Genomic DNA, 230,686 nt, shown 5'->3' with positions numbered 1-230,686 from the left:
GATAAGATGCCCCTTCCGGTAGTAACTGTTGATGCACAAAACAGAGCTCAGTATCAATACCTGTATAACAAAGGGTCATTTTGTTCGAGTTGAAGAGTAATCTGTGGCGATATAGAGCCATGAGTTGGTGTCCATAAACAGTGTGCAGCTTAAGCATAGCCTAAACATTGACGGAGACTTTGCGCTGTAATTTACACCATTGTGTAATCGATTAGGTTGGTTAAGTTGAGTAGCCTATTGTTCGGGTGCATTGGCGAAAAGGTTAAATCAGAGTTACACTTCCTCATCCATCATACAAAGGAAGGTAACACAATGATTGAACAAGGTAATACACTGCCGGAAGGAACATTAAGCCAACTTACTGCAGACGGCATGCAGCAGCACTCAACGTCGGAGCTGTTCGCCAATAAGAAAGTTGTACTGTTTGCAGTACCAGGCGCGTTTACCCCGACCTGTTCTGAAGCGCATCTTCCTGGCTTTGTGGTTTTAGCAGACCAGTTGCAAGCGAAAGGTGTAGACCTTATTGCGTGTATTTCAGTGAACGATGCTTTTGTGCTTGCTGCGTGGGGCAAATCGCAAAATGCATCTGAAATTATGATGCTAGCTGATGGCGATGCCAGCTTCACTAAGGCAATGGGGCTTGAAATGGACACGGCGGGATTTGGTGGTGTTCGTTCTCAGCGTTACGCGATGGTGATAGACAATGGTGTAGTGACCACTCTAAATGTTGAAAAACAGGGTGAATTTGAAGCCAGTACAGCCGAGGCTATCTTAGCGGTACTGTAATTGCTCTTAGTTACTCGACATTTAATGCTAAATCGGACGCCAAGGCGTCCGATTTTTTATGGAAGCGCATTATTCCAACCAAAGCAATTCACTGATCATTCTTGCTTGTTAAAATTGCTAATAGCGGCGTTAAAGATTTTGTAGGTAGAACCACTATCTACGGCAATCTTTGCCTTGCTCTTAGCGATTTTTCTGGCGCAATTTTCTGACCAGTTAATTACTTAGATTGGTATTAGCGGTTTGTATTCCCCAGCGCTTGGAAAACTCGACAAAGCAATTGAGTAAAGGGCTTTGATACTTGTTTTTGTGCAGAAGAATAGAAAATGGTCGCTGCATTGAGGTCGATAGCGAGATTTTTTGTAGATGTGGACTTAAATTGCCTTTAGTGATGACGTGATGCGACAAGCAAGACAGTCCTAGCCCTGCGGTTACGCCATTGATGATTGCCGCATTAGAATTGAACTGAAAATGCGTATCCCAAGTGGTTAACGAGGGCGCGATGTGTTGGATAAAGAAGTCTCGACTGCCAGAGCCTTCTTCTCGCAGCAGCCACTGCTGCCCTGACAACGCTTTAACATCTATTGTTTCCTCATCAAACTTAGACGCCCCTTTTGCCGCAATGATCCACATTTCGTCGTGGGTAAACGGCAAGCTGAGCAAATCTGGATGTTGCACCACACCCTCAGTAAAACCAACGTCGACTTTGTAGTCAAGAATGTTTTGGCACAGTTCAAAGTGGTTAGTGATTTGAACTTGTTTGTCGATGTAACTGGGGTCGTCGCCGCTTGAAAAATCCATCGCGCGCTCTTTTTCAAAATCGGCCAGCAAGTAGGGAAGCAGATAACTGCCTACCGTTTGACTGGCTCCTACCTTTAGCGTACCCGCGAGCGGTGCGCTCTGCGCATAAAGCAGTTCAATTTCGGCGTGCCGCTGCAGAAGTTCGTCGGCAAGAGGCAGCAACTGATAGCCCTGATGGTTGAGGTGCAGCCGCTGATTGACTCTATCGAAAACTCGGTGTCCTAAGTGCTTCTCAAGCTCGGTTAACGATAGGCTCACTGCCGCCTTAGACATAAACAGGTGTTCGGCAGCAAGGCTGAGTGAGCCGCTGCGGGCGATTTGGCAAAACACATTGAGCTGTTTGATGGAAATGTTCTTCATTGGCTGATCGCTAGTTGTTTTGTTTAATTTAACGGATGTTAATTTTATTTAAGTATTTATAAACATCGAATACAAGTATTATGGCAATGTATCAACACAAACCGACATATTTTCTCAACAAGACGCGTCATAAAAGGTCACTTTATGAATAAAAAATGGGTATTTATTGCAACTGGACTGCTCTGTTTGACCCCATGGGTCACATCGCCTATTGCGCTTATACTCGGATTTGCTCTTTCTACGTCAGGCATGGTGCCTAAAGAATTTGCCGTGGAAAAGTGGACTAAGAAATTGTTGGCGTACTCTATTGTGGGTTTAGGTTTTGGTATCCATTTACAAGAGGCTTTGCAAGTTACTGGCGATGGTCTGGGACTGATTGTAACGTCAATATTTTTTACCCTAGCCATGGGGATGTTGCTCGCCAAACTGTTTAATTTTGACAAAGAGACCAGCTATTTAGTGTCTGCGGGTACGGCGATTTGTGGTGGCAGTGCTATTGCAGCAGTTGCTCCAGCGATTCGCGCGAAAGATCAGTCTATTGGCTTGGCACTGGCCACCGTTTTTGTTCTTAACTCTATTGCCCTGTTTGTTTTTCCTGTGATTGGGCACGCGCTAAACTTGGATCAAAACACCTTTGGTATGTGGGCGGCTATCGCGATACACGATACATCATCGGTTGTTGGCGCGGCATCGGCGTATGGCGAAGAAGCGCTAAAAGTCGCCACCACGTTAAAGCTGTCTAGAGCGTTATGGATTATTCCTGTGGCGCTTATCAGTACCTTTATCTTTCGCAGTGGCTCAAGAAAAATCTCCATTCCTTACTTCATCTTTTTCTACTGTGCGGCCATATTATTTAGCGATCTGTTGCCTCAATTTGATGCTGTATATAACGTAATTTTTAGTATCGCAAAGCAACTCATGATTGTGTGCTTGTTCTTAATTGGTAGTGCCATTTCGGTTGAAAAAATTCGCACCGCAGGTGCAAAGCCTATGATTTTGGGTGTCATTCTTTGGGTGATGGTGTCAGTGGGCTCACTACTTTGGCTGCTCTACTTGTAAGTCATTGTAGGAAAAATGTATCTCTGCCTAGTAGCTAAAGCATTCTTTTCGCTACTAGGCAAATTGTTCGAGTTAGGATTTAGTGTCACTCACTTTGACCAATGACACCACTGTTTCACCCGATACAGGCGGCTTGGTGTTGATGTCATTGACCATTTGGATTCGGTTTTTGCTGTTCACTATAAACAAAGGCACGACTGCGTTAGCTTTGTTGGTGTCTGTGTAGTCTTCATATGTGTAGCTGTCGCTAATTTTGGTGTGTTTTACTTCTGCACCTTGGCTGATCAGACTGGCCAGTTTTTTGTAGCTAGTATTACCTGCAAATAACGGCGTTCCGGCGCTGCCTTCACTTAATAGGTGTTTATCAAAGTCATTATCGCTGGCGGTATCGTGGAGGCTAAAGACTTTTCTTTGACCAAATTCGGCCACATACTGCATGCTGGCTACAGCGTTAAAGTGTTTGTCGGGGGTTAGAGCAACAACATGCCCAATCCCGATAAGATCTAAGTACTCTTCTGCATGGCTTGAGGTTGGATTTCCGTAGTAGTTCTCCAAGCCAGCCATCCGCGCTGCCGAAATATAGTCCCAGTTAGAGTCGCTCATCACCACGCGGCAATCATACTTTTGAATCGCCTGTCCAAGTTTAATCGCTACATCGTTGGCGCCCACAATTAAAAATCCTCGCGGAGACGGTTCTGCTACTTGTAATGCACGTGCCATAGGGCGAGCAGTCGCGCTTTGCAGCACCACTGTACCGATAATCACCATGAAAATCAGCGGAACAAGAAGCTGAGCGCCTTCCACACCTAGGTTGGTGAGTTTAATCGCAAATAGAGAAGAGACGGACGCTGCGACAATGCCTCGTGGAGCAACCCAAGCTAGAAAGCCCTTCTCGTTGAAAGTGAGGTTGCTGCGCAGCGTAGCAACAAATATTGATAGGGGGCGAGACAATAGCTGGATCACCACAAACAGCCCAATCGCACCCATGCCCAAGGTTTCAAAATCGCTTATTTGAATTCGCGCAGCCAGCAAGATAAACAAGCCGGTTATGAATACGATGGTGAGGTTTTCTTTAAAGTGCAATATGTGGGAGATATTGACGCCTTTTGCGTTAGCAAGCCACATTCCCATTACTGTTACGGTTAGAAGCCCCGATTCATCTTCTAGTGAATTAGAGAATGCAAACACGGCCAATAGAATGGTTAATACCGCAAAGGGCTGTAGGTACTCTGGCAGCCAGCGGCGACGAATAAGCGTTGCAACAAGAACCCCCGAACCCACCCCAAGCACAAATCCAATCAACACAATGGCAGCAAAGACTTGCAAACTGTGGGTTTCGCTTTGCGATACAATAAACTCGTATACCATCACTACAAACAGCGCGCCAAGGGGATCAATTAGGATCCCTTCCCAACGCAATATGTTGGCAAGCTTGCTAGTGGGTCTTACCGTTCGCAGCAGCGGCACAATAACCGTAGGGCCAGTAACCACCGTCAAACTACCAAACAGTAGTGACAGTGACCAATCAAAGCCGATTAAATAATAACAAGCAACACTGGTCACGGCCCAAGACACCAACGCTCCAATGGTGATGATGCTCCAGACGGTGTTGCTCACCCCTTTAATCTGGTTAAAATTTAGCGTGAGGCTTCCTTCAAATAAGATCACCGCAACCGCCAAGGAAATTAACGGAAATAGCAGTGGGCCTAATAGCGCTTCGGGATCCAGCACACCAGTAATAGGCCCCGCGACAATACCAGCAATGAGCAGAAACAGTATCGCAGGCAAGCGTACTTGCCAAGCGACCCACTGACACACTAACCCAATAACCCCAACACCCGCCAAACTTAAGGCGATATGCTCACCAGCCATAGTCTTATTTCCTTGGTTTCAATCTATTGTGTATAGCAGTGTTTTTCACGCAATGAGAAAAAATGAGTAAATAAATGAACACCTTGGGTTTTGTTTCTCTTAGTTGCGACGAAAATTTAGCTATTCAAGTCGACGGCAAAACTGCTTTGGGTTATTGGAGGTACTTATCCTGATTAAGTCATTGGATAAGAATTCAATGTTAACCTCATGGGTATCGTTGGATTGATTGTATTCAACATATTCATTGATGAGTGATTCTAGTACTGGCTCATAATGTGCCACGTCTAGTGTTGTGACCGTTTGAGTGATGGCCGAATCGCTGTATGTCCATTTTCCCTCAAGCGTTATATCAATGGGTAGGGTCTGCTGATTGTTAGAGTCCAATACAATGGCATGCGAATGCACTTGTAGTGCGCCGTTAGCATGGTAAGTGATCGTATATTTGTCATAAAGGGGGGCGATGTGGTCAATGCACTGCCAGGTCGAATTGTTCAAGCGTTGTTGGTTCTCTGAGTCTGACTCGATGTACTGTTTGGCCTGCTCAACTAACACTGGGTTATTCCACTGCGGAGCGAATGCAATCTTATCGCGAATAAAATGAGCGTAATTGGCCATCTGCTGCGCATTGTTGGCATCTTCACTTCCGCACGCTTCTTTGCCGTAAAAGATATTGGGCGAAGAATACGCGGGTAACATGTCGAAAAAACCAATGTGTGAATAGACAAGTGTTCCCATACCGCCACATCGCGTGCCATGAGCGTACTTTGCACTACTTAGTAATTCGATTTGAGTCGGGCCATTGTCGTCGAAAGCGTATTTAGGCTCATGATTGGCCATGGAAAGGTGTGCCAGTTCATGTTCAAACACATACATTTCCCAGTCGGCATGAAGCACAAAGAACTGTCCGTACAAGAGTGGCGATGTATACCCCAAAACACCATGATCGGATTCGTGCAATAAAACGCCGTAATATCGGTTTGGCTCAGAGATGTATTGAAGCTGTTTGTGTAATGGAACAGCTTTAAATAGTTGATCGTGAAGAATGACTTCGTCACTAAGCGGTTCATAGTCGGGAATGTCGACAACCATGACGTCGCCTAAGGCACGTTTTACTGGCACACACGAATTTTTGAGAGTGACATTTCCCATTCTAATGTCGCGCTCAAATTTTTCGGTCAATACCTCCAATCCCGTGTTCTTTGCAGCTGCTTGCTCAACGTACAAATCAATTGTGGTGGTCACAATAGGCGATACGTCGCACATAGGCAGCTCAAGCTTTTTTGGCTCAGGTGTGTTTAACACAGGAATCGCTGCAAGGCCAAGGCAGACAACGACAAGAATGAATGTCGGGGTTATTTTCAACATTATCAATAAGATACAGCAGTTAAAAGTGTGGCTAGTGTAACCAAGTTTTGCAGCGCGTTATGTGTCACAACTAGGAAAATTTCCACAAAATCTCAGGTGGTTTTCGCCGCTTTTGTGACCAGCTTGGAGAAACTCGGCAAAAGATTCGGGATATTCAGCAATCGATTAGATTTGTAATACAAGATGATGTAATAATTTGTAAGCACAAGGAAGTAGACTAAGGTTTTGGCGATTAACACCGTTAATTGCTCTGTTTTGGTCACTATTAGCGTCTATTTCTTAACTTGCATACTATTAAAATAATACAAGTGGATACCTACGATGAAACAAAATTGGATAAAACATGTACTGAGTGCATCGGTTATTGCGGCATTGAGCAGCGGTGTTGCGCTGGCTCAAGTGGTTACGCCCGCACCCGCCTCTGTGACCAGTAGCGAACACGATGGTAATGGTCCTGAGCGTGCATTGGATGGTGATTTTAAAACTCGCTGGTCTGCAAATGGGGAAGGCTCTTGGATGGTGTTTGACTACACCAAACCCACCACCTTTAGCGCGGTAAAAGTGGCGCTGCACAAAGGTGACGAGCGTACGACCTCTTTTGGCATCGCAGTAAGTGACGATGGCGAAAACTGGACCACAGTGATTGAAAAAGTAACCAGTTCTGGCACGACTCTAGGACTCGAACGTTTTGATTTTGAGCCTGTTACAGCGAAGTACATTAAATTTACCGGTTTTGGCAACTCATCTAGCGCTTGGAACAGCGTGACAGAATTTATTGGAGTGAACTGCGCTATTGATAGCTGCGATCCATCAGAAATCCCTCCTCAGCCCATTCTTGTCCCAGTGGCAGTGGAGTCCAGCGAACATGATGGCAATGGTCCTGATCGTTTAATAGATAACGATGTGAAAACTCGATGGTCTGCTAATGGCGATGGCTCTTGGGCCATTTTAGATTATGGTGATGTATATCCGTTTGATGCCGTACGCGCAGCATTTCATAAAGGGGATGAGCGTGCGACGTCTTTTGATATTGAAGTCAGTGTTGATGGCAATACTTGGACACCGGTACTCACAGGTGCGAAAAGCTCTGGTGGCGTCACCAGTTTCGAGCGCTTTGAGTTTGATACGGTTGACGCTCGCTACATCAAATACATCGGACATGGAAACAGCTCAAACACTTGGAATAGTGTGACCGAATTGGCTGCGCTCAACTGCGAAATCAATCAGTGTCCGGTCGAGCACATCATCACCGAAGAAGTATTAGCGGCTGCCAAACTTGCCGCGGATAAGAAAAAGTACCAGATAAAACATCTTGGAAAAGCGACCACACTGGATGATTGGAAGATCACTTTACCAATCACCTACAAAGCACATTTTGGTGACAACGTCGAAAAAGATGGCGCAGCAGAAATCTTGCCATCTGAATGCAGCTTAGATGGCAGCTCATTTAATGCAGATGTGAAGAACCCGTATTTTTGGGTAGACAACAAAGGCTGGCACTTCAAAACGCCTCTAGAAGGTGGAGCAACTACGCCAAACGCAACCTATATTCGAACAGAGTTACGTGAGCTTGGTAATGGCTGGAAACCGTGTGACTCCATGAGCGGTGCAAACTGGGCACATGGTGGCACCCATACCCTAACCGCGACGCTAACGCTCGATCAAATCCCTGAAACGCCGCTTAAAAAAGACGGTAAGTCTAAGTCTGATCCAAAGGTTGTCCTTGGCCAAATTCACGCTAAAGACATCAGTGCCGCAACGGTTAAGTTACTATGGGAGGGTAAAGAAAAACCTGTTCGAGTGATTCTGAATAAGAATACAGAGAAAAGCGCGTTTTCGGTGAAACTGGGCAAAATCGACGATCCAAGTAAGCCTTGGAGCTACATGATCAGAATGACGGACGATGGCATCGTTCTTAAAGCTGGTGGTGTTGAGAAGTCTCTGAAATTTGGTGAAGAGCTAGATAACGTGTGGAAAGACGAAACGTTCTACTTTAAAGCTGGATTGTACCCACAAATATACAAAAACTCTGGCGGTGCGTTTGAAGCAACGTTCTCTAAGCTGAGTATCGAACATACTAAACGCGATGGTGACTTTGGTGTGCATGTACCGCTAATCTGTAACCCTGAGGTATCAGACTGTAGCTGTGTTGAGCAGGATCCTAATTGCCAATGGTGGGAAGTGCCACTTCCAAGCCCAACAATTCCTGCAAAACCTGTTGCCGGTAATACTCCTGGAGAGAACTTTGACCTGACAGGTTGGTACGTCTCTTTACCATTTGATCATGACAAGAATGGCAAACCAGACGATGTTTTTGAATGGCACTTAGCCCAAGGTTATGAGCATCCAGAGCTGTTCTACACCGGTGAAGATGGTGGTTTGGTGATGAAGTCTTACATCAAGGGTGTAAGAACTTCTCAGAATACCAAGTATGTTCGTACTGAACTGCGTGAAATGAACCGCCGAGGTGACCGCTCTGTTGAGCTTAAAGGTGTAAACAAAAACAACTGGGTATTTAGTTCAGCACCTATTGAAGACCAAAAAGCAGCGGCGGGTGTTGATGGTGTATTAGAAGCGACTCTAAAGATCGACCACACAACGACGACAGGTGAGCCAAACCAAGTAGGACGCTTTATCATTGGTCAAATCCACGACCAAGATGATGAGCCCGTACGTCTTTACTACCGTAAGTTACCGGATCGCGATACTGGAACCGTTTACTTTGCTCATGAAAACACGCGTGAAGGCTCTGATACATTCTACGAGTTGGTGGGTAGCATGAACGGTATCACCGACGATGGAATCGCATTGGGTGAAGTATTTAGTTATCGCATCGAAGTGGTTGGCAATACGTTAACTGTGACGGTGATGCGCGATGGCAAGCCAGATGCGGTGCAAGTGGTGGACATGAGTGAGAGTGGCTATGACGTTGGTGGTAAGTACATGTACTTCAAAGCCGGTGTATACAACCAAAACAACTCAGGTGATCCAGATGACTATGCTCAGGTGACTTTCTATAAACTTGAGAAGTCGCATGGGAGTTACCAAGAGTAATCTCAATCGGTAAGCTGCAAAGTTTGCAATGACTTTGCTATCCACTAATGCAAAACGCACTCTTTTTAAGGGTGCGTTTTTGTCTTTCTAAGACGTACAGGATGGTCGTTAATCGAATAGGTTGTTAGTCATTTCGACGCACAAAACCTATTTCATTGCCATGCGATGTGCGATGCGATGAGTGTTGTGGACTTTTTATGGAGTAAATAACCTAAAATTCTGTCTACAGCTTCAATATTCTATCTTTTTTGATAAATATTTAGCTGGTTTTTTAGGCAGAAGCCGCATGAAACCGAGACAATGGCGAGGCAATAAAAAATCACTATTGTCTTTACCCGCAGGGTATGGGAGCTGTTATGAAATATAACAAACTTGGTCACGTCATGTCGTTCAGTCGATTATTCTCATTTGTCGCGTTTTTGACGGCAACATTTGCATGGATATTAAGCATGAATGGGCTATTCGCCGTAGCGGCTGTGGCGCTTGTTGTGAGCGCAACGCTTTACATCAAAAACAGATTTGCACAATCACGCACCACTTAATCTAGACATACGCCAGTAAAAGAGTGCTTCGGTGCTCTTTAAGCATAGTGGGTGAGTAAGATATCGACGACTTTCTGAGTTGGAATGCGCGTTGCGCGTATTTGCGACTCAATTGATCTCGACGCTTTCAAAATGCGGATTTTCAACGCAGATCTTAAGCAGAAATATATCCTCCAACACGATCAGCGATTCTAGATTGTTTGTGCGGATCTATATGCACTCTTGCCTTGCATCATTTCTGGCTTTTTGTACAGCGCGCTGTTTACGTAGTTACCTTGGTATTGATTGGCGCCGCGGGTTGCAGCGCTGATCTTTTACTATTTAACCCCGGTCAAATACGCTAACATGCGCACCAATAATTGAGTCTGAGCATGTTATCACTATGACTACCCCAAATGTACCGCTGCACTTTTCTGAGTTAGCCCTTGATCCCGAGCTTTTGGCTCGTTTAACAGAGTTGGGTTACGACACGCCCACGCCAATTCAATCACAGGTTATTCCAAGTGTACTTGAAGGGCGAGATCTGATTGCAGGGGCAAATACGGGTTCGGGAAAAACCGCCGCATTTGCGCTACCTTTGCTGCAATCACTGTCTGATAATCGTGGCCAACTGGTCAAAAATGCTAACAAAGGCAACGAGGTGTCGGCGCTGATTTTGGTACCCACTCGTGAATTGGCGAAGCAGGTAGCGGACAGCATTAAATCGTATGCGGCGCACTACAATGGCGCAATTAAAACAGTGTGTGTGTTCGGTGGTGTATCGGTTAATACCCAGATGATGGCGCTACGCGGTGGTACAGACATTTTGGTGGCAACACCAGGACGACTGCTTGATTTAATGTCGAGCAATGCCGTCAAACTCAACAAGGTTAAAACCTTGGTTCTGGACGAAGCTGACCGCATGTTGAGCCTTGGTTTTACCGACGAACTGACCCAGCTGTTGGATAGCCTTCCAAAACAAAAGCAAACGCTGCTGTTCTCTGCAACATTTCCTGAGCAGGTACAATCGCTAACGCAGCACCTATTGACCGATCCTGTCGAAGTACAGCTGCAAAGTGACGATGAAAGCACCGTTGTTCAACGTGTATTTAATGTCAATAAAGGCGAGAAGACAGCCGTGCTTGCCCACCTAATTAAGCAGCACAAATGGCGACAAGCGCTGGTTTTTGTCAACGCCAAAAATCATTGTGAACATCTAGCCGACAAACTCTATAAGCGTGGAATTGAAGCTGACGTGTTCCATGGGGACAAAGGGCAAAACTACCGTAGTCGCATTATGGATGAGTTTAAGTCAGGTGACATCGAAGTGTTGATCGCTACAGACATCGCCGCGCGAGGAATCGACATCGAGAAACTTCCGGTTGTGATCAACTTTGATTTACCTCGTAGCCCCTCCGATTATATGCACCGTATAGGTCGAAGCGGCCGAGCGGGTGAAGTGGGACTGGCGATCAGCTTGATTGACTACGAAGACTTTCACCACTTTAAAGTGATTGAGAAGAAAAATAAGATCCGTCTAGATCGTGAACAAGTAAAGGGATTTGAGGTGGATGAGTCTATTACTCAAAAGATGATTGACGCCAACAAGCCAACAGCCAAACCTGCGGGTACGGGCAAGAAAAAACGTAAGAAACAGCAGCAAGCTGATAGCGATGTGTGGCTAAAAAAATAACGTCATTATCTCGAGGTGCAAAGACTCATTTGTACCTCGACGTGACTACGATAGAGTTTGGAGACGATCATGAGTGGAACACGCAGAGCGGATATACACCGCGGTTTAGAAGTAAACATTGTGCTAAAGAAAGATCAACGTAGTGGCGCACTGACGCAAGGTATCGTGAAAGATATTCTAACCAACTCGCCAAACCATCCTCACGGTATCAAGGTGAGGCTGGAAAGCGGCGATGTTGGCCGAGTGAAAGAGATCCTATAGCGGGGTCAGAGTCGATTTACTCTGACCCCATTGATTTGACGCTGGCTGAGCCGGAAGTTTTGATGCTGAGCATGGTTGAGCCTTGGTAGGTTATGCTCCCACTGCCACTAATGGCTCCGTCTAGCTTTTCTACTTGGCCCAGCTTTACGGTGCCAGAGCCTGAGATCGACACCTTAGCGTGTTTCACGTTTAGGTTGGAAAGATCTAAGTTGCCACTTCCAGAAATATCTATATCTAGTGTCTCAACGCTTCCTGTTGCTTTAAAGCCACCCGAGCCGCTTACACTTACTTCAAACGTGTCACCTTCAATTGACTCGAGTTCTATAGACCCCGATCCTGATATGCTCGATGCTAGATCGCCAGTCACTTTTCCATTTATCGCAACTCGACTTGATCCGCTAATGTTGAGGTCGTTAAGCTCTTGCAGCCCCAGTTCAAGCTTTACCTTATCCGTACCGGAAATCGAGCGTTCACTTTTGATGGTTAGACGGTCCATGCTGACGGACGTGGTTATGTAGGGTTGAATGTTGGCATCAGTGGTAATTGCTATAGATTCCGCTTCTCCAACATTGATCGTGGCTGAATAATGTCCTCTTAAGCTCACTTCACTGAATGACTGGCTCTCAATGGCTTGTGTAACAATATCGCCATTTCCGCGAACGCCAGCTGTACTGCACCCTTGAATTGCGAGCATCAGTGCTAAAACGCCAGTAATTTTGATCCACGTATTCATTAACGTTCTCTCTCAAATAGAAGTTTTTGTCATTAACCCAGTCAGCCAATACAGACGCCTAGTTAAGGGGACAATGACTCATAGTTCATTGTATTAAAGACGGTTTTATTGTCACTGTCCAACGGCGGTGTAAAAAGGTGTGGATGTGCAAACACGGTGTGAGCAGCAGATATACGGGGGGAAGGGCGATGTAAGGCACAATAAAGATCTTCTCAAGTCCAGAGTTGGCCTTAAGAGTGCGCAGAGAGCTTGCGTCGGAGCTTAGCAATGGATCGTAAGCTAATTATTCATGCTCATGGCTAAAAAATGGGTGCTCCGTTGGCTCATCTTTACCTTGCAGGTGCATCTGCTCGTCGCGTCGTTGTTTGTCGTGCATGGCGTCGATCAATTGTTTGTCTAGTCGAGCAAAATAGAGATCTTCTTCAGCTTTCCCGTGTAATCGGAGTTTCTCGGTGAAGTCCATGGTAGTCACCTCGCTGTGTTTGACTACTCCTTTGAGTATAGCTGTCATCGCGGGTTAAATTGTGAACTACTTCTAAATGGACAGTAAAAGTGACCTACAGCAATCATCTCAGTTCCGCAATTACCTCCTTTGACACTGCAGATACACCTACGATGGTCTAAAGTATTGAATTAGCAACGACTTAGGTATTGATTAACATACCTAAGTCGTTGTGCATTAGTTGTTGTATTTGTTGCGAGAATTGGATTCTGTGAAAGGGTGTTTAAGTATGGAAAACAGACGTTTTGAAGACATGGAGTTGAGTCCACTAGGATTAGGCTGCTGGGCCATTGGTGGCCCTTTTTGGGAAGGTGACAAACCACTTGGCTGGGGAGAGGTGAACGACAAAGAGTCAATTTCAGCTATCCATGCGGGGCTAGATGCAGGGATAAACCTGATTGATACGGCCAATATTTACGGTGCGGGGCACAGTGAGTATGTGGTGGGTAAAGCCATTAAACACCGCCGAGACAAAGTCATTATTTCGAGCAAATTTGGGTTTGATGCCGATGAGCAAACCAAACAAATGAAAGGTGTGTTTACACAGCCTCATGAGATTGAAGCCATGTGTGAAAACAGTCTACGCCGTTTAGGGACTGACTATCTCGACATCTATTTTTTACATTTGAATGATCATCCCATTGACGAGGTCGAACACATTCAAGCGACATTAGAAAACTTAGTCACTGCAGGAAAAATCCGTCGTTATGGGTGGAGTACCGATTTTGCCGATCGTGCTCAGCATTTTGCGCAGCAAGATAACTGCTCAGCAATTCAGTTTGAGCTTAATGTACTTAGTGACAACTCAGAGTTAGTGGCAGTATGTGAGCGCAACAATGTGGCAGGCTTTAATCGTGGTCCATTAGCCATGGGACTGCTTGGTGGTAAATACGATAACGGCGCGACATTAAGCGAATCGGACGTACGTAAAATATCACCCGATTGGATGAAGTATTTTCATGATGGTGTTCCATCGCCTGAATTGCTCAAAAAGCTTGGTTTGATTCGTGAAATACTCACCTCAAATGGTCGAACAGTGTCGCAAGGTGCGTTGGCGTGGTTATGGGCGAGAAGCCCAAATAATGTGCCTATTCCAGGCTTTAGGACGGTTGAACAATCGCTATCCAATGCCAAAGCAATGGAGTTTGGTCCGCTAACCGCTAATCAAATGGAAGAGATCGCTAGTTTATTTAAATAGGCTACTAAAAATTTGGGGGTCAGAGTCAATCGACTCTGACCCCAGCAGTTGGCTGGCGATACTGGTGATAAACGGGTGACAGGAATCGAGGCTCAATGTCGAGCCAGTTTGGGCGTTTTGTGTGAGCCAAAATATCGTATTGAGTTCTTTATGGTGTGTTGGGTAGTATGGTAAAGAGGCAAGATACATGGCGTCTAGATTGACATGCCATGTGTGGTCCTTAGGCGCTATAAGTAGGTAAGCCGCGCGCATAATTTTTTTGCACATTGATATAACCTGTTGAGAGTCTGCCGTTTGACTGAGAAACGATTGATAGGTGTCACTTAGATCTTTATTAAGGCCTACGGCGATGTCAAAACTTGGCTTGTGCCGGGCAAACTCTTTGGAAAGGTCGTGTCCCCAAAGACAGCAACAACAATGTTTGAGCCAAAATTGCCAGCGATACAACTCTGATTGTTTTACTATTTGAGAATGTTCACCGGGGTCGAAATCCAGCTTTGTGATAACGCTATGCTTAGCAGAAATAAATGTAGAAAGGTGATCGAGAGCCAGAACATCTTTTTCTGACACTTGCGATGTAAACACTACACTAATATCTAAATCCGAACGGTAGGGAGTAGCATCGCCGCGCCCGATACTGCCGTATAAATAAATGCTATGTAGTCGCTCTCCAAAAGACGCAATCAGCGAAGAGATTGTATGATTAACCACGGAATTAAACTCGGGTTGTATTTTGCTCACTGAGTAGGGATTGATAATGTAGCCTTGCTTATCAAGTCCATTGCAATTTTGTATTGGATTATCCATCTTAATATTCGGCTTTCCCTAGGAAGAGAATGTCATTTTACTCTGACCCCAACTTGGCTTGGTGCTAGTAAAAAGCGTCGGCATTCATTGGAATGAATCGATGCGTTCTACTCTATTTCAAAGTGCGGCTGAAGTGAATGGGTAATTATTGCACGTAAATTGTGGTATTTCTTTGCGAATCTGACTGCGAAGGAGTACTATCAGCGCGATCTATAAGGAGTACACTATGAGTTCTACCACCCTAAACACATTTGCAAATAAAGTCGTAAAATCCGGTCAACTGTTTCTTCTTAGTGCCGACGACGAATACTTGGTCGTAGACTCTGTTGAGTATGCCGAAACCGACGTAATGCCAATCTTCTCAAGTAAAGAAGCTGCAACAGCGCTGTGCAGCGACGACTGGGCAGAGTACCAAGTGGCTCAAATCGCCGTTGAAGACTTTTTTGAACAGTGGCTACCAGAACTAGACAAAGACGGCATCATGCTGGGAATTGATCTAGATATTGAGCTGCAAGGTGAAGAAGTTGAAGCCTTTACCTTTGGTAAAGCGCTGGCAGATCACGAAATTTAATCTGCAGTAACATAGAGTTTTCTAAAGGCACTCAACGAATCGTTGAGTGCCTTTTTTGTTTTGGACGGTTTGCAATGATTATGCACTTGCGAGTGATGATTCTACTGCAGGTTGGTTCGCGGGGGGCAATTTAGGCTTACTGACTTCATCCACCAAATACAGTAGGGACTGATAGTTGATACCGCTATGGTGGGAGAGTCCAATTTCACAACTGCGGCTGTTACTAAACCCGCGCTCACAGGACGATGGGACTTGCTCTTTTAAAGGGGCAAGTGCATTTTGATTGAGCTCGGGTGTTGAAAAACCTTTGTCACCTGCCCAACCGCAACACTCAATGTGTTCTGGAATGATCACATTGTTTGAGCAGCGATTCGCTAAAGTTAACATTGAAGAAGATAAACCCATTCGTTTGGTGCTGCAGGTGATATGCAGCATAACCGGTTCGTCGGTAGCAGAGATGTCTAAATGCTCGACCAAGTGCGCTTCTACAAATTGCATTGGTTCAAAAATGGTCAGCGGCTTAGTGCAGTTTTCTAGCATGCGTTTTACACAAGGGCTTGTATCCATCACGACAGGGTATTTGCCTTGCTGGCTGGCCTCCCACAATGCGTGCTCCAGTTGAGCCGACTTTTGATTGGCGATGCTTGGCATACCCTTACTCTCGTAGGGCATTCCACAGCACTGCCCGTTCAGATTCGAGGGTGTGATAACGGTATAGTCAGCTTTCTCGAGTAGGCTTAACATGACTTGGGGCAAAGAGCGTTGGTCTGACGCACCGTGAGATTGCCCCATGGTTCGGCTGGCGCAAGAAGGGAGATAAACCACTTTATTCGGCGCATCCATTGGTGGATTTGGCAGGGTAAAATGGTTGGCGGTGGGCATCTCTTTTATCCATTTAGGGGTACGATTTTTAGAGACTTTCCGTAATCCGTTGACGGCTTTATCCATCGCCTTGTCTCCAATTAAACGAGCAGAAATGCCATTAATGGCGAGCGCTGATTTGACGATTTTTGTGGTAGCGGAAAAATGATTGGCGCTCCATTTAGCAATGGGCGTGAACTTTTCATATTTGGCCTGACGAAGCTGTTTCACGAGGTCCCCAGTGTTGATCCCCACGGGACAGCGGTCGGCGCATAATCCAGTGGCTGCACAGGTATCAACACCTTGGTATTCGAATGTATTTTCTAACTCGTCGCTCACTTCGTTATTGGCGTGGCGGCGTTGGATCTCGCGATACATCACAATACGTTGCCGAGGGGTCAATGTAAGGCCTTTAGAGGGACATACAGCTTCACAAAATCCACATTCTATGCACTTATCGACAATAGGATCTGCTTTTGGTAGCGGCTTTAAATGTTCTAAGTGAGCGTTGTCATTATCGTTTAGGATCACGCCGGGGTTAAGGAGTTTTTCAGGATCGAGGATATGCTTGATTTGCTGCATCAATTGGTAGCCTTCTGCACCCCACTCAAGTTCGACAAAGGGCGCCATGTTTCGGCCGGTGCCATGTTCTGCCTTAAGTGAGCCTCCAAACTCTTGCCCAACCAATACCGCCACTTTTTGCATAAAGTCACCATAGCGGGCAACTTCACTTGGGTCATCGAACCCTTGGGTAAACACGAAATGGAGGTTTCCTTCCAACGCGTGGCCAAATATGATCGCTTCGTTGTAGTGGTAGTCATTAAACAGTGTTTGCAAACAGCGTACACCTTCAGCCAGTCTTTCAACAGGAAAGGCAACATCCTCGATAATAACCGTTGTGCCGACTTCGCGTACTGCACCTACCGCAGGGAACATGCCTTTACGCATACCCCATAATTGACTGACTTGCTGTTCATTTTGAGTGAAGTCGATTTGATTAACGATTATACCTTGGTCGATATGGTCGTAAACTTGAAAAATCAGTGTTTCAAGCTCTTGCTGATCACTGGCGTGCAGCTCTACAAGCAGCGCGCAATGTTCAACTGTTAGGTCGCTGAGCAAACTTGGCATGTTGGGCTTGTCTGCGACAGAACTTAACGCACGGCCATCCATCAACTCTACAGCCGCCACATTGAGGTTGGCAAGCGAAGAGACAGCATGACATGCGCTTTCAATATCGGGCATGACGATGAGTGAGCTGGCCTTTACCGGATGATCTTCCACCGTGTTATAGGTAATGTCGGCAATAAAGCCGAGCGTGCCTTCTGAGCCCACCATCAAGTGGGTCAATATGTCGATGGGGTCGGTGTAATCGACCAGTGCGTTTAGCGCATAACCGGTGGTATTTTTTAATCGATACTTGTGCACGATATGAGAAGTGAGCGATTGGTTATTAGCCACCTCTATTTGCAGCTGTTGTAGCGCTTCTAAAAGATCAAAGTGAGAATGTCTAAATCGCTCGACGCTGTCTGGATCACTGGTATCTAGGACTGTACCGTCAAAGAGTACTATGGTCATTGCGTCGACAGTGTTATAGGTATTATGAGCGGTACCGCAACACATGCCGCTGGCGTTATTCGCGGCGATGCCGCCAATTTTGCAGCTGTTGATTGAAGCAGGATCAGGGCCAATCTTTCGACCAAGCGGTGCAAGGTAGCGGTTGGCATCAGCGCCTATAACCCCGGGTTGAAGACGTATTTTTTGGCCTTGTTCGACTATCTCGTGGCTTCTCCAGTCGTCACTTAAGGTAATCAAAACGGAATCAGAAATGGCTTGTCCCGATAGACTGGTCCCTGCTGCTCTAAAGGTATAGGGGATTTTCAATTTTCGACAAAGCTGCATGGTAAAGACCACCTCATCGAGATTGCATAGTTTAACAATCAGCTTTGGAACCATCCGATAAAAACTGGCGTCGGTACCATGTGCGAAGCAGAGGTCTGGGTCGGTAATGATTCTGCTAGAGTCAACACGTGAACTTAGTAACTCAATTAATCGTTGATGGGGCATTGGCGACATAGCAAAACACTCGGCTTGTTAACATTTTGTTATATTACCTCTTTTCATTTTGTTAATTAATGGAAATAATGAAAATTATTATTTCCAAAAGTGTATGAATAATGAAAGCCGATGACCTAGTGCTATTTTGTGATGTGGTGGAATTGGGCTCGTTCAGTAGAGCCGCAGAGGTACACAACTTAACCAACTCTGTTGTCAGCAAACGGATTGGCAAGCTTGAACAAACATTGGGTGTGCAGCTTTTGTATCGCAGTACACGTAAATTGCGCATGAGTGAAGCAGGGCAAAAACTGTTGGAACACGCGCAAAGGGTGAAACAAGCGACCAGTGGCGCTGAAGAAGCGGTGAGAGATCTAGGACAAGCGGTGACAGGGCAAGTCAAAATGTCGGTGCCAACGATCTCTGGAGAACTGGTATTGGCAGAGGCTGTTGCGGATTTTTGTCGCCAGCACCCAGGGCTGCACATTGATATGTCACTAGAAAATCGATTTGTGGATCTGTTTGATGAAGGTATGGATCTGGTCATCCGTACTGGCTACTTAGAAGATTCGTCTATGATCGCACGGCACTTAATTGATGCACAATGGATTGTGTGTGCATCGCCGCAATATTTGTCATCAAAGAGTCGCCCGCGAACCCCTCATCAGCTCGCAGAGCACAACTGTTTACTCTATACCTATCAAGCAACGGGTTCCAATGAGTGGGCGTTTAAGGACAACGATGCACCCTATACGGTGGTGGTGAATGGACACTTTTCTACTAATAACGCCGGAGTGCTTAAAAGGGCCGCCATAGCGGGTCATGGCATTGTCTATATTCCCCGCTGCTTAGTGTATAACGAGCTTCAAGGTGGTGAGTTAGTGGACATATTTCCCACTGAAGTGGCGAAAAAACTGGGAATTTACGCGGTCTATCCCTATACAAAACAATCACTTAAAAAAATCACTTTGTTGATAGAGCATATACGGTTAGCCTATCAGAAAATTGCGCATACATTTTAAGGACAAAAATGATGTCAAAGCTATGGATAGCGGTCGCCGCAGTTACTGCGTTGACAGGACATGCCTACGCGGGAAACTTGGTAAAAGTGAACTATCAACCTGCAACTACTCCCCATGAACTCCGAGTTAAAAATCTTATCGAGCAAAGTGGTGTAACCACGGAGTTTGAACAAATTGTCGACTCGTATTTTCCGTTAGATAAGCAGTTGCGCCTGATATACGGCGGTATTGAGGGGCCATTGTATGATCCTCAGCTGCACGCCATGTACGTTCCTTACACCTTTGTGGGAGAAGCGTTAAAATATTTTTCACAACACAGAGCCCCAGAACTTGCAGAAATAGGCGCGATAGACACGCTAATGCACACGTTGCTGCATGAAGCAGGACATGCTTTGGTGTTTGATAACCGAATACCGGTTTTGGGTAAGGAAGAAGATGCAGTAGACAATCTGGCTACGTTGCTAATGATCAAATATGTTGATGAAGGGGCTAAAGCAGCCATTAACGCGGCCACAATGTTTGATTATGAATCTCAGGATGGAAATGCGTTCTACGAGTACAGTGAGTATATCGACGAGCATAGCTTTGAATTGCAGCGTTACTTCTCAACCTTGTGTCTAGTATATGGAAGTAATCCACAATTGTTTGACGAATTGCTTGATGAAATAGAGCAGGACAGTTTGCAAGAAAAACAACAAACGTGCGTCGCAACCTATCACGACATTGATGATAATTGGCACTACTATTTAATCGATTAAAAAATGGCTACCAAAGGGTAGCCATTTTATTAGAAGCAATCTGTATATTGCGCTAGCGTTTAAGCTTTTACAGGTTTTGGATCTTCAACTGAATCGTCAACCGCTTTCACTAGTAACAGGCCTACGCCCATAACTATCGCGCCACAGAATACGAAGATCATGCGACCCCAAAGTGGGTTAGGAAGTAAGAACATAGCCATGATACCAACACCCGCAACAGCAATCAGTGAACCAAGCATGCGACGTTGTTTGTTGTCTAGCTTCTTCTGTTCAGCAGACTCAGAAACAAGTGGTGTTGCAAGGTTGTCGAAGAACTTGTCTACGTTCTGTTGACGCTCGTCTGATAGCGGCTTGTAGAACATTGTAGACGCCAGGAAGAAACCACCAGTAAACGCGATGTGGCTGATTAGGCCGATAGCAACTTTAAGATCTGACCACTCACGTGCAGTTAGCTCGTTAAGGCCAAATGCCGCTTGAACCATTTCTGGATTGATAACCACACCTACAATGTAAGATACGAATGCACCTACAAGTAGCGTACCCCAACCAGCCCAGTCTGGAGTCTTCTTGATGAAGAAGCCAAGGAATGCCGGAATGGTCATTGGGAAGCCAATCAATGCACCAACGTTCATCATCGCATCAAATAGACTTAGACCTTTTAGTGAGTTGATGAAGAGTGCGATTAGGATGATAGCAATACCAAACGCCGTTGAAGTGATTTTAGATACGGTTACAAGCTCACGTTCAGTCGCGTTTGGACGAAGGATCGGCTCGTAGAAGTTCTTAACAAAGATGCCTGAGTTACGGTTTAAGCCTGAGTCCATAGAAGACATGGTCGCGGCAAACATTGCTGCGATAAGTAGACCAACCATACCTGCTGGCATGAATTCTTGTACGAAGTATAGGTACGCAAAGTCAGCCGCTTTTTTACCTGCTTCTGGGTACGCTAGCGCTAGGTCAACACCTTGACCAGCAATGAACCATGAAGGCATGAACCAGAAGATTGGACCCATAGTCATTAGTACACAAGCAAGAAGTGCTGCTTTTTTAGCGTTGTTTGAGTCTTTCGCCGCAAGGTAGCGGTAAGAGTTAAGCATGTTGTTGGTGATAGAGAATTGCTTAATGAAGATAAAGAATGCCCAGATACCAAAGATGCTTAGGTAGTTAAGGTTGTTGCCTGAAACGAAGTTTGCACCTTCGTCGACAGGGAAGTTCGCAACGATTTCACCAACGCCACCACCTTGTACGATAGCAACAACAGCACAGGTTACTGTTACCGCCATGATGATAACCATCTGCATGAAGTCAGAAGCGATAACCGCCCAGGAACCGCCCGTTACAGACATTAGCAATACAACTAGGCCCGTTACGATAATTGTAGTGTTCATGTCGAAGCCAAAGATGCCTGAAGCAATGATTGCCAGACCGTTTAGCCAGATACCTGCAGAAATTACGCTGTTTGGCATGCTCGCCCATGTAAAGACCTGTTCGTTTTTATTACCAAAACGCATGCGAATCGCTTCAATAACCGTAACAACACGAAGTTGACGGAATTTTGGAGCGAAGTAAAGGTAGTTCATCAAGTAGCCGAATGCGTTCGCTACGAAAATGACCGCTACTGCGAAGCCATCGGTATACGCTTTACCTGCAGCGCCTGTAAAGGTCCATGCGCTAAATTGAGTCATAAATGCAGTTGCACCTACCATCCACCAAAGCATGCTACCGCCGCCTCGGAAGTAATCACTGGTAGTGCTAGTAAATGTTCTAAACATCCATCCTATTGCAATTAAGAATAGGAAATAGATGCCAACAATAACTGTATTGAGTTCCATCTTTATACCTTAAAATTTATGTGTTCAAAATTAACGTCGCTATCATAACCATCCATGTTTCAATTTGTACTACAATAACTCAAAAGCGTGACATATGTTTCAATATGTAAGATTTATTAATAATACAAGTGATCGTGATCGATTTTTGACACGCAAATTATGGGCTTAAAGGTAAGGCTAGTGTTAACGGGCTCTGTCAGGAGCGTTGTTCTAATGATGTAACGAGGATTGGTTTTTTATCGTTAAAGAATATAACGATACCTGAACAATTAACTAAACCATTAATACTACAAATAAAAAGACGCCCACATGGCCTGTAATCATGTGGGCGTAATCGGCGTAGGGACCGAGCGGAGCACAACTGCTCCAGTTTCTTCCGTTATTGTATTGGGGGGAAGTCTGTGATCACCGCGAAAAGTCGCCGTGACGTTAAATTTTTTATTGCATACCTATTTATAAAGCGACGATATGAACAACTATCGAAACAAATAACAATCCTATACACGCTGCAATGACCAACTGAACCGCAACGACCAGTGATGAAACGACCACCGACTTAAACATGTTCGATATAGCTGTTTTCATCTTCTATGTATTGTACCTATCTATAAGTGACGATGCGTTAATCTATTAGTGCTTCACTCCTCAAGCGCCAGCTAAGTATATTGTATTACAAATAAAAGTGAAACCCTTGTGAGTGGATTTATTAACCAGATCACAAAATATTTTTGCAGGCAATTGAATTAAACCATCGGGACTTAGGTTAAGTTATTGAAATTTAGTCGTTTTATATTATGGCGAGACAAGTTAAATAATCAGCTTTGGATTAGATGAACGCAAGAACATTGATGGAAAAGCTGTCACCACTGACTAAGATTCCGCTTTTTTGTATGACTTTACCAGGTTGAAAGTGGGCGCTACTAAAAGAAGAGCAAATGACATTTTCTAACATAGATACGCAAATGCGAATCATTTCGGTAAGATTGATACAAGATGGTGTATTTGCTATTTGACTAGCCAGAAATTGAGGGCTTTTTATTGGTTTGTATGACTAATAATGTGAATTCTGTTTGCGTTACCTCACAAATTCGGAAGCGAACACCGTAGTGGTACAAATGTGCTGTGTTGCTAGAAATTTCTTTTTTTATAGTCAGTTAAGGGGTTTTTGAGCTCGAATTTAGGTGTTTTTAGCTTTTGACAAAAATTTACAGTGACCATAATCACGGAACTTTTTCGACCCAACTTGTACCATTCTCCCATCCAATAAATAATACATTAACACAATTATGGGTTTGTATATGAACAAGTTCTCAACAGTGTCAATTGCAGTTGCTACTATGATTGCAGCGACAGCAGTATCAGCAACCAGCATTAACCTTCGTCACGAGTACAACACGACAAGTGGTGATTACAAAAACCGCGACCGTATTAGTGTTGCGCACCGTTTTGATAATGGTATTGGTTTTGCAGTAGAAGCAAAATGGAAGCACAAAAATGGTGGCTTCCTTACTGATATGGTGAGCAATGGCCACGAAGTAGGCATGAGCTACAACTACAAAATTGGTGAGTCTTTCACGTTTCAACCTGCATACGCGGCCGATTCTTCAGCTGATGGCACTGCTGTAACTCACAAATACAACCTACGTGGTATTCAACAAATTACAGATAACTGGGACGCCTCTCTACGCTATCGTTACGGTGACAAGCGTGCTCCAGAGGGCGAAAACAGCAACTACCATCAGTTTAACTTTGTAACTAGCTACAAACTTGGCTGGGGTAAAGTTGGTCTGGACCTGGAGTATAAAGACCTAGAAGAAGGCGGTTACAAAGATAAGGCTAGCGATCACCTAGTCAACTTCTTTGGTGAATACAACGGTTTCGAAAGCGGTTGGATCCCATTCGCTGAAGTAGGTGTTGTTACCTGGGACAAGAACGACGACGGTACTAAAGAAACTCACGGTATGCGTTACCGTGTAGGTGTGAAATACAACTTCTAAGTTGAGCGCACCCGTTATTAACGCACAGGGAACTTAAACAGTAACTCGCAATTAAAAGCTCTTGTCTAAGACAAGAGCTTTTTTAGTTGAAACTGCCTGTTTACTGGCTAAGTCGAAACAGTTTGGCAAAGCATAGTGGTGTGGAGCTGTTCAGACGATTCATTTGCGCCAATAACAACTCTGCTGTAGCAACAGCGTCAGTAAGAGCATTGTGGGCAGCATAAACTGGCAAATGATAGCGTTCTCGGGTCGTTCCGAGCGACACATCGGTATCGGGCCTGTTTAATGACTTCGCCATGTGCTTTTCAATACACATGGTATCTAACCAGAGAAGAGGCAACCCTTGATGGTGAAAGCTTCTTTCCAAATATCGAGCAATGAAACGCTGCTCGACAACGGTGGCATGGGCCACAATCACTTTACCTTCAGCAGCCTTAAAAAAAGCGGCCATAGCATCGTGTATTGATATTCCGGTTTTGAGCATTTTTGGAGTGATGTGATTTATCACTGCGGTTTCAGGTTTTATCTGCGATTTACTGTCGATAAGGATATGTTTAGACGTTTGAAGGTCAATTCGATTGCTGGACATCTCTACCCAGCCCATCGACAAAATACGATCTTCTGAGCTGTCGAGCCCAGTAGTCTCGAGATCCAGAGCGATATAATCTAGCGACTTTGCTTCTGTATCTAACGTCACTACTGGCGAGGACGAGAGAGCATAAAGCTGCTTGGGCAATTTTACGCTGTGGTTATATTGCTCTCTCTCGCGGAGAAACTTTGATAAAGGGTGAAACAGTTTGTTGTAGAGCTTCATCATCGATTTCCAAAGCGTACTTTTGCCGCTTCCTGCAAATTACTAATGATTCTAAAGGCATCTTTAAGGTGGGTACGCTCAAAGCTACCAAACAAGTTAGGATCGATGTTGTTGTCCGCCGGCTTTGCTTGCTTTAATGCGTCGAGCTGATGACTAAATCGAATTGACAAAATAAACTGATACGCCCCTGTGATATTACGCAGCGAGTCTTCACTTAGAAGGCCTTTTTTGGCAGCTTCAGCAAATCGTTCGTCGGTTGACGACGATTCACATTCCGCAGATAGGCCGTAGATTCGGGCTAGGTCGATGATAAGCGTAATAGCGTATTTCTTTATATCTAGGGTCTTTTTGTTTTCACCGGACTTTTCCAATACTAAGCTGTTAAAAATACCTAGCGGTGGAGTAGTGTTAATGGCATCTCGCACCAAAATACCAAGAAACTCGCGATTGCTGCGAATTGCTTTGTGCATCTCTTCGCGCAGTGTCGTTTCAAAGTCTTTGTTACCATAAACACTTCGAATTTCAAGAAAGACACTAATATTGAGCAGGCGTTCATACTCTGGGTTTGAGACCCATTTTTTATAGTAATGCTTCCACATCGACAGCGGTTGGCACCATTTTGAGCTCGCCGCCATGTAGTTTCCTGGGCACAATGGGTAATCACATTTCGCTAAACCATTTGTGACGATGAGCGCCAAATGTTTAAAGTAAATCTTGTCACTGTCGGTCGCATCATCGGCCAGTACCAAAGCGCTGTCTTGGTCTGACAGCATATGGACTTCGTTTCGCGCATGTGATCCCGCTACAATCCACGAAAAATCGCACGGTGGTGCACCAAGTTTTTCGATGGCTATCTGAATGAGCCTGCGGGTATAGGCATCCATGATCATCGACATGACCTTTCCGATCACTTCCGGTGGGACTTTACCTTCAACTAAGGCTTCGAAAATTGCTTGTCGTTCCGGCGTGAAGCTGGCCAAGCTGGAAATATCTTCCGCATATTTGATTTTTTCGATTAAAAATATCGCTTGCACGCGGTGGTTTTGAACCAAATGGGAGGTTGTTAATAAGCCTATTACTTTATTGTTTTCGACAACCGGTAAATTACGGATGTTGAATTGCATCATCACCGAGGCTGCGTGCAACACTAGATCATCTGGTTTGATGGTCAGTGGCGAGTGCGTCATCACTGAAGAAATGGGCTGATCAATTGATACACCATGTGCGATGACTCGCTTGGTCATGTCCCTATCGGTGATAAGGCCGACCAGCTTGTCGTTGTCATAGACTACTGCGCAAGGGGAGCGCTGGATGACACGCATATCGTGAGCCACGTTTTGTATAGTATCGTCGGCATTTACCACCGATATTCGGCCACTTGCCACCTCTTTGACTTGGCGTATGAACAGGCCTTTTTCTTTGTTTGACCAGACGACATCAAGCGCCGATTTTAGTCGTACCTGAGCTTGAGAGGCAAAGTGTTCTGCGTATTCAGGATGCGCAACAAACAGGCTCTTTAAGGCCGATTGTGGTACGACATACAGCAGCGAGTCTTCTATGGCATTGGCTATGTAATCATTGTCGCTGTCTTGTTCACTACTCAGAAAAGAAAATCCAAACAGATCTTCAGGCCCAAGTTTGGCTCTAAGTACGCCATCACGCTTTCGCTGTTCGATGGAGCCGGTCCGTACAATATACAGTGATTTGCTTTGCTCGTTCTCGCAAGGGTCGATGCTTTCACCTTTGCCTAAATAGATAATTTGAATGTGCGAGCATAGGGGCTCTAGCGCCGCTTTAGGGATCTTATCAAATGGCACAATTTGAGAGACAAATTGCACAATATTAGGAAAAAGTGAGTTTTGCATAATCGCCCTTATCAATTAATTTGTATTATTATATATTTATAAGTTTCAGCTCATCAACCGATGGTTCTGATTATGTGAGACCTTTGTTAAGCCGCGCAGGCATAAAAAAACCGCATCACTAACTATGACGCGGTTTTTTAGATTTTTCGAGTGTCTAATTACAGACGGTGCTTAGATTCTAGCAAGTGATTGGCCGACGCTGAACGCGCTTTATCGCTGTTTCCGGCCATAATCGCATCGTAAATTTGACGGTGCTCTTCAATACACGTGCTACCTTCTTCCGAAGAGTGAGCAATGAAATTCTCAAACATAGTAGTGAGAATATTACCAAACGGAAGATAGAAGTTATTGCCAGTCGCATTAAAAATTAGGCTGTGGAATTTGGTATCAATGTCCAACCAATTCTCTTGATCAAATTCTGGTGCTTCGGACACTTCAACCATGCGTTGGAATGTTTCTGACAACTCTATGCGTTGCTCTGCTGTGGCGTGAACCGCCGCCAGCGCACAGGCTTCAGGCTCTATTGCACGGCGCAGACCGAGGAACTGCTGACAGAATTGATCGACATCGGCTAATCCATCCATCCACTCAATAAGTTGTGGATCGAGAAAGTTCCAATAGGCTCTATTGACGACTCGAGTGCCTACTTTAGGCTTCGATTCCAGCAAGCCTTTAGATGTAAGGAGTTTTACCGCTTCACGTAATGCAGTCCGGCTGATACCAAATTGCTCGCATAATGCCATTTCACCCGGCAGGATAGATCCTTGGGCAAGCTCACCAGACAAGATACCACGAGCGATCTCGCGAGCAACTTGTACGTGTAAGCTGCGTTTAGAGCCAGCAATTGAACTGAAAGAATTTGCCATACTTATTTACACTTATGTATTATTTAAGTGGTACTATACCACTCGCCTCGTTGCACACCAACACAACAAGTCCATTAAGTAAGTATAGCTCACAGCTTATTTTCGGCATTGTAGGTAAATCGTGCGCGGTTTCTATTTTTACGGCCTTGCCGCAACCAGCCCGTAACATATATTAATACAATATTGATATATGGCAGGGCCGTTGGTGATGACTCTCACAAATTCCCTCAATAACTCAATAATTTCGCCAGATCAGGTCGCTTATTGACCAGTGTCACTTGTGAAATAAATATCTTATTGTATTATTAATGGGTCGTTCCGCAAGCAACAAATGTAGATGCGACAAAGAGCGTAGTCATATTCGACAGCTCTTTTTTCTTGTAAGTCCCTCTGCTGATTCTATTTTCTCTCAATCTCAGATTGAATCAATAAAAGCACAAAAGTGGCTTATGCAGACGTTAACTCATGTATTTAGAGGTGTAACATGGCACAGTTTTCACTTGTGGAAGATTCTAGCCGAAAGATCCATGTGCAAGTTGCACGACAAATTGCTCGCAAAATATTGTCTGGCGAACTGAGTCCAAACGAAAAAATTCCCAGTGAGATCGAGCTGTGTGATTCTTTTGGTGTAAGTCGCACTGCATTACGCGAGTCGACTAAACTCCTTTCTGCCAAGGGCCTACTTCTGTCCAAGCCGAAAGTAGGCACTACAATTCGCCCGCGCAATCATTGGCACTTCCTTGATCCTCAATTACTTGAATGGATTCAAGATTTGGAAGATACCAAACCGTTTTTAAGCCAGTTTTTAGGACTGCGAAAAGCGATAGAGCCAGAAGCCTGCGCTCTAGCCGCAAGTAATGCTAACTCAGAACAACGTAAAGAGTTGTCTGTTGTATTTCAAAATATGACGGTTGCTGCCGACAATTATGATTACGACATGTGGCGTGAGAACGACCATAAGTTTCACCAGCTGATTTTCCAATCAACGTCGAATCAGTTTTTTGTTCCTTTTGGCAATATCTTGTCGGCAATCTTTAAAGCATTTATCGACGAAGCTGCAGAAGGCGGACGCTTCTGCGTGGAAGAGCATCGCGATATTTACAATTCAATTATGGCGGGAGATGGAGAGCGCGCGCGCAATGCATCGGCAGTGTTACTCAAGGATGACAACCAACGTTTGTCGAAATTAGAAGAGGCTATTGCTTAACAAGCGCAATAGCTATTTAAAGTTTGTAGTAATACGGTACACATGTCATCTCAGTCTTACGTTAAAAAAAATCTGTCTTTAGCATGGCCGCTCGCGCTGAATGCACTGCTCATGCAGTCCATGCTAATGATCGACACCCTTCTTATTTCCCCATTGGGTGAAATTTCATTAGCCGCAATGGGTATTGCTAGCACCATTGTTTTCTTTGTCTTGGGCATCCAAATGGCCTTGGCCAACGGTACTCAGTTAGTGTTAAGCCGAGCTTTTGGTTCTGGCTCCGAGAACTCGCTTCGCAAGGGGCTGTGGTCAGGAATGAGCATTAACTTCATTGTCGCGCTGTTGTTTTTTGTCTTGATAAAACTGTTCGATCGGCAATTGATTGGACTGCTGACCGATGATGCAAGCCTAACTACAGAAGTTCTTTGCTACCTCGAAGTGTCATTGTATATCGTGTTATTCAATGCGATCACTCAGGTGATGATCGCACTGTTTAATGCAGTTGGTCGCACCAAAATTCCTTTCAAAGGTTATCTACTCGAGCTGCCTATTAATGTTGCGGCATCGTATTTGTTAGTTTTCGGTAGCGGTGATTGGAGCGGGTTAGGTGTCCAAGGTGCTGCTGCAGGGAGTCTAATAGCCATTACTCTGCGCATGCTATTTTTGGGCATTTGTGTCAGACGTTATCATGCACCGTTGTTGAGTTGGGCGAAACTAGATGCTTCTTTGCGTAATAATATGCGGAACCACTTCCGAGAGATTTTCCCTGTTGCAGTAAACATAACAATGTTGCAAACCGGTGCGACAATTTACATGTTGATTCTGTCCCAGTTGCCGTTAAGCGCTTATGTAGCGATTACTCTGGTTATGCCATGGGTAAGGGCAGGGACACAGTTTATTACTGCTTGGGCACATTCATCGGCGATTACCGTTAGCCAAGCGATTGGATCTGGGCAAATGGGTGATTTGCGCAAAAACGTTGACGTCAGTATTGATATTGCAGTAGTTATTTCGCTGTTTTCAGCACTATTATTTGTGGGACTCAGCTTAGTTCTACCCCATCTTTATCCCAATCTCGACGATGCAACGTATTATGCATTAATGGCGATTGCACCACTCTACATCTTCTTACCTATTGTAAGAGGTTACAATACGGTTCACGGCCATGTGTTAAGAGCGCTTGGTAAAACGACGTCGGTATTCAAAATCAACTTTACCGGCCAGTGGGTTATTTCACTGCCGTTATGCGCACTGATTGTTATTGGATTAGATGGGTCGATATTTTGGGCTTTTGCGGTATTTGCTATTGAAGAGATGGTTAAAATGCTGCCATTTCGCTATTTAGCTAGAAAGTCCTTAGACGAGTTTGATATGAGCAAAGCAGAGAAGTTAATGTACGATTAACTTCTCATGTGCAGAGTTAAGCTTGAGCGCGGGAGGTAAACGTCAGTAATGCACCTGCGCTCATAAACACTGAACCACTGATTCTGTTAAACATTTTGGCTCGTCCAGCGGCCAACAACCACTTTGACGAGCGGCTGCCTAAGTATCCATAAAATACTAACCATGAGAGCTCAAATACCGCAAAGGTTGCAGTGAAAACCAGATACTGGCTCCAAAGCGATGCACTAGGGTCAATAAATTGTGGGAACAGAGCGGTAAAGAAAACAATGGCTTTAGGATTGCTCGCACCCACAATAAACCCACTAGTAAACTGCTTTGCGGCGCTTGTTGGTTGGGACGACGCTGTTGTTTCAGTGGTGTACTCTTGTTGTGACGAACGAAACGCTTGCCATCCTAAATACACCAAATAGGCCGCACCACACCATTTAACCAGATTAAAAACGACTTCCGATGACGCAATGATCACCCCAAGCCCAGTAAAGGAAAGGCTTAATATGATGGTGATGGCGCATAAGCTCCCAAGAGCGGTAAAGGTTGCACTTCGTAAACCTTGCGTAACCCCTTTGCTCATGCAAAGCAGCGAGCTAGGGCCGGGAGAGGCCGTGAGCACTAATATAGCGAGGGCGTAAAGTATCCATGTGTCCAACGTCATTGAACCTCCTTGTTGAATTCGTAATTGCCATATCCGTTGGCAATGTATTGCTGAATTATCAGCCTACCATATGTTGCGATGGTGTTGCTACAAAGTATCAATGTACAGACAGTAGTTGGGGGCGAGGTGCGAATTGCGCTCTAGCACCATAGTGGTATTACGGTTACCTAATCTTAACAGCAGTACCACTGACACTCACCATGAGCATGCTGCCACCTTGTCCTACGACTTCGTAGTCAATATCAATCCCCACGATACCATTTGCACCAAGTTCTTTGGCTCGGTCTTCCATTTCTTGGAATGCAATCTCTCTTGCCCGTCCCATCTCTTTTTCATACGCACCAGAGCGTCCACCCACGATGTCGCGAATCGAACTGAAAAAATCTTTAAACACGTTAGCACCAAGAATGGCTTCACCAACGACGATATCGAGGTAATCGGTAATTTCACGTCCGTCGACGGTTGACGTTGTGGTCTTTAGCATGGAATGCCCTTATTCTAAAATTAAACTATTACGCTATTTAACATAGAGTTAGAGTTTCTAAATAGTAGAACAAGTGCGTTGGTAAGTCACTGCTGTCAAGGGAGTAGGTAGACAAGGCGTAAAGATCGCTATCCGTATAGTGTCACGAGCACGCTTAGCAACTTGAATATCAGATTAATGGTGTTGAATAATCTCTATTTAATACCCTTCATAGCGTTTTCAAGAGCTGTATGGAACAGGTCGGCAATGGACTCGGGGGAATGAAGCTCGAGGCCAAAGTGGGCCACAGCACTCCAAAACATTCCTATCGCCACTAAAAAGACTAAGTATTCTTTTATCATTGTTCACCCCCAAGTTGACTCAGTATGCGAACAAACGGTGAGCATCGCCTCGTCGCAGAGAGTGATATTCTCTCCAGCTCTTTGGTATGAACTCTCTACGTTTTTTTGGAATCTAAAGTTCTCTAGTTAGAGTGATTTCAGCCTTTAGCATGAGTAGTATTGCGTGCGTTATCCAATGGGGGAGCTTTGTTTAAGAATGTCAAAAATGGGTATTGAGGCTGACGGATGTATGGCAAACTATCGACAGTCCAATCGACATGTCTTAAAGGGCAAACGTGAATCAGTTCGAACAGCGGATCCTACAAGTAACAGGCGCAAAAGCCATTTCAAACATTGAAACTCTACAAACGTTATGGGGCGGATACGGGGCGTTATTGCGGGTGAGTTTGGATGGTGGTTTATATCGAAGCGTCATCACTAAACAGATAGATCTTCCTGACTTTTCTGAGAAGGAAGCGCATCCGAGAGGTTGGGATACCCAGTTGTCGCACGCTAGAAAGTTGAAATCGTATCAAGTGGAGCTTACTTGGTATAAAGAGTTCGCGTCGTTGTGCGATGAAAATCATAAAGTCCCACTGTGTCTCGATAGCGCGTGTGAAGGGCAGTCGATGATGTTTATTCTCGAAGACCTTGCAGCGTTAGGCTATCCAAATGCACTCTCACTTCCTACGGAAGCGGCCATTTATGCGGGGTTAAGTTGGTTGGCCTCTTTTCACGCCCATTTTATGAATGTTGCGCCTAAGGGACTATGGGATGAAGGCACTTATTGGCATCTAAAAACCCGCCCAGATGAGCTCGCTGTTCTTCAAGATCAATCACTTAAGCAAGCGGCCAACGATATCGATTTGCTACTAACGAAAAACAAGTATCAAACTTTAGTTCATGGCGACGCCAAGCTGGCCAATTTTTGCTTCTCTACCTCACACCAATCGGCGGCTGCAGTCGATTTTCAGTACGTGGGTCGTGGCTGTGGAATGAAGGATGTGGCGCTTTTTTTATCGAGCGTTCTCACATTTGAAGAGACATCGCAACACGTTGAGACCTATTTAAAGCATTATTTTCGAGAATTAACCAGCTCGTTGGAAGAGTTTCAGCCGAGCCTTGATGCCCAAGATGTTGTGACAACATGGATGAAGCTTTACCCCGTCGCGTGGGCAGACTTTCAGCGATTTGTAAAAGGCTGGAGTCCGGATCATTGGAAGATCAACCCATTTACCGAATCTCTCACAGAGCAAGCAATATCACTATTGCCCGCTCTTAAACGCGAGCTGCTATTAAGGCGCTAACCGTGTACAGACTCTAGTGATGGGTCTTAGCGCTGGCTTGAGCGTTGCCTTGGTTGTCGCCACCGGCTTTACGCACTCGCTTATGGCGAGGGTTCTTAGATATCGGCTTGTTGCCACGACGAGCGGCTCCAGAGCGTTGACCGTCATTGTGTTCGTCTTTCTTGGCCGCGCTATTGCCCATCGGCTTTTTAGGTTTCTTTGGCTTTTTCGCCTTAACAGCACGATTATCAAGACGTGATTCTGGCACTGGGTTAACCGCTGTGAAATCTGGGTGCTCGATGCGTGGTAATATTGCTTTGGTTAAACGCTCAATGGCGAATAACTCTTTAGTTTCATCATTACACACCAAGGATACTGCTTCGCCAACCGCACCAGCGCGGCCTGTGCGGCCAATACGGTGCACGTAATCTTCTGCAACGTGCGGCAAATCGAAGTTAACCACAAAGGGTAGGTGAGCAATATCGATGCCGCGTGCAGCAATATCTGTCGCAACCAACGCTTGAATCTCACCGTTTTTAAACCCGGCCAATGCCTTGGTACGTGCGCCTTGGCTTTTATTGCCGTGAATGGGTGCCGAGGTGATGCCTTGTTTTTCAAGATGAGCACTAAGGCGGTTGGCACCGTGTTTGGTTCGGGCAAAAATCAGTACTTGTTTCCAATTATGCTGTTTAATCAAACTCACTAGCAGCGGTGCTTTCTTACGCTTATCCGTGATGTAGATAGACTGTTTAACAGTCTCTGCAGTGGTGTTACGTGGGCTCACAGAGACTTCAACTGGATCAGAGACTAAGCCTTTGGCGAGTTCACGAATTTCATCGGAGAATGTCGCAGAGAACAGCAAGTTCTGGCGTTTCTTAGGGAGAACAGCCAAGATTTTTTTAATGTCTCTAATAAAGCCCATGTCGAGCATGCGATCGGCTTCATCCAAAACCAATACTTCTAGCTGATCAAATCTCACCGCTTTTTGCTGGAACAGATCCAACAGTCGGCCAGGAGTGGCAACCAAAATGTCCACGCCCTTGCGTAGCGCCATCATCTGCGGATTGATTTTAACCCCACCAAAGACCACTTGAGTGTTAAGGCGAGTATGGCGGCTGTACTGATGAGCATTGTCTTGAACCTGTGCGGCCAGTTCACGGGTAGGGGTTAATACCAACGCGCGTACTTGATTGCTTTTTACTTGAGGGCCTTTAGAAAGATTTTCTAAAATAGGCAGAACAAAGCTGGCGGTTTTACCGGTTCCGGTCTGTGCCGCTGCCATGATGTCTTTGCCTTGGATCACCACAGGAATAGATTGTGCTTGGATGGGAGTGGGCTCTGAATATCCTTGCTCCTCAATCGCTTTAAGAAGAGGGGCGGATAGTCCAAGGGTAGAAAAGCTCATATTCGGTGCTCATTTTGACAGTGATGCTAGGGAGTAGCATAAGGCTGCGTATTGTGAAGAGAGTGCACCCAATATGCAAATTTAAATGTATTGTACAAAGTGTGAGGAATATTGCGGTGTTTCGACTATAATCGTGCCAACTTCCCGCATCCCGACTCAAAAGTCATTGGAATGCGAATCCCATTACCTTATTACAGGTGCAGCTTTGAGTAATTTATCTTTTTCGGCATTAACGATGGATGCCAGTCTTTTATCCAACCTTGAGTCTTTAGGTTATCAATCAATGACCGCTATACAGGCGCAAAGTTTGCCATTAATTCTCGAAGGCAAAGACGTGATTGGACAAGCTAAAACGGGCTCAGGGAAGACAGCTGCGTTTGGTCTTGGTTTGTTAAACAATCTGAACGTAAAGCGATTTAGAGTGCAGTCGCTGGTGTTGTGTCCAACACGCGAATTGGCCGATCAAGTCGCCCAAGAAATTCGCAAATTGGCACGAGGCATTCATAACATTAAAGTGCTGACGTTATGCGGCGGTATGCCTATGGGACCTCAGATTGGCTCTCTAGAGCATGGGGCACACATTCTAGTAGGAACGCCGGGGCGTATTCTCGATCACTTAGATAAAGGCCGTATCAATTTAGACGAGTTAAACACGCTAGTCTTAGATGAAGCCGATCGCATGCTCGATATGGGCTTTCAAGATGCGTTGGACGCGATTGTTGAGCAAGCGCCTGTTGAGCGCCAATCGCTCCTGTTTAGCGCGACCTTTCCAAAGCAGATCCAGTCGATCTCTGAACGCATTTTAAATAACCCAACGGTTATTAAAGTAGAAGCAACTCACGACCATTCAACGATTAAGCAGCATTTCTATAAGGTTGAAGGCCGAGAAGAGCGCGATGAGGCGTTGGAGCTACTGCTTCTTCACTATCGTCCAGAGTCTACGGTTGTGTTCTGCAATACCAAAAAAGAGACTCAAGAAATTGCAGATGGTCTTAATTACCTAGGCTTTAGCGTTACCGCTCTGCACGGTGATATGGAGCAGCGCGAGCGCGATCAGGCACTGATTCAATTTTCCAATAAGAGTATTTCCATATTGGTTGCTACCGACGTCGCTGCCCGTGGTTTGGATGTGGATAATTTGGACGCGGTCATTAACTACCAGCTATCTCGCGACCCAGAAGTTCATGTGCATCGTATTGGACGCACAGGTCGAGCTGGAAGCAAAGGATTGGCGTGTAGTTTCTATAGCGACAATGAAAGCTATAAAGTGGCGTTGATCGATGAGTATATGGATCAAGCGATTGAAGGTGAGCCGTTACCCGATTCTGTTGCATTGCAAAATAAGCCTTATGACTCGGCAATGCGCACCATACAGATTGACGGTGGCAAGAAACAAAAACTGCGCCCTGGTGATATTTTAGGAGCACTGACTAGCGGTGGAGAGCTTACCGGTGACAGTATCGGTAAAATCAAAGTGCAAGCGATGCGTGCGTATGTTGCGGTTGAAAAAGGGATCGCTAAAAAAGCGCTGAACAAAATACAAAACGGCAAAATGAAAGGCCGCCAGTTTAGAGCGAGATTGATTCAGTCGTAATATGAGGCGTTGCGCAGTGGCATAGGCGATGCCGCATTAAAGATGCCATACAAAAAATGAATGCCCCTGAAGTGCATACTTTAGGGGCATTTTTTTCTCAAGGAGTCAGTCTCGATGGTGTATTACCTAAAACTCGCGGATAAACCATGCGGACTGGTGCGACTTTCTAGCGTTATTTCTTCATCATTTTGGCGAGATCGGCAAACGGGTTGTGCGTGGCAGTTTCATGGTCGTCCAATCGCGCCGTCGCTTCAACGCCATATCGCTCATGGTCGAGATACTTAGAGTGTTCATGATCGTGGCAATACAGGCAAAGGAGTTCCCAGTTACTGCCATCTTCTGGGTTATTGGTGTGATCATGGTCGACGTGATGCACGGTTAACTCACGTAGGTTCGAGTAAACAAATTCACGTGCACACTTTCCACATACCCAAGGGTATAGTTTGAGTGCTTTTTCGCGATAGCCTTGTTCTGCGCGCGCATAGGCGGCACTTGAGCCAGTGTAATCTGAAGACATATTTTAACCCTATAAATGATGACGAACTATCGGCTTATTATTGCAAGCTTCCAGTATAGAGTACATAGCAAAAAGCCCCGCTGTCACACAAGTAAACTTGATGACAGCGGGGCTTTTAGTAAGCTTTTAGATTACTTCTTTAGACCTGTGAAGTAGTCAAAGATTACTGGTACGTCGTTTTGGCCAAGACCTGCATCAACTGCAGCTTGTAGGCTTTGAGAAGTACCTTGAGCAATTAGAGACTCAGTACCTAGCTCTTCACAAAGAGCAAGGAAGTAACCAAGGTCTTTGTTTGCGTTAGCAACAGAGAAGCCTAGTTTTTCTTCGCCGTCTACAGCGTAGAACTTACAGAACTGCATGAACGGAGAGTTTGATGGACCTGCTGACATGATGTCAAACAGTTGTTGGCCATCTACGCCAGCAAGCTTAGCAACAGCAAACGCTTGAGACATAGTAGCAACAGTCGTCATACCCATGAAGTTGTTTACTAGCTTAGTCACGTGACCTGAACCCAGCGCACCGAGGTAGAATACGTTTTCGCCTTGCTCGTCAAGAACAGGTTTAACTTTATCGAAAGTCGCTTGGTCGCCAGCAGCCATGATGTTTAGAAGACCATCTTTAGCGTGAGCAGGAGTACGGCCAAGAGGAGCATCGATCATACCAGCGCCTTTAGCGGCTAGGTCTGCGCCAATTTTCTTAGTTGAAGCTGGGATAGAAGTACCGAAGTCAACAACTACTGCGCCTTCTTTAATACCAGCAAGAACGCCGTCTTCACCGTAAACGATTTTTTCTACAACTGCAGAAGTTGTTAGACAGAATTGAACGATGTCACTAGCTGCAGCAAGTTCTTTTGCTGAAGTGAACGCAGTAGCATTACCACGATCAGTAACGCGAGCAACAGCCTCAGCGCTTAGGTCCATTACGTTTACGTGGTAGCCACGCTTCTGTAGGTTTTCAACCATGTTGCCGCCCATAAGGCCCAGGCCGATGAAACCAATTACTGGTTTAGTCATTGTTTGCTCCTGAAATATCATATTGTATTACTATATGCCCAAGAGTATACATCTTGTTTTGGATTTAGCAATCTCAAATTGACTCGAAATTTGCGCTTGATCGTGTTTTAACCAACTTAGTTTCTCAGTCGAGTGAGCATCATTAACAAACTCATATATTTCAATGTTCGATGGAGTCTTATTTCTTAAAAGCGATACCGTGTCCAATACGATAGTGAGTGTTTTAACTATCGGGCAAAGCAATGCAACAATGTACAGGCTAAATCAATCAGCGTGACTAGCCCATTCATAGTACAATTGACATAGAAAGAGGGGGGAGGGCGCGATTCCACCCGTATAAACGGATGAAGATCGTTGGACTAATGGTGCGAGGATTCAAGTTCTAATAAGAACTTCTTACGCTCGACCCCTCCCGCATAGCCAGCAAGTTTACCGTTCGAAGCGATGACACGGTGGCACGGTATAAAGACGGAAATAGGATTTTTGCCATTGGCGGTTCCAACAGCTCTAATCGCAGCAGGATTATCAATGGCATTGGCTAACTGCTTATAACTCCAGGTTTCGCCATATGGAATAGTGGTTAGCGCTTTCCATACACTGGCTTGAAATGCCGTACCAGCCAAATCAAATGGGATCTCAAAGTGGGTACGCTCACCTGCAAAATACTGCTTTAACTGCTTTGTGGCGAGAATGAGGTGTGGATGCTCTTCATTGAGTTCACCTAAATCGTCAGGTTGGGTGGTATGGGTCTCAAACCAGGCCCCTGTGATCCCAATATCAGTACACTGAAGTGTGATGTTGCCAAGAGGGGAAGAAGTCGTTTTGAAGTATTTCATGCTAAGTTCCATAAATGAAATGTGGCATAACTGCCCCAGGGTGAGGCTGTTTTTCGATTGAGGTTTGGAAAACGCTGACTGACTTTTTTGACAATAAGGTCGCCTTCCAAATAACAATCGGGGTCACTTTGGCTTCGCAGAGTGGTGTAGTTGACAGTCCAAGGGCCGATTCCCTTTATCTCCAACCAAGAACTCACTGGTGCATCGGGCGCTTCAACAAGAAATTGCGCTAAGCGAACCAGCGTGTCTTTTCGCGCTTGTGGTAGGCGCATAAAGTTAAGCTCACTGTTGGCGACTTGCAGCGGTGTGGGAAACAGCAGTGGCTTGTCTTGTTGTGAAAAGCCAGCGATAAACCGATTGAGTTGGGTGATGGCCCCTTTAACCGAGACCTGCTGCCCCAAAATCGCTCTAACACCAGCCTCCCATTGGCTCCACACACCGGGAATGCGTAGGCCCGTTGTTTGCACTAAGTCTGGGTCTATATGTCTTAAGTGGTCTTCAATCACTGAGGTGTTGGCATCTAGATCGAACATTTGACGCACTTTATTCACTAATTGTTGAAGCTGACTTATATCGTCTAACTCGAACTGCATTTGTACATGCTTATTATCGTAGGGACTGAGTTTAAAAAAAACGTTGCTTTCGCCCAACTGGCAATACCGCGCATAATTGTCGTTTTCAACAGACTCGATACCGCTAATTACCCGTAATCGGTAGAAATCCATCATATGTGACCAATTCAGAGTGCCTTGAAACGGAATCAAGACAGATCTAACCGCATGCGAATGAGGGGTTCTTCTTAGCTCCGATGGGGTAAGTTTAAGGGTCTTTTTAAACGCATCATTAAATCGGCGAATACTGTTAAACCCGCTGGCATAACCAATGTCGGTCACGGACAGGTTGCTGCTATGAAGCAGTTGTTTGGCAAAGAGCAATTGATGGTTTAGCGCATATTGCTTTGGGGACATTCCTAAGTAGTGGTCGAAAAGCTGTCTTAGATACCTATCGCTGATCCCGAGTTTATCCGACAGTTGAGTCAGAGAATGGGTGTGCAAAATTCCTTGGTGGATTAATGACACCGCGCGAGACAATGTCGTTTCGGTTCCATTCCATGCATTGGAATGGGGAGCACTGTCTGGGCGACAGCGGAGACAAGGGCGGTAGCCCGCCTGCACAGCTTGCGCGCGGTCAATAAAGTATTCGACATTTTCTTCTTTAGGAAGCGTTGCTGGACAAATAGGACGGCAAAATATGTGCGTGGTTTTTACAGCCACAAAAAATCGACCGTCGAAACGTTTATCTCGTGCCAGCCGAGCTTGTTTAAACTGGTCTGCATTGTAGTGAGCTATATTGTCAGTCATTGGGATGCAACGTTCTTGAGTACTTGGTATCCATAATACGTCATATTTCTTATGCCACTAGCCATTTTCGGAACTGTACGTAACAATGAGTTTTAGTTCTCAATGGCGTTAGCATGAAAGTGCAATGACTCTTAACTTATAAATGGGTCAATCTTTCAATGTGGCTGTCGATTAGACAGCTCTTGAGCATCAAGCTGAAACCACAACAGACTGCACAAATAAAGGTGGCCAACGATAAGACCCGGAAGGATAGCGAACAGGATTTGCTGGCTGTGGTTGATAGTGTGAAGAAGGCTTGGCACCGTGCATAGCAATAGTGAGCAGCAAATGAAAACGACAAGCTTTGATTGAAAACGCAAAAATAGCCAACGCGCCACTTGCCCAAGAAAAAGTGTCGACAAAAAGGCGAAACTTCCTTGAACCATCGCCGCACTTAGCGATTCGGTGAAGGTTTGAGAGTCTTGAACCCAGAATGCCCATCCACCGTACCCAAGCGCCGCTAGGCCGGCACTTGGGATAGGTTGAAGCAGTTTTTTTATCAAGTTGTGGCGCATCACTTGATGACGGCTGGCCAGTTTTGATCGGCTTTAACAATCAACGCATCGCGATCTGCCAACCATTTCTTTTGGATCGATTTATTGTAGTTCAAATACAGCTTGCCATTGACGATCTCAAACTGAGTTGGGTCACTGCTGGCGGTTTTACCTTGTGACACTGCCCACGCGCAATAGCCGCCGTATTGTGGGGCGTATTTTTCAGGCTCTTTGAGGAACAATTCTAGATTGTCTGCGCTGCTAAATTGCCACGTAGCTCCTTGCCACTGTGTTTGATACGCCTTATCTCCTTCAATCGCTTGCTGTTGAGTGTGATAGGCCACTGCGTCATAGCCACTGACCGCGAGATCGTTGCTCCATGAGGTTGAGATTGCGTCTTTAGCGAAAACGCCAGTAGAGAGTAGTACGCTGCAAATTAGTATTAAAAAACGCTGTATTGACTGAGTCATAGTTCTTCCTTTAATTCATGATGTCACTTCAAATACCAGACCCTGTGATATTGGATTTTCTTTCAATAATTTTTGATTACGAAAGCGCGTAACAGTCGACTCGTCAAAATACTGCAAACGTGTTGCCGTGTCCGTTACCCTGGCCTGACAAATACTTTTGGTGTGTGCTTCGTGACGATCCATCAGTACCGATTGCGTTTCAGCGCTTGGAGTTTGTTGAAGATGAAAGTCACGGAGTACCGACTGTGCAAGTTCTGATGGGGCCATTGGACTAGGCAGTTTCTGCTGCCAATCTTTAAACAGAGACTGTCGATAATCGAGCACTTGGTCCGTGTTGAGCGCACTGGAGCTGAAAGAAAAATGGGACTCTGTTCGTTGCTTGAGCCTCACGTCGATGCCATCCCAACTCAGTTGCCAAGTCTGCTGGCTATCGCTCGCAATAAGATCAAATGGGTTATAGTCATGCAGTGCTCGTGCATCCAGCTCTGCTGTTTGTGACGCTGACAACCAAGTGTTCAAGAAATGGGGAATGAGTAACCCACGACTTTTATGGCCATTCGGGTTACTTGCTTGATAACGATTCAGTAGCGCCAATACCAAGCCCTTTTGATTGGCGCCAAACCATGTCCCACCGGCAAGGCTGTCTGTTGGAAAAAGGCGATGAGGCTCACAGTTGGTCAGTTGTTGAAAATCGCCTTCGTGGCGTGAGCGCGCCTCATCTCGATTCATTGTGATGATCCGAGTTGAGCCTGTGCGCATGAAGCTAACGGTACACACTATGCTTGTTGCCCCCTAAGGTATGTCGCGGTACTTGGCGCTATGCCCAATCCATCATCGATGGTCACACCGTGTTGAGCCGTCAGCAGTTTGGCGTACGCAACGTGGTGGATAGTGTGATTAATCAGATAACACAGTTCGCGGCTGATGCTAGAGCGAAAATGTTGATTAATGCTGTCGCTCACCGAAATCTCACTTTCAACGTCAATGGTGCGGTCTGTAATGCTGGTGTGTTCAAGCCAATCAGAAATATCGTCAAGCAATGCAAGTGCGAGTTGTGGGTCGTCTTCTAAACGCCCATCTCTGTGTCTTACATTGTAGTCTACGCATCCACTGATAAGGCCTTGTTGAAACGCCAAAAAGTGGTCCAAAATGTGCCGCACATGCTTGCCAACGCCCGACATAACATTGTCAGGTGGGACATTATAGAGATTGCTTTGCTCTGACCCCTCAAACGCGAGGATCAGCTGTTTTACTTGTTTTAATGCATCGTTTGTCGAATTACGCAGCGTCTTCATGTTCAGTCCATTGATTAAGAAATTCCTGACTACCTTTCTCTCCTAGGTAGCGTTTAAGGTACTTACTTGGGGTCTTACGTAAGTCCACTAAAATAAGTCCGTCTAGAGCATCGTTAAAGTTTTTGTTCACACTAAAGCAGACAAAACGGCCGTTAAGGCTTAAGTAGTGTCGAAGTAATATCGGCACAGATTTTCCTGCATCGCAATGACCGACAAGTTTATTGATCACCGCAATGTTGCCCAGTGACGACAAGACTTCCGCACTCCATACTTTCCCTTTCACTTTTAGGGGGCTCACAGGGCGAATATCGGCGAGAAACTCTTGCTCGGCGCGATAGGCGGACATCATCGAGTCGGAGATAAAAGCGCGGGCTAATGTGCTATGTTCTTGCGATATACTCACGCTACCAAACAGTGTGTGATAGGCGGGGTTTTGCGCAACGTAGGCACCAATCCCCTTCCAAAGCAGATCCAAGGCACGAGGATGGCGCTGATAACTTGGGACGACAAATGAGCGGCCAATTTCTAACGCGTTACCCAACTTTTTCAAGTAGCCCTCTTCATAGTGGTACAGCGAACGACTATAGAGGGCCGAGATTCCGTGCTCTGCAATGATGTCGTCGCAGCGACCAATGCGATAACCCCCGACAATTTTACCTGCCTGATGATCCCAGACGAAAAGATGCAGATAGTGGGGATCAAATTGATCGCTGTCTTCACTATTGCCCGTACCTTCTCCAGCGGCGCGAAATGTGACCTCTCGTGCTTGAGCGATTTCGGTCATTACGGGCCCAAGCTCATAGTAGGGCGCACAGTAGCAGCTGAATTCTTTAAACTGCACAAGGCGATAGGCCAATAAGCCTTCTAAATGCTTTTCAAGTTGCTGAGTGTGACTTGGCAATGATGCGATGGGTTGAAGTTCTGCGTGTTTTTGGTAATGGTGCTCTTTGCTGTGTTGCGGCGCCAAAAACTCAGAGGTCATACGTAAATAGTGGGTAATGGCTTGGTGATCGCTTAGGCCATCGAGCTCTTTTGCGGTGATCACATTGCCGCATCGGTAATGAAATGTTTTGCCTTGTTTGTTGATCAGCTGTTTAGCCAATAATGCAGTGCGTAAGCGTGGGTGAATAAGCCCCGCTGCATAAAAAAAGTTGCTGTTGCGTCCATCCACATAAAAGGGAACACAAGGGCATTGGTAACGACGCGCCAAACGTCCAACGATATCAGACCAAGCTCTGTCGGTGATTTGTCTGTTGCTCCAGCTTGGAGCGGAAACCATACCCGATGGATAAATCAACACTGCGCCACCTTTACTTAAGTGGCGACATAGCTCCCGCATGCCTTTGCTGTTGGCTTTTCTAGCGTCACTTGCTAACACATCTACGCCAATAAACAGATCCGAAAGCTCTGGAATAGATTTCAGCATTTGGTTAGTCAGTACTTTTAGGTCTGGCCTCACTTTAAGCAATTGCTCACTCATCGCCACCCCCTCAAGACCGCCAAGTGGGTGGTTACTTACCATGATGCAAGCGCCTTCTTTAGGGATGCTTGCTAGCTGTTGTGGATTGTCCAGCTGGAGACTAAACCCTAAGGTATCCATGGTATAGCGAAGAAACTGTTGGGTGTTCTCTGCTTTGTCGCTAAGCGGTGTTGGGCGGTTTTGATAATGATATTCTAACGCTTCCAACCCAAGCAGTTTTTCAATGCCTTTAGCGATAAAACGCCAGCTTAGGTTGAGCTGAAAAGGACTGTGCGATTGCTGTAGGGCTTGTGAGTGACTCATAACATTTCCTCAATCCGTGAGTGGGTATAAACGGCTTAGCGCACGCTCTTTTTGCCAATGGGTTAATAATGATCGAACTCCTGGTGGCTTGTGGCCACGCTTTCTTTGGGAATCACCGAACGCAAACAGAAGACGATATTGAAACAGTAGTGCACGCATCGCTTCTAAAAATGGTGTGCTGCTATCCCATATATGCAGTGATTCGCTGCTGGCACTGTTTATCTCTATAATTTCTAGCGTTTTTCCTTGCTGAAGATGCTCAATATCTTTGAACTTTACGTCCAAGCGGCCGTAATGGAACTCGGGTAAGTCGCTCATGATTTCATTGAGCGAAGATTGCAGCTCGTCAGTGATAAGATGATTGGCGTTGGTAAAAATAGCGCCCTTTGAATGGGATGCCGAAAATACCAGTTTGAAGGGTTTGTCTTGTTCAATCACGCGATCCCAGTTTGCTTGGTGCCGTGTGCTGTACAAATGGGTAAGTTGGCTTGCCCGTGCATCAGCTTGGATCAGCTCACCTAGGGTAGAGCGGCCGTCACCGACAACAAACGGGGTATATTTTAACGCGAGAGAAATAATTCGGCCCTTAGGCGCTTGGGGATCTCTGACATAAAACACGCCCGCTTCCGGTTCGTATTGACTTAACGACTGGATCATTACGTTGGCGTCGTGTGGGTAGTGCTGCAAAACCCCACTTAACTGCTCGCTATTGTGGACTAACTTAACGCCAATGCCGCGACAGCCAATATCGGGTTTCGCGACGACTGGATAGTGGGTGTTGATCTGAGCAAAGTTTGCTTCAATTTGAGTGACTTGTTCGTCTATAGGTGCGGCGGTTTTAGTATGAGTAAACCAAGGCAGAATAGCTTGTTTGCATTTGCCTTGAGCCTGGCTCAGTAGCTGGCTTTTTCCAACGCCAACCATCCCTGACAGTGGCAATCTTGGGTTGGCTAGTAAAGGCAGTGTTAACGAGCGGTAGCGAAGTGACAGCAATAGCCACTGAAATCCAACGGGAATGTACACCAACCAAGTAGGCCAAAACTCGAAAAAACTGACTTTCTTTGTGCTTGCTTTAAGCGTCGGCATCCCAGGTGTGGTGTAGCTAGTTTGGGGAAGTGCGTCTTTGTTCAATCCGTGATCAGACATAGAATTCCATTAATCAAGTAGTTGTTTTATCGTCGTATGCTTTAATCAGACCTAACTGGGTTGCAGAATCTTTCATAAATACGTTAATAATTTGTGACAATTAATGAGAGGGACATGGCGAGTGGGGTAAAGGACTATAGATATTAGTCCGAATAATCCATGATAATTAACGGCTTGCACCGTATATTAGTAAGTGCTAAATTATCTTCAGAATAGTAAACTAGGAGTCAGCATGTTACCCAAAAGATTACTTCCCGTTGTAGGTCCATTTTTGATGTCTGTGCTGATGGTGACGCTAATGACCGCAGTCGTTACTGCCGTTAATACTGGAATCGACGCCAACTTTCCCGCTCGCTGGGGAGCGGCATTTGTCGTCGCATGGCCAATAGCGTTTACCTTTATCTTTTTGTTTGCAAAGCGCATTAATCTTATTGCGCAACGCATTTGTAGTATTGAGTCTTAATCAACGACCGCGATTATTTATAGCAATCGAAGTCATTAACTGGTCAGAAAATTACGACGGAAAAATCGCTGAGAGCAAGGCAAAGATTGCCGTAGGCAGTTGTTCTACCTACAAAATCTTTAACGCCATTAACAGTGATTTTAACAAGCAAGAATGATCAGGTAAATGCTTAGGTTGGTATTACTTCAAAAGTGGACTTAAGTGGCGCGTAGATTCTCTTCAGAGTTTAAAAGTTGAGTAGTGATCCAACTCGTTTCTTGTTAAGGTCGCAGGGCATTTTTTAAAGCCAGAGTCGTACATGGAAGCTACACAAGACCAAGACAATAAAGCGTTAGACGGACCTATCCTCAGCACATTCTTGAAATACCTTTTGCCGTCAATTGTAGGGATGCTCGCGATGAGTTCAGCCTCTATCGTTGACGGTATCTTTATTGGTAATTATGTTGGCGTTACCGCGTTGGCCGCGGTAAATCTGATCATTCCTATATTGTCGGTGCTATTTGGTGTTGGACTAATGCTGTCGATTGGCGGCTCAGTACGTGGTGGCAAATACCTCGGAGAGAAAAACACAGCAGCGGCATCTGGCATATTCAGTAAAACATTGATCGCAGTAATTGGTTACGCCATCGTCATTATTGCACTGGGTTTAGTGTTTGAATCGTCTCTATTCGGTTTGCTTGGCGCTACTGACGAACTCATACCACTAATGAGTGATTACTATCGCGTGATCATGCCGTTTTTACTCGCTCAGTTGGTCACTATCGTATTGTACTTTTTTGTTCGACTCGATGGGTTTCCCTCACTAGCGGCAACGGCCTTGGTGATGGGTTCAGTGGTCAATATGGTACTCGACTATCTGTTTATCGGCGTGTTTGGCTGGGGGTTAAGCGGTGCAGCATGGGCAACGGGTTTATCACAGTTACTGCCACTGCTCACATTGCTGACCTATTTTTTGAGTCGCAAACGTAAGTTGCGCTTTTCATTACGGCAAAAGAATTGGTCTGAGGTGTTTAAGGCCGCCTACAATGGACTATCGGAATTCATTAATGAAATCTCTGGCGGGATCATCGCGTTTATTTTTAACCTGATGTTGATTCACCGCGCCGGAGTGGATGGCGTCGCCGCCATTACCGTGCTCAATTATTTGCTGATGATCGGGTTCATGATCTACTTCTCTATTTCAGATACCGCGCAAGTGATGCTTAGCCAGAATTTTGGTGCGCAAAACACACAGCGCTTAAAGCAGTTTTTAGCCATTACATTTTCGATGACCAGCTTACTCAGTGTGTTGTTTATCGCAATATTGCTGCTGTTTAACGAGTCATTAATTTATCTATTTGTGGATGCAAAAGGGGCCGATAAAACGGTAGCAATCGCCATTGAGTTTGTTTATTACGTATGGCCAATCTTCATTTTTGCAGGGGTAAATATGACCATCTCAGGTTATCTAACCGCAATTCACCTGCCATTCCAATCGGGGGTGGTATCTTTGTGTCGCAGTTTGATTTTCCCAGCATCGCTTCTCGTTCTGCTGTATATGATGTTTGACGATACGCGCTTTGTACTTGCACTGCCAATTGGTGAAGTACTCACTTTTGCTCTAGCACTGGGTTTTTTCGTCCGACATCAACCTCAGCGAGCGATCGATGACGAAAACGCTAACAAATCCGATGCCCCTATAAAACAGAGCTTGGCGTAGTCGTTGGCACTATTGCGGTAATTGGCAAGGCCTCAAGTTGTTTGTGCAGAAAATTAGGTATAATTGCCAGCATTGCGGCATGGTGCACTTATATTGTAAGACAGGCATGACTTTTAGAGAGAGACGAGTATGAAACGACTTATTGCGCTTTTTAGCTTGCTGGTATCGGTAAGTGTATTAGCTGATACTCAAGATGAAGTCGATCATCTGATTGAATTTGTTAATAATACCCAATGCCAATATGAACGAAATGGCAATATTCACAATGGCGTTGAAGCCACTGAGCACATCATGAAAAAAGCCGATTACTATGCCGATGACATCAAAACAGCGGAAGACTTCATTGCGTACTCGGCCACTAAAAGCCTGATGAGTCGTAAGCACTATAAAGTGCATTGTGAAGGCCAGCCCACGATAAAAAGCAGTGAGTGGTTGCTGACAGAGCTTTCACGATATAGAGAACAAGCTCATTAACGACGTCGCTTTATCCGCACCATAGAATTGGCAGTGCGATGAGCATCAACATCTTAATGCAGTTGTAAGTGCCAAGTCGATTTGAAAAGTGTACACTAATCAAATCTCTCCAAATTGGGTACATCATGGACGACAAAAAAGACAACAGGGCTCGTTGTTGCGCTCGTGGCGGTCCGCGCCCTGGTTGTGGACGTAAACCCGGGATAAAAACCCGTCCAGTCCGTTTACCAGAATGGCTACTCGATGAATTAGAGTCTTTTGGCGATCCTCGCCAGTCCATCATTAAAGCCTGTAAAGCCTTCTACGGCATTGACCCACAAGATGCCAAACTATCGAACAGCAGTGAGTCTCATGACCAAAACTGAATTTATTCTTCGTTATCTCAAACTGAATCGTAAGTCGTATGTACTCGCGATAATTTTTATTTTTCTAGTGAACTGGCTGCAAGTCGAAATCCCGCGCTATATACAACTCGCGATTGATTTGATTGACGACTCGTCTAGTGCGGGGCACGAGCAGTTAAAAACCTATGTTGCCATTGTGGTTGTGATGTCGGTGTTGATGATCGGGATCCGCATACTGTCACGCATCTATGCACTAAACCCTGGGCGGATCACTGAGGCGGCGCTGAAAAACGATTTAATGTATAAACTTAATCGTCTGCCCAATAGTTTTCATCAGCGATTTGCGTCGGGCAAACTTATCTCCATTATCAACAATGATTTGGTAGGAGTTAGGTTGTTGTTTGGCACAGGCTTTTTGCAGTTTTTTAACGCTGTTCTAGCACTGTCCTTAACGCCTATCTGGATGTGGCGCATCTCTCCAGAGCTGACCATGTACTCGGTGATCCCAATTGCGTTAGGCTTTATTGTGTTTCGTATTGGCTTTGTGCAAATGAAAGATCTTCATTTAGAGCACATGCGAAGACTTCAGGATCTATCGGCGCAATTGATGAGCTACCTATCTGGGATCGATTTGATTAAAAGCCAGCAGATGTCGACATGGGTATTGGCTGAGGTAGAAAAACTCAATCAGTTGCTGCTTACTTGCCGCATGAAAATTACTCGTATCCAAGTGTTTATAATGCCGGTTCTGGATTACTCAAATAACCTGATGAAAGTACTGATCTTAGGGTTAGGCGGCTATATGTTGATGAACCAAGAGCTAACACTCGGAGAAATCACGGCGTTTCTTACCTATTCGGTATTGTTGGCTATGCCTTTAATGCAGCTTGGTCGTATTGCGACAATATACCAGCGAGGTATGGTTGGGATCCAAAGCGTTCAAACTGTGTTAAACGCAGAAGTACCAGCGCGCGATGTCACTCAGTTGCCGTTAGCGGAAGTGCAGCGGTTAAAAGGCAAGACAGTGTCGGTGCGTCATTTGAGCTATCAGTACCCGGGTGATGAAGCACCAAGTTTGGACGATATCAGTTTTGACATTCCCCCTGGCAAGAAAGTGGGTGTGTTGGGCAGTATTGGTGCGGGAAAAACCACCTTGGTTAACTGTCTCAACCATCACTTAGATCTTCCCAAGGGAAGCGTTTTTCTCGACGACAAGGATGTAACGGAGTTTTCGCGCAGCGATTTACGCCGATACATTAAAACGGTCACACAAGACCCCTATCTGTTTTCTGCCACGATAGAAGACAATATTCGCTTTGGCAGCAAAGATATGGATATTGCTAAGGCACAGGTTGATGAGGTACTGCAACTGAGTCAATTAGCCGCCGATGTGGAACGCTTCGAAAGTGGTGATCAGACCTTAGTGGGTGAAAAAGGCATCATGTTGTCGGGCGGTCAAAAACAGCGCCTAAGCATAGCCCGTGCATTATTAAAACCGGCGGATCTTATCATCATGGATAATGTGCTGTCGGCCGTGGACTACGAAACCGAGCGTAAGATTTTAGAGGGGCTGTTTGGCCGATTGAAAACACAATCGGTGCTGGTGGTGTCTCATCGAGTCAATGCGCTTGAGTTTATGGATGAGATCATCGTGCTTAAAGAAGGCAAAGTATTGGCAAAAGGCGACCATCCAACACTGCTAAAAACCTGCCCCTACTATTTAGAAACTTGGCAGTTGCAGCAAAATGAGACGGAGGCGCAAGCATGTTAAAAGGCGTTGACGTTAAGTACTTAAAACATTTTTTTCAATTTGCGAAGAAATATCAGCGCTCGGCTGCACTTGGCATTGCCATGCTGCCTCTATCGATCGCTACAAGCTTGCTGTTTCCTTGGTTGATCATCCAGGTGATCGATGTTCATTTGGCGCAAGGAAATATAGATGGGTTGGTCAAACATATTGTCTATTTACTGCTGGTATTGGTAGCAAACTACATAGTCGACAGCATTTACTCATATAACTTGAGGAAAACGGGGCAATTTACCATCACCGATATGCGCGCAGTGCTGTTTGGAAGGGTACTCAAACTGCCGCGAAGCTATTTTGATAATACCCCTACAGGGGTCACCTTGTCGCGACTCACCAGCGACTTGGAAACCATTGGTGATTCGTTTGTGCAATCGATCGTGGGGCTAGTAAAAGACTCGCTGAACACTATTGCGTTGCTGATCATGATGGCATTTATCGACTGGAAGCTCACTCTTATTGTACTGATTATCATGCCTCCCGTGATGTACCTCACCATGTACATTCGTAACCGACTTCGTGCGACGTATCAAATTACTCGCTCGGCACTCGCACGGGGTATTGGCTACTTACAAGAGGCGCTACTAGGGGTAAAAACCGTGCAGTTGTACCGCGCCGAACAGGAAGTGGAAACTAAGTACAAAGGCTTTACCGATGAGTTTTTAAGAGCTCAGAAAAAGGCCAACAAATATGACGCCATTCTATTCGCGTTTATATCTGGTATTACCTCAATCACCATGGCACTGATGATCTGGTACGGTAGCGGACAAGTGTTGCAAGAGGCATTAACCCTAGGTGTGCTGATTGCGTTTATCAATACGCTCGAAAAAGTGTTCGTGCCTATTCGTGACTTTACGTCACAAATCGCGTCAATTCAAAGCTCATTTGCCGCATTTGACCACATAGAGGAGCTCTTTACCGAACCGCTTGAAGAAGAAGGCCGAACATTGTTGCCGTCGAAGGAAGTAGAGCCATCGCTTAAAGACTTTAGCAGTTTGGAATTTAGAAACGTCAGTTTCCGCTACAGCGACGATTCGCCCTATGTGCTTAAGAATGTCTCTTTTACACTTAAGAAAGGTCATCAAATTGCGTTGGTGGGCTCGACGGGATCGGGCAAGTCAACCATATTGCGTCTGATATCGAAAACCTATCAAAACTATGAGGGCAATATATTGCTCAATGGCATCGAGTTATCTCAACTGTCGATAGAGGATTCAAGCCACCTGTTTTCGTTGATGATGCAAGACGTTCACTTGTTTGAAGAAAGTGTGGAGTTCAATATCGCATTGGGTAAATCGACTATTTCAAGAGAGCAAGTGATCCAAGCAGCACGCTATGTTTACGCGGATAAGTTTATTGATCAGCTGCCCAATAATTATGAAAACGTACTAGACAAAAACGGTGGCAACTTATCTGTAGGGCAGACTCAGTTGATCTCATTTGCTCGAGCGGTGGCACAAGGTGGGCAAGTCATGATGTTGGATGAAGCGACTAGCTCGGTGGACTCGATCACCGAAGACTTGATCCAAAAAGCGATGCAGCGGTTGTTTGAAGAGAAAACCATTATCGCCATTGCTCACCGTTTGAGTACGGTGCGACATTCCGATGAAATTTTAGTACTGGAACAAGGCGAAATAGTCGAACGCGGCAATCATGAGCAGCTACTAGAAACCAGTGGAGTATATGCAGGTTTACTGAATGAATCGATGGACAATGAGTCGACTCGTGAGGCCGTTGCGAGTTAATCACGTTGACTGATATAGCAAATAAAATGCCTCTATCTGAGAGGCATTTTTTACATCAATTACATGACCTTAGCGTGGTATGAGGCCCTACTAAACAGCGGCGACTTCCTCGTCTTTTTTAAGCTCGGCTAAATCCGTATAACGGATGGTGCCTTTGCCGGCCTTTTTCGCTCTATACATTACTTTGTCGGCCATAGACAAGCTGTCGATTAAGTCATGTTGACTCATGTCGACATAAGCCACGCCTATGCTGCTGCCTAGAGAATGGGTTTCGTGCTTCAATACACTTATGGTGTTTTGCTCGGTAATGGCCATTATCTTTTCAGCCAAAATTTCAACTTGCTCTGCGTTGGAGGCGTCGCGTACGAATATCGCAAACTCATCTCCACCTAATCGGCCAATATCGTATTCACCCACGATATCTTCACCCAAATGTTCACGCACAACCTTTGCCAGTCGTTTGGCGTATTCGGCCAAGACCACATCGCCAAAATCGTGACCGTAGGAGTCGTTGATGGACTTAAAGTTGTCTAAATCAATGTAGATGAGTGCGGTTTTATCGCTCAAATCCATCTTAATGCTATGGTAGAGCACAGAACGAAACGTGATGCGATTGGACAGCATGGTCAATGAGTCAAGATAGGCGAGTGATGCAATACCGCCTTCATGCATCGATAAAATTTGCTCATCGGCACGGCTTTGGAAAAAGATTAAGATATGGCACATACCGCTTAGTGCGATCAGCGTGAGTACCATTCTAAATGAGATCACATCGCTGTATTCGACTCGACTAAGTCCGTAATCATAACCGACCAAAAGAATGGTCGAAGTGATGATCAAAAAGAGGGTGTTCAACAGTAAGCCAACTCTAAACGAGTTGATAAAGATGCCTACGGCGGCAAGCAGGTAGCTCCAAAGCATGCCAGTACCTTGATACCCACCGGAATAAAGAAGCAGCAACGCCAGCGAATAGTTGATCACCGTGAGTCCAATTCTACCGGCCTCACGATTTTTGTTCATCACGTAAATGTTGACGGATGCGGCAATAGAAAAGATAGCGAGAGCGACAGTAAGAAAGAGATCTTTTCCAAACAGAAGGCTATTGAAAAACATCAGGATCAAAAAAACCATGCCGAATATCGTGAACGAGTTCACCATAAGCTGCATACGCCTGTGTTTATCTTCAACGATGTCTACAAGTTTGTCAGCGACAAAGTTGTGAGCGTTAATCGTCATTTTTTCTAACCTACTTAGCGACCATTATTAGAATACTGTTCTGTAATAAAGAGTAGCATTATCGTTGGACAGAATAAATTCTTGTTTCAGCAACGACCACCAAAGAGCGACTTTTTGGCGTTGAATTCGCAATGCAGCGGTAAAGTATTGAACGAAATTTGCAGCAAATAGTGTAGATAAAAATCTATAATTCAACGAGTTAAATTGTGGTTTACGTAAAAGAATAAATCACTTGTTTAAAAGTAAAAAAAAATATAGTGAATAGTATGGTTTGGTGGAAAAGAAGGCGATATTTGGCGTTGTTATTGGCAAATTGATCGAAATGCCTGCTAATTTTAAGGTTAGCCTATGCTCAGCCTATTCTATTATCAACACAGATTGGCTTTGTATGACCTACTCAGTTGTCGGTGCAAATCAATCCATTGTCCAAGGGTTAGGTTTGTAATAGCGCTAAGACAGGTACGTTGTTTTAGTCCTTCCGTATACCTTTGTAACGCCAGATTTTGCCGAGTTTAACCCACTTTTTAGCGCTGAACGTTTTGCGCCATCAGTAGAGCTGTTTTTGCAAAGTGCGATTAAAAAATCTTATCAGGCAGGCGAGACCATTGTGTTCCAAAAATCAGCAGCTAGAGCACTTAGGACTGTAGCGCCCAATTGCACACAATACACGGCTTCGCCAAGATCCAAATTATAGTGTTGGTTTAAAGGGCCAACCAATAACGAAGGGTAAGCAGTGCTCGGTCTGAAAAATCCATCTCTTTGATGCGTGCCTTTGTCTCAATGGCCAATTGAGGCTCATCGGTGATGATGCCATCCACGCCCAGCAAAAATAGCCGCTGCATACTCGCGACGGTGTTGATGGTCCACACTAAGACTTCTTGCTCTCGCTGCTGGATCTCCAATATCCGCCATGCGTTTAGCCATTGATCGCTCACCATTAACACATCCACTTCTCTTTCGAGATCGACTTCACCCACACTGGCCGCATAGATCAGGGCAAACCTTAAATTGGCCGGTCGATTCGACTCTAGCTTACTCATAATGCTCGATAGAAGTTCAACATCTAGGCTTGAGACAATCATAGATTCCGAGTAATTGGCCAGCATTTCTGCAAGGGCAAGCGCCAGTGCAGTACTCTGGTTGTAGCGTTTCATTTCTATATTGAATTCAATAAACGGTGCGTATAGGTCTAACAGATCGGCCAACAACGGTGGAGGAGTAAGCTGGTATTCGGCGTAGGCGTCGACGATGTCGGCATAGTCTGCGTTTTCAATAATAAGCGAGTTGCCAATCATCCTTCCTAAATCACGATCATGAAATACCACAATTTGACCATCTTTGGTGATTTGAACATCAATTTCGGTGCTTTTAATGCCTAACTCAATCGCGTATTGGATCCCTTGTTCACTGTTCTCAGGGTATTTAAATCCGCCGGCTCGATGCGCAGTTATAGATCCAGAACTGTCTGTTTGCAGATGATGCACAAAATTGCGCACATCGGAATAGCCATTAAAGGCGGCTGCGGCAATTAACACCACCATGACCGTGCTAAGTAAAGCGCGGCGCTGAGTATTCTGCTTGAGCCCAACAAAACGAGCCTCTTCATTCACCAGTTTGAGGCGCTTAGTTTGCAGTCTTAATACATAATACTGGCAACTGGCGTACACAAAACGATCGATAAAACTCATCAACATAGTCAGTCCCAGCAGTAATAGGCTGGCGGCCATTAGCCATGGGTAACGTTCGGGATCAGACGTAGCCCAATGCAGCATAGGCTCAAGGGCAAATAGCATAGTGCTAGCCAGTATCGCCGCAAACAATACTCGGCCAAAGACCCAGGCGATGTGTCCAAGCACAATATGAGGGTATATCGCGCTACTTAAACGTCGAGCCTGCTTAAACAGTTTCCACTGGCTACAGTTTTGAAAAAGGCTCAGCGGTAAGGCTAACCACCAACTTGCCCAATATCGTAATACCAGCAACACAGCAGGTAGAGTAATTAACACGAGCAACCCCAATGCGACCCACAAAGTACTAACCTGGTTGCTGATATAATAGTTGATGTCCCAGTCGTTGAGCATTAGCCCAAATATCCACCGCCCACACCACACTAAACTAGCGAACAACAAACTGATCCCAATAGATTGCGCAATCACCACTTTGGCCACCCTCCAGCTTCGCTGAAGAATCAACCCAAAGGCATCCAAAATGGATCGCTTACCAAGATCGTGCTGTGCGAGCAAAATGCTGATGGCGGAGTGTTCGACAAAAAAAGCAAAACTGAGCTGCGTCACAAACCATAAACTCAGTAGCAATCCGACTGGCGAGAGTAAGAAGGACAGTAGCTCCTGATTGGCAATGGCGCTTACCCCGTAAAAACTCATCAACTTAGAGGTGATCCATAGATCGAAAGGCACAAACAGAGTGAGTAAGGCGCTACGAACCAACACAAAGCTGGCTAACATTTGAAGACCGCTGGCTTTAAGTCGGTGCCACATAAAATAGATGATGTGACGGCTGCGGTGAATGAACGCGTTGAACAAGAGGGGAAATCGCCTAACAGTGGTGGGGGAACTCGTCACATGATAGCACTAGGTGATCCTAGCGTGCAGGTAAATCGTATTTAAAGTTATGCAAAAAAATAACCGAGAGGGTAGGCAACATGACACATCACTGGGCGACACGAGACGCATTGCTACTCTTTGATGTCATTGTCAGTACAGGCCAATACTCTGAAGGCGCTCGAGAGCTGTCCGGTATTAGGGCTTGGCACGATTATGATGGTTACACTTGTTGGTTATCGTTTAAAGACTTAACGCTAACTATAACCTTTCATGGTGGCCTGCTCATTGAGTGCGACCATAAGCAGACGCGAGACGAATTTGACCAGCAAGGTCGACACTTGCTAGCAACACGAAAGGCGCGAAGGTGATCACTATGAACGTTAAGCTTCTACTTATGAGCCTACTTTGGTTGCCTTCTTTGGCTGCATGGTCTCAATCCGTTTTACCAATCCTTGTCCCCTACGATTCAACGAGCAGCTATATGATAGATTTTACCAACACTGTAGAAACCAAAAGATGGCGCGCAACCAACGATGGGGTCATGGGCGGCCTCTCACAAGGTGGGCTGACGTTTATCGACGATGTGAGTGTCTTTTCCGGCAACATATCTCTTGAGAACAATGGCGGCTTTAGCTCTATCTATCGTCCAGTAGTGCCTTTAGACAGAGGGTTAGATGCCGTATCCATAGATTTTATTGGTGATGGACTGACTTACCAGATGCGTGTGGCGGTCGCCATTAACGGCTATCGGGTGAGTTATAAACACGAGTTTGAAACACAAGCCGGTATTCGCCAATCTGTAACACTACCACTTGGCGACTTTAAGGCGGTGTTTCGTGGTCGAATCATACAAGGCGCTCCGACGCTCAAGTCGGAAGACATTCGACAAGTCGGCTTTTTAGTTACGAGCAAACAACAAGGGCCGTTTGCACTCACCCTCTACACCCTAAAGTTTCAACCAACTTACAAGGAGGTGTGATGAACCGAGTGAATCCCAAAGGGCTTTTGCATAGCAAATGGACCAAAGTGGATGTGCAAAACAAAGAGAAACACTTTGTGATCACCAGCGTCAAGTTTGATGAACAGCAAGCCGTGGTTGAGTGCGTGATTGAGGCTGTGATGACGCGCAATGAGTATGCGCTGAATTGGCGGGAACTTAAGAACACTGCGTGTTGGAAAGTAGGGTGGTGTTAAAGGTGACGGAGTTAGTCTGTTGGCGAGCCGAAAGGTGCAATAGAATAAGGAGAATGGTTGGACTCTAGATACAGGAGAGAGGGAGCAATCAAAGATCACGGAATCGCACGTAACCTATTGATAAATAAATGTTCTATATTTATCTCACCCCCGCTCGCTTTGAGAAAAGTATCAAGGCGTGAGCACCTGAGCCTACAATCGCACAGCTTACTTATATAGAGACAACGGGGTCCAACACTCGGGATTTAACGCTGGCTGGCGCAGCGCTTATTTGTTATGTACGTGTGCTTTGTTCCAGCGAAACAAACAACGGCTTTACAAACTTTGCTTCTTCTTGATAACGATTTCTCGTATCCCAAAGCTCAACTGCATGTTGAATGTTAAGCCAAAATTCTGGTGTATTACCTAATGCCGCGGCTAACTTGATTGCTACCGGGGCTGTTAACACTCCGCCATTAATCAAATTACTCACCGTATTTCTGTGTACGCCCATCGCTTCAGCGAGCGCTTTTGATGTGATGCCCATTGGTTCAAGAAATTCAATTTTTAACATTTCCCCAACGCTAACTGGACGACGTTTTGTCTTACGCATAGTCGTTACCTCAATACTTATGTGGGTCTAAGTAAGTATTTAGTGCAACACCATCAACCCACTGAAAAATCAAACGATACTGTTTGTTCACTCGAATTGAACACCAACCTTCAAGATGTTCAAAACGATTACCCGGTGGAATTCTTAAGTCTGATTCAGCTTGAGCTGCATCTAAGATTTCCAGCTTCCGAAATAGAGCGTTCTCTATGCTACTTGGAATTAACCGATGTCGTTTATCATCCTCATAAAACTGCTCTAACCACTTATCTTTAAATTCTAATGCCATTGCAACTTGCACTGTCTTATTGTGCATCGATAAACAAAGACTAACGCATAATGACACTGTGCACAAGTTTGATTGGTAGGAAGGATTTCAGAAAAGTACATAACGAATGACATGGATTCCCCCTCCCGAGGATCGGCCACATTTATGTGGTACTTAACTACACCGGAGGCACTATGTCTGCTCATTCCTATTTCTGCGGTATTGACCTAGCAAATATGCCACTCATGCGTATAGGTGTTGAAGCGTGTGGTGGTGCACATTATTGGGCAAGGACACTCAATAAACCGGGTCATGATACCCGTACCAACAGACCTCATCATGTCGCACCATAGTCAGCAAATAGTTCTGCAAGAGATGATCATCACTATTAGTGAACGCCTGCAACGCCTACCCTTCAACTCTTGCTACTTGTCTTGCAGCACACATTACCAAAAGGCTTACAACGTGTCCGAGACTGCTGCTTCTTAAGAGGGCAAGCACGACATATCCTGAGCCGTATTCAATGGTTACTGGTTGGCGATAGCCTTCAAAAACTCTTATTCACACTGGCAAAAAAGAGCAAAGCAGTACGTGTCTGTCCATGCTGTCAGCATGAGATAGGGTGCGTTGGGATCACGCGACCGAGATAGCCGAAAGGCTGAGATAATAAGGATAATGATGATAACTTAAGAAAGGAGAAGCAATACCAAAAAGCCAAGCAAATAAACGCTAACCTGCTGATAAGATGTCACTTTAGGTCTTATCACGACAGCGTTCGCCTTGAGAAAAGAATCAAGGCGTGACCACCTGAGCCGACAATCGCACAATTTACTTATAGAGAGACAACGGGCTTGTTCAACACTCGGGATTTAACGCTGGCTGGCGCAGCGCTTAATCCTTATTAGTTAGTTTTGGGACTCAAATAGGTTCACTATCTCTGAAGAGATCTCTTCAGTAGGGCGTCCACTTGTATCTATTTTTTTAAATTGGCTATAGTAAGGAGCACTTTGTTTTTCTAACCATTCCATAAGTTCAAGCTTGTTTTCGGCTTTGGCGAACCTAGGTCTATAGGTTTCACCACTTGATGCAATTAATCGATTAACAATTTCAGATAAATCTGCCTGAAGACAATAAATCTTGCCGTTTTCACGCATCAGGTCTATATTTCTTTGATTTAACATGAATCGCCCACCAGTAGATATAACTAGATTGCGCTCTTTGCTTAGATCTAACGCTACTTTCTCTTCGGTAAGTCTAAACAAATCGTCACCATCAGGCTGATTTAGAATATCCGCAGCTGAGCCAAATTTTGTTACTAAATATTCGTCCGTATCAACGAAGTCTCTGTTTAGTTTCTTAGCGACCAATTTACCTAGAGTCGTTTTCCCAGACCCCATTAGCCCAGTAATAACTAGATTTTTTTGCTCCAAAGTGCTCTCCTAACTTGAATAGAAACCTTGCGCTTGCCCAAGTCCAATTGATGGCACTTGTTAGGCAATTTTATTTTTCCTATTTGATAATATGTGAGTGGAAAATAATAAAATTAAAATAGTGTCAAAAGTTATTGCAGTGAATAATTGAGAACCAAAACCATGCGTAATAACTAGAACTATAAAAATAATTTTACTTAATGCAGCAACTGAAAGCACAAAATCACGAACTTCTTTTTTGAATGCACCATATATAAGCATGCCACCGACTAATGCGATAAGAGCCCCCCAATTACGAACGACAACTTCTGCTACTGGACCATCAAGGCTAGAGCCGAACATTGAGTTCAATGCTAATTGTGGCGTTACGGCTGCAAAAACCATTGTGAATGTTAAAACACCTGAAATAAGCATAATCCATTTAATGTTATTGTTGATTATATTCATAACTGTCCTTATTTATTTGCCTAACGCCCGCAACACTGGGCAATTGGTAGCGCAGCGGAAAATTGATCCGCGTGATTGCGCTTGTTAACTTTTATGCCGACAAATAACAGCATCTTTTATATTTAACACCACTTCCGCATGCGCACGGATCGTTTCTTTTGTGCTTATTAGGCGCGGTTGGTTTAGTTGGAGATAGTTTTTGAATTGATTGCTCGATAGAGCGCTCGATAATTTGTTCTATCTCTCTTTCCGGCACAGAATCGTCTTTGAAAGTACCGTAGGCTGCAATCATTAACCCAATAGCTGTTAGTATAATTCCGATGAAACCGTACAATTCTGACCTTGTTTGCGGCAATACAGAGGCGAAATTCTTTAACTCAGGAACTGTTTCGTGTATGTTTTCCTGGACTTGTTCTTTCGAAAGGTTTCTCTTTTGCGCTTCAGTCAATACAGACGATAATTTCTGTAATTGCTGAACTGTCTTAATAGTTCCTTGCAGCAACCTTATTGCGTTGCCAGTGATATCGTAAACGCCATCAGGTACATGGCCCATGCCTCCGCAGTTTGGACAAGGGCCTACACGATTTCCGCTTAGAGTTACATTCCTACAATTTTCAAATACGAAACCAGAACCAAAAACAGCTCCACAGTTATCGCAAAATGCTGGCATCTCTGGCATGGAACCTCCTTGAAAGTTAACAGCTTTTAGTGCGCGCGCTCACTTTTACACAAGCACCATTGACCAATAATCTATCATAACCACATGAAAATTAATGCCAATTACAGCTTGATGTTCGATATCCTTCACATAAAAATGAGCGTTCCCACTAACTCACTTTAACCACACCGGATTTTCCTAGGGGCACTGTGCAATCCATTGATTAAATTAGATATTTTATAATATTTGTAACAAAAACAGAAATCGTAGACGAGCAAAACGAGAACTCTTTCATTTCACTCAACAATAACTAGAGGGTACTGGTTCATAACGTCGGCGACTCTGGTTGCACTATAGTGTCGATAGGGCGACTACTGCCAACACCCTATCTGCACCATTTCGAAACCGCTTTACTTTAAATTAGCTTTAGCTAATATATGTAGTCACATAACTAATCAAAGAGAACCTTATGGCGTGGATAGATAACTTAAGTTGGCCGCTGCTTTTGCTTGCGGGGGGATATTTGGTATTTGCTCCTTTCTTTCCCGAGCCTCATATTGTTGAAAAGCTGCGCATGTTAACGCAAGGGACCTTGGTTAAGCCTATCGATATTTTCGATCTGCTTATGCACGCTTCTCCTATCGTATTGATTGCTCTTAAGGCCTATCGCCAGTTCACTTAATTTGACTGCTTTGACAGGTGCGCTTACACGCCTGTTCACACTTTTAATCGCATTGGTCGCCAATTGGTCTGAGTTACCGTATCGTTGTTTGGTGTAATGACTGAACATGGATGAAGGTGAGACGACCAATGCAAATCGAGATGAATCAACTGACTATAGAGCGTGGCTTGCACTCGCTTTCTATTGAGCATTGGACAATCCAACCTCAGCAGTCGTGGGGAGTGTTTAGTAGTGAAGGTGATATTGGTTCGCTGCTTGGGGCTCTAATATGTGGCGAGTTTACGCTTGATACGGAGTGTTTTAATGCATCTTCCACTCGTGTTGCTCAGGTCTCTTTGCTAGAGCAGCAACGTTTGCTGGATGAAGAGCTTGCCAAAGAAGAAACCGACTTTATCGACCGCATAGACACAGGTACCAGTGTTGAACAGCTGATCTTTAGGCAGTGTGAAGACCACGAATTTACACGAACATTACTTGGCGAGCTCGATTTAGAGCATCTTGCGCAATCTGGATTTCGGGTGCTATCTACCGGCGAAACGAGGCGGGTGATGTTGGCGCGGGCGCTGGCTACCAAGCCCGAATTTATTGTATTGGATAACCCATTTGTCGGATTAGATGTGGCGCATCGACAGTCTCTGGCGCAGTATTTACACACACTCGCTCAGCGGGTGCAGATGATAGTAACGTTTAATCGCGAAGAAGATATTCCCGACTGGATCGAACATATTGCTTTGTTTAACCACGGCGAGTTGGACAGCACTATGGATCGTCAGCAATGGGACAATCACCCGGTGATCAACCAACTGAAAGCGCAGTCGCAAGCTCACAGTGAGCAGATGATGGACCTCATCCGTAGCCATCAGCACAGTAGCGAATTTCAAAATCCAATATTTGAGTTAAAAAACGGCAAAGTGGCCTATACCGATAAAACCATCTTTGATGAACTTAATTGGCGCATCGATCGTGGTCAACACTGGCAAGTTAAAGGCCCTAATGGGTGCGGTAAAAGTACTTTGTTAGGACTCATCTTTGGCGATCACCCTCAATGTTACAGCAACGATATCCACATATTTGGGAACAAGCGGGGGAGTGGGGAGACCATCTGGGAGATCAAGCAAAATATAGGCATGGTATCTTCGGCCTTACACCTACAATATCGCGTCAGCTGTAGTGCGTTGGAGGTGATCTTATCGGGCTTTTACGACTCCATCGGACTCTATCAACAACCGAGCAAAAAAGAGCAGTTAGTGGCGAGGGAATGGCTACAAATGTTGCACATGGATGGATTAGCCAACTCCTCGTTTAAGCAACTTGACTACAGCCAGCAACGGTTGTTGTTAATTGCTCGCGCATTGGTTAAGCAGCCCGCGCTTCTCATTTTGGATGAACCTTATCAGGGGTTGGATTATCTGGGCCGTCGTCTGGTCAAAAACACCCTTGAGCTGATTGCTCGTGAACACCTTAGCCAATTGCTTTATGTGTCTCATTATGAAGGTGACAGTTTGGACAGCATCAAAAATGCGCTTGAGTTTGTGTTTGATGATAGTGCGCAGTGTTATAAGGCGCAGGTCACTATGCTCAATTAACTCCCAAAATAGACATCGCGGCGCTCGGGTAACCAAAGCGGATAGTTTTTCATCACTTTCGAAAACTCGGCACTGGTTAAATAACGTTGCAACCATGCGTCCAAACTAGTGAGGGAAGAGTGTTTAAACCACTGTTTGTCTATGCGGGCAAATTTTCGGATAAACGGCATTATTGCGATGTCGGCGAGCGTTTCCTGATCTGAGAATAGGTATCTGTTGAGCCGAAGCCTTTGTTCTAGGGCCTGCAAGTAGTGTTCGCAAGCCTCTCGCCGCTCAAGCATGTTGTCTTCGTGATATCTTTTTGCGCAGCTAAATGCATTGCTTAGCGGAATGAACTGACTTTCAATTTCGGCAATGAACGCGAGCATTTTTGGCAATGCCGTCGAGTTGTTGGACATGAGTAAGTTGTCAGGATCATTGCTCGATAAAGCCCATAGCATGATCTCCAAACTTTCATCAATGACTTCGGTGCCTATTTCGGGCGCGCCATCGTGTATTACCAACACAGGGACGGTACCTTTGGCGGACGCTTGCAACAGTTCATCGGGCTTGTTGTTAAGTTTGATGGCGCGAATCAAAACCGACGTACGTGACTTGAAAATCGCATACCGAGCTCGCATTGCGTAGGGGCAGTTTTGCAGTGAATAAAGTATTGGGGTCATTTAGACTCGCTTATTTACGCTCTTTATTTTTAGTCTATCACCATTAATTGAAAAGGCGGTTTGCAGCGCCTTTTCAAGAGTGTGTCATAGTCATTGATAAAGCGCTGACTTAAAGCGTACGCAGGCTCAATAATGGCTAGGTGTATCGTGAAAATGCGTCACACATGCGAGCAAGCCCTTCTTCTAGCATCGATTGGGGGCATGCGAGATTAAGTCGTTGCCAGCCTTTGCCTGTTGCGCCAAATGCGCGTCCACCTTCTAACAAAATGTTGGCTTCTTTTATCATGATCTCATCGATTTTTTTGTCGGTAAGATCGAGACTGCGAAAATCCAGCCACGCGAAGTACGTACCTTGTGGAATACTCATTTTCACAACCGGTAGATGCTGCTCAAGGTAGGCTTTGGTGAAAGCAAGGTTATCGTCAATCACCTGCCGCAATTCATCCACCCAGTGATCGCAATGAGTGTACGCAGCTTGGACTGCAGCCATAGAAATTGGGTTAGGCAGTGTAACTCGCACAACCTTATCCCATTGTGCTTTTAGCTCATCGTTTTCAAATAGGGTATGGCTGATGTGCATGCCCGCTAGGTTGAACGTTTTGCCCGTACCATTGAGAGTGACAATGTGGCTTGAATCAACTGCCGCTTTAGCTGTTGGGATATGTTGGATACCAATGCGAGTTAAGTCTGCGTGGATTTCGTCAGAGACTAAGACCACGTCATTGCGCTGGCAAATATCGCTGATGCGAGATAGCTCGTCAGCCGTCCATACACGGCCAACAGGGTTATGAGGTGAGCACAATAGCATCATGGTGGTGGTGGGTTCGCTGGCGAGCGTTTCAAGTTGGTCGAAATTCATAAAGTATTGACCATTGTCTTCCACCAGCGGGTTATCCACCAAGGTGCGCTTGTGTTTTTTGATCAATTCGGCAAACTGATGATACACAGGCGATTGAATAATGATCCCATCACCAGGATTGCTGGCAATATTGATGAGGGTTGCCAGACCATGTAATGTTCCTGCCGCAATGCGAATATTGTCGGTGTCTACTTGCCAGTCAAAGCGACGCTCTAACCATTGTTGAGTGCGTTCAAAATAGCCAGCATTTGGCGCGGAGTAACCAAAGGTTAGACTATCGACTTCTGTCTTCATCGCATGAATGATTTCTGGAGCGACGTCAAAGTCCATATCAGCAACCCAAAATGGCAATGTTTGGTCGTTCGCGTATTTGGACCACATGCTCATGGCAGACCACTTGATGGAAAACGTCTCTTTTCGTTTTGGTGCTTGAGTAAAGTTGTAATTCATTTGGGTCCACTTCTAACATTGAGGTTGTCGATTGCAGTGCTGCAATTTTAAGTCAACAGAGCGGGTAATCCGACGGTTAGACTCATGTAAGCCAGGATGATTCACATCACCTAAGCAATTGGCTAGGCACGGTATATGTTGTTCACATTAATAGTAAATAGTTGTTTTTACAATCGCTAATCAGGACACACCCAATCAGTTTTAAATAGGAAAATGGCGATCTAGAAATGCTGTTCTAGAAATGGTGCACTAGCTTGGCGCTATCTAGATGCTGACCCTAAGCACGGATTGTTGTTTGAGAAACACTGTATTTTGAGGTGCGATTGTGCAGCTTATGAAAGGCGTACTTGAGTATAAGTATTGACGATTTTATTCAGTACCCAAGGGTTTGTCTCACGCGCAAACTCGTCAAAATGAGGGCTGCTCAAATGGAGATCGTAGCCCTCCACCGAGGTATATACTTCGTAGATAAACACTTCTCGGCTATTGCCACTAATACTTACATCAAATTGTAGAAGATGCTGTTCACTATTAAGGCTTGTCAGTGCATGAGGCTTTAACGCTTCGACAAAACTTAAAAAATGGATAGGCTCAATTTCAAACGTTACAGTAACAACAAACATGACACACTCCCTATGCTGGTGTTGGTTGCAAAACACCAGCGCAGACAAATTGCGAGCGCTGGCGTTAAGCTTTGAGCATAGCAGCTAGGCGCGCTACTGGCTCAGTTTTGAACATGAGTTTTAGCAGGGGTTATGAGCATAGTTTATGAGCATGGTTTATGAGCATGGTTTATGAGCATAGGTTTTGATACCAATATTGCGTCATTTCTGCGGTTAATAGACGACAGGGTAACCGTGCAATGGGTGCGGCATCACGTTGACGCTGTGGTGATACACACGCTCAATACTCATAGGTGTTAAGGCTTGCAAAGGAGCGCCGTTTTCTACGATCTGCCCGCCATCGAGCAGAACGATTCTGTCTGCGTATTGGGCTGCAAGATTGAGGTCGTGCAGTACCACCACCACAATGCCTCCTGCATGAGCGATTTCTTTGGCGATGGTTAAGGTGCGATGTTGATGCTGTATATCGAGTGCAGAGGTTGGCTCGTCCATCAATAGAACTTTATCTCGCCCGCTCTGCTCTAGCTGCGTGAGCACACGCGCAAAATGCACGCGCTGTTTCTCGCCACCAGATAAGGTTGGATAACTGCGATCGGCAAGGTGGTACACATCGCACTTCATCATATTTCGACACACAATGTGATTGAGTTGAACCTTTTCTGCAGACAACCCTAATCCGCCAAGCTCAACGACTTCTCTGACCGTAAAGTTAAACGTGAGTTGACTGTGTTGAGGTAACACGCCCATCTGTTTTGCTAAAGCATGGGAAGGCCACTGGTTGAGTGGCTTACCAAACAGTTTGGTGCTTCCGGAAAATGGTATTTCACTAGTAAAGGTTTTGAGCAGTGAGCTTTTTCCCGTGCCATTGGGACCAAGTAATACGGTTAATTCACCTTTATGAAGGCTCAGATTGACACGATCAAGCAGTTGTCGCCCACCTAGGTTCACACTAACATCATGTAACGAGAGCTGATCGTTGTCTTGATTACTAGGATCAAAAGAGGTTCTATCGCTGCCAAATTTCAATCGACGGCGCTTAAAGGTGTTGTGGATTGAGTTGTACAGTGCAGACACCATTAGAGTTTTCCTTTTTGGGTGATAAGCAGCCATAAAAAGAATGGCGCGCCGAGTAAGGCGGTAACGATGCCGACGGGCATATCCAGAGGAGCGACGATACTGCGTGCGAGCATATCGGCAATCAGCAATAAAATTGCGCCAAGTAAGGCTGACACAGGCAGCAGTGTACGGTGATTAGGACCGATTAACATACGTCCTAGATGGGGAACGATCAGTCCAATAAATCCAATCATGCCTGCTAGTGAAACGGTCACTCCAACCCCAAATGCGGTGAGGATGATCAGGCGGCGTTTCAGGCTTTGAACATTTATGCCCAAATGGCGCGCTTCGGACTCACCGAGCAGCAGCGCATTAAGCTTGTCGGCATCGCGTCGAAACGCTAAATAGAGCAGTGCAAGCGAACCAAATGCCAGCCACAGCGAGCTAGGCGTCGCTCCGGCAAGTGAACCCATTGTCCATAAAGACAGATCGCGCAGCGCTTGATCATCGGCAAAGTAGTTGAGAAGCCCCAGCGCCGCACCAGATATTGCACCAATGGCGACACCTGCTAGCAGCATCATAGTAACGGAAGTGCCGTTTTTACTGGTACCAAGTTTATACACAATGATGGTTGTGAGGCTGCCGCCAATAAAAGCAAACAATGGTACTGTACCCATCAACAAAAGCACTGGATACGCCGCCGCAATCGAGCCAAATAGCACTATGGCGATGGCAGCTCCGAGAGCTGCGCCCGAAGACACACCGATGATCCCAGGATCAGCTAATGGGTTTCTAAATAGCCCTTGCATCACTGCGCCGCAGAGCGCCAATATCCCGCCAACGGCAATGGCCAATAGCGTTCTTGGCAGCCTGACTTGCTGGATCACCATGGTGATGTGTGCAGGAATTTCGTCCATCGAAGTCATTGGCAAAAGGGCACGCAGACTGTCAGTAACGCTAATGTTCATTGGGCCGACACTGATCGAGGTAACCATCGCTAGATAGAGGGCGATCCCGGTAATGATCAGCAATACTGTTGGAGACACTAATCTAGAATGATTCATAACGGTCCTTTAGAGCCTGAAAGTAACAAAAATGCGACGTGTTTATGGGTGAAAACGCTGATAGAGCGACTCTGAAAGCGCGATGCTTTCTAGTCCTAACCCGCCAATAATGGCACTGCTACTAATTGGGACAATCTGGCCTTTGCTGCCCGCTGGCGTGGCAGCAAGCAAAGGAAACTCTTTTAGAATGCCTTCAACACCGCCCAAGGATTCCCATGCGCGCTCTGCCACGAGTAGGTAGTCAGGTTGCATCTCGACGATGGCTTCAGCAGAAAGCGGCTTGTAGGAGGTCATTTGATCGTGTGCTGGATTTTCAGCCCCCGCGTAATTGATGATGGTATCGATAGTCGTTTCACGGCCAGCGATAGTGGCAGGTCGACCTTTTGATAACATGGCAAACAGAACACTTGGCTTGTCGGCGATATCGCGCTGCTCAAGGGTGGCAAATTGCTGTTGTAAGATTGCCTTTAACTCTGATGCTTCGTTGTCGGTACCTGTTAGCTGGCTAATCACGTCGATGCGTTCATAAAGGTCTTCTTTGGTGTCGCCCGATGGCACAGTTACTACATTGACTTGCGCGTTATTGAGTAGAGTCAAGGTGTGCTCCGGTCCCATCTCATTTGAACCAATAAGGTGCGTTGGGTTAAGTGCGAGCAGCCCTTCAGCAGAGAGCTGTCGATGATAGCCAACCTGCGGGTAAGCACCTTCTTTATCCATATTGCGGCTAGTCACATCGATAGCAACCAACTGCTGCTCTGCGCCCAGTGCAAATAGCAGCTCGGTAATGCTTGAGCCCGCACTAATGAGTCGGTTACTGGTCGCATCATTGTAAATGTTTTCGTTCGCGTTAACGGATGCACCGAATGCAAAAGTGGTTAGGCAAAGTAGGGAGATAAATTTGTTCATTAGGACTCTTCCATAAGAATTTGAGTAGCAGGAATATTGTGTTTTTGTAGAAAGGCCAGCACTTTTAGCATTGCTTCTACATTAGCGTTTTTGTCTGCGGCGATGACGATCTCTTGATCTGGATGCTGCTTTCTATGTTCAGTTATCGCCCGCGTAAAACTCGTCCAATCGTCGTTGGGCGTACCATCGATTGACCAAGGTGTTTGGGAGTCAGCAATACCGATGGTGAGTACAGCGGTGTCAGGTTTACTGAGCACAGCGCCGTCTTGAGTTTGTGGAATATCCACATTAAGCGTGTGCACCGCTACATTTGCGGTTAGCATCAGAAATACCATCACAATGAAAATAATGTCGAGTAGGGGCGTCAAATCTGGCCGGCTCTCTTCATGCTCAAAGTTAGAATGCGAATGGATCATGCGTTGACCTCAGAAGTGCGCTGGGCTTGCGCCATAAAGCGAGTGGCCTTTGAGTCACTGTCGGCAGTGTTGTTTGCCGCAGGGCAGGTGGAATTGCCTGCAGCTTGGGACTGGTGATTTCCTAACGATTGTTTTTCGTTAGACATCGCCTCGACGTAAATACCCTCAATGTGCAAGTTACTGTGGTTTAGGGTGTACTCAATTTTAGAGAGCGTTCTGTCTACCCACATATTCAAAAACTGTGCGCCAGTGATTGCAGGTACAGCGATAATAAGGCCCGCAGCAGTCGTTGACATCGCTAACCCCAGCCCATCTGCCAACGTAGCTGGGTTAACGTTGCTGGTTAGTGATAGGCCTTTAAACATCTCCATTAGACCCATAACCGTACCTAGCAAGCCTATTAGTGGACTGATCATGCCGATGAGAGAGAGAATGCGGATCCCAGAGCGAAATTGCTGGCGCTTTTTAAACAGCCAAATTGACACCGCTTCTTCACGTAATTGTTTTGGAAAGTGACGATGATTCAGCAACATTCTCATCGATTGAAACATCAATGATCGTCCAGCAAGCTCTTGTTTTACAAAGCGTTCTACATCTTCTGTTTGGTTAAAATCCAAATGATGAATTTTAGACAATATATCGAAGGTTTGGGTACGGCTGTTGAGCAACATATAGATAATGCGCTCGACCAATATTATCGCCGTGATCAACGACATGATGGTCAGTGGCCACGTCATGACACCCAATTGAGAATGTAATTGAGACAGGATGCCTGGAAAAGAATCTAATGGTGTTGGCGTTTGCATAAATAACTACTTTGGTTAGTTTAATTTGAAATCAATTGGGATATGAACGCGATGCGCGACACTGCGACCATGTTCGTTATGTTTGGCAAATTTCCATTTTTTGATTGCAGCGAGTGCGCTTTTGTCGAGCGACGCATGGCCACTGGATTGGTGTACTGCCGTTTTAACCTGCTTACCTTGGTCGTCAATCCACACTTCGACCACAGTGCGTCCTTGCCAGCCGCGGTTACGGGCGAGACGTGGGTAGCTCACCGGTGTTGGCTTTGCTGAAAATGTGGGTTTAGCAATTAACTCTGGTTTAGCAAATAACTCTGGTTTAGCAAATAACTTAGGTTGAGCACTTTTTGCCGAACTCGTTACTGTGCTCAGAGTCTCTAGCGCCTCAACGGTTTGATCATCGGGCTCTAAGTTGGGTTCCGTTTCGGTAACCGCTGCCGTCTGGGAAGAAGGAGTAGCCTCAGTTTTCATTGGCTCTGGTTTCTTCTCAGCAACCGCTTTAACAGGCTCTTTGACGACAGTTTGCTGCGGGGATGGTGCCGGCTTTGTGTCTACTTTTTCAATTACTGGCTTGGATTTTACAGTAGGCTCTATCGGTTCTACAGGTGCTTTCTTTGGTACAGGCTTACTGACGACAGGCTCATTTTGTTTTGGCTGCGACTTAGGTAGAGGCTCGGACTTGGGTAAAGTAGGTTGATTACTTTCTACAACTTTAGGCTTATTTTCGGTTACTGGTTCACTGACGGGCGCAGCGGGCTCAATGTTTTCAGCAGCGATTGGGCTCTTTGGTTCTTCGTTTGTCGTCTCTGTGGGCGTTGTAGATGGTTTAGGTGCACTAACAAACTGAATTTGCATCGAGGACTGCCCAGCCAAGGTGTCCATGCTCAGTGTTGTTTCTGGTTTGGCATACGTTAATGCAACACCGTGAAGAGCAAGTGCTGTAAGGGTTGCAATGATGTATCGGGGATAACGCATGAGTCAGGTTGCACACAAATAATAACTGTCAGTGTGGCCATTATCCATAAAATGCAAATGAGATCAAATATCATTTGCATTATCATTTAAAATAAATATGATAGCTCTCAACGAAACATGCAACCCAGTTTCTTTCTATTAACTTGATTGTCTAAACCAATGACTCAAATAGTCGTCGGTCACATACATAAACTTTAGTGCTAGTTATTGCGCTGACGTGTTGTGAACTGACGCATTGGTTGACAACGATTTACGCTTGCGTTGGCAAGGCGAGTGATAGTGAGAAGCTCACAAGAGACTAACTCATGACAGAGCACATAGTGTTTAATCGCGACGCCCTACAATCGTTACTCGACGATGAATCCGTTGTTGGGCGCTCAACCCCTGATCCTCTGCGTTTCGCGTTTGCTCGAAAAAAAGGTGCGCACGCAGGTGGTATGAGCAAGCCTATCAACCCAAGCTCAGTACAGAGCGCGCTTACTCATGCATTAACAGAGTCTTCACTGGCGCAACCAGCCATTGCTAACGACCGTTGTTTATACATCCATATTCCTTTTTGCCGAGTGCGTTGTACGTACTGCAATTTCTTTCAATACGCCTCCAGCACAAGCTTAATCGAAGATTACTTTACCGCTCTTGAAGCCGAGCTCATATACAAAGCCTCGTTCTCTTGGTCGCAAGCCTTTCCGTTTCAGGCGGTCTATGTTGGTGGTGGCACGCCTACCGACCTTTCTGCGGCGCAAATTGAGCGTCTTGGAAAGCTGATCAGAGAGCATTTCCCGCTTACTCCCGATTGTGAAATTACCTTAGAAGGTCGCGTTAATCGATTTAGCACCGAAAAATTTGAAGCGGCTTTAGAAGGAGGCTTCAACCGCTTTTCGTTGGGGGTTCAGAGTTTTGATACTCACGTTAGACGCAAAGCCAAACGCCTCGATGATCAAGAAGTAGTCGTTGAGCATTTAGCAACAATGGTTTCGTACAATGCCGCGCCGATCGTGATTGATTTGCTTTATGGATTGCCTTTTCAAACCTTAGATATTTGGCAGCGGGATCTAGAGTTTTATTTGGACTCTGGCGTAGACGGCGTCGACCTGTATCAACTCATTGAAATGCAAAACCTGCCTATGGGGCGTATGGTCGAACAGGGTAAATTACCAGCTCCTGCCGACACGCAAATGAAAGCGACGATGTTCCAAATGGGTGTGGAGTTTATGGCCAAGCATCATCAAAGACGTTTAAGCGTTAATCACTGGGCGTCGGGCAATCGTGAGCGCAGTATTTATAACAGTTTAGCCAAGACGTCCGCTGAAGTGCTGCCAATAGGCGCTGGGGCAGGCGGCAACTTTAATGGTGTTAGCGCGATGCAACACCGTGATATGGACGCCTACATCAGCGCCGTGAACTCAAACAGTTTTCCAGTAGGAATGGCTTTTCAATCACCAATAGGTCATCAAAGCAGCAACACCGTAAAAGCAGCGTTCGACCGCGGCGTATTGCGTCGCTCAGAACTTGGGCATACATCGGAAGGGCTACTTTTTGATGCGCTACTGCCTCTGTTTGAAGCTTGGCAGCAGCGCGGCCTTGTAAACTTGGAAGAGCACGCACTGTCACTCACTTTAGCGGGCCAATTTTGGTCAGTGACTTTGGCACAAAACTTAATCAGCACAATGGCTAGGTGTACGAGCAAGCCAAACAGCCATGCTCCGTCGCCAGAAAATGGCATAGAGCAGGGCAGTAAGAATTCTCATACAGAAAATCACGACTCAACTCATCATAAAAACGCTTCAAAAGCGGTCGCATAAGGAAACGACATGTACCAGAATCGCAGCAAAGAGCAGACGCTCTATAAAGTCGCAACACTGTTAGAGCAAGACGCTAACGTGCCTATTAGCGAAATGGCAAAATCGCTTGAGCAAACTGAAGGTGAAATTACTTTTGTGTTACCAAGCACCATGGTTCATGCCGTCGAAGGTAGTCACGCGCAGACCATTTTAGAGCAGCTTGCCTCTTGGGGTAAAGTGACCACCATCGTGCATTCCTTTGGCTCAATCTTTGAATACAAAGCGCCGTTTCCAAAGGGCAAGGTTGCCCATGGATACTACAATCTAATGGGGCGCGAAGGTGAGCTTCATGGCCACTTACGGTTGGATCTTATTGAACATATTGCCATTGTCTCTAAGCCGTTTCGCAAAATGGAAAGCCACTACATTGGATTTTTTGATGCCCAAGGCGAGTGCGTGTTTAAAGTGTACTTAGGTCGCGACAAAAAACGTCAACTGTTTCCAGAGCAACTTGAACTTCTAGCACAACTAAAAACGGAATTTGCATAAATGAGTACTTCATCATCATCGACCCTTTCCCCAACCCATTCAGCGACGCAAGGCGATCGTTCTGCGATCAAAAAAGAGCGTCTGCAAAATCGACTGGGGCCAGAGGTGCAAGAGTTTCGTGACTCTAGACAAACTCTGCAACTTGCGACTATTGGCGAGTCGGGTGCTCCGCATGTGAGCTACGCGCCCTTTGCCTTTGACCAGCAGGGTTATTACATCTTAGTGAGCGATTTGGCCGAGCACGGCAAAAATCTAAAACTGAATAAGCGCGTGTCGATAATGATGATTCAAGACGAGAATGAAGCCAAAAGTGTCCACGCGCGTAAAAGGCTGACCTTTGATACCGAAGCGATGCACATAGACAAAGCGTCGGAGCATGGGATAGCGGGTATAGCTGCACTGGTCTCTCGATTTGGAGAGATGGCCGAAAACCTCAGTAAGCTAGGTGACTTCAACCTCTACAAACTAACGCCTTCTTCCGGTCGATACGTCAAGGGTTTTGGACAAGCCTTTAATGTATCGGGCAATGATCTTGTCGACTTTTTACACCTCGATGAAGGGCACCTCCAAAACAAAGGGCACCTCCAAGAAGAGAGCTAACCCTGTTAGACGAGTACATTGCTTGCAATAACTCGTCGCTCAACGTCATAAACCTTATTAATAAAGGATTAAACCGGTCAAAAAACGACCGGGGAATTACTACAACCAAAATTTAATGGAACTATGAAATTATGAACAACAAAACACCATTAGCAGTGGCTATTTTGAGTGCATTATCCACCACAGCCATATCGACTTCTTTGTCTGCAGAAGAGGTTTTCACCATGGAATCGGTGACTGTGTCAGCAACGCGTTCTCAAAAAGAGTTAGAAGATACCGCAGCTTCGGTAGCGGTTATCTCCGATGACGATATTGAACAGGATATGACGCGCAGTGTTGAAAACTTATTTGATTACACGCCAGGTGTAACCGTTGAGGGCGAAGCACGCCAAGGCGTTCAGAGCATCAACGTGCGTGGTATGGAAGGCAACCGCATCAAAATATTGGTAGACGGTGTTTCTCAGCCTAATCAATTTAGTAATGGCTCTTACAGCTTCATCAATTCTGGCCGTGTTAACGTAGATACCGATTTACTCAAATCTGTTGAAGTGGTGAAAGGCTCAGCGTCGTCGCTTCAAGGCAGCGATGCAATTGGTGGTGTGGTGGCTTTCACCACAAAAGATCCTGAGGACTTCTTGCAAGGCCGTGATATTGGCGGACATGTAAAACTCAATTACTCCTCGGCTGATAACAGCTTCGGTGAGTCAGTGGCGTTGGCAAATCGTTTTGGTGACCTAGAAACCTTGGTGGCCTACTCTCGTCGCGACGGTGAGCAAATCGATAACTTTGGTGAGCCCGATCCTCAAGATTACGACACCAACGACCTGCTCGTTAAGCTTCAATATCAGCTGTCAGATGCACACCGTTTAGAGTTTAGCGGCAGCTACGTCAACAACAATACAAGCTCTGAATTTAGCGATCCGTCGTACACAGATTACACCGGTGATGACCGTACTACGCAAACCTCTCTTGGGCTTAAACATATTTGGAACTTAGATCAGAGCTTTGCCGATAGCATCGAATGGCAAGTCAACTGGTTAAGCAAAGAAGAGAACGGTATCACCAACCGTACTTCACTAGGCGGTAGCTTCTTCTTACCTCCTGCTGGTAACGTACAAACCAAAGATTACATCTATGGTGACGAAGGTTGGAGTGGTGACATTCAACTGGATAAATCTCTTTACTGGGGCAATAGCGAGCATTACATCGTCTATGGTGCGTCTTTCTCTAATAAGGATATTCACAATACCAATAACGAGTACAACTCAATCAATGAGGATCAGGTCATTTATTACATGCCAAGTGCCTCAGAAACTCGCTATGGCTTTTTTGTCCAAGATGAGATTACCGCAGGTAACTGGGTAGTGACACCAGGTCTTCGCTTTGACTCGTTCCAAACAAGTCCTGGCGATACTTCTGAGAACCCAAGTGGTAACCCAGATTCTGATTACCAAGACTTTGATGACTCTGCTGTTACTGGTCGTCTGGGTACGGTCTACTCGGTCAACAATGAAAACAAAGTGTTTGCACAAATTTCGCAAGGCTTTAGAGCACCAGATTTCCAAGAGCTGTATTACTCGTTTGGTAACCCAATGCATGGGTACATCAGCGCACCGAATCCAGATCTAAAAGCCGAAGAGAGTATTTCCTACGAGTTGGGCTGGCGTCACAATGTTGCTTACTCTTCGTCAGAAATCGCAGTGTTCTACAGCGAATACGATAACTTTATTGACTATCAGTTAGTGGATGGAAGTTTTGCGACAATGGACGCTGTCTACCAGTCGATCAACATCGATGAAGCGACCATTAAGGGTATCGAGTTTTCTAACCAGTTACTGTGGAACTTTATGCCGGTTGAAGGCTTTAGCAGCCGCATCGCAGCCGCTTACTCTGACGGCGAAGATGGCGAAAAGAACCCACTTAACAGTGTAAACCCTTGGAATGCAGTATTTGGTGTGAACTACGATGCGCCACAAGGCACTTGGGGTACTTCTTTGAAACTGGTGTACACCGCAGCGAAAGACGCGAGCGACATCTACACCGAAGAAGGCAGCGACGAAATCTTGCCGATTGACTCGTCGACGGTTCTTGACCTAACCGCTTACTACGTACCAGTGAATAATCTTACGCTGCGCGCAGGTGTATTCAACTTAACGGACCAAGAATACTACAAGTGGAATGATGTACGCGGCTTAACCGAGCGTGACCAAGACTTGACAGCAGCGCGTCGTAACTTTGCATTGACCGCAAAATATGACTTTTAATTTGCTGACTGTGAATTAGGCATCCGATAACTCAGTGCCTATAAACCGCCGCTTTCGTGTAGAGAGCGGCGGTTTTGTGATTGTTAGCCAGTAAACTTTTGGGCACAACTTTTTCTTAACTGCATGCGATCGCTGTGTGAGCGCGCAACGTAAACTGATGTACACTCTATGACTCTTTTCTCAAATTCTCAGCCTCAAGGAAGACATGTGAATCAAAACAGCACTCGGGACTATTTTATTTTGGATCGTCAGTGGCTCTATCAGCAAGCCATTGTCCATAAGCGCAAATTAATCTTTGCCAACATCATTGCTTTCTTTGCCACGCTGATCAGTGTTCCCATCCCTATGCTGCTTCCTCTTATGGTCGACGAAGTGTTATTGGACAAACCTGCGCAAGGTGTTGCTGCACTCAACTGGATCTTACTGGACGGCTGGCAGACCCCTGTAGGCTATATCGTTATGGTGTTGATGCTGATTGTGCTGATGCGTATTGGCAGCCAAGCACTTAATATTTTGCAAACTCGGCAGTTCACCTTGGTGTCGAAACAGCTTACCTGTGTCATGCGGCAAAAGGTTCTCGATAAACTTGGACGAGTATCGATGCAGCAGTATGAGGAAAAAGGCAGTGGTGGATTAACCTCCCACTTAGTCACCGACATAGAAACCATCGACAAGTTTATTGGCTCCACATTAAGCCGGTTTGTGATCAGTGTATTAACGGTTATCGGCGTTGGCTCAATTCTGCTTTGGCTTAATTGGGAACTTGGCTTGTTTATCATATTGATGAACCCAGTGGTTATCTATTTGTCCCGTAAACTGGGTGAGCGGGTAAAGCACCTTAAGAAAAAAGAGAACCAAGCATTTGAGAAGTTTCAATCTCGATTGGTTGAAACGTTAGATGGTATTTACCAACTGCGCGCGGCCAATAGAGAAAAAGAGTATCTAGAACTGCTCAAGCAAGATGCTGAAGCCATCCGCTTTGATGCAGATAAATATGCTTGGCAATCGGACGCGGCCAATCGTCTGTCATTTTTGATGTTTTTGATTGGCTTTGAAATATTTCGCGCTGCCGCGATGATCATGGTGCTGTTTAGTGATTTATCGATAGGTCAAATCTTCGCGGTGTTTGGGTACCTTTGGTTTATGCTTTCACCGGTTCAAGAGCTGCTAAGTATTCAATATTCTTGGTACAGCGCTGCGGCAGCCATGAAGCGAATCAATGGCATTCTTGAACTAGACGAAGAGTATCGCCCTCAAGCCACTGTGAATCCTTTTGATGACAAGCGATTAATCGACATTGAGTTTGAAAACGTGAGTTTTTCTTACGATGGTGACCGCAATGTTCTCGATAGCCTCAATTTGTCGATTCCTAAGGGCAAACGTGTCGCGCTCGTCGGGGCTTCGGGTGGCGGTAAGTCTACTTTGATTCAGCTTTTACTGGGGATCTATCAAAAGCAGAGTGGGGACATTAAAGTTAACGGACACCCCATTGAAGCCGTCAGCTACGAAGCGCTTCGTGACAAAATGGCAGTGGTGTTGCAGCAACCGATGATTTTTAATGATACCTTGCGCCAAAACTTAACTCTTGGACGTGATTTTGATGATGAAACCTTGTGGCAAGCGCTTAGCATTGCTCAGTTGAGCGATTTAAAATCGACGCTGTCTAACGGTTTAGATTCAGAAATCGGTCGACAAGGCGTCCGCTTGTCAGGCGGGCAACGACAACGTCTGGCCATCGCGAGAATGGTGCTAAACGATCCCGATTTGGTCATTTTAGATGAAGCAACATCAGCGCTAGACACTACAACGGAAGCCAATCTTCACTTGGCGCTGAATCAGTTTTTGCAAGGGCGGACCACGCTGATTGTTGCGCACCGACTATCTGCGGTGAAGCAAGCGGACCTTATCTACGTGCTCGAAGATGGCAAAGTGGTGCAATCGGGGACTCACCAAGATCTGCTCAAAGATGATGGGCTCTATCAAACCTTATATGGCAACCTACAAGCGGGTTAGTGTCAGAAGACAATTTAGTATATCAATTCCAATAAAGTCTGATCTTTTACATTAAAGTTTGTCACTTTTCCCCTGTCAGTACGCCTGGCAGAGGTTATGTGCACCGACTATCGCAACGTTTTGCCCCTTTTCTGTTTAGAGTTGTTACTCTTAACACTTCTAAAGAATCCCATTTGAACAAATATTACTAATGCCGATATAGTGCAACTAACTACATAGAGGTTGGTCACGCACGGATTATGGGTAACAGAAAAATCGCTGTATTAATTGATTCAGAAAACACTCCGCACTCAAAGCTAAACCTCATTATTGAAGAGCTTTCTAGTTTTGGGCAGATCATCGTTAAACGTGCATATGGCGACTTTTCTGCTGAGCAATTAAAAAACTGGAAGCAGCCTTTGAATGAGTTAGCTATTCAAGCTAAACAGCAATTTGCCTATACATCTGGAAAAAACTCCACAGACTCTTTAATGATTATTGATGCTATGGATCTCCTATACAGTCAACGGTTTGATGCTTTTGCTTTGATATCCAGTGATAGTGACTTTACAAGTCTTGCTACGAGGTTAAGAGAGTCAGAGATACACGTCATCGGTGTTGGAAAAGCGATGACTCCGACTTCGTTTAAAAACGCTTGTGACGACTTTGTAGCAATTGAGAACTTGAACGCTGATGGTGACCTTGAGGTGGCACAATCAAGCTCTAATCAAGATGCAGAACGCGAATTATGGCGATTAATGCATCAAGCTTGGCAGAATTATAGAGATGAATCGGGTTGGGCAAAACTAGGTGAAATTGGCAAGTACATAAAAAGATTGAAGCCAGATTTTGACCCTCGAAACTACGGTTTGAAAAAGTTATCTGACTTTTTTGATAAATATCCAACGCGCTATAGAATCCGCAACACTAAACGCTCTGGTATGGAGTTTCAGTTGATAACAAAGGCTAGCAAACTAAAATGATTTGCAGCGTTCGCTGACGTTATACGGCAACCGGGTAACTCAAAATTGCCCCAATATATGGTACGTCCCGTTATTGCAAGTAGATAACCAGATAACGAGCTGATTTGCGCTAATATATTCAGAGTCTTAATTGAGACCTAAAGGCTCAGCTCTACGATGAGGTTCGCGCCAGATTGTCCTCGCAAAATGAAAAGCACACTAAGTTGCTGTTTGGGGCAACAGGTTTTCAATCTGGTGGTCTAACCGTTTTGTCATCTTTTTTATCCATTGCAAATTTGATTTAAGCTTTGATTAAAAAGGGTTTATTCGTTGTCATTACAGACCACGCTATCCTGGCAAGCTTGTTTGCTAACGCGACGACAGCAACATTGAAAGGCTTCCTTTGCTTAAGGTCCATAAGCCAGTTACCGAAGTACTTCTCGGCAGATTTATCTCTCCATAAAATTGAACGAGCGGCGTGAATGAACAACGTCCTTAATTCTCGGTTCCCTCGTTTTGAAATGCCCAACATTGTGGTCTTGCCTCCTGTAGAATACTGAATTGGTACTAGACCAATCCAAGCTGCGAAATTTCTCCCATTTTTGAAATCTGTTGGGTTACCAATAGATGAAAGGCATGCGCTTGCTATCACTGGACCGACTCCTGGTATGGTTTGTAGTTGTGTCATCTGTGGATCTTCTGCAAGTAACTTTTCCACCTTAGCCTGTTGGTTTTCAATCTTTTGATTCAGTACTTCATAATGCTCGAGCAACTCGCTTAGCTCGAAGATTATTTCCGGTGGCACATAATGTCCCTCATCAGCAAGCCACTGAAACAGCTTTTTCATAGCAGCATGGCCTTTGGGTAAGCTGACTCCAAATTCGAGTAATATAGAGCCTATCCGATTCATGCACGCTGTACGCTCTCTGATGTAGCCGTTTCTGAGCTTTCTTAATGTTGAAATAATCTGAGCTGATTCGGTTTTATGACTGGTAAATCGCATTGATGGTCTTGATGCAGCCTCCGCAATAGCACATGCATCAATAAAATCGTTTTTATTAGTTTTTACGTACGGCTTAACGTATTGGGGAGGGATGAGTTTCGCAACATGCCCTAACGACTCACATTTTCTAGCAAGCCAATGTGCGCCACCACATGATTCCATCGCAATGATTGAAGGCTCTCTACAAGATAAGAATTCAAGTAACTTCTTACGTGATAGTTTCTTTCTAAAAAGTTCATTGCCACTTTTGTCATGAGCGGCGATGTGGAATGTATTTTTACCTAGGTCAATACCAATGATATGAGCTGTTGACATGGGACACCTTCCTTTGAGCGCTAAACATAGGTTAAGTTTAGCTGTGAAGAGGGACGTACCATCTCATTAAACAAGTTTGGACTCACGATCATCAGATTAATTTAAGTGGCACTTTAATCAATTTACATCTGGCCGTATAATTACTGGGTTGCATATTGATAATTGTGTTTGAGGCTATCAAGTGATATCAAAAATTGTATATGTGATAATAGTTGTTGTTTGTCTATCTTTAGTGTCTCTCGCTATTCTCAAGTACCGGGATAGCGCTGAACTTGCCAAAGAGTGGAACTCTTTAAAGAGTAAGCCAATAGGTCAAGTTATTTTTAGTAAAGAGCTAATTAAAGACTTGCCAGATGCGGCTAAGCGATATTTTAAATTTACAATTAGTGAAGGAACACTTCTTTTTCCCCATGCTGAAATTGGTATGAAAGGTGAGTTCAGCTTAGGTTCTAAAGAATCTCCTGAATATATGACTATGTCAGCTAACCAGATTCTTGCTGCTCCAGAAGGTTTCATTTGGCAAGCATTATTTGATAGTAAGCTGCCTATTTCTGGATCAGATTCGAATAAGTGGACACGTTTTAATCTGCTTGGTTTATTTCCAGTAGCACGTACTGGCTATAGTTTAGACCATAGAAGGTCTGCTTTTGGTAGGTATATGGCTGAGTCTTCATTTTGGACTCCCGGATTTTTGCTACTTCACCCGGATACAGTGTGGCATGATGTGGGTTCCGAACATATGAAAGTAACTATTAATCATGAAAACATGTCAATAACGCTTAATGTGCTGATATCTGAAACAGGGATGCCTGTTGAAATGTACTTCAACCGCTGGACGAATGCGAACCACGATGGGAAGTATCGAAGTCAGCCATTTGGTGGGAAGTTATCTGATTTTCGTGATGTTGAAGGTTATAAAATCCCGTTTTATGTTGAAGCTGGGAATATGTATGGAGAACCAGAGTACTTTCCATTTTTCAAAGCGCAAGTCACCGATATTCGCTTTATAACCGCTATTAATTAGAAGGCTAGGCTGAATTAGAGCATTCAACGAACTCCAATGCAGTGGCTGTGTTGCTTTGGACGATCGATAAGAGGTTTTTCAATACCTGAGATTATCCGTCAAATGCTAATTTAGCAAAGCCACTGACACACTTTGTCCAAAGGTTTGCTGAAGCCGACCGGGGCAAATACACCTTTGCCCCAAAGCAAGCTAGGGCGAGATTGACCACAATTGAAATGTCTGCATTTTGGCTTACTTTTCCTCATGCCTAGAGCTATAACACTGTGGCCAAATGTGCTGATCCTCTACACAGTTAACTCCATAGGAACCGCCATTACTCAAACAAAGCACTTATCTTTTAGTTTTAAGATAAATATGTACTCGGATATATTTAGGAAGTGAGCTACCAACGTGACTCTGCGACTTCCGCTAAGTCGTACTCAAACCTACCATCCATGAACTTTAAACGCCCAAACTCTTCGTAAAGCGTGTCCCATACAATACCGCAATCCAAAGCCGTATCAATCGGAATAGGAAGTAGATCATCTTCAAAATAGTCTTCTATGTCCAAGCCGTAGCGCTCAAAGGCTATTATCTCTTCATCCGTTAAATGCTTGGCCACCTTGTGCTCAAATACCCGACCATACAACCAGCACTTTATGTTACCTAAGGAAAACTCAATCAATGGTTCATCGATTGCATCACCATCTTTTCGGTCATTCGCTCGCTCAAGTGCATGTATGGTCAATATCAGTTCAATACTAAATTGTTTACCAGACACCGTCATTTCTGGGCTGTTTATTTCACATATATGATCTGCTGAGGAAAGTTGATAAAGCTTTTTGGTCCGCACTATGTTCGCGTCAACATATTCTTGTCGTAAATATGGATGAGTATGTGCACTACCTATGTAGGAATAGTCCATACCAAAGGCGCGAGCTATATCCTTCTTGATGCGAATCGAGTCTGGGTTTGTACTCAGACTTCCTCTCTGGCGTTGGGCTGATGTCTCTACAGACACATGCTCGATTTTACATGTAAAGGGAAGTTGCTTATTCACTTTACCCCATAAATGAGCACCAGTTTCAATTGAGACTTGTTTGGCTCCAGAGTGTTCAACGGCATAAGCTTCAAAGCCAGCCATTACCAGCTCAAAGATTGCACTTTTACTTATTTTAATTGTTGTAGTCATTTTGACATTCCATTTGATCCGACTTGAGAACTTTCGTCATATGGTAACAAGTTCACTTGACCCCTTCGCGAAAGACTTTGGTTTTCATTTGCCCGTTTCTATTTTTTGTCGCATAAGGATAGATAAGTTACCCTTTTTAATAGGTTAAATCAGCACGTTACTAAACTAAAAGTAAGCTTGATGTCACATTTATGCTTCTAAACCATATAAAGTTCTACCTCGCTGTTGCGTTAAGTTGACACGCTTTTTCGATACATCAAAGATGTAATGCCAGCGCCCCCTCGTGTGCTTGAAACTGCACCACTGCCTAAACACAACTATTTGTGATTTTTTCATGATAAGCGTTGCACACACCTCTGAATAGAAGTTACACAGAGTAATCGCTTGCGTGTGAAAAATGTAGATAGATTTGACAAGAGAACTGGTAACCCAAACAAAAACCATTTTTTGGGTTAATCTGGACAACGTATATCAGGCTATGTATCAGATAGCTACAAGGCACTTGCGGAAACTTAAGAGGCTAACACTACACGAAGAATTAATGTAACAACTGATCAATCAAGTTAGTGCTAGTTTGACAACTATCGATATGACAATCAGTTGTAGAGAAGGTTCTCAATTCTATCTAGAAAGCATATAGCAAGAGTGGCAGTTAACGGAAAAAGCGAGTAGAGATTTAACACCTCAAATGGTAGATTGCTTGGGTCAAACAGTTCAAAAATAGAAACAACTTTAGAATGTAAGATAGAAGTATCTTCATCTATTTAGCATCTCACATCGTTACCCATGAAGTACAGGCACTCATCATATATTTTGGGGTTCAGAGCTTAAAGTAATAATGTTTTTTATTTTAAAATTACTGCTGAGATGATATTAGGTGAAGATTTGAAACAGCTTCTCCTTTAGAGCATCATCACTATAATATAACTTGTTTTTCAAAAACCAACTCTTCAATACAGTACAAAACCCTGACCTGTTGATCTTTTTTACTGGTTATTATGAAATGCAACTTCCTTTATCGCTCAATCTAGAAAAACCTGAACGACAGTGGCAGTTAACGGAAAAAGCGTGTCGAAACTGAAAGTCTAAACTGATATGTTATTAGGGTAAATAATAAAACCTGCAAAAAAAAATTCTCGCAAAAAAGTAAAATGGACTTATTTAAGCTTGCTACTCTTAGCGTCCTTCGTGCTTGATATTACTAACAACCCTTTTCTACTACAGCTACAAAATCCTTTGTAGCTGTCTCTTTGCTATCTGCAATAACTTAATAAGGAATAACTATGGACAATACCATTACAATTGATGTCGAACAGTTGAAATCAGTTACATCGGCAAGCGCCATCCTTGAATATCTTTTTCTACACGCCATTAACGACATGCAAGGCGACACATTAGTTTCCAGTGTTGATTTGTTAAAGATGCGAGTCCAAGACAGTGCTGGCGTTTTTTTTCTTCGCAGCGCATTAGTTTCAGCACTTCATGAGGTTGAAAAAATTGGCGTAGGTCGCTTTGGCAAACCTTTATACGGTAGAGAAACGAAGTTTTACTGGAATACTATCGGCTTACAGTCGATTGCGAGATTAGCTCTCGGAACTGAGGGGATCGATGACGATATGCCAAAGTTTGAAGAAGAAATATCCACCCATTTCCATCGTTTCAATCTCCGTGATCACTACGAATTTGTCATAGAACTTCCAGAAGATCTAACTCACGAAGAAGCGAATCGAATTGGTCAGTTATGCATAGGTTTAGCAACACCACACTATCATCACGGCTCAAAACCTGCCATCTATGTCTTCGCATTACGAAATGGTCTAGATTTTGAATTGGTTTTACCGCGGGACCTGACCCAATCTGAAGCTTTCCGCCTCTCGACCTTCATTGAAATTCTGCCAACGAACGATGATGAGTTCGAAAGCAATGATGATTTCGATTTTGAAGGATTCTGACACACAAACCATCTAACGTTCCTCTCATATTTGAGCGCTATGCGTGTTTCGACGGCATAGCGCTTTTCTTTTAGACTAAATTTAAGGAATAAAAACATGACTAACCCAGATTCTGTTATTCTTTACTATCAGAAAGACGGCGTTTTATTGAAGAAAGATTTCAGTAAGTACGGATTAAGCAATGCAACACGAGTAGCACACACTATCCCTAGTTCTCAGCCTTGGCTGATTGCTTTAGGGAATGGAGGTATCGCATCACAAAGCAAAGATTCACATGAACTAGAACATATCATCTTCGACAATGAAACTTCTGATCAAAGAGATTAACCCACAAAAACATGGACCTTCTCCGCTTAGATGAGCTTGACAGCTGGATAGAAGATTGAACGCTCTTCAGGAACAGAAATCTGCTTAATCTTAAGCTTGAAGTATTCCGTATCTCTAATCCCTCGAGCCCTTTTCCTAAGCATCCCAATTGATACATTACCGGCCTCAATCACGGCGCTAGTTAAGCGGTAGGTGGCGTAATTGCAGATACCTTCCTTGTGACGTTGGAGCATGTCGGAAAAGCTATTTAAGCTCAAAATCCCAGAGCCTCTGGCTAATTCACACCAGTGATCAACTTTTTGCCTCATTTGCTGATAGCTGCAGCTTGACCATATATCTTGTAGTTGCTCCTTCAGCATATAAATCAAACAAAGGTAGTACACTGATGAATACTTATCGAGAGTTAAAGTATTGTTGAAAAGAGGGCAATAGACAGCTTGCTCTAGGTCATCGGTCAAAAGGTTTGCGATACTCGAAGTTATCCGTTAATTGCTAATCTAGCAAAACCGCTAACTCAGAAATGTCCAAAAGCTTCTTAGGAATCGATCAATCTTTATTGTCACTCGCTAAACTCCACGAGTCGAAGTGCAGGCTTCGTTTTTTGGTCTAGCTCCTAAGGCAAACAGAGATTAGATGCTATGACTTAGGTCATGACCCGCCAGTGCAATCAATGGCACGCAACCTCTGAGTCTTCTTGCTAACAATAGGAAAATGGATAAGTGGAATATACCGAAGTGGCCAGCAATGAAGTCTCATTAGATTTGCTGCTTGAAGCCGATCCTAGTGAAGACAGCATCTTTTCCTATCTGTCTGACTCGTGGCGTTATGTTAGGGTAGATAATCAGCGAATTGTGGCGGTGTGTGCAGTGAAGCGTCAATATCGCGGCCTTGCGGAAATATTCAATGTGTCTGTGTATCCAGAATATCAAGGCAAGGGGATTGGCACTGAGCTTCTGAAGATTGTTTTATCTAAGTTACCTCACAATGGCATTGAGCGCGTTGAGTTAGGCGCAGGTACTTTTGGGTATCAACTGGCGTATTATCAGCGTCTTGGTTTTCGGGTGGAGTCTGTGGTTAAGGACTATTTCTTGCGTAATTATTCTAAAGCCATTATGAACACGGCGTACAGCACCAAGATATGTTGAGACTCTATAAGGTGTTGTAGAGCGCCGATAGTTTTAAAGTAGGAGTGAGCGATGCTTAGGCCTAAGACCAAGGATGAGTTGATTTCACAAGCCAGTTAGAATTTCAATAAGCTGCTTTGTTTTATCGATTCGATGTCAGAGGAAGCGCTCAATACCGAGTTTGACTTTTCCGCTGATGCGCGCAAAAAAGAGCAGCATTGGAGCGGCGATAGAAATCTTACAGATGTGCTGGTTCACCTTTATGAATGGCATAAACTATTGATTAAATGAGTACGTGTTTGAGTGCTATCCTATGATGCAATAGCCCATTAGGCTAACGGTAAACTGAACCGTTTGACTTTAAAAAGCAACACAAGGAGCAGCGATGGCTGGATCGGAACAAGCGCAACAGATTCTGAAAGAGTTGGCGGGCTATAGCAAAATGGGCGAGATTAAAAAACTTGCCAAGACCATTAAGAAAGATCATTCGCTGGCTTTGGAGTTATGGGCAACCGCGCTCTATTTCCCTCGCCTTTTGGCGGTACTAATTTTCGACAAAAAGCAGTTGAGCGAGGAAAGTATCAATACCATTGCTACCGATCTTGTGTCGCACCCAGAAGATGAGAGAAATATGCTCAGCGATTGGCTTTTAGCCAATCAGCTGACCAAAGATAAGGCGCTGACGACTTTGTTACTGAACTGGCAGCAATCGTCTGTCGCTCTGCTTCGTCACTGGTTTTGGTATCATCAAGCTCGCCTAAGGTGGACGGGTAAAACACCTCCAATAGACAACAGTGCGCAGCTACTGGACTATCTTGATGCTCATTTAGCGGATGAAGAAGCGCAAGTGCAGTGGGCGATGAATTTTTGCGCTGGCTGGATTGGTATTTTTGAAGCGGCACATCGACAGCGCTGTATTGAGCTGGGAGAGCGAGTCGCCCTCTATAAAGACGAGAAAGTCTCAAAAAACTGTACTCCCTCCTATCTTCCTGAGTTCATTCGCATTGAAGTTGGCAAGAGAGGGGATTGATAATCAGTTAAGGCCGCCACACGACGGCGGTCTAATGGCCTTTATTGCAAGAAATTAGGGCTATCCGCTGATTTCTCTGGCAACTAAGAGTAGAATGTTTCAGGTTTTAGGCATTCGCCAAACGTTTATCCATGGAATTAAGGATCATTATGTCGGCTACAGACTACCTCAATCAGTTAAATCACACTTACCTCAGCATTCACAGAACCAAAGAGGACTTTTTCTGGGAAACCTATATGGGGATCAGCGACGACCACGCGGGTTCGACTAAAGCGCAAACCCAGTGGACCGACTTTTTGAGTGACGCCAGTCAGATTGAAAAAGTCAAAGCGCAGTTGCTTGCAGCAGAAGAGATTGCCGATGACGAAATTAAAGCATCAACCATTCAAGGCCTAACCGGCTGGCTTAATATGTTTAAGTCGCACGCGATTGAAGGTGAGCAAGCACAAGCACTTAAAACAAAATTGATCCAATTTGAAGCAGATCTGTTTGAGAAAAAACAGGCTCATCAGCAATTTTTCGTTAATGAGCAAGGTGAGCAAGTTGAAGGCTCATTACCTGTTTTAGCATCGACCATTCGTGCCAACAGCTCCGAGGCGGTTCGCCAATCTGCCCACCAAGCTTTACTGGATCTTGAGCAATGGTTACTGGTCAATGGCTTTTTAGAGCTTGTGAAACTGCGTAATCAGTTTGCGCGCTCTTTGGGCTACAACAGCTTTTTCGACTACTCGATCGAAAAGACCGAAAATATGACCACGGAACAGCTATTCACCATTTTGGATGACTTTGAGGTTCGCACTCGTGATGCGCATCAACGTAGTTTAAAAGAGTTGGCTGAGAAGAAAGGTGAGCAAGCCCTTAAAGGGTATAACTTTAATTACTCGTTTGCTGGCGATGTCATGCGTGAGCTTGACCCATACGTACCTTTTTCTAAGTCTTTACGCCGTTGGGTGGAGTCGTTTGGCCGTCTGAATATCGATTACTCTGGTGCAGAGCTTTGCCTTGATCTGTTGGATCGAAAGGGCAAATATCCTAACGGTTTTTGTCACGGGCCTGTTCCATCGTTTGTGGATCAAGGTGAGTGGGTTCCTGCAAAAGTGAACTTTACCAGTAACGCAAAACCGGATCAGGTTGGCAGCGGCTTTGATGGAATTAATACTCTGTTTCACGAAGGCGGGCACGCAGCACACTTTGCGAATGTTAAGCTAAACTCACCAAGCTTTTCTCAAGAATTTGCTCCAACCTCAATGGCTTATGCCGAAACGCAATCCATGTTTTGTGACTCGTTGCTCACTGACGCTGATTGGCTAAAACAGTATGCGATCAACGATCAAGGAGAAGCGGTTCCAGATAGCATCATCAAATCGATGATCGAAAGTCGCCAGCCATTTTCTGCGTATCAAGAGCGCAGTATTTTGGTGGTGCCTTACTTTGAACGTGCCCTCTATGAGTTGAGTGACGAAGAGCTGACTCCAGAGCGCGCAACCGCGCTTGCACGCGAATGTGAGCTAGATATTTTAGGCATTGAGTGTAGCCCGCGCCCACTAATGGCCATCCCACACTTACTGTCTGATGAAGCGGCCTGTGCCTACCAAGGTTATTTGCTGGCTCACATGGCGGTTTACCAAACTCGTGCCTACTTCACCGAGAAGTTTGGCTATTTGACCGATAACCCAGAAATTGGCCCATTGCTGGCACAACACTACTGGAACCCTGGTAACAGTGTGTCTCATGATGACACCATTCGTGCGCTTACTGGCGAAGGATTTAACGCTAAGTATTTAGCGGATGCCTGTAATCAAACGGTTGAACAAGCTTGGGACAGTGAGAAGCAAAAAATAGCAGCACTTTCAACGCGTACTCAAGCGGCGCCAGCGTCGCTGAATGCGTCGATTGAAGTGGTCGATGGCGCGAAACAATTGGCGATCAATACAGAGTCAGACAGCGCTATGTGCGATGCGTTTGAACAGTTTATTGTTGAGCAATATGGGCGCTAATGTATAGCGGCTAGATGTAAACCCATAAGAGACGCTATTGCAGCGTCTCTTTTTTTGACGGTTTATACCATTAATCGAAGTAATTAACTGATCAGGTAATTGCTTTGGTGGGTATTAATCCTCGGTGACAGCAGAGCAATTTCTGGTTAGCGCAAACGGCTCACAGGGTGTGCCTTGATGATAGCGCATTTGCCACAATTCTCCATTTCGCACCCAGATCGAGCTGCGTTTTGTATGCCGAGTAATGTTGCCAATCCCATCGTTCCATGTGGTTTTATACGTGAGCATGACTACGGTATCGGACAATGGGTGGGCTTGATAATCTTGCGAGTGGATTTGGACTTCACTAGGCTTTTCGTTGGGTTGATGCCTGAGCACCCAACTGAGGTCGAAGGTTTTACCTGAATGACCAACTTCAAGAAACTGTGGATCGAGTAAACGTTTAATCGTTGCTACGTCGGTGCGAGTATGGTGCTGATGCAGCGCAATCTCTTGTTCTATCAGTTTGTCCATAAAAGCTCACAAAGTATTGAAATCCTGTATAAAGACTATACCCTACTGCCTGAAAATACGACTACTGTTTTTGTGTAACGGCATATCGAAAGCGCGATAGTGAGGGAAAAATGAACGCGTCAAAACTGTTAAAAGTAAACGTTGTGGGCACCAGTGGCAGTGGTAAATCCACCTTTAGCCGCACGCTCGCTACGAAATTGCAGGTGCCTCATATAGAGCTAGATGCCCTGTTTTGGTTGCCCAATTGGGGTGAAACTCCCGATGAGCAGTTTTTTGAAAAGATTCGTCAGGAAACCGCCACTGAGCGTTGGGTTTTGGACGGAAACTACAACCGCACCGTGCCGGTAAAGTGGCGGGATGTCGATACAGTCATATGGATCAATTACTCCTACACAAGGACTGTCTTGCAAGCTGTTAAGCGGGCCTTTATAAGAAGTTTAACTCGCAAGGAACTATGGGCCGGAACAGGCAATAAAGAGTCCTTTCGAAAATCGTTTATGAGCAAAGACTCGGTCATATTGTGGACCCTAAAAACCTATCACAGTAATGTCGAGCGATACGAGTCAATGATGGCCGATCCTCAATACGCGCATATTCAATTTATTCGTTTGCGCTCACCTCGCCAGAGCAAAGCGTTTCTCGCTAAGCTCTAAGCATTATGTTCAAAGTTAGGACGAAAAACTATAAATATACTTCGGTTAATTGAGCCCATTTCTCAGCGCCTATCGCGCTAATGACAGCTTGAGTAAACTCCGTTGATAACTGATAGTCCTCACCCGCTAATGATTGCGGCATATAAGTGTCCAATGATTGCCCAGCTGCACTGAGCTCTTCATCGAGTTGCTGCCAAAACGACACCGCTTTGGTGTAAAACAGCATTTGATAGTGCTGCTGATTGAGTTCAACAAGGTCACGATTGGCTTGAAGAAGTCCAGTCGCCGCAAAGGGCAGCCGTTGAGCGATGGCTTGCCATTGACTTTTGGCATCCGGTAATGCAAAAGGCGTCTGTTTAACTGATTTCTGTGCATAGTATTCTGCGAGTCCTTCAGTGATCCACAGTGGATGCACCCGAGTGTCGAGTCCGTGGATGGCTTCATGCGCCAAAATCTTTAGCAGGTGTGGATAGGAGGCATCGACTAAGGCTCCATCTTTGAGAGGAACGTTGACGTTAATAGAGCTATACCCTGCCGCGCCACTCACATTACCCGTCTCCATTTCGCGCCCAAATACATTCATTTGCCAGTTAATCTCTTGAGGTGCAGAGAATACGTGCGACAGATACTTCAATTGCTGTTTAAAAGTAGGTAACCACTGTGCTTGATTGTCGATGACCGCTGGCACATCACTGCGCAATTCAAACCGGTAATTCTGTTCGCTTATGACAATTGAGTCTATTCCCCACATGAGCAAAAGCGGAGCTTGATCTAAGGTCGGTAGGTCGAAACAGTTTTCTAGTACGCCTGGTACACACAGCTTACTTTCCTTGATGCCTTGGTCCGTTTGCACTCTAGGTAGCGATGACCATTCGCTAAAAAAGAACCACCCTTTTTCAGCAGAATACTGATTAGTCTGCTCGGCGATGTTAAAGCCTAACGGGTCGGTTTGTAAAAACGGCAGCTCCCAACTTAGCGCGTCACAGGTAAGTGAATGATTATAAGCACCTTCAACAACTTGCTCACCTTTATGACAGGCAAATTTTAGAGGTTTGGCCGCTGTGAGGTTTCTCGGTTTAATCACCTCAAACTTTTCAATCTCCCTTGTATCAACGGTTATTTTGAGTAGGGGGTTGCCATCTGTCAGCGTTGCTTCATACACGAGTGTTGAGGCTAAAACCAAAGGGGATAGTGTCGACGCTGTAAATAAAATGAGTCCCTTTTTCATGGAAGAACCTTTCCTTTTTGTACTCGAAAATGTGTTTATTGAGCGTTTTGGGACGTACATTTTTGCTGCAGTCATCTCAGTTATTCGCACCGTATTCGATTAGTAGACCACAGCGGTCTAAAATAGTTTTATTAATTTATTCAAAGAGTTGATCTGCGTTGATATAGGTCAACTTGGGCAGCTAATTGATCGCAAGGAGTTGTTGTGACTATTAAACCCACTAGCGTTGAGCAGTTCTTGGAGTCTGGGTGCGGGCGTTGCGAGTTAGGCAACACACCTCAGTGCAAGGTGAATAGCTGGCAAGATGAACTCTCCGAGTTGCGTAGCATCATACGAAGTTCGGGGCTCACAGAGGAGATTAAGTGGCACTGCCCATGCTACACCTTTGATGGAAAAAACATATTGATGTTAAGTGCACTAAAAAGCGCAGCAACAGTATCGTTTTTTAAAGGTGCACTTATTAATGACCCTGAAAAATTGCTGGAGAAGCCCGGTGAAAACTCAGAACATGCTCGCTATCTAAAAGTCACCTCAATAGATAGCGTAAAAAGTGTGAGTGACTCGCTCAAAAGCTTTATAGAACAGGCGATTAAAATTAGTCAAAGTGGCCAAAAAATACCAACAAAGGTGGTTTCACGCGATGATTATCCCGTGGAGCTCCTGGCCCTATTTGAGCGCGACTCTGATTATAGTGCGGCGTTTGGCGCATTAACTCCCGGTAGGCAGCGAGGATATTTACTGCATTTTAACGGTGCAAAGCAGTCTAAGACCCGAGAGTCTAGAATTCTAAAGTGCCGTGACAAAGTGGTGGCGGGCAAAGGGTGGAACGAGCGTTAAACCGCGGCGTTAAAAGCGGTGCGTTCAATACAGAATTGGGTGAAACGGGTAAAGGAAATTGAAATGAAAGGTCAATGTTTGTGTGGTGCAATCAGAGTAGAGATTCCCGACAACAAAGAGGTGGGGGCTTGTCATTGTGAAATGTGCCGAAAGTGGACATCAGGACCCTATATGGCCGTATCAGCGGGCAGTGAGGCACTATTTACTGGGAAAGAGCCCGAGCGTTATACCTCATCGCAATGGGCCGACAGGGGCTTTTGCGGACGTTGTGGCACTCATTTATTTTATTACTTAAAGCCTAATGATGAGTTTATTGTGTCTGTGGGTTTATTTACTGACCAAGAGTTTGATTTTACCCATCAGATTTTTGTCGAAGAGAAACCCGCATTTTATCAGTTTTCTAATCATACGCATATGATGACGGGCGAAGAAGTGATCGCTGCCTCACAAAGCAATATAAAGTCAGATGCATAAACTGGTTAGTGTTACATTTCTGCCTATCCCAACAAGAAAAGTGTGCGGGCTAGGAGGGGAGTATGTTTCGGTTTGTTAATTTTATTATTATTAGCAATGCCTTAAGTTATGTTGCAGTGCTGTATCTGGATGACAAATACAATGCTTTTGGTATTCAGTCACTCAGCGATGTTGCCTTTTTTATGGCGCTGGTTCTTTGGGCAGTCTCGGGCGTATTGCATTTTTTAACTCGTACATCTCGCTCAGTCGCTGCGAATGATGCAGCAGATCCCATATCAATGAATAGCAAAGTAAAAAGTATGGTTGATTTTACCGCTGCCAAAAAAGCGGATGCTGTGATGAACGCCGCAAATAGAAGCTGGTCTATGGGTCTGTTTGTCGCTGGATTGCTGCCAATGCTGTTTTGCTTAGTGATAAAGCTGATTAATAGTTAGCGGTATTTGTCATTGAGCGAATTATTAGACTAAAAAGCCCCAACCGTAGTGAATGGCTGGGGCTTTATGATAGTACTACTCAAACATTAGAAAATGAGATGAGCAACACCCGCTATGACAGGCAGTGTAATAATGGTACGCAGGATAAAGATAATAAACAGCTCACCAATATTGACCGGAATTTTACTACCTAGAAGCAGCGCACCCACTTCAGACATGTAGATAAGTTGAGTGACCGACATTGCCGCAATCACAAAGCGTGTTAAGTCACTTTCAATAGAGGCCGCCAAGATAGACGGAATGAACATGTCAGCAAAGCCTACGACCATTGTTTCCGACGCTGCCGCAGCTTCTGGAATAGCAAGTAGTTCTAAATAAGGAATGAATGGCTGACCAAGAAAGGTAAACACACTGGTGTTTTCAGCAATGATCAACGCGATGGTACCGATACCCATTACTACAGGTAGAACCCCAAGAACCATGTCTGCAGCGTTTTTTACGCCTTCTTTTACAACGGACGAGAATGACGTCACTTTGTTTGCTTTCGCAAGTGCTAATTCCATGCCGTAAGAAAAGCTTGTATGGCCTTCTGGGATACCAGTGTGATCGCTGCTTGGTTTGCTGTCGTCAATGAAGAGATCTTTTTTGCGACTTAGAGGTGGTAGGCGAGGGATGATTACCGCGGCAACAAAACCCGCTAAACAAACAGCACCATAAAATGGAACGAACAAGTGTTCTAACTCAACTTGCGCAATCACAACCAAGCTAAATGTAATAGATACTGCAGAGAACGTTGTACCGACTACTGCTGCTTCGCGCTGAGTATAAAACTTTTCTTCATATTGCTTACTGGTCATCAATATGCCCACACTGCCGTCGCCTAACCAAGAAGCCATACAGTCGATTGCTGAGCGGCCAGGAAGGTTGAATAGAGGGCGCATTATTTTGCTAAACAGCGTACCCATAAGCTCTAGCAAGCCAAAGTTAAGCAGTAAAGGCAGTAGCATACCGGCAAAGATAAATACACACAGCAGAGTTGGCAGTAAATCGTTAAGCACTAATCCACCCGTGTACTCATGCCACACCATCTCTGGGCCAATTTGAAAGTACGTCGCGACAACAGCAAATCCACCGATAAGACGAACAGCAAACCACAGTGGTGATGGGTTAAATAGCGCGTTTAGAAATTCGCTATTGGCGACAATTGACGGCGTTTTAATTCGGCACACAATAGTGCCAAAAGACATGACAGCAATGATCGCGGTGACGATTGGAACGGCTGTACCATCTAGGGCAGCAAGTAGCGACTTTGCCATGACTGCGATTGGGATGGTGATGTCACCGTTAAAAGTGATCGGCGCCATAAAGAGAAATAGGCCAATAAGTGATGGGATAAGAAATACCCAAAATGAGTGTTTATTTTTTTCTGTTTTCATAGTCTTTAAACCACGACGGACTGGTTAGCATCTGTGGGTAATGTCTTACCCTAATTTATTGACCGCAAGAATAAGCTTCCCCTTTAATAATTGCAACACTATTCATTGTTTTTATCTAAATATTCAGTTCTCTATGCTGGTATGCATAAATAAATTGGTCAATTGTAAGGCGATTGTGAATAAAACCTAGTCAAAATGATCCATTTCGCAGTTAAAGGCGACCCAGCCATGCTTGCGGTATTCGTAAACAGAGAATGCGGGAGATGGAAAATCGTTGCTATTAAAGACGCCTAATGGCACTACAGTAAAGTCTGGGGCGTTAGATAGAGACATAAGCATCGTGGTACCGCATTGCGGACAAAACTTGTGGGTGACTTGATGGCCAGAGTCTGCAATTCGGGTGAACGACACTAATTCTCCAAATACGCTGACTTGAGAGGTTAAAAATCGTGCTTGGACGCCAAATACAGAGCCAGTGCGTTTTTGACACGCTAAGCAATGGCAAATAGCAGAACGAACCGGTTTGCCCTTGGTTTGAATGTCCACTTGATTGCATTGACAACTGGCTTGCCGCGTTGTGTTGATATCTGTCATATACATCACCGAAATTTATACTAGTAATACTCTAGACATCAGCGCTGTGAATAGAAAGTGATCTTGGTTTAGCGAAGATATTTTGATGGTGTTCAAAATGACTATAACCTTTGTGAGAGATCGCTTACACAGGCTGTAAGACTATGCGCTTTGTACGATGTATTATAGCTCATAAAACAATTTAACTCTTTGTAATTGTTTGGTTTTTATTTTTAGCTCTAAATATTGTCCAATAGGTATGTGCGATATGTACATTGTTCAAAACTGAGAATCGCGCGACTATATCCATGTCGACAGGGAGACGACAAGGACAAGGAAATACTTCAGGACGAAGTCTAAGGACAGCCTCTAGGTAGGATACCTAGATAGGATAGGACACCAAGGACGTGCTTGCTCAGGGAGAGTAAGAAAGGACTGAAGGACATCACGAAGGATTGTGATTTCGTAGCAGGATGTTGCGATTAAGGACAGCAGGACACCTCGGGACGAGGCAGGATTAACATCAGGATGATGTAGGACACCACTAAGGATTGTGATTTCGTAGCAGGATGTTGCGAATAGGGACAACAGGATTCCTCGGGATGAGGCAGGATTAACGTCAGGATGATGTAGGACACCACTAAGGATTGTGGCTTTGTAACAGGGTGTTGCAAACAGGGACTGTCGGAATCATCAGATTTAGGTGATGAGCTAGCTAGGATAGGTTAGCGATATGGATGTAAAAGGATACCGCTAGGACGGCGCGTCAGGACAGATCAGGATTGATTGTCTATCAAGGAGTTGATGCAGGGAGCATCTGTAGTAGCTGGAGCGCTGCGAGCAAAGATAGAAACCCCAATGGGCTTGTCCCGTTGGGGTTTTTTGTTATTCTTATTACGCTATCTGTTGTCGGCGAAACGGCCAGTAGTAAACTTATTATGGCCGTTTAAAGCCGAACATTACAGGGCATTTGGGGTGATCGTCGCTACACCAGATTCGGCCTTAAAAGCGCTCTGGACCCGCAGGTTTATTACCTAAAATGTCATCGATCTTCTGCCAAGTGTCGTTGTTGAATCTCGGCTTTAACTCCAGCGCTTGTAGGTTATCTTGCAACTGTTCAAGCTTAGATACCCCCAAAATGACACTACTTACGTTAGGCGTTCGCAAACACCAGTTTAATGCTAGGTGATGCAGTGGCATGTCTAACTCGCCCGCTAGTCTATTCAGTTGGGCAATTTGGTCTAGCTTGTTGTTGTCCCCTACCAACATATCGCGCAGCCATTCGTATCCCGGTAGATCTAGGCGGCTGTTTTTAGGCACGCCGTTTAGGTATTTTCCGGTCAAAAGACCACTTGCCAATGGTGAAAAAATGGTGGTGCCGAGTCCAGTGAGTGAATAAAGCGGCAAGTACTCTGCTTCGACTTTATCGCGTACTAACATGTTGTACTGAGGCTGTTCCATTACTGGTGGGTGTAAGTTTTCAGCTTTAGCTACAGCCCATGCCTCGGTGATTTGTTGCGCACTCCACTCAGACGTACCCCAATACATGACTTTGCCTTGGACAATCAAATCGTTCATGGCACGTACAGTTTCATATATTGGCGTATCAATATCTGGGCGATGACAATAGTACAAGTCTAGGTAATCTACTCGGAGGCGCGCTAGGGCTGCATGACAAGCATCGAATACGTGTTTACGACTTAAGCCACGTTGAGTCGGCTTTTCTCCACCCCAAAACACTTTGCTTGAAACGATAAAGCTATCTCGAGACCAGCCAAGTTGCTCGATGGCTTGCCCCATAAGGCGCTCACTCTCACCACTTTCATACCCTTCGGCGTTGTCGAAGAAATTAATCCCAGCATCGTAGGCGTGAGCCATGATCTCTTTAGCTGCAGAGAGATCGACCTGTTTGCCAAACGTTACCCAAGACCCTAAACCAAACTCACTGACTTGTAGGCCGCTACGGCCAAGACGACGATAATCCATAATACACCTTGTAAGAGTTGAATAATTAGTTAGAAAAACTCACTCAAGTATAGAAGGCAAAGGTGACCAACAAAAAGCCACTAAAAGTGAAAACACTGAGTGATATAACAAACAATAGATAAAAATTGAGTATTATGGTGAATAAAACAATGAGGCGAGATGACCAATGAATAAGAACCATAAAAAACTTGAACGATTGCTTCTGTTCTATGAGGTAGCCCAGCACCTTAGTTTTTCGAAAGCGGCAGATAAGCTAGGGATTTCGAGAAGCTATTTATCCCAACAAGTGCGTCAGTTAGAGCAAGACTTCAATACTCAGTTGCTGATAAGAACCACTCGTTCTGTGCGACTTACTCGAGAAGGCAGCCGCGTACAACAACAAGCAAAAACGATGCATCATGGGCTTCTCGACTTAGAGCGAGACCTCGAACACAGCTATGAAGATGTCGCTGGGGTGTTGCGTTTAACGGCGCCAGTTGCGTTTGCAGATGCGATTTTATATGACGTCTGCTCGGAATTTAATCAGCAATACCCTGAAATACGTTTTGATATTGAGGTTGGTCACCATTTAGAAGATCTCCATGAGCGAAATTTTGATTTGGCGATCCGTGTGACAGAAAATCCTCCGCAAAATATGGTTGCACGGCACCTTATGTCTTACTGTCACTGGGTTGTGGCTTCTCCAGACTATTGGTTGAAGCATTCGCTACCGCAGCACCCTAACGATTTAAAAGCGCTTAATTGTATGGCCTTCCCAAATTGGCGAGGGTGGCGATTTCAAAAAGAGGGACAAGAGTTAGTGATTGAAGCTAACGGACGTTTCGCCGTGAATGAAAACGGTATTTTATTGAAAGCCGCACTAGCCGGTGATGGTGTGATCCGCGTACCAGAACATTTGTTGTGGGACCATGTTAATCAGGGCCGATTACAGAGAGCTTTGACGGATTACCAAGTAGAAAAACGGCAAGTGTGGATGATCTACCCTCCCAAAATTGAACATTCCACACGTCTGCTGACCTTTGTCTCCTTTTTACGGCAACAGATGGTTGATCGTGAGATAGCCACTTAATTTTTATACGACAAAAGTCGTAATTTCTTCATTTTGTTGATGTAAAAATCCGACCAGTGACAACTTTTTGAGGTTGTCTCTTGCAGAAGCTCAATTCTTAACTAGCCTTTATTAACATAACTATAACATTATGATTTTGGGACTGCGCTAAGTGGTGATCTGGTCCTGTATACCATTTGATTTGGCTTATTTAGAGCTAGGAAGGCTCCTAAACCTTGCGAGTGAGTAGACGCTTGTAACGGTTTTGTAAAGAATAAGCAGGCAAAGGAGAGATCTTTTGAAGCGATTACTGAATACTCGCTTGTGTTCGGCATTGCCTATGTTGAGCTTCGCCCTATTGGGTGTGAGCAACACAGTGCATGCTGATGCAGTGAGTCAATCTTCCTATAACCTAACACAAGGTGTCACACAGATTAGTCAGGATGTGTACGAGCTACACATGCTGATTTTCTACATTTGTGTCGCTATTGCGGTTGTGGTGTTTGGGGTTATGTTCTATTCCATCTTTGCGCATCGAAAATCGAGGGGAGCTGTTCCTGCGAACTTTCATGAAAGTACCAAAGTGGAAGTTATTTGGACCGTTATTCCCGTACTAATACTCATTGGTATGGCAATCCCTGCGACCAAAACTTTGATTGCGATGGAAGACACGTCTCAATCAGACCTCACAGTCAAAATAACCGGCTCCCAATGGAAATGGCATTACAGCTATTTTGGGGAAGACGTCGAGTTTTTCAGTTTACTGTCGACTAAAAATGAACAGATTTCTGGTGACGAACCTAAAGGAGAGCATTACCTACTTGAGGTAGACAAGCCTTTAGTGTTGCCCATTGGTCAAAAGGTCCGCTTTTTGTTGACCTCGGACGACGTCATTCACTCTTGGTGGATACCCGATTTTGCGGTTAAAAAAGACACCATCCCAGGGTTCATTAACGAAGCTTGGACTCGAATCGATAAACCAGGTATTTACCGGGGACAATGTACCGAGTTATGTGGGGTGAACCACGGCTTTATGCCAATCGTTGTACACGCGGTCGAACCTGAAGAGTTTGACGTCTGGCTTGCCGAGCAAAAAGAGTTAGCTAAGCAAGCAGAACAACAACAAGCCGCCGCATTAGAAAAAACGTTATCCATGGACGAATTGATGACGCTAGGTGAAAAAGTGTATCTGGAGCGTTGCGCCGTTTGTCATCAGGCAAATGGAGAAGGTTTGGCAGGGGTGTTCCCAGCACTCAAAAACAGCCCTATTGCGCTGGGTGATATTGGCGCGCATATCGACGTTGTGGTGTACGGCGCACAAGGCACGGCAATGCAAGCCTTCGAAAATCAGATCACTGCAGAAGAGATTGCAGCTGTAGTGACTTATGAGCGGAATGCGTGGGGCAATGACACTGGCGATACAGTACAAGCAAAAGATGTCAGTGATAGAGCGGCGCAGTAGCAGCGGCTTAGGATTTTAAGAATAGGGAAGCGAGATCGTATTATGAGCGATATATTGGATCCTCAAAATCAACCAGGTGTGGCAGACGGGCATGATGACCATGATCATCACGCTGCGCCCAAAGGGATAGGTCGATGGTTGTTTTCTACAAACCATAAAGATATTGGTACGCTGTATTTGTGGTTTGCGTGCCTGATGTTTTTTACTGGCGGTGCAATGGCGATGGTGATTCGAGCCGAGCTGTTCCAGCCAGGTTTGCAATTTGTCGAGCCACAGTTCTTTAACCAGATGACGACAGTGCATGGGTTGGTGATGGTGTTTGGTGCGGTTATGCCCGCATTTACCGGCCTCGCCAATTGGATGATCCCTTTGATGATCGGCGCGCCAGATATGGCACTGCCAAGGATGAATAACCTCAGTTTTTGGATACTGCCTTTTGCCTTTCTCATCTTAATTGGCTCACTCTTTTTACCCGGTGGAGGCCCCGATTTTGGCTGGACCTTCTATGCGCCATTGTCGACGACATACGGGCCAGATAGTACGGCGCTGTTTGTATTTTCTGTTCACATTATGGGCATCAGTTCCATTATGGGGGCCATTAACGTCATCGTAACCATATTCAATATGCGCGCGCCAGGAATGAAGTTAATGAAAATGCCTCTGTTCGTATGGACATGGTTAATCACCGCATTTCTATTGATTGCCGTTATGCCAGTACTGGCTGGTGCGGTGACCATGGTACTCACTGATAAGTATTTTGGTACCAGCTTCTTTGACGCCGCAGGTGGCGGCGATCCAGTGATGTTCCAGCACATTTTTTGGTTCTTTGGTCATCCCGAAGTGTACATTATGATTTTGCCATCGTTTGGTATTGTGTCGGCAATCATTCCGGCATTCAGTGGTAAAAAACTGTTCGGCTATCATTCGATGGTGTATGCAACCTGTAGTATTGCCTTACTGTCGTTCTTGGTTTGGGCGCACCACATGTTTACCACCGGCATGCCAGTGTTTGCCGAGCTGTTCTTTATGTATTGCACCATGCTGATCGCGGTGCCTACAGGGGTCAAAGTCTTTAACTGGGTGGCGACAATGTGGCGAGGAGCGTTAACCTTTGAAACGCCTATGCTGTTCGCTATTGCGTTTATTGTACTGTTCACCATTGGTGGTTTCTCTGGGTTGATGTTGGCCATTGTTCCGGCCGATTTCCAGTATCACGATACCTACTTCGTGGTTGCGCATTTCCATTATGTTCTGGTGTCTGGTGCGGTCTTCTCAATCATGGCATCGGCGTACTATTGGCTGCCTAAATGGACAGGTCATATGTACGATCATAAGTTGAGTCTGTGGCACTTCTGGCTGTCTATCATTTCGGTTAATTTACTGTTCTTCCCTATGCACTTCTTAGGCCTTGCAGGAATGCCAAGACGTATTCCTGACTATGCAATTCAGTTTGCGGATGTAAACCAAATTGTGTCGATTGGAGGTTTTGCATTTGGGTTGTCGCAACTTCTGTTTGTGTACATTGTGATCAAGTGTGTACGTGGCGGAGAGCCAGCTGATGCGAAACCATGGGAAAGAGCGGAGGGGTTAGAGTGGACAGTTCCAAGCCCAGCTCCCCATCATACTTTTTCAACACCGCCTAAAGTGGATTAGTTGAGGATAGGAACATGTCAAAACATCAGTCATCCCACAAAGAGCAATCACAACGTACAGTTCATTCTAAACTGACAATGAAACTGCTTTTGGCGGTGGTGGCGATGTTTGGTTTTGGGTATGCTTTAGTTCCGCTCTACGACATCATGTGCGAGCAGTTAGGGATTAATGGCAAAACGTCAGAAGTGGCGGCAACGATACCCAATGCCCTTGAAGTGGATACCTCGCGGGTGATCCGTATAGAACTTATGTCTCACATAAATTCCGGCATGCATTGGGATTTCTATCCAAATAAGCAAGTGATAGATGTGCACCCAGGAGAGGTGATTCAAACCCACTTTGTGGCTAAAAATCGCACCGAGCAAGCCATGGTCGCGCAAGCTGTTCCGTCCGTTTCACCTGGAATGGGGGCGAGCTACTTTAATAAAGTTGAGTGTTTCTGCTTTAACCAACAGCCATTGGCGGCTCAACAGCAGACAGACATGGGGCTGTTGTTCTATATCGAGCCTGATGTACCCGACAACATTCACACTTTAACCCTGTCGTATACCTTATTCGATATCACCGAAGCGGTGAATTCAGCGCAAGAGGTGATCTCTCAAACGTCGTCACTTACAGATGGTGACTCGATGTGGGGAGCTTTCGATCAAGTAGGAACTAAGGCGGCAGCCGTGTTATCGGATACAGAAACTCTTTTACAATTTAGCGATAGATTGTCGCTCATACTTAACCTTAAGGATTAAGGAAAGCACTATGAACAGTAATCCAACGGAACACCAAACTTATTTTGTGCCTTCGCACAGCCAATGGCCAATTTTGGCGGCTATTGCGTTGTTTCTGGTGGCGGTAGGCGCAGGTGTTACGGTGCAAGATACACAAACTGGCGGCGCGTTGGGTCGTTGGATACTTGGCGCTGGCTTTTTAATGCTGTTGTATATCTTAGCGGGCTGGTTGACTAACGTCGTTCAAGAGTCGATGGGAGGGCTTTATTCGCAGCAGATCTCGATCTCTTTTCGACAAGGTATGAGCTGGTTTATCTTTTCTGAAGTCATGTTTTTTGGCGCTTTTTTTGGGGCACTGTTTTACGCTCGCATGATTTCTGTTCCTTGGTTGGGCGGCGCTGATAACAATGCCATGACCCATGAAGTGCTTTGGCCAGCCTTTGAAGCCATCTGGCCATTAACCACTACGCCATCTGGGGTTACTACTCAAGCGATGTCATGGGAAGGACTGCCTCTTAAAAATACCCTTATATTACTGACGTCTTCGGTGACTTTGCATTTTGCGCACGTATCGATGGAAAAAGACCGCCGGTTTGCACTCGTAGTCTGGCTTGAATTAACCATCATCCTGGCGTGTCTATTCTTGTTCTATCAAGTGCAAGAGTACGCTCACGCTTATCAGGATCTTGATTTGACCTTACAGAGTGGTATTTACGGTAATACCTTCTTTATGTTGACGGGGTTCCACGGTTTTCACGTCTGCTTAGGAACCATCTTTCTGATGATTTTACTTTGGCGCATCGCAAAAGGGCATTTTACGGGCAAAGATCATTTCGCTTTCCAAGCAGGAAGTTGGTACTGGCATTTCGTTGATGTGGTATGGCTGTGTTTGTTTATTTTCGTTTACGTTTTATAGCCATTGGGATGAGACAACGATGAACCGTTAGTAGGGCCTTGGGTTAGGAGCAATCCAACCCATAGACAGGGCAATAAGTAGAAATATGACAACGCAAACAGACAGCATCACCCGGCGGCCTAGATAGTGACTCATACTTTTAGACTGAGCAGATTGAGACGTACTGACCATTTTAAAAAGGGCAATACCTAAGTTTATGACAATGAATAGCAGTAGAAGTACTAAAAACAGTTTGAATATCCAGACTGGCATATCTGCGCCTCGTTTATTGAGCGTTAAGGTAGGAGTGCTGTTGTTGTTAACTTTGGGATTGTTTTTGCTGTTGGTCAAATTAGGATTATGGCAATTGGATCGTGGCCAACAAAAACAACGTCTGGAACAGCAATTATACGATCGCTCATTGGCTTTACCGGTTCCACTCCAGACGGTGATGGATGACGACGCTATGCAAAACGAACAGCAGTACTACGGGCTGAATGTTTCGGCTCAATTATCCCCGTCAGACAAACCTGCCTTGCTACTAGATAATCAAACGTTTGATGGAAAGGTAGGATATCTCGTCTATCAGCCCATGTATAAGCGTGTTGATCAGCACACAAGCCAACTGGTGTTGGTTGATCTTGGGTTTGTTGTTGCCTCACCGAGAAGAGAGCAGCTTCCAAATGTGGAGCTACTCACCCAAGTGACCGACTTGAGCGCTCGTTTATACAGCAAATCTATAAACCAACTATCAGAGCAGCAGTCCCTTGAAGCTTTTCAGCAGGGTTCTATGGATTTGCTCCGCGTTCAATCCATTAACCCAGGCTACCTTTCATCTCAATGGCAACAGAGCGTTTGGCCGGTATTAATACAACCGACGTCACTCAATGACTGGTCTCAACCTATGGTTTGGAAGCCTTTCCCTATGAGTTCGCAGAAGCATTTTGGTTATGCGGTGCAATGGTTTGCGATGGCGAGTGTTTTTATGGGATTGATGGTTTGGGTAGGCTGGCGATTTGGCTTAAATCGTAATAAAACAGACAAAGCAGTTGAATGAATATTAATCAATAGTGTGCGGTGAATGTTTACACTGTAAATCAAGGATGAGTTATGCAACAGAGCATCAGTTTTCAACAGCAACAACGTAGCGGTCGCCTTAAATTGCTCGCGATAGTAGCGGTATTTGCTTTGCCTGTGATCGTCGCACAGTGGGTATTATCACAGAAGCTTTATCAAGCAGGCGTCACCAATCAAGGGGATCTAATCACTCCGTATTTAAGCTATTCACAATTAGTGGATCCAAATCGTCCACTGCCCGATTTTATCGCTGCTCAAGATACTTGGCATATGCTCTACTTGGTTCCAGAAGAGTGTAGTCAGTTGTGTGTAAAGCAGATCGAAATGATGCAAGCGAGCTATGAGCTAGTGGGTAAAGATAAACCACGAGTTTCAGCGTTATTGATTGTGGCCGATAACAGCGATGTAGTTGTGTCGTCACTACTACCTCAACAATCGTCGTTGAGCATCCAATCACTCCCTAGCTTTGGGCCCATTACTCCCGGTCAAGTCGTCATTGTTGATAAGCTAGGACAGTGGGTAATGAGCTTCGATAGTCATGAGTTTGAGTCGGTGCAAGCAATGCATAAAGCGTTTCTTTCCGATCTGAAAAAGCTATTGAAGCTGTCGCGAGTAGGATAAGGAGGCGTCATGACGACAACTATGGCAAAAGGATTTCTACTGCTGACTCGAAGTGCGGCAGTCTTGACGCTGATTGTGATTGCACTAGGTGCGTACACTCGCTTGGCTGATGCTGGTTTAGGCTGTCCCGACTGGCCCGGATGTTATGGACAATTGATCGTCCCAAGCAGCGACGCCGATGTTTCAATGGCAGAAGCTAAGTTTCCAGAGCGACCTGTTGAAGCGCATAAAGCGTGGCTCGAAATGATCCATCGTTACGCGGCCTCGACATTGGGGCTGTTTATATTAGCGATCGGTTTTCTTGGCTGGAAAAATCGTGAGCAAGTGGGAGTAACGTCGCTGTCGTTGGTGGTTTTGGTGTTGCTACAAGGTGCCTTGGGCGCATGGACAGTCACGCTTAAGCTGATGCCAGTGATAGTCATGCTTCACCTACTCGGCGGATTTACCCTATTTTCGCTACTCATTCTGTTACACAATCAACTAATGAAAGTTCGTCCCACAGCTAAGTCCGCTTCGCGAAACGTGTTATCGACAGAGCTGGCGTATCCCAAGCTCACCCGTTTGCGCCACTGGTCTGCAGCAGCGTTAGTGGTATTGGTGATTCAAATTATGCTTGGCGGGTGGACCTCGTCAAACTACGCTGCACTGATGTGTACTTCGCTACCAATATGTAATGGAGATTGGATCAGCTACCTAGATTTTAAGAACGCATTCACATTGGTATTGGGACACGATAATTACGAGTACGGCGTGTTGGAGTACCCTGCCAGAATGACAATACATGTTACTCACCGCATAGGTGCGGTGATCACTACGCTCGTGTTTGGCTTTTTCATCTTGAGGCTGTTTCAGTTTGCCACAGCACATAAACAGCCCAATATCGCCATTTGGGCGCTGCTGCTGCTACTGCTGCTGCTGACTCAGTTGGGCTTAGGCATTATTAACGTGGTAATGAGCCTTCCGCTTCTGAATGCTGTCGCGCATAACGTAGTGGCTTCATTACTTTTAGTGACTACAGTTACTACGTTGTTTCAGGTTCGTGCACTGCAGCGCTCACTCACGCTAACACCACAACGAGCTGAAGATAATAGCTCAACAAAAGATACCGCCGTGCTAACACCGGAACAAAAGGAGATGTCCCATGGCTAAATCAACAACGATGCCCATTATGTCAACACAGGTTTCGTCGAATTGGCGTAGCTACTATCAACTTACAAAACCCAAAGTAGTGATGTTGATGCTTGTTACGGCATTAGTGGGAATGTGCTTGGCTGTGCCAGGAGCATTACCACCGGTAAAAGCAGTAATGGGTTTAATAGGTATTGGATTAATGGCAGGATCGGCCGCGGCGCTCAACCATCTTATTGACAGGCGTATAGACGCAATTATGGCGAGAACCCATAAGCGGCCGCTGCCTTCAGGGCAATTGAATACGGCCAGAGTATTTACGTTTGCGGTCAGTATTGGGGTTATGGGGTTTATAGTGCTGGCGCTTTGGGTTAATCCATTAACCGCTTGGCTGACCTTTGCCAGTCTTATTGCTTACGCTGTGGTTTATACTCAATACCTCAAAAGGGCGACACCCCAAAATATTGTTATCGCAGGTATTGCTGGCGCCATGCCACCGCTGCTTGGTTGGACAGCTGTGACCAATGAACTTCACGCTAACGCGTGGTTGCTGGTGATGATCATCTTTATTTGGACTCCACCACATTTTTGGGCTTTGGCTATCCACCGTCGTGATGATTACGCGAAAGCGAACATCCCAATGTTGCCTGTGACCCACGGTATCGCCTATACCAAAACCAGTATTTTGTTGTATACGGTGTTACTGTCATTGATCTGTTTCTTGCCGTATCTGGTCGGCATGACAGGTGATCTCTATTTGGTCGGAAGTAGTGTATTAAATAGCGGCTTTGTTTATCACGCTTGGAAATTGAAATACGCCGCCACAGAAAAAAGCGCTATGGCTACATTTAAGTTTTCTATTATTCATTTGCTACTGTTGTTTGTCTGCTTATTGGTCGATCACTACGTGATGTTGTGGCAACTTTAAGACGGTTTGCTGTAGGTAACTAAAGTCTTAGTAAAGAGACGCTGCGAGTGCAGGTTTTTCCATAGAGTGGGCATATAATTTATTTATGCTTGCAAACTGAGTACGTCGATCTTTCCATGAAGTACTCAAAGGCCCTTTCAACTGAAACGGTGAAAGAGCATGACGTGGAACATGGACGCTATGCACAAAACCAAAAACATTTTGTTTGTAATGAATTGGCCCGACAACACAGGGCTAATGCTAAAACGAGCGCATCAAACCTATGAGCACCTAGCTCAAAGTCTAAAGCAATTCGATATTAGCTGTTTTATCGCGTATCCAGAGGTTTCTCAGTCCTATTCCGGTTGCGCGCTTAATGTTGTGCAGCTTGATTGCAATGACTTTTTCGGCAACAGAGCCGCAATTAAATCGTTCCTTAAACAAAATTGCATTGGTTCTATCGTCTATATCGATCCCCCATTGATATGGGGCGCTAACCTATTTTTTAAAGCCTGGGGTGTTACGCCCATAGCCTATGTTCGATACTCACATGGTTTTGTGCATATGCGAGACAACACCCCAAGAACCATCCTTAAAAGAGCGGTTCATGAGCTTGGGATATTTTCAGCATCAAAGTACATTGCTATTACGCGCATTGGCCAATCAAAATTAACCTCCTCCGTTGGTATCCCGCAGCGCAAGGTCACTTATATACGCAATGGAATAGACTCGTCTATTTTTCCGATCGAAGTTCGCAAAGAATCACTCTCACCAGTTAAGAACATTGTCAGTGTGTTTCAACTACGACCCCAGAAGAATATTTTCTTTTTGTTACGGGTGATCCAGAGCTTATCTCAGCGGCGCAATGATATTTGTTACACCCATGTAGGCGGTGGTGAACAACTTGACGATGCCATTGCTTACGCGAAAGAGTTGGGCATTGAGGATCTGTGCGAGTTTGTTGGAGCCAGTGATAACCCCATCGAATACATGCGAAAGGCCGATGTGTTTATTCACGCAAGTTTGAACGAAAATTGCTCGAATGCCATCACTGAAGCTATGGGGTGCGGTACCCCTGTGGTGGCCGTCAAGAGTGACAGCGCACTAGAACAAATCACACCAGAAATAGGCGTTGTTGTGGATGAACTGGATGAAGCAAAGTACACCCAAGCAATAGAAAAGTATCTAGATGATCCACTCGCTAGACAAAAAGCACACCTGCGTGGACCCGAGCGAGCGCGCAAGAAATTTTCTATCGATAGTCAATCGCAAGGACTCGAAAGGTTGCTATTGCAAACATTGTCATAGAACGACAGTGCCTTTGAGGCACTTAAAAGCGTACCTGAACCTGTGGCGGCGCATTTGTGTAGAAACTTAGCGTTACCACATGGATGTTGTGTAAAAATTTTTATCAAGGAAGTACAACATGATTCAATCAATTATCGAGAAAATTCGCTCAATACCACATCGAATTGAACGAGCTCGATTTAAGAAAATAGTGCAACGGGTGTATGACACACCGCCGGTGGAGGTGACTCCAGACGCAGACCTAATAGTCGTTTCTCAGGTTCACCATAAAGCGGTAGAAATGTCGTTGCTTTCGCTAAAGACCTTTCTATCTAAGTTTGACGAGTGCGGACTAGAATTAATTGACGATGGAAGTTTAACTGCCGACGATATCGAGGCATACCGCAATCATTTCCGCGGAGTTAAGTTAATCCCAATTTCTGACGTTGAACTTATGGGGTGCCCACAAGGTGGTACATGGGAGCGCTTATCCTATGTCGTACAGAGAAGCCAAGATAAATACGTCATCCAATTAGACTCAGACACGCTTACATTAGGCGATGTAGACTTTGTGAAGCAAAAAATTGCCAGCAATAAACCTTTTCTCATTGGCGGACCTAATTACCCTGAGCCTATTGACGCTTTAGCAATGGCTAAGCTCGCCACTTCATGGAATAGCACGCATATTCAAGGAACGACCGAATCTCATCTAGATAAACTGGTACCTACATATATCGATCACTATGTGCGGGGGTGTTCGGGTTTTACGGGGTTTCCCAAGCAAGGTATTACTCAGCAAGTTATGAGCAGTATTTCTGAAATCATGGAGTCAGCAGTAGGCAGAGACAATTGGCGGCGTTGGGGGACTGAGCAAGTGACAAGCAATATATTGCTGTCTACGTTTGATGATGTAGAAATCGCACCATGGCCTGCGTACCAAAATTATGGTTTTCCATTTGTCGGTAATGAAAAAGACTCACCTACATTGGTTCACTTCATTGGCACACACAGGCACGCAAACGATTATTATCGAACGCTGGCATATACTTGTATTCATGATCTTTGCGAGTCTAAATCGGATCAGCAGTTCGTTTCTGTTAGTGACTGAGTAAAGTAGAAAAATGCTGGTCACTATATTGGAAATGAATCAACGGAGTGAGAGAACGTAATCTATGCCTAATACCGCCAAGGTAGCTTTCGTATATTTGACAAATAACCCGAGTAAAACTCGTAAAAATGTCAAAAAGCTAAAACAGCAGCTATCTAAGTTGGACAATGTTGAATTATTCATTTGTGGCTATGGGACTCGTGCTGCTCAAACTGAGTTTGAAGGCATTCCCTTCTACACATGGGATGAGACGCAGGCTCTTGGGCTTGGATTTTTATCGAAGCATCGGTTTGACAGTTCGGGTAAGCTGATCTTCATACCTGGAAATGCAGATTATAATCACCTGCTTTTTTATCGCCAACACTCAGAGTTCGATTACTACTATTTTTGTGAAGACGACGTAGTTTACACCGGTTGCATGTCCGAACTCGTCACTGAGTTGCAAACACAAGATGCTGCATTACTTTGTACACATAAAACACGCTCCTTTGCTGAGTGGAAATACGCCAATATGTTTGTGTATGGGGACTATAATAACGAGTTGCCAAAATACTTAGCGTTTTTACCCTTTAATCGTATCTCCAATGGAGCATTTAAGAGCATTATTAGAGCCTACCACAAAGGTTTAGGTGGGCACTTCGAGATGACGTATCCTTATATTATGCAGACAGAGGGACACGACATCCTCGATATAGGAGGAAGTGGCGAGTTTGTTACTCCAGAATTTCGGGATAAGCACTACTTAGGCCATAGTCAAAATGGTCAACAATTTGGGACGTTTATTTGTAACCCTGCTTTCTTTGCCGCCGGAACACAATCAAATTGTTTGTATCATCCAGTTAAAGCACCAAAAGAGGTTCTATTTACCCGTTGGCGCAGATTACGCTCTATCTTTGATTACTATCGGAGTAAGTTCTTCAAGTAGGCTTAGTCGGTCGTTTTCCAAATTGTGATTTCCGAAGTGCTTGGTACTTCAAACCAAGACCAGAACATGTCTAGCATTTCAGGAGTCATCTCATATGACTTGTCTCCTCGCTCTTGATTACGTGCTACTGCGCGTTGTAGGCAGGTTTCATAGGGGACGTCCAAATAGACAAATTCGTACTCTAGCTGGTTTTCGGTGGCCCAGCGTTTAAATTCGTCTCTCTCTTGTTTGTTCCAGAATCCAAAATCAAAAATCACCGGTACATCCAATGCCAGTAGCTGTAACGCTGCCTGCTTAAACAATTCTTGTAGGGTGTGTAGGCGTTGATCAAAGACCTCTCGCTCCATATGTTCGCCGTACAAAGGGATCATCCATTCGTCAACACTGTAGCGGTAGGCTTTTTTTTGCTCTGCCAGCTGGTTTGAATAAGTGGTTTTTCCTGAGCCAATAAATCCGCAAATAAAGTAGATTGTTGCCATTTCGTGTTCCTTAAAAAAACGCTGCGACACCGCGATAGCTAGGTTGTCATTGAATGGACATAGAGAGTTCACAAAAACGCAACCTCTATGGAAAGAAACTGTCACGTAAAGTTCTCAATATATTGGCAAACGAAAAAAGCGAACCTTCGTTCGAAACTCCGTTAAAACCAAAGGGAATAAACGATGAACAAGCTCTACGTAGCAGGACTGCTATCCGCAACACTTTCAACAGGTGCTTTCGCCACTACCGAAATTACTTGGTGGCATGCAATGGGCGGTCAGCTAGGTGAAACAGTCAATCAAATCGCGACTGATTTTAACGCGTCTCAGGATGAGTACGCAATTACTCCTGTTTATAAAGGTGATTACACCGAAACATTAACCGCAGGTATTGCAGCATTTCGTGCAGGTGAAGCTCCAAACATTCTTCAAGTGTTTGATGCTGGCGCTGCGACTATTATGAATGCTCCTGGTGTGGCTAAACCCGTACAAGATATAATGGTTGATTCTGGCTACTCGTTTAGCTCAGACAACTACCTTGCAGGTGTTCGTAATTTTTATGCGGACAACCAAGGTAAAATGGTCGGAATGCCATTTAACAGCTCAACACCAGTGCTGTACTTTAACAAAGATATGCTGGCAAAAGCGGGCGTTGAAGCGCCTAAAACTTATGAAGAGCTTGAAGTTGTTGCTGAAAAACTAAAGCAGCAGGGCTACGCAAGCTTTTCTCAGTCTCTCACGCCTTGGATCATGTTCGAAAACTTTAAGTCTCGACACAACCTACCTTTGGCAGACAAAGAGAACGGGTACACAGGATTGCCAACTAAAATCATGTTCAACACCGACGACATGCAAATGCACGTGGCGAAACTAAAAGAGTGGTCAGACAAAGGCTACTACAAATATTACGGCAGCGATTGGGACGCAAACCAAACACCATTTGAACGCCAAGACGTCGCAATGTGGATGGGTTCATCAGGCTCGTTTGGTGGACTGCGAAATCGCGTTGAGTTCGATTTTGGTACCACTTACCTACCATACTGGGAGTCGGTTGCAAAAGAAGGCAGTCACACCTTTATTGGTGGTGCGGCACTATTTGCACTAAGTGGCCATGACAGCAAGCAAGATCAAGCAGTAGCGGCGTTTTTTGCGCATCTTACTAAACCAGAAACGCAAATGTACTGGCACAAAACCACAGGTTATGTCCCTGTTACAAACGCGGCCTACGAGATGACCAAAGCATCAGGTTACTACAACGAATCACCTGATGCAGAAGTGGGTGTGAAGCAGTTGAGCTTACCAGCAGGCGAGTGGACCAAAGGGTACCGTTTAGGCTTTTACCCTCAAATCCGCGAAGTGATGCATCGTGAGTTTGACAACATCTTTGCTGGTCGCTCAAGCGTAGAAAACAGCTTGGACAAAGTAGAGACAGAAAGTGAGCGTTTGCTAGAGCGCTTTGCTCGCACAGTGCAGTAACCACTGCTCTCGTCTCGTGCAGGTTGTTTGCTTAACGTGAATAATCTGCCTAGGTTGGGGTAGGGAAACCTGCCCCAATTCATACTAAACAAAGCCATTAGCTGATCGTTCTTGCTAGTTAATATCACTAATAACAGCGTTAAAGTTTTTGTAGAAAGAACCACAATCTACGGCAATTTTTGCCTTGTTCTTAGCGATTTTTCCGGCGCAATTTTCTGACCAGATATTGACTTCGATTGGTATCTTTCATTTCTATTCGTTGTATTGAGTACTACTGTGATCCGTCGACAACAATTTCAGCATTCCCCAATCAGTTATGCGTTACTACTGCCGCAAATCGCCATTATTGCGGTGTTTTTTGTTTATCCTGCTGCACAAGCGGTATACCTCTCGTTCATGCTAGAAGACCCCTGGGGTATGTCCTCAACCTTTGTTGGCATGGAAAACTACCAGATCCTTCTAGAGTCGTCCGACTATATTGATTCGGTCATTTTTACCGTCTTTTTTGCCATTACAGTGTCGTTTTTATCACTCTCATTAGCACTGTTGTTGGCCGTAAAAGCAGACAACGTTTTGCATGGTAAAGGGCCGTATCGAGTTACGTTAACCTGGGTATACGCCGTTGCTCCTGCTATCGCTGGAATCATGGGTAGCTTCTTGTTTAACCCGCATATCGGCGTACTCACCGACTTTTTTGATTACATGGGATGGAGCTTTAGTTTTCAAACCGATCCTGTGGATGCCACCGTCGCTTTGATCCTTGTTTCAGTATGGAAGCAAGTGTCGGTGAACTTTATCTATTTCTTAGCGGGGTTGCAGTCGATCTCGTACGCTGTCCGAGAAGCGGCGATGCTTGATTGTGTCAGTGATAATCGACGCTTTTGGACCATTACTTTTCCTCTGCTAGCACCGACTGGGTTTTTCTTATTGGTCATCAACCTCACCTACGCGTTTTTTGACACCTTTGGCGTAATAGACACCATGACATCTGGTGGCCCTGGCGGTCAAACAACATCGATGGTTTACAAAGTGTATCGCGACGGGTTTGTTGGCGCTGATTTAGGGGGTAGCTCAGCTCAATCGGTGGTTTTGCTGCTGCTGGTGCTCATGCTTACTTATATTCAATTTCGCGTTGTTGAAAAACGCGTTCATTATTAGTCGAGGAGACCACAATGAAAAGACACGCATGGTCTGATCATCTAATACTGATTGCGGGTGTGCTATTTATGATCACACCTATTTGGCTCATTTTTGCCAGCTCAACACACGATCCAAATACCATTATTTCGGATGGGTTACAGTGGACGATCGGCGACAACTTAATTGGAATTTATCAAGAAGCTTGGACCAATAGTCTTGGGTTTTCTGGGACAGTGACCGCTAAGACCATGATGATCAACTCAATGATCATGGGGCTAGGTTTCGCCATCGGTAAAATAGTTATCGCGATCACCGCGGCTTATGCACTGGTGTATTTCAGATTACCCTATGCCACGCTGTGGTTTTGGCTCATTTTTGTCACGCTACTGTTACCGCTTGAAGTTAGAATCATTCCTTCTTACGAAGTCGTCGCAAAGCTAGGGATGTTGAACAGTTATTCTGGGTTGGTGTTCCCGCTCATTGCATCCGCAACCGCCACTTTTTTCTTTCGTCAGTTTTTCCGAACCGTTCCTGATGAACTTCTCGAAGCTGCTCAACTGGATAACGCGGGACCATTTCGCTTTTTAATCGACATTCTGATGCCACTGTCTCGCACTATGATGGCGGCAATTTTTATCATTATGTTTGTTGATGGTTGGAACCAATATCTATGGCCCATCATGATGACGACTGACGAAAGCTACAACACCATAGTGATGGGCATAAAACAGATCTTGTCTAACATCAGTGAGACGAGTTTACCCCGTTATGACTACGCCTTCGCGATGGTGATTTTAGCAATGCTTCCACCGATTTTAGTCGTCATTATTTTTCAACGCTGGTTTGTTAAAGGGTTGGTTGAAAGTGAGAAGTAGACAAACTGAACCCCTCAAAGACATGGAAAACACCAACGTTAAACCACTCAATCCAATTGCTCGCAGACGGTCAGTTAAGAACCCTTCGAACATGCAAAGAACCACAATGGAGAACACAATGTTAAGCCTTCAACAACTAGAAAAGACCTATGAGAACGGACATGTCGCTGTAAAAGGTGTCGACATCAATGTTGAACAAGGTGAATTCATCGTCTTGGTAGGGCCATCAGGTTGTGGTAAGTCGTCAATATTGCGCTCAATTGCAGGTCTAGAAGCCATAACTGGCGGCGAAATTCATTTAGCGGGCCGACGAGTAGACAGAGAAAAACCGGCGCTCAGAGACATTGCGATGGTGTTTCAAAACTACGCGCTTTATCCGCACATGACGGTTTACAACAACTTGGCTTATGGATTAAAAAACCGTGGTGTGAATAAAACGGAAATCGCTGAGAAAATTCATGGTGTTGCGAAGCTTTTAAAAATCGAAGAGTACCTGGAGCGTAAACCCGCTAAATTGTCGGGAGGCCAACGGCAACGCGTGGCGATGGGACGGGCGATTGTGAGAGAACCGAAGCTATTTTTATTTGATGAACCCTTGTCTAACCTTGATGCGGCTTTGCGCGCTCATATGCGATTAGAAATCAAAAAACTGCAGCGTAAAACTGGCATTACAAGCGTGTACGTGACCCACGACCAAGTTGAAGCCATGACATTAGCAGACAGAATTGTGGTGTTAAATGGCGGGGTGATTGAACAAATTGGCACTCCTTCAGAGGTGTATCATCAACCCGAGAGTATGTTTGTCGCGAGTTTTATAGGTAGCCCAGCGATGAACTTCTTAGACGCGAACATGGTTACAAATACCCTAACTTTGAATGAGCAGATTATCGACTTAAAGGGTCTAATATCGACTGAGAATGGGCCGGTAACAGTGGGAATTCGCCCAGAAAGTGCAAGCTTAGAGCCAATAGATAACAGCCTTCAGATGAACATGGACGTTTCGGTGATAGAACCTCTTGGCCCCAATCAATTGGTGCACGGCAAGTGGATGGGGAGAAGCTTGACCATAGTGACACCAGAAGTGCCTATTGAGATAAACCAGCCGTTGACGTTTTATGTAGCGAAGCGTCACTTGCACCTGTTTGACGGTAATAAAAAGCGCCTCCATGTTGAAAGGGAAGAGATCTATGATGCTAAGAACAGGGCTATCGCATAACTGCTAAAGCGATGCAAAGCTAAGTTCAAGTATTTACCTACTCGTCGACCATAGCATTAGTCGACACCAGACAAGCATACCTAAGGGTTTGGTATGGGGAATGTTGAGCAGATCCAGCGCGGTGTGATGAGAGCCGTGTTGGATCTGCACTGAAGTGGGACAAGCATCTGGTCTGGGTGTAAATTTAAATGCACACTTCGTGTAAACTTTACTTTTTGTTGTTTTATTGCCTTTTGGCTAAAAAAGTGTTTGCACAACTTGTTTTTAGTGGTTAAGTTACGAGAAACAGATCACAAATGACCTATTTAATTTGATCTGAGTACAATAATTGAGCGACTAACTAAAGGAAGCAGTGTAGATGTACCAAACCGATGACGTAAAAATTACCAGAATCAAAGAACTCTTACCTCCAGTAGCGGTTCTGGAACGATTTCCTGCAACAGAAACAGCTTCTTCTACCACTTTTAACGCTCGTAAAGCGATCCACAACATTCTCAATGATAAAGATGACCGACTGTTGGTTATTGTTGGCCCTTGCTCAATTCACGATACTGAAGCCGCTCTAGAATATGGCAAAAAGCTAAAGGTGCTCCGTGACGAATTAGGCGATCGTTTAGAAGTCGTGATGCGTGTTTACTTTGAAAAACCACGTACTACTGTCGGTTGGAAAGGTCTAATCAACGACCCGTACCTAAACGATACCTTTAAAATTAACGATGGACTAAGAATTGGTCGCAAACTACTGCTTGACCTCACTGACATGGGTTTACCTACGGCCAGTGAATTTCTAGATATGATCACGCCGCAATACGTCGCGGATCTGATTAGCTGGGGCGCTATCGGTGCACGTACTACCGAGTCTCAGGTTCACCGTGAGTTGTCATCAGGTATCTCTTGTCCAGTGGGCTTTAAAAATGGTACTGACGGTAACATCAAGATTGCAACCGATGCGATTCGCTCAGCAGAATCGTCGCACCATTTCTTGTCAGTAACCAAGTATGGTCACTCAGCAATTGTAGAAACGGCTGGTAACCCAGATTGCCACATTATCCTACGCGGCGGTAAAGAGCCGAACTACAGCGCGGCGCATGTCGCCGACATTAAACAGCAGCTAGAGGCGTCGAAACTACGCCAAAAAGTGATGATCGACTTTAGCCATGCAAACAGTTCTAAACAGTACCAACGTCAACTGGTTGTGTCGGACGAAGTGAGTGAACAAATCGCATCAGGTGAAAATGCCGTGTTTGGTGTAATGATTGAGTCTCACCTTGTTGAAGGTCGCCAAGATTTGGTGGATGGTAAAGCAGCAACCTACGGTCAGTCATTGACCGATGCATGTATTGGCTGGGATGATACTGAAAAAGTATTGCGCCAACTTGCTGATGCAGTGACGGCTCGCCGTAACAAGTAATTAGACAACAAAAGACAACTTGAAACTGTCTTTAAAATCACGCCGCTTTTGTAAGCATTATTTACAATGCGGCGTGATTTTTTTGTTTTTATTGCTGCACCACAGTTTTCATTTTAGAGGTATCGTATAGTCGCATTGCCGTTTTTAGGAGTGTGATATGTCTTTGACCCACCCATCGTTTTCTGTTGACCAAACAACATCTGTTCACTATCTGCGTGACACCAATATAAGCCAATTTGAAGATCGACAGATCCGTCAACTTCTGAGAGTTTGCTTTAACGATGAGGATCAAGCGTGCATAGAAGAGCGACGATTTTTTTTCGAATCTCCAATGCACCGATTTGTCATTTGGGACGACAGCAAACAATCCTTACTGGCTCATGCTGCTTTCCACGAAAAGAAACTGTATACCGCTTCTTCGTCATTTGTCATCGGTGGAATAGCGGAAGTAGCGGTTGCACCTGCCGCCCGAGGCCGTGGGTTGGTTAAGCAACTGGTGACCGCGGCAGAGCAAAAAATGCAGCAGTTGGATATTCACCATTCGGTGTTGTTTGGTGACATTGAAGTGTATGGTTCGAGTGGCTACATTACGAGTGAGCGCGTGCATATTCTCTCAGACAGAAAACCTACTTCTGGGAAATGGGTTTCTGTAAAAACACTGCAAAAGACGTTAAGCGGTCGCAGTTGGCCTGACTGTACTTTGTACCTAGCCGGAAAAACCTTCTAAGACTTTAGTGATTAGCCTGGGTGTCCATCAACGCGAGGCTTAACCAGCATAGGCGCAATCTTGATCAAATAAAATCCATAGCCAATGATCCACAGTAGCGCAGAAATATCGACGATCACCAGTAGATTGGCGCTGAAGATACCGGCGCCATAGCTCCGAAGCAATGCGGCCAGCAAAATGGACAAATAGCCAAGCGCCATAGAGGGCCCTTGGTAAATGGGAAACCCAGTATGTCCCATGCTTACTCTAGTGATCATCGCGAGTACAACCCCGCCAAGCCCGCCTATGGCCAATAAGTGCATGACGCTATGATTGAGCATGGGTGAAATATCAAGTGCGAGCGTGAGAAGCGTGAGTGGTATCGCTAAGTAGCCAAAGTGCAGCGACCACACCAAAGGCTCGCTAAGGCTAATAAACGGCTTCCAACGCATCCAGCGAATTAACTGAGCTACCGCTGCTACCAAGCAGATATAGATGGCTAACTGACCTTTAGCCACCGGGAAAAAGGCAAGTACCATAAGCAGAACAAAGGGAAGGTTTGCTACAAAGTCTAACCATAAAATGGGTTGGTTCTTTTCGACTTGAAACTTCTTAGCGGTAAAAAACGGTATGACTCGACCGCCCATGACAGAAAGTAGCAGTGCAAACCACCACAACATCGCTTCCCACACAGCGATAGGGGGGAAAGGCGGCATTCCTTTGATGGAAGCGTAACTTGCAAAGTTAGCAACAATAGCCACTGCGAAGAGCGGAATAAAAAATAGGTTTTTCCACTTTTTAGCTTTAATCACACGAACACCAATCTCAAACGCGGCAACGGCTAAGAATGCACATTCAATTGAGGAAATAAGCCAAAGCGGGGTGTCTGTCCAAAATAAAATTCTAGGTAGGCACCATAGCAAAACGATGAATCCAAGCCGCCAACTTTTGACACTGGGTATTCCCGTCCAGGTTTGCACGGCAGTAAGCACAAAGCCCACTACTATAGCCATGGCAAAACCAAACAGCATTTCGTGTACATGCCACCAAATCGCGGGGACTTGCAATTGCGCAGGTTGACCGGTTCGAAATGCGATAACCCAAATCAGAATAGCGATGATGGAATACAGCGACCCAAGCAAGAAAAAGGGTCGAAACCCAAGTCTAAATAGCGGCCAAATTGCCTCTTCTTTGGATTTGTCAGTAATATTGATCATGCTTATTTCTCAGTAAATAGGTACGGGAACAGCGCCTGTTTTTGTTGATCCGTTAACTCTGAGACCGTATCCATATTGGTTTCAGGAATGCTTTCAGGATCTTTAAACAGCTTCAGTACACGTTCCATACTGGCTTCACGGATGATATGAATTGTTGGGAAGGGGGAGCGATTGGTTAAGTTTTCGCTGTCTTCTTGGTGAGCGCCGTGGAAACAATACTCGGGATGAAATGATGCGATCTGGAAAACGCCTTCCCACTGTTGCTGTTTTATCAACGCATCTACCCAATCCAGGAACATATTGTAATCCCAGAAATCGTTAAGCATATGAGGGATAACCACCAGAGTTGTATCGCGATCTGCAGCAGGAATTGAGTTCAGCTGCTGCATCTCTACCAATATATCTTCCAGTAAGCTCTCTTCGGTAGTGGCATTACTTTGAGCAATGTGGATTTGTTCTTTTTTGTAGGGTTTCGCAGCAAAAGGACACAAGTTTAGGCCGATGACTACATCTATCAACCACTTTTCTGTTTGTTCAATCGGGGTTTGGCACGACAAAAGCAATTACTCCAAAATAGTTCTTGGAGTGGCTACCCCAAAATGTAACGGTATGTTAGCCAGTATGTTACCTCAGTTTTCGGTGAGGCTCATCATTAAAAAACCGCTAAAAGCCGCATTACTCGGGGTGAGGATGGGATCGACCAGCGATTTCATCTGCTGTATCTGCCGACGGTATTCGTGATAAAATTCGTAACTTGGTGTGGGCTTGTAAGATAAATTCTCTAACTCAAAAAGACGAATCACCCCTTTTGCGGTGGTGGGTTTTACAAACACTTCATCGTCGGGTTTAACATAGTTGGGGATAATGGTCATTAACGACCACTTTGCCAGTTTCACTGGTAAGAGTAAGTCTCGCATGGTGTGAAAACCATACTCCTGATCCCCGTATAAAAAGTCTTTGAGCGAAAAGGCTAGCGCTTCTCGCTCATCGTGAGTCATCGCTTTCACATAGTCTCGAAACTTGGGCTTTTCAAACAGCGAAACCATGGAAGAGCGACTGACCGAGCGCACCATGTCTTCTGCGATCTGCTGTGGACGAGTAAAAGCTTCTTCTGCAAACATAGCTTGTGCATCGGCCACCATTTTGTCCATCTTGTGCTTCTTGGCGATTTGCTCCATTTCTGGAGAAGAGAACCCTTGTGGGTATCGGATCAGAAACTCATTTTCTGCGGCTTTTAGTCGATCAATGTTCATTGAATAGTCGTGGTTGTCATTGGTTTATTGATACTATTAAACATAGCGTAATCGTATCTGTGTAGTGGAGTTATTTGTGCAACTTGGGAATACACCCGTGACTAATCATCAATTTTGTGGTTTGCATTTTTACTTAAAGCGTGACGATTTGCTGCATCCTCAATTTAGCGGAAACAAAGCCCGAAAGTTTCTCTCCTTGCTTGAACAGCCGCCACAAGGCATCAAAAAAATCGTGGGGTATGGGTCACCACAGGCTAATTCGCTCTATTCGCTCGCGGCGCTAGCGCATCTACAGAATTGGCATTTGGATTTTTATGTGGACCATATTGCATCGTATCTAAAGCAGAACCCCAATGGAAACTATGCCAAGGCGTTAGAACTCGGTGCGCGGATTATTGAAATACCGCTTGAGTGGAAAGTAGGTATTGAGAATACGGAGTCGGCACTAAAACGATATTTGAGTGAATCTTCCGATGTATTGATGGTTGAGGAAGGCGGGAGAATGCCGATTGCTGAATACGGCATAAAAGGTTTAGCCAACGAACTCATTGACTGGGTAGCGTCGCAAACTAACTCTTGCGAAGACGGTGCCTTAGAGAATCGGCAGCAGTGGGTCGTGGCGCTGCCATCAGGAACGGGCACTACGGCTTTTTATTTACACAAGTATTTACAACCTTATGGTATCGAGGTGGTTACAACCGCTTGTGTCGGGGGAGAAGACTATTTAAAGGCGCAATTTTTGCAGCTTTCTTCAACTCAGAGTCAGCCAACCATTTGGTCGCTAGATACTAAACATCATTTTGGAAAGCTGTATCGAGATGATTTTCAGATTTGGACAACTCTAATGGAGCAAACTGGAGTAGAATTTGAGCTGCTGTACGATCCGCTCATGTGGAGAGTACTGTTAATGCACAAGCAGAAATTATCTGGAAAGAATCTGTTGTACATTCACCAAGGCGGACTTTTGGGGAACGAGTCTATGCTACCAAGATATCAGCGAAAATTTGCGAATTGCTAGCTAATTAACAGCGGCGAACAGTGATGAATCTGCTCATAAGTTGTGCAAAAATTGTCGCAAACCCTGATATTGCTCAGTTTTACGAATAAAACTGGTCAAGGATCGCTGTTTAGCTCTATCTTTTTAGATAAAGTTTTGATTTACTCGGCAAAGTTATCCGTAGGATGACAAGTTTTTACAGACGTAACGGACGATATCGGAGATGCCAATGAATACGGATTGGGATGACTACGCAGAAAATTGGGAAGCAGATCTAGCCACACATCAGTTTGCGGATCAGGTTTTTGATAGCTTAGTTCAGCAGGTGTCTATCGACAAAAAGAACATTTTGGATCTTGGCTGTGGAACGGGTCTTCTTAGTTTGAGGATGTCACCCAAAGCGCGCTCAATTGTTGCTGTTGACGCTTCGGAAGCGATGATTGAAGAGCTAGATAAGAAAATGCTGCCAAATGTAGAACCTGTTGTCGACATTCTGTCACGCGGTTTAGCCGCACAGCACCCAGCATTTCGTGGTCAATTCGATGTCATTGTGGCTTCGTCGGTCTGCAGCTTCATTTACAATCTTACCGACACATTGATTGTCGCGCACTCTATTCTTGAAGACGACGGTGTGTTTATTTCTTGGGATTGGCTCAAGCAAACTCCAGACGACCACGGCCTAACAGAAGCTGAACTGCAAACCAAACTTGCTGATGCTGGATTCAGTGCGTTTAAAACACAAATAGCCTTTGAAATGCCAACGGCTAAAGGTACTGCGCCGGTGGTTATGGCCATCGCCTTTAAGTAATTGCTCTTGAAAGCAGTGCAATGACCCATATTGCGCTGCTTCTAGCTTCTAGCTTCTAGCGTCTATATTCCCTCACTTCTACCATATCCAATGACAAAGCCTGTTTTTACTGCGTATTTTCACCATTACTATAGTGATTACCCATCGCAATATTTCCTTGCTCACACTTTCCTACTGCATCAAAAGTGACAGATAGTTCGCAAACACTATTTTTGACCGCGAGCAAATGTTTGGTCGTTCCAGCTGCCCAAAATCGGATCAATGTCATGTTTATGTCGAAATATTACAAGCTGTACGTGATCTACTATGTCTTTTTTCATTTCGTAGCTACCCTGTAACTTAGTGAAATACAAAACAGCCCTACGTCTACGTACAGAGGGAATACATAACAACATTTCACTAATTTCCGTCGATCTGAGCAGTACGGCGTAAGCAAATATAGAAGTGAACGGAAATAACTATTATGGATAAGAAAATATTAGCAATCGCAGTGGCCACAGCAGCAGTGGCAAGTCCAGCGTTGGCGCTAGATGTTTACGACAACAATGGTTCAACATTCTCAGTTGGCGGGCATGTGTCTGTCAATATTAATGGTTCTGATGATTCCGACTTAGGGGTAGGTACTAATGCTCCTCGGGTCAACTTCAACTTCACTCAAGACCTCGGTAATGGCTATACCGCTGATGCGAAAGGTGAGTGGGGGCTAGATTTTCTAGATGGTGGTGACAATTCTTTCACGACTCGTCTTGGATATATAGGGTTGACTAATGATGCGATGGGACGAGTTGTTGTTGGTACACAATGGTCGCCTTATTACGACGTTGCTGGGGTTACCGATAAGCCAATCGCTTATGCGACCGATTTTCTATATACACACCATGGCGATGCTGGTACTGGTCGCGCCGACAAAATGGTTAGCTATAGAAAGGGGTTTGACTTGGGCGGGTCGGATTTAGCTCTTGGCTTAGCTTGGCAAGGCGCTACAACTGGTACTACGATCACAGGTGCTGTTGATTACGACGATCGTTTCCAATTGACCTTAGCTTACAATATTAGTGCATTTATGATTGGCTATGCACTCTCGACAGGAGATGTTGATAAGCAGGATGGCATGTCAAACGCGCTAAGTGCTAAGTATGGTACGTATGGCGATGGCTTGTATGCTGCCGCGGTTTATACACTAAATGATAAGGTTTATGGTGGTCGTTCTAATGGTGCTGGTGTCAAGGGAGATCTGTATGATGAGTCTACAGCTTTCGAAGTCATACTGGCTTACGAGTTTGGCAACGATTGGAATCTGATCTGGAACTACGAAAGCTTAACCGAAGACGGTGGTTTGGAGCGTGAAGCATACAACGAAACTGCCATTCAGCTTGAGTACTTTGTAACTCCACAATTTGCGACCTATGGTGGTTACCAAGTTGACCTAAGAGACGAAGATAAAGCTGAAATTGATAATACAAACGACAAATATGTAATTGGTATGCGTTACTATTTGTAATCAATTGACGTTATATAAAGCCACTTAATGCTATTAAGTGGCTTTTTTTACTCTCGTCAAAGAATAGTGAAGCTTTGCGTGTTAATATCTTAAGTAATGGTTATTACTATTTTTTAATTATGTTAGTCGCAAAAAACCTAGAAAAAAGAGCACAAATCATCGAGTTGTCTCCAGGTGCAAAACCTGCGCAATTCAAGTGTGAAAAGTGCTTAAAATCACTTAACCCAATTCCAATTTCGGCGGATGATTCATTGATCGTCGAGGGCCTATACCGAAATGCATGCCCTTCGTGCAAAACCATCAACTACTATAAAGTTCAGTTTAAGTAGTCTGCGGCATCTACTATGAAATCAATTCCTAATGTATTAACGATTGCTGGATCTGACAGTGGTGGCGGCGCTGGCATTCAAGCCGATATTAAAGCGATATCAGCAACTGGCAGCTATGCGTGCAGTGTGATTACTGCAATTACCGCGCAAAACACGCTAGGTGTATCTGCAGTGATGCCTATCTCATCGCACATGGTGTCTGCGCAATTAGATAGTGTGTTTAGTGACTTAACGATTGACGCGGTAAAGATCGGCATGCTTGCGGATGCCGACATCATTAAAACCGTGGCAGACAAACTACGGCAGTATCAACCTAAGCATATTGTGCTGGATCCAGTGATGGTTGCGACCAGTGGTGATAGCCTGATCCAAAGTGATGCGGTTCAAGCGTTAATTGATCAGCTAGTACCATTAGCCACAGTGATCACGCCGAACATTCCTGAAGCTCTAAAGCTTAACGGAAGGCAAACTGAACAAGGGTTTAATGCGGTAGAAACAGCAAAAGCTTTACTGGAAAATGGTGCTAACGCCATCCTAGTGAAAGGTGGCCATGCGCAAACCTCCAGCAGTGATGACATTTTGGTCACGTCACGCGAGCAGCATCTTTACAGCGCCGAACGCGTCAAGACCAATAATACTCATGGAACGGGGTGCACCTTATCTTCAGCTATTGCCTCGTATCTTGCGCAAGGTTATGAGTTAGCACCAGCGTGTGATAAGGCGAAGCAGTACCTTACTATGGCGCTGCGTGCAGCGGATAGACTCAATGTGGGTAAGGGGCATGGTCCGGTAAACCATTTCTATCAACTCAATCGTTAATAAACGAACTATTGTTGCGTCGATTTAGTTAGGTGCCAGCAGGCGAAAGTGGTTAAATGTATAGCGTTCTTGAGATGTTTTTTCTAATTTTAGCGCTTGATTTATAAATATTAATCAAGGAAAACGTCAAGGATGAATAAAACACTTTGGATAGTGATGGGCTTGGCTGCTTTGCTTATTGCCATCCCACCGTATTGGTTGAGCTATTCTGTCTTTCAGTTAGGCCATACATTTCAAGTTGCGAGCAGTATGACGGTTAAGTTGGCGTGTTCTGCCAAATTTTTTAGTGGGTTTAGCCAGCAGGTATCCAAAACTTAGTATTTGAAACAGGCGCTGCTGGTGTGAACGTAGGCAGTTCTTATTTTTTTGCTACTGCGCTAACGTCTCTACCTGAAGATGGGTTTGCGATGCTAGGCAGCAGGAAACAGTTAGTGATGATGATCCCTTCTCAACGCACGGTATTAGTAAGGCTTGGGTGGAGTCGCGGTGATTCTCCTATGGAGCAAAACTATCGTCGGATTTTGGATGAGTTTTAGCGACAGGGTGTAAGTGCCAGTCTATGGGTGTTGTATCCGTTGATGATAACCCATCAACGGACACTTGGTGGACTTAGCGATTTTCAAATCGATTATAATCTAATAGTCCAAACTCAATAGGCTGGTCGTGTTTATACCATTCATGCAATTTATCGCTTAATGGCCAAAACTCATCACTACTGCGGCGGATTGCAAAGCGATCGAGCAGGGCAATATAGTCTTCTTCTGCATTGATCGAGCGTATCATGCGTGCCAGTTCTCCAGCCTCACTTTCTTTTATACTGAGAAATGCGGCTGGATAACTACCAACAATGCCTTTTACCAAAGTTATCCTATCGTATTGAGGATCGCGATTACTTTCTTCGTTAAACAAGCTGGAAATATTAGTGTGTGCATTGTTGTGCAGAAGACTAAAGAACTGGTCTTCACCATTGTCGAGCTGGACATGTAAAGAGATGATTTGTGGCACTGGCTCAAGCCCTGCACCAGTCACGAAGTTGATCTGCTTTAGACTATGCTCGTTTTGTGGAAGCATTCCTGTGTTTGCGATCTCATAGCGTGAATCCAACGAGGGTGCAACGCGCTCTTTTAATAGTGACGAGAGCTCTTGCTTTGGATTTATGGTCTTGTACTCGACACCACTCTCTTGCATAAAGGGCTTGGCATTACGTGTGAGGTAATCGGAAAACTCGATGGACTGCCCCTGATACCAACTAGATAACGTTTGGTGGCGGTTTTCTTTGGGCAACAACGCGATAAACGCAGTCTCACCTTCAATGCGTAGTAAGTCCATGTACATGCGTGTGATTAGTTGATGCCCAAAGTTTCCATAGACGTCAAACCCAGCAACCAACAAGTAGTGAATTCGCTCTAATAACGCATAGTCAATGACCCAAGCGGTTTTCGGTTGATGACCAACCAAGCCTTGAACAACACTGGCACTGTCAAAGTGACGGAATATGGTCAGTGCTGCGTTTGGATTGCCTTCGCCTGTCCATATAGACTCCAAACCTAAATGCCGATCGTCGGTAAACATCTCATTCATGAATGCCATCTTGTCACTAAGGTACTTGGATTGAGCGCGAGAATACTTCACCCAGTTGAATAGAGGGGTGGTATTGCTGTCAAGCTCTCCAGGCAGTCGCATATTGGGGGCTTGGGAGCGGTAAAAATCGCCAGCAAGCTCATTATCTAATTGCTCGGGATCGACAAAGAACACCCAAAAGTGGTCGTTTATTACATTAAGTGCAAGTTGACCGCGGCAGACTGGCCCTTTAATGAACGACATAATAGTGCTTTGCGCTTCATCGAGTAAAAACTTATAACGTGATTGAATAGGGATGTCGGCAAACGCCATTATCGGGTTACTTGCCACATTAGGGCGATAGCTTGGTAGTTCTGTAATGTCATATTCGGCGTCAAACCATTCGATCCATTTGTCCATACGTTGCTGGTTAAATGCATACGGCATGTGCGTTTTATCAACGATGGTTTCGCGCTCTGGAATCAGTCGATAGTAGACTCGTTCAACGCCTGGGTCTTCATAAGGGCGACGGGTCACAATAGGATCAAACTCCTCTCCTGGAGGGGATGTAGAGCGAACCAACTTGAAAAAGCGCAGGGTATCTTGCTCTGAAAAATAAATATGATTTAGGAACAAATGCTCATAGATATATCGGCTGGTTATTTGACGCTTTAAATCGGGTTGATTAAGGTAGTTTTCCCAACTATCGATGGCATTTTTCTGCTCTATAGTCAGTGGTTCAACCTCTGACATTTTTGCGCCACTGCGCAGCCACCCTAGTAGTGTGTTGTGCTCTGAATTACTGAGAGCAGGCAAGCCGTAAGGCATTCCCCAGGTAGGGTGCTCAGCACGATATTCGTCAATCGTGTCACTAGTTGGACAAGTTTGGCTACGATAGATGCCAAAGTCGAAATCATCCAGTTGATCTTGTCGAGGTAAAGGGAACTGTTGTTTTTGTTGAAGTAATTGCGCCATGACACCAGCTTGAACATTAGCATCGGAGCGCTGAACTCGTTCGTTTAATACCGGAAAGAAACCGGCGTCACGCCATTCTTGGGTATTATGAGCATCTTCATACAGCCTCGTAGGAGTCGTTGCTGTGAGTCTAGAGCCTTGATAAACCTCCGCCAAACTTGAGCCCCTGTCGATACCTTCAGGGGAAGTCAACTTAAGCTGACAGGGGGCATCATAGCAGGCATGACAAACCACACAGCGGTTGTCTAATATGGGTTTGACTTCATCAACAAAATATTGAGATTGACTGTGATCGTAGGGTTCTATGCGAGCTTGAACTTGTTCAGGACCAAACAGTTCATCAAAATTAAGACCTGCGTAAGTGGCGCAACCACCCACAATCAAAAGCAGCGAGGCTAGTAAGACACGTTTCATTTATTTGGATTTGTTGACTGAGATTATTGGTAAGTGTAGCGGAAATACAAGAAAAACCAGAGCAAAAACAGCAACAACGCTTTCAGAACCTAGTAAATTAACCTCTAAGGGCTATATCGGTAATTTAAACAAGCCTGCTTGCTGCTGGGGTAATTTGCGGAGATTTATCTGCTCGTGATCGGTGACACAGAAGTGGTTGACTTGATCGGCGATCCAATCGTGAAATGCAGTGATTTTTTGGTAGCGGAAATACCCTTTCGGCGCACATAAAAAGTAGCTGTAGCGAGATTGAACCGCATAATTGTCTATTCGCACCAGTTTCCCTTCATTAATGAACCGCTGCGCCAAGCTATGTTTGACTAAAGCAACACCCTGGGAAGCCAAGACGCCTTCCATGACAAATTGAGAACCATCATAACGGATTGGACTTGATGACTTTTCTTTGTCCAACATATCAAACCATATCTCCCAATTCATATCCGGTAATACGTCCTCAATGAGTTCCGCACGGACTAGATCATTCAAGCTATAGATGCCATGTTGCCGCTGATAGTTGGGATGACACACAGGATAGAGGATCTCATTCATCAGCCAATGGCTGTCGAGATTTTCATAAACGCCGTGCCCATAGCGAACACAAACGTCAATGAGGCCATCTTGAAAATTGACCAGTTCATTTTTTGGATCAATAAGCAGCGATAAGTTTGGGTGTTGGGTGCGGAAACTGGATATACGGGGTATCAGCCAGTGTTGGGCAAAGGTTGGGTGGGTAGAAATCGATAATCGGTTTGGATTCGGATCGCTATTGAGCTTTCTTACCCCATCTTGTAAGTGCCCAAAGCCAAGTTTGGCGGATTCGAGTAACAGTTCTCCTTCTGGGGTGAGTGTTACTTGTCGGTGCTGACGGATAAATAGCTCACACCCTAACCACTCCTCGAGCTGGCGTATTTGTTGGCTGATCGCAGCAGCGGAAACATACAGTTGCTCGGCCGCTTGCTTAAAACTGCGATGTTCAGCGGCTACGAAAAAATAGTACAGACCTTGTAGGGGAGGGAGTCGCTCTTTCACTTAAGTTTTCCTTAACCAAGCATCGAAATTTATCGTTTGTGAACCTGTCTTGCTTGTTTGATTATTAACCACTCAAACACCAAGTTCAAGGAGGACTTATGACAGAGTTTATTGTTAATTTACGTCGCTTACCTTTCCCTTCACTTGTCGTTGAACCTGCTAAATTAGCTAAGAGTTTCTTACTCGTGTTGCTCGGCTGGCATCGAAATTACCGCACGCGAAAACATTTAGACTCACTATCGGCTCATCTACTGGATGATATTGGTATTGACCGCCAAACCGCCAATCAAGAAGTGCGTAAACCTTTTTGGAAGTGAAGTCATCACCATTTTGATGGGTGATTTCTGTACAGCAGGGGTTGGTGATGGCACAGTTACGGACAGAGTTTTTTGTGCTAACACTAATTAGGACGCTTAAAGATGCAATGGATTGCAAAGCTTGAACACCCGCAAATGCTTAATGTACTGACTTCTCAGCGGCTCGAACCACTTAGCGTTGAAGTGCTCAACCCAGCAACGCAAAAATCGCTTGGCTGGTTAGCCGCCGATAGTTTAGAGCAGGTTGAGAGCAAAATTGTCGCCGCCACACTCGCTCAACCTAAATGGGCGGCTCAAACCGCAAAATACCGCAGTAAATTATTGCGTAAATGGTTTGACCTCATTGAGCATCATCAGCAAGACCTAGCGCTTATAATGACTATGGAGCAGGGCAAGCCATTGTCGGAAGCAGCATCCGAGGTTGCTTATGGCGCTGCCTTTGTCGAATGGTTTGCCGAAGAGGCAAAACGGGCTTATGGAATGACCATTCCTGCGACCTTCGATGGCAAATCTATACGCACCATAAAACAGCCAATTGGTGTTTGTGCGTCGATTACCCCGTGGAACTTTCCTGTGGCGATGCTGACACGTAAACTCGCCCCGGCGCTCGCTGCGGGCTGCGCGATGGTGAGCAAACCTGCTATAAATACTCCGCTATGTGCCATTGCCTTGCGATATTTAGCGCTAAAAGCTGGCATCGATGGTGATTTACTGCCCATTGTTATTAGCGATCAAGCCAGCGATGTTGGGCTGCAATTTTGTACTCACCCAAACATCAGAAAACTGTCATTTACTGGTTCAACCGCTGTGGGTAAACAGCTCATGAGGCAAAGTTCACAACAAGTACAGCGTGTGTCGATGGAGCTCGGTGGCAATGCTCCTTTCATTGTGTTTGCAGACGCTGACATCAATGAGGCCGTTGCCGGAGCCATTGTGTGTAAATTTAGAAATGCTGGACAAACCTGTGTTTGTGCAAACCGTTTTTACATACATGACAGTGTGTACGAAGAGTTTGCTCAAAAGCTCCATACTGCTATGAGTAAGCTGTCGCTGGGAGCAGGTGTTGATGGGCATGATATTGGACCGCTTATCGACGAAAAAGCGCTACAAAAAGTCCACCAATTGGTTCACGCTGCGACGCTCGCTGGTGCAGACTTAGTATGCGGAGGCAACGTTGCATCGGATATTGGGGCGCTTTTTTACCAACCGACGCTACTTAGCAATGTTGCGCACGATAACCCAGTGATGAAAGTTGAACAGTTTGGGCCCATCGCAGCACTGTGCAGATTTAGTGATATTGACGAGGCGTTACAATTTGCCAACGATACCGAGTTTGGTTTAGCCAGTTACTTTTTTACTCAAGACGTAAAGTTGGCCGAGTATGCTTCGAACAAGCTGGAGTATGGCATCGTCGGTATTAACGAAGGCATCATTTCTACGGAAGTGGCGCCTTTTGGTGGCATTAAACATTCAGGGGTGGGCCGAGAGGGCAGTGCATTAGGGCTAGATGAATATTTGGAGACCAAATACATTGCTGTGGGTGGTTTACGATAACGCCCTCCAAAGCTTGTTGTGCATGAAACAGTTGCACGGGCAGTGACGTGAGCGGAAGTAACTGCACTATTTTGGCTCTATAACGGGTAAAAACTCACACTTTACTTGTCGCACACTTGAGAGCATAGGCAAGCGGATTAGACTGAAAGACACTGCTAATTATGAGGTGTCTATGACTCAATTTACCGAGAACGGTCAACGCTTTACCTTAACGTCACCGACGTTGCTGCCTAATAGTGCCAGCTATTTGTGGAACGATAAAATGATGCTTCACATGAATTGCCAAGGCTATGCCGTTGCTCAATACATGGATCCTGAGCCGCGCAAATATGCTCACGTCCCCAATCTAGCGGCGACCAGCTTTATGCAGCCAGAGCAGCCGTATTTCGCGCACCATCCTGGCCGCTTTTTTTACGTTCGTGACGAAGACACAGGAGAGCTTTTTAGCGCGCCTTTTGCACCAATCAAACAACCTCTAGACAGCTACGAATTTAAACCGGGCATTAATGATATCCAGTGGGTCGTGAAGCATCGAGACATTGAGTTGACCATTACTCTTAGTTTAAGCCCAACTCATGCGTTAGAGCAGTGGTCTGTTACCATCGCTAACCTAGGAACGTCAACGCGACACGTTTCGTTGGTGCCCTATTTCCCTGTAGGGTATATGTCTTGGATGAACATGGGGGCGCATTTTGATGACGAGTTGAATGCAATCGTGTGTACCTCCATCTCGCCTTATCAAAAACTCGAAGATTACCCAGAGATCAAAGAGCGTCAAGACATGACGTTCTTCGCCTGCAGCCATAAGCCCGATCACGTAGAAATGAGCATAGAAGCGTTTGAAGGGCAAAGCGGTTTGCACGCTCCACAAGTACTTATCTCAGGCAATCCACTGTCGGACAGAGAGGCGCACTATCAAATGCCTGCGTGTGCAGCGCAATATGAGCTGAGCTTGGAGCCACAAAAAACTGATACGGTTCATTTTCTGTTTGGTCCAGCTAAAGACAAAGCTCAAATACATGAGACTATAGCCGCCCACTTTGACCATGGAGCTATAGCTAACCAGCACCAACTGGCCACTCGCCCCATACTGTCTGTTAGCACGCCTGACGCTAATCTCGATCACGTTATCAATCACTGGCTTCCAAGACAAGTCGTTTACCATGGCGAAACCAACCGACTGACTACAGATCCACAAACACGCAATTATTTGCAAGATGGTATGGGGATGGCTTACCTTGCACCTGATGTGGCAAAACAAGTCATCCTGACGTCGCTGTCACAACAAAAGCGTTGTGGAGAAATGCCCGATGGTATTCTACTGACACCAGAAGCGACGCTAAAATACATTAACCAAATTCCACATACTGATCACTCTGTTTGGCTGGTTCTGATATTGGAAAGCTACCTCAATGAAACCAATGATTGGGCTCTGTTAGAAGAGGCCATTCCCTGGGCAGACAGTGACGAGCGTTCTTCGCTGCTAGAGCATATGAACCTTGCAATGCAGTCTATGGTTGAAGCGCGTGATGAACGCGGGTTGCCTTATATTCTCCAAGGAGACTGGTGCGATCCTATGAATATGGTCGGGCCCAAGGGGAAAGGGGTTTCAGGGTGGTTAACACAAGCGCTTTGCTTTGCATTGCGCCGCTGGAATCAAATAAGTAAACCGCTCAATCAAGCGAAATGGATCACACAATTTGACCATATCGCGACAGAGCTTGAACAAGCTTGCCAAAAGCATTTCTGGACCGGTGGGTGGTTTGCTAGAGGCATCACCGATGATGACGTGACCTTTGGCGTCCCAGAGGACAAAGAGGGCCGAATATTCCTCAATACCCAAAGCTGGGCGTTACTGGCGGACATCGCTACACCGTCACAGCAGTCTCAGCTGCTGAATAGTGTTGACGAGCAGTTGCTCACCCCTTATGGCGTGATGCTATGTGCTCCTGCGTTTACCGCTATGCGTGAGGATGTTGGCCGAGTCACCCAAAAATGGCCTGGCTCCGGTGAAAATGGCTCGGTGTATAACCATGCGGCGGCATTTTATGCCGCAGGTCTTTACCACATTGGTGAAAGTGAACGTGCTTATCACATCCTAAAAAGTATGTTGGCCGACCCTCAGTGTGAGACGTTTGAGCGAAGAGGGCAGTTGCCGACTTACATTCCCAATTATTATCGTGGTGCTTATCATCAATTCCCAGACACAGCGGGAAGATCGAGCCATCTATTTAACACCGGTACATCGGCGTGGTTTTACCGATTAGTCATTGAAGAGTTATTTGGATTAAAAGGCACGCAGCAAGGGCTGAAAGTTGCGCCAAACCTGCCTGTAGAGTGGGACAAAGCAGCGGTGAGCCGCCACTTTAGAGGGGCTATCGTTAACCTGTCTTATCAACGACATGACGATGTACAGGAAATCACCATTTTGTGCGAAGAAGGTGATGTTGTCGATGGAGTACTTCGCTCACCAGAACAAGGAAAAACGTATTCAGTCACCGTATTATTGCCAATCGAGACTTACTCATATGACGAGTAGTATCTATTTAATAATGGGTGTTAGCGGCAGTGGTAAAAGCAGCATTGCGGCTCAGTTGGCACTGGCATTGGACGTGGCGTTCGTTGACGGCGACGACCTCCACCCACAGAGTAACATTGACAAAATGAGTCGAGGTATTGCTCTTGAGGACAACGATAGAGCCCCTTGGCTGGCTATCATTAACCAGCAACTAAAGCAGTGGGCGAGTGATGGCACCGGCGGTGTTATGGTCTGTTCGGCATTAAAGCGAACCTATCGCGATCAGCTAAGGCAAGGTGTCGACCTTCAGTTTGTGTTTTTAGATGCGCCAATGGACATTATTGCTACCCGCATGCAAAAACGCCAAGGGCACTTTATGAAAGCGCACATGCTTGCCAGTCAGTTTGATGCGTTAGAAAGACCCGATAGCGAGGTAAGTACTTGGGTCATTGATGCTCAACAGCAGGAAGAGGCAGTGCTTATCGATATATTAGAGGCAATAAAACACGCACCGTAGTCAGACAGTTAGATATGATGAGACTCTAGGTGCCAAATAAGTGAGCGACAAGGTAAGCCTTTCGTTAGATCCTCATCTATTGTTTTTTTACACCACCGCAAGTAGTTTTTTTAGTAGCGTTTCGGCGTTGGTTGGTTTCACGATGTAATCTACAGCGCCTAAGCTGAGGCATTCTACGAAGCTGCTTTTGTCGGTATTGCTGGTAAGCATAATAATGGGTACGTCTTTTAAGTGGTCAGTGCTTTTAAACTCTTTAAGCGTATCCAGCCCGTTAAGCACGGGCATATCAATATCTAATAATACGGCATTGGGTGTTAAGGCTTTAGCTTTCATCAACGCTTCAGCCCCATTCACCGCAGTTTCTACGCGAAACCCACGGGGCGTCAAAATAGTGGTGATTATTTTGAGCATCATCTTTTGATCGTCCGCGACAATCACTAGTGGCTCTACAGCTTTAGTTGCCGGTTTAGCACGATTAACTTGTTTTCTCACGCTGTCGAAATAACTTCTATTGTGCTGTTTAAACCTATCAATGCCTTCAGCCAGTTTGGCGTTGTCTATCGCTTGTTTTTTTGCATCGTTTTTATGCTGTTGTTTGGTCAGCTCACTCAAGTTACGTGAAAGATCATCAAGCAACCCACCTTGAATACTTTGCTCATCAATCAATGACTCTTCTATATTTCCAAGCTGTGATGTTACTTCACTTATGCTTTGCTGCGACTCATTTGCCTGACTCTCTAAATCTCGAATTTTCATTTTAAGTAGCAAAGTGTCCGAGGTTCGCCGAAGCAGTAACTTCACTTTATTCATGTCATAAATAGGGTTGAGCGTGTCGTACAAGTAGAAACGTTCGTTTGTGCATTCAGAATACGCTTGTTTGCGATGCTCTCGATGACAAAACAGAACGGAAAGGTGAGGAATTTTCATTATGTCCGACAATGCTTCATGACTGTTCAACAGCTTATTGAGATCGGTCGCAAACGTTGAATCGTCGAAAGCATAGATAAAAATAAACGCTGAATGGGGATGACGAGAAAACTCTAGCAGCGCTTTTTGATCTTCTTTTAAATTAGAGTAATAAATTTTTTTGGCATCTCGACCACGGAAAAGCTCTTCCATAATGCTTTTAATTTCAATCGATTCGTAAAACACCACAACCGTTATTGATTTATCCATATGATCACTTATTTTTTATTGAAATTAGATAGTTACTGCAGAACGCTCAAATCCTGCAACTGTGTTCCGATGTCTGTAAGCTCGTCTCTTATCAATTTTAGGTTGGCAAGCGCTAATTCAGTATCTTCATTATTGTGTTCAATTTGCTTAAATAGGCCACTAAGGTAACTGGCGCCACTTGATGCTGATGACCCCTTTGAGGCATGAGCTAAGCTTTTTAGCTTTGCAGACTCATTGTTAAGTGCTGCCTGCTCAATTTGGTCGACTTCAACCTGAATACTTTCCCAGTACATTTGCAAAATCTCACTGACAATTTCATTGTCATCGGTTCCAATGACGCTAAACAGAATGTCTAGGTTGAGTCCTTTATTTGCTGTATCAGTATTTAACTCTGGTCGAGTTGATGTGGAGCGGTCAATCTCAGTTTTAAGCCAGTGCGATAACTTGGAGTGTAACACTTCAATTTCGACGGGTTTTGAAATGTAGTCGCTCATTCCTGCTTGCAAGCAGTTATCTGCCTCGCCAACAAGAGCATTGGCTGTAATGGCTATTATCGGTATGGGGTGCAGAGAATTTTGCGACTCAAACTCTCTGATTTTCGCCGTGAACTCAAATCCATCCATATTTGGCATGTGGCAATCGGTAAGAACAAGGTCATATTGGTTAGCGTGCCAAAGTTTAAGCCCTTCAACACCATCCTCTGCGATATCGTGCGCAATACCCAAACTGTCAAGTTGCTTACCAATGACTAACTGATTGGTTGGATGGTCTTCGACGACGAGTACTTTCCTATCTTTAGTAAGCATTTGATCTAGCATTGAGGTACCTGAGGATGAATGGGGATCTGATTGCTCATTACTCCAGACAAAATCAGGGCTTATTAATCCACACAATACACCTATGCCATTAACTAACTCACTCGGTTTAAGTGGATGACCTGCGACGACAAAATGATAAGGATTAATGTATCCTTTGCGTGAAATTGGATCGTCATTGATGTGCAAAGCAAGTATTTTCTCTCTATTTTCAATACAGTCGATGTCTTGATCGCAAATGAGTATAGACCGCTGTTTTGAGTCGAATTGGCTGTGTCGTATATCACTTGGTGTGTCGAGTAAGGTGATTTTTTTTACACCGAGCTGGGTCAGAATGTTGAAGCATGCGTCACTAAAACATGGTTTAGATAAACTGATGAAAACGTTAACGCTTTCAAACATCGATAGCTCATATTGTGGTTGGTGATCTATGATCTCAGTAATAGGTATTGTAACCGAGAACTCACTGCCAATACCGACCTCACTGTCTACATTAACCTCGCCGCCCATCAATCCGGCGAAAGACTTTGTAATGCTCAACCCAAGGCCAGTCCCCCCGTACTTGCGAGTAGTTGATGAGTCGGCTTGGGAAAATGGCGTGAATAACGAACGCAACTGGTCGGGTGAAATTCCTATGCCATTATCGATAATTCGAATGGTTAAGCTTTTGTTGGTATGGTCGAATTCACTGACTATTCTAACCAAACCTCGTTTGTCATCATTGCGAGAAAACTTAATGGCATTGCCCGTTAGGTTTAGAATGATTTGCCGAATACGCAATGAGTCAAACGCAATGGTTCTAGGCATTGTCAGATCCGGCTCAATTACCAAATCAACAGCATTTTTTTCCGCATTAACCCAAAGGTTACCGGAGGTTTTTTCCATTACTTCCAGTAGTGAATTTGGTCGCCATTCGATTTCTACCTGGCCAGACTCAATCTTAGAGAAGTCTAGGATGTCATCAATGATCTCTAAAAGAGAGAATGACGAGTCACGCACCGTTGTCACCATGCGTTTTTGGTCTGCATTTAATGTTGTTTTCTTAAGCAGATCGATCATGCCGATCACGCCATTCATTGGCGTTCTGATCTCGTGGCTCATCGTGGCCAGAAAGCTGGACTTGGCTTCATTAGCTTTTTGAGCAGCAACAGTTTCGCGTTCTAGCTCTAAGGTAATACGTTTTTGTTCGGTAATATCAATATTAATGCCAAACATTTTGATAGGCTTGTTATTCTCATCGTAAACGGTTGCAGCAGCGATTTTTGCCCAACGAATGTCGTTTTCCCCTTTGCGAGTAAATCGAAACTCAGACTCGATCGGCAAATCATTTTTTATAGCATGGTCAATAATCGAATCCATACGTAATCCATCTTCTTCCACGAGACGACAACGCCAGTCAGAGAGCGTTAAAGGCAGGCCTTTTTCTACACCATATAGTTCGTAAGTACTTGGATCCCAGTGCATTTCACCGGTTGTGGTATTGAACGACCAGTTACAAATTCCCCCCGCTTCTGAAGCAAGGTTGATGCCTCTAATTAACTCTTCTCTATGATCGCGAGAGCTTTTGAGTTCATCCTCAAATCTCTTACGTTCAGTAATGTCTTCGATGATCGAAATGAAATATCGTGGAGTACCGTCGTCATTCCGAACTAAAGAGATGCTTAAGCTTGCCCAAAATACCGTACCTGATTTTCGAACATAGCGTTTTTCGACGGTATGGAATTGCTGTTTGCCTTGAATGAGATCTCGTAAGTAATAGCGACTAACAGAAACATCGTCGCGATAGGTAATATCGCTAACAGTCAGTGTTAACAGTTCAGATTCGCTGTAGCCTAGGTTGGAACAGATTTTTTGGTTCACCTCAATTAACTGCCCATCTAGCGCGACCCGTGCTATACCAACCGCTGCCTGGTCAAAAGCGGTGTGATAAATCGTTTCGCGCTCTTTGAGTTTCTCTTGCAGGACAAGCTGTTGCTCTTTGATTTTCTGTTGTTCTGTAATGTCATGGATCGCCACGACAAAGAAATTCTCGTCTTCTAGGCAAGCTTCGCCTGCGGATACCTCAATGGTTATGATACTACCCCTTTTGTGTCGGCCTTTAAGGGTTCTGACTCGACCAATCAAAGTACGCATTTCTTTTTTAAAGAACTCGGGCTGTTCATGCGCTTTTCTTGTGTCCTCGTCGCTCGCACTTAGCACCGAAAAGTGTTTGCCCAATAACTGCTCTTTCTTACTGCCAAACATCAGCTCCAACGAGTGGTTTAAATCTTGAATTATGCCATATTCATTCAATACCAAGGCACCATCAATGGTGGTGTCAAAAACCGTTCTTAATCGCTCTGCGGCCGCACGAGATTCGCGAGTGCTTTCTCTGATCCTACGTTCAAGTTCTAGACGGGCGATTTCATCGTCTTTCTTGATTTCTGTTATGTCGTTGTGCACAAATATATAGTGAGTTAATAACCCATTTTCATCAAATACTGGGTCTACATTTAAGTTATTGATAAATGTAGACTTATCTTTTCGGTAGCTGGTTACGACGCAAGTGCAGTTGTGGTGGTTTTCCATCGCTTCTTCAATAATTTGTATCGACAGCGATTCGGTTTTTTCTCCCCATAAAATAGGGTAGCTATGGGTATAAAGCTCTTGTTTAGAGTATCCAAGCAAAGTTTCCATGGCTTTGTTGACATGGATGATTTTACAGTTGGGATCTCTAAAATCAGTGATCATGATACCCGCAGTCATTGAGTCGATTGTTTTTCTTTGCAGATCGATCAACTGACGCTTTTCAAACACTTCGCTGAGTAATCCCTCGCGCTCTTGTAGTTTGGTTTTTAGCTCAAAAAGGGCATTGTTGATTTCGCTTACTTCATCGTGACCTTTGAGCTTTTTAATGTCTGACTCAAACCGCCCATTGACGATTTCTAGGATAGTGTGGGTGACTTTGGTTAGTGGAACCGTATATTTGCGCGATGCAATTAACCACATAGATGCAATCAATATAAATGCGACGATAAAAATCCATTTACTTAATTTCATCAGCTCTGTGTATTCAGCATAGGCGACATCGTGTTCAACACGAATGAGCGTCGACCACTTAGGTATGGGCGAATCGGTTCGTTGGGTAAAGTGGGTGTAGGCTGTAAACTGTTCAATGCCTTTTCTGGCATGAGTCGATATGACGGTACCGTTTAAACCCGATATGGCCAATCGTGCACCTTCTACACCATTTGTAGCGAGGTTTAGCTGACCGAGAACCGAGAAGTTTCTCTGGTACTGGGCACTGTTCTGCGCGGTTGGATCATAGTCGACGATGATATGGCCCAAAGCGTCGAGCAAAGTAAGTTCGACATAAGGAAGCCCTTTTTCTGCCAGTAGCTTGTATGCTTTAGTAAAACGTTGTTCGACAATGGCGAAGTCCAGCACATTGATCCAGTAACCAACTAATCTGTCTTGCTTGTCGTAGATTTTTGAACCAATGAGAAGATCGTATTGATCTGTGGTTGTATCGATGCTTTGTGTTGTTGGCCCATAAAAAAAGACATTACTACTCGACGAGCCTTGGGTTGAGAGGTCAATAAACCATTCATAACGCTGTATTCGTTCACTGGAAATGTTGTTACTAAAAATAGTTTGCCCTTCGTGATCACGACTGTTTTCCGCAATTATTTGGCCATTTAAATCCAATATGCCGATGCGGCGATAGCCTTTATAATTGGCGACTAATAGATTAAGTGAAGATAGGAAGTCAGGGTCAGTGACATGGTAATGCAGCTCATCTTCATTGTTAATCTCGCCCAGTACTAATGGAAAGATAGAGGCGTCGTGATAGCGCTCGAGCAAACTTTCTTCTATCAAGTATGTTAGGTAATTGGCTTCTCGCTCGAGCCCGCTAAACGAGTGTTTTTGAAGTATTCCAACACTTTTGTCCAGCATCAAGTAAGTCGCAGACATCATGAAGATACCAATAATCAGTAGCCCGATGGATAACTGTTTTGATAGCGTCATTGTTGCTCCTTTTTACCTGGTTAGGCCAGATGCGTTCTTTTTGGTATTTCCCAGCGTTCCACATCACCTTTATTCACTCTTTCGATGGCAATGTGTGCGGGGGTAGGTTTCGCAAAATAGAACCCTTGAGCGATCTGACAACCTAAGTTCTTAAGTTCAAGCAGTGTTTGTTGATCTTCAATCCCTTCGGCGACAACATTTAGGCCAAAATCTTGTGCTAGTCCAATACATTGGACGCAGACTGCTCTCGATTTTTTATTGGTACACATGTCGAATACAAAGCTTCTGTCGATTTTAAGCTCGTCGAAGGGGAGCGAGTGAAGTTGGGTGAGTGTGGCATAGCCTGTACCAAAATCATCTATAGAGAGCTTGAAATGAAGCATTCTGAGTCGCAGCAACGACACATGAACTTTTGTTGGGTTGTCAGCAATACTGGTTTCCGTTAATTCGCAAATGATTCTTGAATTGTCTATGCCATATTGCTGTGCTCGTCTGGCTAGCCAATTTGGAAAATCCTCTTCTTCCAATACGCTACTGGAGACGTTTAGCGATAAGGTGACAGTATTGAATGTGCAATCTAATTGACAAAAATGCGATAAGGCTTTGTCGATGAGTTGCTTGGTCAAAGCCGTCATCAAGCCTGAATTTTCAGCTACATCAATAAATCGGTTAGGCGGTATTGTGCCTTGGTGATTATTAATGCGAGCAAGAGCCTCAAAACCAATAATTTGGTTATGTTGAATCGAATATTGAGGTTGGAAGTACGGCGATATTTGATCGTTTTCCAATGCAGTTTGCAATTCGCTGACGCTTAGCGGTGATTGCTGGCTAAAAAAATGGGTATCGTTATGATGTTGCGCAAATATGCGTTTGAGCTTGTCTGTTGTGATTGGCTTTTGACACGCACCAATGATGGTTAAGCCATAACTGTCGGTTAGTGCTTTGGTAGAGCTCAACAACGTATGGTCTTCACCACTAATTAAAACAATTTCACCCGTAAATCGAATTGCACCAAGCTGCTGCAGTAAATAGAGACCATCTGAGCCTGGCATATTGATATCGCAAAAAATCGCATCAAAGTGATTTTCGGTCACAAGAGAAAATGCCTGTTTGCCATTTTCAGCTTCTTGGATTGTATATTCACCAATTGAGCAAAGGTTTTTCCTAAGCATTAGGCGAATTAGTGGCTGATCATCAACAATCAAGATTGATTTAATCACTCCTCATCCCCTTATGGCTACTTTCCCTACTATTAAGTTTAGTCATAATGGACTAGATGCATATAAACTTAATGGTAACTTTCAACTTGAATCACAGTTTGAAAGTGAAGTTTATGAACACACCCGTTCTATAATTCTGGATAGAGTTTGGTCATAACGAAACATTATTGTTTGCGCTATTTAGAGCAGGCTAAATGATATGATTGCTGAGGGTGCTGAGGGTGCTGAGGGTTAGGCAGAGTAATTGACATTACTCTGCCACGGTTCAAATGTTAATTGTTTAAAACCCGAAGATTCACACTAGACAGCTTTTAGTTTGCATCGCGAACCAGTCTCACCCAATTTGTTATAGAGATATAATCTGACGCCATATCCGACGCAAGTTCATAATCGGCGGGGTTACCCGATTTAGGATCACTACGTTGTGCATTCGCTCCGTGTCAGTCAAACTACTCAGTGGCGTCTGAATTCTTTTTGCTCCACGCCTGTCCAAGCGCCACGTAAGCAGCTGTCCATTTGAAGTCACCTTGCGTGGTGCTTGATCAGATCTGCCCTGCAAATGGTAAACGCTTGTCGTACTCATGTTCAAAATAGTCAGTATTGATGTACGGTTTACTTTCGCCACCGTCTTCGGGTTTAAGCAGTTCACCGTCGAAATTCGCTAATGAGTAGAGCTCTTTGATCGTAGGAACGCGCCAATCTGTATTGCCAGCCAGTGTCATCTCTTCTACGTGTTCAACGGTTTCGGCCATATTACGTCTTGTATAGTCGTGTGCTTTTTGCCACATCAACCCGGTATTAAGGTCAGTGACTGTGCCGTCACCATTATCAAGGTAGCGCGGAGCATTGCCCTGTATCGACGCACCTTGTCCGGTGTAGAAGCTAGAGTCTGAAGCTGCCAAGATGTCACCATTTGTATCGTACTGAACGCTTTGTCCTGAATCAGGAAGAAGCGGTGTCTCGATAGTAGTGGCATTTGCTATTGGGATAGTCACCGCCAAAGCAGCGCTGGTTAATGCTGTTGCGATTGCTGTTTTATGAGTTGTCATGTACGTGTTCCTTGTCGTTGCATGCCGTCATTATGGTGGATCTTTGTGCAGGAAATGTGGAGACAATGAGGAGTTTAGTCACAAACTGGGCAGTGCGGTGTTTTGTACAAGGGATAATACCCTTACAAAGATTATACCTTAGTCGTAATTGTCGACAATATTGTTGTTTTTTGCCCATTAATGGCGTAATAAATAACCACCAACCCATTATTGTCGACAATGTAAATGCAAAACGTTCATGCACTCCCCAGTAATGAAAATAGCGAAAACACCAAATCTGCAAGCCTAACCGAGCGACTTGTGGACGCTATTGTGGCGGGTACCATTCGACCAGGCAGTAAAATTTCTGAACCAGAACTGGCTAAGCGGTACCAAGTAAGTCGAGGTCCATTACGTGAAGCGATTATGCGTTTAGAGGGCTTAGGGCTTATAGAGCGCACACCTCATGTTGGCGCAACCGTAGTTGAATTTAATGTCGATCGACTTATTGAGCTGTATGACGTGAGAGAAAGTCTCGAAGGGATGGCGGCTCGATTGGCAGCCACTCATATTACTGCGGATCAACTGTCTGCTTTAGAGGCACTTATAGAACAGCACAGTGCGTATCTAAACCAAAGCGCTGCCACCAGTAAAACCTACGCCGCCCAAGAAGGTGATTACGACTTTCATTACCAAATTATTCAGGCCAGCGGTAATCAAAAATTGATTTCACTGCTGTGCGATGAGCTGTACCACCTGATCAGAATGTATCGCCATCAGTCGCGTACAGCACGAACCGATCCCGCGACGGCGCTGCAAGAACACCGCTTTATTTTAGAGGCGATTCGAAACCGCGATCCAGAGTTGGCTGAAATGTTAATGAGAAGGCATATTTCAGGCAGTCGCAAGCTCATTGAAAAGCAGCTTCGCCCAACTGCATAAAGACACTTAGAAAAACGGATAAAAGAACGGAGAAAGACCATGTCCCAAGGATTGAAATTTAGACAGGCCGTAGCCGAGCACTCCCCCTTACAAATCGTCGGCGCGGTCAATGCCTATAGTGCAATGATGGCCAAAAACAGTGGCCATCATGCCATTTACCTATCAGGTGGGGGCGTGGCTAATGCGTCGTATGGGTTACCTGATCTCGGTATTACGTCACTCAATGATGTGTTGGTGGATGTGGACCGAATTACTAACGCCTGCGATTTGCCTCTGCTCGTCGATATCGATACGGGGTTTGGCGGTGCATTTAATATTTCGCGTACCATCAAATCGATGGAAAAAGCAGGCGCTGCGGCGGTGCACATGGAAGACCAAGTGGCACAAAAGCGCTGTGGTCACCGACCTAATAAAGCCATTGTAACGCAGCAAGAGATGGTGGATCGCGTCAAGGCCGCAGTGGACGCACGCATCGATGAACAATTTGTGATTATGGCGCGTACCGATGCACTAGCAGTAGAAGGCATAGAGCGCGCCATTGAGCGTGCGGTTGCTTGTGTTGAGGCTGGAGCAGACATGATTTTCCCTGAAGCCATGACCGAGCTTAGCCAGTATCAGCTGTTTGCCGATTCATTACGTGAAGCAACGGGTAAGTCGGTGCCAATTTTGGCCAATATCACCGAATTTGGCCAAACCCCGCTATTTAGTAAACACCAATTGGCTGAAGTAGATGTCGATATGGTGTTGTACCCGCTCAGCGCATTTAGAGCGATGAATCAAGCGGCTGAACGCGTGTACAACCACATTTTACAAGACGGTCACCAGCAAGCCGTTGTCGACAGTATGCAAACGCGTAAAGAGCTGTATGCGCATCTCAATTACCACGCTTACGAGGATAAATTGGACCAGCTGTTTTCTGGCTAGTCGCACTGTCACGCAAGTGAAAGCTAATCAATTTAATAACTTAAGTTCGAATGCAACATTAATCAATAACGTGAAAGCAACGTAAACGCGGCGATAACCTATACACAATAGAGTAGGAGACACCTACCAATCACGGTTATTCGCCACGCGTTACAGAAAAGGAGTTCAATATGCCAAATAATCAACCTATCGGCGGAGCCGGGCTGCGCGGTCAAAGCGCGGGTGTTACCTCTTTATGTACTGTTGGAGTGAGCGGAACTGGGCTTACCTATCGAGGCTACGACATTACGGATCTTGCCCATCATGCAGAATTTGAAGAGGTGGCGCATTTATTACTTATTGGTCACCTTCCAAATCAAGCTGAACTGGACAACTATAAGACACGTCTAATAGGCCTGCGAGGCCTTCCGCAAGCATTGAAAGATGCGTTAGAGCTGATCCCAGCGGACGCACACCCAATGGACGTTATGCGAACCGGCTGTTCAGTGTTGGGTAATTTAGAGCAAGAGCAGGACTTCTCAGAGCAAGGAGGCGCAACAGAGCGCATGTTAGCGCTGTTTCCTGCGATCATCTGCTACTGGTATCGCTTTAGCCACGATGGGGTCAGAGTCGATACCGACGATCACAGCGAAGATTCGATCGGTGGCTACTTCTTAAAGTTACTGACCGATAAAGCGCCGTCCGATCTGCACAAAAAAGTGATGCACTGTTCGTTGATTTTGTACGCAGAGCACGAATTTAATGCTTCTACCTTTGCCGCTCGCGTGTGCGCATCGACGTTATCGGATCTGCATTCGTGCATCACTGCCGCGATTGGCACGCTACGTGGCCCTCTTCACGGCGGAGCCAACGAAGCGGCTATGGCGATGATTGAAGATTGGCAAACACCCGATGAAGCTGAAGCCAACATCCTTACAATGCTTGAGAACAAAGACAAGATCATGGGCTTTGGCCACGCGATTTACCGCGAAAGTGATCCTCGCAATGCATTGATCAAGCATTGGTCAAAAGAGCTTTCAGAGCAAGTGGGTGACACTCAATTGTACGCGGTGTCTGAGCGTGTAGAAGCGGTGATGAAAAGAGAGAAAGGACTGTTCTGTAACGCAGACTTTTTCCACGCATCGGCGTACCACTTTATGGATATTCCAACCAAATTGTTTACTCCAATATTTGTAATGAGTCGCTTAACCGGTTGGGCTGCACACGTATTTGAACAGCGTGCCAATAACCGTATTATTCGCCCAAGCGCGGACTACGATGGCCCAGAGGCTCGTGATTGGTTGCCGATTGACAAGCGTTAGGAGTGACGTATGACAAAGCCCAACGAAAGTACACACAATGACCCTATCCACCAAAATGCATTTGCAAAACTATTACCCAGTGGCGCGTATTACATTGATGTTGAAGCTGCGGTAAATTCAGTGCAGCAAGGCGCCTACCAATACTTGCCTTACACCTCTCGAATTCTTGCCGAGCAGTTGGTGAGAAATTGCCCCGAAGCAGAATGGAAAGCAGGTCTAGCCCAAATCGCCAGTGGCGCTCAGCAGCAGGATTTTGCATGGTATCCTGCTCGTGTTGTTTGCCATGACATTCTTGGACAAACAGCCCTTGTTGACCTAGCTGGTTTACGCGATGCGATCGCAGACCTTGGGGGTGATCCTGCACGGGTGAACCCAGTCGTAGAGACGCAACTTATTGTTGACCACTCGTTAGCGGTTGAGCACGGTGGTGATGATCCTGAGGCCTTCGAGAAAAACCGCGCCATTGAAGATCGACGTAATGCCGATCGATTCCATTTTATCGAGTGGTGTAAAACAGCCTTCGAAAACGTGAGTGTTATTCCTGCGGGCAATGGCATCATGCATCAGATTAACCTCGAGAAAATGTCACCAGTGATCCAGTTTAAGCACGGTGTTGCCTATCCGGATACTTGCGTCGGAACCGACAGCCATACCCCCCACGTAGACGCGTTAGGTGTGATTGCGCTTGGGGTGGGCGGTTTGGAAGCTGAAACCGTTATGTTGGGTCGCCCTTCAATGATGCGTCTTCCCGATATTATCGGTGTGGACTTAACCGGAAAGCGTCAACCTGGGATCACCGCAACGGATATCGTATTAGCTCTGACTGAGTTTTTGCGTAATCAACAGGTCGTTTCTAGTTACTTAGAGTTTTTTGGCGAGGGTGCGGCAAACCTGACTATTGGTGATCGCGCGACTATCTCTAACATGACCCCAGAATATGGGGCATCGGCAGGTCTTTTCTACATTGATCAGCAGACAATAGATTACCTTAAACTCACCGGTCGAGAGCCGGCGCAAGTGTCGTTGGTTGAAGAGTATGCCAAAACGGTTGGCTTGTGGGCTGACAGTCTCGCTAAAGCTAAATACCCGCGCGTCCTGGAATTTGATTTGTCGAGTGTTGAGCGAAACCTAGCAGGGCCGTCAAATCCACATCGCCGGTTGCCAACGGCGGAACTGTCCGAGCGAGGCATTGCTAAAGCATACAAAACGGACGGCGACGCTATGCCAGATGGCGCAGTGATTATTGCGGCCATCACTTCGTGTACCAACACCAGTAATCCACGCAACTTGGTTGCTGCAGGGCTTGTGGCTAAAAAAGCCAATCAACTAGGGCTGGTTAAAAAATCTTGGGTGAAGTCGTCGTTTGCTCCGGGCTCTAAAGTGGCCAAACTCTATCTGGAGAAAGCGGGTTTGCTGCCTGAGCTTGAAAAGCTTGGGTTTGGTATCGTAGCGTACGCATGTACTACCTGTAACGGTATGAGTGGGGCATTGGACCCAGCTATACAGCAAGAAATCGTAGACAACGATCTTTATACAACGGCTGTGCTGTCGGGAAATCGTAATTTTGATGGTCGTATTCATCCCCATGCTAAGCAAGCATTTTTGGCGTCACCACCGCTGGTTGTTGCCTACGCACTGGCGGGCTCAATACGCTTTGACATCGAAAAAGACGTATTGGGCGTAGACTCGGACGGCAATGACATCCTACTTAGCGACTTATGGCCAACCGACGAAGAGATCGATGCGGTTGTCAGCGAACACGTTAAAGCCGAACAGTTTAATCAGATTTATGTGCAGATGTTTCAACAAGGCGAGCATCAGCAAGCTACTAGCCCTCTGTATGACTGGCGCGCACAAAGCACTTATATTCGCAGGCCGCCATATTGGGAAGGAGCGCTGGCGAAACCGCGCACAATGCGTTCTATGCGGCCGCTAGCCATTTTGGGCGACAACATTACGACCGACCATTTATCACCGTCAAATGCGATCTTGGCGAGCAGTGCTGCGGGCGAGTATCTGGCGAAAATGGGATTGCCGGAAGAAGATTTTAACTCCTATGCCACCCACCGAGGCGATCACCTCACTGCGCAACGAGCAACTCTCGCCAATCCTAAATTGCTTAACGAAATGGTGAAAGAAAACGGCGAGGTGGTGCAGGGCTCGCTGGCACGAATAGAGCCTGAAGGTAAAGTCACTCGCATGTGGGAAGCCATCGAACATTATATGGATCGTGAGCAACCTCTGATCGTGATTGCAGGAAAAGATTATGGGCAAGGATCGTCCCGAGACTGGGCAGCGAAAGGGGTACGACTCGCTGGCGTCGAAGTCATTGTTGCTGAAGGCTTTGAACGTATCCACCGAACCAATCTTGTTGGAATGGGTGTTCTGCCGCTGCAATTTGAGGCCGGTGTTGATAGGCACACTTTAGCGTTAGATGGCACCGAAACCTTTGATATAGAAGGGCAGATTGGCGCTGGAAACGCAATGACACTTCTCATTCATCGTCAAAATGGTGAGCAGCAACGAGTGACTGTTATTTCACGTTTGGATACCGCAGACGAAGTGAAGGTGTATACCGCAGGTGGAGTATTGCAACGATTCGCACAGGACTTTTTAGCCACCACTGAAGCGATGGAGCAGGAGGTTGTATGAGTAAACAGATTTCAATTCCTGCAACCTACATGCGTGGTGGCACCAGTAAAGGGGTGCTATTTCGACTCGATGACTTGCCGATCGAGGCGCAAGTACCGGGCCCTATTCGCGATGCGTTGCTTATGCGTGTGATCGGCAGCCCCGATCCTTACTCTAAGCAGATTGATGGATTGGGTGGGGCGACGTCCAGCACCAGTAAAGTCGCTATCGTCTCTAAAAGTGATCGCGACGATCATCAGGTTGATTACCTGTTTGGTCAGGTCTCTATCGATGGTGGCAGCGTGAAAGGTGGCTTTATTGATTGGAGTGGCAACTGTGGCAACCTCACCGCAGCAGTCGGCGCTTTTGCAGTGCACAGCGGACTGATTGAGCAAGACGTACTGCCTAATAATGGCAAGGCACTGATAAAAATCTGGCAAGCCAACATTGAAAAAACTCTGCAAGTGCATTTGCCAATTTGTGAGGGCGAAGTTCAAGAGCTAGGCGATTTTATGTTGGATGGCGTGGCCTTTCCTGCCGCCGAAATTGCCGTTGATTTTCTTGAGCCAACATCAGGAGTACTGTTCCCAACAGGCAATGTGATGGACGATTTAGAGCTTCCCGATGTTGGGGTTCTAAGCGCCACGATGATCAACGCTGGGATCCCAACCGTTTTTGTGACCGCGGAAGAGATTGGGTTAACAGGTGTAGAGTTACAGTCCGACATCAACAGTGACACCGCTCGACTTGAGCAACTGGAGTCGATACGAGCGCATGCCGCCTTGGCTATGGGCCTCATTACTAAACTCGATGAAGCAAAAATTCGCCAACACACCCCAAAAGTTGCGTTTGTATCGAAAGCCAAAGACTACGTAACCTCAAGTGGTACACAAGTGCATGCAGCGGACATTGATCTTAATGTTAGAGCCATGTCTATGGGGCAACTTCATCATGCCATGATGGGAACCGCAGCGGTGGCGATTGCTAGTGCTGCCGCCATAGAAGGGACGTTGGTGAATCGTCTCTGCTCTGGGGAAGGTAACCGATCACAGAGCATCACATTTGGACACCCTTCAGGCTGCTTAAAAGTTGGCGCCATCGCATGCAACCCCGATGCAAAGCAAGGTGTCGAACACTGGAAAGTTAAGCAAGCCACCATGAGCCGTAGCGCGCGGATTCTAATGCAAGGGGTGGTTAAAGTGCCGCCGAGAGTTTTGCTCGCAGAGTCGGGTGACAATCAGGAAAATTCAGGAGCAAGTGATGTCTAATTACGAAAAACAGTATCAGTGGGCCAGTGAGCAACCCGAAGCGTTTTGGGGTGAGCAGGCCAAAAGTATTGCTTGGTATAAAGCACCGACTAAGATGCTAGAAAACGATGACAATGGCATTGAACGTTGGTTTGTCGATGGCACATTAAACACCGCCTATCTAGCCCTGGATTATCACTGTGAGCAAGGACGCGGCGACAATATCGCCCTCATTTATGACTCACCAGTTACGTTAACCAAGCGCCAGTACAGCTACTCTATGTTGCGTGACCAAGTCGCGCAAACCGCAGGTATGCTGGCCAACTTTGGCATCGAGAAGGGCGATCGAGTCGTGATTTATATGCCGATGATCCCTGAAGCCGCCATTGCGATGCTGGCCTGCGCTCGATTAGGTGCCATTCATTCTGTGGTGTTTGGTGGGTTTGCTTCGAACGAACTTGCCGTGCGCCTTGAAGACGCTGAACCCAAGTTACTATTGACTGCTTCTTGCGGAATCGAAATTGATAAGGTATTGCCTTATAAACCTCTCGTCGACAAAGCGGTGATGGAAAGTCGCTGGAAGCCAGAAAAAGTCTGTGTGCTGCAACGCTCGCAGTGTCCCGCAGAGCTTAATCAAGAGCGTGATGCAGACTGGCTGAGTGAGCTTGAAAAAGCCACACCCCATGACTGCGTCCCAGTTTTGGCGACCGACCCGTTGTATATCCTCTATACCTCAGGAACCACCGGTAAGCCGAAGGGCGTTGTACGAGATAACGGCGGCCATGCGGTTGCGATGAAATACTCTATGAGCGCCATTTATGATATTCCGCAGGACGGGGTATTTTGGGCCGCCTCCGATGTGGGCTGGGTGGTAGGGCATTCCTACATCGTTTACGCTCCTCTCATCCACGGGTGTACCAGCATCATGTTTGAAGGAAAGCCGGTACGTACCCCCGATCCCGGTGCGTTTTGGCGAGTCTGCGCCGAGTATCAAGTGGATGCACTGTTTTCTGCGCCAACGGCATTCAGAGCGATAAAAAAAGAAGATCCAGAAGGGAGTTTAATCGGCCAGTACGATCTGTCTAAGTTAAAAACCATCTTTATGGCTGGTGAAAGGCTTGACCCGCCAACACTAGAGTGGGTAGAGCAGCACACCGACAAACCCGTGGTCGATCATTGGTGGCAGACTGAAACAGGTTGGGCCATTGCGGCCAATCCAACAGGTTTAGAAATACTGCCGATTAAGCCTGGCTCGTCCACCAAACCTGTACCGGGTTACCATGTTCAAATACTGGATGAACTGGGTGAGATTGCCCCAGCTAATCAGCAAGGTTATGTAGCCATAAAACGACCACTACCGCCAAGCTGCTTGCCCACAATATGGCGTAATCACGACCGCTTTGAATCTGGTTATTTGAGTCAATTTGCAGGGTACTACGTGTCAGGTGATGGTGGCTGTATCGATGATGACGGTTATCTGTTTATTATGGGGCGTATTGACGATGTGATTAATGTTGCAGGTCACCGCTTATCCACCGGTGAAATGGAAGAAATCGTCGGTGCACACCCCGCCGTTGCCGAGTGTGCCGTGGTCGGTATTCACGATGACCTTAAAGGTCAACTGCCTATGGGACTTGTGGTGCTTAAAGACGGTGTCGACACCAACGATGAACAACTCAAAGCGCAATTGATCGCCGAAGTGCGCAATAAAATTGGTGCAGTTGCCTGCTTTAGAGAAGCGCATGTGGTGGACAGATTGCCGAAAACACGTTCTGGAAAAATCTTGCGCCGCGTGATCAGGCAAATCGCCGATGGTGAGCAGTATGTGGTGCCTTCCACCATTGATGATCCGCAAAGCTTAGGTGAAATAGAGGCAGTGCTGCAAAACGATTAATGTGGAAAATGGGGTAAAAACTAGTGGGGGTCAGAGTCGTATGACTCTGACCCCATTTTAATAGGAATTTCGGATATTCCAATAAAAATTGTCACCATTGGTATTCTGTTGAACGTTCATTAACGCACATTCAATTGGGTACTTCACATGTCAAAAACCACTGTCGTGGCGGATTCAGTATGCTCGACAGGACGTCCAATATTGCAAAGGATCCGCAACGCATTTTTCAGGCTGTTTAAAGGTACAGTCATTGTTGGTTCATTCACCCTTATCTCCGTTTTGTTGGGTAAACTTGGCAAGATTCACGGTAAAGACTTACCCGAATCTTATTTTCTAGATGGCTATCCAGTTATTTTGGGATTACTCGATTCCGAAGTGTTCATGGGGATCATTTTTACCATCACACTGTCGATCATCGTCTACGTACTTTATTTGCTTTGGCAGCTTCATGAAGTTGCCGTGCACAAAGCGCAGCAAAAATCTTCAGCTCATACTCAAATCGTTTTCGCTCTTTCCTTGTGCGGACTGTTTATTGACAAAACCTGGTGGGTACTGGCAATCATCATTGCATTTACCCGTTGGGACATTATTGGCAACGGAATCGTCAATATTATTCGTAAAGGAACGTCGCAAACAAATGCTACACAACCGGACGCAGGAGAGTAAGCCATGAAAGAGATTATGTTGCCTTACATATTGATTTGCTGGTTGTTAGTCAAAGTGGGATGGGTGCAGTGGACCTTGCGTAATGCGGTTGTGATGGTTGGTACTGGCTGCTTCATTGCTGTCATGCTGTTCACTGCACACCGTTTCTGGTCTCCGGCCGATTTGACCGATAGTACGACGGTGAAAGCTCCGCATGCGGTGTTAAGTCCATTGATTGGTCAAGAGGTGGAGCAGGTATTGGTGACTCATAACCAGTACGTTAAAAAGGGTGAAACTATCTATGTGTTAAAAACTGAGGACACAGATTCACAGCTTCAAGGGCTAGAGGCCCAAAAACTCGCGGCGGAAGCTGAAATAGTGGCACTGAAGCATCAAATTGAAAATGATGCTAAGACACTAGACCGCTTATACAAATTGAATGACTTTGCCCAAGAGTCAGACCGAGATGAGATGCGTACCCGTATCGACGCGAACGAAGCCAAAGTAGCTGCGGTATTTGCGCAAATTAAGTCGGTCGAGGCGCAGATGGCCAACGCGATTTGGCAGCACGAACGTCGCGAAATTAAAGCGCCGTTTGATGGTCAGGTATCGATCGCTAACTTAGCCGAAGGCACACGTGTTGGCAATATGCATTTCTATGATACCTCCCGTAAATTTGTAGAAATGCGGATCCCAGACCAGGCTTTCCGCAACATCGAAATTGGTCAGTTTGCAGAGTTCTATGTTGATGCTTACCCAGGAGAAATCTTCCGTGGTCGCGTTCACAGCGTCACAGCAGGTACCGGTGAGGCCAGTGTTTCAGTGGTGAGTGGCGAGCAATCTGTGCGTCGTCATGTTGGGAATAATGCTGGCAGCCACGGTCGTACTGTAGTGATCGAATTTAATGAGCCAGACGGGTATAACGTGCCTATCGGTTCAACAGGCTCGGGTTGGATTTCAGCAACCAAGCCGCACGAAAATCTTGGCTTTATGGACATAATTGGTGGAGCGACTGTTCGTTTAAAAGCGTACAAAGCTTATTTTTCTGCAGTGTAGGAACTGTTTTATTCATGTTGTGTTTTGGCCCAGCTTCATTATGAAATTGGGTCTTATTTTTAGAAGCTCCATAGTATTAACTTAATGTATTCTAAAACAGTTGGCTCTTGTTTATATTCCATGACGCAATTAATTAGTAATCCATAAATAAAAAATGACAATGATTGAAAATAAATATGATCGAATTTAAAAGCTAAGGCGTAAAACTCCGTGCTATCCAAACAAACAGGAAAGGAAAACAGCATGTTGACTAAAATTAAACTGACTATTGCAACGCTTTTTGCCACACTGGTAGTTGCAACTACAGCACAAGCGGATCATCACGGCATGAAAAAAGACATTGTTGATGTGGCTGCAGGTAACGAATCGTTTACGACCTTAGTCGCCGCTGTCCAAGCTGCAGATCTAGTGGATACTCTGAAAAGTGACGGGCCCTTCACCGTATTCGCTCCAACTAACGAAGCCTTTGCCAAACTGCCTGAAGGCACTGTAGAGATGTTGCTTCTTCCAGAGAACAAAGACAAGTTAGTCGCTATTTTGACCTATCATGTGGTGAGCGGTAAGGTAATGGCCGCAGATGTAATGAAGATTGATATGGCAACGACCGTTCAAGGTCAAGACGTTAAAGTCTCGACGGATAATGGTAAAGTTATCATTAACGATGCAATGGTAATATCTGCAGACATTAAAGCAAGTAACGGTGTTATTCATGTTATTGATACAGTAATTATCCCTGAATAATAATTAGCGGATAACACTACGTTATTAATATGTGCCCTGCTTATAGCTTTCGTTTTAAATATGATTAGCACGGTGAAAAAATAAACCCCAGTACATAGATGTGCTGGGGTTTTTAACATTAACTCGAGTTTGCTCGAAATGATGACACCTAAAGCAACCCGATTTTTTCGATTAGGCGGTGTCTAATTGTTTACACACCTCCTTTTGGACCAAAGGTGGTGCGGGTTCATAGTGACTAAACGTCATCGTAAACGTGCCTTCGCCACCGGTCATTGCTTTAAGTTTTCGAGAGTAATCTTGCAGCTCGTTGAGGGGGGCTTTAGCCGATATTTGAGTTTGGCCATTACTCATACTTTCACTGCCTTCCACTAGGCCGCGATTGCCCGCTAAGTCACCGGTGACATCCCCTACGTTGTGGATGGGCACTTCAAGTGTAAGCTGGATTATCGGTTCAAGAACAATTGGGTTTGCCGCTTCAACCGCCTGCAAAAAGGCTTTTTTCCCGGCAATCACAAAGGCGATCTCTTTCGAATCGACCGAGTGATGTTTACCGTCATAGACGGTGACTTCAATATCTTTGATTGGATTTCCTGAAATTGCACCCTCATCGAGAGCTTGGATAACGCCTTTCTCAACCGCTGGGATCAGCGCGGTGGGTATTGCGCCACCGACCACTTTATTCACAAACTTAAAGCCAGCACCAGACTCTAGTGGACGAACTTTAAGTTTAACTTCGCCAAACTGTCCTGCACCGCCACTCTGTTTTTTGTGCCGGTAATGACCTTCTGCGGGTTGGGTAATGGTTTCAAAGTACTCCACACTAGGCTGTGATACATCGACTTCCAGCTTGTATACAGACGCCATTTTCTCTAATGCGACTTTTAGGTGAAACTCTCCTTGTCCACTGAGAAGGGTTTCATTAGTGCGTAGGCGATGCTCGATGGTTAAGGTAGGATCCTCACAAGCGATGCGATTGAGTACTTCGCTGAGTTTTTGCTCGTCACCTCGTTTTTTAGGGGTCACACATAACGAATACATGGAACTCGGAAAATCGAGCGTTTGTAGAATAACGCCATCTTCATCGTGGGAATCGTGAACGATGGAATCAAACACTAGATCTTCCACTTTCGCTATTACACAAATATCGCCTGCGCGAGCGTGAGCGATTTCAGAACGCTCTTTACCTTGCAGTTGATAGAGGTGGCCAATCTTAAACGCTTTGTTACTTTCTCCTACATAGAGTTGACTGCCCGCGTGCAAGTCCCCTTGGAACACTCGAAGATACGCAAGCTTTCCTAGGTAGGGGTCAACACTGACTTTAAATACATGCGCAACACTGTGCTCTAGGGTCTCGCAATTCACGGGTATCTGTTTGCCGTCTCTCTTTAAAAGGGGAGGGTTGCCTTCATTGGGCATCGGCATAATTTCGCCCAATGTTTTGAGCAGTAATTCGCAACCCGCGCCAGTTTGCGACGACACAAAGCAGATTGGGACAATATGATGAGTTCTCAGAGCCTCTTCAAAAGGGTCATGCAGTTGCTTAGCCGATAGTGCAGAACCCTGCTCTAGATAAACCTCCATGAGCTCCTCGTCCAACTCAATAACTTGGTCTATGAGCGCTTCATGAACCTCTGCCACGCTTGAAAATTGGGTGTTATGGTTTTCTTGTGGATCAAAATAACAATCAATTACTTCACTGCCGTCTTCGCTAGGCATATTTAGCGGTAGGCAGCGTTCACCAAGCAAGGCTTGGATCTGATTAAGTAGTGGCTCGAGGCTCGCTTGTGCAGTGTCGAGCTTATTTATGATGATCATTTGGCACTTGTCGCGCTGCTTGGCAAATTGAAATAAGCGTTCAGTTGTTTGGTTGAGCGGGGTTTGAGGGTCAATGATGAGTGCGGCTGTTTCGACGGCAGGAAACACGCTGAGCGTTCGACCTAAGAGTTCGTTTTGTCCTGGGGTGTCGATGATGTTTAAGCGGTGACCTTCATGGCTTAGCATCACAGGTGTGGCTTCAATGCTGTGATGATAACGTATCGATTGTGGGTCAAAATCGGTAACCGTGTCACCTTTGTCAACGCTGCCTAAATTTGGTGTTGCGTTGCAGTGATACAGTAATCGTTCAACAAGTGTGGTTTTCCCGACGCCGGTCTGACCGGTAAATACAATATTGCGGATCTTATTGATAGGCATAGCAGCCTCCTTGCAATGACTAACTGGTGGGAATATGAGCGCTTAAAAAAGCGATCATCGAAACTGAGTCTGGGCGGGAGATCCCGCCTACTCGTCTTCCAAGTCATTTTGCGAAACAGGCTTAGCATAGGCGTACTCAATCATTATTGAACACCCTATTAGCATGACCAATTTTTGGCTTCGTTGGTGTGATCCTGTTGGCTGTTGCTCTGATCAAAAGTTAATCTAAATCAAACAAAAGTCTATTAGCTTTTTGGGGAGGGACTTGTTAAAGCGCTACTTTGAGACCCGGTGATTTTAAAGCGCAATATGATGCCCATATCGTCGTCATAAAATGGCTCTAATGCCATTGCGTCAATACTTTCGATCACGTTTATGGAGGCAATGTTTTCTTGCTCGACACTAATGAGGGCATCACCAATGAGGTGGTGATCAATCACCCAATTGAGCAGTGTTTTAGCCACTCCTAGATTGCGCGCACTTGGTCGGGTTTCATAGCCAATGTGGCCAATGATGTTGTCCACCTGATAGTTGCTCCCTCGTCGAACTCGGATCGCACCAAGGATAAAATCGCCGTCCACGGCATAAAAGGTCGCACTTGGAAGAAATCCGCCATTGAGGTAGTCAGGGTTACCTTTATCACGCTCCAACAATCCGTGTATATAAGCACTGGGGTCGTGCCTTGCGTTATGGTACATACGGAGTCCTGATTGATAGCACTCATCGGCATAATCTCGCAGTGATTGCGGTTGGATTTGATCAGGTGGAAGTACTTGCATTATCAGACTCTTGGAGATCACAGACCATCAGTTATAGCACTCATCAAAACCTATAATCAATGGTTTAGCGATTAGCGATGAACTATTAGCGCAAACTGTCGTATAGTGATTTACAGCGAGAAGTGATAAGAACACAAGGACCATTAATGCTGAATATGGATTTTCGAGAAAGGCTTGTCATTGATACGCAAGCAGCGAAGTGGGTGCAGAGTCCATCGAAAGGCGTAAAGCGCAAGCCGTTAGAGCGAGAAGCCAAAGAGTCTGGTCACACCACGAGCATTGTTGAATATGCACCTGGGTCTAAGTTCGATACGCACCCTCATCCGCTGGGTGAAGAAATCTTGGTGTTAGAGGGGGTATTTTCAGACGAGAATGGTGATTATCCTGCAGGGACCTATTTGCGTAATCCTCCAGGCAGCTCGCATGCGCCTTTTAGCCGTGATGGGTGTATTATCCTGGTTAAACTGAATCAGTTTAATGCTGATGACAGACGCGAGGTGCGCATCGATACCAATGTACAGTCTTGGCTCGATGGACTGGGGAACCTCAAAGTGATGTCACTCCACGACTTTGAGCATGAACATGTTGCGCTAGTGAAGTGGCCAAAAGGGGAACAGTTCCAAGCTCATAGGCACTTTGGTGGTGAAGAGATCTTTGTCGTTTCTGGAGAGTTTATCGACGAGCAGGGACGTTACCCAAAAGGCCATTGGATCAGAAACCCTCACATGAGTGCTCATAAACCTTATGTAGAGCAAGAAACGATTATCTGGGTGAAAACGGGGCACCTGCCACTAGAGAGTCATGGCTAAGATTTCGCTGCCAAGCCACTCGCTTTCGTGAGTGGCTTAACCTTCGTGAGGTTAATCTTTATCGATGGACAACCCTTCAGACTCGCGCTTCTCCAGTAAATAGTCTTTTTCTAGTAACGCGTTATGTTGTCTTGTCCAGTCAGGTTGGGCAAAACTCAACTCGTCGAGAATCGGATAGCTCACCGAGCTCAGCACGCTCCATTTCGATGGCTCAACATTGACATCCCACCCATTACAACCATCAAAGTGACAATCTAAAAGAGGCGTCTGTTCAATATCGCATTGAAGCGACAGACATTGATGGTGATGCTCAATATCTAGATAAAGACTCAAGCCTCTTGGTGGGTTTTCGCAGCTGATAGAGTAATTAAAGCCTTTACCCACTTTTTGATACTTAACAAACAATGCAGACCCCATACCAAAAGGTATTCGAGCATCAAACTCTTGCCATTGCTCTGGGATTTTGGGTCTAAAGATAATGTGGTTTTGGCTCAGTTTAGGAGTGAAACCTAAGTAGTCTTGCTGCGCGTTTCGAGCGTATTCAGAGACAGACCAAGCTTGGGAGTAAGTGCCAGTTTCTCTTAGATCGTTACGGTCTTTTTGAAACGCGTCTAAGTTTTCACTCATGGTGCCTAAATGGCCCATAGTGAGAATTTGTTTGGCTAAATTTTTACTCAGTTGATATGCCAGCTCTGTCTGTTTGAATTTTAGAAGTGCACTAATGGTGAATCCCGCATTCCAACCCCAGATCGTACCGTTATGATAGGCGGCATCTTTATGATATTCGTCGCGTCCGTCATGGTATGGGTGAAAATCGATATGGGTCTGCTCTAAAGAGCAAATACCCCATGGAAACAATAAGCCTTTAACACAATTACGCAACATGTGCTGCCCAATATCAGCAGCCAAGAGTGGACTTTGTGGAATCGTCAGTGTCATTAGTTGGTTAGGACGCAAACTGTAATCTGCAAGGTCATCTTCTTCCAGTCTATCCGCCAGTTGCTTTGTGTGTTCATCCCAAAACTTAGAGTGAAAACTGCGTTTTACTTGCTCCGACAGTGAAAGCCAGTGCTGCTGCATGTCGGTTTGCTCACAAAGCTCTGCTAGTTGTGCTCCACAGATCAACGCTTCGTACCATAAAGCCTGAATATCATTTGCTTTAGGTCCTCGAGGAGACCAGGGAATTTGTCCTGCGATTTTTGCGTCCATCCAAGTATCAGGGTGTCGATGTTTAAGCAGTTTATCGTCGTCCAGATAGTGTGTTTCTACCCCCTCGATGAAACGTTGCATTACAGGGAACATGTCACCGGCGAAGGCCATGTCGCCACTGTAATTAATGTACTCCATGATTTCACGTATCATCCAGGGAGTACCATCGGTGGTGTTATAAATGATGTTGGTTTTACTGGTCACACGGTTGGGGATCCGCCCATGATTGACCGACTGACTGTCATCCAATTGCATCTGAGCAAAGTTTTCAATGATGGCTTTGGCTTCGTCCAACTTACCGTTAATGAGACTTGTGCCAGGTAAAGCAATAAACGTATCTCGGCCCCAGCAATCTTTAAACCAAGGCAACCCAGCCCAAATACCCGTACCAAACTCATGACTGACAAACATCCTACTGGATAGTCGAGCCCACATCACTGCCTGGTTGTATTCAACGTCGTCGCTCCAGAGATAGTTGGAGACTAAGAAGTCATACTGACTTTGTTGAAAGCGGCGCAAGGCATGGTGAGTACGTGCCTCTTGAGCGCGTTGAAGGGCAACGTCTCTTTGTTGTTCGAAACAGAGGTAAACAGACAGGCTTTGCGTCGGGTTGAGTGACTGGATTAGTAACGCAACGTTCGATGCCGATAGAGGAGGGGCGGACTCAAATTTGGCAATGTTTTGTGTCGTTTGTTCTTCAAACTGAGCGCTTTCGCTGGTTGAGATCGCGATGTATTGAGGGCAACCTTCTGGGCACACGCTTTTTTCTAAAGAATAAAGTAAAACATCGCCGATGACTTCTACCTTTGAATGTGCCAATGCAATATTAAGTTCAGGCAAGACGCCCAGTTGAGCAGGCTGTGAGCTTTCAACGCTTAAGATGGCCATACGCTGACCTGCGACAATGGAAATACAATCGTGGCTGTCTGTATTTGAGTAATGATGTTGTAACCCAAACGCTTGTAGGGTGGCTGCGTGAGCACTACTCCTATCGTTGCATCGCCCATTAACTAATGAAGCAAAAGTACCGAGATACCAACCTTGATGATGTCGATAACGACCTCCCTCACTCAAGCTGTGGGTTTTGCCTTCGTAATAACCATCGACATTGTCACCAAATACAAAGGGGAAAGTCTCTGCACGTTCGATGGCAATGGCATCAAACAGTGAGTCAGCCGCTAATGCGTGTGGTGCAGAGCGCAATAAAGCCGGCTGTGAGGTAGGTACAGAAACAGTTTTTGAGATGAGGCTGCGTGTCGGTGTACCGTTTGTCGTCGCTTTTATAATGGTAAGGCTAGGGGTTTCAGACAACGCAACCAATACTTGGAAGCGCTGGGTTGCAGAGGGTAGAAAACAGAGATCATTTCCAATGCCCTGACTGGCAATGAGCGGCTGAGCTTGGTCGACAGACAGTGTGGTTCGTTGCGTTGGGTGCGCCGTTAATGTCCACTCATCACTGCCATCGCGATCAGTGATTTTGAACTGATGCTCGTCGGCAGAAAACACGATTTCCGCTTCTAATAGTCCGTTACTGTTCAGCGTGAGTGGCGTGTCTAGCCCCCATCCATTGAACGTACCTTTTACATACAAAACAGGTTGATTGGTCATTGCTTTATTGGAATCTAAGATCGTTAGCGCAATTTTTATCAAAGCTTTGGCAAGAGTGTTAGTGTTTGCGCACATCAATGTAGGTTTCTATTAGTAATCTCACACTTGGTAGGGGTATCCTTATTGATTCCGACACGATTAAAGCGCCTCATTGATGCATAACCAAAAAGCGAACAAACCGACACTGACCTTAATTCGAGGTATTCCTGGCTCTGGGAAGTCGACACTTGCGCAGCACTATGCCGAGCAGATGGGTGCGCAGCATTTAGAGACTGACATGTACTTTGTAACAGAGCGGGGGGAGTACCGATTTCGCCCAACGAAGCTCAAAGAGGCTCATCACTGGTGTAAGCAGCAAACGCTAAAGGCGTTGCAGAAACATCAATCGGTGGTGGTGTCGAATACCTTCATTGAGGAGTGGGAGTTGCACGACTATTTGGCGATGGCAGGTCGAAAAAAAATCCCAGTCGCAATCATCGAATGCACAGGGCAATATGAATCCATACACGATGTACCACTGGCCAAAATTGAAAAAATGCGCCGAAATTGGAGTGAGCTGTCGGTTGAAAAACTGATGCGGCAGTATGGGATAGTTGAGTTAACAATACGACCCAATTGATTGGTGACTAGGAGAAACGGCGATTAATACCATCTTGTTTGACCTTGATAACACACTGATTGACAGGAGTAAGACTGTTAAGAGTTTTGCTCAGCCATTTTTACTTGAGTTTGCTTGCGATCTACTGTGCGACGTAGATTGTGAAGAACTCAGTAATTCTCTATTAGAGCTTGATCAAAGCGGCTACGCAACTCATGCGCAAAGAAGCGCTGCTCTACAGAAATTACCTATTTGGAAACACGATCCCGTACAGAGAAGCGAATTAGAAGCCTATTGGCAACAATGGATTCCAAACCACTCAGTGTTGATTGAAGGTTGCATGGAGGGTTTGTACTGCCTAAAAGACGCAGGCTTTGCGCTCGGAATAGTGACTAACGGCCAAACGCGAAATCAAACTGACAAATTACACTCCAGCGGTCTCTTAAAAATGTTCGATTGTGTGGTTATTTCAGAAAGTGCGGGTATACGAAAACCGAGTCAAAAAATATTCCAACTGGCACTGGATGAGCTGAATGCTCAAGCTAGCAAGACGCTGTTTGTCGGAGATCATATGAAAAATGATTACTGTGGTGCACTTAATGCGGGATTAACACCTATTTTGTATGCGCCACCGGAACGGTACGACACTGCACACCAAGAGCCTATTCTCACTGCAAAGAATATGACGGAAGTCATTGAAATAGCGTTAAACTATAGACTTTCTAGCACAGGCTAGGGCGTTGTTTGCACAGTGCGCTATGCTCACATCACTGCACGTAAAGTTGGTATTCAATAGGAGGCGGCATGTCTATTTCTGTAGCGTTAAAAGCTTTGCTTATTTGGCTGCTCATTTTAGTACTGGCAGTAGTCAATGGTGGATTAAGAGAGGTCGTTTTTAACCCCATTTTGGGTACCACAACCAGTTTGGTTCTGAGCGGAATCTTACTTTCGGCGGTGATCCTTATTTTGGCATATTGGATGCTTCCTTGGATGAGTCCACAAGTCGCGAATACCTATCTATACATTGGGGGAGCCTGGTTGATATCAACAGTGGCTTTCGAGTTCGCTTTTGGGTTGTGGCAGGGTGACTCGTTACGCTCTTTGCTGGAGGCGTATACATTTAAAAATGGAAATATTTGGCCCATCGTATTAGTTGTGACCTTATTCGCCCCTTGGATAGGCGCTAAGATGAGGCGCTACATTTGATATTCTAAATAGTATGGCTTATTAAGCCCACTGATTGAGGCATAAAAAAGCCAGCACCGAAGTGCTGGCAAAAGGTTGCTAAGGATGAACCCTTTTACTTATTTGTATGCGCGATCGTAGGCCGATTGCATCACTTTGATTACATCGCTGTAACCCATCTTCTCTACTTGCTTGATGTAGTTATCCCAGTCAGCTTCAACATCGCGAGAGCCAAGGATCCAAGCTTGTTGCATTTCTAGCATGTAGTCGCGGATTGTTACCCAGTTACGGTCGTAAGTCGATTTTTCACTGTTGTTCATAGAGACACCCATGAACGGAGTAGGCAACAAGTAGTCGCCTTGGTCGTACAGTGCAATACCTTCTAGAGCGTATTTGTTTGACCATTGGATCTCGTAAGAGTAATCCATTGGGAAACCACGTGGGATCTGAGCACCAATCGCCCACATTTGAGCGTTGAGCGGTGTTTCAGACTCTAGCATCTCTTTCTTAAAGGTAGGTTGACCGTCAACTACGGTGTAATGCTCACCTTCAATACCAAAGTTCGCCAAACGACGACCTTCTTGAGTAAACCAGAAATCAAAGTACTTGATGGTTTCTACAGCATGTTCGTTGGTGTACGAAATTGCCCAGCCTTCGGGCTTAACACGTGCACGTTGGTGCTCTTCGATGCGAAGACCTGCTTTAGACGCTGGTGGCGCGAATGCTTTGAACTCAAAGCCTTCGATATCGTCCGCCAGTGAATCGTTGTAACCAGAGGTAGAAGCAAACCAGTCATGGGTCATACCGCCTAAGTCATTAGACAGTAGGTATTCACGTGAGCGACTGCCGCGAGTAAATACTTCCGCATCGATTAGCCCTTCTTTGTACCACATTGCCAGGTTCTTAATACCTTCTTTGTAGCCGTCACCGACGTAACCGTGGCGAATTTCACCGTCAACTACGTGGAAATCGTGGAAGGTGTCAGAGCCAGAAGTACGGCCGTCCCAAAGGGTTACCATACGGATCAACTCTTCCCAGTGACGCATAAACATTGGCACTTCGTCTTTCTTGCCGTTGCCGTTTGGATCTTGGTCACGGAAAGCAACAAGTACTTCATACAACTCGTCTACGTTGTTTGGTACTTCAAGGTTAAGCTTGTTTAACCAATCGTAGCGAATGAAGTAACCACGACCGTATTTGCCGTCTGGCAAGTAAGGGATGTAGTACACGTTACCGTCTGCAGCTTTGATGGAAGCAAAGATGTCTGGGTTTTTGTCAAAGAATGCTTTGATGTTAGGTGCATGCTCATCGATAAGATCGTTTAGAGGTACAAATGCCCCTTCTGGACCGTAACGGTTCACATTGTCGCGAATGCTTGAGCCACCTACGATGTCTGGTAAATCGCCAGATGCAATCAACAGGTTAAACGCCTCTTCACTTTTAGTTGTTGCCATAGATGCAACGTTATTTAAGCTAACATTAGTGAGTCGAGCAGCCTCTTTCTCAACTGGCCATTCATTGTTATGCACATACTTTTTGGTATGAAAGTGAATGTCCAACGTAAGAGGTTTGTCTGTCACTTTACTGTCCGCATAAGCACCAGCAGATGCCAATAACGAAGCCGCAACCACAGTGGCAAGACGCGTTTTCATTGTTCTATCCATTATTATTTCCTTTTTGTTATGGCGTAGGGGCGGGATTACTCTTTAACACCACCTAACATAATCCCTTTGTTGAAGTATTTTTGTATAAATGGGTAAATCAGCAGTACTGGGATGATTGAACACACCATGATCGCGGCACTTACTGTCTCGAACGAATACGCTGAGGTCATAAGGGTACTGGCGAAGGTGTCGTCATCCGTCAATTGGGTGATGATTTGGCGTAGGTATACCTGTAGAGGTACTTTATCTTCGTCACGTAGTAGGACCATTGCCCAGAAAAATCCGTTCCAGCGAGCAACAATACAAAACAACGTTACGGTGGCGATGGCCGGTTTTGCGAGTGGAATAAACACTTTCCACAACACCTGAAAATCATTTGCTCCATCCATACGCGCCGCCTCTTCAAACGATGAGGGTACACCTTCAAAGAAGTTACGTAGAAGTATGATATTAAAGGCATTACACGCAAAACCAATGATGATACCTATGTAACTATCAAGCAGCCCCAAATCTCTCATGTTTAGGAAGAATGGGATCATGCCTGCGTTAAACCACATGGTAAAAGCGATCATAATGTTCCAATACTTGCGTCCTAACAGTTGTGGTCTAGATAGGGCGTAAGCACCAGGAATGATGATCACTAAACTGGTTAAAGTACCAAAGAATGTATAAATGAAGGTGTTCTTATAGGCGGTCCAAAACGCTGGATCCCACAGAACTTTTTCATAGGCGGCAAAGGTGATGTCGACAGGCGTCATCACAACTTTACCAGCGGTTACCGCATCACCGGCACTCATTGATAGAGAAGCGACATAGATGAATGGGTAGAGCGTACTGATCGTAAACATCGCGACCAGAAACATATTGAGATATACAAACGTTTTGTCACCACGTGAGTATAGGTTCATGTTCATTGAGTTAGACATACGGCTTCCTTACCAAAGTGACGTTTTAGACACGCGCTTACTGATGGTATTTGCAGTCATTACCAACAAGAAGGCAATGACTGCATTAAACAGACCAGCGGCTGCTGCGAGGTCGTACTTCGCGGCTTGCAGACCTTGGCGATAAATAAAGGTACTGATAACGTCAGCAGTCTCATACGTAGCAGGTTGATAGAGCATAATGATCATCTCGAAGCCCACTTCCAAAATGTTACCAATTCGGATGATTAGCATGATGAGTACGGTTGGTAAGATGCATGGAAGCGTGATTTTCCACATCATTTGCCAGCGTGACGCACCGTCAACTACCGCAGATTCGTACAGCGATGGGTTAACACCCGCAATTGCTGCTAAGAATACGATGGAGCTAAAGCCCGCCTCTTGCCAGATACCTGTACCAACGAAGATGGTTCTGAACCATTCAGGTTTGGTGAGAAAGTAGACAGAGTCGTATCCAAAGGCATTGAGCATTAAGTTGACCACACCGGTAGAAGGTGAGAACGCTGTAATGACGATACCTGCAATGATTACCGCCGAGATGAAGTGTGGTAAGTACACGATGGTTTGCGCAGTACGTTTAAATTTAGCGTTCAATATTTCGTTGAACATAAGCGCTAAAATAATCGGAACTGGGAAGCCAAAGATAAGACTGGCACCACTGATCATCACGGTGTTACGGATGGCACGTATAAACTGTTCGTTTTCGAAGAGTGTATAGAAATGCTCAAAACCTACCCAAGGACTGTCGGTGATCCCGCGGAATACACTGTAGTCTTTAAAGGCGATTTGTAAGCCGTACATCGGCTTGTACAAGAACAGCACAAACCAAATGATGGTCGGTGCAAGCAGCAAGTACAATTGCCATTCTCTTTTTAAGTGCTGGATAAACCAGTTCACTTTTAGACGCAACTTGCCGTGGTTAGCGGCTATCCTTGCGTGTTCAGCCCGTTCAATACTGTTCATAATCCACCTCTACTTCTCAAGCAGCGCTTGACCGCTATGGCGATCAAAGACGGTAATGGCTTCTTGGCGGAAATACAGCGTATCAACGTTGTGAAGGTGCTCGACTTTGCCGTGAGTTTCTACTTTTGTCACAAAGGCATTCTGGCCTAAGTGGCAATGCAGTAGTGCTTCTGAACCCAAAGTCTCAACGAGCTCCAAATCAATTTTAACTGGGCTTGAGGTCTCTTGTGGAGTGATGTCAGTGTATTCAGGACGAATACCGATAGTGATGGCTTTGTTGTGCTCCAAGTCTTCTACGTTTGGCAGCAGAACTTTTTGATTATCAAATGTACCGAACCACTTGTCGCCTTCTTGAACAGCGATGCCTTCAATGAGGTTCATCGGTGGTGAACCGATAAAGGTCGCGACAAAGGTGTTTTTAGGATTGTTAAACAAATCCATTGGCGTACCGATTTGCTCGATGCGGCCGTTGCTCATAACGACAATTCGGTCTGCCAACGTCATGGCTTCCACTTGGTCGTGGGTTACATAAACACTGGTTACACCTAGACGGTTGTGAAGACGCTTGATTTCAGCACGCATTTGAGTACGTAACTTAGCATCTAGGTTAGAAAGTGGCTCGTCAAACAAGAAGACTTTAGGGTGACGAACGATTGCTCGTCCCATTGCAACACGCTGACGCTGACCACCGGATAGGTCGGCTGGTCGACGTTCCAGTAAATCGGTAAGTCCTAGAATTTCAGCAGTGTCTTTAACTGATTTGGCGATTTCATCTTTTGGCACTTTACGTATACGTAAGCCAAAAGCGATGTTCTCTGCCACGCTGAGGTGAGGGTAAAGAGCGTAGTTTTGGAACACCATCGCCACATCACGATCTTTTGGTGCGACGTTGTTGACCACGCGATCTCCAATCGCAATATGCCCATCACTGATCTCTTCTAGTCCTGCCATCATACGTAGAGTCGTTGATTTACCACACCCAGATGGACCCACTAACACGACGAATTCCTGAGGTTTCACATCCAGGTCAATGCCATGAACTACTGTCATCTCGTCGTAACTCTTGACGACGTTACTTAATTGAACTCCTGACATCCTTTATCATTCCTTATTCAATTTCACATATTTTGTTATGAGCCGGTGAGTCTGTCATCACACCGAAATGTTTACTGGGTTAAGTCGATCATCAACCCTGTTTATTTGTATTATTATATTTATTGAGTATAAAAGCAGCGCAATGGTTGTGTATTGGACAATTTGGGGAGTGCGATCGGGGTTAAATTTTTAGTAGAGATTGGCACTAAAAATATGAAGGATGTCAAACTTTGTTACCAAAGTTTTACAAATATTAAGGGTGCTAAATGCACTCTGAAGCCACATTAATTGTGAGATTGGTCAATTTGGTTCTTTTTTTGGTTTGTTTGGTGCAACTCAAGAAAAGGGGCTGATAAAGTGGGGGGATAGATGCACTATTTTGCGGCAGTGATAGCGTGCTCCAATGAGATGTAGCGCAGAAAACACCCCATATCCCACTGAGTCTATTGTATTATTTAATGTTTGTGTGGATGATGATATACAGTCGATTAATCGGCTTGATTACAGTTTCGGCCGTGGTTTTTGGTTGGGTTCAGCGCCCTATCTTCTGAGGCTAGGACTGAGTCGAAAGTCAGACCATTAGTGTTAATGGCATTATCAATTGAACCGATCACTTCTCGCCCATCAAAGCGTTTTTTTTGTAAAGTTGTTTGTTAAATTGACTGTGACGTTTGGATGCAATCTTCCATATTGGTGTTTTCAATGGCAAAGATAAACTTTTCGCCACCCCACCGGACAAAATGAGAACTCGGTTTGTTTAGCTGTTTCATTGTGGTATGAAATGCCTTTCGTGTGGTGCCTGCAACTTCATGACCATATCTTATGCTAAGGCTTTAAAAATGGTCGAGAACAGCCCATTAGATGCCGGTTTTGGTACTTGCTGTTTACTTTTATTGTGTGGCTTATTGTGCTGATAACCATGGAACCACGTTCTCTAACCATGCAATAGTTAAGCTATATAGGCCTGGCGCCTCATTGCTGGGGGTCGAGAAGACAGGTAGCTTCTCCAACGCGATATCCAATCAACCAATCTCAGTTACTCTATGACCACTGTATGTAGAGGCCAAAGCAGCAGAGATACAAGATTGTAAATTGCTAACACTGTGAGGAAGTATTGTCGGCCCCAAAAAAGCAAAAAAATCCACTGCCTAAGCAGTGGACTTATGTGTCTTTTTGTCGAACTAAGTGGGGACTATGCCCAGAAAGAACCTACAGCGATGAGTGCTACCGCTACAGCAGCAACCATTTTCATGATAGCAGCCATTTCAGAGCTAGCGAGCGCTTTGTTCATTTCTTCAACAAGAGAGGTGGAAGTGGAGTATATTATGTTGGTGTTTTCTACTTTTTCGTTCATCTGATTATCTCTTATCGCGTCTTCTTTGTGATTCTGCTCACAATAATATCATTATTGTGACTTGGGTCAACAAAATGTGTACAAAAATTACGAAATTCGGGTAAAAAGTAGCCTGTTAAAGGTCTTGTAAGGCGTATAAATAACGAAATCGTCGTTTAATTACTACTTAAGTGACAGGGGGCCCCGCATTTCGGCGAGGCCTATCGGTAGGGGGGTATAGGTGCGTTTATTGTAACTTGGCCGCTCCTAAAGCGACGATCACTTGCCGTTTTGTTTCACCATCATAAGAGCGTCGTCCATGCATCGCGAGGTTGTTGTCCACCAATGCCACATCACCGGCTTGCCATTCAACATCAAATACTAACGTCTCTGACAATTCACACATCAACTCTAAGCCATCCTTTGGCAGTTGGGAGTCATCCCCAAAACGCAAGGTTGGGTGATGTTGTTCACGCACTCCCTTCCAACCTAAGTAGGCTGCGATCAATTGATTAAAGAAGACTTTTTTACCGTTGCTTGCCACTTTGATGGCCGGAAGTGGGCAGGTCGTAGTTTTGATTGAGCCATCAAGTTGCCATTCCCATGAATAGCCGAGTTCGGTTAACCGTGTTTCTGCTTCGTCAATGTTCGACACGGACAAAGTGCTTTTCCAACCACGACCCTGGCCTGATCCTGCGTTATCTTCAGCAGGCATATGTGTGGTGTATTTTACCCCTTTTTGCTCAAGTTGCTCGGTAAAGCTTGGAGACGCTTTCTTGAGCGCGTGATACATCATGTCTCCCCGTAAGATTGGTGATGCGCCCCCTGTGTCTGCGGGAACGAGGCAGCTAAAGAAGATCTTATCGGGAAATATTGGTGTTTGAGCCATTTCGTTATGTAAGTTTATCTCTACTTCTTTGGGTGCCTCGTTGGCGGTGAACACTCGCTCGGTAAAGTTGATGCGTACCGCATTGGACAGTGAATCTTGATAGGTAAAATTGGGGTAACCAAAGCTGGCACTAAATGCGTCGAACATCTCTGCACTGGCAATAGGGAAACCTCTAAACAATATCGCACCACTTTTGTCGAGTAATGATGCGATGTCTGACATTCTATCCTCAATCCATTGGCAGGCTTCGTCTATAGTGGTCACACTGCCATCGTTTACGATCACGGCTGGAAATACATCATCGCGATTGACAAATTGGTTGTCTATTGAAGTCAATTTCAGCATGGGCTCTCCTAATCGTATATGGGGCAGTGGGTATTAAAGGCTTCACCGCAAAAGTGGCCAGGATCGTTAAATCGATGGTTGAGGTTTAATCCACTGATTGCTTCCATTTCTACCTGTGTCAGTGAGAAGTTAAACAGATCCAAGTTCTCAGCCAAGTGCTTTGGATTGGTGCTCTTAGGAATAACCGCATAACCACGTTGAATGCCCCAACGCAATACCACTTGGGCAGGTGTGACATTATGAGCCTTTGCTGCACTGAGCACTTCTTCTCGCGCAATAACAGCTTGAGCTTGAGTCGCCATGTCTATTTCTACATACGACTGTGCGCCAAGTGGTGAGAATGCAGTGACAGGAATGCCTAAATTATTGGCGAGGGTGAGTAGACGCTGCTGAGTGTGGTAGGGGTGTATTTCAACTTGCAACATAGCGGGTTTGATTCTTGCGTAGTTAACTAAGTCAAATAACAATGCCGAGTTGTAGTTACAGACGCCGATGTGTTTGACACTGCCTAAGTCGACTAAAGACTCCATCGCTTGCCATGTTTGATGCAGTGGGACTTGTGCAAATTCCATTTTCGGGTCAGCGGCTTGAGGATCATGGAACCACTCAGGTGGGTAGCGAGTCTCAAAAGGAACAAAGGCCTGTGCGATAGGGAAGTGGATTAGATAAAGATCCAAGTACTCAAGTCCTAGATCGTTAAGTGTACGTTCTAACGCTGGTTGCACGTGCTCAGGCGCATGATAGGTATTCCAGAGTTTAGAGGTGATCCATAAGTCTTCTCTTGTAACAAGACCATCGTCGATGGCGCGTGCAATACCTTGTCCTACTTCTTTCTCATTCCCATAATCACAAGCGCTGTCGAGATGTCGATAACCAATTTTTATGGCATTGTAAACTGCATCAGCACAGTCGTCTTTTGACACTTTCCATAAGCCTAGGCCTACTCGTTGTTGTTCCGTTTTAAACATAGTGTGTTCTCTTTTCTTTTGGGTAAATTGTACATCAGCATTAACGCTTTAGTTATCGTTGCCGGTGTGAGTGAAAAAGGCACCTTAGCTTAAGGTGCCCATGGAGCGTTATATGCCAAACGGTTATTTGTTACGCTGTTAATTAAATTGAATGTCGTAGCTTGCTTGAATACTCATTTCACAGGTTTTGATCTCTGACTCAAAGCGTTCTAGCCACATCTTGCCTTCGTCACCGGTGGTTTCAATGAAGTAATTTTTTACCGGAGCCGACGCCATTTGGAACGCTTTGCGCTCTTCCGCTGTTGGGTTATAGATGGTTCCCCCGGCCTTACGGAACTCTTCGTAAGCGGTAAATTCGCGGTGTTTAGGGTAAGCGCGCAGATATTGGTTTTGTGCACTGATGCCGTCAACGATCACTTGTTTTAGGTCATCTGACATGCTCTTAAACTTCATGTCATTAAATACCCAAGCACCACCCATGTAGGCGTGGCCGTCAAGAGTCATAAAATCCAAGCTTTCGTGGAATTTGTTTTGAACAATGTCGACGATGCCGTTTTTAGTGCCATCGACTACGCCTGTAGAGAGTGCGGTATACACTTCAGGCCACGAAATAGGCGTTGGTGCTCCGCCCAACTCTTTCACTAGCTCTTGCTGAATTTTAGCGGGAACGGTACGGATTTTTAGACCATCAATGTCCGCTGGAGATTTGATCATTTGCTTAGTCGTTGCAAAGTTACGCCAGCCGCCAGAGTTTGACACCATCATCAAGCGCGTATTGGGCGCTTTCTTTAAAACTTCATTTCGAACATCACCGAGGAATTTTTCGTTGTCGTATACGCACTCAGCGACGCGATCATTCGGCAATAAATAAGGAAGATCAAAAGCACCAACAGGTTGCCAGTAGTTACCTAACTCCGCAATGGTAGTTTGAAAGTAGTCGAATATACCGGATTGAACACCGGCAATACACTCTTTTGCCGTACTACATAGCTGTCCTGCAGGGTAAATTTCTACTTCGATGGCACCATTAGAACGAGACTCTACAAAGTTTTTAAATACCAACAATGACTGATGGTTGTACCCATCGATGTTAGTCACATGTGGTACCGTCAGTTTGTAATCTGCGGCTTGTGCTGCTCCAGCACTAAAAAGTGCGGTTGTAGTAAGTGCTAAAAGGGTTTTTTTCATTGTTTAAGTTCCTTTTAAGGGGCGGGTTCACGTTATTGTTACGGCTGGTTTTTGGGTTGCATTGGTGTGGAGAAATACTATTGCATTACGCCAAGCAGTGTCGGCAATCCAATGACCAACTCTGGAAAAATTGAAATTAGAAAGATAATGACAAATTCGATAGCGATAAAGGGAATGATGGCACGCGAGATTTTTTGCAGTGGCATGCCAGAAACCCCAGCAGCAACAAACAGAACCAATCCCATTGGTGGTGTCGCGAGCCCTATCGAAAGGTTTATGCACATCACCACACCAAAATGAACCGGATCAATGCCTGCATTAATCATAATAGGGCCAATGATGGGGGCAAAAATTAGGATTGCAGGACCGGCGTCCAAGAACATCCCCACCACGAACAAAAAGATATTGACGATCAAAAACAGGGTGATTGGGTCCGTTGTGATTTCGCCAATAAACTTAGTGATGTCATTCGAAATGCCGGAAAAACTTATGGCCGATGCAAAGCCACTGGCCGCTGCCACAATGATAAGCACGGCTGCGGCATTTACAGCGACCTTGGCAAAGAGTGCATAGGTCGCTTTAATATTGGTTACCTTTAACACATACACCGATAAGAAAATGGCGTAGGCGACCGCGACCGCAGCAGCTTCTGTGGGTGTGAAAATACCCCCATAAATACCGCCCAAAATAATGACCGGAGTCATAAGAGGGAGTATCGCCATTTGGAGACTTTTACTTCTTTCTAATTTGTTGGCTCGTGGCATAGGCTGAATATCGGGGTAGTGCCTGATCTGAAAACGATTTACTACCATCAAGCCAACACAAAATATGATCCCTGGCACAATGCCTGCGATAAACATGGCAGCGACGGACGTGTTCATGACAAATGCGTAGATCAACATGATGCCAGACGGTGGGATGACATTACCTAACACCGTTGCGGCGGCGGTAAGTGCTGCAGAATATGAGCGGTCGTATCGATATTTTGTCATTTCTGGAATTAGCATATTGCCAATGGCAGATGTTGCTGCGACGGCTGAACCCGTTAAAGCACCAAACAGAGTCGACGCTAAGATAACGACATGCCCGAGCCCACCTCGTAAATGCTGTACTCGTGTTTGAGCAAAAGAAACGATCCTTGGGGTGATCCCGCCGGAAGACATGCATTCACCAGCCAACATGAAAAAGGGCAATGCGAGCAACAAAAAGTTGTCTAGTCCTGCATACAGCCTTTGGTAAAGCATATTGATGAACATCACTTGGTCGTTTTGTACAAAGGTTATGATAGGTGCAAGACCTAACGCGAATAAAACCGGAACACCAATCAGTAAAAAAGTTAAAAAGTAGAAAAGAAAAATTGGGGATACCATGATGATGTCCTAGTTGCCGTGAGAGGTGGATTTGGGCGCAGTTGAATTGGGCTCGCTCGCTTTTGGGGCAAAAAGTCGATGAATGGACCCAAATAGCTTTTGTAGAGCGAACGAACAGGACACTGCCAGCATGACTGGTGGCACCGCGTACACGACATACATAGGAATAGGAAGGCTGTCGGCCATTACTGATCCGCTTTTTAAAAACGCCAAACCAAAATAAATCCAAAAGCCAAACAGTATTAAGGCGGTTAAGTGTGCCAATAGCATTAACAACTCGTATACGCGTGTACCTTGCAGTTTGTCGGTAATAAACGTCATCGCAATATTGCGATCATCTAGGTAGATGATGGGTAGGCACAAGTAGGTCATATAGATCATCAAAAACCGAGACGATTCGTCCGTCCAACTGAGTGGCATGTTTAGCACGTAGCGAAATGCAATTTGTATTAGAACGATCACTGTCATCGCAAATAATAACAGGCCCGCTAATTGCGATGAGACGGCTGCGATTGGCTTATTAATGATGTTAAGCGTGCGCTCTAACTGTTTGAACATACGTGTTAGATACTCCATGACCTATTAGTGCTCTGAGTTTAAAATGACAAATAGTGTCACTTTTGTTTCGAACGACCACAATATTGGTTCGTTTGAACGTTGGCTATTACACTAACAGCTTATTTGTTCAATTCTGTGAATTAGTTATCATAATGTAACATTTTGGTTAACTGTAGCAATCGTTTGAGGCAGTGCTAGGCGTATAAATTGCAGTGGCAGTGAGCAATTAACTGACCGCTACATGGTCATTATTGGTCGCTTATGCTCGTTTATTGTTATTTGAAACAAGATGGCTAGATGAGAGGGAAAGAGTACTCCGCAGATATTTCGTTGCTTTTTTGTTAAGAGCGCGCTTTGCTAAACTGTCTTAATTAACCAATGTTTTGAGCGAAAATGCGCAAATCAATGAACAGTGCTTTTCAATATAAAACCCAAAATTGTGAATTGCGCTGCTTTCTAATCATTAGATTAGGTATAGTAAAAAATATTAGACCATTTCGGATTAATACTATGGATCTCAATCTGTTAACAACGTTTCTTTCAGTGTATAAAAATCGGTCGATTACACTTGCTGCTGAAGAGCTCGATGTTTCTCAGCCGGCTGTTAGCGCCTCTTTAAAGCGTTTGGAAGCCGTTGTTGGAAAGTCCCTCTATGTTAGAGAAGGGCGGGGTATTGCACCGACAGGCGCTGCGGTAGCTCTTGCCAATAAAATTCAGTCGCCAATGTCTGTGCTGGAAACGGTTGAGCAAAAGCAAGAGCAAATCAATCTCTATTGCAGTGAAGTGGTGCTCCACAAAGTCAGCCACATCGAGCAAATGCATACGGTAGTGACACCTCTTAATGAGCAAGAGGTGATTGACGATCTTAATACACAAAAAGTGGATTTAGTCATTGATGCCATGGTCACTCGTAAGCAGTCGGTTATTGTGGAAGAGATTTATCAAGAAGATGGAGTGTGCGTGACTCGTAAAGACCATCCTCGCATTGGTGATACGATGACACGGGAGCAATACTTTGCTGAAAGGCATATCGCACTGAAAATTCGCCGCAACAACATGGGAACGCTCGAACATATTGCGAATGAACCCATTGAGCCGCGTAAGGTGTCTATCGAGACAGAATCCCTTGCCAGTATGATCGGCCTTGCGGCAATCACCGACTATATAGGTTCGACCACCCGTTCATTTGCTGAAACCTTTGCACCACGATTAGGGTTAAACATTCATGAGATACCTTTTGGTGTAAAACCCATTCCCTTGAGTATGCTTTATCACCGCCGCTACGCCAGCGATCCATTCCATAAAGCCAAACGTAAGGAAATAGTCGAAGCAATTACAGGCCGAAAATATAAATAGCATTTATATCTCAACCAAAGTCCAGCGTGTATATTCTTTACAGTGGTAACGCCATAATCAGCGCTCACCAACCAATTGTAGAGAATTACAATGAAACTAAAAACTCTTACAGTAGCAACAGCAGCCCTTTTCACTACTGGCGCGATGGCAGCATCGACTTCAGTTTACCTAGAGCAGCAAGTAGATTCTAACGCTACTAAAGACAGTGTTTACGCAACAGAAGTTGGCGCAAACATCAACACTTCCGAAAATGGCAATGTTTTCATTGGCATGGATGACCAAGGATGGTTGGCAGCAGGTTACGGACACGACTTTTCACTTTCTGACCAATGGGATATGAACCTTTATGGTGAGGTAGGCAAATGGGATGACGGCGAAGAAGCACTAGCAGAAGCGACGTTTATTTACCAAGCTCATTCTAATTTTAATCTATTTGGTGGCTTAGGCTACAACTACGCAAGTAACACGGAATCACAATACTCCGACATTAGCACAAGCTACGGCACGGGCAGTGTGTTTGCAGGTACTCAAATGAACTTTGGTCAGGTATTTCTTGACTATAAATACACCTACGAGCAAGTTGATGGTGTAACCGGCGTTTCTTCACTTCCATCAGAGGACTTCTCTACGCATGAGCACGAAGTGATCATGGGTATGACCTTTGACGAGTGGACACCTTATGTTAAGTACACTTACTTTGACAGCAACGGTGTTATCGATAGCTCGTCTATTCAGTCAGACAGTATTTGGACACTGGGTATCGCATACCAATTCTAATTTGACGTAATCTCAACATTATTTAGTTTTCACAGCAGACGGAGTTGCATTCTTTTGAGGAAATACCTTGAATCGCTCCCATTCACGACGTTTAACTTCAAACCTAACCATTGCTCTTAGTCTCGCAGGTTTGTTTGCACTGCCAAATACAGCATTTGCCCATAACATTCTCTTTGACGAGTCTCAATATGACCAGTCTGAGTTCTCCGTGGATTATCGACAGTGTGAAGCCATGCTTGACAATGTGGGTAATAACCAAGGCGCAGGCGCGGTAGAGCAAGGGGTTAAACGCGGTGCAAGAGGTGCAGCTGCAGGTGCGGCAGCAGGCTCGATTTCTGGCAACTCGGGCTCTGAAGCCGCTAAAAAAGGTGCCGCAATAGGTACCACCGTTGGGATATTAAGTGGTCGAGGCTCCAAAAATGCTGCGGCCAGTCAAAACCAAAAAGAGCGCGATGATCTAATGAGAAATTGTATGAGTGGGAGAGGGTATCAGTCGCTGAACTGAACCACTTTTGGGAGCACCACAAACACGTTTCCTGTCCCTTAACGTAAGGTCATCGCACTCCCCTATTAATTGACGATATGAGCAGCTGCATTGTGCAGCTGCTTTTTTGTGCGTGAACAATTATTTTAGTTTTTCATGATGCTGGGCAGATTAATGTTTACTGACTTAGATAAACTGCATTCAATACTATGGAGTTAACGCATGAAAACCGAAAAAGAAAAGATGCTGGCTGGAGAACCCTACCTAGCCTGGGATAAAGAGTTATACGGTGAACGGATCCGTTGTCGTCGTACACTGCAAGTGTTAAATGACAGTATCCCTAACACTAAGAGCTGGCGCGCAGCCATCGATGAGCTTTTGCCTGAAAACGACAACGCTTATTTAGAGCCACCCTTTCGGTGTGACTACGGCAGTAATATCATCGCTGGCAAAAATTTCTACGCCAATTTCAACTGTGTCATTTTGGATGTCGCGAGAGTGTACATTGGCGATAACGTCATGCTTGCACCTAATGTTCAAATTTATACCGCTGGGCATCCGCTAGAGAAAGTAAGTCGTGTCGATGAGGGGGTAGAGTTTGGCACTGAAATTCACATCGGTCACAATGTGTGGATTGGTGGGGGCGCGATAATTTGCCCTGGCGTTCGCATCGGTGATAACAGTGTTATTGGCGCAGGAAGTGTTGTTACTAAAGACGTTCCAGCTAACATGGTTGCTGCAGGGAACCCTTGTAAGGTAATTAAAGCCATTGATAATAGCTAACAAAAAGCATCTATTGCTTAGGGATTGAATAGACTTATTCAACCCCTAAGCACCCACCTACCTTTGTCACTGTTTATCTAATCCGTTTGTATCTCGCTATGTGTGACTTGAATCACTTCGACACTAACCAACCATTGCCCCTAACTGAACGGAATTGATGGTATCGACGGGAGGGCTGGACGCTTAAATCAATCACAACACCCCCATTTTCTTTTCTCAATGCGGACATTACCTCAAACACTTACTATGACTGGTTGCTCGATCATGCCTATATGTTTGTACCTGTACAGGCTTATGTGGGAGAATTCTTAGCGACCTTTGAAGAGTCCCCCCATGTCAAAAAGAGGCGAGCTTTAGGCTTGATCAGGTCATGGAGAAGCGACAAGAAACACCCAGTAAATAGAGCCCAAAAAAAGCTCGCTAGAGCCGCTTTTAATGGCAACACGACTTTAAACTTAATGGGGTTTTGTCGCTAAAAGTTAACGATGACAGTCGTGATTTAATATAAGATTGCATACAATTATTGGCGAAACCTCGCAGCCTATTGTTCTATGGTTGGATATGAAAAATACCGAGCTAAACCTAATCCCTATCTTTGTCGCAATATATGAAGAATCCAGTTTGTCTAAGGCGGCACTAAGGCTGAATATTTCACAACCCGCCGTTAGCAAAGCCTTAGCGAGGCTTCGCGAGCTCTATGGCGAGCCGCTGTTTCATCGCACACCTACCGGTGTTACTCCAACCAACTTTTCGATAGACATCTACCCCGCGCTGTTGGCTTCGTTAAATAATTTTAACTCGACACTTAACTCCACAGCAGAATTTGATCCTAAAAAATCCCAGAAAGTGTTCTCCATTGCGTGTATTTCCCTGATTAGTTTTACTCTAATCCCAATCTTATTGCGTAATATTTATAGAGAAGCACCACAGGTAACGATTGAGGTCCACCCTCTATTTACCGAGGATTATGAAAGTGACTTGCGCCTTCAGCGCTATGATCTGGTTATAGACCGCACACCAGCTGATCATTCCCATCTCCACCATAAAGTGATCAGTCGCGAAAACCTGGTTGTGCTGTGCAGCCGCAATCATCCAAGGATAGGTGAGCAGATTACTTTCGAGCAGTTGATGGAAGAGCAGCATGTTGTGTCTTCAGTGTGGCACAGCCGAAAAGCAACATTGAGTGAGGATGATTACCCGGAGCTCAGCCGACGGAATGTTCGCTGTAGCGCCGCAGGCTTCGTAGAGATGCTTGCTGTGGTTGAAGGCAGTGAATATGTATGTTTGTCTAGCCATACCATGCATGGCCTATTCGGCGAGCACTATAATTTGAAAAAGGTGTCTTCGCCTGCCGACACATTTACTTTAGATGTGGCGATGATTTGGCACCCAAGTAGGACTAATGAAACCGCACACCGCTGGTTGCGCCGTGAAATTGAACGGGCGTCAGCAAATCGACTTCTTACTGACATAGGACCAAATTAATCGTTTCGCTGCCTTATGCGCAAGTGTGTGAACTAGTTAACGTTGGACATGAGGGTTTGCTTAATTGATTCGCATGTCGCGCTGTAAACTGTTGAGCGCGTTAAAAGAGCCCCTGTGATAGTCATACCAACCAAAGCAATTACCTGATCATTCTTGCTCGTTAAAATCACTGCTAACGGTGTTAAAGATTTTTAGGTAGAACAAATACCTACGGCAATATATGCCCTGTTCTCAGCGATTTTTCCGTCGCAATTTTCTGAGCAGTTAATGACTTCGATTGGTATCACTGCATCTTAACTATTCATACCTTTAGGTCTGATTTTGAAAGACGTTATCCACGATCCATTTATCAGCCAAAATCTATTCCATCTGTTTGTTGTTGATGAGACTGGCAGTGTCAGCACCTGCAACCTAATGTTGCTTTTGCTAGTTTTTGTTCCAACGATCTGCATAAGCTGCACTGTAATCGGGCTCGGTAATATCGTCTTCAAGTTCTTGTGCGGCAATCAGTGGACCCACTTTGGTCGAGTAAGGTAAATACCCTGCCCAGACCGGATGAGTCATATCCGCTAAGTCATCATTGACGGGCTTATCGCTGATTTTTACAGACGCTTCATTTAATGGCATACGCAGTAACATAGTGGCAGCTAACTCTTTGGCATTGCTTGCTCGAGCCTGCTCGGAGCGACCTGGGGCTATTTGCTCGATGAAGTGATCCAAAAGGCGCTTTTTAGCCGATGATTCTTCAATGGACTCAAAGGCTCCAAAAACCACAGCACTTCGATAGTGCGCGCTATGGTGAAATGCTGAACGCGCAAGAACCCACCCATCAAACAGCGTAAATGTAAGGCAAGTTTGCCCGCCGCGATGCAAGTGTCGCATTAACCGACTGTTATTAGCACCATGAATATACACATAGTCATCGACGCGCCAAGCCAGCATGGGTATCACTACTGGGCCACTCTCCTCAAGGATAGCAATGTGGGCTATCAATGACTCATCGATGATGGCATGCAACGATGTTGTTTCTGTTGACGCTTTGTGAGCAGCTTTTTTGAGTGTGGTGCGTAATGACTGTCCTAGCATGTTTTCATTCCTGTATTTGTTGAGCGTTATAGCAATGTACTGTTAATCTGGTATGGTATTTAGCACCAGTTTTAACAAATAGTAGGATCCAGTTTGGCGCTGATTGATATTGGCGATCTTTGTATTACAGAAGCGAGTGTGTCGAAGCAAGAGGGTTTGCAGCGGGCAATTCGCATAAAGATCGTAAAAGGGCTGTGGGTTCGTGGGGGAAAGCTCCCTTCGACACGTAAAATGGCCGAAGCAATGAACCTAAGTCGCAATACGGTCATATATGCCTACGAACAACTGGCTGCCGAAGGCTACATCGAAAGCCGGCAAGGATCGGGGTTTTATGTGGTTCCTAAATTGCCGGATCACTATCTTCAGGTGCCCGGCACACAAGCTAAGCGTCCAAACGTACAAACCAAGATAATCGATAAGCCTTTGCCGGATCTTAACCGTCCATTTTCACCAGGCGTGCCAGACTTGGCTCAGTTCCCTCACGCCAAGTGGCAGCGCTTTGTTTCTCGCCACAGTGCTAGCAACAATCTGATGGGTGCACAGACAATTGAAGGGTCACTGGCGTTGCGACGCGCTATTGCAGATTATTTGCTAGCCAGTCGCTCTGTTCATTGCAGTGCTAGCGATATCATTATCACTCAAGGGGCTCAACAAGCGCTAACTATCTCGCTGATGGCGACGATGAACCATCAAGATGACCAAGTCGGTATTGAGCAACCCGGATATACTCAACTAAGAAAAATCATCTCTTTACTAGGGTATCAATCTCAGGCATTTCCGGTGCGACCTGTTACTGGCTTGGATTTTGATAGGGTAACCGCGAGCACTGTAAAAACCCTCTACATTACGCCAAGCAATCAATACCCCCTTGGAACAACGTTAAATACGGAGCAGCGATTAGAACTGATTGCGTGGGCACAGCAACATCAAAGTTGGATCATCGAAGACGATTACGACAGCGAGTTTCAGTTTGCCCATCAACCCTACCCATCGTTACAAGGTTTGGCTGACTCACTTGGAGAGCCATCACGTGTGCTCTACGTTGGTTCATTCAGTAAGATCATGTTTAATGGGTTGCGCTTAGGCTATATGGTGGCGCCAAAAGCGCTGCAGGAACGCTGTCTAATGATAAAAGAAGCGCTCACTGGAAATACGCCCAGTCATACCCAAGCAGCCTTGGCCGACTTTATTGCGGAAGGAGAGTTGCTAAGACACATACGAAAGATGCGGCGTGTCTACAACGAAAAGTATCAGCGGTTAGTCCTCAGTTTGCATACCTATTTTGGTGGTGACGTTGAAGTGATCAGTCAAGCAGCGGGTTTGCACGTGACACTGCGGTGGTATGGACAACTTAGTGAACAGACATGGGCCGAACGAGCGTTAAAGCAAAACATCGTGATTAGACCATTGACGTACTACGAAACAGCCCAAGCTCCTGCTCGCGACTGGCAAGGCGCGGTTCTAGGGTTTGGCAATATCGCGTTAGACAGCCTTGATGAAGCCGTGTCTATTTTAGCGGACTGCTTTTACTCGAAAGACACGCGCAGTCATTACGGTTTGCCCTAGCTTTGCAAAATTCTAAGAATCGCTTATCTAGCATCAATACCACCCATCAAAAAGGGTCCTACAGCGACGACCCAATTAAATGTTAGTCAACGATCTATGTTTGCATTGTTACCTCTTCCAGTACATTCCCAATAGCACCGCTGGGTTGAGTAATACCAAGATAATGAGACAGTGTTGGGGCAACATCGTATGGGGTGATGTCTCTTGCAACTTCAGAACCCTCAATTGACATACCCGCAAATATTACGGAGACATGTATGTCATATCGAGCCATGTTACTTTTGCTGTCATCGTTTTTCAAAAACGGTAAGCCTCACCAAAGGTGTACATCTTTAATATCGGTTAGGCATCAATCCATTCACGGCTGTCGCTTGTCCAGATTAACTCACATGTTTCAACAATGATTTCACGATAGACCTCTAAAGTAATGGCGGAGATTTGACTGGAAAGTTTGTAGAGCTGTACCGCTATCTCATCTTCGTTACCCTCAAGACCGTGGTAATGATTTGCCTCATCCAGTTTCCCGAGAACATTGGTTTGGTCAAACTTAGTGAGCTTGTGAATGTCATTGACCTCTCGAAGTTTATTTTGCAATACGAGGCCTCTGCCAGTGACACGCAGCAGACTAATGCCATTAGTATCGCTAAGCGCGATTCGATATTGCGTTAATGCTTCGATGGCAGACATCACCCGCATCCATTTTTCGTTGTAATCGCCGACAAGAAACAGTTTGCCAGATTGGCTCATAAACTGAATGACCTGTTTATCAAGTACATAGATCATGCTACGGATGATTCGACCATGCTGGATAAGGTTGGAGGCCAAGGTATTGTCTGAGATGCTAAAGACGAGTGCTTCAACTTCTTGTTTTAACATTCTACGTTCGCTCAGTGGCGCCAACTGCCTGTCACGACACATGCGTTGGGTATGATGGATAAGCTCTTTGCCAGCTTGTTGAATCAATTTAGATTGTTGACTCGCATTCTGTTTAGGCCTCACACACAATGCACGTAATTGACGGGTCAAATCGATGCATCCGAGTAAGTCATTAATGCGCTGTTGAGAGCGTTTCAGGGTTGAATGTCCTCCAAACAATTGATGTGGGCTAATTCCGTTAAATAAATGACTTAAGTTTCCTGTAACGATAAAACTCATAGTAACTCCTCGTTTTTACAACTACTTAATGGTTAGCATAAGCTGTGCCACAATTAAGTCATTGTTTTAATGTGGGATTTGTTGTGCTATTGGTTCCCCTAGCACGCAGTTGAGAGTGCAATTGCACCAAGTTGGTCAAAAATTTGAATGGAAATAACCGTTTGGTCATAGCGACGTCGATACAATTCTTCAGCTAACTGTAATAACAGAATTGCAGATCACTGAGGTAAAGTGTTAACTTAACAGCATGTGTGATGGTAAAAGTGTGGTTGGCGCTTGTGGTAGCCGTCGCAAAACTTTCAATATATCGTAAAGTTTAGATACTTTTTTGATTGAAAAATCTCCAGTTGAGAGTAGTATCCCCGCGAAACTATAGAATAATAGCTTTATTCGTGGTGAGGAAGTTCCACTTAGTTAGCCGCAGTTTTCAGCATGGAATACTAGGACGCTGAGCCCAGTCGAAGGGTGCTGTGTTACTCACTATAAATAGATAGAAGTATAAATAATGACCAGTTTATCGGTTTCTCGATCAACGCTCAGACAATGGCTAAAATATATATTACATAGTGAGACTGTGACTCAAACAACAATCGCTGTCTTTGTTTCCTATAAAAATAATGCTCCCGTGCAGTTGGACAGTTCCAACGGCCAATTCCTACAACGTCTATTGCAACAATTTGCGGCCGATTTCCCTGCACCCTTAACTAATGCTCACACCGAGCACCTTTCTTTTGTTAGTGTTCTGCAAACGATTGCGCCATGTGGAGCAAAGATTGATTTAGCCGTTTCCTCGGAAGAGCCGCTCAATGACTCTCAGCGAATTAGCTTAAACAAACTTATTTCCACCATCGAAATCAGTTTTTGTAGCAGTCAAGAAAATGAGCCAGAAATTGATCTCATAGACTTTATTAACAGCCTTAATGATCACGTCTGGGTCAAAAACAATCAGGGCGAATACACCTACTGCAACAATGCTGTTGAAAATGCATGGGGGCTCACTGTAGAAGAAATTATAGGCAAGCGAGATCATGAAGTGTTCGATGAGAGCGTTGTTGAAACGTTTTTGCGCATGGACAAAATGGTTGTAGATCGTGACGAACAGATGGTGGTTGATGAGTGTTACCGTTCAGAAAATGGTAATGATCCAAATTGGTTGGAAACAATAAAGGCTCCTATTAAAGACAGTCATGGACAATTACTTGGTGTAGTCGGCATGACACGTAATGTCTCAGAGCGTAAGTTTGCTCTGGATAAACTGGATATGGCACGCTCTTTATTGGATAAAACCAAAGAAGCGTTGATGATCACTGACAGCGAAAATCGCATCATTGATGTGAATGCTGCATTTAGTGAGATCACTGGTTATACCGTCGATAATGTCATCGGTTGTAACCCACGCATTTTAGCGTCAGGGCACCAAGATGATGCATTCTATCGAAGAATGTGGACCACATTAAATGGCAAAGGGACGTGGCAAGGTGAGTTTATTAACCGTCGTAAAGACGGCACTCTCTATTATCAACAAACTACCATTAACCTAATCAGCCATAAAGATAGCTCTCAGCCTCCTCATTTTTTGTGCGTGTTTGAAGATGTATCGCAGCGTAAGGAAGACGAAAAAAGGCTTAAACACCTTGTAGAAGTTGACCCAGTGACGTCTTTGCCCAATAGAAACAAGCTCATTGAATTGATTGAGCTTTGCATCGAGCAGTACCACGCTCACAATAATCTGTTCACGCTAATTCAATTAGATTTGGATAACTTTAAGCTAGTTAATGATCTAATCGGACATGCTGGTGGTGACTTGGTCCTACAAGAGGTTGCAAGTCGCATTAAAAAGGCCACACCCGCTGGTAGCTATATTGCAAGAGTCAGTGGCGATGAATTTATGGTATTGCTCCCTGGGGTGTCAGAGCGAGATGATATCGTAAAGGTTATCAGTGAGATCCAAAGTAAGTTGCTGTCACCTGTACAGGTGCTTAACCACGAATCCATTCGACTCACCTCAAGCTTTGGCATCGCGATCTATCCAAAAGATGGTATTTCTCCGGCAGAGCTAATGAGAAACGCCGACTCGGCAAAGTTTGTTGCTAAGCAAAATGGTCGAAATGACTTTGCTTTTTATGATCCCGAGATACTGCAAGGGTCGGTATCGCAATTGCGAATTCAGAGTGCACTGGTTGAGGCGATTGAAGATACCCAATTCCATTTGGTGTATCAGCCTCAGTTTGATATGCAAACCAATAAGGTGTCTGGTTTTGAAGCGCTGCTGCGTTGGAATCACCCCAAACACGGTTTAATTTCACCTTCTGAGTTTATACCGATTGCTGAAAGTTCGGGCTTGATTGTACCTATTGGGTTATGGGTGCTTGAAGAAGCGGTTAAACAGGCGAAAACTTGGCTTGAACAAGGTTATGAGTTTGGCCGCGTCGCGGTTAACGTTGCAGGCCGTCAAATGTTGCATCAAGATTTTGTTTCGCAGGTTGACCAGGTTTTGCTCAAGCACCAATTACCAGGGCAGTACCTAGAGCTAGAAGTTACTGAGAGTTTTACGTCGACCAATACCGAAAAAATCATCGATGACCTCAATGGTTTGCATCAACTTGGTATTCAAATTGCGTTAGACGATTTTGGTACTGGATACTCGTCGATGTCATATTTGAAGAAATTACCCATCGATAAGCTCAAGATAGATCGCTCGTTTGTTATGGATACGCCTCATGACACCGACAGTAACGCTATCGCAAATGCTATCATCCTTATGGGGCAGGCGCTGGGTATGAAAGTGTTAGCGGAAGGTGTTGAAGAGCACGACCAAGTGAGCTATCTACTGTCTAAAGGGTGTTTTTTGGCTCAAGGGTATGTATTCGCTAAACCGTTACAGGTCAGTGATGCGGAAGCTCTGCTTGCAGAGCATACACAAACCGTCAAATAGAAAAATAGGTAGCTCAAGCTACCCATTTTTTCCTAAAAGAAGCTTTTTAGTGCGTTCCCAAGCTTACTGGCTTTCTCTACATTTTCGACTAATTCATCAAATTCGCTACCTTCGGCTTCTTTGTCCTCTGGTATTGTGTCAGCACTGTTATGCAGCGCATCTTGATGGACAATAGCGGCGTTAGGTGACAATACTTCTGGGTTGATCGCCACTATTTCAACGCGTCGATTTTTAGCGCGCCCTTCCTTAGTTGAGTTATCCGCAACAGGCATTGATTCCCCAAGACCTTCGGCTTGTAAACGATTTGAGGCGACAGCGTGTTGGACATTAAGCTGCTTTCTGACGGCTTGCGCGCGTTTTAACGATAATTTTTCATTAGCTAAGCTTGAGCCATTACTATCGGTGTGACCAATGATTTCAATGTTTAAGTCTGGGAATTGTTGTAACACCTCAGCAAGCTCTGCCAGTTCACTGCTTGATTCCGCTTTTAAAGTTGATTTACCCGAGTCAAAGTAAATGCCGTAAAGGTCGATACTGCCGCTAGCTTGCAGTTCGTACGCCATTGGGGATAAGAGGTCGTCGTTTACTTCTCCAGCCTCGATAACAAATTGCCAAACGTGGGTACGCTGCTGCATCACATTGACAAACAGTGAAAGGTATAAATTACCTTTTTGCGCTGCAAAATATTGAATCTCTTCACTGCCGTTTAAATACACACCTCGATGATTTTGGATCAGTTCATCAAAGTCACCGAGATTGCCTCTATAACATGTTCGTTCACAAGTATATAAAACGTCCATCCCTTGTCGTTTAGCGAGTTTTTGATAATTTCGAAATGTTTGGAGACTGGAATACTTTTTAGGCAGAATATAATGAATGTGAGTGAGCTTACCTTCAAGCTCGAGCGTTTCGTCAGCGTAGGCTCGATTATTTTTCTCGTAAGGTTTGCTTAAAATTAGGGTGGCGACTTCATAGTCCACGGCATCATAATCTTTAATGACAGCACCAGGCATAGGGTCAAAGGCAGGATGATCTTGTGGTGTTGTCTTGGCCACACCTTGGAATGACAAGAAAGTCGCAGCTCCTGCCAAAAACATTAGCCCTAAATGAGATCGTTGTTTGCGTGAATACCTAACCATTACTCTTCTCCACACATAAAAGTTCGATGCTTTTATGTCTTTTGTTTTTAATATGCAAATGTGAACTCAGCATAATAGAGCGTAATTAATGTACTAACATCCCATAAATAAGAATCATTTAAACTTTGAATGACAAGTATGGTTCAAGCTCTCAATTATAAATATCTTTTTATTTTTATAGGCTTAGAAGGATTTAGAAAAGGGGCGTTGTGGTGTTCAAGGACAACTTATGTGTGTGACGTAGCGCACTGTGTTAATATGAGCCTCTCTCTATTAGCCTAGCTTTGGCTGACAAACGTACGACTTTGCGAGACGCTTTAATTCATGACTCCCTCAAAACCTGTTGCCTCGGCTTTTGTTCCGCGCGGCGTTCATTATATGTTGATCTCCGCACTTGGGTTTGCGCTTATGTCTGCGACGGTAAAATACGTCAGCGAATATGGCATCCCTGTTTTTGAGATTGTTGCCGCTCGTGCTCTTGTTTCTTTCGTCCTAAGTTATATGGATGTGAAACGAAAAGGCTTGTCAGTGTGGGGGAACAACCGTCCACTGCTGTTTGCACGAGGTTTGGTGGGCACATTGGCTTTGTTTTGTGTCTATTACGCGGTGACAACGCTGCCCTTGGCAGAAGCGACGATTTTGCAATATGTTCATCCACTGTTTACCGCAGTGATCGCGTATCTATTTTTAAAAGAGTCGATACAAGCATCTACACTCATGTCGATTTGTCTATCTATTATTGGGGTCGCGGTCATGGTTTATCCTAACTGGGATAGCAGCATAGCCGCTGACTTACCCCTGTTTAGTGTGTGGGTAGCCCTATTGGGCGCTTTAGGTAGCTCAGTTGCCTATGTGATTGTTCGAAAACTGAGTCGTACCGAAGATCCTTCGGTTATCATATTCTACTTCCCACTTGTGGCCCTGCCAGTATCGCTGTTTGCCATTGGCGATGATTTTGTGATGCCCAGTGCACTAATCACACTCATGCTAGTGCTGGTGGGAATCTTCACTCAAGTTGGACAGTTGGGTCTGACCAAAGCCATGCAAACGGAAGCCGCGGGCAAAGCCTCTGCGTATTCTTATATCCAAATTGTATTCTCTGCATTGTTAGGGGTGGTGATATTTGGAGAGTTGCCAACGATATGGACAATCATAGGCGGCGGTTTGATCGTATCTGGTGCATTAGTCAATTTATTTTGGAAAAACAGAAACTAATCTCATCAGCAGTGGGTAACGTATACGCTATAGTTGCTATAGAAAATACCGTATACAAAAAACCTTCGCGGAGATGAGATGTTGCACGATGAGCCGAACGATCACCAATCACCCAGCGAGTCCTTTGTCGCCAATTTATCAAACGTCAGCAAAGCGTTTGAAGATGGCGATCAACGTCATCAAGTGTTTGAGTCTGTCGATTTTCGCCTATCGCAAGGTCAAAGCGTCGCGCTTACGGGCGCGAGCGGCAGTGGTAAAAGTACCTTACTTAATCTCATCGCGGGTTTTGAGCCCATAGACTCGGGTCAGCTGACATTACTGAATCAATCAGTACAACGATGGAATGACGACCGCTGGAGTGATTTTCGACTGCGTCACTTGGGCGTCATCTTTCAGCAGTTCAACCTGCTTACGCCGTTAAACGTAAAACAAAACATTGCTTTTTCATTGCAACTAAATGGCCGAAAGTGGGACGATTGGTGTGATCATCTGTGCGACAAACTAGGGTTAGACACGCTATTACATCGCCATGTGTCTAATTTGTCTGGTGGTCAGCAGCAACGAGTGGCGATCGCTCGGGCGCTGTCTCATAAACCGGCGCTGCTTTTGGCGGATGAGCCGACAGGTAACTTGGATGAGCAATCCGGCCTTGAAGTGATGTCACTCATTAGCGGCTTGGCGCATCAGTCTAACAGTGCGGTTTTGTTAGTCACCCATAGCCAACAATGTGCCGATTTCATGCAGCAGCAATACCATCTGGAGAAAGGAAGTCTGCATGTTAAATGAGGCTCCTACTCGCAACGTTCGCTCGTTCATAACGACACTGTATATTTTTGTTAGACACTATCGGCAATCGCCATTACAGGCGGGTGCTATATTGTTGGGAATTACTCTCGCAGTGACTTTGTTTGTCGGTGTTCAAGCGATTAACGCCAATGCTAAGCGCAGCTACAGCGAGAGTAGCGAGCAGTTAAGTGCGCGAGCGAGTTATCAAGTGCTCCCTATGGCGGGTAAAAGAACATTTGATGAATCGGTGTACTTTAGACTGCGAAAGCAAGGTGTGAGTTTATCGCTACCGGTTATCGAAGGCGTGGTTACCGATGACCAAGGCAAACGTTGGACCATTCAAGGCAGTGATCTGTTAGCTGCACTGACCAGTGTTCAACCTCAGGCTTCAGATGACAACGTGCAGACGGGCCTTAATCGTACCTGGTCAGAGCAAATACCGTTGGGAAAAATGCTTGCGGGTGAGGCCGTAGTTTTAGTCAGTCAGGCAGAGCTGGCAAGGGCAGGTAGGTGGCGAGTCAATGGTATTGAATTTGAGGTTGTTACGCTGCCTGAATCGAGTGAATTGGGCAATCGTATATTAATGGACATATCCTTAGCCCAGCGATTATTAGGCAGGCAAGGTGAGCTCAGCTATATAGCGCTATTTACGACTGAGCTTCCCAGCGGAATTGACAAGTGGATTGAAGGACAAGCAACACTACAACGTAATGACAGCGGAAATGATCTGCAAGCACTCACCGATAGCTTTCACCTTAATCTTACTGCTATGAGCTTGCTGGCGTTTTTAGTTGGGTTTTTTATTGCGTATAACGGCGTTCGTTATAGCCTACTTAAACGCGACAGGCTGCTTATGCAGCTGCAACATGTCGGCATAGCCAAAAAAACCCTGTTAAGTGCATTAGTAGTCGAACTCACATTGCTGGTTGTACTGGGCTCGGCAATTGGTTTTGTCTTAGGCTTACAGTTGAGCCATTGGTTACATCCGATGGTGGCGATCACTTTAGAGCAGCTCTATAGCGCCACACTACTGCCAGGAGAATGGAAGGTTGCTTGGTTTATCCAAGCGATGCTGCTGAGTTTGATTTCGGCATTAGTGGCGTGCAGCGCTCAATTTGTAAAAATGATCAATACTCCGCTGTCTCGGTCGGTGGGCTATTATCAGCTTCGCGAGAACTCTGTACAATTTACATGGCTGTTTTGGATTGGGTCACTGCTGCTGGTTAGTTCGCTTATTGGGATCAGTATCAGTGATCACTACCGTGTCACGTTATTTAGTATTGGTTTGATGGTCATTGGTGCACCTCTGATGTTGCCAATGCTGTTACATTTTAGTTTGCGGTGGTTAGCAACTCGTGGCTTTTCTGGACTTAACTCCTATGCAGTTGCTGAGGCAAAAGAGCTGGTTGCTCCGCTATCACTTGCGATGATGGCGATGCTAATAGCGGTGAGCTCAAACATTGCCATTAATACCTTGGTTGGGAGCTTTGAATCGACACTTCGTAACTGGCTTGAGGGGCGCCTGCATGCGGAGCTCTATATAGGCTCGGTGCAGCAAGACCATGCCGTCGTGCTAGAGTATCTCGAATCACACCCCCAGGTGTCTAAGGTTTATACGCAAACTTACCTCCCTACCAACTATCGTGGATTGCCCATAAATGTTGGTACCAAGGACCGAGATACCATGGTCGAAACCACTCTGTTTAGGTCCTCGCAAAAGGATGCATGGAAGTCCTTTTACGATAATCAAAGCGTGTTTATTAGCGAGGCAACGTCGGTAAAACTCAATGTAACCGTAGGCGATCAACTGGCACTTCCTTTTCTTAATGATGTTCCGCTAACTATTAGTGGCATATTTTACGATTATGGTAACCCTAAAGGCGAGGTACTTATTGCTCCGTCATTATGGCGTCAGTATGGATTTACCCCTGTACCGACCAGTCTAGGTGTTGGTGTCGAAGGCGATATAGCCACATTAAAACTCGCGCTCAACCAAGATTTAGGTTTCTCCAACAATCAAATGATCGATCAACTGAATTTAAAGCAGTTAGCCATTTCGATCTTTTCGCGAACGTTTGCCATAACGCAAGCGCTCAACATCCTGACATTGTTGGTCGCAGCGATAGGGTTATTTACCGCTTGCTACCTAATTGGGCAATCGCGGGTTTCTTCGGTAGCAAAGCTATACTGCTTGGGGGTTAAGAGGCGTTCGATGCGCATGATGCTGATCGGGCAAATGGGATTGCTGGTTGGACTCACTTGCTTAATGGCTATTCCAATTGGCTATGTACTGGGCAAGTTGCTGACTGAAAATGTCACGCTTCAAGCCTTTGGTTGGACACTATTTTTTGAGTGGGATTGGCCAAAGGTAGGGATGACCATCGGTATTACATTATTGGCAAGTTTTTGTGCCACGCTTTTTCCACTGTTGCAGCAGACAAAGAGGCCCTTGCTTGCCAATCTACAAAGTGAGGTGCTGTAGTGATCAATGACTATCAAGGCTGTTATTTGAAGAGCGTTTTGTTACTGTGTTTGACAGTCGCGTCGCTATTCACTCTTAGTGGGTGTGACGCTGACACTCCTTCGACACCGGATGATCCCTCATTTGGCGCAATGATGTCTAACCCTATCCAGGCTTACGCTAAAGTTACCGCCGAACGTGATTTTAGTTTTCCAGCGGATCATCAATCTCATGACGATTTTCGCCATGAATGGTGGTATTTAACCGCTAACCTTGTTGGAGAATCAGGAAGAGAATATGGCGTTCAGTGGACGCAATTTCGCTTTGCAACGTTTGCAGAAGCTGAAGAGCAACTGCGAGCAGAGAGTCAGCCAGATATAGGGTGGAATAGTCGCCACGTGTATATGGCTCATAGTGCTTTGACTACCCAAGATGCCCACTATGCTGCAGAAAAATGGTCACGTTCACACTCACAATTAGCGGGCGTAGATCGCGAGCCGTTTGCCGTGTATTTAGACGACTGGCGCTGGCAGTCAACAAGCGAAACGCTTTTCCCTGCAACGCTCTCAGTGACCCATAAACGTGCTGGGATAAAGCCTCACAACGATGATTTTAGTTTTTCATTGGGTTTACAATCAGCTGCGCCATTCCAGCTGCAAGGTGATAGAGGGTACAGTATAAAAAGTGCCGATGGTGCTGTGGCATCGTACTACTATAGCCAACCCTACATTGATGTTGAGGGGGAGGTCATCGTCGATGGTGTTGCTGACAAGGTGAGTGGTAAAGGGTGGCTAGACAGGGAGTGGAGTAGTCAAATATTGTTGGACTCGCAGCAAGGGTGGGATTGGTTTGCGTTACGCCTTTCTAACGACATTACTTTGGTGCTATTCCAACTGCGTCCTAATGAAGAAGGGGATCTATTTAAAAGCGCTCGGATAATGGATGCAAAAGGTAATGGCTTTGCCATAAACGGTGAAGAGATTGTTCTTGCTCCTACAGACCAAACCAATGCGCACCCAACGCAATGGCAGGTGAGTATTCCAAAGCACGATATCAACCTCATGGTTACCGCGCTTAACCCTAATGCGGCAATGACGCTGTCCATTCCTTATTGGGAAGGACCGGTACGCTTTACCGGAAGCCACAGTGGTAAGGGTTACCTAGAAATGACCGGATATTAGCGGTTGTTTCTAAAAGCGCTTCTCGCCCAAACAATACGCCGGGGTTTCTGTTATGTGACTCTAAAAATGTGCTACAGAATGTGAAACGACGCGACGTCATTCACAGGTAAGTGTTACCATGCCTAGAATCATTTTTCGTATTATTTACTCATGTACAACACTCCCAAAATATACAGTTTTGACGCCGCACGAGTTGTGGCATTGGTCGCCGTCGTGCTAATTCATGGCCAATTTTTTATGGACTATGCCGTTGTCGATGGCGAACCTTGGTTGAATTACCTGATTAATCAACTTTGTCGCTTCGCAGTTCCACTGTTTTTTCTCATGGCTGGCTACCTGATTTATCCCACTTTGTCCCAGAAACCATTTAAAAAAGCCCGTTCATACTGCATGCCATTGATGGTTATTTGGGCACTTTGGAGTGCGATCGCTCTGGTCATGCCATTTAACCTTGGCACACTTATCCAACACGGCTATCTCGTTGAGAGACAAGGTTATTGGGGCTTCTTAGCCAGTACCCCACTCAACTCTCTGTTTGAAGGTGGCTTGGTTCACCTGTGGTATTTGCCTGCGCTGGTGAGTGCGGTCGTTATTATTGCTCTTTTTGAACGCCTAAGAGTGTATGGATTGCTATTGCCCGTAGCCATTGCGCTGTATGTGTATGGAGTAGGCGCAGGTAGCTACGCGATCATTACTGAGTGGAGCGCGCCTATTTTTACTCGCAATGGTCCCTTTTTCAGTTTGCTGATGGTATCGATAGGCTTTGCCATTAGGCGCAACGATTGGTCTTTACCGGCCTCCTCTGCTCGCGCTATTGCGCTGCTTGGCCTATCGATGCACTTTGCAGAGGCGCTGTTTTTACATGGGAAGGGGCAGTTGTTTAACATGAACGACTTTTTGATTGGCACTGCGGTTTGGTCTGTTGGATTGTTTTTTTGGTTATTGGCAAAACCAAACCTAGGACAAGCTCCAGTTTGGTCCCGTCTGTCTCAATGGGTCTTTCCAATGTATGTGACTCATTTATTTGTCATTATTGTCTTGTTTAACGTAGCCGGAGTGCTTGGGCTTACACAAGGAGCAAAAGACGCATTGGTGTTTATAGGAACGCTTATCGGGTCTTACTTATTGGTGGTTGCTCTTGATAAAACGCCGATGTCTTTTGCCCGTTTAAGATTGCGCTTTGCCTAGCTAGATTGGGTAAAGCGCAAACAGTGACCATTATGGTGTGGTTAATTGCATTAGAGCCATTTCATCGTGCCCATTGCTAAACAGCTCTACAAGCAGTGAAGGAGCTAGTGCCGCAGTAATGTTGGCGCAAACCCACATGGCATAGCGCTTCTCTTGTTTGTAATTCAGACTGGTGGTAATGCGATTGCCAGCAAGGATTGATTGATATTGCCGGCCGCGAGTATCCTGAAGCAGGTATTCAACAGTTTGAATCAACCCATTTTCATCTCGGCTTGATTCAATGATGTAGAGATAGCCTTGCGGGACTTTTTGCTTTACCCAGTAGTCCAACTCGGCCGAGCCAATGACATTTTGATCAATCGATGATTGAGTGATCACTAGAGCGTGGCTTTTATGATCGCACCTCACAACACTGACGGGCGTATGTTTAAACTCAGGTTGACCTGAGAACGGGTCGGCATTCGGTGCGATCACGCTACAAGGTTTACTCTGTCCTGCAGTTTGCGCGCTCCAATGAATTGGGGCGTAAACCTGCTCGGGCAGTACGTCTTCAGTGATTGTTGCGCGCGCTTTAAACGCGCCATAAGGGCTCGAAATAGAGACCACTTGATCGCTTTCTATGTCTAAGTACTGCGCCGTCGAAGGGTGAACTTGTAGATAGGGCTCGGGATCGAACTCTGCCAATTTTGCCGATAAACCGGTACGGGTCATTGTGTGCCATTGATCGCGCGAGCGTCCACTGTTTAGCAGTAATGGAAACTCCTCGCTACTTGCAGAAATTGGCTCTCGATGAGAAACAGCAACAAAGTTGGCCAGGCCGTTAGGCGTATAGAACTGACCATCGCTAAAGAAGCGTTTATTGACGACATCCGTTTGCAGTTCTAATACTGGCCATTGTTGTGGAGCCAAGGTGCTGTAACCTTGCTCATCCAGTTGTGTGAGGCCAATTAAATTAAGATCGCGTTCGCCTTGCTCATTTCCTAGGGTGGTCAATTTAGCGTATTCAGTAAATATCTCGCCTTCATGCAGATAGTCAAACGCGTCAGCAAATCCCATTTTTTGAGCTACCTGAGAAATGATCCACCAATCAGGTTTTGCTTCACCTGGACTGGGTAATAGACGGCGCTGTCGAGAAATTCGTCGTTCTGAGTTGGTCACGGTACCCGATTTTTCGCTCCAGCCTTGTGCTGGCAATAGAAGGTCGGCGTATTGGGCGGTTTCAGTGCCTTCAATACAGTCGGACACCACCACAAATTCACATTTATTTAAGGCGCGAGCAATTTTATCGCTGTCGGGTAAACTTACCGCAGGGTTGGTCGCCATAATCCAGACTGCTTTTATCTCTCCACGATCCATCGCGTCAAATAGATCAAGGGCTTTGAGGCCCGGTTGAGTCGCCAAGTCTTGCGTGCCCCAAAACTCGGACAGTGCGCTTAGGTGCTCTGGATTATCAAACTCCATGTGCGCTGCTAGCATGTTTGCTAAAGCGCCCACTTCACGTCCACCCATAGCATTTGGCTGACCAGTTACAGAAAATGGGCCGCAGCCTTTTTTACCGATTTTTGCAGTGGCTAGATGGCAGTTTAAGATGGAGTTTACTTTATCTGCGCCACTACTTGACTGGTTTACTCCTTGCGAATAAATAGTGAGCACTTTCTCTGTTCCAATAAAGTCGTCAACAAACTGGTCAATTTGTTGTTGAGATAGTCCCGTCGCTAGAGCTGCATCTGCGTAGTCATCGCCGCTATTTTCCGCTTGTGCTGTTGTTAGCGCCTTCGCAAACCCATTGGTGTGTTTCTCGATGAAGGGGTAGTCTATGGCACCTTGTTTTTCCATCTGAGCGAGCAGAGTATTAAACAAAGCTACATCGCCACCTGATGAGATGGGAAGGTGTGAATCTGCGATGTCACAGCTTGCCGTGACTCTAGGATCAATAACCACAATGTTGAGGTTTGGGTTACTTTGTTTTGCGCTTCGCAGTCTTTGAAAGAGTACAGGGTGACACCATGCGAGGTTGGATCCAACCAGTACTACCATGTCTGCGTGTTCGATATCGTCGTAACAGATTGGCACGGTATCGCTGCCAAACGCTCGTTTGTGCCCGACAACCGAAGAAGCCATACAAAGACGTGAGTTACTGTCTATGTTACTGCTTCCCATAAACCCTTTAATCAATTTATTGGCAACATAATAATCTTCGGTGAGAAGCTGACCCGATACATAAAACGCAACAGCTTCGGGTCCATGATCTTTAATCACTTGTTCAAACTTGCTAGCGACCATGTTGGTTGCAGATGACCATGACAGCGATTTTTTACGTCCCTGCTGCTGAACAGTTGGCGTTAGCAATCGACCATCTTGAATCACCGTATCGCCAAGCGCGATCCCTTTTGTGCAAAGCTTGCCATAGTTAGATGGATGCTGCTGATCGCCTCGTACTTCTAGCTCTCCTGTTAATTTTGGGCGAGCCTCAATACCGCAACCTACACCACAGTATGCGCATGTACTTTTAATCCATCCTTGATCCGCTTGATTCATTCATCTATCCCTTTAATTCACCATTTAGCCTTCACTTAGACAATCGCACAGTGTGCAGGTCTACATGGATTACAGCTCGTTACAAACACTAAAGCAACTAGTACGCCAACCCCCCGAAATCAGTTGAGAATTACAAATTAATTTATTTATTTCAATTGGTTAAGTTGATGGTTTTTCGGGCATGACCCAGTAGAATTGGAGCTGGCATAGCGAAATAGGATACTTTTGCACCATTTTAAGCGTTTTATCCATTTTAGGTGCACCATGTTTGTTCAATTATTGTTACAGTGCGTATCAATTTTGTTAACTCCAAAGTGGTATATTTGAAAATTATTTTCTTTTAAATTGTTGAATAATAATAAATAAAATGCACTTGGGAAGTGTGTTTTGTCTATTGGCATTCTCCTTGCTGACTTAAGGTATACCCGCAGTTTGGGAGCGAGAGGAATGAATAAACAGTCAACAGCTAACTACAGTCAATTCGGTCATAAAATGGGCAATGTGAGTTTAGTCGGAGCCGGTCCCGGAGACCCTGACTTACTGACTATAAAAGCGTTACGAACCATCCAACAGGCTGACGTGATTGTTTTTGATAATCTGGTGAGCAAGGCTATTCGGGAGCTTTTCCCTGTCGATACGCCCACGATTTATGTAGGGAAATCAAAGGCCTGTCATAGCGCTACTCAAGATGAAATCAATCAAATCCTGGTGACATTGTCTGATCAAGGGAAAAAAGTGTGCCGATTGAAAGGTGGGGATGCATTTGTATTCGGGCGAGGTGGTGAAGAGATGCTTGAATTGCTCTCTGCGGGCGTTGATGTTGATGTTGTTCCTGGTATTACCGCAGCGTCTGGATGCACCACCTATGCTGATATCCCTTTAACCCATAGAGGTTTGACACAAGGCTGTACCTTCATTACGGCCCATGCAGGCAAAGAACTCGAACACAATTGGCAAGCGTTAGCACAACTCAATCAAACATTGGTCGTCTATATGGGCGTATCGAAATGCGAACTGGTGATGGACGCATTGATTGGTCATGGGCTCGATAGCCGCACTCCCGCTGCTTTCATAGAGAAAGGGTGTACATCCGAGCAACGAACCCTCATCGGTACTTTAGGGAGCTTAGATGACTTGAGAGACAAACATAATGTTGTCACCCCAGCACTTATAGTGATTGGTGAGACGGTTGCAGTCGCAGGGCAGGTAGAGCAATTGAGGCAGCAAATGTTGGAATCAAAAGAGCCATTACCACTGACCGCGTAGCGCCATAAAGAATACATTGAAATTATAAAATTTAAATTAAAGACAGGAAGTAAGCCATGAGTAAACAAAGGATTGTTGTAGTTGGAAACGGGATGGTTGGTCATAAGTTTATTGACAACTTAATTGCCGCAGAGCGTTCGGATATTGATGTAATTACCTTTTCAGAAGAGCCGAGATTGGCTTATGACCGAGTCCAGCTGACTTCTTACTTCGAGGGAAAAACCGTCGAAGATTTATCACTTACCGACGAAACCTACTATGAAGAAAATGGTGTGAAATTTGTCGTTAATGAGAAAGTCACTCAAGTGGACACCAACAGCAAAAAAGTGATCACGCAAAGTGGGCGAGAAGAAGCCTATGACAAACTGGTATTGGCAACGGGCTCTTACCCATTTGTTCCTCCTATTCCGGGCAATGACTCAGAGCATTGTTACGTGTACCGCACTATTGAAGATCTCGATGCGATTGAAGCGGGAAGTAAGGTCAGTAAGAGTGGCGTTGTCGTCGGTGGTGGTTTGCTAGGGCTAGAAGCGGCCAATGCAATCAAAAACTTAGGTTTAGAAACTCATGTGGTTGAGTTTGCGCCAAGATTGATGGCGGTTCAGCTTGACGAGGGTGGTGGCGCGCTATTGCGACGTAAAATTGAAGCTCTTGGTGTCGGCGTGCACACAGAAAAAGCCACCACTGAAATCGTTGCGGGTGAAACCTCTAGATACCGCATGAATTTTGCTGATGGCAGCTTTTTAGAAACCGATATGATCGTGTTTTCAGCGGGCATCCGTCCTCAAGATGAGTTGGCCCGTGGCGGTGACATTGCCATAGGTGAACGTGGTGGCATCAGTGTTGACAACCATATGCTGACGGACAAAGAAGACGTCTATGCCATTGGCGAATGTGCCTTGTGGGATAATAAAATTTTTGGGCTTGTTGCACCCGGGTATCAGATGGCCAAAGTCGCGGCTCAGCATATCCTAGAACCTACAGAAGCCAGTGAGTTTACGGGCGCAGACATGAGTACCAAGCTTAAGCTCATGGGCGTTGATGTTGCTAGTATTGGTGAAGTGCATGGTCAAACACCGGGCGCGCAATCATACACTTATCATGATGAGATCGATCAGGTCTATAAACGTCTTATTTTGTCTGAAGATGGGTCAAAAATCGTGGGTGCGGTATTGGTCGGTGAAGCCGAATCCTACGGAACACTACTGCAAACCAAACTTAATGACATGCCGTTACCGAGCAATCCGTCTGTATTGATTCTTCCCAATGCTGCAGAGGATGAAGGCGCAGCTATGGGAATTGAAGCACTACCAGACAGCGCCCAAATCTGTAGCTGTTTCGATGTGACCAAAGGAGACATCAAACAAGCGGTTGCGGACGGTTGTACAACAATGGCCGCACTTAAGGATTCAACCAATGCGTCTACCGGCTGTGGAGGATGTAGTGCGCTGGCTAAACAAGTGCTCGATAGCGAACTTGCTAGCCTAGGTGTTGAGGTAAATAACGACCTGTGTGAGCACTTCGCTTATTCACGTCAGGAACTGTCCGACATTATTCGAGTTAACAAAATTAAGACGTTTGACGAGCTTCTAACCTCTCACGGAACGGGGCTTGGTTGTGAGCTGTGTAAACCTGCGGTCGGCTCAATTTTGGCTTCATTTTGGAATGACTATGTGCTGCAAAGTGAGCATATGGAACTGCAGGATACCAACGACATTTATCTTGGAAACATGCAAAAAGACGGCACTTACTCTGTCGTTCCTCGAATTGCGGGTGGCGAGATCACGCCAGACAAGCTTATTGTGATAGGTGAAGTCGCGAAAGAGTTTAACCTCTATACAAAAATCACGGGAGGTCAGCGGGTTGATCTGTTTGGTGCACAACTCAATGATCTACCAGTAATTTGGCGCCGATTGGTGGAGGCTGGATTTGAAACGGGCCATGCCTACGGCAAATCGGTGCGAACCGTTAAGTCATGTGTGGGCAGTACTTGGTGCCGGTTTGGTGTGAAAGACTCAGTTGGCTTTGCCGTGGACATTGAAAATCGATACAAAGGCTTGCGTGCACCACACAAACTGAAATTTGCCGTATCGGGCTGTACCCGCGAATGTGCCGAGGCACAGTGTAAAGATATAGGCATCATCGCCACCGAAAATGGTTGGAACCTCTATGTGTGTGGTAATGGCGGGATGCGACCGCGCCACGCCGATCTATTTGCCACGGATCTGGACGATAAAACCTTGATCAAATATGTCGACCGCGTATTGATGTTTTATGTGCGCACCGCCGACAAGCTGCAGCGTACATCTGTGTGGTTAGAAAACTTAGAAGGCGGCTTAGACTATCTAAAACAAGTGGTTATAGAAGACAAATTGGGCATCTGTGATGAGCTTGAAAAAGAGATGGCAGCCAGTCTTGCGAACTATCAATGTGAGTGGAAAACAACCATTGAGTCTCCAGAAAAACTAAAACGCTTTAGTCATTTCATTAACAGTGATCAGCGCGATGAAAAACTAAAATTCATCAGTGTCCGCGAGCAGTTAATCCCTGCAGATAAAGTGGATGAATACGCTGAAAATGCCATAGAGGTGGTTGAACTTACCTAAGGCCGCTCACAACTACATTTGTTGAGTGCCAATTGACCAAGATTGGTACTCAAATACCCATTATCGATGACTTCTAGAAACAAGGAAGATAAGGCCAAGCCTTAACAAGGAGAACACTATGCAAAACTGGCAAGCTGTATGCAGCGTAACTGATTTAGCGCCCAATGTTGGCGTGTGCGCGTTAGTCGAAGGTGAGCAGGTCGCTATATTCAACTGTACTCGCACGCAAGCAATCTATGCGATTTCAAATTATGACCCCTTTGGCAAAGCCAATGTGTTGTCTCGAGGACTCATAGGTGGTATTGGTGACCAACCACACGTGGCTTCACCACTTTATAAACAGCACTTTAACCTTAATACAGGCGTGTGTTTGGAAGACGAATCAGTCGTCCTCAAAACCTATCCGGTTGAGATAAAAGATGGCGTGGTCCATATTGCCTTGTTGGGAGAGATCGCAGCATAAACTGCAGATACCAACACCTAGGCTCTACTGTTTTAGGTGGAGCCTTTATTTGTTTTTCGAACGGCGTTATTGTCGTATGTCCTAATTGTCATGCCCTATAGCGTAAGCGCTCGCGGTTGATAAAAAGATAATAGCTGCAGCAACTGCGGTAATTGTATGATTAATCGTTTTCATTGATTTTTTCCTCACCGTTTGGTTAGCCATGTCAACCAAAACGCAGTGCGATTGAATCGATCTTGAGTATGACGCTTAAATTCCATTTATCTATTAGCAATACATTGGTTTGTACAAATAACCGTCAGTACAACCCCTGCGAAAATTGCTTTGATGTCAAAATATATGGCGAGACAACAACGATCTTTTCTGGTCCTTTCAGTGGTGAGCAATTCACCGTTTTTCGCTCTATTTGGAGTGATAATTCTCTATTTTTACCGCTCTAATACTTAATTTTAACCAATAATTAAAACGTAAATTTAAGAATTTAGTTTGAATACAAACGATTGGTTCGGTAACCTAGTGAGGACGTTAAGAGAAAGGAAACTCATTATGAACTACAAAATGCCGTTAATTCTAGCGGCTGGACTTCTATCGACACAGGCTCATGCGAGTGAGTGTGGCACAGTAACCATCGCCGATATGAACTGGAACTCAGCCAGTGTTATGGCCAATGTGGACCGCTTTATTCTCGAGCACGGTTACGACTGTGATGCAGAGCTTATCCCTGGCGATACAATGCCGACCGGCACTTCAATGATCGAAAAAGGGCAGCCTGACATCGCTCCAGAGCTTTGGAGCAATGCACTTAAAGATGCTTTAGATCGTGGGGTAGAAGAAAAACGTATTCGTTATGCAGGTAAATCGCTCGTTGACGGCGGTGAAGAAGGTTTTTGGGTTCCGGCTTATCTTGTTGAGAAGCACCCAGAAATGGCAACCATTGAAGGTGTGAAAAAGCACGCGAAATTGTTTGAACACCCAGAAGACCCAGACCGTTCTGCGTTTTACTCTTGCCCAGCGGGTTGGAACTGTCAGATCAGTGCAGCAAACTTGTTTCAGGCAATGAATATGGAAGATGCGGGCTTTGACATCATTGATCCAGGCTCGGCAGCAGGCCTTTCTGGCTCTATTGCGAAATCGTATGAGCGTGGTGAAGCATGGTTGGGCTATTACTGGGCACCGACTGCGGTCTTGGGTAAATACACTATGGTCAAAGTAGACTTTGGCAGCGGTATTGATTTGGATGAGTTTATTAACTGTACCACTCAAGCTGAGTGTGATGATCCAAAGCCAACAATGTACCCACCATCACCTGTGCACACCATCACAACCGAAAAGTTTGCGGCTCGCGCACCAGAAGCGTATGAGTACTTCACAAAACGTGGCTTTAAAAACAACGATATGAACCAAGTTTTGGCCTGGATGGAAGATAACCAAGCCAATGGTGAAGAAGCCATGTACCACTTCCTTGAAGAGTACCCTCAAATTTGGCAAGAGTGGCTACCACAAGATATCGCACAGAAAGTGCAAGACGCACTGTAAATATTTTAGAGCGGTAACATTCCGCTTTGGTTGTACACCAGGGCCCTCACGGGCTCTGGTCGTTAAAGGTTGTAAATCATGTCCGATACAAATTGGCTGAACGAATTTCCAGAAATGAATCGTGAAAGCCTACGAACTATTCGTAAAACACTCGACGGTGCCTACCGTGATTTTTCTCGTGAATATGGCGAGATGATCGAATCTTTCTTTGACCCACTGCTTAGTTTTCTTGTCTGGTTTGAAAAACTGCTTCTCTCTACACCTTGGGTTATTGTGTTAGCCATTTGTGTTGCATTGGTGTATGCCGCTAGTCGCTCGTGGAAATTGTCTTTGAGCTGCTTTGTTTCTTTATTGCTGATTGGCTATTTTGGCATGTGGGAAGATACCATGCGAACGCTGAGCATCATCACTGTGTGTACCATGCTAGCCATAGTGTTAGGCATTCCTATAGGTATTGCGATGGCGCGATCCAATCGCGTTCAGTCTATCGTGACACCACTGTTAGATGTGATGCAAACGATGCCAGCATTTGTGTACTTGATCCCAGTGGTCATGTTGCTAGGCATTGGCAAAATTCCAGGATTGATTGCGGTAGTAATCTACGCAATTCCACCAGTAATTCGATTAACCAACTTAGGTATTCGCCTCGTAGACAAAGAAGTGCTAGAAGCGGCGCAAGCATTTGGTGCGAGTAAACGCCAACGACTGCTTGGTGTGCAGTTACCCTTGGCAATGCCAACGATTATGGCTGGGATTAACCAAACCATAATGATGGCACTATCGATGGTTGTTATTGCATCAATGATCGGGGTTAAAGGTTTAGGGCAACCGGTGCTTAAATCCATTACTAACCAGTACTTTACGCTAGGTCTTCTAAACGGCTTGGCGATTGTAGCACTGGCGATACTGTTTGACCGTTCATCACAAGCTTATGCAAAACGTACTCAGGCTCACTTAGGAGATCTTAAACATGACTAAGCCTCTCATTGAAATAAGTGACCTTTACAAAATTTTTGGGCCGAAACCTCAATCGGTTGTAGAGCGCGTAAAATCTGGTCAAAGTAAAGAACAAATCCTCGCGGAAACTGGCCACACCGTCGGTTTAAAAGCGATCGATATGCAAATTAATAAAGGCGAGATCTTCGTGATCATGGGGCTTTCTGGCTCGGGTAAATCAACCATGATTCGTCACTTCAACCGTTTGATCGATCCTACCTTAGGAAAGATTTTGGTTGAAGGTGTGGACGTCATGGAATTGTCCACTAAAGAGTTGGAAGAGTTTCGTCGCCAAAAAATGTCGATGGTGTTTCAGCGCTTTGCGCTTTTGCCGCACCGAACAGTTCTAGAAAATGTCGCGTACGGCTTAGAGATTCAGGGAATTGCCAAACCAGATCGCCATGCCAAAGCTATGGAGTGGATGGAAACGGTTGGACTTAAGGGGTATGAAAAGCAGTACCCAGCGCAATTGTCTGGGGGCCAACAACAACGTGTTGGATTGGCTCGTGCCTTGGCTACCGATGCAGAAATTCTACTGATGGATGAAGCATTCTCGGCGTTAGATCCGCTGATTCGCAGTGAGATGCAAGACCAATTGATTGAACTGCAACAAAAACTGCACAAAACCATTATTTTCATTACTCACGATTTAGATGAAGCTCTTCGCCTAGGTGATCGCATAGCGATTTTGAAAGACGGTGAATTGGTCCAACAGGGCGCACCGGATGAGATCTTACTGAGTCCTGCCGACGATTACGTTGAAGCCTTTGTTAAAGATGTAAACCGCGCACGTGCACTGAGTGTTGAGAACGTAATGCAACCGCCAGCGTATCGCATTACCGCAACCACCATCGAAGAAGCGCTTAAACAGATGAAAGGCGTAAAGCAAGATTACGCGTATCATGTGACTGACGAGGGCTATCAAGGCGTGGTCACGCGGGAAAGCCTAATCGATGCACAAAATGATGAACAAAAAGATCTAGAGCAGGATATTTATGAAGAGGTGCCTACGGTATCGGCTGACTCTTTCATTGAAGAAATATTACCTGAGTCACTTGTCTCTGATTATTCATTGCCAGTTGTTGATAAAGAAGGTAATTTGCAAGGCGAATTAGAGCGTAGTGCCGTGGCTGAAATATTCACTGACTCTACCGATGAACAATCTGCAACCAGTAGTTCGCAAAAGGAAGACCTTTCTAAAACTAAGGAAAAATCTCCGACGAGCTAAGGTCCAAAGCACCTATAAACCAATAGGTTGTGATTGCTTAACGCATCACAACTTGTTGGTATAGGCAATGAAAGAGAACCGACGTGAATAATATTGAAGAAGTTTTAGTCGCATTAAGACGTGTGATTAGAGCAACAGATCTACATTCAAAGCATCTATCCAAAACAACCGGCCTGACTGCGCCTCAAGTATTGCTGTTGCAAACACTGCGTGACAAGGGATTGCTCACCAACGGTGAACTGGCCAAAGAGATGAGCTTAAGTCAGGCTACCGTAACCTCTATCCTTGATCGACTCGAAAAACGCGGATTCGTCGTTCGCGAGCGATCAAATACCGATAAGCGCAAAGTACACGCAATCCTAACACCATTGGGTCGAGACACTCTGTTTGATGCTCCTATTCCTTTGCAAGAGCACTTTGCCAGTCAATTTAGCGATCTGCAGAGCTGGGAACAGACGATGATAATTTCGTCGTTGCAACGCATCGCTTATATGATGGATGCAGACCATATTGATGCATCTCCCGTGTTGGATATTGGTCAACTTGATCGTCATAGCTCTGCGCCTGATAAATCAGACTGACGTCATTTTAACTCTTGAACCAGCAAGAGATGATTTTATATAAACCAATTCGTTTGATATTTGACCAATCAAACGGTTGAGTCTCTCAATTGCACCACAAAATCGCCTAACCCTTCTCATCGTCTTGATAAACTTAAACTAATTGGGATTCTATAGGTTAATCGGCACACCATTTGTCTTAATGTTGGGGAATCTCGCCAAGTTGGCGTCCTTCGATTGTCTATTGTGTATACTTTTAGAAAAGAGAGGATGAAGTTATGGGGATAAATAAGCTAGTTGCTTCAGAGGTATATCAACACTCAGACCTAACTAACCTTCCTGCTAAGTCGACAAAAGATATTGTTCCTATAAACGAAATCGTGGGACAAGAACGCGCGCAAAAAGCCGTCGAATTTGCTATGTCGATCAAAGAAAAAGGCTACAACATCTATGCGATAGGTCGCAATGGGTTGGGTAAGCGCACCATGATCCTACGTTATCTAAAGCGCAATCCACATCAAAATGGCGAATTAGCCGACTGGTGTTATGTGGCTAATTTTGACGATATACGAACCCCTAAAGTACTCAAACTGCCAAGTGGTATTGGTTCGCTGTTAAAAAACGATTGTGAAAAGCTGATGGAAAAGTTGCTTAAAGCGATGCCTTTGGCATTTGACAACGAAATGTACTTTTCTCGCTCTGAGCAACTCAAAAATCAACTCGCCACCAAACAAGCTCAAGAGCTTGAAAAAATGACCGCCATGGCCAAGGAAAAAGCCATTAGCCTCTCTATCACTCCGCAAGGTGACTATCAATTTGTGGCACTAGACGGCGAAGAACAACACTCCGAGGAGTCTTTTGATCAACTTCCAAAGAAAGAACAGGAGTTGTTTGAGAAAAACATAGACGAGTTGGAATCGCTGCTTCGCGAAATGGTAAGAGTGTTTACCGATTGGGAAGAAGACTACGCGAATAAGATTAAACGCCTCAATAACCAACGAGCAGATCAAGTGGCTGGGCACTTAGTTGAAGAGTTGGTCACTAAATACGAGAGCTACTCTGAGATAAAACACTACCTCAAATCACTGCGAACCGATGTAATAGAAAACGTCGATATCTTTCTCGAAGAAGGCAACGAACAAGCGGATATTGCCGGTGCATCATTAGATAAACGTCTTCCACGACGTTATAAAATCAATGTGCTAGTCAGTCAAACAGAGTCTCAACTTCCTGTTATTGTGGAAGAAAGTCCAAACTATCATTCGCTGTTTGGCTATATTGAAACGGCAACATTTAAGGGCACGGTATTTACAGATTTCTCTTTGATTCGTCCTGGCGCACTGCACCGCGCTAATGGTGGTGTGCTGTTGATGGATGCAGTTAAAGTATTGGAACAACCTTACGTGTGGGAAGGGCTAAAACGCGCACTTCGCTCGCGCTCGCTCAGCTTGACCTCACTAGAGAAGGAAGTGACCTTGACCGGTACTGTATCTCTTGATCCAGAGCCGATTCCATTAGACATTAAAATAATCTTGTTTGGCGACTATCGAACTTATCAGCTTTTGCAACAGTACGACGCGGAGTTTTCAGAGCTGTTTAGAGTAACGGCTGATTTTGAAGACGAGATGGATCGCAACGAGTCGAGCGAAATGCACTACGCTCGTTTTATTTCAAGCATCGTTCACGATAATAAATTGCTGCATTGCGACGTTAAAGCCATTGAAAGAATCATCGAGCACAGCGCTCGTCGCAGTGGCAGCCAAACGAAATTGTCGCTGCACTCTGCGCATATTGCCAATTTGCTTCGCGAAACCAATTACGTTGCGAAAGCGGCCAACGCGAAACGGATCGTAAGCTCGCACGTTGAGCAAGCATTAGCGAATCAGGAATCACGTGTTAGCCGAATGCAAGAAGGTGTAATGGAGTCGTTTGTTAACGGCACCACACTGATGCGAACCGAAGGCGTGGCGGTTGGACAAGTGAATGCGCTGTCGGTATTGGCCACAATTGACCATGCCTTTGGCGCGCCAAATCGAATCACCGCCACCACGTCTTACGGTGAAGGGGAGGTGATCGATATTGAGCGGCAGGTCGATCTTGGAGGCAGTATTCACTCTAAGGGCGTGATGATCTTGTCTGCTTATATGCGTACCGTCTTTGGTAAAACAGCCAAAGTACCATTAACTACGACGATAACCTTTGAACAATCTTATGGAGGCGTCGATGGGGACAGTGCGAGTATGGCTGAATTCTGCGCCGTTGTGTCGGCTTTTGCCAAAAGAGAAGTGAGGCAGGAGTTAGCGATTACAGGCTCCATGAATCAGTTTGGTGAAGCTCAGCCTATAGGGGGTGTGAATGAAAAAATCGAAGGGTTTTTTGATGTTTGCCAAATAAAAGGGCGGAACAATGCTCAGGGAGTGATCATTCCACGATCCAATGTGCAAAACTTGATGCTGCGAAGTGATATTGTCACCGCAATAGAGAAGGGTACATTTACTATTTACGCTATAGATCGTGTAGAAGAAGCAGTGGAGCTTTTCATGGGCATAGAAGCCGGTGTCGCAAGTGACGAAGGCAGCTATCCAATCAATACGGTTTATGGGATTGCTCAAGCAAAACTAAACGCGCTTAGAAAGTAGTTTTACAGTGTAAACTCCAACTTAACTTGGCTTCTGGGAGGCGGTTGGCTTAATATAACATCTTGATTGTGTTAGGCCTTGTGACGCCAACCAGTATCCAGTTGAGGGAAATTTTGCATGAACGCACAGACAGATAAACCGATTGAAACGCTCTCATTTCTAGAGGGTCAGCAATCATTGAGCTTACAGCAGCTTTTTAAACGCTCTAAGCACGTCTACGCACAGCAACGTTATCCTAGTTTAGAGACCCGATCAGAGCGAATCCGCACCTTACAGCAAAATTTGTTGGATAATAAGCAGCGGCTTGTCGAGGCTCTGAGCAAGGATTACGGTCACCGAACTGAGTTTGACTCGCTAATGGCGGACGTCATGCCAAGCGTTCAGCAGGCGAAATATACGCTAACAAAACTGTCTAAGTGGATGAAGCGCGAGAAACGTCATGCTGGACTTATGTTTACACCTTCAAGTGTCAAAGTGACTTACCAACCGTTGGGTGTTGTTGGCATTATCTCTCCATGGAATTTCCCGATCATTTTAGCCATTTCACCTACAATCACAGCGCTAGCGGCCGGTAACACGGTGATGATTAAGCTTTCAGAGTTTACGCCCCACACCAATTTAGCATTACGCTCGTTGTTTAAAGGTCTGGAAGATGTGGTGTGCCTAATTGAAGGTGGGCCCAATGTCGCGAGTGAGTTTAGTGCGTTACCTTTTGATCATCTATTGTTTACTGGGTCAACGTCGGTGGGCAAGCTCGTGGCAAAAGCGGCGGCTGAAAACCTCACGCCAGTGACACTGGAGCTAGGCGGTAAATCACCCGCGATCATCACCGACAAAGGAAAGCTCGACAAAGCTGTCGACGCCTTGTTGTTTGGTAAGTGTTTAAATGGTGGCCAGATTTGTGTATCGCCTGACTATGTTTTGCTACCAAAATCGCTTGAAGACGCATTCATCGAAAAATTTTCTAAACGCTATCTTCAATCGATGAAAAAGAGTGGCGAACTGACGGCCATTATTAACCAACGTCAATGGGAGCGCTTGCAAAGCTATTTACCCGATGCAGAGCAAAAAGGGGCACAATTGATATCGTTAAATGCTTCGCTATCAAACGCCGACCAGCCTTATTTGATGCAGCCTACGTTAGTTAAAAACGTAAACGATAACATGACCATCATGCAAGACGAGATATTTGGACCGCTACTGCCTATTGTAACCGTTGATTCACTGTCTGAAGCGCTGGCTTATATTAATGAGCGCCCTCGTCCACTTGCACTTTATCTATTTAGTGATGATAAACATGAACAATCACAAGTACTTGAGCAGACACACAGCGGAGGGGTCGCCATTAACGACACGGTTATCCACGTTGCGTTAGAAGATGCTCCTTTTGGCGGAGTAGGACCATCAGGAATGGGTCACTATCATGGGGTTGAAGGCTTCAAAACTTTCAGTAAAGCAAAAACCGTTATGCATACACCAAGTTGGTTACCAAGAAACGCACTATTACTTCTGCATAAGAAGTTCGCAGTGTCATTTTTCAGTCGATTTTTTGTTCGGTAAGGACAATTATGAAAGCATCGTGGTTGTTATTTATCGGGATAGTAATTGGATTATCGGGCTGTGTAACGACGACGGTTGAGCCAGAAATCCCTAGTTTACCCATAGCGACGATCACTAGTGGTGAACTTAGTTTTATCCCTAATAATGCGACCCGATACGCATGGCACCCTCAGTCTGGAAATAATTTTCTAGACGACAGCTACAACGAGCAAAGTATTGATGCTCACCTGTTACAATCTATTCGTGCCAAATTAGCCTATAAAGGCTATCAAGAAGTATTGCTCTCGCAAAATCCAGATTTTCTTATAGGCTATGGCGTTGCGATTGAATCGCAACTGTCTGACGTGGCGCTGTTTGCAAAAACGTTACTCAATACGGGAATAAACATTGATGGTAGCGAGGAGATAGAAGGTGTGCATGTCGAGAAAGGTACAGTACTTCTTGCACTATTTACTGCAAACCCCGATATGCAAAGTCGTTGGGTCGCGATGTCTCAGGGACCGGTCTCTCCAGAATACGAAGAAAACGGTTTGATGCAAGATAGGATTGAATCAATATTACGCCATCTAAATTCAATGCCTGATGCTGCGCAATAGATTACAAGGTAAAGGATGACTACAACGTATTTACTCTCTGAGCTTCCGTCAAATACTCGACTGGCATTTTTGGCACTGACTCAACGCAGTACGCCAGTAAGAGGGCAGTCGTTATCGGCAGGTAAGTGGTCTATTAACGAGTTTAAATTTGAGTCTCAGCAACTCGAGCGTTACCGTCAATGCTTCAACTTTTCAGATAACTCGATACCGTTAAGCTTTTTGTTTGTGGCCACACAGCAAGTGCAACTGAGCTATCTATCTCAAAAAAGTTTGTCCATTAAACTACTTGGCTTAGTGCATGTATCCATTGAGTTTGAACAGAATGCCTTGCTGGATCCAAGTGCTGCCTACCAAGTCGAAGTATCGTTGGGGGAGCAATGTTGGAGTGAAAAAGGGCTGCAATTTGATTTGGTGGTGAACTTTGTCAACGAGCAAGAGATCGTGGCAGGTTTTGTAAGTCGGTATATTCAAATTACCAATAAGACATCGGCAAAACGGCGGCCTCGCCAAAACGAAACTGCTCAGCAGTCATCAGATTGGACAACGGTCAAAGCGATTTCATTTTCGTCGCGAGTTGGCCGAGATTATGCTTCTATATCAAAGGACTACAACCCCATACACCTGACGCCTTGGCTCTCCAAGTGGTTCGGTTTTAAGCGCCCAATTGTTCATGGCATGTATTCAGTCGCGGTGATTTTGAGTGCGCAAAAAAACCAACAGCTATGCCGGGCAAATTTTCGCTTCACTAAGCCTATATTAATGCCAAATAGTGCAACGCTTCTGGTCGATGGGAATCGCTGGGCATTATCGCTGGAAGGTGATCGTACAGCTGTAGAAGCAGAGGTTATTACTAGCGCTAGCTAGCAGCATAGAGCCGATAGTATTGGCTTAACATCTGCTGTTTGCTGTAACTCTGCTCCACATGCTCTCTGGCATGCTTTGCTATTCTTGCTCTTGTGAGCGGTTCACGGTACAGGGTCAATATGGCTTCTGTGAGTTGCGGTCGGTTCTCACTTTCGGTCAATAAACCATTGTGCTGATGTTTTATCACCTCTTTAATTCCGCCAACGTTTGTGACTACAGGCGCCACCTTCATTGACATTGCCTCTAGTAGAGTGACGGGTATCCCTTCGGCAATTGAGCTAAGAATAAACAGGTCAAAACTTTGGTAGTAAGGTTTTACATCCATCTGCGCACCAGCAAATACCACTTCACCCAGAGGTGGAAGTGCCTGTTGATACTGTTTCAACGCTGTGAGTTCAGGTCCGTCTCCTACGAGCACTAAGCGACTGTTGATCGCAAAATCAGCATCTTGATGACAAGCCTGCGAGTATGAATCCAACAACATGGTTTGATTCTTTATGGCTTGCATTCGAGCTACGTGTCCGAGGGTAAATTTAGGGCTGCGCTGTTTGGTTTCGACATTAAAATGCTTAGTATCTACGCCATTGTGCACCACCTGAACTTTTCTTAACGACAGACCAACATCTTGTCGTAGCCAATCCCCAAGGTCTTTGGAAACGGCAACAAACTTGTGTACTACTGGCGAGCATAGTTTTCGTAACAGTCGATATCTGTTGTTAGAACCATCGGGGTCGTAGCTGTCGCGACCATGTTCGGCGTGGATTCTTCGTGGGATACGAAGTAAAGCTGCTATCCATTGATACTCTATAGTCGCGAGGTTATAGGAGTGTAGGGTATCAGGCTGAATGATCTTCAACTGCCTGTAGAGGGTTTTATAGATCGAGATACTGTGTCCAGACGGTTTGTTTAGCTGGTAAATATGCACGTTTGATGGGAGCAACTCAATCATTGCAGGGTCCGCTTGAGTCAATGTGACAATATGGTGTTCAAAGTGCTGATGCGAATCGCGCACCATATCTAAGATCAGTTTCTCTAATCCACCAATTCCGAAGCTGTAAACCAGATGACAAATACGACTCATAATAAATACATTCCATGTTTAATATCGGGCTTTAATTGGGTGAAGCGGTTTGCTGTGATGACCGATTACTAAGTGTCTGCTCAAATACACGATAGAGTTTATTGCAGGTATCGTCCCATGAGAACTTTTCTGCATGTTGTCTCACTTTATGGCGCTTGCGCGGCTCATTGGTCAAAACTTGAATGCCGCGGGCAATATCGTCGACGGTTCTTTCGATTAGGACACCCGCATCAAATGTTGAAACAATTTCGGGTGTGCCCCAAATGTTTGTCGCGACAACAGGTGTACCGCATGCCATGGATTCGAGGAGCACGTTTGCCCATCCCTCTCGACTAGAGGCTAGAATCGACATATCAGCTGCGCCAAACCAATCACGAAGCTCAGATTGCGGCTTAGAGCCGACAAAATGACATCGTCTTTCAAGGCCAAGTGCTTTCACTCGTTGCTCTAGGGCCGATTGTTGCTCGCCTGTACCAATAAAATACAGTTGTAGTTCGGGGCATTGAGCCAAAGCTTCAACAATGAGATGTTGCCCTTTGCGTTCTACTAGCCATCCAACCGCAACCGCAACCGGCTGATTTAAGGGCAGGTTTAACTGTTGGCGTAAAGCGTGTTGTTGTTGGACGTCGCTATAGCGAAATAACTCCAGATCGACGCCATTTCTGACCGTTACCGCCGAAGGGTCGCACGGTTGAAGGTGATCGATTTCGTTCGCGAGCGCTTGACACACGGCGAGGTTGGCGTCGGACTGTCGAATCGCATATTGGATCATTTTTTTTGCCGGTTTGTATTCGGGGATGAGGTTAATATCAGTCCCACGAGCGGTAAGCGTAAAAGGGATCCGCAACATTTTGCACACTAACGCAATGGCAACGCCATCTGGGTAGTAGTAGTGCCCGTCGACAATATCGTAGCGCTGCTTAATTTTTTGAGATAAGAAAAAGGCGATCAGTGTTAAGGCCATGAAAAAGGGTGTGAAATACATTCCTATTACAGGGATCACCAAGTAGCGAGGGTGATGGACAGTAAAGCCATTTCGAGTTTCTTTGTTGGGCACTGCCGCATATTTTGCGTAGTCTCCAAACCTGGGGTGGGTTAAAGGAAACCATGGTACAGGAGCGACTACATCGACGGACACATCAGGAAAACGTTGCTTTAACTGCTTCATTCGCGTTTCGATGAAAATACCCAGCGATGGCATGGTGCTACTTGGAAACAGTGACGTTAGAGTGAGAATGCGCATAAGATAATTACCTTGACCTCTTACCCTTGCGCTTGCAAAAACTGCGCGTACATCCAAAGCGACCATAAGCTTGCACTATGATCGCTTCGCCCTGATTGGTGATCATTGACTAATGTATTGAGTTGCTTGGAGCTAAACTGCCCACTGTCTAGCATTGCTTCAGATAATACGGTTTGACGGAGCTTATCTGCTAGATCGTGTCTAAACCACTTGGCAATTGGCATGCTAAAGCCCATTTTAGGCCGATATAGAATATCGTTGTCGACCCAAGGCTCTAAACTTTTCTTAAACAGCGATTTGCCTTGTTCTTTGCGAATATTGAAATGAGAAGGTAAGCCAAAACCCCATTCAATAAAATTGTGGTCTAGTAGTGGTGCTCGCACTTCGAGTGACGTGGCCATACTGGCTCTATCAACCTTGGTTAGGATGTCACCAGGTAACCATGTTTTGAAGTCTAAGTATTGGATTTGCTTCAGCGGATCATCGGGTAAACTGTCTTTGTATCGAAGCAGGTGTTGGTTAGCGCTATACCCCTGCAAATCGCTTAGATATTGCTGACTGTATAATGAGTGTCTTAACGGAGCGCTCATTTTCGATATCCCGTGTGCATAGCCATCTAACATGCTCATACCTAAGGACTGGAAGGTTGTTTTTGCTCTTAGGGGTTGAGGCGCCCAGTCCATTTTTGGATACAATTTGCCTAAAGTGCCAAAAAGAGGCTGGCGAATTGACGCTGGGATTTTGTCTTTGATGTTGTTTTCTGCAAGTAGCAGCCTGTGACGGCGATAGCCAGCAAAGAGTTCGTCACCACCGTCACCCGAAATCGCGACTTTAACGTGCTTTCGTGCCATTTGGCAGACTTTCCAAGTTGGCAGGGACGAACTGTCGGCAAAGGGTTGATCATACATGCTCTGAAGCGCCGATAAATCCATCAGTTCACTGCTGTCGACTTGTTGAGAGTGGTGATTGGTTTTGTATCGCTTAGCCATCGCGGTTGCGTAGCTAGATTCGTCGTATTGTTTGTCGCTAAAGCCAATCGAACAGGTTTGCAACGGGCTAGACTGCTGCTGAGCAATCAACGCAACCATCGCACTTGAGTCGACACCACCTGATAAAAATGCCCCCAAAGGCACATCTGCGATCAAGCGGTAAGCAATGGCTTGTTGCAACTTTTCGATTAGCGCCTCTTTCGCTTGTTGCTCATCTAAAATCGTCGGCGAATAGGTGAGATCCCAGTATTGCTGCTGCTTAAATTCTTGACCGGGCGAGAGCAATAAAAAATGTCCTGCCTCTAGAGTAAAGATATCTTGGTAGGCAGTGTAAGGATCAGGCACATAACCAAAGTGCAGAAAATCTTCAAGATGTTGCGTACGTTTTGTTCTACTGACCTTAGGGTGAGTGGTCAGTACTTTTAGTTCAGATCCAAATACGAACTGCCCCTCAGGGGTTACCGTGTAGTGCAATGGCTTCTTACCAACGCGATCACGCGCGATAAACAGCTGATGGCGATTTTTATCCCATAAAGCAAAGGCAAACATTCCAGTAAAGCGAGATAAGCATTGCTCCTGCCACTCTTCCCAAGCGTGCACAATGACTTCAGTATCACTCACGGTCTTGAATGTATGGCCAAGGTGAGTGAGTTCGTCATAGAGGGCTTGATAGTTGTAGATTTCGCCGTTAAACACGATAACGACGCTGTCGTCTTCGTTAAAAATCGGTTGGTGCCCAGATGACAAGTCGATAATAGATAAACGTCGATGAGCCAACCCTACATGCTCATCAATGTAGTAGCCTTCGTCGTCAGGGCCACGGTGGAGCTGGGCATTATTGATCTGCGCAAGCAGTGTAGGCTCGATAGGATGAGGGTGATGAAGATTAAAAATACCAGCGATACCACACATACAACTTCCTTTGTTTATTTGTTATGTGCAAGCTTCAGTAACGTCGACACGTCCGCGGACAATTGAGTCGGATCATTGATGTCGAGATTACGGCTCGCAAAAGCGACAACAGAGGCGTTTCCATCACCTTTGAACAGCCGCACAGCGCCAGAATAGAGCACAATTTCAAACGGCTTTGCCGAGCAGAAAGAATTTACACAATACCAATAAACCACGGTTATAGGGTCTTGATATTGAGAGTTTAGCAGTAAGGCTTTAGCAGAGTGACCATCGACTTTGGTGATTTGGCTTGATTGCACATTCCAGATGTTTTTATCGAATAATTGGTTCTCACTGCTTATAAGTTTCCCTTGGTCTTGAGCCAGTTGATAAGTTGCTGTGTATGAGTTGTATTGGGTCGCTTGGTGTTCGTTCGCGTCAACAGAGACCGGATTTTCAAATTCAATGCCCCAACGAAAGGTGTCATTATCGGCCCTAATCTTGGTGTTTGAGACTGTCGAGACTTGTTTTTCTGACAGAAACACCTGGCTCCACACAAATGCGAAAACGAGTACAGCGCCTGCGATGAATAGCACCGATAAGTGAGTGGAAAAACTTGGTGCAAAATAAGGTCCTTTGGTCTTTGTTGTCTCTTCAGTCGGCGTGTCAGCGAGGAAATAGGCAATCGCAAGCATCATTACAATAACCAGTGAGAAAAACACCCAGCCATAGATAAGGTGATCAGCACCCGTGGCGTACTTCATGTCGCTCAAATACCCGATAAGCACAATCCCAAATGCACGTAACCCGTTAGCGATAATCGGTACGGTGACCGCAATTGCGAAATAAATGATGCGTTTCACGGGATGATGAAAGAATAGGTATGCAAACAGCGCACTAAGCGCGGTTCCCGAAATTAGGAATCGAATTCCGGAACAAGCCTCGGCAACGTGGAAAACACCATTAGGAATATACAGATATAGCCCTTCTCTATAGACAGGTATGTTGACTAAGTTGAGGTACATCACTGTAAAATCGGCGGTGATAAGCTGCAATTTGGGTACAAACTCTTCGCCAAACGGAATGGCAAATAGCAGAAATAGTATAGGGAACCACAGTTTTTTTGCGTTGTCGTTGCCCAAAACGAACCAGAAAATGGCTTGTAGCGCGACAACTGCACCCACATGCGAGAAAAAATTGACGTTAGATGCAATGCCGAATAACCAGATGATTATGGCTGCGCATAACAGCAGCAGAGCCTGCAATGAAAACTGAGCTTTAGTGAGGTCTAACTTATCTCGGGCATCCCAAACAAGCCAGACTGTGATGGGCAAGATTAGAAACCCATGTTCATAGGTTTTGGATCCCCCCCAAACTCTAATGAGATCCAGCAGGGTCTCACTAAATAAGATCGCCCATAACGGAACGAGTAGCAAACTGCTAATAGCGCGATTCATTGAGGTACTCCTGCAGTGGCGCCATTTTGCTTGGCCAACTATAGTTAGCGATGATCCACTCTCGCGAGTCTAACGCTGGGGTATTGTTCTGCGTTAACTGTTTAATACACCACTGTGAAGCTATCGACGGTGTGTCGCACACAAAGTTATGTGAATCTGGGTAACCTGTGATCCCTTCAATGCCCAATGTGGTGGTAAATACTGGCTTGGCCATTGCCATTGCTTCTAATATTTTGTTCTGCACTCCTCGTGCGATTTGCATGGGCGCCACAACGGCCTTGGCATGATGTAAATAAGGTCGAATATCGACAACGCGATCGGTCACCACAATACCTTGTTGTGTTTGCAACTGTTTAACTTCCGCTGTTGCGCCACCTCCAACAATATAGAACTTCGCATCTGGGAGGGTTTCTAGCACCGTTGGCCAAACATTTTTCACAAACCATTTAACGGCATCGATGTTGGCCCAATAGTCCATCGCGCCGGTAAACACCAAATAATTGTCGTGCTGAACGTTAAAATCTTCATGTAAGGTCGATGGTGCCCGTGGGTCAAAGAAGGTGCTGTCTAAGCCATTTTCTAGAACGCAGACTCTTTGCTTTACTGCTTCTGGAACGATCGCTTTAAAGGTATCGACTTCTGCTGGTGTGACAAAACAACTCACATTGGAACGTTTGGCAATATCAATTTCATAGCGTTGCAGTTGTTTATGCTCTCGTTGATATACATATCTTGACAGCCCAGTTTTACTATCACTGTATTGGCGCCATTTATCTGAGTCGATGTCCACAAAATTCATTACTGTGTGCAAGTCTTGATGTTTATCAAAGACATATTGGGCCATCGCACCAGAAAAAATCACCACTTTCTTGATGTTGTGCTTGTCGATGGTTTGGGAAACACTGCGATCAAACTGCGGGCGATAATAGTAGGGAACCGTAATCGGCTGCTGCGTTAGAAACGCCGTGGCGCCACGAATCAGACTCGATTTTTTGTTCATCGAATGATGAAACTGAGAGGAACAATAGTCGTCTAACTTGCGGATATACTGTTCGTCGAAAGGATCATCAATAAAATAGCCAAGGTGCACTTGGTAGTGCTGATGCAGGTATTTTAGTATGTTGAACGCAGCAATTTTTTCACCTTTATTCGGTGGAAAAGGTATGCGGTGGCACAGAAACAATACTGCCGGTTTTTTACTGCTGGACATAATGTGGCCTACCCTAAAAACTTCGATATATGGGGCCCTATAGCCTTGCTCACAGGCAATGGCAGCTTTTTCCATGTATCAATGAGCAACTTATACTTGGGATTATTAGGCGACAGATTTGGCAACTCTGTGGCTTTAATCAGAGCAATTTTGTAGTTTAGAGGTTGCTCTGTCATACCCCAGTTCTTCTTGTATTTATAAGCGCCTGAGTCAAGTTTACTGCGTCCAAAGTCAAAGCGATTCATCCCTTTTTGATGTGCCAAATGCATCAACTGGAAGTACATGAAGTCATTGCTTTTAAGACCGCGAGCGGAAAGGTTGCCACCACCGTAATAGGGCAATACTTCGTCTTTGTAATAGAAACTTAATACGCTGCTCACGGGCTCACCCTGAGCGTCTTTGATCACCAGTGTTTCGCTGCTTTCGGGAAACACATCCAATAGCGTTTTAAACAACTTCTTACTGAATACTGGCGTCCCAAGGTTACGAACGCTTTCAGCGTATAGGTCGTAGCACTGAGAGATGTCGTTGTCGTTACTCCAACTTAAACTGTTTTTTTGTGAGTGGCGGATCACTGCGCGCTGTTTACGTTTTATGGAGGTTAATATTTGCTCTGGATCCTCTGGGATTTCGGCAAAAAATGTGGCGTGATTTGAGTGTGTTTGCCACAAAGACGTCGATTCTGTCGGCTCTTTATCACGCAACTCCACGTAATCTACCCCAAGGGCTACGCCTTTGTCATAAGCGGCCTGTTCTAATGCGTGTCGAATCTCATCGTCGTTGGCGATCACTCCACCGTAAACACAAAAAGGTGTTGATACCAATGAATGCCCAAACAACATACTTTTTTGTTGTACGAGTGGCAGAACGCCAACAATTTCCTGTTGTTGTGTCGCGACAAGATAATGAGGCTTGTGACCAAATACCTCTTTAATCACCGTGATCCAACCGGTTAAATGAAAAAAGCTGCCTGATGGATGATTGTCTACGTACGAATCCCACTGTTTGGCATCTTGAGGTTTAAAACTACGCACGGATACTTGCTGCACTTTCCTTTCCTTGTATTGAGTACACATCTTTCATTGTCGACCACTGAAAATCAGAGAGAAGACGGCTCACTTTGTTTTCCATTCGACCAAGGTTAACGTAGTGCCTAACCTTAGACTTGAGTGTTGCGTTTGCTATCCTCGGTTGGCCAGGATCAATTTCCCAGGGGTGGAAGTAGAACGAGTAGGGCTTTTGCTCGTCGACTAAGTAGCGTTCTATTAACTTATGGCTTAGCGCATAAGGGGCGAGTCGGAAGTACCCCCCACCACCGATAGGAATGTTGCGCTCAGCGATACGCAGAGTCGGAACTGGGATTTCTAAAATACCTTCCGGGCGTAAGTGCGGAAACCTTGGCCAATTTGGAACACCATATAGGTCGTGCTTCACAGGATAAGTGCTACTGCTGTATAAAAAGCCCGCTTTTGCCAGTGCATCAAACGCCCACTGGTTATTTTCATTGATTGAGAAGCTCGGGGCGCGGTATCCATCGACAGAGACACCGACAGTGTCTTCCAAGCAATGTTTTGCTGAAAGAATATCGTTGAGAAATACGTCAAAGGTTTGAGTGGTGGCCCGCTGATGGGCAAAACCGTGGCAAGCGATCTCGTGCCCTTGGGAGGCAATGTCTGCAATCAGGGTTGGATAACGTTGTGCTACCCAACCAAGGACAAAAAAGGTGCCATGGACATTGTGGCGTTCTAGCAAGCGTAAGATAATACGCGTGTTAGTGACTACGCGGCTAGGATAATCGCCGTTATCCCACTGCTCTGGGCGGATAATGCCCTGGAATGCTTCTACCTGAAAATAGTCTTCGACATCGACAGTAAATGCATTAGTGATCGGCTCTACGATTTTCACTTCTACCTCGTCCACTATCGGCCTTTCCCAAAAAGAACAATCTCTGATGTTCTGACCAAGATCAGAAGATCCAACAAGAAGCTGCGGTGTTTGATGTAATAGAGATCAAACTTAAGTTTTTCTGCTGCATCTTTACTATTTTCGCCATAGGGATATTTCAGTTGAGCCCAACCTGTAAGCCCAGGCTTTACATAGTTTCGTTGGTTATAATATGGAATGTCTTGTGAAAAATTGGTGGTGAATTCTGGTCGCTCAGGGCGTGGACCAACAAAGCACATATCTCCACGAACCACGTTGTACAGTTGAGGCAATTCATCAAGGCGATACTTGCGAATAATCCGGCCAACTTTAGTCACACGATCATCAGTCTTGGTGGTCATTTTTGCGCCATCTTTTTCTGCGTCAATCTTCATACTGCGGAATTTATAAATGTCGAAACGACGGCCATTCAAGCCAATGCGCTGCTGCTTATAGATGACCGGAGCAAAAAAACCATCTTCAATTTTAATTCCAAGGATAGTGACCAAAATAAACGGCCAAGTGGCTAAAAAAATAAGCACGCTAAGCAGGGTGTTGAAAATACTGTTGAGCACAAAAGAGAATGATAGTTTGACCGGCGACTGATTGAAAATGGCCCAAGAAGGATTGATGTGTTCAATGGCAATTTGTCCAGTTTCACGCTCCACAAAATCGATGATGTCATTGACGAAGATCCCCTCCGCTTTACAATCGAGAAGCTCTTTTGAAGGCAGTGTTCCTCGGCGTTCGTCCGCCGCAATAACCACCTCGTGAATGTCGTTTTGTTGGCAGTAACTGCCTAATTGTCCAGTTGTAATGTCTAATCTCGGTTGAGTATTGTCGACATCTGGGCAATCACCGTTTAACGGTACATACCCCACCAAATCAAAGTTTAGCCGGTCTGTTTTTCGCTTCATCGAGCTATTAATTAACGACGCTCGCTTTCCTGCCCCTAGCACTAGCACTTTTGACTTTTTGATGTACTTTTTGTCACCCAAAAGTAGAGCGGTACGCGTAGCAAATAGGCCCAAAATAATAATAAAATAAATAGATTCAAGAACTAATAGAGGATTTTTGTCTAAAGGCGTAATGGCATATATTGAGGCAACAGTGCAATACGAAAGAATTACAGATACTAATATTCTGCTGGCTATTTCTCTTACGCCACAACGTAATTTTTCGTTATATAGACCTACCGCGATACAGCAAATTTCAATTGAGACTGTAACAAGAATGAGACGAATGTAGAAATATTGATCAAACGCCAAAACATACTCTGGAAAGTAGGTTTTCATGATGGCTGCGCAGACCATAAACGCCAAATAAACAACGCTTATGTCTATGATAAATAGCATTATTTTGCTTTTGTTTATTATATGGTTTTGTGTGCCCATGCTAGTTCCTTAGTTGACACATAAGTGTGATTCCCTAATTTAAGTTTACCGCTGACATTTGTTTTCGTTGCAAATGAGTGAGCGTTAAAACAAGCATACGTGGATAAAAATAAACGCAATGTATGTTTTTTGAGACAAGATTATTGTTTGAAATTGTTATTCTTACTTAAGCAATTATTAACATGGACAAAAATATGGATGCTTCAATCAAAAATATTAGTAAAGGCCTTGTAATTGTTGGTTCTTTATTATTAGTAACTGCTTGTAGTAGTGGCGGGGGACACCAACAGTTGCCCTCTGCAAAAGCGCAACCCTCTCTCACAACCGACATAGATAACTACAACTATCTAATCGGACCACAAGACAATCTAGAAATTTTCGTTTGGGGTAACCCAGAAATTTCAGGCGTGTTCCAAGTTAGACCTGATGGCAAGTTATCTACGTCTTTGGTTGATGATTTAGATGCAAGTGGAAAAACACCTACAGAGTTGGCTCGCGAGATAGAGTCCTATCTGTCTGAGTACGTTAGAGACCCAATCGTTACGGTTATTGTTCAAGGCTTTGTAGGGCCATTTAGTGAACAAGTACGCGTTATCGGTGAGGCGGCGCAGCCGCAGGCCATTAGTTATCGAGAACACATGACATTATTGGATGTGATGATCTCAGTAGGCGGGTTAACCGAGTTCGCAAATGGTAATGGAGCAACCCTTATTCGTGTTGTGAACGGCAAGCAGATCAAATACGGCATTCGTTTGGACGATTTAGTCAAAGACGGTGAAATATCGGCCAATGTCGATATTTTACCGGGCGATATTGTCATTATTCCAGAAGCTTGGTTCTAGGAAACGACCATGAAAGAGCAACTGAAAGCGCTACTTGATTTAGTTCAAGGTGCATGGCTAAAAAGACGTTGGTTAGTGATCTCACTGTTATTGATTTGTCCATTGGGGTGGGGTGTTGTGACTCTAATGCCCAACCAGTACACATCTGAAGCTAGGGTTTATGCCGATACTCGTTCAATTTTGCAGCCACTACTCAAAGGCTTAGCGATCAATACAGATCCTTCACAGGAATTGTCGTTGATTGTTAAAACGCTGCTTAGCCGGAGCAATCTTGAGACCATTATTCGGTATTCTGACGCAGCGGCGACAGCCAAAACCAGTGAGGAGTATGAGGCTCTAATTACCGATCTAAAAAACAACATTAAGATCAAATCGACAGGGCGTGAGAACTTGTTCTCAATAAGCTATGTCGGCAGTGATCCTAGATATGTGAAAAAGATTGTTCAGTCAGCGCTTGATGTCTTTGTCGATAGTGCCGTAGGTCAAAAGCGCGAAGACACCAGTAAAGCGGGTCAGTTCATTGACGATCAAATCCGTGAATACGAAATACGCCTAGAAGAATCCGAAGCCGATCTTGCAGCTTTCAAGCAACGTTATGAAGGTTATACACCGGGTAGTGAAGCCAATTACTACGCTAAAATTGAGCAGCGTAAAGGTATTCTTGAATCCACAGAGCTAGAAATTAAAGAAAAGCAAACTCAGCTGTTTACAGCACAAGAAAGATTGGAAACAGAAAAAGCCAAAGCGGCTAAAAACCAGTTTGGTGTAGAGACCGAGTTTGATTCGCGGTTGGATTTATTAGAAGCACGTTTGGACGACCTGTTGTTCAGATACACAGAAAAGCATCCCAACGTTAAAGAAACCCGAAGACAGATTGAAGAACTGCGTGCACAGAAGCAGTTGTCGATTGCAAATGCGGCCAGTCGTGGCGAAATTTTAAATAGCGAGCAGTCTCAATACCTTTCGGTGCTCATTCAGCAGTTACGAACCGAAATTGCGTCACTGCAGGTTAGAGCTCAAGCGCAAGTCACCAAAATATTAGAGCTCGAAAATACCGTCAGTAACCTGCCGGATGTGGAAGCAGAGCTGACTTCGCTGACCCGGAATTACAGTATTACCAAAGAAAAATACGAAGAACTTCTATCAAGACGAGAAGCGGCCCTAATATCACAACGCGTAGGCGCTGCCTCTGATGAGATTACTTTCCGAGTGATAGATCCACCACAGCTTCCGCTTAAACCATCTGGTCCAATGCGTCCGTTGTTTTTGAGTGCGGTGCTTGTTGTCGGTTTAGGTGCTGGTATGGGGGCGTCTTTCTTACTCAGTCAAATATCCCCCGTCGTTACTTCGGCAGAGCAGCTCTATCGTGAAACGAGTATTCCGGTGTTTGGTGCTGTGTCCATCACTCAAAACTCAGGCCTGCGCAAAAAATTGAAGCGAAAAACTATGCTATTTGTGCTGATTCTATTTTTAATATTTTGTACGTTTATCGGGTTTGTGCTTATTAATATCGTGCCCGAATGGCATGCAACGGTACTCTCAGGGATATCACAATTATGAGTATTATTGAAAAGGCAATGGGTAAACGTGCCAAGTCAAAACCTGCGATGCAGGCAAGTGAGCCCAAGGTGAGCGCGCCGCAAGTTGAGTTGGTGGATAAGCCTAACCAATATGTGTCGGTACCTATTGACCTAAACGATCCCAAGTTACTGCGTATCGATGAACAAAGGCTCAAAGACTTGGGCATGGTGAATCACAGTAACGAAAGAACCAACCTCGAAATCACTAATGAGTATCGTTCGATCAAGCAAAAGCTGCTCTATAACGCATTTGGGCTAGGGGCTCAAGCTCAGCCTAATGGGAACCTCGTCATGGTATCAAGCACCGTTCCGAGTGAAGGGAAAACCTTTACTTCGGTGAATTTGGCATTGAGTTTAGCCAGTGAAAAAGACAAAACAGTGTTACTCGTTGATGCGGATATATTGAAACCCGATGTCAGCAATTTGCTTCAAATTGAACCTAGGCCAGGACTCATCGACTATCTAACCGGAGAGGTTGACGATATTGGTGAGGTTATCTATCCCACTAACATTGCTAATTTACGAATTTTACCCGCTGGCGCATGGCACCATGAGAGTAACGAGTTGTTAGCCAGTGAGAAAATGGAACAGCTGATTGCTGAGCTGTCTACGCGATACGCTAACCGAATGGTCGTATTTGACTGCCCACCTGTTTTAGGGGTAGTGGAAACAGTAACCATTTCCAAGCACTTAGGTCAGGCAATGCTAGTGATCGAGCCTGGTAGGACCAAAATGAGCAATGTTGAAGCCGCTGCTTCGCAACTAAGTTCTGATATGACGGTTGGTTTTATCATGAATAAAGTGGTTCGAAGTTCGCACGTATCGTATGGCTATGGTTATGGCTATGGATACGGCTATGGGCATGAACGTTAAATAAGCGGGCGATAAAGTACATGGATATCAAATGGTTTGAACTGCGGTGGATGACGATTGGAGCGACTGTTGCGTTAAGCGCGAGTGTTGCTCATTCAGCAGAAATCGTTCAGCCCTACGCTTTAGGCGGGCTCACCTTTAGTGACAACATAAATCAGAGCCAACAGGCCCAAAGTGCATTTGTGCTCAATGTCGGTGCGGGTTTGGATTTTGATTATCAAACGGCCAAGAACAGCTTAACAGGCAACTACGAGATCCGGCAGTTCATCTACAGCGATGATTCTGATAAAAACTCAGCCTATCAAGATATGGACGTAAATTGGCTGTATGCGACCAAGCTTGAAGGTGTTGGTCTCTATGCTAATGCTCAGATCGATAATGTCGCCCGTTTTAATGATCAAAATGCGATTACCGATATTTTCGCTGGTAACACAGTGCAAGAGTCGCAATTGGAGGCTGGTGCCACCTATTCGAATCCTATTCAAGGTACTGCCTACGTAGATTCACGAGCCTACTACCGAATCAATAATAACAGTGATGACCTGGGCAATAACTCGGGCTATGGCGTCACGCTTTTTTCAACCGACGGCTATGACGCCGATGTACTGTTTTGGCAAAGTGACTGGTCGTATGACGTTAGAACAGGCAAACAGAGCGGATTGGATTCAGAGTACATTGTTTTGAGACAATCACTTGGGATACAAACCCCCTGGGATATCGCTCCGCTTGTGCGCGTCAACTACGAAAACATCACTGGAGAAAGTGGTGAGAATGTCGAGTCGCTTTATTATGGTGGTGGTCTTCGGTATTCGTACAATCGCTTAAATTATTTAGAGCTCTCTTACAATATTGCCGACGACCCTGAGAACGAGGACTACTGGGGAGGGGTAATCAATATCCAGTCCACCAGTAATACCCGTTTTGCTGCCAGCTATGATCGACGTTTCTTTGGAGATGCCTATGATGTTGAACTCTCTCATCGCTCGAGAAAGGTGACCAACACATTAAGTTATTACGAAAATCCGACCAACTATGATAGGGATTCTTTTGTATCCGGTGGTGGCGCAGATGGAGAAATATTCCTCTCGAGAGAAGCGCGTTGGAACGTTGAAGTTAACGCTGGCAGAACCTTGTGGAATTTTTACGTTAGTTATAAAGACACTGAAGATATTGAGGCTGTCCTGCTTGAGCTTGATGAAAGCGATCTTTCTTTGGGCTATGGGGGCAAGGTTACTCATCAGCTATCGCGCCGAACGTCTTCTGCATTGAGCATTGATTTTGATGATTACGATTTTTTTCAAACTCTGGCAGACAACAATGCTCAAGACGACTTTTATCAGCGCTATAAAGCAACACTGAATCACCAGCTATCAAGAAGTATTTCCAGTGATTTTGAGCTGAGCTACCTGCACCGAGACTCTAGCGTTGGACGTTTCAACTACGATGAAATTCGAGCGTCAGCAAACATAAAATTGGACTTTTAGTATGTATGAACAGCATTTCGGCTTCGACGATCGCCCTTTTAAACTTAGCCCTGAGCCAAAGTTTTTTTTCTCAAGTCCGCATCATAAGAAGGCACTTAGCTACCTAGAATATGGGATGTCTTTGGGAGAAGGGTTTATTGTCATTACAGGGCCAATAGGTAGCGGTAAAACAACCATCGCAAAAAATCTCGTTGCCCAAGTTGATAACTCGATACACGTTGTTCAATTGGTGACGACCAATCTCAACCCAGATGAGCTGCTTAGCCTAGTTTGCAGCAAGTTTTCCATCGAATCGGAGACGCTTTCTAAAGGCGAGAAAATTAAAAAAATTGAGAAAGCTCTACTTCAGCTTAATGCAGCTGGAAAAAGAGCGCTATTAATCGTAGACGAAGCGCAAAACCTGCCAGCAGAGACGGTTGAAGAGCTGAGAATGCTGTCAAATTTAAATGTGAATGATCAACCTCTTATTCAAAGCTTCTTACTTGGCCAAGAGGAATTAAAATCGATTATTGAACTGCCTCAAATGGAGCAGTTTCGTCAGCGAATTATTGCCTCTTGTCACCTCAAGGCGCTCGATAAAGGACAGACAGAGCAATACATTTTGCATCGATTGAACCAAGTGGGTTGGAAGAATCATCCCCAAATTGACGCAGATATTTTTACTCCAATTAATAAGGTCAGTAGCGGAATACCTAGAAAAATTAACATATTGATGGACCGTTTACTGTTGGCCGCGTACTTAGAAGAAGTCGATACGGTAGACGAAGCATTAGTTGCGACCGTGGTCGAAGAAATGAACGAGGAAGTATCGGGGTCTATCAGTCCTCGTGCTTCTGAGCCGCTCATGAAATCGGTCGTTTCAACCGCGTTAGAAAGTCGTGACTATCAGGATTTACAACGGGCGTTTAGTGAGCTAATTGCCACTAAATTAGAAACGGTTAGGCAGTTGGAAAAATTAATTGAAAATCATCAAAACACATTGGCCCAAAACGGACACCATAGCTCCTCCACACAGAATCAGGAAGCCGATGTAACCTCAACTAAGACACCAAGCCCATTGACCCAAAAGCACTGGATCGCATCATTAATCAATACCAGTAAGTAAACACTGTACTCTATGTAGGATGTAAAGAGATGTCAGTACAACAAGGAATGCTTAGTGGCGCAAAATGGGCACTTGTCGCTAAGTGGTACAACCGGTTAATTGGTATATGCAGCACGTTAATTCTGCTACGTCTACTCGACGTATCAGACTTTGGTGTCGTTGCTTTGGCCACCTTTTTTGTTTCCCTTTTTGCCGCACTCTCTCAGGCAGGTGCAGTAAGGTATATCTTAGTTAAAGATAACTTAACGCCGGATCAAATCAGCAGTGTATGGTCCCTTAATATTGCAATTCGAGCTCTTTTTACAATGTTCTTAATTGCGAGCGCACCGTTGCTAGCGGCTTATACTAACGCACCAGAAATGCGTTTGGTGCTTACGGTTATTTCATTTAACTTGCTGATTAGCTCGTTTAGAAATGTCGGGCTCGACCTGCAAGAAAAGACGTTTAATTTTCGGCAGCTCACCTTAACCCTAATCGTGTCCAAAACAGTGTCTGTTATTGTTTCCATTGGTTTGGCACTGGTATGGCAAAACTATTGGGCTCTCATTGTGGGCACTGTAGTTCTGCAGTCTGTGGAAGTCATCGCTGGGTATTGGCTGTGCGCTTACAGACCTTATTGGTGCAGCAAACATTGGAAGGAGCAGTGGCGATTTTCTAAGTGGACTGTAGCGACATCAATTTTTGGGTACCTGCGCTCGCGGATTGATATTCTTTTGTTAGGTAATTTGGTTTCCACAAAGTCAGTAGGTCTGTATTCCACGGCACAGGAGTTTAGTTGGCTTCCTATGACCGAAATAACCTTCCCACTTCAACGTGGACTTCTCGCTGGGTATTCATCAGTAAAAAGTAGCATGACTAAAATGCGCGATATTGCATGTAATCAGCTCGCTTTAAACTTTGCACTGCTTGTTCCAAGCGCGTTTGGCACTTTTGCGGTTGCGGAGTTATTTGTCAAAGTGGTGCTAGGTCCCAACTGGCTAGAAGCGATACCCGTTGTGAAGCACGTTACCTGGTTGATGATGTCAGCCATGTTGTACTTGCCTTTGATGCCGAGTCTCATTGCGCGTGAGAAATTTAAACTGGTGTTGGTGCTCGACAGCGTGATCATTACATTGGTTTGTGCGGGCTTTTACCTGTTCCGAGATCAGGGTATCGAGGGGTTGTCATACATTCGGGCGATCGTTGCGCTCATCTTCAGCGTATTTTTACTCTTTGTATACAAATACACCCTTGAGGTAGGACTGCGTTTTTTCTCTAAGCTTAGTTTTGTTGTATTCACACCAACGTTGTTGATGTATTGGGCTGTGAACTGGTGTACTCAATTGCCATATAGTGATGGTATCACTCTTGCAATCTCTGTTGGCACTGGGGTATCTGTGTATGTGCCTAGTTTGTTGCTGTTGTCCTTTTTCTATCGGGATCAACTACCCCAAGTATGGAATTTGTGTATTGGCATTGTACACGTAATCAATAACCAAATTGCGAAGCTAGATTGGAGAACACAATGATAGAGGCTATTCGCTTAGGTTATTTTATTGCGTCGCTAGTTCATCTAGTCTTGATTGTAGTGATATTAATCAATCGCAAACGCGTTGGAATGCCCCACCCATTACACGTTCTTCTGATCATGTTAGGAGGCGCATTCAGTTATTATGCGTATCTGCTATTTTCGGAAAAGGGTCTTCTAACTCACCTACTCAGTTTGCACCTGCTGTATACCTCGGCACTTATTGCACTGCTGATTCGCAAGAGTGATCCCGATGTCGATTGTAAACGGTTGCTGTTAAGACCTCTTAATGGTTTGCTGCTACTCAGTAGCGTCGTAATAGTATTTATTGAACTTAATTGGGTACGTTGGTCAATTCTTAGTAGCTCTCAGCTGTATCTGGTGCACTTATCTCAGATGATCATTGGATTGCTGGCCGTAGAGCGTTATTGGCGCCGTAACCAGCTAAGTCGCTGGGTAGCCAAGCCGTTGACATTGTTCGCGGTGGTCTTTTTTGCCAGTGGCGGTTTGGTATTTAGTGCCGCTATTCTGAGTGGCAGTTTTTACTCTTTCTTTATAGAGATATTGGGTTGGATATTGGTGGTCATTGCGCCGCTGATCGCACTGGATATTCGTCGTCAACACGGAGCGAATGAGCGCTCACTGTATTTGTCGCGTGATGTTGTTTATAGCGGTTCTGTGTTGGTGTTTCTTGGTGGTTTCTTATTGGTCGTGTCGCTTGTCTATGTGTATGTAGAGAGCCATGTAAAAAGCCAATATTACTACTTTGAGTTTGGCTTGTTAGCCGCATTGGGTCTCGCAATTGCGATGTTTATCTTTATGGGAAGGCTACGCAAAGAAATGAAAGTGTTTATCGGTAAACACTTTTACACCAACAAATATGATTATCGCTCGGAATGGCTGCGTTTTACCCAAAACTTGACCCAGGGACGAGAACAGATATTTGAAAGCTCTCTAACCTCTATTATGGCGCCTTTTGATGCCAAAGTCGGTGCGTTGTACCTTATTGAAGGTCAGAAAATGTTGCTAAAAGCGAGCGTTGGAGAGCGTGTAAGCCGCGATAACGAGGCTCTGCCTACTCAAGTTATGCAGTCGCTTATTCAGCAAAAATGGATTTTAGATTTTGAGCATTTGTCAGATGAAGAACTTAAAAGATTCAATGTGACGATTGACGATGTCGAAGCTTTGCAGCCATTTACCCTGTTTGTCCCTTTCACCTGTAACGAAACCCACGGTGTATTCATGCTGTCAAACTTGCAATCGGGCTTTGATTTAGACTACGAAGACCGAGATTTTTTAAACGTGTTGGCTTCACATATAGCCGTTAACCTTCATCTAGATAATACACACGCTATGCTCAATCAGTCTCAGTAATTTGAGAGCTTTCATCGGACGTCTGCGTTCATATTGCATGATCTTAAAAATGTGTCTGCGCAACTCAACCTAATAACCCAAAATGCCAGTGCGCACAGAGATAACCCTGAATTTATTAGTGATACGTTCGACACGGTGGCCGCTGCGAGTCAGCGTTTAGATAAAACCGTGAAACAGCTGACTCAAAAGCAACAGTATTCAGAAGACAATAAAGAGTGGTTTTCTATTATTCCTCAAATAGAGGAAGCGCTAAACTGCTGCAATTCAGAATTTAGTGAGTTGGAGCTAGTGTTTTCAAATAGCGAAGATGGCCATTTATTCGCCGATAGGGAAACCTTTACCAATATTTTGACCCACCTGATCACCAATGCCTTACAAGCCAAGCGAAATGACGATTATCAACATCGGGTAGAAGTGCAGTTTATTAATGCTGAGACGGCCTATGTAATCAAAATAGCCGATAATGGAACTGGGATGGAACAAACATTCATAGACAATAAATTATTCAAACCATTCTACACAACAAAAGGCAATTCGGGCATGGGTATTGGTGCATTTGAAGCGAAGTCATTTGTTGAGTCTTTGTCGGGAACGTTGTTGGTGAAATCGCAGGTAGGAAAGGGTTCAGAGTTTCAAATTACCCTACCGAAAACAGAAAAAAGGTGCTAGGCATGTCCAAGGTATTAGTCGTAGAAGATGACTTAGGAATTCAAAAACAGCTCAAATGGGGTTTGTCTGACTACAAGCTAGTATTCGCCTCCACTCGAAATGAAGCCATCGCAGCAGCCCGTCGTTTTGAGCCCGCGGTTATCACGTTAGATTTAGGACTTCCACCCGATCCCGATAACGCCACGGAAGGGCTAAAAACTCTGCAAGAGCTACTCTCGCTTCTACCATACTCGAAAGTCATTGTGATCACCGGGAACGACGACAAAGCCACTGCGCTTCAGTGTATAGAACATGGCGCGCACGATTTTTATGAAAAGCCGATAGATATCGACATATTAAAAGTGATGATTTCAAGAGCGATGAAAGTAGCTCAGCTAGAGGTCGAAAATGAGCGTTTAAAAGAAAATAGCTTGGACGAACACGGCTTTATTGGTGTTAGTCCTAAAGTGGCTGAAATTCGTCGTATGGTCGAAAAGATTGCCAACACTGAGATCCGAACACTTATTTTGGGAGAAAGTGGCACCGGCAAAGAGGTTATCGCGAGGGCAATTCATCAGCGTGGCGAACGCGTTGATAAGCCATTTGTAGCGATAAATTGTGCGTCAATACCAGAAAACCTGCTGGAAAGTGAACTGTTTGGCTTTGAAAAAGGCGCGTTTACCGGAGCGCATAAAACCACAATTGGTAAAATTGAGCAAGCCAATGGTGGTACGTTATTCCTCGATGAAATTGGCGACATGCCGTTTGGCTTACAAGCTAAGTTGCTGAGATTTCTGCAAGAAAGTGTCATTGAGCGAATAGGTGGCCGACGAGAAATTACCGTGGATGTGAAAGTCATATGTGCTACACACCAAGACCTTACTCAAATGATGCAAGAAAAGCGATTCAGAGATGATTTGTATTATCGCGTCAGTGAAATCGTGATCCACTCACCTGCGCTTAGAGAGCGCGAAGAAGACGTGATATTATTAGCAAAGTTCTTTTTAGAGCAGTATATTGGCGACAAAAAAAACAAGATCCAAGGTTTTACAGAAGACGCGTTGCAAAGCTTACTTGCTTATCCGTGGCCAGGAAATATTCGAGAACTACAAAATAAAATTAAGTCCGCACTAATTATGTGCGACGGCAAGCAATTGACTGAAGGCGATCTTATGATGCCACGCGCAGAGCGAGAAGTGTCTATCAATCTTAGGAAGATTCGCGAAGATGCCGAAAAGTCTGCGATAAGTAAGGCCTTAGTTCTGAGCGAAGGTAATGTGACCCATACGGCACAATTGCTCGGTGTTGCAAGACCTACACTTTATTCATTGATGGAGAAGTATGAGCTATCAGCACAACTTGAAAGTTGATTATTCGATGGTACGAAATTGAATTGGACCACGAGTGGAGGGTTCGGGCTCTGTCGTACGGTCTAGGTAAGCTTCTGAGCCATACTTGGCAAAATAAACCCCTCTAGGTGCAGGCGTAATGCGCCGAATCAATGATTTATCCCTATTAACGACTTGATACTGGTGCTGTGTATCGCCTCGATAAAAGGTGATCGTACTGCCGGTGTAAACAAATTTTGTCGACACAACACGGCTGTTTTGTGTTACCCCTATGGCAGAGAGTTCGAATACTTCCGTATTATAGGGCGGGGCTTTCATTTCTACCCATTCACCAAATACAGCATTACCTTGTGATACCTCAGTTTGATACAGCATCGTTAAAGAAGCGACGGCTCCGGCCAGTGATAGCCAAACAGTGAGCCAACCAGTGTAATAGATGAGATTATTGCGATGTCGAGAAGGTGGCAATTTGGTGTCTCTTGAATGACGTTTACAACAGTGAAAGTCTACACCTTAGTGTCTGTGCTTGTGATGTCAATTCAAATTTATTTGCGTGCGGTAAATGCGTGATCCCGTTGTCATTCCGGTTGTTGTTCTGTAAATGGTGGTTCGAATGTCAAACTGTTTATGCACGCAAAACTGCGGTTCTCGAAGGGAGAGTTTGAGGTAGGGCCAAATAAAATCCCTGAAAGTAATTAAACCCTAACTCTTGCATTGCCAGCATGTCCGAAGCTGATTCTATCCCTTCAATAACGGTTTTTGCTTGAATCGATTTTGCTACCTTTAGGCCATCAAGTAGATTGTTTTTGTCACCTTGCATGAACGCCCTAAGTAAGCTTCGGTCAAACTTTATGATTTGAGGCTCAATAGAGTCTACGCGCCGTTTGTTTGAGTGTTGGATACCATAGTCATCAACCGCAATTTTACTGCCGTTTGAGGCGATTTTCTTTGCAGCATGATTAAATTGACTCTCATCGCTTGCTGCAAACTCTACGAATTCAAATACGATGTTCTCGATATTCCCCTCGTTAAACTCACGAGGGGAACGCTCTAATTGCTCTGATAATTTTTGCGTAGCGTCGGGAAGAACATTGAGGAATAGATGATGTGATGAAAAATCTGAATGGCGAAAATTAAGCAGATGAAGCTGGCGGCTGATTTGCTCGACCTGGTGCTTATCATGCGAGGAAATTTTCTGAGAGGAAAAAAACAAGTCAGGTCGAATATGATCGCCCTTTTGACTAATGATCCTCAGTAGGGCTTCGTAGCCAAATACGTTGCCTTGTCGATCGAAAATTGGCTGGAATACAGACGTCAACATAGCACTGCGATACTCAGCGTAAAACTGACCTCGATCGTTTTCTAAGATAATGTCTAATTGCTTACGTTCCAACACGGTTGAATCACTGCTTCCATACAAGATTGATACACCAATATGTTGACACCTGTCATTATATTGTCAATCGTTCGGTTAGGTGCAGCGTAATCAGGCTATCAGTTTGTGTAGTTCGTCACTCTACGAGCGTGAAACTGGTCATTTAGCCAACAATTTAAATGCGAGAAAGACACAAATTCACAACATGTTTTCGGTTGCTTTTTGAGAGGTAAATCACTTTTCGGCGAGAATTAGCTGTAAGATTGCACTAATAGCATTCAGACCCAATGCATAATAAATCATTCAAAAGATGTAGGTAAACGTGCATGAACCAACCTAACTATTGCCGAACCTAGCTATTGCCACTCAAATATTGCGTAAAGCTGAACGTATTTGAATACTTTCGTTTGGGCCTGGTTGCTTAGCAG

At 45.1% G+C, this 230,686-nt stretch carries 200 protein-coding genes and 8 pseudogenes (2 of these 208 only partly in view); 118 read left to right on the top strand and 90 right to left on the bottom strand.

The features are described 5' to 3' along the window. Nucleotides 1-121, bottom strand: partial view of a homocysteine S-methyltransferase family protein gene (locus tag ST37_RS07220; RefSeq protein WP_084885003.1) — the start only. 365 nt of this gene lie to the left of the window's left edge; 121 of the gene's 486 nt are visible here — the first part of the coding sequence; its start codon is at nt 119-121; the stop codon falls past the left edge of the window. Nucleotides 122-312: 191 nt separating this feature from the next. On the opposite strand from ST37_RS07220, the gene ST37_RS07215 reads away from it, so the two are divergent. After that, on the top strand, nt 313-786 hold the full coding sequence (locus tag ST37_RS07215; protein WP_084885001.1) for a peroxiredoxin: 474 nt from the start codon (nt 313-315) through the stop codon (nt 784-786). 213 nt (nt 787-999) lie between these two features. Here ST37_RS07215 and ST37_RS07210 read toward each other — a convergent pair whose 3' ends face one another. Further along, nucleotides 1,000-1,944: a LysR substrate-binding domain-containing protein gene (locus tag ST37_RS07210; RefSeq protein ID WP_084885000.1), complete on the bottom strand. Its 945-nt coding sequence runs from the start codon at nt 1,942-1,944 to the stop codon at nt 1,000-1,002. A gap of 144 nt (nt 1,945-2,088) precedes the next feature. Between ST37_RS07210 and ST37_RS07205 the strand changes: the two genes are divergently transcribed. Continuing rightward, entirely contained in the window at nt 2,089-3,003 is a 915-nt protein-coding gene (locus ST37_RS07205) for a putative sulfate exporter family transporter (RefSeq protein ID WP_084884998.1), read from the top strand. A 72-nt stretch (nt 3,004-3,075) separates the two neighbouring features. On the opposite strand, the gene ST37_RS07200 is transcribed toward ST37_RS07205, so the two are convergent. Together ST37_RS07200 and ST37_RS07195 are read right to left on the bottom strand one after the other, a co-directional pair. Beyond that, nucleotides 3,076-4,875 carry a sodium:proton antiporter gene (locus ST37_RS07200; protein WP_084884997.1) on the bottom strand — a complete coding sequence of 600 codons (1,800 nt, stop codon included), beginning with the start codon at nt 4,873-4,875 and terminating at the stop codon, nt 3,076-3,078. A 120-nt stretch (nt 4,876-4,995) separates the two neighbouring features. Next, nucleotides 4,996-6,240, bottom strand: coding sequence for a hypothetical protein (locus ST37_RS07195; protein WP_084884995.1), 1,245 nt, complete (start codon nt 6,238-6,240; stop codon nt 4,996-4,998). A 321-nt stretch (nt 6,241-6,561) separates the two neighbouring features. Between ST37_RS07195 and ST37_RS20225 the strand changes: the two are divergent. The 5 genes and pseudogenes from ST37_RS20225 to ST37_RS07170 all read left to right on the top strand — a co-directional run. Next, nucleotides 6,562-8,304: pseudogene (locus tag ST37_RS20225) on the top strand (discoidin domain-containing protein); the annotation flags it as partial. A 123-nt stretch (nt 8,305-8,427) separates the two neighbouring features. After that, nucleotides 8,428-9,294, top strand: a pseudogene (locus ST37_RS07185) (polysaccharide lyase family 7 protein); the annotation flags it as partial. Between the two features lie 356 nt (nt 9,295-9,650). Next, on the top strand, nt 9,651-9,836 hold the full coding sequence (locus tag ST37_RS07180) for a hypothetical protein (RefSeq protein WP_084884994.1): 186 nt from the start codon (nt 9,651-9,653) through the stop codon (nt 9,834-9,836). A 382-nt stretch (nt 9,837-10,218) separates the two neighbouring features. Beyond that, nucleotides 10,219-11,508, top strand: coding sequence for a DEAD/DEAH box helicase (locus ST37_RS07175; protein ID WP_084884992.1), 1,290 nt, complete (start codon nt 10,219-10,221; stop codon nt 11,506-11,508). 69 nt (nt 11,509-11,577) lie between these two features. After that, entirely contained in the window at nt 11,578-11,769 is a 192-nt protein-coding gene (locus ST37_RS07170; RefSeq protein WP_084884990.1) for a YwbE family protein, read from the top strand. 16 nt (nt 11,770-11,785) lie between these two features. Here ST37_RS07170 and ST37_RS07165 read toward each other — a convergent pair whose 3' ends face one another. Both ST37_RS07165 and ST37_RS07160 read right to left on the bottom strand, forming a co-directional pair. Continuing rightward, complete coding sequence (locus ST37_RS07165; protein WP_084884989.1) at nt 11,786-12,502, bottom strand: head GIN domain-containing protein; 717 nt, start codon at nt 12,500-12,502, stop codon at nt 11,786-11,788. Between the two features lie 283 nt (nt 12,503-12,785). Next, nucleotides 12,786-12,965: a hypothetical protein gene (locus tag ST37_RS07160; RefSeq protein ID WP_084884987.1), complete on the bottom strand. Its 180-nt coding sequence runs from the start codon at nt 12,963-12,965 to the stop codon at nt 12,786-12,788. A gap of 268 nt (nt 12,966-13,233) precedes the next feature. Between ST37_RS07160 and ST37_RS07155 the strand changes: the two genes are divergently transcribed. Beyond that, the gene (locus ST37_RS07155; RefSeq protein ID WP_084884986.1) at nt 13,234-14,202 is read left to right on the top strand and encodes an aldo/keto reductase; all 969 of its coding nucleotides are present in this window, start codon (nt 13,234-13,236) and stop codon (nt 14,200-14,202) included. On the opposite strand, the gene ST37_RS07150 is transcribed toward ST37_RS07155, so the two are convergent. Then, nucleotides 14,191-15,009, bottom strand: coding sequence for a nucleotidyltransferase domain-containing protein (locus ST37_RS07150; RefSeq protein WP_084884984.1), 819 nt, complete (start codon nt 15,007-15,009; stop codon nt 14,191-14,193). The two genes, ST37_RS07155 and ST37_RS07150, sit on opposite strands and share 12 nt — an antisense overlap. Nucleotides 15,010-15,235: 226 nt before the next feature. Here ST37_RS07150 and ST37_RS07145 point away from each other — a divergent pair, with 226 nt between their 5' ends. Continuing rightward, nucleotides 15,236-15,580, top strand: a complete 345-nt coding sequence (locus tag ST37_RS07145) for a DUF2750 domain-containing protein (RefSeq protein ID WP_084884983.1) — start codon at nt 15,236-15,238, stop codon at nt 15,578-15,580. Between the two features lie 78 nt (nt 15,581-15,658). On the opposite strand, the gene ST37_RS07140 is transcribed toward ST37_RS07145, so the two are convergent. After that, nucleotides 15,659-18,517, bottom strand: coding sequence for an FAD-binding and (Fe-S)-binding domain-containing protein (locus ST37_RS07140; protein WP_084884981.1), 2,859 nt, complete (start codon nt 18,515-18,517; stop codon nt 15,659-15,661). A gap of 101 nt (nt 18,518-18,618) precedes the next feature. Here ST37_RS07140 and ST37_RS07135 point away from each other — a divergent pair, with 101 nt between their 5' ends. Both ST37_RS07135 and ST37_RS07130 read left to right on the top strand, forming a co-directional pair. Beyond that, nucleotides 18,619-19,518, top strand: a complete 900-nt coding sequence (locus ST37_RS07135; protein WP_084884980.1) for a LysR family transcriptional regulator — start codon at nt 18,619-18,621, stop codon at nt 19,516-19,518. Nucleotides 19,519-19,526: 8 nt separating this feature from the next. Further along, nucleotides 19,527-20,276, top strand: coding sequence for a DUF4344 domain-containing metallopeptidase (locus tag ST37_RS07130; RefSeq protein ID WP_084884978.1), 750 nt, complete (start codon nt 19,527-19,529; stop codon nt 20,274-20,276). A gap of 59 nt (nt 20,277-20,335) precedes the next feature. Here ST37_RS07130 and ST37_RS07125 read toward each other — a convergent pair whose 3' ends face one another. Further along, nucleotides 20,336-22,108, bottom strand: a complete 1,773-nt coding sequence (locus ST37_RS07125; RefSeq protein WP_084884977.1) for a transporter — start codon at nt 22,106-22,108, stop codon at nt 20,336-20,338. Between the two features lie 1,298 nt (nt 22,109-23,406). On the opposite strand from ST37_RS07125, the gene ST37_RS07120 reads away from it, so the two are divergent. Then, on the top strand, nt 23,407-24,105 hold the full coding sequence (locus ST37_RS07120) for an oligogalacturonate-specific porin KdgM family protein (RefSeq protein ID WP_084884975.1): 699 nt from the start codon (nt 23,407-23,409) through the stop codon (nt 24,103-24,105). A gap of 100 nt (nt 24,106-24,205) precedes the next feature. Here the strand turns inward: ST37_RS07120 and ST37_RS07115 are convergent, their stop codons facing one another. The 3 genes from ST37_RS07115 to ST37_RS07105 form a co-directional block, all read right to left on the bottom strand. After that, nucleotides 24,206-24,919 carry a 3'-5' exonuclease gene (locus ST37_RS07115; RefSeq protein WP_084884974.1) on the bottom strand — a complete coding sequence of 238 codons (714 nt, stop codon included), beginning with the start codon at nt 24,917-24,919 and terminating at the stop codon, nt 24,206-24,208. Beyond that, nucleotides 24,919-26,784: a putative nucleotidyltransferase substrate binding domain-containing protein gene (locus tag ST37_RS07110; RefSeq protein ID WP_084884972.1), complete on the bottom strand. Its 1,866-nt coding sequence runs from the start codon at nt 26,782-26,784 to the stop codon at nt 24,919-24,921. The genes ST37_RS07115 and ST37_RS07110 overlap by 1 nt, the downstream gene beginning before the upstream one ends. Nucleotides 26,785-26,942: 158 nt before the next feature. Then, the gene (locus ST37_RS07105) at nt 26,943-27,650 is read right to left on the bottom strand and encodes a FadR/GntR family transcriptional regulator (protein WP_084884971.1); all 708 of its coding nucleotides are present in this window, start codon (nt 27,648-27,650) and stop codon (nt 26,943-26,945) included. Between the two features lie 484 nt (nt 27,651-28,134). On the opposite strand from ST37_RS07105, the gene ST37_RS07100 reads away from it, so the two are divergent. After that, nucleotides 28,135-28,857, top strand: coding sequence for a FadR/GntR family transcriptional regulator (locus ST37_RS07100; RefSeq protein WP_084884969.1), 723 nt, complete (start codon nt 28,135-28,137; stop codon nt 28,855-28,857). A 42-nt stretch (nt 28,858-28,899) separates the two neighbouring features. Then, the gene (locus tag ST37_RS07095) at nt 28,900-30,258 is read left to right on the top strand and encodes an MATE family efflux transporter (RefSeq protein WP_084884967.1); all 1,359 of its coding nucleotides are present in this window, start codon (nt 28,900-28,902) and stop codon (nt 30,256-30,258) included. A gap of 16 nt (nt 30,259-30,274) precedes the next feature. On the opposite strand, the gene ST37_RS07090 is transcribed toward ST37_RS07095, so the two are convergent. The 3 genes from ST37_RS07090 to ST37_RS19965 all read right to left on the bottom strand — a co-directional run bounded on the left by ST37_RS07090 (nt 30,275) and on the right by ST37_RS19965 (nt 31,735). After that, a complete protein-coding gene (locus ST37_RS07090; protein WP_084884966.1) occupies nt 30,275-30,910 on the bottom strand; it encodes a LysE family translocator in 636 nt (211 codons plus the stop codon). A gap of 163 nt (nt 30,911-31,073) precedes the next feature. Then, complete coding sequence (locus tag ST37_RS07085; RefSeq protein ID WP_084884965.1) at nt 31,074-31,394, bottom strand: heavy metal-binding domain-containing protein; 321 nt, start codon at nt 31,392-31,394, stop codon at nt 31,074-31,076. Between the two features lie 194 nt (nt 31,395-31,588). Next, the gene (locus ST37_RS19965; RefSeq protein WP_172400945.1) at nt 31,589-31,735 is read right to left on the bottom strand and encodes a hypothetical protein; all 147 of its coding nucleotides are present in this window, start codon (nt 31,733-31,735) and stop codon (nt 31,589-31,591) included. 275 nt (nt 31,736-32,010) lie between these two features. On the opposite strand from ST37_RS19965, the gene ST37_RS07080 reads away from it, so the two are divergent. Further along, complete coding sequence (locus tag ST37_RS07080; protein WP_084884963.1) at nt 32,011-33,021, top strand: oxidoreductase family protein; 1,011 nt, start codon at nt 32,011-32,013, stop codon at nt 33,019-33,021. Between the two features lie 13 nt (nt 33,022-33,034). On the opposite strand, the gene ST37_RS07075 is transcribed toward ST37_RS07080, so the two are convergent. Next, nucleotides 33,035-34,405 carry a DEAD/DEAH box helicase gene (locus ST37_RS07075; protein WP_084884961.1) on the bottom strand — a complete coding sequence of 457 codons (1,371 nt, stop codon included), beginning with the start codon at nt 34,403-34,405 and terminating at the stop codon, nt 33,035-33,037. A 205-nt stretch (nt 34,406-34,610) separates the two neighbouring features. Between ST37_RS07075 and dbpA the strand changes: the two genes are divergently transcribed. Beyond that, nucleotides 34,611-35,999 (top strand): ATP-dependent RNA helicase DbpA, encoded by a 1,389-nt coding sequence (dbpA, locus tag ST37_RS07070; RefSeq protein WP_084884959.1) that lies wholly within the window; start codon nt 34,611-34,613, stop codon nt 35,997-35,999. A gap of 172 nt (nt 36,000-36,171) precedes the next feature. Here dbpA and ST37_RS07065 read toward each other — a convergent pair whose 3' ends face one another. From ST37_RS07065 to ST37_RS07020, 10 genes are all read right to left on the bottom strand, one after another. Next, nucleotides 36,172-36,516 (bottom strand): YajD family HNH nuclease, encoded by a 345-nt coding sequence (locus ST37_RS07065; protein ID WP_084884958.1) that lies wholly within the window; start codon nt 36,514-36,516, stop codon nt 36,172-36,174. Nucleotides 36,517-36,647: 131 nt separating this feature from the next. Further along, complete coding sequence (locus tag ST37_RS07060; protein ID WP_084884956.1) at nt 36,648-37,529, bottom strand: NAD(P)-dependent oxidoreductase; 882 nt, start codon at nt 37,527-37,529, stop codon at nt 36,648-36,650. Between the two features lie 359 nt (nt 37,530-37,888). Then, nucleotides 37,889-38,365, bottom strand: coding sequence for a methylated-DNA--[protein]-cysteine S-methyltransferase (locus ST37_RS07055; RefSeq protein WP_084884954.1), 477 nt, complete (start codon nt 38,363-38,365; stop codon nt 37,889-37,891). After that, the gene (locus ST37_RS07050) at nt 38,362-39,726 is read right to left on the bottom strand and encodes an Ada metal-binding domain-containing protein (RefSeq protein ID WP_084884953.1); all 1,365 of its coding nucleotides are present in this window, start codon (nt 39,724-39,726) and stop codon (nt 38,362-38,364) included. Before ST37_RS07050 ends, ST37_RS07055 begins: the two co-directional genes overlap by 4 nt. Nucleotides 39,727-39,881: 155 nt before the next feature. Next, nucleotides 39,882-40,268 (bottom strand): hypothetical protein, encoded by a 387-nt coding sequence (locus ST37_RS07045; protein ID WP_143698145.1) that lies wholly within the window; start codon nt 40,266-40,268, stop codon nt 39,882-39,884. A gap of 11 nt (nt 40,269-40,279) precedes the next feature. Continuing rightward, nucleotides 40,280-40,729 carry a YHS domain-containing (seleno)protein gene (locus ST37_RS07040; protein ID WP_084884949.1) on the bottom strand — a complete coding sequence of 150 codons (450 nt, stop codon included), beginning with the start codon at nt 40,727-40,729 and terminating at the stop codon, nt 40,280-40,282. Nucleotides 40,730-40,744: 15 nt separating this feature from the next. Continuing rightward, nucleotides 40,745-41,458, bottom strand: a complete 714-nt coding sequence (locus tag ST37_RS07035; RefSeq protein WP_172400944.1) for an NRDE family protein — start codon at nt 41,456-41,458, stop codon at nt 40,745-40,747. Nucleotides 41,459-41,505: 47 nt separating this feature from the next. Next, complete coding sequence (locus ST37_RS07030) at nt 41,506-42,024, bottom strand: hypothetical protein (protein ID WP_084884946.1); 519 nt, start codon at nt 42,022-42,024, stop codon at nt 41,506-41,508. Continuing rightward, a complete protein-coding gene (locus tag ST37_RS07025) occupies nt 42,008-43,807 on the bottom strand; it encodes a GNAT family N-acyltransferase (protein WP_084884944.1) in 1,800 nt (599 codons plus the stop codon). Before ST37_RS07025 ends, ST37_RS07030 begins: the two co-directional genes overlap by 17 nt. A gap of 9 nt (nt 43,808-43,816) precedes the next feature. Further along, on the bottom strand, nt 43,817-44,953 hold the full coding sequence (locus tag ST37_RS07020; protein ID WP_084884943.1) for a D-alanine--D-alanine ligase: 1,137 nt from the start codon (nt 44,951-44,953) through the stop codon (nt 43,817-43,819). 232 nt (nt 44,954-45,185) lie between these two features. Between ST37_RS07020 and ST37_RS07015 the strand changes: the two genes are divergently transcribed. The 6 genes from ST37_RS07015 to ST37_RS06990 all read left to right on the top strand — a co-directional run bounded on the left by ST37_RS07015 (nt 45,186) and on the right by ST37_RS06990 (nt 51,482). Beyond that, nucleotides 45,186-45,416 (top strand): DUF2798 domain-containing protein, encoded by a 231-nt coding sequence (locus ST37_RS07015; protein ID WP_084884941.1) that lies wholly within the window; start codon nt 45,186-45,188, stop codon nt 45,414-45,416. Nucleotides 45,417-45,714: 298 nt separating this feature from the next. Further along, a complete protein-coding gene (locus tag ST37_RS07010) occupies nt 45,715-47,115 on the top strand; it encodes an MATE family efflux transporter (RefSeq protein WP_084884939.1) in 1,401 nt (466 codons plus the stop codon). A gap of 129 nt (nt 47,116-47,244) precedes the next feature. Beyond that, nucleotides 47,245-47,589 (top strand): DUF5329 family protein, encoded by a 345-nt coding sequence (locus tag ST37_RS07005; protein WP_084884938.1) that lies wholly within the window; start codon nt 47,245-47,247, stop codon nt 47,587-47,589. A gap of 125 nt (nt 47,590-47,714) precedes the next feature. Beyond that, entirely contained in the window at nt 47,715-47,954 is a 240-nt protein-coding gene (locus ST37_RS07000; RefSeq protein ID WP_084884936.1) for a hypothetical protein, read from the top strand. Next, nucleotides 47,941-49,704 (top strand): ABC transporter ATP-binding protein, encoded by a 1,764-nt coding sequence (locus tag ST37_RS06995; protein WP_084884934.1) that lies wholly within the window; start codon nt 47,941-47,943, stop codon nt 49,702-49,704. Before ST37_RS07000 ends, ST37_RS06995 begins: the two co-directional genes overlap by 14 nt. Further along, the gene (locus ST37_RS06990) at nt 49,698-51,482 is read left to right on the top strand and encodes an ABC transporter ATP-binding protein (RefSeq protein WP_084884933.1); all 1,785 of its coding nucleotides are present in this window, start codon (nt 49,698-49,700) and stop codon (nt 51,480-51,482) included. Before ST37_RS06995 ends, ST37_RS06990 begins: the two co-directional genes overlap by 7 nt. 90 nt (nt 51,483-51,572) lie before the next feature. Here the strand turns inward: ST37_RS06990 and ST37_RS06985 are convergent, their stop codons facing one another. Then, a complete protein-coding gene (locus tag ST37_RS06985) occupies nt 51,573-52,718 on the bottom strand; it encodes a GGDEF domain-containing protein (RefSeq protein WP_084884931.1) in 1,146 nt (381 codons plus the stop codon). A 701-nt stretch (nt 52,719-53,419) separates the two neighbouring features. After that, complete coding sequence (locus ST37_RS06980; RefSeq protein WP_242426241.1) at nt 53,420-55,261, bottom strand: glycerophosphodiester phosphodiesterase family protein; 1,842 nt, start codon at nt 55,259-55,261, stop codon at nt 53,420-53,422. Nucleotides 55,262-55,380: 119 nt separating this feature from the next. On the opposite strand from ST37_RS06980, the gene ST37_RS06975 reads away from it, so the two are divergent. From ST37_RS06975 to ST37_RS06965, 3 genes are read left to right on the top strand one after another with little or no spacing between them, the layout of a single operon-like run. After that, nucleotides 55,381-55,650 (top strand): DUF3081 family protein, encoded by a 270-nt coding sequence (locus tag ST37_RS06975; protein WP_084884929.1) that lies wholly within the window; start codon nt 55,381-55,383, stop codon nt 55,648-55,650. A 5-nt stretch (nt 55,651-55,655) separates the two neighbouring features. Continuing rightward, nucleotides 55,656-56,261, top strand: coding sequence for a CIA30 family protein (locus ST37_RS06970; RefSeq protein ID WP_242426240.1), 606 nt, complete (start codon nt 55,656-55,658; stop codon nt 56,259-56,261). Continuing rightward, entirely contained in the window at nt 56,261-56,476 is a 216-nt protein-coding gene (locus ST37_RS06965; RefSeq protein WP_084884928.1) for a TIGR02450 family Trp-rich protein, read from the top strand. Before ST37_RS06970 ends, ST37_RS06965 begins: the two co-directional genes overlap by 1 nt. Nucleotides 56,477-56,750: 274 nt before the next feature. Here ST37_RS06965 and ST37_RS06960 read toward each other — a convergent pair whose 3' ends face one another. Both ST37_RS06960 and ST37_RS06955 read right to left on the bottom strand, forming a co-directional pair. Beyond that, nucleotides 56,751-57,068, bottom strand: a complete 318-nt coding sequence (locus ST37_RS06960) for a HigA family addiction module antitoxin (RefSeq protein ID WP_084884926.1) — start codon at nt 57,066-57,068, stop codon at nt 56,751-56,753. 10 nt (nt 57,069-57,078) lie between these two features. Continuing rightward, nucleotides 57,079-57,354, bottom strand: coding sequence for a type II toxin-antitoxin system RelE/ParE family toxin (locus ST37_RS06955; RefSeq protein ID WP_084885238.1), 276 nt, complete (start codon nt 57,352-57,354; stop codon nt 57,079-57,081). A gap of 173 nt (nt 57,355-57,527) precedes the next feature. Here ST37_RS06955 and ST37_RS19780 point away from each other — a divergent pair. Next, nucleotides 57,528-57,656: pseudogene (locus tag ST37_RS19780) on the top strand (IS110 family transposase); the annotation flags it as partial. A gap of 582 nt (nt 57,657-58,238) precedes the next feature. Here the strand turns inward: ST37_RS19780 and ST37_RS06950 are convergent. From ST37_RS06950 to ST37_RS06940, 3 genes are all read right to left on the bottom strand, one after another. Then, nucleotides 58,239-58,763, bottom strand: coding sequence for a shikimate kinase (locus ST37_RS06950; protein ID WP_084884925.1), 525 nt, complete (start codon nt 58,761-58,763; stop codon nt 58,239-58,241). A gap of 60 nt (nt 58,764-58,823) precedes the next feature. After that, nucleotides 58,824-59,210 carry a hypothetical protein gene (locus tag ST37_RS06945; protein WP_084884923.1) on the bottom strand — a complete coding sequence of 129 codons (387 nt, stop codon included), beginning with the start codon at nt 59,208-59,210 and terminating at the stop codon, nt 58,824-58,826. Nucleotides 59,211-59,301: 91 nt separating this feature from the next. Then, nucleotides 59,302-59,889, bottom strand: a complete 588-nt coding sequence (locus ST37_RS06940) for an SEC-C metal-binding domain-containing protein (RefSeq protein ID WP_084884921.1) — start codon at nt 59,887-59,889, stop codon at nt 59,302-59,304. A 448-nt stretch (nt 59,890-60,337) separates the two neighbouring features. Between ST37_RS06940 and ST37_RS06935 the strand changes: the two genes are divergently transcribed. Both ST37_RS06935 and modF read left to right on the top strand, forming a co-directional pair. Beyond that, entirely contained in the window at nt 60,338-60,550 is a 213-nt protein-coding gene (locus ST37_RS06935; RefSeq protein ID WP_084884919.1) for a hypothetical protein, read from the top strand. 128 nt (nt 60,551-60,678) lie between these two features. Then, nucleotides 60,679-62,136, top strand: a complete 1,458-nt coding sequence (gene modF, locus ST37_RS06930; protein WP_084884918.1) for a molybdate ABC transporter ATP-binding protein ModF — start codon at nt 60,679-60,681, stop codon at nt 62,134-62,136. On the opposite strand, the gene ST37_RS06925 is transcribed toward modF, so the two are convergent. The 9 genes from ST37_RS06925 to ST37_RS06885 all read right to left on the bottom strand — a co-directional run bounded on the left by ST37_RS06925 (nt 62,133) and on the right by ST37_RS06885 (nt 69,950). After that, nucleotides 62,133-62,798: a glutathione S-transferase gene (locus ST37_RS06925; protein WP_084884916.1), complete on the bottom strand. Its 666-nt coding sequence runs from the start codon at nt 62,796-62,798 to the stop codon at nt 62,133-62,135. The genes modF and ST37_RS06925 overlap by 4 nt on opposite strands. A 136-nt stretch (nt 62,799-62,934) precedes the next feature. Beyond that, on the bottom strand, nt 62,935-64,107 hold the full coding sequence (locus ST37_RS06920; protein WP_084884914.1) for a MalY/PatB family protein: 1,173 nt from the start codon (nt 64,105-64,107) through the stop codon (nt 62,935-62,937). A gap of 332 nt (nt 64,108-64,439) precedes the next feature. Further along, on the bottom strand, nt 64,440-64,730 hold the full coding sequence (locus ST37_RS06915; protein WP_084884912.1) for an antibiotic biosynthesis monooxygenase: 291 nt from the start codon (nt 64,728-64,730) through the stop codon (nt 64,440-64,442). 213 nt (nt 64,731-64,943) lie between these two features. Beyond that, nucleotides 64,944-65,807, bottom strand: coding sequence for a heme ABC transporter ATP-binding protein (locus tag ST37_RS06910; RefSeq protein ID WP_084884911.1), 864 nt, complete (start codon nt 65,805-65,807; stop codon nt 64,944-64,946). Beyond that, on the bottom strand, nt 65,807-66,850 hold the full coding sequence (locus ST37_RS06905) for an iron ABC transporter permease (protein ID WP_084884909.1): 1,044 nt from the start codon (nt 66,848-66,850) through the stop codon (nt 65,807-65,809). Before ST37_RS06905 ends, ST37_RS06910 begins: the two co-directional genes overlap by 1 nt. A 42-nt stretch (nt 66,851-66,892) precedes the next feature. Then, nucleotides 66,893-67,756, bottom strand: coding sequence for an ABC transporter substrate-binding protein (locus ST37_RS06900; protein WP_084884908.1), 864 nt, complete (start codon nt 67,754-67,756; stop codon nt 66,893-66,895). After that, nucleotides 67,756-68,172, bottom strand: coding sequence for a biopolymer transporter ExbD (locus ST37_RS06895; protein WP_084884906.1), 417 nt, complete (start codon nt 68,170-68,172; stop codon nt 67,756-67,758). Before ST37_RS06895 ends, ST37_RS06900 begins: the two co-directional genes overlap by 1 nt. Continuing rightward, on the bottom strand, nt 68,169-68,978 hold the full coding sequence (locus ST37_RS06890; protein WP_084884904.1) for a MotA/TolQ/ExbB proton channel family protein: 810 nt from the start codon (nt 68,976-68,978) through the stop codon (nt 68,169-68,171). Before ST37_RS06890 ends, ST37_RS06895 begins: the two co-directional genes overlap by 4 nt. Before the next feature lie 15 nt (nt 68,979-68,993). Then, nucleotides 68,994-69,950, bottom strand: coding sequence for an energy transducer TonB (locus ST37_RS06885; RefSeq protein WP_084884902.1), 957 nt, complete (start codon nt 69,948-69,950; stop codon nt 68,994-68,996). Nucleotides 69,951-70,255: 305 nt separating this feature from the next. Here ST37_RS06885 and hutW point away from each other — a divergent pair, with 305 nt between their 5' ends. The 6 genes from hutW (at nt 70,256) to ST37_RS06855 (ending at nt 78,119) form a co-directional block, all read left to right on the top strand. Then, nucleotides 70,256-71,752 carry a heme anaerobic degradation radical SAM methyltransferase ChuW/HutW gene (gene hutW, locus ST37_RS06880; protein ID WP_084884901.1) on the top strand — a complete coding sequence of 499 codons (1,497 nt, stop codon included), beginning with the start codon at nt 70,256-70,258 and terminating at the stop codon, nt 71,750-71,752. Between the two features lie 9 nt (nt 71,753-71,761). Next, entirely contained in the window at nt 71,762-72,280 is a 519-nt protein-coding gene (hutX, locus tag ST37_RS06875) for a heme utilization cystosolic carrier protein HutX (RefSeq protein WP_084884899.1), read from the top strand. After that, nucleotides 72,281-72,880, top strand: coding sequence for a heme utilization protein HutZ (hutZ, locus tag ST37_RS06870; protein ID WP_084884897.1), 600 nt, complete (start codon nt 72,281-72,283; stop codon nt 72,878-72,880). It begins immediately after the preceding gene. Nucleotides 72,881-73,011: 131 nt separating this feature from the next. Then, nucleotides 73,012-75,144 carry a TonB-dependent hemoglobin/transferrin/lactoferrin family receptor gene (locus ST37_RS06865; protein ID WP_084884896.1) on the top strand — a complete coding sequence of 711 codons (2,133 nt, stop codon included), beginning with the start codon at nt 73,012-73,014 and terminating at the stop codon, nt 75,142-75,144. A gap of 207 nt (nt 75,145-75,351) precedes the next feature. Next, nucleotides 75,352-77,157 carry an ABC transporter ATP-binding protein gene (locus ST37_RS06860; protein WP_242426239.1) on the top strand — a complete coding sequence of 602 codons (1,806 nt, stop codon included), beginning with the start codon at nt 75,352-75,354 and terminating at the stop codon, nt 77,155-77,157. A 239-nt stretch (nt 77,158-77,396) separates the two neighbouring features. Further along, complete coding sequence (locus ST37_RS06855; protein WP_084884893.1) at nt 77,397-78,119, top strand: NYN domain-containing protein; 723 nt, start codon at nt 77,397-77,399, stop codon at nt 78,117-78,119. Between the two features lie 280 nt (nt 78,120-78,399). Here the strand turns inward: ST37_RS06855 and ST37_RS06850 are convergent, their stop codons facing one another. Beyond that, nucleotides 78,400-79,416, bottom strand: coding sequence for an IS110 family transposase (locus ST37_RS06850; RefSeq protein WP_084884892.1), 1,017 nt, complete (start codon nt 79,414-79,416; stop codon nt 78,400-78,402). A gap of 181 nt (nt 79,417-79,597) precedes the next feature. Here ST37_RS06850 and ST37_RS06845 point away from each other — a divergent pair, with 181 nt between their 5' ends. Beyond that, complete coding sequence (locus tag ST37_RS06845; protein WP_084884890.1) at nt 79,598-80,440, top strand: DUF6544 family protein; 843 nt, start codon at nt 79,598-79,600, stop codon at nt 80,438-80,440. 382 nt (nt 80,441-80,822) lie between these two features. On the opposite strand, the gene ST37_RS06840 is transcribed toward ST37_RS06845, so the two are convergent. Further along, nucleotides 80,823-81,611, bottom strand: coding sequence for a hypothetical protein (locus ST37_RS06840; RefSeq protein ID WP_084884889.1), 789 nt, complete (start codon nt 81,609-81,611; stop codon nt 80,823-80,825). A 1,283-nt stretch (nt 81,612-82,894) separates the two neighbouring features. Between ST37_RS06840 and ST37_RS06835 the strand changes: the two genes are divergently transcribed. Both ST37_RS06835 and ST37_RS06830 read left to right on the top strand, forming a co-directional pair. Continuing rightward, the gene (locus ST37_RS06835; RefSeq protein ID WP_084884887.1) at nt 82,895-83,563 is read left to right on the top strand and encodes a hypothetical protein; all 669 of its coding nucleotides are present in this window, start codon (nt 82,895-82,897) and stop codon (nt 83,561-83,563) included. Between the two features lie 96 nt (nt 83,564-83,659). Further along, nucleotides 83,660-83,890, top strand: a complete 231-nt coding sequence (locus tag ST37_RS06830) for a hypothetical protein (RefSeq protein ID WP_084884885.1) — start codon at nt 83,660-83,662, stop codon at nt 83,888-83,890. A gap of 26 nt (nt 83,891-83,916) precedes the next feature. Here the strand turns inward: ST37_RS06830 and ST37_RS06825 are convergent. Next, nucleotides 83,917-84,264, bottom strand: a pseudogene (locus ST37_RS06825) (transposase); the annotation flags it as partial. Between the two features lie 345 nt (nt 84,265-84,609). On the opposite strand from ST37_RS06825, the pseudogene ST37_RS06820 reads away from it, so the two are divergent. From ST37_RS06820 to ST37_RS06805, 3 genes and pseudogenes are all read left to right on the top strand, one after another. Continuing rightward, nucleotides 84,610-85,055 (top strand): annotated as a pseudogene (locus ST37_RS06820) (GNAT family N-acetyltransferase). Nucleotides 85,056-85,399: 344 nt separating this feature from the next. After that, entirely contained in the window at nt 85,400-86,044 is a 645-nt protein-coding gene (locus ST37_RS06810) for a DNA alkylation repair protein (protein WP_084884878.1), read from the top strand. A gap of 149 nt (nt 86,045-86,193) precedes the next feature. Beyond that, nucleotides 86,194-88,041, top strand: coding sequence for a M3 family metallopeptidase (locus ST37_RS06805; protein ID WP_084884877.1), 1,848 nt, complete (start codon nt 86,194-86,196; stop codon nt 88,039-88,041). Between the two features lie 114 nt (nt 88,042-88,155). Here ST37_RS06805 and ST37_RS06800 read toward each other — a convergent pair whose 3' ends face one another. Further along, nucleotides 88,156-88,554, bottom strand: a complete 399-nt coding sequence (locus ST37_RS06800; RefSeq protein ID WP_084884875.1) for a nuclear transport factor 2 family protein — start codon at nt 88,552-88,554, stop codon at nt 88,156-88,158. 110 nt (nt 88,555-88,664) lie between these two features. On the opposite strand from ST37_RS06800, the gene ST37_RS06795 reads away from it, so the two are divergent. Further along, complete coding sequence (locus ST37_RS06795; protein ID WP_084884874.1) at nt 88,665-89,207, top strand: adenylate kinase; 543 nt, start codon at nt 88,665-88,667, stop codon at nt 89,205-89,207. Between the two features lie 28 nt (nt 89,208-89,235). On the opposite strand, the gene ST37_RS06790 is transcribed toward ST37_RS06795, so the two are convergent. Next, the gene (locus ST37_RS06790; RefSeq protein ID WP_084884872.1) at nt 89,236-90,435 is read right to left on the bottom strand and encodes a hypothetical protein; all 1,200 of its coding nucleotides are present in this window, start codon (nt 90,433-90,435) and stop codon (nt 89,236-89,238) included. A 204-nt stretch (nt 90,436-90,639) separates the two neighbouring features. Between ST37_RS06790 and ST37_RS06785 the strand changes: the two genes are divergently transcribed. From ST37_RS06785 to ST37_RS06775, 3 genes are all read left to right on the top strand, one after another. Then, nucleotides 90,640-91,272 (top strand): DUF1801 domain-containing protein, encoded by a 633-nt coding sequence (locus ST37_RS06785; RefSeq protein ID WP_197687455.1) that lies wholly within the window; start codon nt 90,640-90,642, stop codon nt 91,270-91,272. 63 nt (nt 91,273-91,335) lie between these two features. Continuing rightward, the gene (locus ST37_RS06780) at nt 91,336-91,746 is read left to right on the top strand and encodes a GFA family protein (RefSeq protein ID WP_084884870.1); all 411 of its coding nucleotides are present in this window, start codon (nt 91,336-91,338) and stop codon (nt 91,744-91,746) included. 62 nt (nt 91,747-91,808) lie between these two features. Next, complete coding sequence (locus ST37_RS06775) at nt 91,809-92,180, top strand: hypothetical protein (protein WP_084884868.1); 372 nt, start codon at nt 91,809-91,811, stop codon at nt 92,178-92,180. An 86-nt stretch (nt 92,181-92,266) separates the two neighbouring features. On the opposite strand, the gene ST37_RS06770 is transcribed toward ST37_RS06775, so the two are convergent. The 3 genes from ST37_RS06770 to ST37_RS06760 form a co-directional block, all read right to left on the bottom strand. Then, nucleotides 92,267-93,616: a YjiH family protein gene (locus tag ST37_RS06770; protein WP_084884867.1), complete on the bottom strand. Its 1,350-nt coding sequence runs from the start codon at nt 93,614-93,616 to the stop codon at nt 92,267-92,269. Between the two features lie 186 nt (nt 93,617-93,802). Continuing rightward, the gene (locus tag ST37_RS06765) at nt 93,803-94,210 is read right to left on the bottom strand and encodes a GFA family protein (protein WP_084884865.1); all 408 of its coding nucleotides are present in this window, start codon (nt 94,208-94,210) and stop codon (nt 93,803-93,805) included. 981 nt (nt 94,211-95,191) lie between these two features. Further along, complete coding sequence (locus ST37_RS06760; RefSeq protein ID WP_084884863.1) at nt 95,192-96,175, bottom strand: aldo/keto reductase; 984 nt, start codon at nt 96,173-96,175, stop codon at nt 95,192-95,194. A 166-nt stretch (nt 96,176-96,341) separates the two neighbouring features. Here ST37_RS06760 and ST37_RS06755 point away from each other — a divergent pair, with 166 nt between their 5' ends. The 5 genes and pseudogenes from ST37_RS06755 to ST37_RS06735 all read left to right on the top strand — a co-directional run bounded on the left by ST37_RS06755 (nt 96,342) and on the right by ST37_RS06735 (nt 101,976). Continuing rightward, on the top strand, nt 96,342-97,244 hold the full coding sequence (locus tag ST37_RS06755; RefSeq protein ID WP_084884862.1) for a LysR family transcriptional regulator: 903 nt from the start codon (nt 96,342-96,344) through the stop codon (nt 97,242-97,244). Between the two features lie 277 nt (nt 97,245-97,521). Then, on the top strand, nt 97,522-98,685 hold the full coding sequence (gene coxB / locus ST37_RS06750; RefSeq protein ID WP_084884860.1) for a cytochrome c oxidase subunit II: 1,164 nt from the start codon (nt 97,522-97,524) through the stop codon (nt 98,683-98,685). 93 nt (nt 98,686-98,778) lie between these two features. Next, a pseudogene (gene ctaD, locus ST37_RS06745) lies at nt 98,779-100,338 on the top strand (cytochrome c oxidase subunit I); the annotation flags it as partial. A 14-nt stretch (nt 100,339-100,352) separates the two neighbouring features. Beyond that, nucleotides 100,353-100,949: pseudogene (locus ST37_RS06740) on the top strand (cytochrome c oxidase assembly protein); the annotation flags it as partial. A 142-nt stretch (nt 100,950-101,091) separates the two neighbouring features. Then, nucleotides 101,092-101,976, top strand: a complete 885-nt coding sequence (locus ST37_RS06735; protein ID WP_084884855.1) for a cytochrome c oxidase subunit 3 — start codon at nt 101,092-101,094, stop codon at nt 101,974-101,976. Nucleotides 101,977-102,003: 27 nt separating this feature from the next. Here ST37_RS06735 and ST37_RS06730 read toward each other — a convergent pair whose 3' ends face one another. Further along, on the bottom strand, nt 102,004-102,228 hold the full coding sequence (locus ST37_RS06730) for a DUF2909 domain-containing protein (protein WP_084884853.1): 225 nt from the start codon (nt 102,226-102,228) through the stop codon (nt 102,004-102,006). A 40-nt stretch (nt 102,229-102,268) separates the two neighbouring features. On the opposite strand from ST37_RS06730, the gene ST37_RS06725 reads away from it, so the two are divergent. The 7 genes from ST37_RS06725 to ST37_RS06695 all read left to right on the top strand — a co-directional run bounded on the left by ST37_RS06725 (nt 102,269) and on the right by ST37_RS06695 (nt 109,008). Beyond that, complete coding sequence (locus ST37_RS06725) at nt 102,269-103,012, top strand: SURF1 family protein (protein ID WP_172400943.1); 744 nt, start codon at nt 102,269-102,271, stop codon at nt 103,010-103,012. Between the two features lie 53 nt (nt 103,013-103,065). Continuing rightward, nucleotides 103,066-103,653 (top strand): hypothetical protein, encoded by a 588-nt coding sequence (locus ST37_RS06720; RefSeq protein WP_084884850.1) that lies wholly within the window; start codon nt 103,066-103,068, stop codon nt 103,651-103,653. Nucleotides 103,654-103,662: 9 nt separating this feature from the next. Beyond that, nucleotides 103,663-104,802, top strand: a complete 1,140-nt coding sequence (locus ST37_RS06715) for a COX15/CtaA family protein (RefSeq protein ID WP_084884848.1) — start codon at nt 103,663-103,665, stop codon at nt 104,800-104,802. Next, a complete protein-coding gene (cyoE, locus tag ST37_RS06710; RefSeq protein WP_084884847.1) occupies nt 104,795-105,709 on the top strand; it encodes a heme o synthase in 915 nt (304 codons plus the stop codon). Before ST37_RS06715 ends, cyoE begins: the two co-directional genes overlap by 8 nt. 159 nt (nt 105,710-105,868) lie before the next feature. After that, entirely contained in the window at nt 105,869-106,996 is a 1,128-nt protein-coding gene (locus ST37_RS06705) for a glycosyltransferase family 4 protein (RefSeq protein ID WP_084884845.1), read from the top strand. A gap of 118 nt (nt 106,997-107,114) precedes the next feature. After that, nucleotides 107,115-108,083: a hypothetical protein gene (locus ST37_RS06700; RefSeq protein ID WP_084884843.1), complete on the top strand. Its 969-nt coding sequence runs from the start codon at nt 107,115-107,117 to the stop codon at nt 108,081-108,083. A gap of 64 nt (nt 108,084-108,147) precedes the next feature. Next, nucleotides 108,148-109,008 carry a hypothetical protein gene (locus ST37_RS06695; protein WP_084884842.1) on the top strand — a complete coding sequence of 287 codons (861 nt, stop codon included), beginning with the start codon at nt 108,148-108,150 and terminating at the stop codon, nt 109,006-109,008. 2 nt (nt 109,009-109,010) lie between these two features. On the opposite strand, the gene ST37_RS06690 is transcribed toward ST37_RS06695, so the two are convergent. Then, complete coding sequence (locus tag ST37_RS06690) at nt 109,011-109,487, bottom strand: ATP-binding protein (RefSeq protein ID WP_084884840.1); 477 nt, start codon at nt 109,485-109,487, stop codon at nt 109,011-109,013. Between the two features lie 183 nt (nt 109,488-109,670). On the opposite strand from ST37_RS06690, the gene ST37_RS06685 reads away from it, so the two are divergent. From ST37_RS06685 to ST37_RS06660, 6 genes are all read left to right on the top strand, one after another. After that, nucleotides 109,671-110,963 (top strand): extracellular solute-binding protein, encoded by a 1,293-nt coding sequence (locus ST37_RS06685; protein ID WP_084884839.1) that lies wholly within the window; start codon nt 109,671-109,673, stop codon nt 110,961-110,963. A 276-nt stretch (nt 110,964-111,239) separates the two neighbouring features. Continuing rightward, nucleotides 111,240-112,121, top strand: coding sequence for an ABC transporter permease subunit (locus tag ST37_RS06680; RefSeq protein ID WP_084884837.1), 882 nt, complete (start codon nt 111,240-111,242; stop codon nt 112,119-112,121). 14 nt (nt 112,122-112,135) lie between these two features. Beyond that, a complete protein-coding gene (gene ugpE / locus ST37_RS06675) occupies nt 112,136-112,978 on the top strand; it encodes a sn-glycerol-3-phosphate ABC transporter permease UgpE (protein ID WP_084884835.1) in 843 nt (280 codons plus the stop codon). Nucleotides 112,979-113,096: 118 nt separating this feature from the next. Next, a complete protein-coding gene (gene ugpC / locus ST37_RS06670; RefSeq protein ID WP_143698155.1) occupies nt 113,097-114,194 on the top strand; it encodes a sn-glycerol-3-phosphate ABC transporter ATP-binding protein UgpC in 1,098 nt (365 codons plus the stop codon). 358 nt (nt 114,195-114,552) lie between these two features. Further along, the gene (gene aroG / locus ST37_RS06665) at nt 114,553-115,605 is read left to right on the top strand and encodes a 3-deoxy-7-phosphoheptulonate synthase AroG (protein WP_084884831.1); all 1,053 of its coding nucleotides are present in this window, start codon (nt 114,553-114,555) and stop codon (nt 115,603-115,605) included. Between the two features lie 157 nt (nt 115,606-115,762). After that, on the top strand, nt 115,763-116,332 hold the full coding sequence (locus ST37_RS06660; RefSeq protein ID WP_084884830.1) for a GNAT family N-acetyltransferase: 570 nt from the start codon (nt 115,763-115,765) through the stop codon (nt 116,330-116,332). Nucleotides 116,333-116,343: 11 nt separating this feature from the next. Here ST37_RS06660 and ST37_RS06655 read toward each other — a convergent pair whose 3' ends face one another. The 3 genes from ST37_RS06655 to ST37_RS06645 form a co-directional block, all read right to left on the bottom strand. Continuing rightward, nucleotides 116,344-117,528: an NnrS family protein gene (locus ST37_RS06655; protein ID WP_084884828.1), complete on the bottom strand. Its 1,185-nt coding sequence runs from the start codon at nt 117,526-117,528 to the stop codon at nt 116,344-116,346. A 2-nt stretch (nt 117,529-117,530) separates the two neighbouring features. Beyond that, nucleotides 117,531-118,091: a DUF1415 domain-containing protein gene (locus ST37_RS06650; RefSeq protein WP_084884826.1), complete on the bottom strand. Its 561-nt coding sequence runs from the start codon at nt 118,089-118,091 to the stop codon at nt 117,531-117,533. Nucleotides 118,092-118,157: 66 nt separating this feature from the next. Beyond that, the gene (locus ST37_RS06645) at nt 118,158-118,781 is read right to left on the bottom strand and encodes a hypothetical protein (protein WP_084884825.1); all 624 of its coding nucleotides are present in this window, start codon (nt 118,779-118,781) and stop codon (nt 118,158-118,160) included. A gap of 76 nt (nt 118,782-118,857) precedes the next feature. On the opposite strand from ST37_RS06645, the gene ST37_RS06640 reads away from it, so the two are divergent. The 6 genes from ST37_RS06640 (at nt 118,858) to ST37_RS06610 (ending at nt 123,771) form a co-directional block, all read left to right on the top strand. After that, a complete protein-coding gene (locus tag ST37_RS06640) occupies nt 118,858-119,799 on the top strand; it encodes a pyridoxal-phosphate dependent enzyme (protein ID WP_084884823.1) in 942 nt (313 codons plus the stop codon). Between the two features lie 208 nt (nt 119,800-120,007). Next, nucleotides 120,008-120,586 carry a class I SAM-dependent methyltransferase gene (locus ST37_RS06635; protein ID WP_084884822.1) on the top strand — a complete coding sequence of 193 codons (579 nt, stop codon included), beginning with the start codon at nt 120,008-120,010 and terminating at the stop codon, nt 120,584-120,586. 463 nt (nt 120,587-121,049) lie between these two features. Next, complete coding sequence (locus ST37_RS06630; protein WP_084884820.1) at nt 121,050-122,087, top strand: porin; 1,038 nt, start codon at nt 121,050-121,052, stop codon at nt 122,085-122,087. 344 nt (nt 122,088-122,431) lie between these two features. Next, nucleotides 122,432-123,235, top strand: a complete 804-nt coding sequence (thiD, locus tag ST37_RS06620; protein WP_084884817.1) for a bifunctional hydroxymethylpyrimidine kinase/phosphomethylpyrimidine kinase — start codon at nt 122,432-122,434, stop codon at nt 123,233-123,235. Nucleotides 123,236-123,367: 132 nt separating this feature from the next. After that, complete coding sequence (locus ST37_RS06615; protein ID WP_084884815.1) at nt 123,368-123,553, top strand: hypothetical protein; 186 nt, start codon at nt 123,368-123,370, stop codon at nt 123,551-123,553. A gap of 23 nt (nt 123,554-123,576) precedes the next feature. Continuing rightward, nucleotides 123,577-123,771, top strand: a complete 195-nt coding sequence (locus tag ST37_RS06610; RefSeq protein ID WP_084884814.1) for a hypothetical protein — start codon at nt 123,577-123,579, stop codon at nt 123,769-123,771. 73 nt (nt 123,772-123,844) lie between these two features. Here the strand turns inward: ST37_RS06610 and ST37_RS06605 are convergent, their stop codons facing one another. Both ST37_RS06605 and ST37_RS06600 read right to left on the bottom strand, forming a co-directional pair. Beyond that, nucleotides 123,845-126,184, bottom strand: a complete 2,340-nt coding sequence (locus ST37_RS06605) for a fatty acid cis/trans isomerase (RefSeq protein ID WP_084884812.1) — start codon at nt 126,182-126,184, stop codon at nt 123,845-123,847. Between the two features lie 111 nt (nt 126,185-126,295). Continuing rightward, on the bottom strand, nt 126,296-127,252 hold the full coding sequence (locus tag ST37_RS06600) for a LysR substrate-binding domain-containing protein (protein ID WP_084884811.1): 957 nt from the start codon (nt 127,250-127,252) through the stop codon (nt 126,296-126,298). Nucleotides 127,253-127,350: 98 nt separating this feature from the next. On the opposite strand from ST37_RS06600, the gene ST37_RS06595 reads away from it, so the two are divergent. The 4 genes from ST37_RS06595 to ST37_RS06580 all read left to right on the top strand — a co-directional run bounded on the left by ST37_RS06595 (nt 127,351) and on the right by ST37_RS06580 (nt 132,158). After that, nucleotides 127,351-127,569 (top strand): DUF1127 domain-containing protein, encoded by a 219-nt coding sequence (locus tag ST37_RS06595; RefSeq protein WP_084884809.1) that lies wholly within the window; start codon nt 127,351-127,353, stop codon nt 127,567-127,569. Nucleotides 127,570-127,704: 135 nt separating this feature from the next. Continuing rightward, a complete protein-coding gene (locus ST37_RS06590; protein WP_143698154.1) occupies nt 127,705-129,123 on the top strand; it encodes an NAD-dependent succinate-semialdehyde dehydrogenase in 1,419 nt (472 codons plus the stop codon). A 172-nt stretch (nt 129,124-129,295) separates the two neighbouring features. Further along, entirely contained in the window at nt 129,296-131,662 is a 2,367-nt protein-coding gene (locus ST37_RS06585) for an amylo-alpha-1,6-glucosidase (protein ID WP_084884805.1), read from the top strand. Then, a complete protein-coding gene (locus tag ST37_RS06580; RefSeq protein ID WP_172400942.1) occupies nt 131,652-132,158 on the top strand; it encodes a gluconokinase in 507 nt (168 codons plus the stop codon). The genes ST37_RS06585 and ST37_RS06580 overlap by 11 nt, the downstream gene beginning before the upstream one ends. An 87-nt stretch (nt 132,159-132,245) precedes the next feature. On the opposite strand, the gene ST37_RS06575 is transcribed toward ST37_RS06580, so the two are convergent. The 4 genes from ST37_RS06575 to ST37_RS06560 form a co-directional block, all read right to left on the bottom strand. Continuing rightward, the gene (locus ST37_RS06575; protein WP_084884802.1) at nt 132,246-133,334 is read right to left on the bottom strand and encodes a response regulator; all 1,089 of its coding nucleotides are present in this window, start codon (nt 133,332-133,334) and stop codon (nt 132,246-132,248) included. 32 nt (nt 133,335-133,366) lie between these two features. After that, nucleotides 133,367-138,157 (bottom strand): PAS domain S-box protein, encoded by a 4,791-nt coding sequence (locus ST37_RS06570; protein ID WP_084884801.1) that lies wholly within the window; start codon nt 138,155-138,157, stop codon nt 133,367-133,369. Between the two features lie 20 nt (nt 138,158-138,177). Then, nucleotides 138,178-139,377: an EAL domain-containing response regulator gene (locus ST37_RS06565; protein ID WP_084884799.1), complete on the bottom strand. Its 1,200-nt coding sequence runs from the start codon at nt 139,375-139,377 to the stop codon at nt 138,178-138,180. Nucleotides 139,378-139,919: 542 nt separating this feature from the next. Next, entirely contained in the window at nt 139,920-140,426 is a 507-nt protein-coding gene (locus tag ST37_RS06560; RefSeq protein WP_084884797.1) for a DUF1566 domain-containing protein, read from the bottom strand. Between the two features lie 225 nt (nt 140,427-140,651). Between ST37_RS06560 and ST37_RS06555 the strand changes: the two genes are divergently transcribed. The 9 genes from ST37_RS06555 to ST37_RS06515 all read left to right on the top strand — a co-directional run bounded on the left by ST37_RS06555 (nt 140,652) and on the right by ST37_RS06515 (nt 151,786). Next, the gene (locus ST37_RS06555; RefSeq protein ID WP_084884796.1) at nt 140,652-141,347 is read left to right on the top strand and encodes a GntR family transcriptional regulator; all 696 of its coding nucleotides are present in this window, start codon (nt 140,652-140,654) and stop codon (nt 141,345-141,347) included. 39 nt (nt 141,348-141,386) lie between these two features. Continuing rightward, a complete protein-coding gene (gene prpB, locus ST37_RS06550) occupies nt 141,387-142,271 on the top strand; it encodes a methylisocitrate lyase (protein ID WP_084884794.1) in 885 nt (294 codons plus the stop codon). 170 nt (nt 142,272-142,441) lie between these two features. Next, complete coding sequence (prpC, locus tag ST37_RS06545; RefSeq protein ID WP_084884792.1) at nt 142,442-143,572, top strand: 2-methylcitrate synthase; 1,131 nt, start codon at nt 142,442-142,444, stop codon at nt 143,570-143,572. 9 nt (nt 143,573-143,581) lie between these two features. Further along, complete coding sequence (gene acnD / locus ST37_RS06540) at nt 143,582-146,224, top strand: Fe/S-dependent 2-methylisocitrate dehydratase AcnD (RefSeq protein WP_084884791.1); 2,643 nt, start codon at nt 143,582-143,584, stop codon at nt 146,222-146,224. Further along, complete coding sequence (gene prpF, locus ST37_RS06535) at nt 146,221-147,471, top strand: 2-methylaconitate cis-trans isomerase PrpF (protein ID WP_084884789.1); 1,251 nt, start codon at nt 146,221-146,223, stop codon at nt 147,469-147,471. Before acnD ends, prpF begins: the two co-directional genes overlap by 4 nt. After that, nucleotides 147,464-149,344 carry a propionyl-CoA synthetase gene (locus ST37_RS06530; RefSeq protein ID WP_084884788.1) on the top strand — a complete coding sequence of 627 codons (1,881 nt, stop codon included), beginning with the start codon at nt 147,464-147,466 and terminating at the stop codon, nt 149,342-149,344. The genes prpF and ST37_RS06530 overlap by 8 nt, the downstream gene beginning before the upstream one ends. Before the next feature lie 147 nt (nt 149,345-149,491). After that, nucleotides 149,492-150,010, top strand: coding sequence for a magnesium transporter (locus tag ST37_RS06525; RefSeq protein WP_242426238.1), 519 nt, complete (start codon nt 149,492-149,494; stop codon nt 150,008-150,010). 3 nt (nt 150,011-150,013) lie between these two features. Further along, the gene (locus ST37_RS06520) at nt 150,014-151,045 is read left to right on the top strand and encodes a biotin/lipoyl-binding protein (protein ID WP_084884786.1); all 1,032 of its coding nucleotides are present in this window, start codon (nt 150,014-150,016) and stop codon (nt 151,043-151,045) included. Between the two features lie 243 nt (nt 151,046-151,288). Continuing rightward, nucleotides 151,289-151,786: a fasciclin domain-containing protein gene (locus tag ST37_RS06515; protein WP_084884785.1), complete on the top strand. Its 498-nt coding sequence runs from the start codon at nt 151,289-151,291 to the stop codon at nt 151,784-151,786. 171 nt (nt 151,787-151,957) lie between these two features. Here ST37_RS06515 and fusA read toward each other — a convergent pair whose 3' ends face one another. Further along, a complete protein-coding gene (fusA, locus tag ST37_RS06510; RefSeq protein WP_084884783.1) occupies nt 151,958-153,979 on the bottom strand; it encodes an elongation factor G in 2,022 nt (673 codons plus the stop codon). 245 nt (nt 153,980-154,224) lie between these two features. Beyond that, the gene (locus ST37_RS06505) at nt 154,225-154,758 is read right to left on the bottom strand and encodes a GNAT family N-acetyltransferase (protein WP_084884781.1); all 534 of its coding nucleotides are present in this window, start codon (nt 154,756-154,758) and stop codon (nt 154,225-154,227) included. A gap of 146 nt (nt 154,759-154,904) precedes the next feature. Between ST37_RS06505 and ST37_RS06500 the strand changes: the two genes are divergently transcribed. After that, nucleotides 154,905-155,567 (top strand): cupin domain-containing protein, encoded by a 663-nt coding sequence (locus tag ST37_RS06500; protein ID WP_084884779.1) that lies wholly within the window; start codon nt 154,905-154,907, stop codon nt 155,565-155,567. A gap of 51 nt (nt 155,568-155,618) precedes the next feature. Here the strand turns inward: ST37_RS06500 and ST37_RS06495 are convergent, their stop codons facing one another. Then, nucleotides 155,619-158,384, bottom strand: a complete 2,766-nt coding sequence (locus ST37_RS06495; RefSeq protein ID WP_084885232.1) for an amylo-alpha-1,6-glucosidase — start codon at nt 158,382-158,384, stop codon at nt 155,619-155,621. A gap of 154 nt (nt 158,385-158,538) precedes the next feature. Here ST37_RS06495 and ST37_RS06490 point away from each other — a divergent pair, with 154 nt between their 5' ends. The 3 genes from ST37_RS06490 (at nt 158,539) to ST37_RS06480 (ending at nt 160,188) form a co-directional block, all read left to right on the top strand. Continuing rightward, nucleotides 158,539-159,003 (top strand): ATP-binding protein, encoded by a 465-nt coding sequence (locus ST37_RS06490; protein ID WP_084884777.1) that lies wholly within the window; start codon nt 158,539-158,541, stop codon nt 159,001-159,003. A 34-nt stretch (nt 159,004-159,037) separates the two neighbouring features. Further along, complete coding sequence (locus ST37_RS06485; protein WP_172400941.1) at nt 159,038-159,718, top strand: HAD-IA family hydrolase; 681 nt, start codon at nt 159,038-159,040, stop codon at nt 159,716-159,718. Between the two features lie 68 nt (nt 159,719-159,786). Beyond that, nucleotides 159,787-160,188 (top strand): hypothetical protein, encoded by a 402-nt coding sequence (locus ST37_RS06480; RefSeq protein ID WP_084884773.1) that lies wholly within the window; start codon nt 159,787-159,789, stop codon nt 160,186-160,188. A gap of 98 nt (nt 160,189-160,286) precedes the next feature. On the opposite strand, the gene ST37_RS06475 is transcribed toward ST37_RS06480, so the two are convergent. The 10 genes from ST37_RS06475 to ST37_RS06435 all read right to left on the bottom strand — a co-directional run bounded on the left by ST37_RS06475 (nt 160,287) and on the right by ST37_RS06435 (nt 171,484). After that, nucleotides 160,287-161,831: an extracellular solute-binding protein gene (locus ST37_RS06475; protein ID WP_197687454.1), complete on the bottom strand. Its 1,545-nt coding sequence runs from the start codon at nt 161,829-161,831 to the stop codon at nt 160,287-160,289. A gap of 35 nt (nt 161,832-161,866) precedes the next feature. Beyond that, on the bottom strand, nt 161,867-162,757 hold the full coding sequence (locus ST37_RS06470; RefSeq protein WP_197687453.1) for a carbohydrate ABC transporter permease: 891 nt from the start codon (nt 162,755-162,757) through the stop codon (nt 161,867-161,869). A gap of 9 nt (nt 162,758-162,766) precedes the next feature. Further along, a complete protein-coding gene (locus ST37_RS06465; RefSeq protein ID WP_084884772.1) occupies nt 162,767-163,738 on the bottom strand; it encodes an ABC transporter permease subunit in 972 nt (323 codons plus the stop codon). Nucleotides 163,739-163,747: 9 nt separating this feature from the next. Then, nucleotides 163,748-164,833, bottom strand: a complete 1,086-nt coding sequence (gene ugpC, locus ST37_RS06460; RefSeq protein WP_084884770.1) for a sn-glycerol-3-phosphate ABC transporter ATP-binding protein UgpC — start codon at nt 164,831-164,833, stop codon at nt 163,748-163,750. A 1,192-nt stretch (nt 164,834-166,025) separates the two neighbouring features. After that, nucleotides 166,026-166,187 (bottom strand): hypothetical protein, encoded by a 162-nt coding sequence (locus ST37_RS19960; protein WP_172400940.1) that lies wholly within the window; start codon nt 166,185-166,187, stop codon nt 166,026-166,028. A gap of 226 nt (nt 166,188-166,413) precedes the next feature. Then, a complete protein-coding gene (locus ST37_RS06455; protein WP_084884769.1) occupies nt 166,414-167,400 on the bottom strand; it encodes a TauD/TfdA family dioxygenase in 987 nt (328 codons plus the stop codon). An 8-nt stretch (nt 167,401-167,408) separates the two neighbouring features. Further along, nucleotides 167,409-168,368, bottom strand: a complete 960-nt coding sequence (locus tag ST37_RS06450; RefSeq protein WP_084884767.1) for an aldo/keto reductase — start codon at nt 168,366-168,368, stop codon at nt 167,409-167,411. A 138-nt stretch (nt 168,369-168,506) separates the two neighbouring features. Further along, a complete protein-coding gene (gene dctP, locus ST37_RS06445; protein ID WP_084884766.1) occupies nt 168,507-169,556 on the bottom strand; it encodes a TRAP transporter substrate-binding protein DctP in 1,050 nt (349 codons plus the stop codon). A gap of 77 nt (nt 169,557-169,633) precedes the next feature. Beyond that, nucleotides 169,634-170,926: a TRAP transporter large permease gene (locus ST37_RS06440; RefSeq protein ID WP_084884764.1), complete on the bottom strand. Its 1,293-nt coding sequence runs from the start codon at nt 170,924-170,926 to the stop codon at nt 169,634-169,636. Between the two features lie 9 nt (nt 170,927-170,935). Continuing rightward, on the bottom strand, nt 170,936-171,484 hold the full coding sequence (locus ST37_RS06435) for a TRAP transporter small permease (RefSeq protein WP_084884762.1): 549 nt from the start codon (nt 171,482-171,484) through the stop codon (nt 170,936-170,938). A 510-nt stretch (nt 171,485-171,994) separates the two neighbouring features. Here ST37_RS06435 and ST37_RS06430 point away from each other — a divergent pair. The 6 genes and pseudogenes from ST37_RS06430 (at nt 171,995) to ST37_RS06405 (ending at nt 176,369) form a co-directional block, all read left to right on the top strand. Next, nucleotides 171,995-172,840 carry a LysR family transcriptional regulator gene (locus tag ST37_RS06430; protein ID WP_084884760.1) on the top strand — a complete coding sequence of 282 codons (846 nt, stop codon included), beginning with the start codon at nt 171,995-171,997 and terminating at the stop codon, nt 172,838-172,840. Between the two features lie 90 nt (nt 172,841-172,930). Beyond that, nucleotides 172,931-173,617: a hypothetical protein gene (locus ST37_RS06425; RefSeq protein ID WP_084884758.1), complete on the top strand. Its 687-nt coding sequence runs from the start codon at nt 172,931-172,933 to the stop codon at nt 173,615-173,617. 67 nt (nt 173,618-173,684) lie between these two features. Continuing rightward, entirely contained in the window at nt 173,685-174,122 is a 438-nt protein-coding gene (locus ST37_RS06420) for a glycine zipper family protein (RefSeq protein ID WP_084884756.1), read from the top strand. A 201-nt stretch (nt 174,123-174,323) separates the two neighbouring features. Continuing rightward, nucleotides 174,324-174,884 (top strand): sugar O-acetyltransferase, encoded by a 561-nt coding sequence (locus ST37_RS06415; protein ID WP_084884755.1) that lies wholly within the window; start codon nt 174,324-174,326, stop codon nt 174,882-174,884. A 218-nt stretch (nt 174,885-175,102) separates the two neighbouring features. After that, a pseudogene (locus tag ST37_RS06410) lies at nt 175,103-175,287 on the top strand (arylsulfatase); the annotation flags it as partial. Nucleotides 175,288-175,445: 158 nt separating this feature from the next. Then, nucleotides 175,446-176,369 (top strand): LysR family transcriptional regulator, encoded by a 924-nt coding sequence (locus ST37_RS06405; protein WP_084884754.1) that lies wholly within the window; start codon nt 175,446-175,448, stop codon nt 176,367-176,369. 426 nt (nt 176,370-176,795) lie between these two features. On the opposite strand, the gene ST37_RS06400 is transcribed toward ST37_RS06405, so the two are convergent. Continuing rightward, on the bottom strand, nt 176,796-177,455 hold the full coding sequence (locus ST37_RS06400; RefSeq protein ID WP_084884752.1) for a pyridoxamine 5'-phosphate oxidase family protein: 660 nt from the start codon (nt 177,453-177,455) through the stop codon (nt 176,796-176,798). A gap of 93 nt (nt 177,456-177,548) precedes the next feature. Between ST37_RS06400 and ST37_RS06395 the strand changes: the two genes are divergently transcribed. Further along, nucleotides 177,549-179,021: a PLP-dependent aminotransferase family protein gene (locus ST37_RS06395; protein ID WP_172400939.1), complete on the top strand. Its 1,473-nt coding sequence runs from the start codon at nt 177,549-177,551 to the stop codon at nt 179,019-179,021. A 94-nt stretch (nt 179,022-179,115) separates the two neighbouring features. Here ST37_RS06395 and ST37_RS06390 read toward each other — a convergent pair whose 3' ends face one another. Continuing rightward, the gene (locus ST37_RS06390; protein ID WP_143698142.1) at nt 179,116-179,295 is read right to left on the bottom strand and encodes a hypothetical protein; all 180 of its coding nucleotides are present in this window, start codon (nt 179,293-179,295) and stop codon (nt 179,116-179,118) included. Between the two features lie 68 nt (nt 179,296-179,363). Further along, the gene (locus tag ST37_RS06385; protein ID WP_084884747.1) at nt 179,364-180,176 is read right to left on the bottom strand and encodes a hypothetical protein; all 813 of its coding nucleotides are present in this window, start codon (nt 180,174-180,176) and stop codon (nt 179,364-179,366) included. A gap of 574 nt (nt 180,177-180,750) precedes the next feature. On the opposite strand from ST37_RS06385, the gene ST37_RS06380 reads away from it, so the two are divergent. After that, on the top strand, nt 180,751-183,111 hold the full coding sequence (locus tag ST37_RS06380) for a GGDEF and EAL domain-containing protein (protein WP_172400938.1): 2,361 nt from the start codon (nt 180,751-180,753) through the stop codon (nt 183,109-183,111). Between the two features lie 32 nt (nt 183,112-183,143). Here the strand turns inward: ST37_RS06380 and ST37_RS06375 are convergent, their stop codons facing one another. Further along, nucleotides 183,144-184,250: an OmpA family protein gene (locus tag ST37_RS06375; protein WP_084884744.1), complete on the bottom strand. Its 1,107-nt coding sequence runs from the start codon at nt 184,248-184,250 to the stop codon at nt 183,144-183,146. Nucleotides 184,251-184,574: 324 nt separating this feature from the next. Here ST37_RS06375 and ST37_RS06370 point away from each other — a divergent pair, with 324 nt between their 5' ends. The 5 genes from ST37_RS06370 to ST37_RS06350 all read left to right on the top strand — a co-directional run bounded on the left by ST37_RS06370 (nt 184,575) and on the right by ST37_RS06350 (nt 191,081). Beyond that, a complete protein-coding gene (locus tag ST37_RS06370) occupies nt 184,575-185,465 on the top strand; it encodes a DMT family transporter (protein ID WP_242426237.1) in 891 nt (296 codons plus the stop codon). A gap of 78 nt (nt 185,466-185,543) precedes the next feature. Continuing rightward, entirely contained in the window at nt 185,544-186,251 is a 708-nt protein-coding gene (locus tag ST37_RS06365) for an ABC transporter ATP-binding protein (protein WP_084884741.1), read from the top strand. After that, nucleotides 186,241-188,733, top strand: a complete 2,493-nt coding sequence (locus ST37_RS06360; RefSeq protein ID WP_084884739.1) for an ABC transporter permease — start codon at nt 186,241-186,243, stop codon at nt 188,731-188,733. Before ST37_RS06365 ends, ST37_RS06360 begins: the two co-directional genes overlap by 11 nt. Further along, a complete protein-coding gene (locus ST37_RS06355; RefSeq protein ID WP_242426235.1) occupies nt 188,733-189,893 on the top strand; it encodes a lipocalin-like domain-containing protein in 1,161 nt (386 codons plus the stop codon). Before ST37_RS06360 ends, ST37_RS06355 begins: the two co-directional genes overlap by 1 nt. 150 nt (nt 189,894-190,043) lie before the next feature. Next, on the top strand, nt 190,044-191,081 hold the full coding sequence (locus ST37_RS06350; RefSeq protein WP_084884737.1) for an acyltransferase family protein: 1,038 nt from the start codon (nt 190,044-190,046) through the stop codon (nt 191,079-191,081). Between the two features lie 30 nt (nt 191,082-191,111). On the opposite strand, the gene ST37_RS06345 is transcribed toward ST37_RS06350, so the two are convergent. After that, complete coding sequence (locus ST37_RS06345) at nt 191,112-193,619, bottom strand: nitrate reductase (RefSeq protein ID WP_084884736.1); 2,508 nt, start codon at nt 193,617-193,619, stop codon at nt 191,112-191,114. 447 nt (nt 193,620-194,066) lie between these two features. On the opposite strand from ST37_RS06345, the gene cobA reads away from it, so the two are divergent. The 11 genes from cobA (at nt 194,067) to ST37_RS06290 (ending at nt 207,933) form a co-directional block, all read left to right on the top strand. Next, entirely contained in the window at nt 194,067-194,885 is an 819-nt protein-coding gene (gene cobA / locus ST37_RS06340) for a uroporphyrinogen-III C-methyltransferase (protein ID WP_084884734.1), read from the top strand. 56 nt (nt 194,886-194,941) lie between these two features. Then, nucleotides 194,942-197,491, top strand: a complete 2,550-nt coding sequence (gene nirB / locus ST37_RS06335; protein WP_084884732.1) for a nitrite reductase large subunit NirB — start codon at nt 194,942-194,944, stop codon at nt 197,489-197,491. 118 nt (nt 197,492-197,609) lie between these two features. Beyond that, nucleotides 197,610-197,954 (top strand): nitrite reductase small subunit NirD, encoded by a 345-nt coding sequence (gene nirD, locus ST37_RS06330; protein ID WP_084884730.1) that lies wholly within the window; start codon nt 197,610-197,612, stop codon nt 197,952-197,954. A gap of 546 nt (nt 197,955-198,500) precedes the next feature. Continuing rightward, on the top strand, nt 198,501-199,490 hold the full coding sequence (locus ST37_RS06325; RefSeq protein ID WP_084884728.1) for an ABC transporter substrate-binding protein: 990 nt from the start codon (nt 198,501-198,503) through the stop codon (nt 199,488-199,490). Nucleotides 199,491-199,568: 78 nt separating this feature from the next. After that, complete coding sequence (locus ST37_RS06320; RefSeq protein WP_084884727.1) at nt 199,569-200,468, top strand: proline/glycine betaine ABC transporter permease; 900 nt, start codon at nt 199,569-199,571, stop codon at nt 200,466-200,468. Continuing rightward, nucleotides 200,461-201,714, top strand: a complete 1,254-nt coding sequence (locus ST37_RS06315) for a glycine betaine/L-proline ABC transporter ATP-binding protein (RefSeq protein WP_084884725.1) — start codon at nt 200,461-200,463, stop codon at nt 201,712-201,714. The genes ST37_RS06320 and ST37_RS06315 overlap by 8 nt, the downstream gene beginning before the upstream one ends. An 83-nt stretch (nt 201,715-201,797) precedes the next feature. Continuing rightward, nucleotides 201,798-202,295, top strand: a complete 498-nt coding sequence (locus ST37_RS06310) for a MarR family transcriptional regulator (protein WP_084884723.1) — start codon at nt 201,798-201,800, stop codon at nt 202,293-202,295. Nucleotides 202,296-202,552: 257 nt separating this feature from the next. Further along, the gene (locus tag ST37_RS06305; protein ID WP_084884722.1) at nt 202,553-204,913 is read left to right on the top strand and encodes an ATP-binding protein; all 2,361 of its coding nucleotides are present in this window, start codon (nt 202,553-202,555) and stop codon (nt 204,911-204,913) included. 117 nt (nt 204,914-205,030) lie between these two features. Further along, nucleotides 205,031-206,473 (top strand): coniferyl aldehyde dehydrogenase, encoded by a 1,443-nt coding sequence (locus ST37_RS06300; protein ID WP_084884720.1) that lies wholly within the window; start codon nt 205,031-205,033, stop codon nt 206,471-206,473. A gap of 8 nt (nt 206,474-206,481) precedes the next feature. Beyond that, complete coding sequence (locus ST37_RS06295) at nt 206,482-207,069, top strand: DUF4136 domain-containing protein (RefSeq protein WP_084884719.1); 588 nt, start codon at nt 206,482-206,484, stop codon at nt 207,067-207,069. 15 nt (nt 207,070-207,084) lie between these two features. Beyond that, nucleotides 207,085-207,933, top strand: a complete 849-nt coding sequence (locus ST37_RS06290) for a MaoC/PaaZ C-terminal domain-containing protein (RefSeq protein WP_084884717.1) — start codon at nt 207,085-207,087, stop codon at nt 207,931-207,933. On the opposite strand, the gene ST37_RS06285 is transcribed toward ST37_RS06290, so the two are convergent. From ST37_RS06285 to ST37_RS06250, 8 genes are read right to left on the bottom strand one after another with little or no spacing between them, the layout of a single operon-like run. Continuing rightward, nucleotides 207,926-209,014 (bottom strand): glycosyltransferase, encoded by a 1,089-nt coding sequence (locus tag ST37_RS06285; RefSeq protein WP_084884715.1) that lies wholly within the window; start codon nt 209,012-209,014, stop codon nt 207,926-207,928. The genes ST37_RS06290 and ST37_RS06285 overlap by 8 nt on opposite strands. Before the next feature lie 31 nt (nt 209,015-209,045). Further along, entirely contained in the window at nt 209,046-210,257 is a 1,212-nt protein-coding gene (locus tag ST37_RS06280; protein WP_084884714.1) for a glycosyltransferase, read from the bottom strand. A gap of 20 nt (nt 210,258-210,277) precedes the next feature. Beyond that, nucleotides 210,278-212,158 (bottom strand): XrtA/PEP-CTERM system amidotransferase, encoded by a 1,881-nt coding sequence (locus ST37_RS06275; RefSeq protein ID WP_084884712.1) that lies wholly within the window; start codon nt 212,156-212,158, stop codon nt 210,278-210,280. A 14-nt stretch (nt 212,159-212,172) separates the two neighbouring features. Continuing rightward, entirely contained in the window at nt 212,173-213,594 is a 1,422-nt protein-coding gene (xrtA, locus tag ST37_RS06270) for an exosortase A (protein WP_084884710.1), read from the bottom strand. Beyond that, entirely contained in the window at nt 213,578-214,804 is a 1,227-nt protein-coding gene (locus tag ST37_RS06265) for a TIGR03087 family PEP-CTERM/XrtA system glycosyltransferase (RefSeq protein WP_172400937.1), read from the bottom strand. Before ST37_RS06265 ends, xrtA begins: the two co-directional genes overlap by 17 nt. 8 nt (nt 214,805-214,812) lie before the next feature. Further along, nucleotides 214,813-215,853, bottom strand: a complete 1,041-nt coding sequence (locus ST37_RS06260) for a FemAB family XrtA/PEP-CTERM system-associated protein (protein WP_197687452.1) — start codon at nt 215,851-215,853, stop codon at nt 214,813-214,815. Next, nucleotides 215,831-216,724, bottom strand: a complete 894-nt coding sequence (locus ST37_RS06255) for an XrtA system polysaccharide deacetylase (RefSeq protein ID WP_197687451.1) — start codon at nt 216,722-216,724, stop codon at nt 215,831-215,833. Before ST37_RS06255 ends, ST37_RS06260 begins: the two co-directional genes overlap by 23 nt. Then, complete coding sequence (locus tag ST37_RS06250) at nt 216,724-218,082, bottom strand: TIGR03013 family XrtA/PEP-CTERM system glycosyltransferase (protein WP_172400936.1); 1,359 nt, start codon at nt 218,080-218,082, stop codon at nt 216,724-216,726. The genes ST37_RS06255 and ST37_RS06250 overlap by 1 nt, the downstream gene beginning before the upstream one ends. Before the next feature lie 233 nt (nt 218,083-218,315). On the opposite strand from ST37_RS06250, the gene ST37_RS06245 reads away from it, so the two are divergent. Genes ST37_RS06245 through prsR form a run of 9 tightly spaced genes read left to right on the top strand, consistent with a single transcriptional unit; the run spans nt 218,316 to nt 228,904 of the window. Further along, a complete protein-coding gene (locus ST37_RS06245; RefSeq protein WP_084884703.1) occupies nt 218,316-218,963 on the top strand; it encodes an XrtA/PEP-CTERM system exopolysaccharide export protein in 648 nt (215 codons plus the stop codon). A gap of 9 nt (nt 218,964-218,972) precedes the next feature. Next, nucleotides 218,973-220,523, top strand: coding sequence for an XrtA system polysaccharide chain length determinant (locus ST37_RS06240; RefSeq protein ID WP_084884701.1), 1,551 nt, complete (start codon nt 218,973-218,975; stop codon nt 220,521-220,523). Further along, nucleotides 220,520-221,416, top strand: a complete 897-nt coding sequence (locus ST37_RS06235; RefSeq protein ID WP_084884699.1) for an XrtA-associated tyrosine autokinase — start codon at nt 220,520-220,522, stop codon at nt 221,414-221,416. Before ST37_RS06240 ends, ST37_RS06235 begins: the two co-directional genes overlap by 4 nt. Before the next feature lie 20 nt (nt 221,417-221,436). Continuing rightward, nucleotides 221,437-222,900, top strand: coding sequence for an outer membrane beta-barrel protein (locus ST37_RS06230; protein ID WP_143698141.1), 1,464 nt, complete (start codon nt 221,437-221,439; stop codon nt 222,898-222,900). Between the two features lies 1 nt (nt 222,901). Then, nucleotides 222,902-224,005, top strand: a complete 1,104-nt coding sequence (locus ST37_RS06225; RefSeq protein ID WP_084884695.1) for an XrtA/PEP-CTERM system-associated ATPase — start codon at nt 222,902-222,904, stop codon at nt 224,003-224,005. A gap of 29 nt (nt 224,006-224,034) precedes the next feature. Continuing rightward, entirely contained in the window at nt 224,035-225,513 is a 1,479-nt protein-coding gene (locus ST37_RS06220; protein WP_084884694.1) for an oligosaccharide flippase family protein, read from the top strand. Further along, complete coding sequence (locus ST37_RS06215) at nt 225,510-226,886, top strand: hypothetical protein (protein ID WP_084884692.1); 1,377 nt, start codon at nt 225,510-225,512, stop codon at nt 226,884-226,886. The genes ST37_RS06220 and ST37_RS06215 overlap by 4 nt, the downstream gene beginning before the upstream one ends. Nucleotides 226,887-226,937: 51 nt before the next feature. Then, entirely contained in the window at nt 226,938-227,555 is a 618-nt protein-coding gene (locus ST37_RS06210; protein WP_172400935.1) for an ATP-binding protein, read from the top strand. A gap of 2 nt (nt 227,556-227,557) precedes the next feature. Beyond that, nucleotides 227,558-228,904: a PEP-CTERM-box response regulator transcription factor gene (prsR, locus tag ST37_RS06205; protein ID WP_084884689.1), complete on the top strand. Its 1,347-nt coding sequence runs from the start codon at nt 227,558-227,560 to the stop codon at nt 228,902-228,904. On the opposite strand, the gene ST37_RS06200 is transcribed toward prsR, so the two are convergent. The 3 genes from ST37_RS06200 to ST37_RS06190 form a co-directional block, all read right to left on the bottom strand. Beyond that, nucleotides 228,905-229,351, bottom strand: a complete 447-nt coding sequence (locus ST37_RS06200; protein ID WP_084884687.1) for a DUF2850 domain-containing protein — start codon at nt 229,349-229,351, stop codon at nt 228,905-228,907. Nucleotides 229,352-229,508: 157 nt separating this feature from the next. Next, nucleotides 229,509-230,279 (bottom strand): EAL domain-containing protein, encoded by a 771-nt coding sequence (locus ST37_RS06195; RefSeq protein WP_143698140.1) that lies wholly within the window; start codon nt 230,277-230,279, stop codon nt 229,509-229,511. Nucleotides 230,280-230,614: 335 nt separating this feature from the next. Continuing rightward, nucleotides 230,615-230,686: the 3' end of a hypothetical protein gene (locus ST37_RS06190; protein ID WP_084885221.1), read on the bottom strand. The gene runs 564 nt beyond the window's last position; only the last 72 of its 636 coding nucleotides appear in the window; its start codon lies off the right edge, out of view; it ends in the stop codon at nt 230,615-230,617.

The organism is Vibrio sp. qd031 (genome assembly GCF_002100145.1).
GTDB lineage: Bacteria > Pseudomonadota > Gammaproteobacteria > Enterobacterales > Vibrionaceae > Vibrio.
This window is presented reverse-complemented; position numbering and strand designations above follow the sequence as displayed.

Excerpts from the sequence above, each read along its gene's own strand:
- ST37_RS07215 (WP_084885001.1), top strand. The coding sequence starts at position 313 with ATGATTGAACAAGGTAATACACTGCCGGAAGGAACATTAAGCCAACTT.
- ST37_RS07210 (WP_084885000.1), bottom strand. The coding sequence starts at position 1,944 with ATGAAGAACATTTCCATCAAACAGCTCAATGTGTTTTGCCAAATCGCC.
- ST37_RS07205 (WP_084884998.1), top strand. The coding sequence starts at position 2,089 with ATGAATAAAAAATGGGTATTTATTGCAACTGGACTGCTCTGTTTGACC.
- ST37_RS07200 (WP_084884997.1), bottom strand. The coding sequence starts at position 4,875 with ATGGCTGGTGAGCATATCGCCTTAAGTTTGGCGGGTGTTGGGGTTATT.
- ST37_RS07195 (WP_084884995.1), bottom strand. The coding sequence starts at position 6,240 with ATGTTGAAAATAACCCCGACATTCATTCTTGTCGTTGTCTGCCTTGGC.
- ST37_RS07180 (WP_084884994.1), top strand. The coding sequence starts at position 9,651 with ATGAAATATAACAAACTTGGTCACGTCATGTCGTTCAGTCGATTATTC.
- ST37_RS07175 (WP_084884992.1), top strand. The coding sequence starts at position 10,219 with ATGACTACCCCAAATGTACCGCTGCACTTTTCTGAGTTAGCCCTTGAT.
- ST37_RS07170 (WP_084884990.1), top strand. The coding sequence starts at position 11,578 with ATGAGTGGAACACGCAGAGCGGATATACACCGCGGTTTAGAAGTAAAC.
- ST37_RS07165 (WP_084884989.1), bottom strand. The coding sequence starts at position 12,502 with ATGAATACGTGGATCAAAATTACTGGCGTTTTAGCACTGATGCTCGCA.
- ST37_RS07160 (WP_084884987.1), bottom strand. The coding sequence starts at position 12,965 with ATGGACTTCACCGAGAAACTCCGATTACACGGGAAAGCTGAAGAAGAT.
- ST37_RS07155 (WP_084884986.1), top strand. The coding sequence starts at position 13,234 with ATGGAAAACAGACGTTTTGAAGACATGGAGTTGAGTCCACTAGGATTA.
- ST37_RS07150 (WP_084884984.1), bottom strand. The coding sequence starts at position 15,009 with ATGGATAATCCAATACAAAATTGCAATGGACTTGATAAGCAAGGCTAC.
- ST37_RS07145 (WP_084884983.1), top strand. The coding sequence starts at position 15,236 with ATGAGTTCTACCACCCTAAACACATTTGCAAATAAAGTCGTAAAATCC.
- ST37_RS07140 (WP_084884981.1), bottom strand. The coding sequence starts at position 18,517 with ATGTCGCCAATGCCCCATCAACGATTAATTGAGTTACTAAGTTCACGT.
- ST37_RS07135 (WP_084884980.1), top strand. The coding sequence starts at position 18,619 with ATGAAAGCCGATGACCTAGTGCTATTTTGTGATGTGGTGGAATTGGGC.
- ST37_RS07130 (WP_084884978.1), top strand. The coding sequence starts at position 19,527 with ATGATGTCAAAGCTATGGATAGCGGTCGCCGCAGTTACTGCGTTGACA.
- ST37_RS07125 (WP_084884977.1), bottom strand. The coding sequence starts at position 22,108 with ATGGAACTCAATACAGTTATTGTTGGCATCTATTTCCTATTCTTAATT.
- ST37_RS07120 (WP_084884975.1), top strand. The coding sequence starts at position 23,407 with ATGAACAAGTTCTCAACAGTGTCAATTGCAGTTGCTACTATGATTGCA.
- ST37_RS07115 (WP_084884974.1), bottom strand. The coding sequence starts at position 24,919 with ATGAAGCTCTACAACAAACTGTTTCACCCTTTATCAAAGTTTCTCCGC.
- ST37_RS07110 (WP_084884972.1), bottom strand. The coding sequence starts at position 26,784 with ATGCAAAACTCACTTTTTCCTAATATTGTGCAATTTGTCTCTCAAATT.
- ST37_RS07105 (WP_084884971.1), bottom strand. The coding sequence starts at position 27,650 with ATGGCAAATTCTTTCAGTTCAATTGCTGGCTCTAAACGCAGCTTACAC.
- ST37_RS07100 (WP_084884969.1), top strand. The coding sequence starts at position 28,135 with ATGGCACAGTTTTCACTTGTGGAAGATTCTAGCCGAAAGATCCATGTG.
- ST37_RS07095 (WP_084884967.1), top strand. The coding sequence starts at position 28,900 with ATGTCATCTCAGTCTTACGTTAAAAAAAATCTGTCTTTAGCATGGCCG.
- ST37_RS07090 (WP_084884966.1), bottom strand. The coding sequence starts at position 30,910 with ATGACGTTGGACACATGGATACTTTACGCCCTCGCTATATTAGTGCTC.
- ST37_RS07085 (WP_084884965.1), bottom strand. The coding sequence starts at position 31,394 with ATGCTAAAGACCACAACGTCAACCGTCGACGGACGTGAAATTACCGAT.
- ST37_RS19965 (WP_172400945.1), bottom strand. The coding sequence starts at position 31,735 with ATGATAAAAGAATACTTAGTCTTTTTAGTGGCGATAGGAATGTTTTGG.
- ST37_RS07075 (WP_084884961.1), bottom strand. The coding sequence starts at position 34,405 with ATGAGCTTTTCTACCCTTGGACTATCCGCCCCTCTTCTTAAAGCGATT.
- ST37_RS07065 (WP_084884958.1), bottom strand. The coding sequence starts at position 36,516 with ATGTCTTCAGATTACACTGGCTCAAGTGCCGCCTATGCGCGCGCAGAA.
- ST37_RS07060 (WP_084884956.1), bottom strand. The coding sequence starts at position 37,529 with ATGACTAAACCAGTAATTGGTTTCATCGGCCTGGGCCTTATGGGCGGC.
- ST37_RS07055 (WP_084884954.1), bottom strand. The coding sequence starts at position 38,365 with ATGAAATACTTCAAAACGACTTCTTCCCCTCTTGGCAACATCACACTT.
- ST37_RS07050 (WP_084884953.1), bottom strand. The coding sequence starts at position 39,726 with ATGACTGACAATATAGCTCACTACAATGCAGACCAGTTTAAACAAGCT.
- ST37_RS07040 (WP_084884949.1), bottom strand. The coding sequence starts at position 40,729 with ATGACTCAGTCAATACAGCGTTTTTTAATACTAATTTGCAGCGTACTA.
- ST37_RS07035 (WP_172400944.1), bottom strand. The coding sequence starts at position 41,458 with ATGAATCGAGATGAGGCGCGCTCACGCCACGAAGGCGATTTTCAACAA.
- ST37_RS07030 (WP_084884946.1), bottom strand. The coding sequence starts at position 42,024 with ATGAAGACGCTGCGTAATTCGACAAACGATGCATTAAAACAAGTAAAA.
- ST37_RS07025 (WP_084884944.1), bottom strand. The coding sequence starts at position 43,807 with ATGAGTCACTCACAAGCCCTACAGCAATCGCACAGTCCTTTTCAGCTC.
- ST37_RS07020 (WP_084884943.1), bottom strand. The coding sequence starts at position 44,953 with ATGTCTGATCACGGATTGAACAAAGACGCACTTCCCCAAACTAGCTAC.
- ST37_RS07015 (WP_084884941.1), top strand. The coding sequence starts at position 45,186 with ATGTTACCCAAAAGATTACTTCCCGTTGTAGGTCCATTTTTGATGTCT.
- ST37_RS07010 (WP_084884939.1), top strand. The coding sequence starts at position 45,715 with ATGGAAGCTACACAAGACCAAGACAATAAAGCGTTAGACGGACCTATC.
- ST37_RS07005 (WP_084884938.1), top strand. The coding sequence starts at position 47,245 with ATGAAACGACTTATTGCGCTTTTTAGCTTGCTGGTATCGGTAAGTGTA.
- ST37_RS07000 (WP_084884936.1), top strand. The coding sequence starts at position 47,715 with ATGGACGACAAAAAAGACAACAGGGCTCGTTGTTGCGCTCGTGGCGGT.
- ST37_RS06995 (WP_084884934.1), top strand. The coding sequence starts at position 47,941 with ATGACCAAAACTGAATTTATTCTTCGTTATCTCAAACTGAATCGTAAG.
- ST37_RS06990 (WP_084884933.1), top strand. The coding sequence starts at position 49,698 with ATGTTAAAAGGCGTTGACGTTAAGTACTTAAAACATTTTTTTCAATTT.
- ST37_RS06985 (WP_084884931.1), bottom strand. The coding sequence starts at position 52,718 with ATGACGATTAACGCTCACAACTTTGTCGCTGACAAACTTGTAGACATC.
- ST37_RS06975 (WP_084884929.1), top strand. The coding sequence starts at position 55,381 with ATGACACATCACTGGGCGACACGAGACGCATTGCTACTCTTTGATGTC.
- ST37_RS06970 (WP_242426240.1), top strand. The coding sequence starts at position 55,656 with ATGAACGTTAAGCTTCTACTTATGAGCCTACTTTGGTTGCCTTCTTTG.
- ST37_RS06965 (WP_084884928.1), top strand. The coding sequence starts at position 56,261 with ATGAACCGAGTGAATCCCAAAGGGCTTTTGCATAGCAAATGGACCAAA.
- ST37_RS06960 (WP_084884926.1), bottom strand. The coding sequence starts at position 57,068 with ATGCGTAAGACAAAACGTCGTCCAGTTAGCGTTGGGGAAATGTTAAAA.
- ST37_RS06955 (WP_084885238.1), bottom strand. The coding sequence starts at position 57,354 with ATGGCATTAGAATTTAAAGATAAGTGGTTAGAGCAGTTTTATGAGGAT.
- ST37_RS06945 (WP_084884923.1), bottom strand. The coding sequence starts at position 59,210 with ATGAATATAATCAACAATAACATTAAATGGATTATGCTTATTTCAGGT.
- ST37_RS06940 (WP_084884921.1), bottom strand. The coding sequence starts at position 59,889 with ATGCCAGAGATGCCAGCATTTTGCGATAACTGTGGAGCTGTTTTTGGT.
- ST37_RS06935 (WP_084884919.1), top strand. The coding sequence starts at position 60,338 with ATGGCGTGGATAGATAACTTAAGTTGGCCGCTGCTTTTGCTTGCGGGG.
- modF (WP_084884918.1), top strand. The coding sequence starts at position 60,679 with ATGCAAATCGAGATGAATCAACTGACTATAGAGCGTGGCTTGCACTCG.
- ST37_RS06925 (WP_084884916.1), bottom strand. The coding sequence starts at position 62,798 with ATGACCCCAATACTTTATTCACTGCAAAACTGCCCCTACGCAATGCGA.
- ST37_RS06920 (WP_084884914.1), bottom strand. The coding sequence starts at position 64,107 with ATGAATTACAACTTTACTCAAGCACCAAAACGAAAAGAGACGTTTTCC.
- ST37_RS06915 (WP_084884912.1), bottom strand. The coding sequence starts at position 64,730 with ATGTTTGTTGTTACTGTAACGTTTGAAATTGAGCCTATCCATTTTTTA.
- ST37_RS06910 (WP_084884911.1), bottom strand. The coding sequence starts at position 65,807 with ATGGTGTCTGCACTGTACAACTCAATCCACAACACCTTTAAGCGCCGT.
- ST37_RS06905 (WP_084884909.1), bottom strand. The coding sequence starts at position 66,850 with ATGAATCATTCTAGATTAGTGTCTCCAACAGTATTGCTGATCATTACC.
- ST37_RS06900 (WP_084884908.1), bottom strand. The coding sequence starts at position 67,756 with ATGAACAAATTTATCTCCCTACTTTGCCTAACCACTTTTGCATTCGGT.
- ST37_RS06895 (WP_084884906.1), bottom strand. The coding sequence starts at position 68,172 with ATGATCCATTCGCATTCTAACTTTGAGCATGAAGAGAGCCGGCCAGAT.
- ST37_RS06890 (WP_084884904.1), bottom strand. The coding sequence starts at position 68,978 with ATGCAAACGCCAACACCATTAGATTCTTTTCCAGGCATCCTGTCTCAA.
- ST37_RS06885 (WP_084884902.1), bottom strand. The coding sequence starts at position 69,950 with ATGCGTTATCCCCGATACATCATTGCAACCCTTACAGCACTTGCTCTT.
- hutW (WP_084884901.1), top strand. The coding sequence starts at position 70,256 with ATGACAGAGCACATAGTGTTTAATCGCGACGCCCTACAATCGTTACTC.
- hutX (WP_084884899.1), top strand. The coding sequence starts at position 71,762 with ATGTACCAGAATCGCAGCAAAGAGCAGACGCTCTATAAAGTCGCAACA.
- hutZ (WP_084884897.1), top strand. The coding sequence starts at position 72,281 with ATGAGTACTTCATCATCATCGACCCTTTCCCCAACCCATTCAGCGACG.
- ST37_RS06865 (WP_084884896.1), top strand. The coding sequence starts at position 73,012 with ATGAACAACAAAACACCATTAGCAGTGGCTATTTTGAGTGCATTATCC.
- ST37_RS06855 (WP_084884893.1), top strand. The coding sequence starts at position 77,397 with ATGGGTAACAGAAAAATCGCTGTATTAATTGATTCAGAAAACACTCCG.
- ST37_RS06850 (WP_084884892.1), bottom strand. The coding sequence starts at position 79,416 with ATGTCAACAGCTCATATCATTGGTATTGACCTAGGTAAAAATACATTC.
- ST37_RS06840 (WP_084884889.1), bottom strand. The coding sequence starts at position 81,611 with ATGACTACAACAATTAAAATAAGTAAAAGTGCAATCTTTGAGCTGGTA.
- ST37_RS06835 (WP_084884887.1), top strand. The coding sequence starts at position 82,895 with ATGGACAATACCATTACAATTGATGTCGAACAGTTGAAATCAGTTACA.
- ST37_RS06830 (WP_084884885.1), top strand. The coding sequence starts at position 83,660 with ATGACTAACCCAGATTCTGTTATTCTTTACTATCAGAAAGACGGCGTT.
- ST37_RS06810 (WP_084884878.1), top strand. The coding sequence starts at position 85,400 with ATGGCTGGATCGGAACAAGCGCAACAGATTCTGAAAGAGTTGGCGGGC.
- ST37_RS06805 (WP_084884877.1), top strand. The coding sequence starts at position 86,194 with ATGTCGGCTACAGACTACCTCAATCAGTTAAATCACACTTACCTCAGC.
- ST37_RS06800 (WP_084884875.1), bottom strand. The coding sequence starts at position 88,554 with ATGGACAAACTGATAGAACAAGAGATTGCGCTGCATCAGCACCATACT.
- ST37_RS06795 (WP_084884874.1), top strand. The coding sequence starts at position 88,665 with ATGAACGCGTCAAAACTGTTAAAAGTAAACGTTGTGGGCACCAGTGGC.
- ST37_RS06790 (WP_084884872.1), bottom strand. The coding sequence starts at position 90,435 with ATGAAAAAGGGACTCATTTTATTTACAGCGTCGACACTATCCCCTTTG.
- ST37_RS06780 (WP_084884870.1), top strand. The coding sequence starts at position 91,336 with ATGAAAGGTCAATGTTTGTGTGGTGCAATCAGAGTAGAGATTCCCGAC.
- ST37_RS06775 (WP_084884868.1), top strand. The coding sequence starts at position 91,809 with ATGTTTCGGTTTGTTAATTTTATTATTATTAGCAATGCCTTAAGTTAT.
- ST37_RS06770 (WP_084884867.1), bottom strand. The coding sequence starts at position 93,616 with ATGAAAACAGAAAAAAATAAACACTCATTTTGGGTATTTCTTATCCCA.
- ST37_RS06765 (WP_084884865.1), bottom strand. The coding sequence starts at position 94,210 with ATGACAGATATCAACACAACGCGGCAAGCCAGTTGTCAATGCAATCAA.
- ST37_RS06760 (WP_084884863.1), bottom strand. The coding sequence starts at position 96,175 with ATGGATTATCGTCGTCTTGGCCGTAGCGGCCTACAAGTCAGTGAGTTT.
- ST37_RS06755 (WP_084884862.1), top strand. The coding sequence starts at position 96,342 with ATGAATAAGAACCATAAAAAACTTGAACGATTGCTTCTGTTCTATGAG.
- ST37_RS06735 (WP_084884855.1), top strand. The coding sequence starts at position 101,092 with ATGAACAGTAATCCAACGGAACACCAAACTTATTTTGTGCCTTCGCAC.
- ST37_RS06730 (WP_084884853.1), bottom strand. The coding sequence starts at position 102,228 with ATGCCAGTCTGGATATTCAAACTGTTTTTAGTACTTCTACTGCTATTC.
- ST37_RS06720 (WP_084884850.1), top strand. The coding sequence starts at position 103,066 with ATGCAACAGAGCATCAGTTTTCAACAGCAACAACGTAGCGGTCGCCTT.
- ST37_RS06715 (WP_084884848.1), top strand. The coding sequence starts at position 103,663 with ATGACGACAACTATGGCAAAAGGATTTCTACTGCTGACTCGAAGTGCG.
- cyoE (WP_084884847.1), top strand. The coding sequence starts at position 104,795 with ATGGCTAAATCAACAACGATGCCCATTATGTCAACACAGGTTTCGTCG.
- ST37_RS06705 (WP_084884845.1), top strand. The coding sequence starts at position 105,869 with ATGACGTGGAACATGGACGCTATGCACAAAACCAAAAACATTTTGTTT.
- ST37_RS06700 (WP_084884843.1), top strand. The coding sequence starts at position 107,115 with ATGATTCAATCAATTATCGAGAAAATTCGCTCAATACCACATCGAATT.
- ST37_RS06695 (WP_084884842.1), top strand. The coding sequence starts at position 108,148 with ATGCCTAATACCGCCAAGGTAGCTTTCGTATATTTGACAAATAACCCG.
- ST37_RS06690 (WP_084884840.1), bottom strand. The coding sequence starts at position 109,487 with ATGGCAACAATCTACTTTATTTGCGGATTTATTGGCTCAGGAAAAACC.
- ST37_RS06685 (WP_084884839.1), top strand. The coding sequence starts at position 109,671 with ATGAACAAGCTCTACGTAGCAGGACTGCTATCCGCAACACTTTCAACA.
- ugpE (WP_084884835.1), top strand. The coding sequence starts at position 112,136 with ATGAAAAGACACGCATGGTCTGATCATCTAATACTGATTGCGGGTGTG.
- ugpC (WP_143698155.1), top strand. The coding sequence starts at position 113,097 with ATGTTAAGCCTTCAACAACTAGAAAAGACCTATGAGAACGGACATGTC.
- aroG (WP_084884831.1), top strand. The coding sequence starts at position 114,553 with ATGTACCAAACCGATGACGTAAAAATTACCAGAATCAAAGAACTCTTA.
- ST37_RS06660 (WP_084884830.1), top strand. The coding sequence starts at position 115,763 with ATGTCTTTGACCCACCCATCGTTTTCTGTTGACCAAACAACATCTGTT.
- ST37_RS06655 (WP_084884828.1), bottom strand. The coding sequence starts at position 117,528 with ATGATCAATATTACTGACAAATCCAAAGAAGAGGCAATTTGGCCGCTA.
- ST37_RS06645 (WP_084884825.1), bottom strand. The coding sequence starts at position 118,781 with ATGAACATTGATCGACTAAAAGCCGCAGAAAATGAGTTTCTGATCCGA.
- ST37_RS06635 (WP_084884822.1), top strand. The coding sequence starts at position 120,008 with ATGAATACGGATTGGGATGACTACGCAGAAAATTGGGAAGCAGATCTA.
- ST37_RS06630 (WP_084884820.1), top strand. The coding sequence starts at position 121,050 with ATGGATAAGAAAATATTAGCAATCGCAGTGGCCACAGCAGCAGTGGCA.
- thiD (WP_084884817.1), top strand. The coding sequence starts at position 122,432 with ATGAAATCAATTCCTAATGTATTAACGATTGCTGGATCTGACAGTGGT.
- ST37_RS06615 (WP_084884815.1), top strand. The coding sequence starts at position 123,368 with ATGAATAAAACACTTTGGATAGTGATGGGCTTGGCTGCTTTGCTTATT.
- ST37_RS06605 (WP_084884812.1), bottom strand. The coding sequence starts at position 126,184 with ATGAAACGTGTCTTACTAGCCTCGCTGCTTTTGATTGTGGGTGGTTGC.
- ST37_RS06595 (WP_084884809.1), top strand. The coding sequence starts at position 127,351 with ATGACAGAGTTTATTGTTAATTTACGTCGCTTACCTTTCCCTTCACTT.
- ST37_RS06590 (WP_143698154.1), top strand. The coding sequence starts at position 127,705 with ATGCTTAATGTACTGACTTCTCAGCGGCTCGAACCACTTAGCGTTGAA.
- ST37_RS06585 (WP_084884805.1), top strand. The coding sequence starts at position 129,296 with ATGACTCAATTTACCGAGAACGGTCAACGCTTTACCTTAACGTCACCG.
- ST37_RS06580 (WP_172400942.1), top strand. The coding sequence starts at position 131,652 with ATGACGAGTAGTATCTATTTAATAATGGGTGTTAGCGGCAGTGGTAAA.
- ST37_RS06575 (WP_084884802.1), bottom strand. The coding sequence starts at position 133,334 with ATGGATAAATCAATAACGGTTGTGGTGTTTTACGAATCGATTGAAATT.
- ST37_RS06570 (WP_084884801.1), bottom strand. The coding sequence starts at position 138,157 with ATGACGCTATCAAAACAGTTATCCATCGGGCTACTGATTATTGGTATC.
- ST37_RS06560 (WP_084884797.1), bottom strand. The coding sequence starts at position 140,426 with ATGACAACTCATAAAACAGCAATCGCAACAGCATTAACCAGCGCTGCT.
- ST37_RS06555 (WP_084884796.1), top strand. The coding sequence starts at position 140,652 with ATGCAAAACGTTCATGCACTCCCCAGTAATGAAAATAGCGAAAACACC.
- prpB (WP_084884794.1), top strand. The coding sequence starts at position 141,387 with ATGTCCCAAGGATTGAAATTTAGACAGGCCGTAGCCGAGCACTCCCCC.
- prpC (WP_084884792.1), top strand. The coding sequence starts at position 142,442 with ATGCCAAATAATCAACCTATCGGCGGAGCCGGGCTGCGCGGTCAAAGC.
- acnD (WP_084884791.1), top strand. The coding sequence starts at position 143,582 with ATGACAAAGCCCAACGAAAGTACACACAATGACCCTATCCACCAAAAT.
- prpF (WP_084884789.1), top strand. The coding sequence starts at position 146,221 with ATGAGTAAACAGATTTCAATTCCTGCAACCTACATGCGTGGTGGCACC.
- ST37_RS06530 (WP_084884788.1), top strand. The coding sequence starts at position 147,464 with ATGTCTAATTACGAAAAACAGTATCAGTGGGCCAGTGAGCAACCCGAA.
- ST37_RS06525 (WP_242426238.1), top strand. The coding sequence starts at position 149,492 with ATGTCAAAAACCACTGTCGTGGCGGATTCAGTATGCTCGACAGGACGT.
- ST37_RS06520 (WP_084884786.1), top strand. The coding sequence starts at position 150,014 with ATGAAAGAGATTATGTTGCCTTACATATTGATTTGCTGGTTGTTAGTC.
- ST37_RS06515 (WP_084884785.1), top strand. The coding sequence starts at position 151,289 with ATGTTGACTAAAATTAAACTGACTATTGCAACGCTTTTTGCCACACTG.
- fusA (WP_084884783.1), bottom strand. The coding sequence starts at position 153,979 with ATGCCTATCAATAAGATCCGCAATATTGTATTTACCGGTCAGACCGGC.
- ST37_RS06505 (WP_084884781.1), bottom strand. The coding sequence starts at position 154,758 with ATGCAAGTACTTCCACCTGATCAAATCCAACCGCAATCACTGCGAGAT.
- ST37_RS06500 (WP_084884779.1), top strand. The coding sequence starts at position 154,905 with ATGCTGAATATGGATTTTCGAGAAAGGCTTGTCATTGATACGCAAGCA.
- ST37_RS06495 (WP_084885232.1), bottom strand. The coding sequence starts at position 158,384 with ATGACCAATCAACCTGTTTTGTATGTAAAAGGTACGTTCAATGGATGG.
- ST37_RS06490 (WP_084884777.1), top strand. The coding sequence starts at position 158,539 with ATGCATAACCAAAAAGCGAACAAACCGACACTGACCTTAATTCGAGGT.
- ST37_RS06480 (WP_084884773.1), top strand. The coding sequence starts at position 159,787 with ATGTCTATTTCTGTAGCGTTAAAAGCTTTGCTTATTTGGCTGCTCATT.
- ST37_RS06475 (WP_197687454.1), bottom strand. The coding sequence starts at position 161,831 with ATGGATAGAACAATGAAAACGCGTCTTGCCACTGTGGTTGCGGCTTCG.
- ST37_RS06470 (WP_197687453.1), bottom strand. The coding sequence starts at position 162,757 with ATGTCTAACTCAATGAACATGAACCTATACTCACGTGGTGACAAAACG.
- ST37_RS06465 (WP_084884772.1), bottom strand. The coding sequence starts at position 163,738 with ATGAACAGTATTGAACGGGCTGAACACGCAAGGATAGCCGCTAACCAC.
- ugpC (WP_084884770.1), bottom strand. The coding sequence starts at position 164,833 with ATGTCAGGAGTTCAATTAAGTAACGTCGTCAAGAGTTACGACGAGATG.
- ST37_RS19960 (WP_172400940.1), bottom strand. The coding sequence starts at position 166,187 with ATGAACGAAAAAGTAGAAAACACCAACATAATATACTCCACTTCCACC.
- ST37_RS06455 (WP_084884769.1), bottom strand. The coding sequence starts at position 167,400 with ATGCTGAAATTGACTTCAATAGACAACCAATTTGTCAATCGCGATGAT.
- ST37_RS06450 (WP_084884767.1), bottom strand. The coding sequence starts at position 168,368 with ATGTTTAAAACGGAACAACAACGAGTAGGCCTAGGCTTATGGAAAGTG.
- dctP (WP_084884766.1), bottom strand. The coding sequence starts at position 169,556 with ATGAAAAAAACCCTTTTAGCACTTACTACAACCGCACTTTTTAGTGCT.
- ST37_RS06440 (WP_084884764.1), bottom strand. The coding sequence starts at position 170,926 with ATGGTATCCCCAATTTTTCTTTTCTACTTTTTAACTTTTTTACTGATT.
- ST37_RS06435 (WP_084884762.1), bottom strand. The coding sequence starts at position 171,484 with ATGTTCAAACAGTTAGAGCGCACGCTTAACATCATTAATAAGCCAATC.
- ST37_RS06430 (WP_084884760.1), top strand. The coding sequence starts at position 171,995 with ATGGATCTCAATCTGTTAACAACGTTTCTTTCAGTGTATAAAAATCGG.
- ST37_RS06425 (WP_084884758.1), top strand. The coding sequence starts at position 172,931 with ATGAAACTAAAAACTCTTACAGTAGCAACAGCAGCCCTTTTCACTACT.
- ST37_RS06415 (WP_084884755.1), top strand. The coding sequence starts at position 174,324 with ATGAAAACCGAAAAAGAAAAGATGCTGGCTGGAGAACCCTACCTAGCC.
- ST37_RS06405 (WP_084884754.1), top strand. The coding sequence starts at position 175,446 with ATGAAAAATACCGAGCTAAACCTAATCCCTATCTTTGTCGCAATATAT.
- ST37_RS06400 (WP_084884752.1), bottom strand. The coding sequence starts at position 177,455 with ATGCTAGGACAGTCATTACGCACCACACTCAAAAAAGCTGCTCACAAA.
- ST37_RS06390 (WP_143698142.1), bottom strand. The coding sequence starts at position 179,295 with ATGGCTCGATATGACATACATGTCTCCGTAATATTTGCGGGTATGTCA.
- ST37_RS06385 (WP_084884747.1), bottom strand. The coding sequence starts at position 180,176 with ATGAGTTTTATCGTTACAGGAAACTTAAGTCATTTATTTAACGGAATT.
- ST37_RS06375 (WP_084884744.1), bottom strand. The coding sequence starts at position 184,250 with ATGGTTAGGTATTCACGCAAACAACGATCTCATTTAGGGCTAATGTTT.
- ST37_RS06370 (WP_242426237.1), top strand. The coding sequence starts at position 184,575 with ATGACTCCCTCAAAACCTGTTGCCTCGGCTTTTGTTCCGCGCGGCGTT.
- ST37_RS06365 (WP_084884741.1), top strand. The coding sequence starts at position 185,544 with ATGTTGCACGATGAGCCGAACGATCACCAATCACCCAGCGAGTCCTTT.
- ST37_RS06360 (WP_084884739.1), top strand. The coding sequence starts at position 186,241 with ATGTTAAATGAGGCTCCTACTCGCAACGTTCGCTCGTTCATAACGACA.
- ST37_RS06350 (WP_084884737.1), top strand. The coding sequence starts at position 190,044 with ATGTACAACACTCCCAAAATATACAGTTTTGACGCCGCACGAGTTGTG.
- ST37_RS06345 (WP_084884736.1), bottom strand. The coding sequence starts at position 193,619 with ATGAATCAAGCGGATCAAGGATGGATTAAAAGTACATGCGCATACTGT.
- cobA (WP_084884734.1), top strand. The coding sequence starts at position 194,067 with ATGAATAAACAGTCAACAGCTAACTACAGTCAATTCGGTCATAAAATG.
- nirB (WP_084884732.1), top strand. The coding sequence starts at position 194,942 with ATGAGTAAACAAAGGATTGTTGTAGTTGGAAACGGGATGGTTGGTCAT.
- nirD (WP_084884730.1), top strand. The coding sequence starts at position 197,610 with ATGCAAAACTGGCAAGCTGTATGCAGCGTAACTGATTTAGCGCCCAAT.
- ST37_RS06325 (WP_084884728.1), top strand. The coding sequence starts at position 198,501 with ATGAACTACAAAATGCCGTTAATTCTAGCGGCTGGACTTCTATCGACA.
- ST37_RS06320 (WP_084884727.1), top strand. The coding sequence starts at position 199,569 with ATGTCCGATACAAATTGGCTGAACGAATTTCCAGAAATGAATCGTGAA.
- ST37_RS06315 (WP_084884725.1), top strand. The coding sequence starts at position 200,461 with ATGACTAAGCCTCTCATTGAAATAAGTGACCTTTACAAAATTTTTGGG.
- ST37_RS06305 (WP_084884722.1), top strand. The coding sequence starts at position 202,553 with ATGGGGATAAATAAGCTAGTTGCTTCAGAGGTATATCAACACTCAGAC.
- ST37_RS06300 (WP_084884720.1), top strand. The coding sequence starts at position 205,031 with ATGAACGCACAGACAGATAAACCGATTGAAACGCTCTCATTTCTAGAG.
- ST37_RS06295 (WP_084884719.1), top strand. The coding sequence starts at position 206,482 with ATGAAAGCATCGTGGTTGTTATTTATCGGGATAGTAATTGGATTATCG.
- ST37_RS06290 (WP_084884717.1), top strand. The coding sequence starts at position 207,085 with ATGACTACAACGTATTTACTCTCTGAGCTTCCGTCAAATACTCGACTG.
- ST37_RS06285 (WP_084884715.1), bottom strand. The coding sequence starts at position 209,014 with ATGAGTCGTATTTGTCATCTGGTTTACAGCTTCGGAATTGGTGGATTA.
- ST37_RS06280 (WP_084884714.1), bottom strand. The coding sequence starts at position 210,257 with ATGCGCATTCTCACTCTAACGTCACTGTTTCCAAGTAGCACCATGCCA.
- ST37_RS06275 (WP_084884712.1), bottom strand. The coding sequence starts at position 212,158 with ATGTGTGGTATCGCTGGTATTTTTAATCTTCATCACCCTCATCCTATC.
- xrtA (WP_084884710.1), bottom strand. The coding sequence starts at position 213,594 with ATGAATCGCGCTATTAGCAGTTTGCTACTCGTTCCGTTATGGGCGATC.
- ST37_RS06265 (WP_172400937.1), bottom strand. The coding sequence starts at position 214,804 with ATGTCCAGCAGTAAAAAACCGGCAGTATTGTTTCTGTGCCACCGCATA.
- ST37_RS06250 (WP_172400936.1), bottom strand. The coding sequence starts at position 218,082 with ATGCTATTTATCATAGACATAAGCGTTGTTTATTTGGCGTTTATGGTC.
- ST37_RS06245 (WP_084884703.1), top strand. The coding sequence starts at position 218,316 with ATGGATGCTTCAATCAAAAATATTAGTAAAGGCCTTGTAATTGTTGGT.
- ST37_RS06240 (WP_084884701.1), top strand. The coding sequence starts at position 218,973 with ATGAAAGAGCAACTGAAAGCGCTACTTGATTTAGTTCAAGGTGCATGG.
- ST37_RS06235 (WP_084884699.1), top strand. The coding sequence starts at position 220,520 with ATGAGTATTATTGAAAAGGCAATGGGTAAACGTGCCAAGTCAAAACCT.
- ST37_RS06230 (WP_143698141.1), top strand. The coding sequence starts at position 221,437 with ATGGATATCAAATGGTTTGAACTGCGGTGGATGACGATTGGAGCGACT.
- ST37_RS06225 (WP_084884695.1), top strand. The coding sequence starts at position 222,902 with ATGTATGAACAGCATTTCGGCTTCGACGATCGCCCTTTTAAACTTAGC.
- ST37_RS06220 (WP_084884694.1), top strand. The coding sequence starts at position 224,035 with ATGTCAGTACAACAAGGAATGCTTAGTGGCGCAAAATGGGCACTTGTC.
- ST37_RS06215 (WP_084884692.1), top strand. The coding sequence starts at position 225,510 with ATGATAGAGGCTATTCGCTTAGGTTATTTTATTGCGTCGCTAGTTCAT.
- prsR (WP_084884689.1), top strand. The coding sequence starts at position 227,558 with ATGTCCAAGGTATTAGTCGTAGAAGATGACTTAGGAATTCAAAAACAG.